We start from the raw sequence: 226557 nt of genomic DNA, 5'->3' as shown, positions 1-226557 counted from the left end.
GGGGCCGGACGTGTTCGGCCACCGGCCGGCCCTCCTGGTCCGTCGGGTCGTACTCCACCCGCTGGCCCTCGGTCAGCGCCCGGTCGCCCTCCGCGACGATCGAGTCGAAGTACACGTACAGCGCGGGCCCGTCCTCGTCGGGCGTGATCAGGCCGTAGCCGTGGTGCACGTTGTAGGACTGCACGGTTCCGGTGGCCATGGGTACTCCTTCGGTCGCTCGGGGGTGACGACCTCCTGGGTACCACCCCCGGGCGCCGAACCGGCGCTGCCGCGCCCGGGGCCGTGCGGCGTCAGCGGTAGTCGGCCGGATCCAGGAACCCCTCGGCCCGCTCCGCGTCCAGCAGGTAGCGCCAGCAGTCCGGGCGTTCGCCGTCCACATCGGTGAAGCCGTACTCCCGGGCCAGGGCGCCGCTGGAGAGCGAACGGCCGTTCCAGCGGGCCGCCTCCGGGTCGGCGGCCAGCGCCACGACCGCCCGGCCGACGAAGGCGGGCGACTCCGAGATGCCGAACCGCGGCTCCCGCTCGGTGGCCTCGCGCCAGGTCTCCTCGGTGACGCCGAAGTGCTCCAGCATCATCTCCGAGCGCAGCCAGCCCGGCGTCAGCGCTACCGCCGTGGCCCCGCGGGGGCCGAGCTCGTGCCCGAGGGCGAAGGCCATCCGCAGGATCGAGGACTTGGCGAGGTCGTAGAAGAGCGAGTTCCGGTAGCGGGTGCCGTTGTACTCGGCCGTGCCGTCCGTCATCTCCACCACCAGCCCGCCCGGGCGGCGCAGCAGCAGCGGCAGCAGGAAGTGGTTGGTGACGGCGTGGGTCTCCACCGCCAGGCGCAGCAGGCGCAGGCCGTTGTCGAGGTCGTGCTCCCAGACCGGGACCTCCCACTCGAAGAGGTGCTCGCCGCCCCAGACGTCGTTCACCAGGACGTCCAGCCCGCCGTGCTCGGCCTCGATGCGCTTCGCCACGGCCGCCACCTGCTCGGGCACCAGGTGGTCCGCCCGGACCGCGATCCCCTGCCCGCCGGCGGCGGTGACCAGCTCGGCGGTCTCCTCCAGCGTCTCGGCCCGGCCGTACTCCGACCGGTGGCCCTCCGCGCTGCGCCCCGTCCCGTACACGATCGCCCCGGCGGCCCCCAGCTGCACCGCGATCCCGCGCCCGGCCCCCCGCGTCGCCCCGGCCACCAGTGCGACCTTGCCCTTGAGTGGCTGCCCGCCCATGCCCCGTCCTCTCCTCGCGCCTCCCATGCCCACCCATCCTGCCCCGGAAGTTCCCCCGCGGCTTGGGCCGCGCGGCCGGAACTCAGTCCGCCGTGCCGGGCGGGACGACCCAGCGGGTGGACTGACCGGTGACGGCCGCGATCATGTCGTAGTCGCCGTCGTAGTGCAGGACGGTGCAGCCGTGGCGTTCGGCCACGGCTGCGATGACGAGGTCGGCGACTGACAGCGCCCGCCAGTTGCCGGCGGAGGTGAGGAGCGCCTGGACCTCGACGGCGCGGTCCCACACCTCGTCGGGCGTCGACAACCAGTCGAAGCCGCGCAGTCCCTCGCGGATCCGGTCGGCATCGGTCTTGGACCGGGCGCTGTGCATGATTTCCAGCTCGACTGCCCCGCAGAGCGCGAGCAGCCCTTCGTTGAACATTTGGTCGATCACGGCCCGAACCGCCGGCTTCGCGTAGCGGGCGAAAGCCGACTTGTCGATCAGGAAGCGCTCACTCACTCTGGTCCACCGGTCCGGTGAGATCGGGCAGTCCGCCCTCGGCGAGCCAGGCGAGAAACTCCCTGCCCTTGCGGCGCTTGACCGCGTCTTCGAGGGCGGCGTTGACGGTCGCCACCTTGGTCGTCGTGCCGAAGATCTCGGCGGCCTCGGCCAGCAGCTCGTCGTTGACGTCTATCACGGTACGGGCCATGGTCGGCCTCCCAGATCGGCACGGGCCTGCGATATCAACATCCAGACTATCCGATATCACAGGCCCACGGGCCTTTCGCTCAGGTCACGTTGAGGCGGGCCGCCAGGCGGAGCAGGCCCGGGGAGAGGCGGCTCAGGAAGCGGGCGGCCCTGGCCTCGGGGGTGACCGGGACCACGGGGCGCCCGGTGCGGACGGCGTCGAGGATGGCGGCGGCCACCTTCTCGGGCGGGAAGCCGCGGCGGGCGTAGAGCCTGGCGGCGCGGGCCTGCTTGGCGGCCTGCTCGGCCGCGGTGGTGGCCGAGAAGGTGGAGGTGCGGGTGATGTTGGTGTTGACGATGCCGGGGCAGATGGTGGAGACCCCGATGCCGTGGCCGGCCAGTTCGGCGCGCAGGCAGTCGGAGAGCATGAAGACCGCCGCCTTGCTGGTCGCGTACGCGGTGAGCGCCTTGGAGGGCAGGTAGGCGGCGGCCGAGGAGACGTTGACGATGTGGCCGCCGGCGCCGCGGTCGGCCATCAGGGTGCCGAAGGCCCGGCAGCCGTGGATGACGCCCCAGAGGTTGACGTCCAGGACGCGCTGCCACTCCTTCGCGGTGGTCTGCAGGAACGTCCCGGAGTGGCCGATGCCGGCGTTGTTGACCACCACGTCGGGCACGCCGTGGTCGGCCGCGACCTCCTTGGCGAAGGCGTCGACGGCGTCGCCGTCGCTCACGTCGACCTGGTAGGCGTGGGCCACCGGGCCGATCAGGGAGGCGAGTTCGGCGGTGCGCTCGGCGGCCGCGAGGTCGACGTCGCAGACCACCACCCGGGCGCCGTCCTCGGCGAAGGCCAGCGCGGTGGCCCGGCCGATGCCGCTGCCGCCGCCGGTGACCACCACCAGCCGGCCGGCCGCGGCCGCCTCGGCGGCCCTCCCGGCGTCGACGGCGGCGGTGAACTCGCGGACCATTGCGGCCACGGTGGATCCCTTCTCCAGCAGGGCGGACCAGTGGGTGGCGTGCAGCGAGCGGCGGGTGAGCCTGGGCGCCCAGCGCTCCAGCCCCTCGGAGAGGAACGCGCCCACGTAGTGGTCCTTGGTCAGGGTGATCAGCTGGACCGGAACCTCGGTGGGCCGCTCGCGCGGGTTGCGCAGGGCGGGCCGCATGTTGGCCCGGTACAGCTCGATGCCGCGGACGGCGTCGCGTCGCAGGGTGGGCTGCGGGTGGCCGGGGCGCGGGGTGACCTCCTCCAGGTCCCGCAGCACGCGCGGCCAGGCGCGGGCCAGGCCGAGCCGCCAGAGGCCGGGGGCGAGGTAGGGCAGGTGGAAGGCGGTGATGTACCAGGAGTGGACGCCCTGGGAGAGCAGCTGCCCGAGGTGGCGCGGGGTCGGCCGGCGGAGGCGGTGGCGCAGCCAGTGGCCCATGTGGTCCAGGCAGGGGCCGGACATCGTGGTGTAGGAGGCGAGCCGCTGCTCGGCGCCGGGAGCGGTGACGGCCTCCCAGGACTGCAGCGAGCCCCAGTCGTGGGCGACCACGTGCACCGGCCGGTCCGGGCTGACCACGTCGGCGACGGCGAACAGGTCGGCGGCCAGCTGCTCCAGCCGGTAGCCCTCGCGCGCGGCCGGGACGCCGGACTCGCCGGCGCCCCGCACGTCGTAGCGGACCACGTGGTGGTCGCGGGCCAGGTCGGCGGCGACGTCGTCCCAGACCGCGTGGGTGTCGGGGTAGCCGTGCACCAACAGGACGGTGGGCCCGGCCGGGTCGCCCTCCTCGAAGACGGCGAGCGGCAGCCCGCCGGAGTGGACGGTCCGGCGGCGGGGGGTCGTCGTCATCGGGTCGCCTCCTGGGCGGTCTCGGCCCCGGCCGGGACGGACGCGGGCGTGCTCGCCGCCGCGTTCCAGCGCCGGACGTGCGGCAGGTCGTCGTCGAGCCAGTACGCGTCGTCCTCGGTGACCACCAGCAGCTCCTCGAACTTGATGCCCACCTCGCGGAACCCGATGTGGGGCTCGACCGCCCACAGGCCCGGGGTCGGCGCGTGCCGGGACGCCCGGCCGTCCGCCCAGAGCGGGGAGCGGCCGTGCAGGCGCTCGCTGATCAGCTCGCGACCGAGGGTCTGGAGTGTACGCACCCCGAAGCCGAAGAGGTTGACCCCGGCGGGACCGCGGGCGGTCATCCAGGTCACCTGGTGGCCGATCACCCGGCCCGGGTAGACCTGGTGCCGGTTGTCGTAGCCGTGCGCGGCGATCTGCGCGTCGACGGCCGCGTACACCTCGTTCAGCGGCTTGCGGGCGCGGACCTCCGCCAGGATCAGCTCGCGGTAGACCCGGAGGTCGGCGGCGAGCCGGTCCCAGACCCGGTTCTCGCCGACCTTGCCGCCGTAGCCGATGTCGGCGGTGTAGCCGTCCACCACGGGGGCGCAGTCCAGCACGTACGGCATGCCCTCCTCCAGCCGGCGGCCGCCGGCGAAGAACTGCAGCGGCGTGTGGAAGTGCCGGAACGCCGTCCGGTCGCCGAACCAGGCGAAGGGGACGTGGAAGAAGTCCTGCACGCCCGCACCGACCAGGCAGCGGCGCAGCTTGGCGGTGGCCTGCCGTTCGGTGACGCCGGGTTCGATCCAGGCGGCGACCTGTTCGGCACAGTGGTAGGCGAGTTGCTGGGTCTCGCGGAAGCGGGCGAGGTCGTGGTCGGTGAACGGGAAGGTCGGGGGCTTCGCCACGGCGGGAGGCTCCTGTTCTGGGGGTCCGGGGCTGCGGGAGCGGGACTGCGGCGCGTCGGCGGGCCCGGCGGGCGCGGCGCGTCGGCGGCGGGCCGGGCGTCGACCGCTACAGGTCGACGACGAGGGTCTCGCCCTCGGCGGCCCGCGAGACGCAGGGCAGCAGGGCGCCGGCGGCGCGCTGCTCGGGGGTGAGACGGCGGTCGCGGTGGTCGGGCGTGCCGGCCAGCAGGCGGACCTCGCAGGTACCGCAGAACCCCTGGTGGCAGGAGGAGGGCAGGTCCGGGCGGGCCTCGCGGAGCACGTCCAGGGCGGACCGGTCGGCGGGGACGGCGAGCGCCGGGCCGTCCGCGCCGAGGCGGACGGTGAACGGCTCGCCGTCGGTGATCGGCGCCGCGCCGAACCGCTCGAAGTGCAGGGCGCCGGCGGGCGATCCGTCCAGCGCGCCCTGGACGGCGGCGAGCATCGGGGCCGGGCCGCAGCAGTAGACGGCGGCGCCCCGCGGGGCGTACCCGAGCAGCTCGGCGCCGGTCGGCACGCCGCCGTGCTCGTCGTCGGTGCGCCGGTGGACCCGGGCCGGGTCGAGGTCGTCCAGCTCGTCCGCGTACGGGAGGGTGGCGGCGCTGCGGCCGACCAGGACGAGCCGCCAGTCCAGCCCGTGGCGTTGGGCCTCGCGGGCCATCGGCAGCAGCGGGGTGACCCCGATGCCGCCGGCCAGCAGCAGGACGGCCGGCTCGGCGCAGAAGGCGAAGCCGTTGCGCGGGCGGCAGGCGGCGAGACGTACGCCCCGGTGCAGGGCGTCGTGCACCTCGACCGAACCGCCGCCGCCCCCGGGCAGCCGGCGGACGGCGATCCGGTAGGCGGTGCGCTCGGCCGGGTCGCCGCAGAGCGAGTAGTGGCGCTCACGGCCGGAGGGGAGCGTGAGGCGCAGGTGCGCGCCGGGCTGCCAGCGCGGCAGCGGGCCGCCCGAGGGGTCGGTGAGCCGCAGTTCGACGACGTCCGTGGCGACTTCGCGGCGGGCGGCGACCACCAGTTGCAGCGGCGGCGCGGGGCGGACGAACGGGCGGCGCGGGCTGCGCCGCAGCAGCGGGCTGCCGAGGGCGGGGCTGTAGCGGTCACCGAAGGCGGTGAGCCGCCGCATGAACCGGTCGGCGTGGGGCCGGCCGTAGAGGTCGGGGGGCGGGGTGTGCAGGTCCATCCGGCGGGTCCTTGGGTGTCCGTGGGGGCGGCGTCGGGTGAGGTGGACGGGTGGGGGCCGCTCCGCTGCCGCCTCCCGGCGGCCGCGAGACCCCGTCACGCCCGCCGTCAGTGGGCGGCGGCCGCGCGGGCGGCCGGGGAGGTGGCCAGGTAGCCGAGCGCCTGGCTGGACGAGCCCTCCTGGGTGGGGTGGTAGCCGGGGCGCAGGTAACGCAGCCCGGAGCGCACCGACTTGACCGGATCGGGCAGCAGCCCGCGCCGGGCGATCCGGCGGGCCTCGCGCCAGGTCGGCCTCAGCCGGCCGTCGAGGCTGGGGTCGGCCGCCAGCAGGAACCGGGCGCCGCGCACCCAGAGGTGGACCAGCAGCGGTCCGGAGACCGCCATGCCGCGGATCCGCCGCAGGTAGCCGGGGTCGAGGTGGACCATCAGGTCGAACGCGACGCTGCGGTGCTCGACCTCCTCGGCGCCGTGCCAGCGCAGCAGGTCCAGCATCGTCGGGTCGGCCTGGGCCCGGTCCAGGCCCGGGGAGTTGAGCGCCCAGTCGCCCAGGAAGGCGGTGAAGTGCTCGATCGCCGCGATGAAGGCGACCCGCTCGATGATGTTCTCGCGCCGCCGGGCCGGCGGGAGGCCCGGCTTGTCGCCGAGGACCCGCTGGAACAGCCAGGCGATCTGACGGACGTACGGGCGCGGGTCGAGCCCCTGGCCGAGCAGGTGGTCCAGCACCTCCTGGTGCGCCTCGGCGTGGATGGCCTCCTGGCCGATGAAGCCGAGCACCTCCTCGCGCAGCTGCTCGTCGCGGATCAGCGGCAGCGCCTCCTTGAACACCTTGACGAACCAGCGCTCGCCCTCCGGCAGCAGGAGGTGGAGGACGTTGATGACGTGGGTGGCCATCGGCTCGTCCGGGATCCAGTGCAGCGGCAGGCCGGCCCAGTCGAAGCGGACGTCCCGGGGCTCCAGGACGAGGCTGTCGTGGACGCGCGAGGCCGGGGCGGCGACGGCGGGAACGGGCGTGGAGCGAGGCATGGGAGGGCCCTCCTGACCTGCGGGTGGCGGCTCGGCTCAGGGAAACGTACTCGCGGGTAGCGGCGGCGACAAGGGGTTCGGCGACTCTTATCGACATCGAGTCTAATAAGTGATGTGCACCGCGCGACACCCCACTACCCCACCCCGGAAACGCGAAGGCCCCGCCGGATCCGGCGGGGCCGCACGTGGACGGGCGGACGACGGCCGGTCAGACCGCCATGGCGAGCATCAGCGGCGCTGCCCGGGCCGCCAACAGCTCCGCGGCCGCCTTGAGCCGGTGCACGTTGTCCACCGGCATCGACGTGGCCAGGCAGCCGACCGTGCTGCCCGCCGTCACCGGCACGGCCGCGCAGACGGTGCCGAGCGCGTACTCCTGGATGTCCAGCACCGGCACGGTGGCCGGCTGCCGCTCCAGCCGGTGCATCAGCTGGTCGGTGTCGGTGACGGTGCGTGAGGTGAGCCGGGCCACCGGGTGCCGGGAGAAGTGGTCCCGGCGGCCGTCGTGGTCGAGCTGGCTCAGCAGGCACTTCCCGATCGCACTGGCGTGCGCGGTGGCCCTGAAGTCCACCCACTCCTGCACGGCGGGCGCGTGATCGGCCGCGGAGACCGCCTCCACCGACAACTCTCCGTCGTGGTACCGGCTGAAGTACACCGCAGCACCCAACTCATCGCGAAGATCGGCGAGTTGCCGGTTCAGCCGGGCACGGACGAGCTGCTCCCGGTTGTGCTGCCCGAGCAGCGCGAACGTACCGCCCAGCAGCCAACCGCCGTCCTGGCACTGGAGATAGCCCTCGATCTCCAGGATCTCGGCGAGCCGCCGAACCGTCGGCAGGCTCAGGGACGTCTCCCTGGCGAGGGCGACCAGGGTGGCACCGCCGGCATGCCGGTCGACGGCCTCCAGCAGTCTCAGGGCGTGCTGCAAGGACGTGATCGAACCGGGCATGCCCTGGTCCGGTGCGGCGTGACGACCCGGGGCTGGTGTCGACATGTCGTCCCCTTCCGATGTCCGCCCGCACGGCGACCTGCGGGCTTCCTCCAGCCTAGCCACCCGAGCGGCCGGGCAGTTGCCGTCCACGGATATTGGTGCAGGTATCGTGAACGGGCTTGACCGGCATATGCCCCGGCCGCCGCGCGAGGACACTCACGCCCCGCCCCGGAACCCGCGCCCCGTCACTTCACGGACGGCTCCGGAACCCGCCCCGGGAGTCCACCTCAGGGGGCCGGCGGGCACGGGTCGGTGTACTCGGTTCCGGGCAGCACCTCCTGCCACTTCTCCCCGCTCATCCGCCCGGGCAGTGCGGCGCACAGCGCCGCCGGAAGCTCCTTGTCCAGGCCGGTGGGAACCAGCAGCACGGCCACGTCCAGGGCGTGCAGCAGGTCCGAGTCGAAGTCCAGCAGCATCGCACCGTCCTTCGGGCTCATCCCCAGGACCGCGACCCGCTGGAGGTCGATCCGGGCGTAGTCCCTCAACCGCTCGGCGGAGGCGAGCAGTTCGGCCCCCGCGCCACCGGAGTCGCCGTCCGACGGCGCGCGCCAGATCGCCAGCCCGCCGCCGTCCGAGCTCTTCCAGCCCACCAGCTGGCCGTTCTTCGAGTCGGCCGCCAGCCCGGACAGACCGGTCAGACCCCCCTGGAGGACCACCGGGCGCAGCTCCGGCAGGCCCATCAGGAAGGGCCTCCCACGGCCGTTGACCACGGCGAGCAGGTGGTCGGAGAGCAGCGCGGTGGACTGGGTGTCCGCCCCCGTCGTGCCCACCGTACGGGCACCGTCGGGGCTGCCCGGGGCCCACAGCCGGAGTACCTTCTCGCCCAGCTGCTGCCGGCCCGGCTCGGGTTTCAGCAGCGGCGCGGTGACGAGCAGCCAGCTGTCGTCCAGGCGGTAGAGCGCCTGCGGGGGCTCGTCCACCTGGGCGGTCCGCACCGGACGGCGCGGATCGGCGAGGTCCCAGAACTGCGCCTGCCGGGGCAGCAGCAGCGCCACCGACCGGGGACCGGTGAACGAGGGAACGGCCTGCTCGCCGGCCCCGGTGACCGTCCCTTCCTGCTCGGCGCCGTCCAGCCGCTCGATGTTCCAGAGCACCGCGTCCCCGGTGGCCGGCCGGTGCAGCAGCAGAAGCTTTCCGTCGGGCGCGAACGCGAAGCCGGCCGAGCCCGCGTCGCCGGCAGAACTCTCGAACTCCTGCCCCGGTTTGAGCGACCCCTGGGTGAAGTCCCAGAGCCTGAGCTTCGTCCCCTCGCGGTTCTGGCTGATCAGGGCCTCACGTCCGGGCAGGAAGCGCGCACGCGACCACGGCTCCGGCAGCGTGGCCGCCAGCGACGGCGCCTCCTTCGCGTCCTCGATCCGCCAGATCCGGGCGACGTCCGCGCCGGTGCCGGTGCCCACGTAGTACTTGCCGTCGGAGGAGAGCATCGAGCCGGCGACCGTTCCGGCCGCAGCCGCCCCGTCCGGCACCGAGCGCCGCAGCGGGCTCCAGAGGCGGATGCCGCCGTCGTAACGGCCCGCCGCGAGACCGCGGTTGTCCGGCCGGTAGGCGACCGCCTGGACGGCGTGCGGCGGCATCGGCGCGTCCTCGCCCGGCTTCAGGGTGGCGAGGTCCGGCCGTGGGCCGATCGTGCCGCGTTCCTCGGAGGGAAGCTCGCTGGCGTTGCCGAGGTCGCTGTCGTCCGGTCCCACGGCGAAGATCCGGACGTGGCCGTCCCAGCCGGCGCCGGCCAGGTAGCGGCCGTCCCCCCGGAAGGACAGCAGGGGGGTGGTGGCGGGGAGGCCCAGCGGGCTCAGGGCTTCCTTCGGGTGGTCCCGGTCGGTGATGTCCCAGGACTTCACGGTGCTCGGGCCACCGGCGGCCAGCGTGCGGCCGTCCGGGCTGATCGCGAGCGACATCGCGTAGGCGTCGGTGATCAGCGTCCGCGGCGTGGCGTGCTGCCGGTCGGCCACGTCCCACAGCCGGACGTTCCCGCCGCGCAGCCCGGCCGCCAGGGTCCGCCCGTCGGGGTGGAAGGCGACGCAGTTCAGCTGCGCCCCGCCGTCCGGCCCGGGAACCGTCCCGCCGGCCGGCCGGCTCGGGTCGGTGACGTCCCAGAACACCAGGCCCCGGTCGGTGGCCACCGCGAACAGCCGGCCGTCCGGGCTGAGCGCCGAGCCGTAGGCCAGACCGGAGTCGGCGGCCGTGGTGCGGGACACCTCGCGCGCGTGGTCCGGGTCGGCCATGTCCCAGACGTAGAGCTGCCGGGCGGCCTGGGCGAACAGGTAGCGGCCGTCGGGACGCCAGGCGATGGTGGCCGTCCCCTCCACCGTCAGCGTCTGCCGGGGGCGCGGACGCACCGGATCGGCGACGTCCCAGGTCCGGACGGTGCGGTCGGCCGCGGAGCTCGCGAGAGTCGCACCACCGGGGGCGAAGGCGAGGTTGAGGACGGCCTTGGTGTGCCCCTCCAGGGTCGTCGGGACCGGGGTCAGCGCCGACCGGAGCAGGGCAGACCTCGCCTCCACCGTCGGCGAGGTCCGGAACGCCACCAGGCTCATCTCCAGTGCCGCCGCCGGGTCTTCGGGACGCAGCGCGTCCGCCACCGCCGCGATCCGCTTGGAGCTGACCTCTGCGTCGCGGGTGTGGGCGAGGTTCCCCTGGACATGGGCGACGGCCAGCGCGACGACCAGCGCCAGCGCCAGCGTGAGTGCGCCGGCGAAGATCGACCTCCGCTTCAGCCGCTGCCGCTGCTCCCGCGACGCGCATGCCGCCAGGAACTCCCGTTCCACGGAGGTGAGACTGATCCGCGCCGCCGGCGAGGAGCGGCCCGGGGCGGTCCGCCCGCGCAGCGCGGCGAGCTGGTCCCCGCCGACCAGGTAGGAGTCGCGGCGCCCGCTGTCCACCCAGCGGACGGCGAAGCCGGTCAGCCGCTGGCGGGCCAGCAGTTCCTCCTTGGACTCGCCCACCCAGTCCTCGAGTTGCCGCCACGCCCGGAGCAGCGCCTCGTGGGCGATCTCGACGACGCCGCCGCCGCGCACCACCAGGTGGGTGCGGGTGAGGCGGTCCAGCACCTCGCTGATCACCTCTTGTTCGCTGGCCGGACGACCGTCCAGCAGCTCGGCGGTGCCGACCCGTCGGCGCACCACCACGTCCTGCGGGCCGATGTGCACCATGCGCAGCAGGATGTCACGCAGGACGCCCCGGTGCCGCTCGTCGAGCTCGTCGTGGAGCCGCTGCGCGCTGCTGCTGACCGACTGCCAGATCCCTCCGGTGTGCTCGTACCCGGCGAGGGTGAGCACGTGGCCGCTGCGGTGCAGCCAGGTGGTGTGCAGGGCGTGGGCCAGGAAGGGCAGGGCCTCGCCGAACGAGGACTGCCCGCGTTGGCGGCCGTGCCGCAGGTCGTGCAGCAGCCGCCCGGTCAGGCCCTGTTCCAGGACCAGGCCGACCCGCTCGGCGGGGAGTTCGATCGCCTCGCGCAGTTCGGCGGGTGTCAACGGCGGGAGGTTCACCACGCCGCGCTCCACCGCCGCGTACAGGGTGGGGTGGCCGGTGAGGCGGCCGTAGTGGTCGGCCTGCACCGCCAGCACGGCGAGCGGCCGGGCGGAGGGGGGCGGCGCGAAGGGCGGAGCCTGCGGGACCGCACGCGGCCGGTCGGACCGGGCCCGCTGCTCGGAGGGAGCCTCCGCCGGAACGGGGCCGAGCAGCGCGAGGAAGAGCTCCCGCTCGGCCTCGTCCTCGCAGCGGGTGAAGACCTCCTCCAACTGGTCCACCAGCAGCAGCCGCGGCGCCTGGTGGCCTGGCCGCGCGGCCGGGAACTCCCCCGCCGAGAGCGTCCGCAGCACGTCGTCGGGGGCGCGGCCGGTGGCCTGGGCCCAGCGTTCGGCGAGCAGGTGCAGCGGGTGCTCGCCGGGTGCCGGCAGCAGCAGAGCCGGCCAGGGCGTGTCCGCCGGTCGCCTCGCGCGGCGCTCCCCCAGCACGGCCAGCAGGCCGGCCCGGAGCAGCGAGGACTTGCCGACGCCGGAGGAGCCGACGATCAGGACGGCGTCCTCCCGGCCGGGGGTGGCGACCTCGTCGACGAGGCGCGCCGTGAACCGCTCGCGGCCGAAGAAGTACGCGGCCTCCGCCGCCTTGAAGGCGCCCATACCGGGGTACGGGCAGGGGCCGGGCTCGGGCGGCAGGGGCCGCCACCCGGGCCGCTCGGGGTAGGCGCGGTTGCGGGTGAGGACCGCCGAGGCCATGGCCCCGTCGCTCTGCAGGCGCGGGCCGGAGCCGCCCTCCCAGGGCAGCCCGGCCAGAGTCCGGTGGAGGCTCGCCAGCGTCAGGTCGGGCGGGCCGGAGGGGTCCCCCTCGGCGAGCAGGGTGAGCAACCGCCCGCTGAACCGCGTGTGCGGCAGGCCGGGCGGCGCGAACGCGAGCTCGTGTCCGCTGGCCGCGCTGAGCAGGGTGCTGCCCTGGGGCCGGGCGTGGACGGCGGGGTCGCCGGGGCTGCCGTCGGGAACGGCGGCCCGGCCCGCATAGCAGCAGTCCAGGACGACGATGCTGCCGTGACGGGCGGTGTCGAGGATCTCCCGCAGCGTCTCGTAGGAGACCGCCCGGCCGACCGACTCGTCCGACTCGCTGTCCCAGGTGGCGAGATGGAGCCTGCCGCCCGGGCTGAGGATGCCGTGGCCCACGTAGTAGAGCAGCAGCACACCCTCGGCCTCGGTCACCAGCCGTTCCACCAGCGCGGTCACGTCGGTGGCGGTGGCGTACGGCGGGACCCGGTGGATCGCGTCGGCCGCCAGCCCGCAGTGGTCGCGCAGGGCGGTCTCGACGTCGTCGAGCGTCGTCTCGACGGCGGGCAGCGGAGAGAGCAGCGAGCCGGCCCGGTGGGCGGCGGTGCCGACCAGCACGGCCCGCGCACCCGGCCCGAACAGCCGGCCGGGCGGGGCGCTCACCGTTCGGCCCCGGCGTCGCCCGCGTCCGGGCCACCGTGCCGCGGGGCTCCGACCTCCCCGGTGCCGGACTCACCCGCGCCGGAAGCCCCGGGTCCGGAAGCCGTCCCGGACACTGCGCCGGTCCCGGCCGGCGCCTGGTCGATCGCCGCCGCCAACTCCCCCACCAGTTCGGCGATCTGGTGTGGCGTCATGCCTTTCACCTGACGGCTGGAGAGCGTCACCCGGCCGCCGTCCGGCCGGGTGAGGGTGACGGTGTGGCTGGAGCGCCGGGTCTGCACCCAGGCGACCACCGCCCCTGCGAACACCGCGACCACCCCGCCGGGTTCGAGCAGGGCGATCAACGCCTCGGCGGCCACTCCCATGCTTCCCGGTTCGGGCGTCCCGCCGGCCCGTCTGACCCGGCCGCGAAGCGCGGGCTCCTCGGCCAGCCAGCCGCGCAGCCCGTGGACGCCACCGCCATCGGCCCGACCGCCCTGTTCCCCGCCCTCGACACTGACGACGATTCGCATGACCACCCCGCCCCACCCGCAGTTCTGACGAGTCGTCAGGGTACCGCTCGACCCGGCCGGGGGCAGGGTCCGTGCACGAATTCGCCGCCGACCACGGCGCACCCGCCGCACGCCGTACCCACCGCACCGGCGCCCCGGCCCCGCCCGGGGACGCCGATCGGGCCCCTCCCCACTGCCCAGGGGGAGAGGCCCGACCGCGGCCGCCGGGGTGCGGGCCCCGGCGGCCGGTGGGGGTGGTTCGGACGAGCCCGCGGCGCGTCAGCCCTCGTCGCCGGCGCGGAGCTTGGCGACGGCCGCCTCCAGGCGGGCGCCGTACTCCTCGTCGGCCGCGTGGAAGTGGGCGAGGTTCCTCTCCACGACGTCCTCGCGGGTGACCTGCGCGAGGAAGCCCGCGATGTTGCCGATCAGGCGGGACTTCTCGCCCTCCGACATCAGGCGGTACAGCTCGCCGGCCTGGAAGAAGTCGTCGTCCTTGGTGTGCGCCGGCGTGGTGTAGGTGCCGGTGTGGCCGCTCAGCCGGACCGGGGCGGCCAGCGCGTTGTCGGTCTGGGCAGGGCCGTCGTACGAGTTGGGCTCGTAGTTCTTGCCGCGGCCGGCCTTGTTGACCGCGTGGAGGCCGTCGCGGCCGTAGTTGTCGGCCTCGGTGGCGCGCGGGGCGTTCACCGGCAGCTGGGTGTGGTTCACGCCGAGGCGGTAGCGCTGGGCGTCGGCGTAGGCGAACAGCCGGCCCTGGAGCATCTTGTCCGGGGACGGGCCGATGCCGGGCACGAAGTTGTTCGGCGAGAACGCGGACTGCTCGACGTCGGCGAAGACGTTCTCGGGGTTGCGGTTGAGCACCAGGCGACCGACCTTGACCAGCGGGTAGTCGGCGTGCGGCCACACCTTGGTGAGGTCGAACGGGTTGAAGCGGTAGTCCGCGGCCTCGGCGACCGGCATCAGCTGGACGTAGAGGGTCCAGGACGGGAACACGCCGCGCTCGATGGCCTGGTGCAGGTCGCGCTGGTGCGAGTCGGCGTCGGCGCCGAGCACCTCGGCGGACTGCTCGCCGTCCAGCGAACGGATGCCCTGGTTGGTCTTGAAGTGGTACTTCACCCAGTAGGCGTCGCCCTGCTCGTTGACCCACTGGTAGGTGTGCGAGCCGTAGCCGTTCATGTGGCGGTAGGACGCCGGGATGCCGCGGTCGCCGAAGAGCCAGGTGATCTGGTGGGTCGAGGCCGGCGAGTGGGCCCAGAAGTCCCAGACGTTGTCGGCCTCCTGGATGCCGGTGTACGGGTCGCGCTTCTGCGAGTGGATGAAGTCGGGGAACTTCAGCGGGTCCTTGATGAAGAAGACCGGGGTGTTGTTGCCGACGAGGTCGTAGTTGCCCTCCTCGGTGTAGAACTTCACCGCGAAGCCGCGGGGGTCGCGCACGGCGTCGCTGGAGCCCAGGTTGCCGGCCACGGTGGAGAAGCGCAGGAACAGCTCGGTGCGCTTGCCGACCTCGGAGAGGAAGGCCGCCTTGGTGTACTGCGAGACCTCGTCGGTCACCTCGAAGTAGCCGTACGCGCCGGAGCCGCGGGCGTGCACGACGCGCTCCGGGATGCGCTCGCGGTTGAACCGGGCCAGCTTCTCCAGCAGCTGCTGGTCCTGGATGAGCAGCGGGCCGTACTCGCCGGCCGAGGCCGAGTTCTGGTTGTCGGCGATCGGCGCGCCGGACTCCGTGGTCAGGATCTTGGACATGGAGGGTCCTTCAGGTGTCGAGACAAGCGGTGCGTGGAGGAGGGGTTGGCGGCCGAGCGGCGGCCGAGCGGCGGCCGGGCGGCCGGCTGCCGGTCAGATGCCGAGCAGGCGCCAGACGGCCGAGCGGCGGCGGGAGGAGTGCTCGCCGTCCGGGCCGTCGGCGGGCCGGAGCCCGGCGACGGCGGCGGTGGCCGCGGCCGGGTCCGCCAGCGGACGGGCGGCGGTGAGCGCGGCGGCCTCGTCGGCGGTGAGGCCGGCCTCGGCGAGCGCGGCGGCGGCCTCGGCGGCCGGGACGGCGTTGAACCAGCGCAGCGCCAGGGCGGCGCGGCCGGCCTCGGTCAGCCGCCCGGTGAGGCGGAGCCGGGCGAGACCGCCGTCCGGGTACACGTTGATCCGCACGTGGGTGACCGGGCGGCCGACGTCGAGCCGGAACCGGTGCCGGGTGTCGGGCTGCAGGCGGGTGCGGGGCAGGATCCCGAACCAGCCGTCGCGGTCCTCGGAGGGGTTGCCGCCCTGCGAGGCGTCGTAGCCGACCAGGTCGGCCCAGCCGGGGGCGTTGGCGACGAAGTGGGTGGTGTCCACCTCGGCGGCCAGGACCTCGCCGCCCCCGGCCAGGGCGATCTGTACCCAGTCGTTGGCCTTGTCGCGCCGACGCCGGGTCTCCCAGCCCTCGCCCATGACGGAGGCGCGACCGGGAGCGTTCAGGTTGTGCGGGGAGGAGAAGTAGCGGTCGGACGCCGCCTCGGCCACGCCGCCGTACTCCTGGGCGGCGAGGTCGAAGGTGAGGCCGTCGAGCTCGCGCGGGTCGGGCAGCACCTCGCCGTGGACGCGGAGCCGGGCCACGCCGCCGTCCGGGAAGATGTTCAGCCGGACGTGGGTGTAACGGGTCCCGTCGCGGACCTCGAACTCGTGGGCGGTGTCGCCCTGGAGCGGGGTGCGCGGCAGCAGCTCGACCCAGTCGGCGGCGGCCAGCTCCTCCGGCGAGGGGTGGCCGGGTATCGCGGCGGCCTCGACCGAGGCGCTCTCCGGGTAGTTGCCGGTGAAGTGCGCGGTGTCGACGATCAGGCCGCGGATCACGCCGGCGACGCCGAGCCGGACGACCGTCCAGTCGTGGTCGTCGTCGGTGGGGTGCGGCTGGTCGGCACCGACGCCGCGGCGCCGCTTGGACTCCCAGCCGTCCATGATCTGGCCCTTGTGCCCGAAGGTGTGCGGCCGGAACTCGGCGGGCTTGGCGACCAGCAGGTTCTCCGCGTCCGCGAAGGTGTCCTCGTTGGTGGCGACGACGCCGGCGCCGAGCAGCCGGGAGGCCAGGTTGACCAGCTCGGTGAAGGGAGCGCTCGGGGTGTTGACGGTGCTCACTGAGTCTCCTCGGGGCGGGTGATCTGGCCGTCGGCCGGGCGGGTGATCTGGCGGCCGAACGGCTCGGCCGCGACGTCGACGACCCGGCCGCGCAGCCAGGTGGTGCGCACGGCGCCGGTCAGCGTCCGGCCGGCGTACGGGGTGACGGGGTTGCGGTGGTGGAGCTCGCCGGCGTTCACGGCGAAGTCTGCGTCCGGGTCGAAGGCGACCAGGTCGGCGTCGTGGCCGACGGCGATGGCGCCCTTGGTGCCGGTGAGGCCGACCAGCGAGGCCGGGCCGCTCGCCATCCAGCGGACCACGTCGCCGAGCGTGTGGCCGCGGCGGCGGGCCTCGGTCCAGATCGCCGGCAGGCCCAGTTGCAGGGAGGCGATGCCGCCCCAGGCCTTGGCGAAGTCCCCGCTGCCGCCGAACTCCGGCAGCAGCTTGAGGTCCGGGGTGGAGGGCGAGTGGTCGGAGACGACGGCGACGAACTCGCCGGCCGCCAGGGCCGCCCAGAGCGCGTCCCGGTTGGACTCGTCCCGGATCGGCGGGCAGCACTTGAACGCCGTGTCGCCGTCCGGCACCTGCTCGGCCGCGAGGGTGAGGTAGTGCGGACAGGTCTCGGCGGTCACCCGGACGCCGTCCTCGCGGGCCTGCCGCAGCAGCGGCAGCACGGCGGCCGAGGAGACGTGCAGGATGTGCACCCGGGCGCCGGTGCGGCGGGCGGTGTCGAGCAGCCGCACGACGGCCGCGGTCTCGGCGTCGGCGGGCCGCGAGGCGAGGAAGTCCCGGTAGTGGACGCCGGGTTGCTGCGGGGCGGAGTCCAGGACGGTCGGGTCCTCGGCGTGGATGATCGCCAGCGCCCCGATCCGGGCCTGCTCGGCCAGCGCGGCCTCCAGGTCGGCCGCCTCGACGTGCGGGAACTCGTCCACGCCGGATGGCGCTAGGAAGCTCTTGAAGCCGAACACGCCCGCGCGGTACAGCGGTTCGAGGTCCGGGACGTTGCCGGGGACGGCGCCGCCCCAGAAGCCGAGGTCGACCCAGGCCTGGCCCTCGGCGGTCTTCCGCTTGGCCTCCAGGCCGGCCACCGTGGTGGTGGGCGGGATCGAGTTGAGCGGCATGTCGATGATCGTGGTGACGCCGCCGGCGGCGGCCGCCCGGGTGGCGGTGGCGAAGCCCTCCCACTCGGTGCGGCCGGGCTCGTTGACGTGCACGTGGGTGTCGACCAGACCGGGCAGCAGCGCGGTGTCACCGAGGTCGGTCAGATGCTGGTCGCCGGCGAGCAGCGAGCCGTGCTCGGCGATCTGCTCGATCCGCCCGTCCCGGATCAGCACGTCCGCGGGGCGCTCGCCGTCCGGCAGGACCACCCGGCGGGAGCGGATCACCGCAGTCTCGCTGAGGGGCATGGGGGACCTCCGAAGCCTGAAGAAGAGGGGTGGGGTACGTCGAAGGATTGCCCGGAGCCTAGGGCCGCCTTCAACAAAACGTCAATGGAGGAACGTACGAGGGCCGACGGGTTCCGGCCGCCCGGGGCGACGCGTTCCGCCCGACCGGCCGGAGCCCTCCCGCCCGCCTCGGACGGGGGTCTCCGGTCGGCCGCGAAGGGGCCGTCCGGTCAGCCGGCGAGGAACGCCGCCGCCAGCCGCTCCCCCGCGACCTCGGCGAGTTCGGCCGCCCGGGTCATGCTGTCCCCGGGCTGTTCGGCCAGGTCGGTGAGGGCGTACGCGCCGGCGAAGCCGGCCGCCCGCCACTCGCGCTCGGAGAGTTCCAACCGCCCTGCCACAGCAGCCACCCGAACCCCCGCCCGGGTGGCCGCCGCGGCAACGCCGGCGGGTGCCTTGCCGTGGAGCGTCTGCGCGTCCAGGCAGCCCTCGCCGGTCACGACGAGGCGTGCCCCACGCACGGCCTCGTCGAAACCCAGCAGATCGAGCATCAGCTCGATGCCGGGTCGCATGGTGGCGCCGAGCAGGGCGAGGGCGGCGAAGCCCACCCCGCCTGCGGCCCCGGCGCCGGGGGCGTTGCGGAAGTCCCGTCCGACGGCCTCGCCGACCACGTCGGCGAAGCGGGTCAGGCCCTCCTCCAGGATCACCAGGTCCTCGCCGTCGGCGCCCTTCTGCGGGCCGTAGACCGCGGTCGCGCCGCGCGGGCCGAGCAGCGGGTTGTCCACGTCGCAGGCCACCACGACCTCGATCCCGGTCAGCGGGTCACGCAGCGGGCCGAGGTCGATCCGGTCCAGCTTGCGCAGCGCGGCGCCGCCCGGCGCCAGCTCGGTGCCGTCGGCGTCCAGCAGGCCGACGCCGAGGGCCTGGACCATGCCGGCCCCGCCGTCGGTGCAGGCACTGCCGCCGAGGCCGAGCACGATCCGCTTGGCGCCCAGGCTCACCGCCCGGCCGATCAGCTGGCCGACCCCGTAGGAGCCGGCCGCGAGCGGGGCGGTCCGGCCGCCGGGGAGCCGGGCCAGCCCGGAGGACTGCGCCAGCTCGACCACGGCGGTGTCGCCCCGCACGGCGAGTGCGGCGTCCACCGGCAGGCCGGTGGGGCCGGCCACCTTGGCCGGGATCCGGTTGAAGCCGGCGGCCAGCGCGGCGGCCAGGGTGCCCTCGCCGCCGTCGGCGACGGGCAGCTCGCGGACCTCGGTGCCGGGCGCGCCGCGGCGGATGCCGGCGGCGATCCGCGCGGCGACCTCGGCGCCCTCCAGGGTGCCCTTGAACTTGTCGGGAGCTACGACCACATGGCCCTGAGTGGGGGTGGCGGGCATGGCGTGGGCCTCACTTCCGGACTGGTCTGGCAATTGGTTCGTCAAGCATCCGCCCACGGGGCGGGCGTGCGCCCCAGGGGCGGGGCCCGGGAGCGGGCAGGTGCCCCCGTCGGGGGTGCGTCCGTCGGGGGCCCGCCCCCGTCCGGCGTGTGCCCGCCGGACGGTCTGCCCGCGATCCGGGCGTGCACCCCGCCGGGCGTGGGCCCGGGTGGGGGGTGCGGTGGCCCCCTCCCCGCCGTTCCCCTCGTCCCGCTTCCGACGTACGAGAGGCTCCCCTCGGCGAAGGAGAGGGCCGGGCGACACGCAACTGGCACGACCGAAGTGCCCCCGTCAGGGAGTGCGCGTCACCGGCTTGGTCGATCGGCAGGAGGCGGATGAGCCCCAACCCACCTGCCGATCGGGCCTGGCCTCCTGGTGGCGCGGGCACGACCGGATAGGTACACGCCACCAGGAGGAGTCTGCGGGCCGCGGGGGCCCGGTCCGGCTACTTGGCCTCGCGGCCGGACAGCCGCTCGACGCCGCGCAGCAGCGCCGAGTGGTCGAGGGAGCCGTCGCCGTTGGCACGGGCCGAGGCGACCAGCTGGGCGACGACCGCGCCGACCGGCAGGGCGGCACCCACGGCCCGGGCGGCGTCGGTGACGATGCCCATGTCCTTGTGGTGCAGGTCGATGCGGAAGCCGGGGGCGAACTCGCGGTTCAGCATGTTCGCCTTCTTGCGGTTGAGCACGGTCGAGCCGGCCAGGCCGCCGCCGAGCACGTCCAGCGCGGCGCCCAGGTCCACGCCGGCGTTCTCCAGGAAGACCACGGCCTCGGCCAGGACCTGGATGTTGACGGCGACGATCAGCTGGTTGGCGGCCTTCACGGTCTGGCCGGCGCCGGCCGGGCCGACGTGGACGACCGTGGTGCCCAGGGCGTCGAACAGCGGCTTGGCCTCGGCGAAGTCCTCCGCGGCGCCACCGACCATGATCGACAGGACGGCCTCGACGGCGCCCGCCTCGCCGCCGGAGACCGGGGCGTCCAGGGTGCGGACGCCCTTCTCCTTGGCGGCGGCCTCGACCTTGATCGAGGTCTGCGGGGTGATCGAGGACATGTCGATCACCAGGGTGCCGGGCGCGGCGTTCTCGAGGACGCCGCCCTCGCCCAGGATGACCTGCTCGACGTGCGGGTCGGCCGGGACCATGGTGATGACGACCTCGGCGTCCTTCACCGCGTCGGCGATGCTGGTCGCGCCGTGGCCGCCGGCGGCGACCAGGGCGTCGATCTGCGGCTGGGTGAGGTTGAAGCCGGTGACGTGGTGTCCGGCCTTGACCAGGTTGGCGGCCATCGGGCTGCCCATGATGCCGAGGCCGATGAAGGCGATCTTGCGGCTCATCGCGTCGTTCCTTAGGTGCGTGGAGGGGTGGGGTGCGGGAGGTCCGGCGGGCGCGCCGGGGGCGGTGCGCTCAGCCGGCCGAGCGCAGCTCGCGCGGGAGCCACTCGAAGCTGTCGGCGCTGACGCCGGTGGAGGGGCGGTACTCCAGCCCGATCCGGCCGGTGTAGCCGGCGGCGGTGAGGCGGGCGAACAGGTCCTCGAAGTCGAGGCCGCCGGTGCCCGGCTCGTTGCGGCCGGGGTTGTCGGCGATCTGGACGTGGCCGAAGCGGTCGGCGTAGGTGTCGATGACCGCGGCCAGGTCCTCGCCGTTCATGGCCAGGTGGTAGAGGTCGCAGAGGAACTTCGCGTTGCCCAGGCCGGTGGCGGCGTTGACCTTGTCCACGACCTCGACCGCGGCGGCGGCGGAGACCAGCGGGTAGTCCGGCGACTCGGGCTTGTTCAGCGCCTCGATCAGCAGGATCGCGCCGATCTCGTGGGCCGCCCGGGCGGCGAGGACGAGGTTCTCCAGCGCGAGCGCGTCCTGCTCGGCCGGGTCCACGCCCTCGACCCGGTTGCCGTACAGCGCGTTGAGCGCCTTGGTGCCGAGCGAGGCGGCCAGCTCGGCGGCGACCGGCACGTTGGCGCGGAAGCGGTCCTTCGCGGCCGGCACGGAGACGGTGCCGCGGACCCCGAGGCTGAGGTCGTCCAGGAAGTTGAGCCCGGTGAGCCGGACACCGGCGTCGGTGAAGGCCTTGCGGAGCGCGTCCAGCTCGGCCTCCGACGGCGTGGCGCTCTCGCCGAACGGCCACCAGAGCTCGGCGGCGGTGAAGCCGGCGGCGGCGGCAGCGGCCGGGCGCTCCAGGAGCGGGAGCTCGCTGAACAGGATCGACAGGTTGACCGTGTAGCGGTGCTGGGCCGCAGCCGTCACGTCAATCACCTCTCACTCTCTTCCGTCATCCGCAACTTCCACGATCCGGAAGAGGGATTCTGCTTGGTGGAAGCATGTCCGCCGCGCTGAGCGGGTGTCAAGACCGCCGCAACAATTTGTTGAAGCCGACCGAAACCGCTCCCCCGCAGGCCCCGCCGCTGTTCGATCGACCAGCCCCTGCCCGCCCGCACCCCCGCTCGCTACAGTGGGCGGGTGCGATTGATGGTGGAGTTCACGACAGAACCGTTCGAACTGGACACGTTCCCGGAGCACGCCGTGGCGGCCCGGAAGGTGGTCGACGAGGCCGGCCTGGCCGTCTCGGTCGGCCCCTTCGGCACCGGCGCGGAGGGCGATGCCGAGCAGGTCCTCGGCGCGGTGACCAAGCTGCTCCGGGACACCCTGGACGCGGGTGCGACCCGGATCTCGGTCCAGGTCAGCGTGCTCGGCGAGGAGGGCGGTACGCCGTGACCGAGCACGTGGAACACCCGCTCGCCGCGGCGATAAAGCCGCTGCTGGACGCCGTCGGCGCCACGCCCGTCCGACTGGACGAGGCGAAGGCCGAGGACGTCGTCCTGGAGTGGGAGGGCGCCCCGGCGCTCGCCGTACGACTGCCCCACCTCAGCAGCGCGCTCGACCGCCTGCTGGCCGAGATGACCCGCCAGTTCGACGGCCGCCCGCTGACCGAGCTGGACCGCGGGGAGAAGCAGCGCGTGGTCGCCCTCCTGGAGGAGCGCGGCGCCTTCACCGTCCGCCACGGGGTCGAGACGGTCGCCTCGGCGCTCGGCGTCAGCCGCTTCACCGTGTACAACTACCTCAACCGCCAGGACGGCTCGAAGTCCGGCTGAGCGCGGCGGCGAGCCCCCGCGAGGTGTGCGGAGCCGCCCGTGCGGTGCGCGGATCCGCGTACGTCCGGGTGAACCCCGCCGGCCAGGCCAGTCTTCACCAGCCCCCGGCGGGGCACACTTGTCTCATCGCACACGAAACGGCCGGGTAACCGGGACCCGTTCAAAACGTAACCACCAACCGTTCAACAAAGTGTTGACGGCCACGTTGGGTCGATCTAGCTTGTGCGGGTGGCACCACTCTTCAGGAGGTCCACCCGTGACCAACCACCCCCACGCCCTTGACGCCCTGGCGGCGGCCGACGCCGCCGAGCTGAGGGCGATCCTGCTGGAGGTCTGCTCCAGCCCCACCTGGGCCGACGCCGTCGCGGCGGCCCGGCCCTGGTCCGACCGCACGGCCCTGCTCGACGCCAACGCGTCGGCCATGGCCGCCCTCGCGGTCGCCGACCTGAACGACGCGATGGCCGGCCACGCCCGGATCGGCAAGCCCAAGGCGGGCGACGCCACCTCCGAGCGCGAGCAGGCCGGCATCAGGGGAGTGGACACCGCACTCCTCGACGAACTGCACGAGGCCAACGCCGCCTACGAGGCGAAGTTCGGCCACGTGTTCCTGATCTGCGCCACCGGACGCACCGCGGACACCATGCTCGCCGCGCTGCGGGAGCGCTACCCCAACGACGCCGCCACCGAGGCGGAGATCGTCCGGGGCGAGCTGCGCAAGATCAACGACATCCGGATCAACCGGCTGCTCGACGAAGGCTGACCCCGGGTCGGCCGCTTTCGACGCAACGTCACACCTGCCATCAGTAAGGTCACTTCACCCATGACTGGCATCTCCACCCACGTGCTCGACACCAGCCTCGGCCGCCCGGCCGAGGGCGTCCCGGTCGAGCTCGCGCTGCACACCGAGGGTGGCTGGAAGGTGCTCGGCACCTCCGCCACGGACTCCGACGGCCGGGCCAAGGACCTGCCGGCCGTGGAGGCGGGCTCGGTCGTCCGGCTGCTCTTCGACACCGCCGCGTACTACGCGGCGAAGTCCGAGGAGACGCCGTTCTTCCCCGAGGTCTCGATCGTCTTCACGGTCGCGCCCGCGCAGCACCACTACCACGTGCCGCTGCTGCTCAACCCGTTCGGATACTCGGTCTACCGCGGAAGCTAGACCGCTTGATTGATTGGGAGCCACGTCATGGCCCACGTGCTCGGTCAGAACCAGTACGGCAAGGCGGAGAACCGCATCGTCCGGATCTACCGTGACTCGACCCGTCACGAGATCAAGGACCTGAACGTCTCGGTCTCCCTCCAGGGCGAGTTCGAGGACGTCCACCTCACCGGGTCGAACGCCAACTGCCTGCCCACCGACACGACGAAGAACACCGTGTACGCCTTCGCCAAGGAGCACGGGATCGAGTCGGCCGAGGCCTTCGGCATCCTCCTGGCGCGGCACTTCGTGGACAACACCGAGCGCGGTGTCGTGCACAGCGCCCGGATCCGGATCGAGGAGTACGCCTGGGACCGGATCAAGACGCCGGACAGCTCGGCCCGCTTCATCGGCTCCGAGGAGGTCGGCCACTCCTTCGTCCGCAGCGGGCAGGAGACCCGCACCAGCGAGATCGTCTACGACGGGGAGTCCGTCCAGGTCGTTTCGGGCCTCAAGGACCTCATCGTGATGAACTCCACCAACTCGGAGTTCTGGGGCTACATCAAGGACCGGTACACCACCCTCCAGGAGGCGTACGACCGCATCCTCGCCACCCAGGTGACGGCGCGCTGGAAGTACGGCTTCAGCGGCCGCGACGGCGAGGCCCAGCCCAACTGGAACCGCTCCTACTCCCACGTGAAGCGGCACCTGCTGGAGGCCTTCGCCGAGACCTACTCCTACTCGCTGCAGCAGACCCTGCACGCGATGGGCACCCGGGTGCTGAACAACCGCGCCGAGGTGGACGAGGTCCGCCTGGAACTGCCGAACAAGCACCACTTCCTGGTCGACCTGGAGCCCTTCGGCCTCAAGAACGACAACGAGGTCTACTACGCCGCCGACCGGATGTACGGCCTGATCGAGGGCACCGTGCACCGCGAGGGCGTCGTCCCGGTGATCCCGGTCGCCTGACCTCCCCCATGAACACCGTCCGGCGTCGCCGCACCCTCCGGCCCCCTGTGGCCGGTCGATCCCGGACGGGCCGCAGTACCGGTCACACCAGCAGTACCCGTCACACCAGCAATACCCGCAGTACCCGCCACACCCGCACCACCAGCAGTACCCGCACCACCTGTTTCTCCACCCCCACCCACCGGAGACCGTGCCCGCTTCACGGCGGCCGGCCCGGGGAGCTGGAGATACCGGCCGGGGGACCCTTGCACCGCCGTCCCGCCCCCGGCCGCCGCGCGATCGAAACGTCTCCAGCGCCGCGGGCGCGTCGCGAGCCACGGGCACAAGAGGGGCTCGACATGGCACCCAGCAACACCAGTAGCACCGACGGCGGTTCCACCCCTGCAAGATCTTCTGGTCCGGACGGCGCGTCAAGCAGCCTCCCCGGCAAGCCGTCCGGACCGGAAACCCACCCCGTGGACGAACTGCTGCCACCGGTGAAGCTCGTCTCCACCGGCCTGCAGCACGTCGCCGCGATGTACGCGGGAGTCGTCGCTCCCCCGCTCATCGTCGGCGCCGGCGTGGGGCTCTCCCCCGCCGAGCTCGCCCTGCTCATCTCGGCCAGCCTGTTCACCGCCGGACTGGCCACCCTGCTCCAGACCCTCGGCTTCTGGAAGATCGGCGCCCGCCTGCCGTTCGTGAACGGCGTCTCGTTCGCCGGCGTCGCCCCCATGATCGCCATAGCCAAGGAGCACGGACCGAAGGACGCCCTCCCGGTGATCTTCGGAGCGGTGATCGTCGCGGGGCTCCTGTGCTTCCTCGCGGCACCGTACTTCTGCAAGCTGATCAGGTTCTTCCCGCCGGTCGTCCAGGGCACCGTGATCACCCTCATCGGGGTGTCCCTGCTCCCGGTGGCGGTCAACTGGGCGCGCGGCGGCTCGCCGGGCGCCCCCGGGTACGGCTCCACCCGAGCCATCGGCCTCGCCGCGATCACCCTCGTCGCGGTGGTGCTCTGCAACCGGCTGCTGCGCGGCTTCTGGCAGCAGCTCTCCCTGCTCATCGGACTGGCGATCGGCACCCTGCTCGCCTTCCCGCTGGGCCTCGCCGACTTCGGCGCGGTCAAGGACGCGAAGGTCTTCGCGCTCCCCTCCCCGTTCCACTTCGGCGCGCCGATGTTCGACGCGGCCGCGATCGCCTCGCTCTGCATCGTCATGGTGGTCTCGATGACCGAGTCCACCGCCGACATGCTGGCGCTCGGCAGGATCGTCGACCGCGAGGCCGACGAGCCCGTGCTCGCCGCCGGCCTGCGGGCGGACGGACTGGCCACCGCGCTCAGCCCGGTCTTCAACGGGTTCGCCGCCAGCGCCTTCGCCCAGAACATCGGGCTGGTCGCGCTGACGAAGATCCGCAGCCGCTTCGTGGTCGCGGCCGGCGGAGGCATCCTGATCCTGCTCGGGCTCTTCCCCGTGCTCGGGTCGCTCGTCTCCCTGGTCCCGCAGCCCGTCCTGGGCGGCGCCGGGATCGTGCTGTTCGGCACGGTCGCGGCGAGCGGCATCCGCACCCTGGCGGAGGCCGGCATGGAGTCCAGCTCGAACACCATCCTGGTGTCGGTCTCGCTCGGCGTCGGCATCATCCCGATCGCGGTACCGACCTTCTACGACTCCTTCCCGGAGGCCGTCCGCACCCTGATGCACTCCGGGATCTCGGCCGGCTGCGTGATGGCCGTCCTGCTCAACCTGCTCTTCCACCACGTCGGAGTCGCCCGCCGGTCGCCGGCCGACGGGACACCCGGCACGACGGTGCCGACGGCGACACCGTCCTGACCCACCGGGCGGGCATGCCCGCCATGCCCGCCCGGCCTCCCCCATAGGAGTTCCCCATGGCAGTCCAGCCCCCGCCCGCCGACCAGCGGATCGTGATCGAGAACGTCGCGATCGCGACGGTCGACGCCAACGACACCGAGTACGCCCGCGGCCACGTGGTCATCCTCGGCAACAGGATCGAGTCGGTCGGCGACGGCCCCGCCCCGCAGTGGCTGGACAACGTGGTGCGCCGGATCAACGGCGAGGGCCACCTCGTCACCCCCGGCCTGGTCAACACCCATCACCACTTCTACCAGTGGATCACCCGCGGCCTCGCCCAGGACGACATCCTCTTCGACTGGCTGGTCGCGCTCTACCCGACCTGGGCCCGGATCGACGAGAAGCTCGTCCACGCCGCCTCCCAGGGCTCCGCCGCCGCGCTGCTCAAGTCCGGCTGCACCACCGCCTCGGACCACCACTACGTCTTCCCCAAGGACGGCGGCGACGTCCTCGGCGCCTCCATCGAGGCCGTCCAGGAGCTCGGCCTGCGCTTCACCGCGCTGCGCGGCTCGATGGACCGGAGCAAGAAGGACGGCGGCCTGCCGCCGGACCACGCCGTCGAGGAGCTCGACGACATCCTCGCCTCCTCCGAGGCGGCCGTGGACAAGTACCACGACTCCTCCTTCGGCTCGATGCTGCACGTGGCCATCGCGCCCTGCTCGCCCTTCTCGGTCTCCACCGACCTGCTGCGCGAGTCCGCCGTACTGGCCCGCCGCAAGGGCGTCCGGCTGCACACCCACGGCTCCGAGACCGCCGAGGAAGAGGCGTTCTGCAAGCAGCTGTTCGGGATGGGCCCGACCGACTACTTCGAGTCGGTCGGCTGGCTCGGCGAGGACGTCTGGATGGCGCACTGCGTCCACATGAACGACTCCGACATCGCCAAGTTCGCCGAGACCGGCACCGGTGTGGCGCACTGCCCCTCCTCCAACGCCCGCCTCGCCGCCGGCATCGCCCGCGTCCCCGACATGCTGAAGGCCGGCGTACCGGTCGGCCTCGGCGTCGACGGCACCGCCTCCAACGAGTCCGGCGAGCTGGGCACCGAGCTGCGCAACGCGCTGCTGATCAACCGCCTGCACGGCTACCCGACCGCCCTCACCGGCCGCCAGGCGCTGCGCCTGGGCACCATGGGCGGCGCCCGGGTGCTCGGCCGGCAGGACGAGATCGGCTCGATCGAGGCCGGCAAGCTGGCCGACCTCGCGCTGTGGAAGGTCGACGGCATCATGCACTCCTCGATCGCCGACCCGGTCGCCGCCCTCACCCTCGGCGCCCTCCCCCCGCTGGCGACCCTCTTCGTCAACGGCAACGCCGTCGTCGAGAAGGGCCAGCTGACCACCGTCAACGAGGACCGGATCGCCCGCGACTGCGCCCGCGCCGCCAAGGAGCTGGCCTCCCGGCCCGTCTGATCCCCGATCCGCCGAAACCCTCCCCCGGAGCGGGAGGCCACCCGGCCCTCCCGCTCCCCTCCCACTCCGGGCCGCCCAGGGACGGTGCGTGACCCGGACTCCGCGAGCCGCCCCTCCCGGCCGGCGAGCGGAACGCAGCCCCGGACCCACGGCGAGGGTCCGGGGCTGCGGCGTGCCCGCGCCCACCCCTGTCGGGCGCGGACACCGCCGGATGCCGGTCGGTGTCGATCCGGCAAGATCATGGGACTCCGTCAGGAGTGCTTCGGCGCCAGGCCCCTCGTGATCCGGGCCCGGTCGCGGACGGCGGCCGGCATGGCCGCCCCGGCCACGGCGAACACCGCCGCCAGGACCACCCAGCCGACGCCGCCGTGGTCCAGCACGGTCAGGCTGATCGCCAGCGGGCCGATCACGTGCGCCGCCGCCTGGCCGCTCAGGAACACCCCCTGGTACTCGCCGTGCGACCGCGCGTCGGCGAGCTCCAGGCTGAGCGTCCAGCCGCCGGCCGAGGTCAGCAGCTCGCCCAGGCTGTGCACCAGCGCCCCCACGAGCAGCACCCCGACGGCCAGTGCGGCCGAGCCGTACTGCGCCGCCGCGTAGGCCAGCGAACCGGCCGCCAGCAGCAGCGCGCCCCGCAGACAGGCCCGCGCGGCCGTCCCGGTGTCGGCGACCCCGCGGCTGGCCCGGACCTGGAACACCACCACCAGCAGGCAGTTGAGCACGTTCACCGCGCCGATCACCGCCGCCGGCGCGTCCGTGGCCAGCACCGCCCAGAGCGGCAGGCCGACGTTGAGCACGGCGTGCTGCAGCTCCAGCAGCCCGTGCAGCCCGGTGACCAGCAGGTACCGGCCGTCGCGCAGCGCCGTACGGCGGGCCGCGTCGGTGGTGGTGGCCTCGCCGGTGGTGTCGGTGGCCGCCGCGCCGCGGGCTGCCGGGCCCTCCGGGGCCGGCAGCCCGGCCAGGAGGACCGTCGCCCCCAGGAAGGTCACCGCGTCCACCGCCAGCACCGCCACGTACCCCCGGTAGGAGTCCGCCTGCAGGGCGAGCGCCGCACCGCCGGAGCCGAGGACGAAGCCCGCGTTCGCCACCGAGCGCAGCACCGCCCGGGCCCGGACCTGGCTTTCGGCGGGCAGTGCACGGGCGATCAGCGCACTGCGGACCGCCGACGAGCCGCGCTCCAGCACCGTCGCCACGCACGCCAGCGCGACGAAGGCGGCGAAGGAGTGGACGAAGGCGTAGCCCAGCACGGCCAGCGCCTCCAGCGGCCCGGTCACCAGGAGCAGGCGCTTGCTGCCGATCCGGTCGGCGAGGCGCCCCATCGGCACGCCGGCCAGCATTCCGCAGACCCCGGCGGCCGTCAGACCGAGCGCCACCCCACCGGGCGTCAGGCCGACGGAGCGGGTGAAGAACAGGACGCCGACCGTGGCGAACATGCCGTTCCCCACGGTGTTCACGAGGGACATGAGGACGAGCCGGCGCAGCAGCGGATCGTCCGGCAGGAGGCGGCTGGGAGCGGGCGGGCGCACCGCGGTCGAGGTCATGCCGGTAGGACACCGGGCTTCCCACGGCGGCGGAATCCTTTTACCGTTGCGGTCAATGTTCGAGTTCCGCTTCGGCGTCGACGACCTCGCCGCCACCTGGTTCGGCTACTCCCCGCTGCAGGAGACGGTGTTGAGCCTGCGCGCACGCCGTTTCCCCGCCCGCTACCCGGAGCACCGGGCGTGGACCGCCGGCTGGCAGCCGCGCTACGAGACGCTGGACACCGCGCTGCTGGACTCGCTGATCGCGCCGGTCGGCTTCGTGCCCGACTTCCTCACGCCCCGGCCGGGATCCCCCCGCCCGGACTTCGCCGCCGAGCTCGCGGTGCTGGCGGCCACCCCGCCGGAGGTGGTGCGGGCGGACGTGCTCGCCGCCTACCGCGGCGACGGGAGTCCGCTGCCACCCGTCCTGGCCGGGCTGATCGACGACCCGGCGGCGCTGAGCGCCCGGGCGGCCGAGGCGCTGGAGGCGTACTGGACGCGCTGCCTGGCGCCGGTCTGGTGGCCGCGGGCACGGTCGGTCCTGGAGGCGGACATCACCCACCGCGGCCGGATGCTCTCGGAGCGCGGCGCGGAGGGGCTGTTCGCCGACCTCGACGCCCGGCTCTCCTGGCACGCCGGGGTGCTGCGGCTCGTCGACCCCCATCCGGCCGTCCGGGCGGTGGGCACCGCGGTGGACGTCGCCGGACGCGGGCTGGTGCTGATCCCGACCCTGTTCGGACTGGGCGCGCAGACCGACATCACCCAGCTGGGACCGCCACTGATCACCTATCCGGCGCGCGGCAGGGCCACCATGGCCGAGGGCCTGACCGCGGGCCGCGGCAGGCCGGGCGGCGCGATGCCCGGCGAGGGGCCGGTCCGCGCACCGGGCGAGCCGCCGGCGGCGCTGGTCGGGCTGATCGGCGCACCGCGGGCCCGGCTGCTCACCCTGCTGGAGACCCCGGCGAGCACCACCGAGCTGGCGCACCGGCTGGGGGTCACCCCGGGCGCGGTCAGCCGCCACCTGGGCGCCCTCGCCTCGGCCGGCCTGCTGGAACGGACCCGGCACGGCCGCAGCGTCCTCTACCGCCGCAGCCTGCTCGGCGACGGGCTGGCGGGCGGCGGGACCACCCGCTGACGGCCTGCCCGGTGGCCGCTCAGGCGGTGCGGCCGAGCGTGGCGAGGTAGGCGCGCCAGCCGCCGTGGTGGGTGATCTCGCGGTGCACGCCGCGCTCCGCCTCGCCGCGGGCGAGCAGCATCGAGAGGCAGGCGGAGCCGTCCGCCAGCTCGATGACCCCGAGCTCCAGCTCGCGCGGTTCCCCGGGGAGGACGACGTCGCGCAGGTGCTCCAGGCTGACGTCGTACAGCTCGCCCTCGATGGCGGTGTCGACGGACGGGTCGGGGTGCAGCCCCGGGCAGACGTCGCTCTCGCCGCCGACGTCGATCGAGAAGAAGCGGTAGCCGGGGGCGGTGCGGACCGGCCCGACCAGCGCGTCCGCGACGGAGGCGTGGAAGGGGCCGCCGACCATGGCCTGGCCGTTGAAGAAGATGCGTGCCATGAGGTTCCTCCGGAAGGCCGTTCCGTACGGCGACGAGAGGACAGGTGGATTCGTCGCCGTACGGAACGGAGCAAAGGGCGGCGGGTCTGCTACAGCGTGGCAGGCGGCAGCCGACCCGCGCGCGGATAGATTGGGCTCAGCCCAGCAGGGGAAGCGCGGGGAGGGTCAGGAAGTCCGCGAACTCCTCGGCCAGGGCGACCTGTTCGAAGAGCTTGGCGGCCTCGCGCCAGCGCCCACCGGCGTAGGCGTCGTCGCCCAGTTCGGCCCGGAGCTCGGCCAGCTCCGCAGCCACCAGCCGGCGCACGAGGTCTGCGGTGGCCTTCTCGCCGGTGTCCGCGAGCACGACGCCGTTGTTGATCCACTGCCAGATCTGCGAGCGGGAGATCTCGGCGGTGGCGGCGTCCTCCATCATGTTGAAGATGCCGACCGCGCCGAGGCCGCGCAGCCACGCCTCGATGTAGCGGACGCCGACCTGGACGGCGTTGTGCAGGCCCGCGTGGGTGCAGGTCCCGCCGGCGCCGGCGATGTCGAGCAGCTGGGCCGCGGTGACGGGCTCGGCCGGGCCCGGGTCGTCCTTCTGGTTCGGACGGTCGCCGAGCACGGCGTCGAAGGAGGCGCGGGCGACCGGGACGAGGTCCGGGTGCGCCACCCAGGAGCCGTCGAAGCCGTGGCCGGCCTCCCGGTCCTTGTCGGCCTTGACCTTCTCCAGGGCGGCCGCGTTGACCTCGGGGTCCTTGCGGCTCGGGATGAACGCGGCCATGCCGCCGATGGCGTGGGCGCCGCGCCGGTGGCAGGTCTGCACCAGCAGCCGGGTGTAGGCGGCCATGAACGGCGAGGCCATGGTGACGGTGTTGCGGTCCGGCAGGATGTAGTGCTCACCGGCGTCGCGGAAGTTCTTGACGATCGAGAACAGGTAGTCCCAGCGGCCCGCGTTGAGCCCGGCCGCGTGGTCGCGCAGCTCGTAGAGGATCTCCTCCATCTCGAAGGCGGCCGTGATCGTCTCGATCAGTACGGTCGCGCGGACGGTGCCGTGCGGGATGCCGAGGGCGGCCTGGGCGTGGGTGAAGACGTCGTTCCACAGCCGCGTTTCGAGGTGGCTCTCGGTCTTCGGCAGGTAGAAGTACGGGCCGGAGTTCGGGTCCTCCGCGCCGCGGGCGATCAGCCGGGCCGCGTTGTGGAAGAAGTAGAGCCCGAAGTCGAAGAAGGCCCCGGCCACCGGAACGCCGTCCACGAGCAGGTGGTTCTCGTCCAGGTGCCAGCCGCGCGGGCGGACCACGACGGTGGCGAGCTCGGCGGCGGGCTTGAGGGTGTAGGCCTTGCCGGCCGGGGAGGTGAAGTCGATCCGGCCCTCGAAGGCGTCGATCAGGTTGATCTGGCCGCTGACCACGTTCTCCCAGGTCGGGGAGGTGGCGTCCTCGAAGTCGGCGAGCCAGACCCTGGCGCCCGAGTTGAGCGCGTTGATGACCATCTTGCGGTCGGTGGGGCCGGTGATCTCGACCCGGCGGTCCTGGAGCGCGCGCGGGGCCTCGGCCACCGTCCAGTCGCCCTCGCGCACGGCGGCCGTCTCGGGGAGGAAGTCCAGGGTGCCGGCCTGTGCGATCTCGGCGCGGCGGGTCTTGCGGCGGGCCAGGAGCTCCTGTCGGCGGTCCTCGAAGGCGCGGTGGAGGCCGACGACGAAGGCGACCGCCTCCGGAGTGAGCACCTCCTCCGCCCGGTGGACGCGCGGACCGGCGACAGTGACGACCGGAGCGGCGGGGGAGGCGCCGGCGGGTCCCTGATCTGTAGCCATGAGCAGGACACTCCTAAGACGGTTGAGCATGGCGAAGGGAGTTCCGGTGGGAACTTCCTTGATCTGAACCGATCCGAACCCCACCTACCGGAGGGCTCGATTCTGTAAGGTGGAGACTAGTTTCCGCGATACAGAATTTCAACGGTTTGTTGAGGTGATCGCAGGGACTCTACTCCTCCCCCGACAGCGAAGGGAACGCCGGTGGTCGCGACCCCCGACACAGCATCGACGACGGGCACGGACCGCGCGAGCGGCGGTGTGCAGTCCGTCGAGCGCGCCTTCCAGCTGCTGGAGGCGCTGGCCGACTCCGGCGGCGTGGCGACGCTCAGCGAGCTCTCCACCTCCTCCGGCCTGCCCATGCCCACCATCCATCGACTGGTTCGTACCCTCGTCCAGCAGGGCTATGTCCGCCAGGACACCGCGCGCCGCTACACCCTCGGCCCCCGGTTGATCCGACTGGGCGAGACGGCCGGCCGACTGCTCGGCAGCTGGGCCCGCCCGTACCTGGCCGAGCTGATGGAGGCCACCGGCGAGACCGCCAACCTGGCCGTGCTGGAGGGCGGCGAGGTGGTCTACGTCGGGCAGGTGCAGTCGCGGCGTTCGATGCGGATGTTCACCGAGGTCGGCCGCCGGGTGCAGCCGCACTGCACCGGCGTCGGCAAGGCCCTGCTGGCCCAGCTGCCGGAGGCCGAGGCGCGCGCGGTCCTCGGCCCCAACCCGCTGCCCGCCCACACCGAGTTCACCGTGACGGACCCGCAGGCCCTGCTGGACCAGCTGGCGGAGGCGCGCGAGCGCGGCTACGTCGTGGACGACCAGGAGCAGGAGATCGGGGTGCGCTGCATCGCGCTCGCGGTACCGGGCGCGCCGACCCCGACGGCGCTCTCCGTCTCGGGCCCGGAAGCCCGGATCCGGGCGCTGGAGGAGCAGGCCGGCGCCTCCTCGCTGGTGCCGGTGATGCAGCAGATCGCGATCAGGCTCGGGCAGGTCCTGGCACCCTGACGGAGCGTCATCCTGACTGTGTGCGCGGGAAGTCGGCGCGTCCGACTTCCTGCGCACGGCGCTGCTGTGCACGCGGCTCTCCTGAGCCCGGCTCTGCTGTGCGCGGCTCTGACGTGCCGGCTTCCCGCGGCGGCCCGCTGCCCCGGACGGTCCGGGTGGCCGGGCCCGCCGGTGCGGGTTCGCCCGTTCGAGCGGCCCGAGGGCGGGTTGCCCGGGGCGCGGCGGACCGGTCGGTCACGCTGGGGTTCGGACGCAAGGCCCCGTGGACGGCGCGGGGCACCGGAAGCAGAGGGCAGGGTGAGCGCCGATGTCGCGCAGAGGGTCCGCACGGGGTTTCTTCGGGAGGTCGCTGACGGTGGGGTGCGCGCTGGCCGCGCTGGCCGCCGGTCCGGCACTGGCCTGCCCCACCGACGACGGAGGGCAGGCCCCCGCACCGGCCGCCGGGCAGGCTCCCGCACCGGTCGCGGCGGCGGCGCCCGCGGCGTCCGACTCCGACCTGGTGGTGGTCCGGATCGACCCGGAGGCCGCCGCACCCGGCGGCACCACCACGGTGCACGCCTTCGTCGCGAACTTCGGCCCGGACCGCACGGCCTCGCCCTTCACCCTGGTGGTCACCCTGCCCGAGGGGGTGACGCCGGAGGGCCCGTTCTTCCCCGAGAACTGCTACCCGTTCCAGAACGGCCACCGGGTGCGCTGCACCTTCCCGGCCGGCCTGCCGAGGTTCCAGAGCGCGACGGCCATGATCCCGGTACGGCTGGCCCCGACGGTCCCGGCCCCGAGCACGCTGACCGGGGGCTGGGTCGCGGTGCGCGGTGACGACGACAGGAACGAGGCGAACAACAAGCAGCCGTTCGAGATCGCGGTCGTCCAGAGCACCTGAGCCGCGTCGTGGCCTGCTGCCGCGAACGCGGAGACACCGGAGCGCCGGCCCTCGTGCGGAGGGGGTCGGCGCTCCGGCATTGCGGCGTCCGGCGGGCCGGCGGGCGCCGGCCCGCCGGTGCGCCGTCCGATCAGCGGTAGACGCGCAGGTAGTCCGCCGCGAAGGTGATCGGGGCCGTGCCCTGCGGCGCGGGGTGGTACTGCCCGGCGCTGAGCGACAGGTTCAGGATCGGGTAGGCCGACCAGCCGGCGCCGACCCCCTTGCCGTCCGAGAAGACCTTCACCCCGTTGATGTACCAGTCCACCGAGGTGGCGCCGTACTGGGTGCCGACGGTGACCCACTGGTCGTGCGCGACGGCCTTCGCGTCGGTGACGTACTTGTAGCCCGGGTTGATGTGGTTGGTCAGCTCCAGCAGGTTCGCGTTGTCCGCGTGGTACTCGAAGCTGTCGATCTCGCCGTGGTTGCCGCTGGTGCTGTTCCACGTCCAGAGCGCCGGCCAGGCGCCGGTGCCGGCGGGGAGCTTGACCCGGGTCTCGATGTAGTCGCCGGTCTTCACCTTGAAGCCCTCGGTGGAGTACTCGGTGGTGAGCAGGCCGGTGTCCCAGGCCTGCTTGCCGTTCTCCAGCGTGTGGGTGCTCGGCCGGGCGGTGAAGGTGGCGACACCGCCCGAGACGCCGACGTTGTCCTTGTTCAGCCAGTCGAGCTTGTTGTCGTTCGGGTTGTGGTCGCCGTAGTGGTACGAGCTGCTCCGGTCGGCCGTCCAGCGGGAGCCCAGGGCGAGGCCGTCGAACTCGTCGGACCAGGTCAGCTGCTTCCCGGCGACGGGCGCCGCGGTGGCCGGGCTGCTCGGGGCGGCGGTCGCGGTGGGCGACGGCACGGGCGTCGCGGTGGGGGCGGGGCTCGGGGTGGCGGTGGCCGCGGAGACCACCAGCTGCCGCGAGGGCAGGTTGTGCCAGGCGCCGCCGAGGTCCTGCCAGAAGCCGAACTGGGTGTAGGTACCGGCCGGCAGCGTGCGCGAACCGGTGGTGACCGACAGGCCGCTCGGGCATATCTGCGCGTTGGCGGCGCCACCGGGGAAGTCGAGGTTGTGTCCCCCCGCGTCGCGCACCCCGACACCGACCGTCTTCGCGGTGAAGCAGGCGGAGGAGTGGACGGTCAGCGAGGCGGTGGTGGCCTTGCCCGCCACCATGGTGGCCGGGGTCAGCTTGTCCTGGGTGACGGTCGGCGTGGTCGCCGCGTGGGCACCGGTGACCGCCGGGAGGCCGAGCAGGCCGGCGCCGCCGATGGCGAGCGCGCCGGTGACGGCGAAGGCCGCGTTGCGGCCGCGGCGGGAGGGTCGGGCATGGCGCGGCGCGCGGCGCCGGGCAGGCTTCTGCATGGCAGTGTCCTCTGTGACGCCTGCGAGGTGAGCTGTCGGGTTCGGGCTGAGGTTGCCCGGCCGCCGGTGGAGCGGCTTCACCCCTAGCCGAGGACGCCGAGCGCGGAGCGCAGAGGCCGCGGCACTACCTGGGTCCCCCGCTCCCGTCCGCTGTGGTGCTCGGTTGCCGGCCGGCGGGTGGACAGGACTCGGCGTCCCGACGGCGGGGGTCCGCGAAGCGGACGTCCCGAGCAGGCTAGGCAGCCCCTCCGGAACCCGACAACCCGGCGGGGTCGGTTGTCGCGCAGCTCACATCCGGGCTGCGGCCGGACCCCGCCGGAGTTGATCAAGTCGCGGACGCCGGTGATCAGTTGCCCGGTCGGCCGGCCGGGGCCCGGTCAGCCGAGCCAGGCGTCGACCTGCGACATCGCCTCCGGGGACCAGGCCAGCTCCAGGTGGTTGAGCCCGTCCAGCAGCCGGGTGCCGGCGACCGTGGCGATGCCGGTGGTGTCCAGCGCACTCCTGGTGAAGACGATGCCGTCGCTGGGCCCGCGGTTCTCGTTCAGGAGCCCGGGGATGTCGGCCGAGCCGCCCGCCAGCAGGTAGGTGCGGACCGCCGCCGGGACGCCTGCCCGCTGCAGCGGCCCGATCAGGGAGCCGGCGTCGATCGCCGCCTGGATGCCCTGCCCGGAGGTGTAGAGCCCCCGGCCGCCGTAGTACGTCGTCCACCAGTCCTGCGCCGTCCCGTCCACCCCGTAGGTGGCGTCCCAGCGGGCGAGCAGCTGGCGCTGGCCCGGGTAGCAGTCGTGGCCGCCGGCCGGCAGCACACCGAGGCAGGGCTGTGCCGTGTACGTCCCGTAGCAGGTCATGTACAGGTGCGGGGAGGGGGCGTTGGCGGTGCCCCCGCAGGCCGGCCAGGTGGCCAGGGAGAACGCCCAGCCGTGGGCGTAGACGTAGTCCAGGCCGCCGTTCGGGCCACCGAGGGTCACCAGCCGGCGGACGTCGCCCGCGTACGCCCGCCCCCAGGAGGGGCGGACGGAGGAGACGTAGGCACGCGCCGCCACCTCGCCCTTGCTCCAGGCGACCACGTCCACCTGGGGCACCCCGAGCCGGGCGCGGATCAGGGCGACGGCGTCCCCGACGGCCTGGGCCTGGAGCAGGTTGTCGCCGTGCTTGTGGGCGAAGCCGATCGCGAACACCCGGTGGCCGGTCGCGGCCAGGTACTGGGCCAGTCCGGTGGACGGGCAGCCGGCCGGGCCGGTGGCGCCGCAGCTGCCGCTCTCGCCGGGGTCGGCCCAGGCGCGGTCGGCGTTGTCATTGGCACCGTGGACGAGCAGGACGGGCGTGGCGCGGCCGCCGGTGTCCCAGCCGGCGGCGGAGTAGAGCAGGAACCGGCCGGAGAACGGCTGGCGGACCCCGCCGAAGTAGGTGAGGCGGGCGCCGTCCTGGTCGCCGCGTCCGCCGGGTGGGTACTGCTCGGCGGTGAAGCCGGGGGTGGTGTCGAGGTAGCGCTCGACCTTGGCCCAGCCGTGGGCGGGGGCGGGGAAGGTCGCCTCCAGGTTCAGGCCCGCGGTCACGGCGGGGGCCCCGGCGGGGACGGCGGCCGCCGTTGCGGTCACGGCGGCAGCCGGCGGCACGGCCAGGAGGAGCAGGGTGAGCGCGAGCAGCGCGGCGAAGGCGGCGGCGGGGGTCCGCCGGGCCGCGGGGGTCCGGTGGACGGCGGGTGTCCGGTGGACGGCGGGGACGAGGCGGCGGGTGGTCCGGCGGTTCCTCGCTCGGCTGGTGCGGGTGCTGGGCATCGGCGGCTCCGTGGTCGGACTGGGCCGGGCCCACGCCCCGGTGGGCCGGCGCCAGCACGGTACGGCCGGGCCACCCGGCCGCCCATGTGCCGGGGTCACACCCCGTACGCGACCGGGGTGGCGCCCCGCGCCGTGGCGGGGTGTCGGCAAGTACGTCGCGGAGGTCACCTCGTCGGATAGGTTGGAGGTCCATCCGCGGCCGCGTGCCGACCGGCCCGCACCGCGGTGGACCGGTCCCGCTCGGACCGCGTGCACGGCACCGCACAGCACAGCACCGCAGGCACGACACCACCCGCCCGGGCAGGTACGCCCGGCACCGCACGACGAGAGACGAGGACCCGTCCCGCCATGACCGCCCCCCTGCCCGCCTTCGCCGGCCGTACCTACCTCTTCCAGGTCGACAACGGCGCGGCCTTCCGCAACGCCTACTCTGCCGACGGCAAGCGGCTGCGCTGGGAGGGCCTCGGCGAATCGGCCGGCCAGTGGGAGGACGTGGCCCTGCACGTCGCGGAGGTCGGCCCGGAGCTGTACTTCGTCAGCTGGACCGAGCAGAGCGGCATCACCGTCAGCCATGTGATGGACCTCGGCAAGCTGACGGTGCGCGCGTTCTGGACGTACGAGGGCGAGGGCGGCCGGGTCGGCGAGCTGCACACCGGCACGCTGGAGCAGGTGGCCTGAGCCGGCCGGTTCCCGCCCGCCCCTCCCGGGTCAGACCGGCTGGCCCGGGACCTTCAGGCGCTCGGAGAGCCACTCCAGCGAGGACGGCAGCAGCTTGCTCCAGGTCTCGAAGTTGTGGCCGCCGGTCTGCAGCATGCTGTACGAGACCTTCATCGGGTTCTGCACCGCGCCCACGAACGCCTCCGTGTCGTGCCGGTACTCGCCGTCCCCCTCCCTGGTGCCGGCCAGCAGCACGGACACCTTGGGCTGCGGCAGGTTCTTCAGCCGCCACATCAGGTCGGCCTCGCTGCGGCGCTGCTCACCGTCGGCACCCTTGAACAGGTCGACGGTGGTCGGGTCGTCGGCGGCCCGGTAGTAGCCGGAGAGCGAGACGGCGGTCGGGAAGACGTCCGGGTGGCGCATGGCCAGCTTGAGCGCGCAGTAGCCCCCGGTCGAGTTGCCCATGAAGCCCCAGGCCTGCGGATCGGTGGAGACCCGGAACGTCGCCTGGATCGCCGACGGGACGTCCTTGGTGTAGTAGGTGTCGGACTGCGGGCCGCCCGGGACGTCCTCGCACTCGGTGTCCTTCGGCAGCGCCGGCGACGGGGTCATCAGCACCAGTACGGTCGGCTGCATCCGGCCCTCCTGGAGCAACTTCAGCGCGGCACCTGGGTAGTTGAGCCGCGTCACCAGGTTCTTGGCGATGCCGGGGAAGCCGGTGCTGATGATGACCGCCGGGAACTGCTTCTGCGCGTACTCGGGCTGGAAGTACTGCGGCGGCAGGTAGACGTACCCCTCGGTGGAGAGCCGGGAGACGGCGCCGTCGATCCGCACCAGGCGGATCTCCCCGGACTGCCTGGGGTCCCGGCCGAGCGCCCCGCCGCCCTGGACGTTGGCGTGGCCGATGGTCTCCACCAGGAGGCGGCCGGAGGCGTCCGCCTTGTTGTGGATGACGACCGGGCCGTTGTCACCGGTGCCGAGCAGGTCGTCCCAGCTGCTGTAGAAGGCGAAGTAGTTGTTGGCCACCAGCCCGAGCGCGGCGAGCACGGTGACCTGGGTGGCGAGCAGTGCACCGATGCGGCCGAGCACGGCCTGCCAGCTCCGCTTCGCGAGTCTCGGCCAGAGCCAGACCGTGCCGACCATCATCACCACGGCGATCACTACGGTCAGCGCCAACACCTTGTGGCTCGTCAGACCCATGTCCTGCTTGCTCCCACGCCTCGAACTCCCCGCCCGGCCACTAGCGGGCAGTTGCTAGGACACTGGGGCGGCCGCCCCGGTTCCCCCGTCCACAGCAGAGGCCGTCGCCGAGGCGCGGTAACCCACCCTAGCGTCCCCCGGGGGCCTCGCGGACCCGCCGACCAGCGGGGACCGGAAGGATGAGACGCGCCGCACAGCGTGCACGGACCGACCGGTCGGACGGGACGAATGCGGGCCGGGGGTACGGGCGAGAGGGCTGACCCGGGGGCGCAGCGATCGAGCCGGCGGGCCGATCGACCGGCCGGTTGCGCCGAGGTGAACACGAACACCCCTTCGGGTGTCCAACAGTGGTGGCGTATCAGCTGACGCGCGCCCAGAGGTGCAGCGCGGCGGCCGATTCCCGCATGCGGCGGGCGCCGGGCTCCTGCGGCGAGGCCGGCCCGGCGGCCCGGCGCGTCAGCCCAGCCCGCCGTTCCGGGCGGCGGCCAGGGCGGCCGTCACGGAGCGGTCGGCGGCCTCGTCGTCCACCGGCTCGGCGGTGATCAGCACGCGGAAGTAGAGCGGCGCGGCCACCGCCTTGATCACCGCGGCCGGATCGATCCCGGCGGGCAGCTCGCCGCGCTCGACCGCGCGGGTGATGATCGGCTCGGCCCGCTGCAGCCGGTCGTCGAAGATCTGCGCCCGGGCCGCGGCGAGCCCGGGCGCCTGGGCGGCCTCCGAGAGCATCACCGCCAGCACCGCCGCACCGCTCGGCCCGCGCAGCCAGGCGGCGAGGCCGCGGGCGAGCAGTCGCAGGTCCCCGTCGACCGTCCCGGTGTCTGGGATCGGGATCTCCGCGGCGATCTGCCCGGCCAGCGCGTCGACGATCAGGCCGTCCTTGTCCTTCCACCGCCGGTACACCGTGGTCTTGTGGACGCCCGCCCGGCGGGCGACGGCGTCGACGGTCAGTGCGGCGTAGCGCATCTCCGCGAGCTCGGCGAGGGTCGCAGCGAGGACGGCCGTCCGCACCTTCTCCCCGCGCCCGATCGTCGGGCGGACCCGACCGGCCTCCACGGAGTCGGACGGGGCGGGCACGGACGGAGCCGGCCCGGACCGGCCGGGCCCGGGCGGGAGCGAGTCGGAAGACATTGCAACTCCTGGTTGCGTTACGACGGGCAGCGTGACACGCTCAGGCTATCGCAACCCCGAGTTGCGATGCAGCCCGAGGTCGTGCCATTCGGAGGGGAACACGCATGCCCAGGCCCTACCGCCACACCACCCCCGTCCCGCAGAAGTCCGCCACCGGACGGGTCGCCGCCGTCTACGCGCAGATGGAGGCGGACTTCCTGCTCGCCGACGGCCCCCTGATGAGCCTCTCCCCCGCGCCCGAGGTGCTGGCCGCCACCTGGGCGCTGCTGCGCGAGGCCGAGATCGTCGGCACCGCACCGCGCGCGGAGAAGGAGGCCGTCGCGAGCGCCGTCTCGCTCGCCAACCGCTGCCCGTTCTGCACCGAGGCGCACGCGCTGCTCGCCCACGGCGCCGGGGACCACCGGCTCGCCGAGGACGCACGGGCCGGCCGCACGCCTGCCGACCGGCGCGACGCGACGCTGTTGGAGTGGGCCGCCGCCACCCGCTCCCCCGGCAGCCCCGCGCTGGCGGCGCCGCCCTTCCCCGCCGACCAGACACCCGAGTTCGTCGGCACGGTGCTGGTGACCCACTTCATCAACCGCATGGTCACCGCACTGCTCGACGAGGAGGCGTTGCTGCCGAGCGCGCTGCGCCGCTCCGCCTACGTCCGGCGGGCCGCCGCGCTCTCGGTCGGCCCGGCCGCACGGCGTAACCCCGAGCCCGGAGCCGGCCTGGCCGTCCTCGACGGGTCGCTCCCGGACGGGCCCGCTCCCGCGTGGGCCGGCCCGGGCTCCGTCGGCCCCGCCTACCTGGCGCTTCGGGCCGCCGCCTCCGCCGGCGGCGGGCTGCTGGGCGAGGCCGCCCGGGCCGCCGTGCTCGCTGCCGTCGCCGGCTGGGACGGCAGCCACCCACCGCTCGCCGGCGACCCGACGGCCTTGCCTCTCGCCGATGTCCCGTCCGAGCAGCGGCCGGGCGCCCGGCTGGCGCTGCTGGCGGCCCTGGCGCCCTACCGGATCACCGACGCGGACGTCGCCGCATGGCGGGCCGACCGGGACGGCAACGGCAGCCGCGACGGGGACGGCAGCGGGGGCGCGAGCGACGACCGCGGGCTGACCAGGCTCCTGGCGTTCGGGGCGATCACGGCCACCGTGCGGGTGGAGGCGTGGATCACCGCGGGTGCGCGTTCGACCCCGGCGGCGTAACCGCCCGGCGGCGGATCGGGCCAGGAGCTGCGCCACACCGCCGCGGTGGCTTTTACTGGAAGGGAGGGCACCCGAGCCGGCGGCCGGGCGAATCGTTTCGCCGCCGTCGGTGGTTCACCGGTTCACCGCCAGGAGGTCGTACCATGAGCCCGCCTTCGCAAGAGCTCGATTTACCGCGCCTCGTCGTCGACAGCCCGGACCGGCTCAAGGGTCAGGTGTTCGTCCTCGCCGACGAGCCGATGCTGGTCGGCCGGAACTCCGAATGCCAGATCCACGTGGGCGATCCCGGCGTCAGCCGTCGGCACGCCGTGGTGTGGCACACCGGCGGCCACACCACCGTCGAGGACCTGTCCTCCACCAACGGCACCAAGCTGAACGGCCACCCGGTGCTCGGGCAGGAGGAGGTGCACGCCGGGGACGTGCTGGACTTCGGACCGTTCGAGGTGCACTACGAGGAGCCGCGCGACGCCGACGTCACCGTCCCCGGGATCGATGCTCCGGGGCCGACGGCCACCTTCCGCACCGTCCAGCCGCCCGCACCGGCGCCCGGGCCGGGGCAGCAGCCCCCGCCGCCGCACCGGGAGCAGTCGGCGACACCTCCGCAGGGCCGGCCGGCGGCACCGCGGCCGGCACAGTCCGCCACGCCTCGGCACGCACAGTCGGCCACCCCCGGCCAGGGTCGGCCGGCACCACCCACGCCTCCCGGCCCGGCCGCGGCATCCCCGGCCGGGCACCCGACGCCGCCGTACCCCGGAGGACCGCCGGGGCAGCCCTGGCAGCCGCCGCCCCCGGAGGCGGGCCGCTTCGACGTGGGGCACCAGGAGGCGGGAAACCTGAGCAACGTCGCCGGCAACCAGTACAACTTCACGCAGGCGCGGCGGGACAACTTCTTCCGCGAGATCGCCGCCACCCGGACCAAGGCCCGCCACCTGATCATCACCGGTTTCCTGATGTTCCTGGTCGGCGGCGGGGTCTACTTCTGGGCGCTGATCAGGTTCATCTCCGCGACCAGCGACGCCGTCGGGTCGGAGAGCACCGACTACTCCGTCCCCGACCTGCTCGGGCCCAAGGTCGGCGGCGTGCCGGCCGGCGCCATCGGCTTCGCCGTGGCGGCGATCGGCACCGTCCTGATGGTGATCGGGATCGTCCTGCACATCGTCACCACCTCGCGCCGCCGCCGCTTCGAGGAGGAGGAGTCGCGGCGGTCCTACTTCCCGCCGCCGGCGCACTGAGCCCGCCGCGGCGGCTCCCCGGAGGAGGCCCCGCCATGGTCTTCAACATCGGCAACCAGCAGGGCGGCGTGGTCAACAACGTCGCGGGCGACCAGACCGTCCACGGCGGCCAGTCGGGCCACCTCACCGCGGACGGACAGGACGTGCGCGGCCTCGTCGGCGAGCTCCGGACCGCCGTCGAACAGGCGCAGCTGCCGCCCGCGATGGTGCCCGAGGTCCGGGCGGAGCTGAACTCCCTGGACACGGAGGTCAACCGCCCGGAGCCGGACCGTGCCGCGGTGGCCGGCCGCCTCACCCGGATCACCCGGATGCTCTCCACGGCCGGCAGCCTCGCCGTCGCCGGCTCCAGGCTGATCGGCCCGATCACCGCGCTGGCCGGCTGGTTGGGCACCCTTGGCCAGCCGATCATGCATCTGCTCGGCGGCTGAACCGGGCGCGGCGGCGTTGGTCGGGCCACGAGGCAGGAGGGGGTGACGAGCGCCGCTCAGGTCGGGCGGGCGTGGGCGCGGCGCGACCCGGCTCCGGTCCAGGCAGCCCGGCGTCGGGCGGCGGTGTTGCCCAACCAGACCAACGCGGCCCCGGTGAGGGCGAAGCCGCAGGCCGTCAGGAAACAGGCACCCGCAACCCGCTCGTAGCCGCGGGGCAGGGCGGGGTCGAGGAACGCGTACGGGTACCAGTCGGTGACCGCACCGCGGACGAGCGTGTAGCCGAGGTACAGCAGGGGGAACGCCAGCCAGGCGGCCAGCGCCGGCAGCACCCGGATCCGGCGGGCCGGCGGGTCGACCAGCCAGTCGGCGAGCATGACGGCCGGCATCACCCGGTGGAGCACCTGGCCGGCCCAGGGGAGCATGACCTCCCCGGGGTAGCTCGCCAGCCCCAGGCCGTAGACCAGCCCGGTGACCGTCGTGCAGAGCAGCACCGCGCCGCGCACCACGGGCGGCACCGGGCGCCCACCGGTCAGCCCCGCCCGCCCGCCGAGCAGCAGGACGGCCACGGCGGCGATGTTGCTCAGGTTGGTGAAGTAGCTGAGGAAGTCCGGCACCCCGACCGGGCCGGTCGCGGCGTGGTAGCCGGCGACTCCCAGCGCCACGGCCGCGAGGGCGCCGAACGCGATCCGGCAGGGGGCCAACCATCGGGGCATCGTCGAATCCGCCTCTCACCGGGGGCGTCCCGGTCCGATCGTTCCTCAGATTCAAACCCGGACGGGCGGCCGCGGCCACCGGAGGACGAGCCGTGCACACGGGACGGACGGGCGCATGACGGATGCCGCGGAACGGACGGCCCCGGGCGGGTCCGGCCGCGGTCAGGCCTTCCAGTCGGCGGCCAGGGCCCGGGCCGGGTTGGCGGTGAACGCGAGGGCCGGCAGCTCCGGGCCGAACTCTTCGGCGAGCCGTGGGGCGAGGGCGGTCAGCAGGTGGGCGGGGCCGGGGGCGTGCCGGGCGGAGCGGGTGGTGGTGTCGGCACCGAGCAGGATCCGGTCGGCGTGGCCGGCGTCGAGCAGGGTGGCGAGGATGTCGAACAGGTGCCGCTCCGCGGCGGGGTCGCCCGGGGGCGGGGCATCCAGCGCCACGAAGACGCCGAGGTCGGCGAACTCGCGGATCGGCTCCAGGGCGGGGAGGCGGTTGAGGTGGCCCAGGATCAGCCGCTCGGGCGGGACGTGGAACCGGCTTCCGAGCTGGAACAGCACGGCCACCGGGTCGGTTCCGGCGTCGTGGTGGACGGCGATCGGGGCCCCGGTCGCGTGGTGGGCCTCGGCGGCCGCCCGCAGCACCCGGCGGGTGTGCCCGGTCATCGGTCCGTTGTCCCCCGCGACCTTGATCAGCCCGGCCCTGGTCCCGTCGGGGGCACCGCGCAGACCGGTGGTCAGTTCGGCGGTGAACAGCTCGGCGAGCCCTTCGTACAGCCCGTCGAGCAGGGCCCGGTCGTAGTGGACGGACTGGTGCAGGCCGGTGGCCGCCACCACGTGGACGCCGGTGGCGCGGGAGAGGCCGGCGAGCACGTCGTTGCCCCGGCCCGTCCCGTACGGGCTCCACTGGACGAACGACCGGCCGCCGGCCGCGGCGAAGGAGTGCAGCACCTCCTCGGCCGCCGCCGGGTCGTCCAGCTCCTCGCCGGGGAGACGGGGGCTGCGCAGGAACAGGTGGTCATGGGCGTCGCAGCGGCCGAGCTCGGCCGGGTCGAGGTCGCCCAGGACGGTACGGACGGCGGCGCTCATGCGGCGGCCTCGCCGTCCGTCGCCGGGGTGGCCGTCGCCGGGGTGGCCGTCGCCTCGCCGGCCGCTGCCTGCTCCGCCGCCACCCGGTCGGCCGCCACCTGCTCGTCCGCCGCCGCGAAGACGCCCGCGGCGACGCGCAGTCCGGCCAGGGCCTTGGGCACGCCGGCGTAGGGGGCGAGGTGGACCAGGACCTCGGTGACCTCCTCCCGGGTGAGGCCGATCCGCAGACTGTTGCGGACGTGGTCGGCGAGCTGCGGTTCGACGCCGCCGAGCGCGGTGAGGGCGGCCAGGTTGGCCACCTGGCGGTCGCGCAGGGAGAGCCCGGGCCGCTGGTAGGTGCCGCCGAACAGGGCGGTGACGATCCAGTCGGCGAAGCCGGGTGCCAGCGCGTCCAGCCCCTGCAGGGTGGCGGCCGTGGTCTGCGGGCCGGCCAGTTCGTCCAGCAGGGCGTGGCCGGCGGCGCGGTCGAGCGGCGCGGGGGCGAGTGCGGTGGGTTCCATGGGCTCGGTCGGTCCCTTCATCGGTCGGTCTCTCACCAGTGGCGGCCGGCCGGCAGCCGGTCGAGTTCGGGGCGGCTCAGGTGCAGCACCCGGAAGCGGGTGCCCGGGGTCCCGTCGGGCACCGGGCCGGACCAGAGGGCGAACCGCAGCAGCTCCCAGCGGTCGGGGTCGACGGCGACCGCGGCGGTGTGCAGGTCGGGGTGGTCGGGCAGGTCGGCGAGGGCCGCCTCGACCGCCTCGGCCGGGTCGGCGCCCTCGGGAAGGCGTTCCAGCCGGCGGGTCGCGGTGGCGGGGGTGCCGCGGCCCGGCCCCCGGCCCGTACCGTGGCGCAGCCCGGCACCGAGCCAGTGCCGGACGGCCGGACGGCCGAAGTCGGCACTCAGACCGCGGAAGCCCGGGCCGAAGAGGAAGCCGTTCATCCCCTCGGCGGTGCGCCAGAGGTAGAAGGGGGCGTAGGCGTTGACCGGCGAACCGTCCTCGCCGCGCTCCCGGACCAGGTAGGCCTTGGCGCCGAGCCCGGGGTGGGCGTCCAGCAGGTGGCCCCGGTCGGCGACCCGCCTGCGGATGATCCCCATGTCGTAGTCGGCGGGCAGGGTGATCTCGTACTGAATGGCGTACACGGGCGGCTCCGCTCCTCAGTCGGCCCGGTGGGCGGCGAGCAGGCCGAGGGCGCCGCGGACGGCCCGCTCGAACGGCTCGGCGCTGTCGGCGGCCCGGGCGAGGACGTAGCCGCCCTGGACGACGGCGACCACGGCGGCGGCGGTGTCGGCCGGATCGGCGGCGGCGCCGAGCTCGCCCGCGGCCTGGCCCTCGGCGATCAGCCCGGCGATCCGGCCGCGCAGCCAGTCGAAGGTCTCCTCCACGGGGGCGCGCAGCTGCGGGTCGGCGACGACGTCCGGGTCCTGGGCCATCCGCCCGATCCGGCAGCCGCGCAGCACGTCGCGCTCGCGGTGCAGGTAGGCGGCGATCCGCTCGTAGGCGGTGCCCGGGCCGGCGAGGTCGGCCTCGGCGACGGCGCGCAGCTGCGCGGCGCTGCGGCGCAGGGCGGCGGCGGCGAGGTCAGGCTTGCCGGTGAAGTGGTGGTACATGCTGCCCTGGCCCACGCCGGAGCGCTGCTGGATGGCCTTGGGGCTGGTGCCGACGTAGCCGCGCTCCCAGAGGAGTTCCTGGGTGCTCTCGATGAGGCGGTCCTGGGTTGCCATGGGCAGCACTGTACATACCTGTAGGTACAGCTGTACATACCACTAGGTACAGAATCCGCTCGCCCCCCGGCGGGCCGAGCGGGAAGACCGGGGCCGAACGGCGCGACGCGGCGGGGCCGTTGACCCTCGTCGATGGTTGATCCCGGCCGCGGGCTGGCAGGATGGCCGCCATGACCTACCTCGCCGCGGATGACCGCTATGCCTCGATGACCTACCGCCGGGCCGGCCGCAGTGGCGTGCAGCTCCCGGCCGTCTCGCTCGGCCTGTGGCACAACTTCGGTGACGCCCAGCCGCTCGACGTCCAGCGGGCGGTCCTGCGCCGCGCCTTCGACCGGGGCATCACCCACTTCGACCTCGCGAACAACTACGGCCCGCCGTACGGCAGCGCCGAGCGAAACTTCGGCTACCTGTTCGCCCAGGACTTCCGCCCCTACCGGGACGAGCTGTTCATCGCCAGCAAGGCCGGCTACGACATGTGGCCCGGCCCGTACGGCGACGGCGGCAGCCGCAAGTACCTGCTGGCCAGCCTGGACCAGTCGCTGGGCCGGATGGGCCTGGACTTCGTGGACGTCTTCTACTCGCACCGCTACGACCCGGACACTCCACTGGAGGAGACGATGGGCGCGCTGGACTCGGCGGTCCGCTCGGGCCGGGCGCTGTACGCGGGCATCTCCAACTACCCGGCGGAGCAGCACCGCGAGGCGGTGGCGATCCTGCGCGCCCAGGGCACACCGGTGCTGATGAACCAGTCGGCGTACTCGATCCTCAACCGCACCGTCGAGGGCGACGTGCTGGACGCGGTCGGCGACACCCAGACCAGCCTGATCGCCTACTCCCCGCTCGCCCAGGGCCTCCTGACGGACCGCTACCTGAGCGGGCAGGTGCCGGCCGGGTCGCGGATGTCGGTCGGCCACTTCCTCCGGGAGGAGGCGCTCACCGAGGCCAAGCTGGAGCAGCTGCGCGCGCTGAGCAAGGTGGCCGAGCGACGCGGGCAGACCCTCGCCCAGCTGGCGCTCTCCTGGGTGCTGCGGGACGAGCGCGTGGTGTCGGTGATCATCGGGGCGAGCAGCGTCGCCCAGCTGGACCAGAACATCGACGCGCTCGACGGCGGCCCGCTGACGGCCGAGGAGCTGACGGAGATCGACGCGCTGAGCCGCTGACGTCTCGCGCACGGTAGCCCTGACGCCACGTCACGGTGCCGCAGCAGGGAGGGCGTTCACGGTGAACGTCCTCCCTGCCGAACGCAGTGCACGTAGGCGGCCGACCGGGCTGGGCCTGTCCGACCCTAGGCCACCGGCGTGTACTTGTAGCCTACCCGACGGACCGTCACGATGCTTTCGCGGTAGGCGGATCCGAGCTTCCGGCGCAGCCGCGCCACGTGCACGTCCACCGTGCGGCCGTCCCCGACGTGGCCGTAGCCCCAGACGGCGGAGACCAGGTGGTCACGGGTGTGCACCCGCTGCGGGTGTTCGGTCAGGTGTGCCAGCAGCTCGAACTCCAGGTAGGTGAGGTCGAGCAACCGCCCGTCGACGTAGGCGTTCCGGCGCTCCACGTCGACGGTGATCCCCCGTCCGGCCGGGCGGACCGGACGGACGGCGGCCGGTCCACCGGCGCCCGCCCCCGCCGGGGCCGGGCCGGCCGGCGTCCCGGTCTCGGCGGGCACCAGCACCAGGTAGCCGACCATCGGGTGCCCGGGGGCGGCGGCGCCGAACTGCGCGCCGTACTGGGCGAGCAGGGCCTGCGGCAGCACGCCCGGCGGGAGCGCGGCGACGACCGCGGCCCCCTCCGGCAGCGCGGCGAGCAGCGCCTGCGGCGGCTGCGGGGCCTGCGCCGGGTGCAGCGCCGAGGGGGCCGGGACGGTCGGCGGCGCCGGAACCGCCGCGACGTCTGCCGCAGCGGGGGCCTGACGCTGTGGCGCCGCACCGCCGTGCCAGCGCTCGGCGGTCGATCGCCCGGCGGGCGACCGGTCGGCGGGCGAGGGAACGGAACGGACCGCGCGCAGGTGCGGGGTCGCGGCGGGCAGGGGCAGGGTGGCGGTGGAGGAAGAGGTCATGGTGCTGCTCATTTCGCGCGGAACGGACGGGGTGGAGTCGTCTGCGCGTCGACCGGGCGGGGTGTGCCGGCGCTGATCCGAGGTCAGCGGGCGGAGAGCCGGGACGCGCTGGGCGAGCCCGGACACGTCTGGTCGAACAGGTGCGGCTGCCGGGACGGCCAGAACGGTTCGAGGTCGGAGCGGCCGCGAACGGCTCCGGCCGCGCCGCCGGCGTCATGGGCGGCGGGGTCGGCGGCGGGCGCGGCCCGGGTGGGGAGGAGGGGGTTCACTGGTGCTCTCCGCGATGCGGTTCTGGGCAGCGGCGGCCGGTCGGACGGGTCCGACCGGGCCGGGTCGACGAGTCGACGGTTTGCCGGGCGGGGGCTCAGGCGCAGGCGCGCACGGCGGCCGGGAGGCCGCGGGGAGCGGGGCGCAGGAGGCCGGCCGGAGAATCCGTCGGGATACCGGGGGCTGGTCCGTCAGCGACAACAGGCGCTGCAGATCAGCGCCTGGTCGATGTAGCGGCGGACCGTCAGCGCCGGGGTGACCGGGGCGGGGACGGACGTGACGGCTGCGCGTCGCCGGTCGACGGTCACGTGCTTCCCTCCCCCTGCCGGATGTTCCGAGGCGCCCGGAATCGGAGCCCGGGCGGCCTTCGACCCCAGAGCCTTCCACGCCGGGCCGGTCGAGGCAACCTCCCGCACACCGAACGTCCGCAATGCGGACGCCCGAATGAGACGCCGGACTCGTCGTCAGACCCGCGCCGGTGCACCCCGGCGCCGCGCCGCGGCATGCTCGACCAGGGTGACCAGCAGTTCCTTCCCGTCCTCGCGCCGCCGGGCGTCACAGAGCAGCACCGGGATGTCGGGGTCCAGGTCGAGCGCGTCCCGGACCTCCTCGACGGTGAACACCTCCGTGCCGTCGAAGCAGTTCACCGCCACCACGAACGGGATGCCGCGCTGTTCGAAGAAGTCCACCGAGGGGAAGCAGTCCGCCAGCCGCCGCGTGTCGGCCAGGACCACAGCACCCAGGGCGCCGCGGGCCAGCTCGTTCCAGACGAACCAGAACCGGTCCTGACCCGGCGTGCCGAACAGGTAGAGCGCCAGCCCGGGCCGCAGGTCGATCCGGCCGAAGTCCATCGCCACGGTGGTGGTGCGCTTGGCCTCCACGCCCGAGGTGTCGTCGAACGGGCGGCCGAGCTCGCTCAGCTCCTCCTCGGTGCGCAGCGGACGGATCTCGCTGACCGACCCGACCAGGGTGGTCTTGCCCGCGCCGAAGCCGCCGGCGACCAGGATCTTCACCGCGACGCCCGGGCCGCCGCGCCAGCTCGGGTCGGTGGTCGCGGCGGCGCCGGACGCGCCCGTCGAGGCGGCGGGCGCCCCCGCCGGGGTGGTCGGGTCAGAGCGCACGGAGTCCATTGATCACGTCTCGCAGCAGGCGCTCGTCCGGCAGCTCGGCGAGCGGAACGGGTCGGGTGACGCTGATCAGCTCGGCGTCGTAGAGGTCGCCGAGCAGCACCCGGACCACGCTGACCGGCAGGTCGGTGTAGGAGCCGAGCTCGGCGACGGACAGCGGCTCCCGGCGGCACCAGGCCAGGATGGTCTGGTGCTCCGGGTCGAGCACGTGCGCGGGCACCGCCCCCGCATCGGGCCCCGGCTCGGCGGCGGTGACCAGCGAGATCAGGTCGAACAGGCCGTCCTCGACCGGCCGGGTACGGCCCCGGGTCATCGAGAACAGCCGCACCACCGGGCCGGCGTCGTCGTCGAACCAGCGGTCGTCGACCGGGGTGCGCGGCTGGAACAGGTCGACCTCGAGCGTGTCCTCACCCGGGTCGTCCTGTTCGCGCGTCGGCTCCTCGTCCGCCATCGGGCCGCTCATCTCACCGGCGGAGCGGCTTCGGTGCGCGGCTCGGCGGCCATGTGCTCGCCCACCCGCTTGACCAGCAGGGCCATCTCGTAGGCGATCTGGCCGATGTCGGCCTCGGCCTCGCTGAGCACGGCCAGACAGCTGCCGTCGCCGGCCGCGGTGATGAAGAGGAACGCCTCGTCCAGCTCCACCATGGTCTGGCGGACGCCGCCCACCTTGAAGTGCCCGCCGGCGCCCTTGGCGAGGCTGTGGAAGCCCGCCGCCACGGCGGCGAGGTGCTCGGCGTCCTCGCGGTCGAGGTCCCGGGAGGCGCCGGTGGCCAGCCCGTCGCTGGAGAGGATCACCGCGTGCCGCAGGGCCGCGACGCGCCCCACCAGGTCGTCGAGGAGCCAGTTGAGGTCCCCGGACGACTGCGTCGAAGTGGTCATGAATCAGTTCCTTCCGCTGAGGCGGGTGGTGCGGGTACTGCCGGTGTTCCGGATGGTGCGGGTCCTGCGGTCCGGGCCGGGGGCCCGGGGGGTCCTGAGGGTGGTGCGTACGGGGACCGGTCGGCGCGCGGCACCGGGGGCCCGGGCGGCACCCGGCGGGCGAGCGGCGCCGGAGAGCCACCGGAGGGCGCGGGCAGCGCGGCCGGGGCGGGCGCCGGGGCAATCGCGCGCCGGGACGGGTCCGGGGGCTGCCAGGCGGGCACGGCGACCGGACGGGCCGGTGCGGGCGCGGACCGGACCGTGGCGCCGCGTCCGCGGGTGAAACCGCGCTGGAAGGAGGTGAAGGCCGCCCGGGCCTCCTCCGGCGAGCGCTCCCGGGCGGGCTCGGCGGCCAGGGTGCCGGCGGTGCCGCCCGCCCCGGCGCTCCGCCGGGCCTCCTCGGCGGCGCGCTCCCTCAGCTGGGGCGCGAGGCTGGCCTGCCGGACGCGGCGCGGCAGCGCACCGGCGGCGCGGGACGGCAGCGGGGAGACGGGAGCGGTGTCGGCCGGTGTCGCCCCGGCGCGGGCAGCCCGGCCAGGGGTCGGCTCGGCGGGCGGCGCGTCGACGGGCGGGAGGTCGGTGGACGGCGCGTCGGCGAACGGCGCGGCGGCGAACGGCGGCTCGCCGGACGGCGCATCGGTGGCCGGCGCGTCGGTGGAGTGCGGCTCGGCGGCCGGCAGCTCGGCGCGGCGGTGCCGCCCGGTGCCCTGGCCTTCCTCCCCGTTCCCGTCCGGGGCCGCGACCAGCACCGGTCCGCCCTTGGTCCGGGAGCGGCGCGGCAGGCCGCCGGGGGTGCGGGCGGGCTCCGGCGCCGAGGGGCGCGGACCGCCGCTCCCGCGGTGCCGGCCGCCCTGGCCGGAGCCGCTGCCGGACCCGGCGGTCCGGCCGCCGGTACCCTCCTCGCCGCTCAGCGGGGGCACCGCGACCAGGTCCCGCTGACCGCGCCGCCCCGTCGCCGGACGCCGTCCGGCGGAGGCTCCGGCGCCGGACGCACCAGCCGGACCGGCCGCGGGGGCGACTGCGGGGGCGACTGCGGGGCCGACACCGGGGGCGGAACCGGCCCCCGGTCCGGCACCGGCGGCCGCCGGATCCGGCATCCCGTCCGGCGCCTCCGCCAGCAGCTCGCGCGGGACCAGCACCACCGCGGTGGTACCCCCGTACGGCGAGGGCCGCAGGTGGACCCGGATGCCGTGCCGCCGCGCCAGCCGGCTGACCACGAACAGCCCCAGCCGGTCGGTGTCCGCGAGGTCGAACTCCTGCTCCACCGCGAGGCGCTCGTTGATCTCGGCGAGGGCCTGCTCGCCCAGGCCGAGCCCGCGGTCGTCGATCTCCAGGGCGAAGCCGTGCGCCACCACCTCGCCCTGCACCGTCACCTGGGTGCTCGGCGGGGAGAACACCGCGGCGTTCTCGACCAGCTCGGCCACCAGGTGGGTGACGTCGGCGACGGCGCTGCCCAGCAGGCCGGTGCCGGGGAACGGCCGGACGATCACCCGGGCGTAGTCCTCGACCTCGCCGACGGCGGCGCGGACCACGTCCACCATCCGCACCGGCTTGCGCCAGGCGCGCCCCGGCGAGCCGCCGGCCAGGATGATCAGGCCCTCGGCGTGCCGGCGCATACGGGTGGTCAGGTGGTCGACCTTGAAGAGGTCCTCCAGCTCCGCCGGGTCCTCGGTGCGCCGCTCCATGGTGTCCAGCAGCGTCAGCTGGCGGTGCAGCAGCACCTGGCTGCGGCGGGCCAGGTTGACGAAGACCGCCGACACGCCGCGGCGCAGCTCGGCCTGTTCGACGGCGGCCTCGACGGCGGCCCGCTGCACCGCGTTGATCGCACGGCCGACCTGGCCGACCTCGGCCGGACCGAACTCCAGCTCGGGCGCCTCGACCGCGACGTCCACCGCCTCGCCGCGGCGCAGCCGCAGCATCACCGAGGGCAGCCGGGTGCCGGCCAGCTCGTTGGCCGCGTTGCGCAGGCCGATCAGCTCGCGGGCGAGGCCGCGGCCGATCCGGTAGGAGATCACCACCGACAGCACCACCGCGACCAGGCCGATCGCACCGGCGATGCCGCCGCGCCAGAGCAGGCCGATCGCGTAGGAGTGCTCGCGGTCGCCGATGGTGCCGGCGAGCCTGGTGTTGATCGCGGCGAGATCGCCCAGCGCGCGGTCGGCGGTCTCCCGCCAGGAGTCGCCGTTGATCGCCTGGACCACCCGGTCCGGCCCGCCCGCGCCCACGAAGTCGGCCTCGGCGCGGGCCAGCGCCGCCCAGGCCTCGCCGCCGCGCAGGGCGATGTAGTCGGCCTGGTCGACCGGCTCCAGCTCGGCGACGTAGACGGTGAAGAGCGCCTGCTGGTTGTGCAGGGCGTCCAGCGCGACCTGGTACTGCTCGGCGGTGGGCTTCCCGCGGGCGGTGCGCAGCCCCTCCATCGCCGCGTCCTCCTGCGACAGGTACTCGCGGGCGCGCGCCAGCTCGATCAGGATCGTTCCCTGCCGGGGCAGTTGGCCGCTCTGGCGGGCGACGAACGCGGACCGGAAGCCGAAGGTGGGCTTGACCAGGTCGCTGTACTGGCCGAGCGCGAACTCCCAGTTGAGGGCCGAGCGGCCGATCTGGGCGCGCAGCGGGGTGAGCTGGTCGGCGGCGGCGAGGATCTGCAGGTAGCGGCCGCGCTGGGCGGCGTCGAGCCGCCCGTTGCTCTCGTCCTTCTTCTGCCGCAGGGCGGCGAGGCCCCGGTCGGTGACACCCTGGGCGTGCTCGAAGGCGTCCCGTGCGGACCGCGAGGCCGGGTCGGCCAGCCGCTGGACGGCGGCGCGCCGCTCGTTCTGCAGCGCGTAGGCGTACTGGTCGACCGGAGTCCCGAACTCCTTGTACGTACTGCTGGCCTCCAACTGGCTCCAGACGTCGCCGGTGGTGGCGAGCGTCGCGTACGCCCACAGGGCGGTGAGAGCGACGATGGGCACCAGGAGCAGCGCGATGATCTTCGCGCGGATCGAGCTGCTGCGCAGACGCATGGAGTCCTCGGTCGGGAAGTGCCAGGCGCGGACGGGGAGCGGTTCGAGGAGCCGCCGGCGGGGAGCCTAGGGCGGGCGGACGACATCGGGACGGCGACGGGGGGCGGCGGGCGGTCTTGAAGCGGTCGGGCGAACGGGCGGAGCGGTCGAACGAACGGGCGGAGCGGTCGGGCGAACGGGGCGTCATGACAGGTGCATGACGCGTAGAACGCAGACGGACAAACGGTGGTACGGGCGGTGGCCGCCAGGTCGAGCGGGCCTCGTCGGAGGGTCCCGGCCTCGGGTCTGCGAGAGCCTACTACGCCCTGACCACTCGTTCGAGGGTCGAACCCGTCCTCTCCCCCACCCCGACGCGATCATGTCCGGATCATCCCCGACGTCCCGGAATCGCCCCCTCGTCCGACCCGCCCGCACGCGCCGCCACGACACTCACCCAACGGGCCGGTGCCGATCTCGTCGCGTCACGGTCACAACCCTGGGCAGTGACAGAGCTATCCGATAGTTTCGCTCCACCTGCCCGACCGGCCGGCGGCGCCGCCGATCCGGACGCCCGCACCGGACCGGCAGGCCGGGGCCGCGAACGCGATCGGGGGTACAGTGCGCGAGTTCACCTCCCCCGCACCGGCCGGCCCCCCGGCCCGGGGCGGACTGGCCGACTCGCTCTACGACACCGCCGAACGCTCCCCCGGGCTGGTCCAGCTGGCCCGCCGGTCCGGGAGCGGCGAGGAGTGGCACGAGGTCACCGCGAGCGTCTTCCGGGACGAGGTGATGGCACTCGCCAAGGGCTTACTCACCCGGGGCGTGCGGTACGGCGACCGGGTCGCCCTGATGTCCCGGACCCGCTACGAGTGGACTCTGTTCGACTACGCACTCTGGTCCGTCGGCGCCATCACCGTCCCGGTCTACCCCACGGCGTCGGCCGAGCAGGTCCGCTGGATCCTGGCCGAGACCCAGGCGGTGGCCTGCCTGGTCGAGGACGAGGACCACGCCATGACGGTCGGCGCCGTCTGCGACGCCCTTCCCGAGCTCACCGGCATCTGGCAGCTGGACCGGGACTGCACCGCCGCGATCACCGAGGACGGCCGCGGGGTCCCCGACTCGCTGGTGCACCGCCAGCGGCTCGGCGTCACGGCCGAGAACGTCGCCACCGTCGTCTACACCTCCGGCACCACCGGCCGGCCGAAGGGCTGCCTGCTCACCCACGGCGACCTGGCCACCGCGGCCGACGCCCTGCTCGACGGCTGGGGCGACGTCTTCCGGGACACCGGCGGCCCCCAGCCGTCCACCCTGCTCTTCCTCCCGCTCGCGCACGTCTACGGCCGGATGGTGCAGGTCGCGGCGGTGCGCGGCGGCTTCCGGATCGGCCACGTCGCCGAGGTCTCCACCGACTCCCTGCTGCCCGCGTTCGCCTCCTACCGGCCGACCTTCCTGCACATGGTCCCGTACGTCCTCGACAAGGTCTTCCACCAGGCCCGGCGGGCCGCCGAGGAGGCCGGGCGCGGCGAACTCTTCGAACAGGCCCGCCAGGTGGCCGTCGAGTGGGCGACCGCCCGGGAGCAGCGCGCCCTCGGCCGCGGCCCCGGCCCGGGCCCCAAGCTGCGGCTGCGCCACCTCGCCTACGAACGCACGGTCTACCAGCGGCTGCGCGCCGTCCTCGGCGGCCGGGTCCGCGGGATGATGTGCGGCGGATCGTCGCTCGGCCGGGAGCTGGGCCTCTTCTTCACCGGCGTCGGACTCGACCTGTACGAGGGCTACGGCCTGACCGAGACCTCCGCCGCGATCACCGCCAACCCGGCGGGCCGGCAGAAGCTGGGCACGGTCGGCCGGCCGGTGCCCGGCGCCACCGTGGCCATCGCCGACGACGGCGAGGTCTGGGTGCGCGGCGCCGGCGTCTTCGGCGGGTACCTCAACCACCCGCACTGCACGGCGGAGTCGCTCTTCGACGGCTGGTTCGGCACCGGCGACCTGGGCAGCCTCGACGAGGACGGCTACCTGACCATCACCGGCCGCAAGAAGGACGTCATCGTCACCAGCAGCGGCAAGAACCTCGCACCGACCGCCCTGGAGGAGCGGGTCCAGGCGCACCCGCTGGTCTCCCAGTGCCTGGTCGTCGGCGACGACCGTCCGTACGTGGCCGCGCTGATCACGCTCGACCCGGCGGCGCTGGCGCACTGGCTGAAGACGCACGGGCGGGGACAGTTGGACCCGTGGGCGGTGCTCTCCGACGAGGAGCTCCACGCGGAGATCCAGCGGGCGGTCGCGGCCGCCAACACCGCCGTCTCGCGGGCCGAGTCGATCCGCGCTTTCCGGCTGCTGCCGCGGGAGTTCGACGTGGACCAGGGCCTGCTCACGCCCTCGCTGAAACTGCGGCGGTCGGCCATCGTGGCGTACTACGGGCAGGACATCGAGGAGTTGTACGCACCCTGACGGGCGTGGGCCGCCAGGCCTCCGACTGCGGCTGTTCTGACGGAGCGTCTTGTCCCTTTCGCTGCAGGCGGTTCGGACGGGCGGTCGGCGCGCGGTTCGGCCGGCCGGTCGGGCGCGCGGTTCGGCCGGCGGTTCGGTGCTCGGTTCGGCGTGTGTATCGCCCGCCGCTCCCTTGACGATCCGAGTGGTCCAGTCCATTGTTTTGCCTCGGTCTGAGTGCGGCACGCCGACGGCTCCCGCCCCTCGGGGAGCGTTCCACCCGTTCCACGCGCCCTTCCCAGGGTCGCGCCCACGCCCCCGCTCCCCCACGCAGGAGTCCTCACGTGTCCACCTCTGCACGCCCGTTCACCTCTGCACGCCCGGCTGCATCCTCATGCCCGGACGCGTCTTCGGACCCGGTCGCCTCTTCCGACCCGGTCGCGCCTTCACGCCGGTCCGTCCCGGTGCGGCTCTCCGCGCTGGCCGCGGGCGCACTGCTCGCCGTCTGCGGCCTGGCGGCGCCCGCCGCCGCCGACCCGTCGCCCGCCGCCGGCGCGGCAGGCGTCACCGCACCCGTCGCCAACCTGGCCACCAACCCGGGGTTCGAGATCCCCGCCTCCTCGCTGGCGGACTGGGGCAGCGTCCCCGGCTGGCGCTGCACCGGCGGCCCCGCCGAGGCGGCCGTCACCACCACGGCTCCGCACTCCGGCGGGTCCGCCCTCGGCGTCACCCCGGCGAGCGACGACTCCAACGGCGAGTGCGCCCAGACCGTCTCCGTCCGGCCCAACACCACGTACACCGCCTCGGCCTGGGTCCGCGGCAGGTACGTCCACCTGGGCGCCACCGGCACCGGCCGGGACGTCGCGCCGGCCTGGACCGAGAGCACGAACGGCGGCTGGCAGCAGCTCACCACCCGCTTCACCACCGGTCCGGACGCGCGCACCGTCCGGCTGTACGTCCACGGCTGGTACCAGCAGGGCCCGTTCGCCGTCGACGACGTCCGCGTGGACGGTCCCGCCCCGGCGCCCGCCACCGGTGCCGGCTCGGTGCCGACCGGCGACCGGGTCGTCTTCTTCACCGTCGACGACGGCTGGCAGCGCACCCCCGAGGCGGAGCGATTCATCGCCGAACACGGGCTGCCGATCACCGCGTTCCCGCTGCCGATGCCGGCCGCGACCGACCCCGGCTTCTTCCGCCGGGTCACCGCCGTCCCCGGCTCCTCCGTCCAGGACCACAGCGTCTCCCACCAGGACCTCTCCAAGCTCCCGCTCGCCGAGCAGCAGGTGGAGATCTGCGACGCCCGGGACTCGCTGACCCGCCTCTTCGGCACCGCCCCGACGGTCTTCCGCCCGCCGTACTTCGCCTGGAACGCCGACACCCTGCAGGCCGCCGCCAACTGCGGCATCCGCACCGTACTGACCGCGAACGCCGACTTCAGCTGGGGCGCCTCCAACATCTGGCACGAGGGCACCCTGTCGCCCGGCGACGTCGTCCTGCTGCACTGGACCGACACCCTCGCCACCGACCTCCAGCGGGCGCTCGCCGCCGCCGAGGCGGCCGGCCTCAAGCCGGCCGGCCTGGCCTCCTACCTGCACTGACCGGCCCAGGGCGTTCCGCCGGTCCCGGGGGGACCGGCGGAACGGCCGTGGCGGGCTTGGCAGCCGTGCCCCGAGGGGGGCGAAAGCCCCGGGAGGACGGTTCGTTGACACGGGGCGGGCCGGGTGGCTCTAATGAGGGCGTGCAGCGTGGCGTCGGCCAAAGAGAACTGGGCCGGCCGACAGCCGAGCGAGCACCTTCACAGAGGGACGATGCGCGATGAGTACTCACTCCGCTCCCCTGATCTGACCTCAGCGGCCGCCGCGGCGCTCCTGAGCCGGTTCGCATGACCGGCCGCTGAGCCCCTGCCGCTCACCCGTACGCGCCGTCAACGGTCGGCGCGGTCACGGCTGCGCAGCGGCCGGGCGCTCGCGCAGCGCCGCTTGTGGCCTTCCCATCCCCATGTTTCGGAGAACCCACAGGCGTATGCCCATGTCTTTCAATCAAGCGATCATCGAGGAGTTCCGCGCCAACGCCGGGAAGGTCGGCGGCCCGTTCGAGGGCGGCGATCTCCTACTGCTCACCACCACCGGCGCACGGTCCGGCCGCGAGCACACCGTGCCGCTCGGCTACGTCCGCGCGGAGGGGCTGCTGCTGGTCGTCGCCTCGGCGGCCGGAGCGCCGGAACACCCCCAGTGGTACCGCAACCTGCTCGCCCACCCGGTGGTGCGGGTGGAGCTCGGGACGGAGGTGTTCGAAGCCGTCGCCGTCCCGGCCGAGGGCGCGCGCCGCGACCGGCTATTCGAAGCCGTGGTCCGGGTCGCACCCGGCTACGGCGACTACCAGGCGCACACCGAACGGGTGCTGCCGGTGGTGGCGCTGGAACGGCCCGCCGCCGAGGCCGAGCCGCGCGCGGTGGCCAACCTCGCCGACAAGCTGGTGGAGGTCCACACCTGGCTGCGCGCCCACTTGCGGCACGTACGGGAGGAGACGGAGGCGTACTTCGCCTCCGGGGCGGCGGGCGACGGACGCCCGCCCGGACTCGGGCTCCAGGTGCGGCAGCACTGCCTCGCCCTCTGCGAGGGCCTGACGCACCACCACACCGGCGAGGACGCCGCGATCTTCCCGGCGCTGGCGCGGAGCCATCCGGAGCTGCGCCCCACCCTGGAACGCCTGGGTGAGGAGCACCGGGAGGTGGGACGGATCAAGGACCGGCTGGTGGCGCTGCTCGCCGGCATCGGCGTGGCCGACCCGCAGCTGTTCCGGGCCGAACTGAAGCGGATGTCCGCCGAGTTGGAGGCGCATCTCGACCACGAGGAGGCCGAGCTGCTGCCCGTTCTCGCCGGCATCCCGTTCCCGCCGCGGCGCTGAGACGGTGGAGCGGGACCGCACGCGGGGCCGTCGGGCGACCTGGCGCGGGGCCGTCGGGTGACCGGGCCCGGGCGCCGCGCACCGGCTCCCGCCCGCGGGCCGCAACGCCGGGGCCCGGCCCGCCTCACCGTCGAGGCGAGCCGGGCCCCGGCGGGCGTGCGGCCGACGGCCTGACCGGCACCCCGGCCAGGTCCGGAGGAGCGGCCCTAGACCTGCGCGGAGAAGACCGGGAGGTAGCCGCCCGAGTGGCCGGAGGCCTTCGGGTGGTAGCTCTCCTCGATGGGGAACGTGGTGCTGTTCAGCCAGGTCGTGGCGGAACCGCAGATCTCGTGCTCGGTGAAGATGCTTCTGACGTCGCCGAAGGCGAAGCCCGCGTTGGCGGCACGCTTGGCGATCACGCCGTCGAGGACGTCGGCGGCGCTGTTGATGGCCTTGCGCTTGGTGTCGCCGATGCCGAAGATGCAGCTGCCACCGATCTTGTAGAGGTGGGGGTAGCCGAGCACGACCACGCGGGCGTTGGGGGCCTTGGCGTGGATCGCCGCGTAGACCTGGTCGAGCTTGCCGGGCAGGGTGTTGTTGGCGTAGGCCTTTGCGGTCTCGACCGCGTTGATGCAGGCGCTGTCGGAGTCCAGCACGCAGGTCTGCATGGTGCTCGCGAAGCCGGCGTCGTTGCCGCCGACACTGATGCTGACCAGCGTGGTGGAGGAGTTGAGGACGGACAGCTGGTTGTTGATCACGTCGTCGGTCCGCGCGCCCGAGCAGGCGGTGAACGCGAAGGACGACGGCGCGTGGGCGTTCTTCCAGAGGTAGGCGTAGGCGTTGGTGCTCCGCTTGCAGCTCCCGCTCTCGGCGGTGTAGCTGCCGGCGCCGAGACCGGAGGCGTAGGAGTCCCCCAGGGCGACGTAGTTGACGCCGGCTGCGCTCGCGGAGCCGGCGGCGGAGAGGGTGGTGAGGGTGAGGAGAGCCGTGAGGGCGGCAACGGACATGGCACGGGTGGGGCGCGGCATGACACCTCCAGGGAGTGACGTGAGTCACAGATTTGATACCAGGCAGTAGGTATCGCGGGAAGTGCCCATGCCAGGACAATTGACGGTCCATCCGACAGCCGCGGGGTGAACTGCCGCGCGGGCGCGGCGAAATGCGCTGGTCACACCCCGGCGGCGCGCTCTGTGCGGGCGTTCCGGCTCACCCGTTCGGCCGTCCGCCCTGCGGGTCGCCGGACGGTCGGGCGCCGGACGGTCGGGCGCCGGACGACCGGGCGGGCACCGGGAAGGTGCGGACGGCAGAGGACCCGCCCGTCACGGCATCTGTCGTGGGGTCAGGCTGAACCCGACTCCCGGTCAGTCCCCGGCGGGACGGACGGCGCTCGCACCGGTGGGGGTCGCGTCCGCCCCGGGGAACACCTCGCAGCCCGCGACCGGGAGCTCCTCGATCTCCTCGTTGGCCGCCGCCGGCACACCGAGCCACCGGACGGCGGTCGCCACCGCCGCCCGCGCCTGTCGCAGTCCGGGCGCGCCCCAGCCGAGCAGTTCGACCGCGAGGCCGGGCGCGACCAGCAGCCGGCGGTAGTGCCGACCCGAGGCCGGGTCGGGCGCGCTCGGCCCGACCGCGCGCAGGACGGCGGCCATCCGGACCCGGGCGCACTCGTGCCCGTTGTTGGCCGACCCCACCCGGTCGTAGAGGTAGCCGAGGTAGTACGGCGTGCCGATCGACGCCTGGGCCTCCTCGGCGGCCTCACGGGCCAGCGCGGAACCGGGGTCGCCGCCGTCCTCGGGCTCCAGCGAGCCGCCGGGGAGGGAGACGATGCCGTCCCTGGGGTTGACCAGGGTCAGCACCCGGCCGTCGGGCGCGAACAGCCAGCCCCACGACTGCTTCACCGGCAGCCCGGCGGGCACCCGCTCGCCGGGTCGCCACGGCCAGCCCGCGGTGGGACGCCGGCGCACCTTGCCGAGCAGCTCGGCGATCTCCGCGCTGTACTCGATCCGGCTCATGCGTCCCCCCTTTCGGTGTCGGGCTCGCCGGACCGGCGGTGCGCGGGGAGGGCCTGCGGTGCGCGGTTCGGGGCGGAGCGGCAGAAGCGCCGGCGTGGGGAACCGCACGCTTCTGCTGTTGATCTTCCCCGAAATCTTCCCCGAACAGGCGGTCGATGAACAGTCCCCAGCGCCGCTTGGTGGACACCGGGCCACGAGTTGCCTGGTCAGGCCAGGGGCCCACCGCCCTCGCCGTCCGGGTCGTCGGCCACCGGCGGAGCGGGGTCCGACGACCCGGGAGCGGGCCCCCGGCCGGACCGCGGCGGCCGGACCGGCGGAGGGTCGGGGAGTGCGAACCCCGGCAACGGGATCGCGCCCGGAGGGTAGGGCAGGCCACGGCCGACGTCGTCGGCGAGCGCGTCGAACACCTCCTGGGCGGTCATCGGCCGCAGCCGGCCCCGCGCCAGGGCCCAGCCCCGGATCACCTGGCCGCCGGGCGCGGCCGGATCCCCGTGCAGCAGCAGCGCACCCTCCCCGCCGGCGGCCGCACCTGCCGCCAGCGTGACGCAGAAGGCCTCCACGTCCCGGCCCGCGCCGAGCAGACGGCCGCCCGCGACCCGGACGTCAGCCGCCGCGGTGAGCTCCTCGCCGTCCTCCGGGCCGTGGCAGCGCAGCGTGAGCAGGTGGCCGCCCTCGCCCGCGCCGTCGGTCAGCGTCAGCCAGACCGCGGCCACGTACGTCATCACGGCCACCAGCCGGGGCTGCCCGAGCGGGCCCTCGCCGACCGCGTCCATCAGCGTGCCGCCGGCCACGGTGATCCGCACCCTGGCCCGGTGATCGTCCAGCAGGACGGGCAGCAGGTCGGTCAGCCGCTCCCCCGCGTAGACGAACGGCTCCCCCGCCAGCTCCGGATCGGCCGCATAGGCGACGCGCCCCGCGGCGCCCGCCGGATCGAACCCGTAGGCCTCGCAGTAGTCCTCGAAGTCGGGCGGGTCGAGCACCCGCAGGTGCACCTCCACCCCCTCCGCCCGCAACGCCCTGAGCTGGGACTCCGTCCGCCGCAGGTACTCCCGGTAGGCGAGCGCCCCGAACAGGCCGTGCCGGGCCAGGCCGGCGAAGTCGGCCGCGCGGACGGCCACCGCGAGCGCCACCGGCTGCGGCGGCGGCGCGCCGCGCGCCCGGCCCCGCGGGCGCGGTCGGCCACCGGGCCCACCCGGCATCCGGAAGCCGGCCCAACCGCCGCCCGGCGGACCACCCGGCCCGCCCGGGGGCCCGCCCACGGGGCCGCCGCCCGGCGGTCGGCCGGCGCGGGGCCGCCGCGAGGAGAGCCGGACACCCGGACGCGGCGCCGACACCCGCGCACCGGCACCCGCCGCGGCACCGGCGCCCGTTCCCGCGCGGGCCGTCCGACCCGCGCGCATCCGCGACAAGGCCTGCTCCACCCGACCCGCCGGGCGCCCACGACCCACCGCGCGCGCCGCAGGGTCGGCGAACCGGACCCGGAGCTTGAACTGCACAGACATACGCCCTCCCATTCGCTCGTGGCCGGTCGGACCACTCCGCCCCCGAGGCCCGAGGCCCGAGCCCCTGAGCCGCACCGGCGATCGCGACCGTACACACCGTCACTGACAATCCACTCTGAGCGATCATCGCAGCCCGGAGGCCCCGGAGCGCCGGAACCCCGCACCACACCGCACCGACGGCCACGACCGTACACACCGTCACCGACAATCCACCCTGAGCGACGGGCGGCCCCTCCGGCCGGGCCGCCCGCGGGGCGCCCGGGCCCGCTGTTCCGGCCGCGTTGTCAGTGGCGGGCGTTAGGGTCGGGGACCATGCGGCTGCTGCATACCTCCGACTGGCACCTCGGGCGCTCCTTCCACCGGGAGAGCCTCCACGACGCCCAACGCGCCTTCCTCGACCACCTGGTGGCGGTGGTCGAGGCCGAGCGCGTGGACGCCGTGCTGGTCGCCGGCGACGTCTACGACCGGGCGCTGCCGGGCCTGGACGCGGTCGCGCTCTTCGACGACGTGCTGCACCGGCTGGCCGCGCTCGGCGTGCCGACGGTGTTCATCAGCGGCAACCACGACTCGGCCCGCCGGCTCGGCGTGGGCGCCGGGCTGATCGGCCGGGCGGGGATCCACCTGCGGACCGACCCCGGCGAGTGCGCGGCACCCGTGCTGCTCGCCGACGAGCACGGGCCGGTCGCCGTCTACGGGCTGCCCTACCTGGAGCCGACGCTGGTCCGCGAGCGGTTCGGGCTGGAGCGCGGCGGCCACGCGGCCGTCCTCGGCGCGGCGATGGACCAGGTCCGCGCCGACCTCGCGGCCCGCCCCGCGGACACCCGGGCCGTGGTCCTGGCGCACGCCTTCGTCACCGGCGGCGCGCCCAGCGACAGCGAGCGGGACATCGCCGTCGGCGGCGTCGCCTCGGTGCCCGCCGCGGTCTTCGACGGCGTGCACTACGCGGCGCTCGGCCACCTGCACGGGTGCCAGACGCTGGCCCCGCACCTGCGCTACAGCGGCTCCCCGCTCGCCTACTCCTTCTCCGAGGCCCGGCAGCGCAAGACCATGTGGCTGGTCGACCTCGCCGCCGACGGCACGGTCGCCGCCGAGCGGATCGACTGCCCGCAGCCGCGACCCCTCGCCTGCCTGCGCGGCCGGCTCGACGAGCTGCTCACGGGCGAGGAGTACGCGCCGCACGAGCAGTCCTGGGTGCAGGCCACGCTGACCGATCCGGTGCGCCCGGCCGAGCCGATGGAGCAGCTGCGCCGCCGGTTCCCGCACACCCTGCAGCTGCTGTTCGAGCCGGAGGAGAGCCCGGCGGTGCCGTCGCAGTCGTACGCGGCGCGGGTCAGCGGCCGCGCCGACCTGGAGATCGCCGAGGGCTTCCTGCGGCACGTCCGCCCCGGCGCCGAGCCGGATCCGGACGAGCTGGACTGGCTGCGCGAGGGCTTCGAGACCGTCCGGGAGACCGGCGACCGGAAGGCGGAGCTGCCCCGATGAGACTCCACCGGCTCACCGTCACCGCCTTCGGACCGTTCGCCGGGTCCGAGACGGTCGACTTCGACGCACTCGCCGCCGGCGGCCTGTTCCTGCTGCGCGGCGCCACCGGCGCGGGCAAGAGCAGCGTGCTGGACGCCGTCTGCTTCGCCCTCTACGGCGAGACCCCCGGCACCCGCCGGGCCAACCGGCTGCGCAGCGACCACGCCGACCCGCGGCGGCTCACCGAGGTCCGGCTGGAGCTGACGCTCGGCGGGCGGCGGCTGCAGATCACCCGGCTCCCGGAGCAGCTGCGGCCGAAGAAGGTCGGCACGGGCACGACCGTCGAGCGGGCCCAGACCCTGCTCCGCGAGTGGTCCGCCGACAGCGGCGACGGCACGCCCGGCTGGCGGGCGGTCAGCAAGTCGCACCAGGAGGCCGGCGAGGAGATCCACCGGCTGATCGGGATGAGCCGGGACCAGTTCTGCCAGGTCGTGCTGCTCCCGCAGGGTGACTTCGCGCGATTCCTCAAGGGCGACTCGGAGGAGCGCAGCAAGCTGCTGCGGCGGCTGTTCGACACCGAGCGGTTCCAGCACGTCGAGTCCTGGCTGGCCGAGCAGCGCCGGGCCCAGGAGGCCGCCGTCCAGGCCGGGCGACGCAGGCTCCGGGACTTGGCCAGCAAGGCCGAGCAGGCGGCCGGGCCGCAGGCCGAGCCGGCCGTGGCCGGGGTGCCGGCGGAGGACGAACCGGCCCACTCCGCAGCCGATCTCACCGACGGCGTGCTCGGCTGGGCCGCGATCCTGCGCAGCGGCGCCGCCGAGCAGCTGGCCGTCGCCGACGCCGCGCTGGCCGGTGCGGAGGCCGAGCACCGGCGGGCCCAGCAGGCCCGGGCCGACGCCGAGGAGCTGGCCGGACTCCAGCGGCGCCACCAGGCGGCGGCGCTGGAGGCGGCCCGGTTGGCCGAGGCCGGCCCGGCCATGGAGCGCGACCGGCTCCGGCTGGCCGAGGCGCAGTCCGCCGTCGGCGTGGAGGCGGTGCTGCACCTGCGGGCGGGCGCCGCCGATGCGCACCGCGGGGCGCACGAGGAGGAGCGCCGCCGCCGGGCCGCACTGGCCGGGGCGCCCGGCGAGGGCCCGCTGCTGGCCCGGGCGGAGACCGACGAGCTCACCGCGGCGGAGCAGCGGCTGCGGGCCGAGGCGGTCCGGCTGGAGGCGGCCCAGGCCGACGAGCGCCGGTGCGCGGAGCTGGCCCGCGAGCAGGAGTCGCTGGACGGGGACCGCCGCCGGGCCGAGGAGCTGGCCGAGGAGGCGGCCGACTGGCTGGCCGGGTTCGACGACCGGCTGGCCGCGCTCCAGGAGGAGCAGACGGCCGCCCGCACGGCCGGCGCCCTGGTCGAGCGGCTCGACGCGCGGCGGGCCGAGGTGGCGGAGCGGCTGGACGCCGCCCGCCGCCGGGACGGCCTGCGGGCGGAGATCGCGGCGGCCGAGCCGCGGGCGCTCACGCTGCGCGCCGAGGCGCTGGACGCCCGCGAGCACAGCCAGGACGTCCGCGAGCGCCGGCTCACGGGCATGGCCGCGGAACTGGCGGCGCAGTTGCGGGCGGGCGAGGCGTGCCGGGTCTGCGGTTCGCCGGAGCATCCCGAGCCGGCCCGCCCGTCCGGCGGCCAGGTCGGCGCGGCGGACGAGGAACGCGCCCTGGCCGCCCAGGCCGCGGCCGAGCAGCGGGCCGGGGCCGCCGAGCGCGAGCTGGCCGGCCTGCAGGTCCGCGAGGCCGCCGCCGCGGGTGCGGCCGGCCCGGAGAGTGCGGAGGCGCTGGCCGCAGCGCTCGCCGAGGCGGAGCGGGAGCGCCGGGAGGCGCTGCGCGTCGCGGAGGGGCTGGGCGCGGCCAACCGGCGGATCGAACGGCTGGCGGAGGAGCAGGCGCGCCGGCTCTCCGCGGTGCGCGGTGCCGGCGAGCGCACGGCCGTGCTGACGGACCGGATCCAGCTGCTCGCCGCCGAGCGGGAGGAGCTGACCAGGCGGGTCGCCGAGGCCCGCGACGGCGCGCCCTCGGTGGCCGCCCGCGCCGCGGGCCTGGCCCGCCTCGCCGACGGCGTCGCCGCGCTCGCCGCGGCCGCCCGGGCCGGTGCGGACGCGGCCCGGCGGCTGAAGGAGGCCGACGACGAGCTGGCCCGCGCGGCCGTGGACGCCGGGTTCCCGAGTCCGGCGGAGGCCGCGGCCGTCCTGCTGCCCCGGGAGCAGCGCGAGCGGCTGGAGGGCCGGCTGGCGCGGTACCGCTCGGAGCTGGCGGCGGTCGAGCGGCTGCTCGCCGAGCCCGGCCTGGCCGCGGCGGCGGCCGGCCCGCCGGCCGACGTGCCCGGTGCCCAGAGCCGGCTCCGGACGGCGGTCGACCGGCTGCGGGGGGCACACGCCGCACAGCAGGCCGCGCGCGAGCGCTGCGAGGCGCTCGCCGGGATCGGCCGGCAGCTGGCCGAGCTGGCGGCGTCGCTGGCCCCGACCCTGGCGCGGTACGGCCGGATCAACCGGCTCGCCGCGCTGGCCGCCGGGACGTCGGTGGAGAACCGGCTCCGGATGCGCCTGGAGTCGTACGTCCTGGCGGCCCGGCTGGAGCAGGTCGCGGCGGCGGCCAGCGACCGCCTGGTGCGGATGTCGGGCGGCCGGTACACCCTCGTCCACAGCGACGACCGGGGCACCGGCAACAAGCGCTCGGGGCTGGCGCTGCGCGTGGTGGACGCCTGGACCGGCACCGAGCGGGACACCGCGACGCTCTCCGGCGGCGAGAGCTTCTTCGCCTCGCTCGCCCTGGCCCTGGGCCTGGCCGACGTGGTCACGGACGAGGCCGGCGGCATGCCGCTCGACACGCTCTTCATCGACGAGGGCTTCGGCACGCTGGACGAGCACTCGCTGGAGGAGGTCATGGACGTCCTCGACGGCCTGCGGGAGCGGGACCGCGCGGTCGGCATCGTCAGCCACGTCGCCGACCTGCGGAGCCGGATCCCGGCGCAGCTGCTGGTCCGCAAGGGCCGGCACGGCTCCACGCTCGCCCTGGCCGGGCGGGAGGACGCCTGACCGCCGGGGCGTAACGGCAGGGCCGGCCGGGCGGTGCTGTCGGGCGGACGCCGCTACCGGCCGGACGGGAGGCGCCGCCGCAAGCCACCTGCCGCACGCCGAGAGCAGGTAGGACGTCCGAGGCCCCCGGACGGGACGGCGTCCGAGGGCTCGGCGGGGCCCGGGGTCCTGCCCGGACCCGTCACGCGTCAGCCGGTCGCGGGTGATCGGCCGGCCGGCGGGTGGTCACGGGGTGAAGCGGGAGCGGGTGCACGGCCGACGGCCGGAGGGCGGTCAGCAGGGCCGAGTGGTCGAGCCGCAGTGACGGCGGACGAGCGGACGTGGACCGGCGGTCAGCCGGAGCAGGCGATCCGCTGGGCCTGCTGCCAGGCGCAGACGGGGCAGAGTGTGGTGCCCGGGTGGTCGGCGGGCAGTTCGGTGGGCTCGCCGCAGAGCACGCAGTCGGCGCGCGGACCGGTCGCGTCGGGGTCGTGGACCAGCGCGGCCGCCGCAGCCTCGGCCGCGTCGGGGGTGAGGGCGCAGATCGGGCCGTCGCCGCCGGTCTGCACTGCCGCTTCGCTCATGACGCCTTCCTACTCCGCCGCCCGGCCGGAATCAAGGCCCGCCCGGCACCCCGCCCGGCACCCCGCTGGGCGCGGCACGGGCGCGGCACGAGCGCGGCGGCCACCCCGCAAGCCGGCCGACCAGGCGGCCCAGCACCCCCGGCGCCGGTCGCGCGTCCGCCGCGGGTACGGTGACCGGGTGTCCGCCACCCTGCTCCGACGCCTCACGGCCGCCCGGGCCGCCGCCCCCAACTACCCCGAGGTGGGCGCCACCCGGGGTGCCCGGCTCCCCGCCGGGTACGCGCACCTGCGGCGGCGCATCCACCTCGGGCACGGGCCCGAGGTACTGGAGCGGGCCGGCCGCTACGTACTCGGCTGGGGCTGCCAGCTCGGCAGCGGCTTCGCCGTGCACCCCTACGCGCCGGCCGAGGAGGGCGCGACCGTCCTGCTGCGGCTGGCCCTGCCCCGACTGCGGCGGCCCCAGCTGGTGATCCCCTGCCGGGTGGTGTGGACGGTCGACGAGCCGGACCGGATCGGTTTCGGGTACGGGACGCTGCCCGGCCACCCGGAGTGCGGCGAGGAGGCGTTCCTGGTCAGCATGGACGCCGACGGCGAGGTCTGGTTCGAGGTGACGGCCTTCGCTCGGCTCGCCGCCTGGTACGCGAGGCTCGGCCGCCCGGTGTCGGTGCTCTGCCAGTACCTGGCGATCGAGAGCTATCTCACCTCGGTGGCCAGGGCCGTCGCCGGCGGCGCCGCCGCCCCTGCCGCCGACGCCCGCGCCACCGCCGCCCGCGCTGCCGGCGGGCGGGCGTAGGGGGGCGTAGGGCGGCGGCGCAGGGACGCCGCGCCGTCCGGCCGGCGGGTCAGCCGAGGAAGGAGAGCCGGACCGTCCTGCGCAGGTTGTCCCCGTTGGTGTCGACCAGCACCACCGACTGCCAGACGCCGAGGGCGAGTTGGCCGCCGATCACCGGCAGCGTGGCGTGCGGCGCCACCAGGCCGGGGATGACGTGGTCGCGCCCGTGGCCGGGGCTGCCGTGCCGGTGGCGCCAGCGGTCGTCGGCGGGCAGGAGCTCGCGCAGGGTCGCGAGGAGGTCGTCGTCGCTGCCCGAACCGGTCTCCAGGACGGCGATGCCGGCCGTGGCGTGCGGTACGAAGACGTTGAGCAGCCCGTCGCGCCCGGCGGCCCGTTCATCGAGGAACGTGGCGCAGCGGTCGGTGATGTCGAGTGCCACCTCGTGGCTGCCCGTGATGATCTCGAACGTGGTGGAGTGGAAGAGGGTGGAGTGGATGTTGTCCGCCATGGGCTCATCCTCACCCAGCTCAGGTGGCTCTCCGTCCCGGCTCGCCGACTCTCCTTGCCAAGGAGGCAAGGTGTCGTAGGCTGAGAGGTTCAGACCTTCCCGGGACCGGCGGGCCCGGTCCGCGCCGCACCCCCACGTCGGCGCCGAATCGCCCGCCCGGGCCGGCCGGTTGCAGCGATCCCGGGTACGCCGAAGACCCGAGGGGCTCTTGAGGCCCATCGGGTCGGGTGCCGCTCACGGCGGCGGCGCGGGCGGGCCCTGGGGCCCGGTCCACGGGACAGCCGTCAGCCGCGGCTGCCGAACAGGCTCCGGCGCAGCCGGCGCAGTGGCGCCAGCAGCGAGACCCGCACGTGGCGGCGCGGCGCGGTCGGGGCGCCGGCGCCGCGCGGCGTCAGCTCCCTTATCAGCCCGAGCGCCTCGGCGGTTTCCACCGCCGGGAGTGCGGGCGCGCCGAGCACAGCCAGGTGTCGCTCGATCCGGCGGCCGGTCGCGCCGACGCCGCACTGGACCGCCGGCACGCGGGGCCGAGTCCGCACTTGCATGTGTTCCATCAGTTTTCCCACCCCTACGAGGCGCCAGGGCCGTGAGGCGAAGACTATCCGTGACAGACGGCCTTCGCGCAACCGTCCTGGTGTGCTGCCACCGTACCGTGCGGCGTCAACTGACGACGCACCAGGGGCCACCCGTCCGGTCACGACTAGGCATCAATGATGGTGCACGACCCGCCGTTCGTCACCGGGGCGACGGAGGCACCGGCCCGGCGCCTGCCCGAGAGGCACGCGCCGGGCGCGCAGGGTCACCGACAGTCATGACCCGCAGTCCCCGGGCGGACGGCGGAGCCGGGGAGCGCCGGGCGCACCCCCGACCACCGCACCGCTACGCTCTGCCACCGGATGCTCGCTCGACCCACGGGCCCCGCCATCGGCGCCGCCAGATACGACTATCACTTCAAGAAGTGAACACAATCGTGGGATTGACTCGGCTCCAACCTCCAAGCAATATCTTCATCGACACGCGCGGGCACGGGCACGCACCGCCCGAACCCAGCCGCGTGTTCGACAGATGAAGATCTCCGGTTCCCCCGAGCCACTGCCCGGCCGCCTCGACGCTGCGGTGGCCAGGCTCGGGAGGTTCCCGGACAGGCGGCCGGCCGTAGAGGGTCGGCCGGGCCGCCACCTGGCTGCCGGTGCCGCCCCGCACGGGGCCCGGCACCGGCGGTTCCGGCTCTGCTCCGGCCCCGCCCCTTCTCCCCGGTTCCGGCGCCCGCCCGCAGCACGCCCTGCGGCCCGCCCCGCCCCGCGTCGACGGGCAAGCCCCGCGCCGCTGCCCGAGTCACCCCCGGGGGCACCGCGACGACCGCTCCACCGACCCGCCGCCCGCCGCCCGACCCTCCCCGCCCTCCCCGCCCTCCCCGCCACCACCGGACGCCCCGCACGGATCCGCCGCCGACCGCGCTCGCTAGACTCGGCCAGCGTGCCAGTCCTCCTCAGCATCGTGCTCCCGGTCCACGGAGTGGAGCGCTACCTGCCCCGCTGCCTCGACTCGATCCTGGAAGCCACTCCCGCCGGGGAGTCCCGCTTCGAGGTGATCGCCGTCGACGACCTCTCCCCGGACCGCTGCGGCGAGATCCTGGACGACTACGCCGCCCGCGACCGCCGGTTGCGTGTGCTGCACCTCCCCGAGAACCAGGGCCTCGGCGGCGCCCGGACGGCGGCTCTGCCCGAGGTCCGCGGCGAGTACGTCTGGTTCGTCGACAGCGACGACTGGCTGCCGGACGGCACCGTCTCGGCGCTCGTCGACGAGCTCGCCCAGGAGTCGAAGCGCGACCGGCCGGCCGACGTGCTGCTCACCGACTTCGTCCACGCCTACCCGGACGGCGGGACCGAGCCCAACCCCTGGCGCCACGTGCTGGTCGGCTCCCCGCTGGTCGAGGGCGCGACCGTGGCCGAGCACCCGGCGCTGTTCCGGACCGTGATGTCGGTGTGGAACAAGGTGTTCCGCCGCGAGTTCCTGACCGGTCTCGGCGTCTCCTTCGGGCGCGGCTTCTACGAGGACATCTCGGTCACCTACCCGGCGCTGCTGGCCGCCGAGCGGCTGCGCTACCTCGACCGCCCCTGCTACTTCTACCGGCGCGGCCGGGCCGGCGCGATCACCTCCACCGCCTCCCCCAAGCACGCCGACGCGTTCGCCCAGTACGACGCGATCTTCGCCTTCCTGGACCGCCCGGACCGGCCCGGCCGCCCGGTGCCGGAGTCGCTGCGAACCCTGGTCTTCGACCGCACCGTCCGGCAGGCGCTCAACGTCTACGACACCCCCGGGCTGGTCCCGGCGGACCGGCGCAAGGACTTCTTCCGCCGGATCTCCGAGCACTTCACCCGCCACCGCCCGGCCGGCTACCGCTTCCCGGGCGGGGTGCGCGGCGTGCAGTACCGGCTGGCCGCGCGCGGCGCGCGGGTCGCGTACGCGGAGCTGCGGCGCACCGGGCGGCTGCCGCGCGAACTCAAGCGCGGGGCGCGGGCCGTGGCGCCGGCGGTGAAGAAGGGGGTGCGCAGCAGCGCCCGGTTCACCGCGTACAACGCCTTCCGCCGGCTGCCGCTGGACGAGCACCTGGCGGTCTACGCGGCGTACTGGCACCGCGGGTACGCCTGCAGCCCGGCGGCGATCTACGAGAAGGCGAAGGAGCTGGCGCCGGACGTCCGGGGTGTCTGGGTGGTGGAGAACCGCGCCCGGGCGGCCGCGCTGCCCGCCGGTCTGCCGTACGTGATCGTCAACACCCCCGCCTACCTGAAGGCGATGGCGACCGCCAAGTACTTCGTGAACAACGTCAACTTCCCCCGGACCATGGTCAAGCGGCCGGGCACGGTGCACGTCCAGACCCAGCACGGCACGCCGCTGAAGGCGATGGGCATGGACCTGAAGGACCACCCGGTGGCGGCCGACGGGATGGACTTCGACCTGCTGCAGGAGGCCGTCGACCGCTGGGACTTCCTGGTCTCCTCCAACCCGCACACCAGCGAGCACTTCGCCCGCGCCTTCCCAGGCCGGTACGAGATGCTGGACACCGGCTACCCGCGCAACGACCGGCTGGCGAACGCCGGGCCGGCCGAGGTGGCCGCGATGCGCGAGCGGTTCGGGCTGGCCCCGGGGCGCACCGCCGTGCTGTACGCGCCGACGCACCGCGAGGGCCAGGGCGGCTACGTGCCGCTGCTGGACGTGCGCGAGCTGGCCCGCCGGCTGGGCCCCGGTTTCACGCTGCTGGTCCGCACCCACTACTTCCACACCGGCGGCCCGGGTGACCTGGCGGCGGGCGAGGGCGCGGCGGAGATCGTGGACGTCTCCGCGCACCCGACCGTGGAGGACCTCTACCTGGCGGCGGACGTACTGGTCACGGACTACTCGTCGATGATGTTCGACTACGCCGTGCTGGACCGGCCGATCGTGGTGTTCGCGCCGGACTGGGAGGAGTACAAGCGGAACCGCGGCGTCTACTTCGATCTGTTCGCCGAACCGCCGGGTGCGGTGACGGTGGACGCGGACGGGCTGGCGGCGGCGCTGCTGGCGGGCGACGCGGAGCCGGGGGCGCGGGCGAAGTTCCGCGAGCGGTTCTGCCCCTGGGACGACGGCGGGGCCGCGGAGCGGGTGGTCCGCCGGGTGTTCCCCGTCCGGGGATGAGCGGCGGGGCCCAGGGGATGAGCGGCGGGCCCGAGGGGCTGAACGGCGGGCCCCGGGCGCGAGCGGCAGGCCCCGGGTCACCCCGGGGCCCGGCCGGACGGCCTCAGCCCTGGCGGGCGGCCAGGAACTCGTCGAAGGTGAGCTCGCCGTCGTGGTTGGTGTCCATCTGCTTGATGATGGCCTCGGCCACCGAGATCGACGTGGTCAGGTCGCCGAGCTCACGCGCGACCAGGGCGTACTCGGCGGCGGTGATGCGGCCGTCGCCGTTCACGTCGAACTTGTCGAAGGCCGCGCGGATGTTGTCGACGTCTGCCATGGGACCCCTCCTGAGGGAACTGAAAGCTGCTGAACTGCTGGAACGCTGATCCGCTGATCGAGAAGACCTGCTGATGTGCGTTTCTCTACGACGGCCGTACCCTACCCGGCCGTGGTGAGCGCCACGGCTGCCGGGAGTGGACGGGTTCGGGGGTGGGTGTCGTAGTCTGCGGGTCTGATTCCCGGCCCGGCCGGGGACGACCACCGATCGTCGACCGTTCAGGCCCGGGCTTCCCTCGGGCGTGCACGTCCTGGGAGGGACCATGCTCGATCTCGTCACCAAGCTGGTGCTGAAACCGCTCGCGCGGGGGATCTGGCGGCCGAACATCGAGGGCCTGGAGAACGTGCCGCGCAAGGGCGGGGTCATCCTGGCCAGCAACCACCTCTCCTTCATCGACAGCGTGGTGATCCCGCTGACCGCGCCGCGCCGGGTGCACTTCCTGGCCAAGGCCGAGTACTTCACCGGCGCCGGCATGAAGGGCGCGCTGTCCAAGGGCTTCTTCGAGGCGATCGGCGCGGTGCCGGTCGAGCGCGGCACCTACCGCTCGGCGCAGGCCTCGCTGGAGTCGGCGCTGGCGATCCTGGAGGACGGCAAGGCCTTCGGCATCTACCCCGAGGGCACCCGCTCGCTCGACGGCCGCCTCTACCGGGGCAAGACCGGTGTGGCCTGGCTGGCCCTGACCGCGGGGGTCCCGGTGGTACCGGTGGCGCTGGAGGGCCCGGAGCAGATCCTGCCGATCGGCAAGCGCGTTCCCCGGATCAAGAAGGTGACGGTCCGTTTCGGCGAGCCGCTGCACTTCGACGAGCTGCACGGCCAGGCCCGCTCGCTCAAGGCCCGCCGGCAGGTCACCGACGAGGTAATGCGGGCGATCCAGCAGCTCTCCGGCCAGGAGGTCGTGGAGAGCTACAACGAGATCCCCAAGGCCGCCTGAGCCCGGGCCGCCTGAGCCCGGCGGTGGGCCCGGGCCCACCGCCCGGCCCGCCCCGGCCCGCCCCGGCCCGTCGACCACCGGGGCCGGCCGACCGCCCCGGCCCGTCGGGCTGCCGAGCCCCGTCGCCCGGCCGCTCAGACGCGGCCGAGCGGGACGGCCGGCACCTCACGCCGCAGCAGCGCCGCGTACCGGCCGTCGGCCTCGACCAGCTGGTCGTGGGTGCCCAGCTCGACCACCTCGCCGCGGTCCAGGACGACGATCTGATCGGCGGACCGGACGGTCGAGAGCCGGTGGGCGATGGTGATGGTGGTCCGCCCGGCCGCCAGCGTGTCGATGGCCTGCTGGACGGCGCGTTCGGTCCGGTTGTCGAGGGCGCTGGTGGCCTCGTCCAGGATCAGCACCGGCGGGTTGCGCAGGATGGTCCGGGCGAGCGCGAGGCGCTGCTTCTCCCCTCCCGAGAAGCGGTAGCCCCGCTCCCCGACCAGGGTGTCGTAGCCGTCCGGCAGCCCGGCGATGGTGTCGTGGATCTGCGCGGCCTCGGCCGCGGCGACCAGTTCGGCGTCGCTGGCGTCCGGCTTGGCGAAGCGCAGGTTGTCGGCGACCGAGGCGTGGAAGAGGTAGGTCTCCTGGGAGACCACGCCGACCGCCCGGGACAGCGACTCGAAGGAGAGCTCGCGGACGTCGACGCCGTCGACGGTGACCCGGCCTCCGGTGACGTCGTAGAGGCGGGGCACCAGGTAGCTGAGGGTCGTCTTGCCGGAGCCGGTCTCGCCGACGACGGCGAGCGAGCTCCCGGCCGGGACCTTGAGCTCGATCCCGGAGAGGGTGGGCCGCTCCTGGTCCGGGTCGTAGCGGAAGTCGACGCCCTCGAACCGGACCTCGCCGGTGATCCGCCCCAGCTCGACCGGCCGCTCCGGCTCCGCGATCTCGACCGGCAGGTCCAGGTACTCGAAGATGCGGTGGAACAGCGCGAGCGAGGTCTGCACCTGCACCCCGGTGGAGAGCAGGCTGACGGTGGGGCGGAAGAGGCCCTGCTGGAGCGAGACGAAGGCGACCAGGGTGCCGACCGAGACGATCGGCGAGCCGCCGGCCGCGGCCAGGCCGGCCGCCCAGTAGATCACCGCGGGCATCGCGGCCATCACGATCTGGATGGTGTTCATCCGCCAGCGCCCCGCCATGCTGGCGCGCACCTCCAGCTCTGCCAGCTCGTCGGACTGACCGGTGAACTCCTTGGCCAGCGAGTCGGAGCGGCCCATGGTGCGGCCGAGCAGGATGCCGCTGACCGAGAGCGACTCCTGCACCGCCGAGCTCATCGCGGCGAGCTGCTTCTGCCGCTCGGTGGTGATCTTCTTCCGCTCGTTGCCGACCCGCCGGCTGATCCAGACGAACACGGGCAGGAGCAGCAGCGAGACGACGGTGAGCCGCCAGTCCAGCGCGACCATGGCCACGACGGAGGCGATGACGGAGGTGAAGTTGGAGACCAGCGAGGTCGCCGTCGACGTCACGGTGGACTGCATGCCGCCGATGTCGTTGGCGATCCGGGACTGCACCTCGCCGGTGCGGGTGCGGGTGAAGAAGGCCAGCGACATCCGCTGGAGGTGGCTGTAGACGGCGGTGCGCAGGTCGTGCATGACGCGCTGGCCGACGGTGGTGGAGATCAGCGTCTGCAGCACGTTGAAGATGCTGTTCACCACGGCGGCGGCGACCATGCCGAGCGCCAGCAGGCTGAGCAGGCCGGTGCGGCCCTGCGGGATGGCCGTGTCCAGGACGGCCCTGAGCAGGAACGGCGATATCACCGACACCACGGCCGAGGCCGCCACCAGCAGCCCGACCGTGGTGAGCCGGCCCGTGTACGGGCGGAACAGTGCGAGGATGCGGCGCCACTGGGCCGGTGGGCGGGGCTCGTCCTCGGCTCGGGCGGGTGGGGTCCATCGGATGCCGTCGGGCCTCAAGGGCAGACCTCCCAGGGTCGGACGCGCGGGCGGCGCGCGGCGGGCGCGGCAGCGCGCACCCGCGCGGCGGGCATGGCACCGCGCGGGTGCGCGGCGGGCATGGCGGTGCAGCGGACACCGGCATGGCGAGCATAGCTCATAGTTAGCGAAGCTAATAGTGAGGCTCGCTCTATTCCCGCCGCGCCGCATCCGCCGCACCCGGTGCGCCACCAGACCCGCCGCACCGCCGCGCCCGACGCACCGCCGAATCCGCCGCACCGCTGCGACCGCGGCGGGCCGCAACCCCGGGGCCCGGGGCCGCCGCCCGCCGCGAGCGACCCCGGCTCAGTCGGTCCGGTAGGTGCGCGCCGCCTTCGAGGAGAGTCCGCCGAGCTTGCCGGAGGGCAGCAGGCGGGCGACCGCCACCGCGATCTTGTACCGCTTGCCCGGCACGGACAACGAGCGGCCGCGGGCGAGGTCCCGCATGGCCTCCTCGACCACCCGCTCGGCCGACAGCCAGCCCCAGGACGGGATGTTGCCGGTACCCATGCCCGCCCGCTGGTGGAACTCGGTCCGGGTGAAGCCCGGGCAGAGCGCCATCAGCCGCACGCCGGTACCGCCGAGGTCGCGCATCACGCCCTGGGTGAAGCTCACCACCCACGCCTTGCTCGCGCCGTACGTGCCGCGCGGCAGGAAGGCCGCCACCGAGGCGACGTTGACGATCGCGCCGCGCCGCCGCTCGCGCATCCCCGGGAGGGCCGCCGTGGTCAGCCGGAGGATCGCCTCCACGTGGACCTTCAGCATGTCCAGCTCGTCCTGGAGCGGAACGGTGAGGAAAGCACCCTTGTTGCCGAAGCCGGCGTTGTTCACCAGCAGGTCGACCGGGCGGGCGGCGTCCGACAGCCGCGCCTCCACGGCGGCGATGCCCTCCTCGGTGGCCAGATCGGCGGTGAGCACCTCGGCGTCGATGCCGTACTCGTCGTGCAGGTCCGCGGCGGAGCTCTCCAGCCGTCCGGTGTCCCGGGCCACCAGGACGAGCTGGTAGCCGCTCCGGGCGAGCCGGCGGGCGAACGCGGCTCCGATGCCGGCGGTCGCGCCGGTGATCAAGGCAGTGGTCATGCACCCGACCGTACCGACTCGCCGGCGGCCAGGGGTACCGCTCCGCGGCACCGGGGCGTCGCGGGCCTCCTCGGACCTTGCACGGACGGGCGGTTCGCCACCGAGCGCAGCCGGGACCGGGTTCCGCCCCGTGCCGCCGGTCACGCAGAGTACCCCCTTTGCACCTGACAGTTCGCACCCGTATCGTCGGACGAGGGGGCATCGCCGGGCCAGGCGATGAAGTCTCGATGAGGAGGCAGCCGATGCTTGCTCAGACCACCCGAACCACGCGGGCTCCGCTCGCCACGCCGGCCGAGGTCGACGTGCTCGGCACGCTGATGGTGGAGGACGAGGCGACCGTCAGTGACGCGCCCACGTACCGGCCCGAAGCCGCGGGCGTGCTGATCGCCCTTCTGCTGCTGTCGCCGAAGCAGCCCAAGGAGAAGACCCGGTAGCCGGCCGGGCCCACCGGTCTCCACGACAGGAGAGCCTCATTCCCATGCCGTTCGCCGACACTTCCCTCCGTGACGAGTACGCCGCGGCCGTCGAGCGAGTGGCGGGCCGGGTCCTCGACGCCCTCCGGGGCGCCGCGGGCCCGGCCGCGCCCGACCGGCCCGGCGGCAGCACGCCGGACGGCCCGCCGACCGGCCCGCCTGCGGAGCCACCGCTGCTGGAAGGCTCGTTGCCCCGGGCCGAGTTGGCGGCCGTCCGGGTGCTCGGGCCGGACGTGTTCGCCCCGCGGCTGCTGCACGGCCTCGCCCCCGACCGGCCGACCGTACTCGCCGCCGCCCTGGCCCTGAAGGCGTTCCCCGCCCCGGCCGACGGCGCGGCCGGCGATCCGTCCGCCAGCGCCGCGGCCGCGTCCTGGCGCGACCGCGCCACCCTCGATCTGCTCGCCCTCGGCGGTCACGTCGCCTCCGCCTCGCGGCCCGCACCCCGGCCGGGTCCGCCGCTGGCCCCCGTGCCCGAGCCCGACCGGCTCGGCTGGCCCCGCTGGTCGGTGGCCATGGCCCGGCTCTCGCCCCTCGCCCTGCCCGAGCTCGGCGGCCCGGTCCACGACCTCGCCCGCCGCCACAGCCTCGCCCTGGCCCGGGGAGCCACCCGCTCGATGATGCGGCGCGACCTCCGCACCGCCGCCCGGATCGCCAGGTGGCTGGCCTGGACCGTTGCGAGCGGCGCCCCGGAGCACCTGGAGGTCGCCCCCGTCCTCGACCGGGTCCGCGCCGCCGGTGACGGAAGTGCCCGGATCGCACTCGAAGTCGCCATCGCCGAGGGCCTGCTGGCCCTCCGGCCGAACGGAGCGGCCGCATGACCGGCACCACCGACACGACCGTCCTGCGCAGCGCCCAACAGGTCTCCTCGGGCGCGCTGCGCTGGCTGCACTCCTGCTACCGGAACGGGCTCGGGCGCTTCCCCGAGGACGCGACCATCGACCTGGCCGACCCCGACAACGTCTACAAGCCGCTGGGGGAGGCCGCGTTGGCGACCGGTCTGCTGCTGCGCGAGGGCGTCGCGGGCGCCGAGGACAGCCGGATCGCCCGCGAGACGCTCGACCTCGCCTGGGAGCAGCTGCGGGGCGGCGACCTGCTCTACGAGCGGCAGTTGCGCTACCCGCTGATGACCGACCCGCTGGAGGTCTACGTCCACTTCGCCCGGGCCGACTACCGCCACCGGGCCCTGGAGGAGCTGCTGGACTCACTGGCCCGGCTCCGTGCGGTGCAGGCCATGGAGATGCTGCCCAACCGGCGGCTGGCCGTCGCCAACGCCCGCCGGGTGGTGGGCCTGGAGCAGCGGCCGGACTGGTCCGCCCTCGCCGCCGCCACCTGGCTGGGGGCCACGCCCGAGCCCTGGATGATCGACTGGCTGACCGCCTACGACGTCACCCACACCGTGTTCCACCTCACCGACTGGGGCGCCCGGCCGGACGGGCTGCCCGCCCCGATGCGGGACTACCTGCGCGACTGGCTGCCGGTCTGGCTGGACGTCTGGCAGGAGATCGGCCAGTGGGACCTGGTCGGCGAACTGCTCATCGTCGCCGCGTGCATCGGCGAGGCCGAGGTCGGCATCCCCGGCTGGTTGGCGCTGGCCGCCGCGCAGCGGCCCGACGGTCTGGTGCCGCGGGACGCCGACCCGGTCGCCGACGAGCCGGAACAGCTGCTGACGGACCACGGCCACACCGCCGTCGTCACCGTGGTCGCCGCCGCGATCACCCTGGCCCGCGCACTGGGCGGCGCGTCCGGCGCCACCGCCGTGGCGGCCTAGGTGGACGGGCCGACCGGGAAGGCCCGGGCCGTCGGCGCGGCGGGCGGGCCGGTCGATTCACTCGAATCCCTCCTGGGCGAAGGCGAGTCGGGCGCCGGCAGCTCGGGCGACAGCGAGCTGGGCGCCGGCGAGCTGGGCGAGCAGGATGCGGAACGACTGGTCGCGGCGGCCGCGCCCTTCGCCACCGCCGTCACACTCGCCGTGGCCCGGGGCGAGCGGCAGGCCGTCCACTCCCGCGGGCGGCTGACGCACGGGGGTGCGCCCTGCACGCCGGACAGCGCCTTCGAACTAGGCTCCGTCACCAAGACGTTCACCGCGCTGCTGCTCGCCTCGATGACCGCACGCGGGGAGCTCGCCCCGGAGGACCCGATCGAGCGGCACCTCCCCCGGCCCTGGCGGCCACCGGCCGTCCGGACCGGCGGGCCCGTCCGGCTCCTGCACCTGGCCACCCACACGTCCGGGCTTCCCCGTCTGCCGCCGGGTCTGCTGACGAGCGCCCTGCCGGCCTGGTTCAGCAACCCGTACGCGGCCTTCCGGGACGAGCAGTTGCAGGCCGCGCTGGCCCGAACCACGGTGCGCCACCGGCCCGGTACGCGGTTCGCCTACTCCAACTACGGTGTCGGTCTCCTCGGGCGGCTGCTCGCCGAGGCCGCGTCCACCGACTACCCCGAGCTCCTCGCCGACCGCGTCTGCCGACCGCTGGGTCTGCGCACCGTGACCTGCAGCCCGGACCCACCGGACCGGGTGGTCGGGCACCGTCGCGAGCGCCCGCTGCCGCCCTGGCGCATCCCCGGCCTGCCGGGCGCCGGGGCCGTCCGCGCCGGCGGCGCGGACCTGCTGCGCTACCTCCGCGCCCATCTCGCCCCGGGTGACGGGGAGTTGGGCTCTGCGCTGCGCGACGTCCAGCGGCCCCGGCTGCGCCTGCCGCACTCCCGGGACCGGCTCTGCCTGGTCTGGAACCACCGCCGGATCGGTGGCCACGACCTGCTCTTCCACTCCGGCGGCACCCGCGGCTTCACCGCCTTCGTGGGCTTCTGCCCGCAGACCGCCACGGCCGTCGCCGCCCTGGCCAACTGCGCTCCCGCCCTGGACGGCCGGTTCGTCCAGGCCGGCTACGAGGCGCTGAAACGGCTCTCCTCCGCCCGGCCCTGACGGCGGCCGGCCGAGGGCGGGCGACGGCGACGGCGGGTCCGCCGGGTGGATCCACCCGGCGGACCCGGCGGCCGGATCAGTGCTCGGTCGAGCGGGCGGCCGTGTCGGCCGCTCCCCCGGCGCCGACCGGGCGCAGTCGGGTGGCGGCGGTGGCGGCCAACTGCGGGGCGAGCCTGGCGACGTCCCGGGAGCCGACGGCCGCGATGACCAGCGGCAGCAGCGCCCGGACGGGCTGCATGCCGCGCAGCCAGGCCTGGGCGTAGACGTGGGCCGAGCGGCGGGCGATGCCGTCCACCAGGCGGTCCACGGCCGGGCCGAGCGGGTAGGTCTTGTTGGCGGGCCAGGGCAGCCGGGAGCGCATCTGCTTCAGGACGGTGTCCTGGTCGGCGCCGCGCACCATGTCGGTGTCGGTCCAGCTCAGGTACCCGACACCGACCTTGACGCCCTGGTGCGCGACCTCGGCGCGGATCGAGTGGGCGAAGGCCTCCACCCCCGCCTTGCTGGCGCAGTACGCACTCATCAGCGGCGCCGGCGTGAGCGCGGCGAGCGAGGCGATCTGCAGCAGGTAGCCGCGGCTCTCGGCGAGGGCCGGGAGGAAGGCCCGGGCGGTGGCCACGCTGCCGAGCAGGTTCACCTCGATCACCCGGCTGAACGCCCGGTGGTCGCTGTCGAGCAGCGGGCCGCCGATGGCGATGCCCGCGTTGGCGACCACGGCGTCGATCCGGCCGTAGTGCTCCTTGATCAGCCGAGCGGTCTCGGTGAGTGCGTCGATGTCGGTGACATCGGCCTCCCAGGCGGTGGCGGACGGGCCGCAGAGGGCGGCGACGGCCTTGAGTTCGGCCGGCTCCAGGCCGACCAGCGCGACCTTGGCGCCGCGCAGGGTGAGCTTGCGGGCGAGCTCGGCACCGACGCCGCGCGCGGCACCCGTGACGACGACGACCTGCGCGGACAGCGGCTCAGTGGCGTTCATGCGGACACGGACCTCTCGGTGGCGGCGGGCGGCGTGGGGCGGGGAACGGTCGGGACGGACACGGTCGGGACGGCGCCACCGGCAGCGGCGGGCTCGGCAGCGGCGGGCTCGGCAGCAACCGCCCCGGCAGCAGCGGGCTCGGCCGCACGGAGGTGGGCGGCGGCCATCCGGTGGATCTCGGCGGCCACCTCGGCCGGCCGTTCCATCGGGGCCATGTGGCCGACACCGGGCAGCAGGAGCAGCCCCTGCGGGTCGGCCAGCGCCGCCACCATCCGGTGGGCGTGCACCGGCGGGGTGAGCCGGTCGTCGGTGCCGACCACGACGGCGGTCGGCGCGGTGAGCCGGGCCAGCCCCGGCCGGACGTCGAGCTCCCCCAGCACACCGGCCCACGCCGCCCGGACACCGGTGGGGCAGGAGTGCACGATGCGCGCCGCCGCCTCGACCGGCCCGTCGGGCGAACCCGCCCCCATCGTGGCGTACTTGAGCACGGACCGACTGGCCGGGCCGACCGGACCGAGCGGCAGCCGGGAGCGCAGCACCTGGCGGTGGAGGAACCGGCGCAGCCCCGGGGAGCGCACCACGCCGGGCAGCACGCGGAGTTCGGCGATCAGGTCGGACGGCCCGGTCGAGACGAGCACGGCGGCGGCGGTCCGCTCCGCGACCTCGGGGCGGCCGCCGGCGGCCATGATGGTCATGCCGCCCATGCTGTGCCCGGCGAGGAGGGCGCGCTCGCCGGCCGGGACGGTCCGGGTGAGCACGGCGGAGAGGTCCTCGGCCAGCGCGCGGGTGGAGTAGCGGACCGCGCTCGGCGGGATCTCGCTGCGGCCGTGTCCGCGCTGGTCGTACGCCACCACCCGGTAGCGGTCGACGAGTCGGCGGATCACCGGCGCCCAGAAGCGGGTGGAACAGGTCCAGCCGTGGGCGAGCACCACGGTCGGGGCGCCGGGTTGCCCGTGCACCTCGACGTGGAGCCGGATGCCGTCGGCCGAGCGGACGTCCAACTGCTCGACGGGGCGCAGCGGTTCGTAGTCGGCGGGGATCGCGGGGCTCATACCAGGGCCTCCTCGGCCGCGGCGGCCGGCCCCGGCGCCGCGGGGGCGGCGCGCATGATCAGCTCGTACTCGGCGAGGTCGACCTTCCGGGTGGCCCGGCGGAACGCCGTCGTCGAACCGGGCCAGAGCACGGTGTTCCTGCCGTTCGGGTCCAGGTACCAGCTGCGGCAGCCGCCGGTGGTCCAGACGGTGCGGTCCATCCGGTGCTGGAGTTCGAGGTTCCAGTGCCGCTGGGCGCGCTCGGTCGGCTGCATCGCGGTGGCGCCGATCGAGCCCAGGGTGGTGAGCGCGTCGATCAGGTAGTTCAGCTGGGACTCGATCATCAGGATCATCGAGCTGTTCCCGAGGCCGGTGTTGGGGCCGATCACGAAGAAGAGGTTCGGGAAGCCCCGCACGGTGGAGCCGCGCAGCGCCTCCATGCCGTCCTTCCACTCCTCCGCCAGGCTCGTGCCGCCGACGCCGAACACCCGCTCGCCGATGGGCATGTCGGTGACGTGGAAGCCGGTGCCGAAGACGATCGCGTCCACCTCGCGCTCGCTGCCGTCCGCCGCGACGAGGGTGGAGCCGCGCACCTCGCGCAGGCCGGAGGCGACCACCTCGGTGTTGGCGGCGGCGAGCGCCGGGTAGTAGGTGTTGCTGAGCAGGATGCGCTTGCACCCGATCCGGTAGTCCGGGGTGAGCCTGGCGCGCAGCGCGGGGTCGGCGACGCCCTGGGCGAGGTGCCGTTCGGCGAGCTGCTGCACGACCTTGAGCAGGCCGGGCCGGCGGACGAAGGCGTCCACCTGGAGCTCGCGCAGGGCGAAGAGGGTGCCGCGGCGGAGCTTGGCGGTCACGGGGAGCCGGCCGTGCAGCCACTTCTCGATCTCGGTGATCTCGCGGTCGCGGCGCGGCAGCACCCAGGCGGGCGTGCGCTGGAAGACCGTCAGCCGACCCACCCGCGGCTGGATCGACGGGATGATCTGGGCGGCGGAGGCGCCGGTGCCGACCATCGCGACCCGCTGGCCGGCGAGGTCGTAGTCGTGGTCCCAGCGGGAGGAGTGGAACACCTTGCCGGGGAAGGCGTCCAGGCCCGGCAGATCGGGGATCTGCGGATCGGCCAGCGGCCCGGCGGCGGAGACCACGGCGTCGGCGGTCCACTCGCCGGCCGTGGTGGTGATCCGCCAGCAGGCGTGGTCCGCCTCCCAACGGGCCTCGGTGACTTCGGCGTTGAAGCGCAGGTGCGGGCGGATGCCGAAGACGTCGGTGACCTTCTCCAGGTAGGCCCGGATGTCCGGCTGGCCGGAGAAGCTGCGCGGCCAGTCCGGATTGGGGGCGAAGGAGAAGGAGTAGAGGTGGGAGGGCACGTCGCAGGCGCAGCCGGGGTAGCTGTTGTCGCGCCAGGTGCCGCCGACCGAGTCCGCGCGCTCCAGGATGACGAAGTCGGTGATCCCGGCGCGGCGCAGCCGGACGCCGGCGCCGATCCCGCCGAAGCCGGAGCCGATCACCGCGACCCGGACGTGCCGGACGGGCGCCGGGGCCGGCGCGGCGGCTCCGGCCGACCGGGCCGTCGGCACGGTCACGGCGGTGGTCGCGCCCGGCGCGGTGGTCGCGTCCTGCGCGGTGGTCGTGGCCGGTGCGCCGGTCGCGTCCTGCGCGTCCGCCGCGGCCGCCTCCGGCGTGGCGTCGGCAGCGTCGGAGTCCCGGTCGGACGCGCCGGGGCGGGGGCGCTTGGTGCTGGATGCCATGCGGCGTCCTCCTGAGGGTGGGGGCCTGAGGTGCGCACTGCCGCGACGCGCCGCCTCCATGGTGCCGTGGCGTGCCGCGAGAACCATGCCAGCAATCACTGGCACGGTTGGCAGATTAGCCCTTGTTGACAGTCGATGGAAGAAGCCCGGCCGCCGCACCTCCACGATCGGCGGTCCTATGCTGAGCGCCGTGGACAAGGTCAGAGCGGCGGCGGACGACAGGCAGCGCGAGTACCGGGTGGAGGAGCTGGCCGAGGCGGCCGGCATCACCACCCGCACGCTGCGCTTCTACCGCGAACGCAAGCTGCTCCAGCCGCCGCGCAAGGAGGGCCGGATCGCCTGGTACGGCGACGCCCACCTCGCCCGGCTCCGGGTGATCGCCGAACTGCTGGAGCGCGGCCACACCCTGGGCGGGATCGCGGAGCTCATCGGCGCCGGTGAGAGCGGCCGGGACGTCGCCGAGCTGATCGGGCTGGAGGCGGCGATCGTCGCCCCCTGGTCCGACGAGACCCCGGTCCGGCTGGACTGGGACGAGCTGAAGGCCACCTTCGGGGATCAGCTCACCGAGGAGAACACCGCCGAGTCGATCGCCCAGGGCTTCATCACCGTCGACGAGGACGGGATCACCCACGTCAGCCGCCGGCTGCTGGACGCCACCACAGACCTCGTCGCCGAGGGCGTGCCGCTCTCGGCGGTGCTGGAGGCCAGCCGGCAAACCCAGGAGCACGTGGACGCGATCGCCGAGGTCTTCACCGCCCTGGCCCGCGAGTACCTCCTGGGCGCGCTCGCGGCCGACGCCCCGCTGCCGCCCGGCGAGGCCGCCCGGCTGACCGAGCAGGTGCTGCGGGTGCGCCCGCTGGCCCGGACCGTCACCGACGCGCAGTTCGCCCTGGCCATGGACCGCCGCGTGCACGCCGAGTACGAGGAGCTGCTGCGGCAACGCCTGGAACAGCGGGACGAGACCGACCCGGGGAGCGGGACCGGCCCCGAGGCGTAACGGGCACCGGGGCATTGCGGGCACCGCGGCGCAACGGGCACCGCGGCGCAACGGGCACCGGGGCGCAAAGGGGCACCGAGGCGTAACGGGCACCGCCACCGGGCAGGGATCCGGGCGCCTCGCCGCCTTCCGGAACGGAGTCGCCCGATGCCCCCCGCCCAGACCTCCGCCCCCGCCCTCACCCGCCGCGCACTGCTCGCCCTCGTCTCCGCCACGGCCTCCGGTCTGGCACTGGCCGCCTGCGGCTCCGGCGGCTCGGCCGACGCGACCGCCTCCACCGGCTCCGGCGACGGTTCGGGGAAGACGCCGGCCGGCACCCGCACCGTCCGGCACGCCCGCGGCGAGAGCACCGTCCCCGCGCGCGCCGCCCGCGTCGTCGTGCTGGACACCGATGTGCTGGACACCGCCGTGACGCTCGGCCTGACCCCCGTGGGCGCGACCGCGGTTGCCGCGGGAGCGCCGCTGTCCGGCTACCTCCCGGCGGCGCGACTGGCCGGGACCAAGACCGTCGGCACCATCGGCCAGGCCAGTCTGGAGGCCGTCGCCGCGCTCAAGCCGGACCTGATCCTGAGCAACCAGGTCCGCGACGACAAGCGGTACGACGAGCTGTCGAAGATCGCACCGACCGTCCTCACCAAGACCACCGGCCCGGCCTGGAAGGAGAACTTCCGCCTGCACGGCGAGGCGCTCGGCCGCCAGAGCGAGGCGGCGGCGGTGGAGTCCGCCTACCGGACCGAGGCGGCGGAGCTGGTGGCGGCCCTCGGCGGTCCGGAGAAGGCCGCGGCGACCAAGGTGGAGATGGCCCGCTTCCTGGCCGGCGCCCCCACCCGGCTCTACCTCAACGACACGTTCATCGGCTCGGTCTTCAAGGACCTCGGCCTCGGCCGGCCCGCCAACCAGGACAAGCCCGGGTTCTCCGTCGAGATCAGCCCGGAGCAGGTGGACCAGGCGGCCGCCGACGTCATCTTCTACTCGGTGTACGGGGACGCGTCCAAGTCGGACCGGGCGAAGATCATGGAAGGCTCGCTCTGGCGGAACCTGGAGGCGGTGCGCACCGGCCGGGTCCATGCCGTGGACGACGGACTGTGGATGCTCGGCATCGGCTACACCGGCGCGGGCCTGATCCTCGACCAGATCCGGAAGAGCCTGGTCGGCTGAGCCCCCCCGGGGGGGGCGGCGTCGGCTGCACCGGCGCGGGGCGGGTATCCGCCCGCGCCCCCGGGTTCACCGCCAACTCCCGCGTGGAAGAAGGTAGTAGGGACCACCGGGAGGGGGCGGGCAATGGACGCACTGGTGACCGCGGGCACGGTGGCGATCCCGGCCCTCGCGGCATGGTCGGTGCTGCGGCTCTGGCTCCGCCCCGGGGCGACGCTGGGCGACGCGGTGTCGGCGTACGGGTGGTCCGCGCTCGGCCTGGCGGTCGGCCACTCATCCGGCCCCGGCTGGCTGGTGCCCGCCTGCTGGACGGCGATCGGACTCGCGGTGGCGTACCACCTCGGCCGCCTACTCCTGTGGATCGTCGCGAAGCCGATCGTCCCGACCGATCCCGCCGCGCTGCGCCGACGCCTGCTGGACGCCTGCCGCGCGGAGACCGGGCCCGAGGCGTTCCTGGTCGGCGTGAGCCCGGACGGGTACCTCACCTTCTGGGGGCTGGAGGCCGCGGGCATCCCGCGCTGCCGGCTCCGCCCCGGCCCGGGCTGCGCGACCTGCCTCCTGGAGGAGCTCGTCGGGGAGTTGGCCGTCAACGCGGCGGACGTCGTCGCGGAGTACCGGGCCCGGTTGGCGGACCGGGCGAACCAGCTGTTCGCCCTGCGGCGCGGCGTGATCGACAACCGGTGGAAGGCGGAGCTGCGCCCGGTCAAGGGGGCCAGGACGCCCTTCGAGCACTCCCCCTGCACCGTCCACCGGTTCTGAGCGACGCACGGTTCACCCGCCCCGCCCGGCACAGTTCACCCGGGGCGGCCTGCGCCGTTCACCGGCGCCCGGCCGCCCGCGCCCCCACCGGGCCGCGCCCCGGCCGGAGTTGGCCGGTCCTCCAAGACGGGCGAGCGACCTCGGGAGACTCCGCTGGGTGATCGTACGGTTACCCGCCCGTCCGACCGGCCGTTACGGTCGAGGCTCACCCGCGGCCCTTCCACAGGCCGGGCCGGTGGTGGGAGGCGGGCGCCCACCCCGGCCGCATGTGGGGGCTCACCGAATGTCCGTGGTCACAAGATTCCGATCGGCGGCGCAGCTGACGGGCGGTGGAGTGCTGGTCTGGTCGCTGCTGGGCCGGCTGCCCAATGCGATGTGCCCGATCGGCACCCTCCTGCTGGTCACCCGGAACACCGACAGCGTCTGGCGGGGCTCGGTGGTCGCGGGCGCACTGGCCGTCGGCCAGGCGGTCGGCGGGCCGCTGGTCGGCCGGCTCGCCGACCGGCGCGGACAGCGGTCCGTCGGCCTGGTCGCGGCCGCCGTCAACACGGTGGCGATCCTGGCGCTGGTGGCCGCCTCCGAGGGCGGGCTCGACCTGGCGTGGCAGATCGGGTCGGCCGCGTTGATCGGGCTCTCGGTGCCGCTGGTCGGCCCGCTGTCGCGCAGCCGATGGGTCGGGCTGGCCGACGGGGAAGCCGAGTTGACGTCCTCGATGCTCTCGCTGGACGGCATCGTGGACGAGATCTCCTTCACCACCGGTCCCGCGCTGGTCGGTGTGCTCGCCACCCTGGCCTCGCCGGCCGTCGGGCTGCTGACCGCGGCCGCGCTGGTCGGCGCCTGCGCCACCCTGTTCGCCCTGCACCCCACCGCCGCTCCGGGCACCACCGCCCCCGGAACCGCCGGGGCCCGCGGGGAGCGGGCCGCCCACCGCCGCTCCGGCGAGCGCCTGTTGAGCGCTCCGTACGTCCTGCTGCTCGCCGGGATGGGACTGCTGGGGGCCTGCTTCGGCTCGGTGCAGGTCGGTGTCACGGCCACCACGGACGCCCTCGGGCAGCCGGGTGCGGCCGGGCTGCTCTACGGGTTCATGGGCTTCACCAGCGCCTTCGCGGGCATCGCCACCGCCGCCCTCCCGATCCGGTGGGGGCTCCCGCTGCGACTGCGGGCCGGGACCGTCCTGCTCTGCTCCGCCTCCGTCCTGCTGCTCTTCTCCGGCGGCGGTGTGACCGCGCTGGCCGCCGCGATCGGCTGCCTGGGGGTGGCCGTCGCCCCGCAGATGATCACGATGTTCGGGCTGGTGGAGCGGACGGTGCCGACCGCCCGGCTGGGCGAGGCGATGGCCGCGCTGGTCAGCGCGATCATCCTGGCCCAGTCGGCCGGGACGTTCCTGGGCGGCTGGTTCGCCGACCACGTCGGCCCCACCGCGCCGTTCCGGGTCACCGTCGCCTCGGCCGCGGCCGCCCTGCTGCTCGCCCTGCTCACGGCCACCGACCGCCGCTACCGGCGCCGGAGCCCGGCGCGGGCCGACGTCCGGAGCCACGCCGACGCCGGCGCCGGCACCCCGGCAGCCCGCACCGCCGGCGCGGCCGAGGACGCCGTCCGACCCGTCGCCGGTTCCACCACGAAGCCCAAAATCACCCCAACACCCGGCGCGGATTCCCGGCAGGACGCGGAGCCGACGCGCCCTCACCGTGAAGGAATCGAGCAGCCCGCGCCGTCGCGGAGGGCGTAGCGGCACGGTCCGCGCCACACGTTAGGCTCACCCCCGATGCCCGCGCCGCACCACGTCGCGCGGGCATCGAGCCATACGGACTGACGTACCGGAGCCGGGCGGCACCGGTCGCGCGGCGTACGCCGGAGACGGGGGAACGGGGAGACATGAGTGGCGGACCAGCCCAGGGTTCCGGGGGCACGGGTGACGGCGGAGCCGGCGGATACGGCGTCAACGTGGCCGGACTGCACGGGGTCAGCGAGGCCCTGAGCAAGACGGCGACCGACATCGCGGAGGCCAAGACCGCCTACGCGGGCGCGCTCTGCTACGCGTCGACGGCCTTCGGCGAGTTCGGGATGGACAAGGCCTGGTCGTCCTTCGACCAGAACTGGTCCAAGGAGATCGACGTCACCCAGCGCGCCCTGGACGAGCTGGCGCAGAAGATGTCGACCACCACGGCGAACTACCGCAACACCGAGAAGGCCGTGGCCGCCTCGCTGGTGCCGGCGGGCGGCGGCCGATGAGCAAGGTCAAGGACCTGGAGAGCGCCCAGCACAGCATCGAGAAGTTCTCGCTCATGTTCGCCAACCTCCAGCTGCTGGAGGGGATCGACAAGGCGCTGGCCGTCCCGGAGCCGGTCGGCGACCCGGGTGCGATCCGGGCCCGGGCCCAGGACTACGCCAAGGCGGCCGCCTCCTTCGGCAAGGCCGCGCAGGACCTCTCCGGCATAGCCGCCAACCAGCTGCCCGCGGTCTGGACCGGTTCGGTGGCCGAGCACGCCACCCAGGCGGTGCACGCGATGTCGGCGGAGACGGTCACCTCCAAGGACACCCTCGCCGAGGCCGCGAAGGTGCTGGAGGCCTGGGCCAACGACCTGCAGTGGGCGAAGACCGTCGACGCCCAGGGCCGCCAGCAGCTGCAGGCCGCGCGGGAGAAGGCGCGCAAGGACCCGGGCGGCTTCGACCAGGGCGCGCGCGAGGAGGCCCTGAACGGCGTCGCCGCCCAGCTGTCGGGCGCCCGCCGCGCCGAGAGCTGTGGGACGAGCACGGCGAGCAAGCTCAACCAGCTGGCGTCCAAGGCCCGTGCCGAACGGGCCGGCCAGGGGTCGATCGACCCGCTCGCGGCCGTGGTGCTGGCCACCGAGAAGAACCCGGGCGCCGGCGAGGACGACGGCTACATCCTCACGCCCAACCAGCTGGACCGCGCCACCCAGATCCTCGGCGTGATGCCCGGCGGCGACCAGGCGGCCTTCCGCGCGCTGCTCTCCAACGCCAAGTCGCCCGAGGAGTCGGCGTACCTGTGGAAGGCGCTGGCGGCCGGCCACTCGGTGGCCGACATCCAGAAGTTCGACGAAGGCATCCACCCGCACGGCGACGACCCGGCCTGGCTCGCCCAGCACCTGGTGCCGGCGACCAGCACCGGTGACACCAACCGCGAGTCCTCGGACAACATCGACGTCACGTACCAGGGCCAGCAGGTCAACATCGACGGGTACTCGGTCTACTCGCAGCGCAACGTCAGCGACTGCGTGGCCGCGTCCACCGTGATCGCCCAGGCGAAGCTGGACCCGCTGCTGATGTACCAGCTGACCACCGGCGGCACGCCCGACGTGCCCGGCGCGGACTCGCCGGACAACTTCGAGCAGCGGCTGCAGAAGACCTACATCGGCGAGTACATCGACGGCCAGAAGGTCGACGGCCGGAAGACCTACCCCAAGGAGGACAGCGGCCTCGGCCCCAAGGCCCAGACCTACCTGGCCGACAAGGACCTCGGCAAGGCCACCGGCGCCGACTACGAGCACGTCGAGCTGGAGAGCGACGCGGACCGGCGGGCGGCGCTGGCCCGGATCGAGAAGTCGGTGGACGAGGGCCTGCCCGTCCCGATCACCGTCCGCAACAGCGACTCCGGCCACCAGATGATGATCATCGGGCGGGACGGCGACAGGCTGCAGATCTACAACCCCTGGGGCTTCACCTCCTGGGTGACGGAGGAGCAGTTCGTCAACAGCCAGCTCGGCGGACTGACCCCCGGCGACCACCCCCTGAACAAGTCGACCGCCCTGGAGCTGCCGAAATGACCACCGTCCGGTCGGACGCCGAACTGGCGGACCTCGACGTCCCCGCCGCCGTCACCCGCGGCCTGCTGCTCGCCGGCGGCCCGCGCCAGGCCCTGTTCACCGAGGCCGCCATCGCCGCCGCGCACCGGGCCGAGGCCGCGGGCATCGGCCCGTACCCGCTGGGGTTCCTGGCCCAGCACGTCCGGGCCGGCGGCTTCGCGGCGGCCCTCGCCCTGCCCGACCCGGTCATCGGGGAGCCCGGCCGCACGCTGGTCCGCGGCTGGCTGCAGGCCGCTGCGGCGACCGGCGCCGACCTGGGGCGCGAGCACCTGTTCGCGCGCTGGCTGGCGGAGGTCGCCGCGCTGATCTCGCTGCGGCGCGACGTCCGGGAGGGGAACGCGTGACGGGCGGCCGACGCCGTCCGCTCCACCGAGGCCTCGCCGTGGCCGCCGCCCTCGTGGTGGTGGCCACGGCGGCCGGCTGCTCCTCCTCCGCGGCCGACGGGCCGGGCCGGCAGCCGGACACCGTCCTCGCGCTGCCCGCCGACAAGGACGCGGACGCCGTGGGCGGCGGCCGGCAGCCCGCCTTCGAACCGTCCGAGGTGCACCTCGCGGTCGGCGGTTCGGTGGGCGTCAGCCTGACCTCCGCGCCGCTGCCGCACGGCTGGCAGCTCGCCGGCGAGGGCGACCCGGCGATCGTCCGCCGGGGCCCGGACGCCCCGCTGAGCAGCTGCCCGGCCGACTCGGCCGGCTGCGGCCACACCGTCCGGCAGACCTGGACCGCCGTCACCGCCGGCTCCACCACGCTCACCTGGCACTTCGTCGACCGCACGAGCTGCGGCCGCGGAACCGGCGGGTCGGCGACGGCCGGTTCGGGAACGGCCGGTTCGGGAACGGCGGGTTCGGGGACAGCGGGTTCGGGGACCGCCGGCGCAGGGGCGGGCGCGACGGCCGCGGCCGGTACCAGTGCCGGGACCGCCGGTCCCGCGTCGTCCTGCAAGGTGCTGGCCGTCAAGGAGGTCCGGATCAGCGTGGGCTGACGGACCGGCAGGGGGTGATCCGCTCCGGGGCACCGCTCCGCCGCGTACGCCTACGATCTGATCATGATCAAGGGAACGCTGGTGAAGCTGCGCGCACTGCGCGCGGAGGACGCGGAGCACCACCTCCGCTGGCGCAACGACCCGGAGGTGGTGCGGTTCGCCGCAGCCGGGGACCCGTGCTTCGGGCCGGTCACGGCCGAGGGCGTGGAGATCGGATTCTCGACGATACTCCGGCTGGTCCCCAGGGAGGCCGCCGTGCTCACCGTCGAGGAGGCGGCGACCGGCCGCGTCATCGGGATGGTCGACTACCGCGACCTCGACCCGTTCATCGGCGTCGCCACGCTCGGGATCACCATCGGCGAGAAGGAGTTCTGGGGCCGTGGCCACGGTTCGGAGGCGCTGCGGCTGCTGGTGGACCACCTCTTCGGCGCCTACGGCCTGAACCGGCTGGAGCTGGACACCTGGAGCGGCAACGAGCGGGCCGTCCGGACGTTCACCCGGCTCGGCTTCCGGGAGGAGGGGCGCCGCCGCGCGGCGGCCCTGGTCGGCGGCGTCCGGTACGACCGGGTGCTCTTCGGCATGCTCCGCGAGGAGTGGGAACCGGCGGTCAGGCCGTAGCACCCGGCGGAGCGGCCCCGCTCCGGCGCAGCGGGGCACCGGGAACGGGGCCGCTCCGCCCTGGAGGCAGGTGCGTCCCGGCCCCGGCCGGGACGCGCCGTCAGAGTGCGCGCCCCAACAGCTCGAACAGCGCCTTCCAGTGCCGGGCGTCCCCCTCCGGGTGGTAGGGCACGGTGTCGGTCTGGGTGAAACCGTGCCGGGCGCCTTCGTAGACCTCGCAGGTGTGCTTGACACCCGCGGCGGCGAGCGCGGCGGCGAACCGGTCGATCTCCTCGGCCGGCAGCGACGGGTCCTGGTCGGCGTGGCCGAAGTAGAGCTCCGCGGTGACCCGTTCGGCGACCAGGTGCGGGCTGTCCGGGGAGTCGGTGGCGAGGTAGGCGCCGTGGAAGCCGGCCGCCGCCGCGACCCGGTCGGGGAACGCTCCCGCCGTGCGCAGGGCGAGGCCGGCCCCGAGGCAGTAGCCGGTGATGCCGACCGGGCCGTCCGTGACCAGCGGGGACGCGGCCAGCCAGCCCAGGTAGGCGTCGGCGTCGCGGGCGAAGAGCTCCGGGGTGAGCGCCTCGATCATCGGGCCGAGGCGCTGGAACAGCGTCGGGTCGGCGGCCGTGCTGATCAGCGCGGGCGGCTCGGGAAGCTCGATGATCGGCGTACGGCCGTACCGGTAGAGGACGTTGGGCACCAGCACGGTGTAGCCCTCGGCGGCGATCCGGTCGGCCATCGCCGTCAGCGCGGGCCGGATGCCGAAGGCGCTCATGAAGAACAGCACACCGGGGTGGGCGCGGCCGTCGTCCGGACGGGTGAGGTAGGCGTCGGCCGTGCCGTCCGACGTCGTGATGTCCACGGATGTGCCGCGTACGGCGGTTGCCACGCTCGTCTCCTCTGCTTCGGGCGGGTGGAGTTCGGCCCGCGCGCAGTATCGGCTGCCGCGCTCCTCGCGTCCACGTATTTACGGCCGCCGCCCGCGCCGGGCGCGGCTCAGGCGCCCCAGGTGCGGGTGCAGAGCACCAGCCGGTACCCGTCCGGGTCGGCGACGGTGACGCCGAACTCGTCCCAGTACGGGTTGTGCGCCGGCACGCGCGTTCCGCCGGCGGCCTCCAGGCGCGCGACGACGGCCTCGTCCACCGGCGCACCCAGGTAGAGGACGAAGAGGTCGTCGACGGTCGGCGTCGGCTCCAGCGGCCGCTCGGGGTCGCGGGTCAGCTCGAAGTGCCAGGTGCCGCCGGGGAGGCCGACCATGACCAGGTCGTGCTCACCGGACACGCGCTCGGTGGAGCGCCAGAGCACCGAGAGGCCGAGGCCGTCGACGTAGAAGCGCTCGGCGGCGGCGAGGTCCCGGGAGGGGCGGGCGAGGCGGATCCGCGTAGTGGAGTCGATCATGCGATGAGCCTATCCGCCCACCGGGGCGCCAGGAGCCTGACAGCCGCTCAGAACCGCTGCAGCCGCTCCTCGTCGGAGGTGCGGGGGCAGGTGAGGCAGGCGGAGTCCGGGCGGATCGTGTAGTAGAGGCAGCAGCCGAGCCGGGTCCGGGTGTGGTGCTCCAGGCCGTCGGCGCCGCGCAGGACGCGGAAGTCGGCGGCGCCCGGGAGCGGCTGGGTGCCGCCGGGCAGCACCGATGCGGCGGCCGCGACGGCGGCGGCCTCCTGGTCGAGCATCCGGCCGAGGTACCAGACGGCGGAGGCCAGGTCGTCCGTGACCATGCCCCAGAGGGCGCGGGTGCCGCGCCGGGTGGGCCCGGCGAAGGCGGTCAGCAGCGGTTCCACGTGGGCGACGACGGCGGCGCGCAGCTCGGCGCGGAGTTCGTCGTCGCCCGGCAGGGTGCGGTGGGCGCGCGGGCGCAGTGCGAGGTCGCCGGTGGGGGCGTGCAGCCAGAGGTCGCGGGGGTCGATCACGGGCACGCGCCGGGCGAGGTGCCAGGGGCCGGCGATCAGGAGGCAGGCGGACCAGACGTAGTGGTGCAGCAGCCGGGAGGCGGCGACGTGCGGGCGCGGTGAGGTGCCGTGCTCCGCGGCGAGCGGGGCGATCCGGGCGGACTCGCCGGCCAGCGCCTCGGCCAAGGCGGCCGGATCGGCCGCGAGTTCGGCCGCGGAGTGCCAGCCCCGGGCGGGTGCGGGGTCCGGGTCCTCGGCCGCGAGCAGCGTGAGCGCGAGGGCCGGGCAGAGTTCCACCAGCCGCCGGTAGTCCGCGACGAGCGCCGCGTCGCCACGACGGACGCGCGAAGCGTCCACATGGCGGGACGACACCGCGCCAGCGCCGGGCGCGTGGGCGGTGCGCGCGAGCGCGGCGGGTGCAAGCGCGCCGGCTGCGAGCGCCGGGTGCGCCCCGCGGGTGGGCACACCGTCCGGGGCGGCCTGCGGGCCGGGGGCGAGCGGGCCGCCCGGCGCATCGTCAGCACAGAGAGAACCCCGTGCGGACGGGGCCGCGGGCATGGGTGTGGCACCCGAGATCATCGGCACTCCCGAGATCGATTAAGGTGAGGCTCACCTTACAGCCGCACCGAACCGCGCGATCGCCGACCCGCCCCGAGGGTCGGGCCACCCGTCCGGACCTGAACCCGGACAGCTCCACCCGGGACGGACGGATCGGGACAGGGCTTGACGAAGTTAGGCATGCCTAACCTAATATCTCGCATCGTGTTGAACACCGACCCGCCGACGGCCACCGCCCCGGCAGCACCCAGGGCCTCCGCCGTTCGGCGGCCCCTGCTGCTGACCGCCGGAGCCGGCGCGCTCGTCCTCTGCGTCGCACTGAGTCTCGCGCTCGGCTCCCGCTCCATTCCGATCTCCACCGTGGTCGACGCCCTGACCGGCTCCGGGTCCGGTGGCGACGCCGACGTGGTGACGGGCCTTCGGGTCCCCCGCACGATCATCGGCCTGGCCGTCGGCGCCGCGCTCGGCGTCGCCGGGGCCGTCGCCCAGGGCGTCACCCGCAACCCGCTGGCCTCGCCGATCACGCTCGGCATCAACGCCGGCGCGAGCTTCGCCGTGGTCGCCGCGATCTACTCCCTCGGGCTCTCCCAGCCGGTCCAGTACGTCTGGTTCGCCTTCCTCGGAGCGGCCGTCGCCGCGGTGGCGGCGTTCGCGATGTCCCGGCGCGGCGGGGACCTCGACCCGGTCCGGCTGGCGCTCGGCGGCACCGTGCTCACCGTGGTGCTCACCTCCTGGACCTCCGCGCTGATGCTGGCCAGCCACCGCACGCTGGACGAGGCCCGGTTCTGGCTGGCCGGCTCGATCGCCGGGCGGCACCTCGACACCCTCACGCCCGTCCTGCCGTTCCTGGCCCTCGGCCTGATCGGCGCCTTCGCCGTCGCTCCCGCGCTCAACGCGCTGGCCCTCGGCGACGAGGCCGCGCAGTCGCTCGGCGTGCCGGTCGCGCGGATCCGCGTCCTCGGCGGCCTCGCCGTCGTGCTGCTCGCCGGCAGCGCGGTCGCCGTCGCCGGACCGGTCGCCTTCATCGGCCTCGCCGCCCCGCACCTGGTCCGGCCGCTGCTCGGCAACGACCACCGCTGGCTGCTGCCCGGCTGCCTGATCACCGGTCCGCTGCTGCTGCTCGCCGCCGACGTGCTGGGGCGTCTGGTGGTCCGGCCGTCCGAGATCGAGGTCGGCATCGTGACGGCCTTCCTCGGCGCGCCGCTGCTCGCCGTGCTCGCCCGGAAGGTGGCCCGATGACCGCGCTCACCCTGGACACCGCGGCGCGGGCGGCCGCGGGCACGAGCGCCGCCCGTCGCCGTGCCCGGACCGCCGCCTGGTCCCTGCTGGCCGCCGCGCTGCTGGTGCTGCTCACCGGCGTCGCGCTCGGCACCGGGCAGGTGAAGATGTCCGTCTGGGACGCGCTGCGCGCCCTGGTCGGCGTCGGCGACGCCGGAAACGTGCTGGTGGTGCAGGAGTTCCGGGCCCCCCGGGTGGTCTCGGCGCTGATCGCCGGCGCCGGACTCGCCGTGGCCGGCTCGATGCTGCAGCGGCTCTTCCGCAACCCGCTGGCCTCCCCCGACACCATCGGCGTCACCGGCGGGGCCTCCTTCGGCGCCGTCCTGATGCTCGCCACCGGCGCCTCGCAGGAGCTGATCCCGCTCGCCGCGCTCGGCGGCGGCCTGCTGGCCGCGCTGCTGCTCGGCGGCTTCGCCTGGCGCTCGCGGATGGCGGTGACCCGGTTGGTGCTGGTCGGCCTGGCGGTCCAGCAGGGCCTCGCCGCGGCGGTCAACCTGATGATCGTCCGGTTCCCCGCCGAGCTCGCCGCCTCCGCGATGCAGTGGACCACCGGCTCGCTTTACGGGCGCAACTGGACCGAGGTCTGGATCGGCGGCACCGCCATCGCGGTCACCGCCGCCGTCGCGGTGCTCTGCCACCGCCGGGTCGCCGTCCTGGACCTCGGCGACGACTCGGCCGGCGGCCTCGGCCTCAACCCGAACCGCGACCGGCTGCTCCTGCTGCTCCTGACCATCGCGCTCGCCTCGCTCGCCGCCGCGCTGACCGGGCCGGTCGCCTTCGTCGCGCTCGCCGTGCCGCACCTGGTCCGGCTGCTGGCCGGGCCGCCGACCCTCGGCACCCTCGGCCTCACCGCGCTCACCGGCGCCGTGCTGCTGCTCTCCTCGGACCTCCTCGTGCTCCACGTGATCCCCGTCCACGGCCTGCCGGTCGGTGCCGTCACCGCCACCCTCGGCGCGCCCTGGCTCCTGGTGCTGATGATCCGCCAGGGCCGACTCCCCCAGAGGAGCAACTGATGACCGCCGCCACCGACCGGCAGCCCGCGAGCGAGGGGCCGACCGGCGCCAACCGGCTCGCCGCCCACGGCCTCCATCTGAGGTACGGCAACCGGGTGATCGTGGACGGGCTCGACCTGGAGCTGCCCGGCGGCGCCGTCACGGCGATCGTCGGCCCGAACGCCTGCGGCAAGTCCACCCTGCTGCGCGGCCTGGTCCGGCTGCTCGACCCGGCCGCCGGAACCGTCACCCTGGACGGCTCCGACATCCACCGGATGCCGGCGCGGGCGCTGGCCAAGCGGATGGGCCTGCTGCCGCAGCAGCCGGTCACCCCCGAGGCGATCACCGTCGAGGCGCTGGTGCGGCTCGGCCGCTTCCCGCACCAGCGGATGCTCAGCCCGTGGTCCAAGGCCGACCAGGCCGCGGTCGAGGAGGCGCTGGCCCGCACCGGCACCGACGTGCTGCGCGACCAGCAGGTGGACCGGCTCTCCGGCGGCCAGCGCCAGCGGGCCTGGATCGCCCTGGCGCTCGCCCAGGACACCGAGCTGCTGCTGCTCGACGAGCCGACCACCTTCCTGGACCTGCGGCACCAGCTGGACGTCCTCGACCTGGTCGCCGACCTGCACGCCGAGGCCGGCCGCACCGTCGTCATGGTGCTGCACGACCTCGGCCAGGCCGCCCGCTACGCCGACCACCTGGTGGTGCTCAAGGACGGCCGGCTGGCCGCCGCCGGAGCGCCCACCGAGGTGCTGACGGCGGAGCTGGTCGAGGAGGTCTTCCAGGTGCCCTGCCGGGTGGTGCCCGACCCGGAGACCGGCACCCCGCTGGTCGTACCACGGGCACGGACCCGATCGCGGGCCGCCGCCACTTCCTCGGGCTGATCCCCCTTCCGTCTTCCGGCCGCCCCGTCCACCCGCGGGCCGAGCCGGTATCCCACCCTGCCCGGAACCGTCCGGCAACCCCGCACCAGAGACAAGGAACCGTCATGAACCGCTCCGTCCGCGCCCGCAGACTCCCCGTCGCCGTCCTGGCCGTCGCGCTCTCCACCACGCTGCTCGCCGCCTGCGGTGGCAACGGCGACTCCAAGGACGCCGCCAAGCCCGCCGGCGACGCCGCCTCGGCCGCCGCCGGCTCCGGCGCGGTCTTCCCGCGCAGCGTCACGCACGCCGCCGGCACCGCCGAGATCAAGGCCCAGCCGAAGCGCGTCGTGGTCCTGGACAGCGGCGAGCTGGACGACGTCACCCTGCTGGGCATCACCCCGGTCGGCGCGGTCTCCCCGCACATGAAGACCGAGGGCGGCTTCCCGGGCTACCTCAAGGACAAGATCAAGGACACCAAGGACGTCGGCCCGATGGCCGAGCCGAACCTGGAGCTGATCGCCTCCCTGAAGCCCGACCTGATCCTCTCCTCGAAGGTCCGGCACGCCAAGGTCTACGACAAGCTGAACGCCATCGCGCCGACCGTGCTGGCCGAGACCACGGGCTTCCCGTGGAAGGAGAACCTCGCGCTCTACGCACAGGCGCTCGGCAAGGAGGCCGAGGCGAAGAAGGCGCTCGCCGACTACGAGGCCCGCGCCGCCAAGCTCGGCGAGGCGATCAAGGCCAAGTACAACGGCACTGCGCCGACCGCCTCCGTGGTCCGCTTCGTCGCCGGCCCGACCCGCCTCTACCAGAAGCAGTCGTTCAGCGGCGTCGTGCTGAAGGACGCCGGCCTGGGCCGCCCGGCCTCGCAGGACGTCGACAAGTCGATGCTGGAGGTCAGCGCCGAGCAGATCAACCAGGCCGACGCCGACCTGGTCTTCGTCACCGTCGCCGACGACCCGACCAAGACCAAGCAGAGCGAGGTCCAGGGCACCCCGGTCTGGCAGGGCCTGAACGCCGTCAAGAACAACAAGGTGTTCAACGTGCCGGACGAGACCTGGATGTCCGGCATCGGCGTCCAGGCCGCCGACGCCATGCTCGGCGACATCGCCAAGGCCACGGGCGTCGACGCGCCCAAGTAACCACCCCGACGGACGGGGCGGGCCGCCCGCACGACGGCCCGCCCCACCCCCAGCCCGGCTCCCCCCACGGAGAGGACCACGCCGACCATGCGGCTCTACCTGCTCGCCCACAACCCCACCGACTCGGTCACCGAAGGCTTCCTGCCGGCCGCCGTGCGGCTCGGGCTCGACGTCACGGTCCTCACCGACCACGCCGAACAGCACCGACGCGCCTACGCCGGAACGGAGTTCGCGCCCGAGGTGGTGGAGTGCGAGGTCCGGGACTTCCGCGAGGTCGTCGGTCTGATCTCCCGGCACCACACCCCGGACGCCGTGTTCAGCAACAGCGACCACCTGCAGACCCAGACCGCCCTGGCCGCCGAGTACTTCGGGCTGCCGGCCAAGGACTGGAAGGCCGCGCTGCGGGCCAAGAACAAGGGCGAGCTGCGCCGCCACCTGACCGCCGCCGGCCTGGACACCGTCCGCTCGGTCGAACTCGACCCCGGGCAGGACCCGGCCCTCCTACGGGAAGCCGACCTGTCGTTCCCGCTCGTGCTCAAGCCCCGCGAGGGCGTCGCCAGCGAGGACGTCTCGCTGGTCGCCGACATCGCCGAGCTGGAGCAGCGCTGCAAGGAGATCCAGCACCGCCGGCCCGGTGCCGCGCTGGTCGTCGAGGAGTTCCTCGACGGGCAGTTGTGCACACTGGAGACGCTCGGCGACGGCCGGACCCGCCACGTCCTCGGCGGCCTCCGGACCAGGCTCTCGCCTCCCCCGTACTTCATCGAGGAGATGCTGGAGTTCGTCCCGGCCCACCCGGCGGCCGTGGTCGAGCAGGTCCTGGCCCAACTCGACGCGATCGGGGTCGGACTCGGCGCCTGCCACACCGAGTTCGTCGTCCAGCCGGACGGCCGCGCCCGGATCATCGAGGTCAACTACCGTGCCATCGGCGACCAGTGCGACCTGATGCTCGCCGAGATCCTCGGCATCCCGCTGTTCGAGCACATCCTCGCCGTGCACCTCGGCCGGGAGCTCCCCGCCGACCTCGGCGAGCGCTGCGCCGCCACCCCGCGACGGGCCCGCAACGAACCGGTCTGCGCCGACCGGGCCGGCACCCTCACCGCCGCGCCCGGCCCGTACGACGAGGAGTGCGACGGCGTCCGGCTCGCCTACCGGCCGCTGCGCGCACTCGGCGAGCAGCACGAGCACTACCACACCAACCGGGACTACCTGGGCGTGATCTGGGCCGTCGGGACCGACCAGGCCGCCGTGGACACCTCGGTCGCCCGGTTCATCGCGGCCAACCGCTGGGAGATCACGCCGTGACCGCCGGCCCGGGGGCCCGGCCGACCGGTGGGCGGGCCGGCGTCCCCCGCACCGCCGCACCCGTGCCGGCCGACGCGCTGGCGCTGCGGGTGCTCTCCGCGCTGCTGCGCGAGGACGTCCTCGGCCTGCGCACCCGCAGCACCGTCGAAGAGCGGCCGGACGGCCGCTGGCTCCGGCTCGGCCTCGGCTCCCGGACGGTGGCGCTGCCGGTGGCCGAGGAGGGCTTCCAGTGCGAGTACGCCGCCCGGCTGCCGCTGCTGGAGGTCGACGGCGCCGAACTCGGCGACCTCGACCGGGCCGTGGCCGCCCTCGCCGGCCTCGCCGACCCCGAGGACGGCGCGGGCTGGCGCGCCTTCGCCGAGGAGTGCCGCCAGACCCGCGCGACCATGGAGTTGCACGAGCGCTCCCGCGCCGAGGTGCACACCCGGCTCGCCGACCTCTACGGCGCCGACCCCGCGTACTGGACCGGCCCCACCGCCACCCTCGCCCTCGACACCCTGGCCGCCTACCTCGACCATCCGGTCTACCCCACCGCGCGCGGCCGGGCCGGCCTGACCGAGTCACAGCTGCACCGCTACGCACCCGAGTTCCACTCGGCCTTCGAACTGCGCTGGCTGGCCGTACCGGCCGGCGCGGTCACCGTGCACGGCACGGAGCCGCTGCCCAGCTGGTGGCCCAGCCCCGCCTGGCTCGGCCTCGACCTGGAGGGCGACTGGCGCACGCTCCCGGTGCACCCGCTCTCCGTCGGTGCCCCGCTCGACGAGGCGCTGCGGGCGACCGGCCTCGACGGGCGCGCCGTGCTCGCCGACCGGCCCTACCTGACCGTCGTGCCCACCCTCTCCATGCGCACCGTCGCCGTCGCCGAGGACCCCGGCTGCCACCTCAAGCTGCCGCTGGCCACCGCCACCCTCGGGCTGCGGAACCGGCGCACCATCAAGCCCGGCACGCTGGTCGACGGCGCCGCCGGCCAGCGGCTGGTCGAGGCCGTGCTCGCCCGCGAGCCGCGCTTCGCCGGCCGAATCCTGCACGCCGACGAACAGACCTGGGCGCACGCCGGCCACGAGCTGCTGGCCGTCCTGCTCCGCCGCTACCCCGGCCCGGAGCTGGAGCGCCCGGTCACCGTGCCACTGGCCGCGCTGCTGGCGCCGGCCCCCGGCGGCCGCCTGGTGATCGACCATCTCGCCGACCGGTTCCACGGCGGCGACCCGGTCGCCCTCTACGACGCCGTGCTGGAACTGCTCCTCGACTGGCAGGCCACCCTCTTCGGCTACGGCATCGCCCTGGAGTCCCACCAGCAGAACACCTCGCTGGTCCTGGACGAGAACGGCCCCCTGCGGCTGCTCTACAAGGACGACGACGGCCCGCGCGTCCACGCCGACCGGCTCGCCACCACGCTCGGCGAACTCGCCCCCGCCCCGGTGGACTTCGACGATGCGAGGATCTTCGGTACCGACGACCGGCCGCTGACCGACCTGTTCACCACCATCACCGGGCACCTCTGCACCGGAGCGACGGCGTTCGGCCTCGCCGGCCACGGCCGTGCCGGACTCGGCGAGCTGCTGTCGCTGCTGCGCAAGCGGACGGCCGAGGCCGTCGAGCGGATCGGGCCGGCCGGGGCACCGCTGCGAGCCGCCCTGCTGGACGCCGAGCGGCTGCCGGTCAAGGCGATGGTCACGGCGGGGACGCTGCTCAGCAAGCAGCGGTCCGGCGCCGCCGACATCAACAAGCACTACACGGACGGGCCCAACTACCTTCTGGTGAACGGCTCCACGCACACCGGTCGGGGCTCTCACGACCACCCGCCGCAGGACCGCCCGCGATGACCGTCGACGCGCTGGCGCAGCACTCCGGCAGCGACGCGGCCGCCCGCGCCGACGGGCTCGGCCGGCGCCAGGTGCACGCCGTCGCCGCCTGCTACTTCGTCGCCTCCTTCGCCGCGCTCGGCCTGCCGCCGTACCTGACGGCGATCCTGCCCGCGCTGGGCGACACCCAGGGCCGCTGGGCCGGCGTGCTCTACATCGTGCCGACGGTGTTCAGCGCGCTCGGCGCCCCGCTCTGGGGGCGGCTCGCCGACCGGTTCGGCCGCAAGCGCCTGCTGCTCCGCGCCCAACTCGGCCTCACCGTCTCCTTCCTGCTCGCCGGCGCCGCCGACAGCCTGCCCGCGTTCACCCTCGCCCTGGTCCTCCAGGGGCTCCTGGGCGGCACCTTCGCCGCGACCAACGGCTACCTGGCCGCGGCCCTCGACGGCTCACGGCTCTCCTGGGCGCTCACCCTGATGCAGGGCAGTGCGCGGGCCGCCCTGGTCGCCGCGCCCATCCTGGTCGGCACGCTGTCGCCGTGGATCGACCCGCACCGGCAGTACCTGCTGATGGCCGTCCTGCCGCTGGCCGCCGCCGTGCTGCTCTCGCTGCTGCCGGAGCCGGCCCGGCCGGCCGCCGCCACGGTCTGCACCGCCGACGCCGAGGGCGAGGCCGGGGGCGCGATCGCGGGCGGCCCCGGGACCGCGAGCACCGGCTGGACCACGAGCACCGGCGGGGCCGGGGCGGCGGACGAGGCCGAACCGGCCGCGGCCGCCCGCAGGCCGCTCACCGTGCTCTACGCCTTCGAGTTCGCCTTCGTCTTCGCGACGATCATCTCCTTCCCCTACCTGATCTCCCTGGCCGAGGAACGGCTCCCCGGGGTCTCCGAGACCACCACCGGCGTGCTGTTCGCGCTGCCGCACCTCTGCTACCTGGCATTCGCCGCCCGTACCCACGCCGTCTTCCTCGCCCGCCCGCGCGCCGGGATCGCGCTCGGCTTCGGCTTCGTGGCCCTCGGCCTGGCCGGACACGCCGTCGCCTACTCGCTGCCGGCCTTCGTGGCCGTCCGGCTGCTGCTCGGCGCCGGGCTCACCCTGGGCCTGGTCTGCCTCTCCGTGCTGGCCGCCGAGGCCGCGCGGGGCCGGGCGCCGGGCCGGATGTTCGGCACCCTCGAATTCGTCTCCAAGGGCGGCGCCGTGGTCGCCGGCGCCGTCGCGGCGCTGGCCAACGGCCGGTTCGGCGCCGCCGCCCCCGTGCTGGTCGGCACCGCCGCCGCACTGCTGGCCGCCGCCGCGGCGACCGCACTCGCCGCCCCTTCCCTCAAGCGCTGGAGTCACCGATGACCCGCGAACTGCCGACCGCCGACCATGCGGTGGCCCACACCCTGCTCAACTGCCTGCTGCGCGAGGTCTCCGCACCCGAGCACCAGACCGCCGTCGCCGACGGCCGGCTGCTGATCCGGCTCCCCCGGCGCGGCGTCCTGCTGCGGGTCGCGCTGCGCCGCACCTCACTGCTCGGCGCGCACCGCTTCACCGGCCCGGTGGAGGAGGAACGGCTCGACGGCTGGTCCGAGTCGGACTGGCGCTCGCTCGCCGACCACGTCCAGGGCGAGCTGGAGCTGCGCACCGGAACGGTGAACGAGGAGTTCCTCGACCAGCTGACGTCCAGTCACGCCGGCGTGCTGGCCGGCCTGGAGAACCGCCCCGCCGCCGGCCCGGACCGCTACCTGGAGTCCGAGCAGGCCCTGCTCTTCGGGCACCGCTTCCACCCGGCGCCCAAGTCCCGCTCCGCCGAGCGCGGCGACTGGCGCTCCTACGCGCCCGAGTCGCGGGCCGAGTTCCGGCTGCGCCACCTGGCCGTCCGGGCGGAGCTCGTCGCGGAGTCGTCGACCGACCCGGCGGCGACCGCGCTGCTGGACGGCCTGCGCGAGGTGCCGGACGGCTACCGGCTGCTGCCCGCGCACCCCTGGCAGTTCCAACTCCTCGCCGATCACCCACTGTTGCGCGGCGCCCTGGAGCGCGGGGACGTCCTGGACCTCGGCCCCGGCGGCGAGCCGTTCGCCGCCACCGCCTCGGTGCGCACCCTGCACGGCGCGGGCGCGTTCCTGAAGTTCAGCCTCAACGTGCGGATCACCAACTGCCTGCGGAAGAACGCCGCGTACGAGCTGACCGGCGCGGTGGCGCTGACCCGGCTGCTCGCCCCCGCGCTGGCCGACCTCGCCGAGCGCTTCCCGGACGCCGCGATGCTGCGCGAGCCGGCCTTCCGGACGCTGGCGCTGCCCGGCGCGGACGGCCTTCCCGACCGGTCGCTCTACGAGGGCTTCGGCCTGATCGTCCGCGAGGGCCTCACCGACCTGGTGCGCCCCGGCGTCACCCCGCTGCTGGCCGCGGCCGTGGCCGACGAGCACCCGACCAGCTCGGCCCACATCTCGGAGCTGCTCGGCCCGGACGCCGACGCGCGGGCGGCCCTGGAGTGGTGGACCGCCTACCTGCGGCTGCTCGTCCCGCCGGTGCTGGCCGCCTACTTCGACCACGGCGTCGTGCTGGAGCCGCACCTGCAGAACGTGCTGATCGGCGTGGACGCCGACGGCCGCCCCGCCCAGGTGCTCTTCCGCGACCTGGAGGGCACCAAGCTGGTCCCCGAGCGGAACGCCGCCGTGCTGGCCGCCCTGCCGCCCGAGGTGGCCGGGCCGATGGCCTACGACGCCGAACGCGGCTGGGACCGGGTGGTGTACTGCCTCCTGGTCAACCACGTCGCCGAGCTGCTCGCCGCCCTCGCCGACCGCCACCCGGAGGCCGAGGGAGCCCTCTGGGAGGCCGTGCGGCGCGTGCTGGAGGAGTACGCCGCCGCCCACGGCCGGCCGCCCCGGCTGCGCGCGCTGCTCGCCGGGGTGCCGCTGCCGGCCAAGGCCAACCTGCTGACCCGCTGGGGGCGCCGCCCCGACCGCGAGGCCGGCTACGTGCGGCTGCCGTCCCCGCTCGGCCGCTCGGTCCTGGCCGGCGCGGCGCAGCTGGCGCCGCAGAGCGCCGCCCGGACGCCGGCGTGGAGCGCCCGATGAACGACACCCTGCCGCTGGGAGGCACCCGATGACCGACACCGTCCGCCGACACGTCGCCGGGCTGGCGCCGGACGCGCTGCCCGCCTTCGTCCACGACCTGGCGGCGCTGCGCGCGCACGCGGCCGCCGTCCGGGCCGCGCTGCCCGAGCGCGTCGAGCTGTACTACGCCGCCAAGGCCAACCCCGACGCCCCCGTGCTGGCCGCGCTGCGGTCGGCGGTGGACGGCTACGAGGTATCCAGCGGCGGCGAGTTGGCGCACGTGCGGCAGTCCGTGCCGGACGCCCCGCTGGCCTTCGGCGGGCCGGGCAAGACGGAGGCCGAGATCGCCGCCGCCGTCGAGGCCGGGGTGCACCGCTGGCACGTCGAGAGCGAGCAGGAGCTGCACCGGCTCGCCGCCGTCCTGACCGACCGGCCGCAGGCCTCGGTGAACGTGCTGCTGCGGGTGAACCTGCCGGTGGGCGCGGGCGCCCTGGACACGGTCGCCCTGGCGATGGGCGGCCGGCCGACGCCGTTCGGCCTGGACCCGGAGCGCGCCGAGGCCTGCGCCCGCCTGCTGACCGACCCGCTCGGCCCGTTCGGCGCGCTCCGCCCGCGGCTGCGGCTGCGCGGGGTGCACGCCCACCTGGCGAGCGGGCTCGCCGCGGAGGAGCAGCTGGCGCTCGCCGAGCAGATCGTCGGCTGGTCGGCGCGGCTGGCCGAGCGGCACGCCGTCGCGCTCGACGAGGTCAACGTGGGCGGCGGCATGGCCGTCGACTACGCCGACCCGCAGGCCCGCTTCGACTGGACGGCGTTCGGCGAGGGCCTCGGCAAGCTGCTCGACCGCCACCCCGGGCTGACCCTGCGGATCGAGCCGGGCCGGGCACTGACGGCGTACTGCGGCTGGTACGCCACCGAGGTGCTGGACGTGAAGCAGAGCTACGGGGAGGACTTCGCGGTCGTCCGCGGCGGCACCCACCACCTGCGCACGCCGGCCACCCGGGGGCACGACCAGCCGTTCGCCGTGCTGCCGGTCGAGGCCTGGTCGCACCCGTGGCCGCGCCCCGCCGTCACCACGGGCCGGGCCACCCTGGCGGGCCAGCTCTGCACCCCCAAGGACGTCCTCGCGCGCAGCGCGCCGGCCGCGGCCGGGCTCCGCACGGCGGACCGGGTGCTCTTCGCCATGGCGGGCGCCTACGCGTGGAACATCTCGCACCACGACTTCCTGATGCACCCGCACCCGGGCTTCCACTACCTCGACGACGATGCGGCGGCCGGCGGCTGACGGCCGGCGCCGGCAGATCCCGGCCGACGGACCCCGAAGTCCGTCGGCCGAAGTCCGTCGGCCGAGGTCGTCGGCCGACCGCCCGAGGGCGGCCGCCGCCCCACCGGACCGCCCCCCGGTCCGGCCCCCGCCGCAGGTAGGCACCGCACAGACGTGCGAGAGTGGTAGCCAGCGAAGGGAGCGCGCAGTGCTGATGGACAGGGTGGCGGAGATCCTCGCCGAGGCGTCTGCCGAGGCGGTGGAGCCGCGGTTCCGGGCGCTGACGGCTGGCGAGGTGATGGAGAAGGCCCCCGGTGAGGTGGTGACGATCGCCGACCGCGAGGCCGAGGCGATCATCGAGCGCCGTCTGCGCGAGCTGCTGCCCGTGCCGGTGGTCGGCGAGGAGGCCGTCGCCGCCGATCCCGCCCTCGCCCGCGCACTGCACTCCGAGCCCGCCGTCTGGCTGGTCGACCCGGTGGACGGGACGTCCAACTTCATCGCCGGCCGCCCCGACTACGCCGTGATGGCCTCCCTGGTCCGCTCCGGCCGGACCGTGGCCTCCTGGATCTGGCAGCCGACCCACGCCGTCTGCTACACCGCCGAGCTGGGCGCCGGCGCCTGGCGCAACGGCCACCGTCTCACCCGGCCGCCCGCGCCGGCCGCCCCCGCCGAGTGGCGCGGCGCGGTGAAGAGCCGCTTCCTGGACCCGGAGCGGCGCCGCCGGGTGGAGGCGGGCAGCGCGGCCTTCGGCGAGGTGACCCCGGGCCGGCACGCCGCCGGGATCGAGTACCCGGAGCTCGCCGAGGGCGGGCTGGACTTCATCCTCTACTGGCGCACCCTGCCCTGGGACCACGCCCCCGGCTCGCTCCTGGTCACCGAGGCCGGCGGGGTCTCCGCCCGCCTGGACGGCAGCCCCTACCGCCCCGAGGAGCCGGGCGGCGAGAACGGGCTCCTGGTGGCCGCCGACCGGGAGACCTGGGAGCGGACCCGCGCCGTCCTGCTCGGCCCGGCCGACTGAGGTCCGGCCGGGCCGACCGCGGGCCCGTCCCCTGCGGACTCACCAGACCACGGGGAGCCGCTCCGGCAGGCGCTTGATGAAGCCGGGCCGCCAGGCCAGCTGCTCGGCCGGCAGGGCCAGCCGCAGGCCCGGCAGGCGCTCGACCAGCGCCGTGATCGCGATCTCCGCATGGGTGCGGCCGAGCGCCGACGCCGGGCAGAAGTGGCGGCCGGCGCCGAAGGCCAGGTGCGGGTTGTCGGTCCGGTCGAAGTCGATGCGCTCCGGCTCCGGGAAGACCGCCGGGTCGTAGTTGGCGCCCTCGACCAGCACCAGCACCAGCTCGCCCTCCTTCACCTGCACGTCACCCAGCCGGACGTCCGCGAGCGCGATCCGGGGCAGCGCGTCGCCGATGGACAGGTTCACCCGCAGCAGCTCGTCCACCGCCCGGCCGATCAGGGCCGGCTCCCGGCGCAGCCGCTCGGCCAGCTCCGGCTGCCGGGCGAGGTAGATGATCGCGTGCAGCAGGAACGACGAGGTGGAGACGGCACCCGCGCCGAACAGCGAGAGCGCGACGGTGGCCAGCAGCTCGTCACCCACCCGGTCGGACACCTCGGGCGAGCGGCGCAGCTCGACGAACCGGCCGAGCAGGCCCTCCTCGGGCTCCGGGTCGGCGTTGAGCCGCCCGACCATGTAGCCGAGGTCCTTGTACCAGTTGGGCGCGGCGCCCTCGAACGGGACGGGGCTGGTCAGGAAGGCCACGTCGATGCCGGCCATCAGGCGCCGCCAGTCGTCGGTCGGGATGCCGAGCAGCCGGCAGTGCAGGGCGGCCGAGTACGGCTCGGTGAAGCCGTCGCGCAGCTCGGCCGGCGCGCCCTGCTCGACCAGCGTGTCGATCAGCCGGTGGGCCTGCGCCTGCAGCCAGCCGTCCAGCTCCTTGTCGGCACGCGGCGAGAGGGTCTTCATGACGGCGTTGCGCAGTCCCGCGCTGTTGATGTTGCCCATGTTGTTGACCACCTCCGGCGGGATGGTCAGCGCGTACTGGCGCGGGACGCCGGGGTTGGCGGTGTCCTTGAGGCTGAACCGCTCGTCCTCCAGCACCTGCTTGGCCAGCGCGTAGCTGCTGACCAGCCAGGCGGGGTCACCGGTCATGGTGCGGACCCGGGCGACGGGCTGCTCCTCGCGCAGCCGGTCGGCCTCCTCCGGCAGCACGTCGCCTCTGCGGGAGAGCGGGAAGGTGGGATCGGTCATGGCTGAACTCCGTTGCGGATCGGGGCGGTACGGACGGTACGGACGGGGACGCGGCGGTACGGGCGGGCGGGCGGGAGCGGGAGGGGACGGAAGGGGGTGGGTGGCACGGAGGCGGGGCCGCCCGGGCGGCCCCGGCCGGCGGCTCAGGCCGCGCGGGCCCGCAGCCCGGCCGGCGCGGACAGCGGCGGGGCGGCCGGACGGACCACCGCGTACGCCTGGCCGGGCGCCGCACGCAGGCCTTCGTCGCGGCCGAACAGGACGGGGGTGAGCGGGAGTTCGATGTGGTAGCAGCTGACCGAGGAGGCCACGCCGAGCAGCGCCGGGGTGTCCAGGAAGAACGGCAGCTCGGCGGCGATGTACTGCAGGCCGGCGGCGAGCTGCAGCTCGTTCGGCGCCAGCCCCTCGTCCATCCGGGCGGCCAGGAAGCCGCGCGCCATGCCCTCGGCGGCCTCCCGGAACTCCCGGTCGGTCCGGAGCGCGTCGACCACCTGGTGGTGCAGCCGCCCGTACGCGGGGTGGCCGGTGAACTCGGAGAGCGCGTGGGCCCGGACGTTGTCGGGTTCGCCGGCCTCCTCGGCGCCGCGCGCGATCCGCCGCGCGGTGGCCTTGACCTCCTTGGCGGCCCGCCGCCGGGCGTGCTCCGCGGTGTAGCCGAAGGCCGCGAACTGCGCCTCGACGTGCAGGTCCGCGTGGACGATGTCGATCCGCTCGAAGAACTCGCTCCCCCACCTGATGAGTTCGGATATTCGACGGTGGCTGAAGTAGCTGTTTCCCGGGCTGACACCGATGAGCAGGTGGTCGCCGCGCCGCCAGATCTCCCGGCAGCGGGCGGAGAACGGAAGTGCCTCGTACGCGGTCCGATCGATGGTGACGGCGCTTTCGCCCGGGACGGTTTCGCGCATGCCTGGTCTCCGCTTCGCAGAAATGGTCAAGGGATTGGTCGTGCGCGGCTTCGCGCGGTTCCCGCCGGCTCCGCCGGTGCACGCGGTGAACGCCGGCCGGTATCGGCGCACGCGGTTCCATCGGGATTCACGGAATTGCACGGCGGATAGGCGGAGTTCACCCGGGTGTAAGGGTGAGCTCACCGCATGCTGATAGTGCGTGCCTGGTCAGGCGGCCAACCCCGGCGAGCCGTGTGCGCTTGGTGGGGCGGCGACCACATGAAGTTACCGCCGGTTCTCGGGATCTCCGCAAGCCCTGCCGGGGGGTTGGCGGAATCTGATCTCCGGGCGGCCGGAATCGGCCTGTACTCCCGCGCGAAGGTATGTCCACGGAGGCTTTTCGGTGGCGGCGGAATATCCTCCGGGCAGCATGTCACACCAGTGTGACTTCCTCCAACATCCGTCCCGGGAAAAGCCGTTGTTTTGGAATTCGGCGCCGGGACGGGGCGCGGACCCGCCGGGCACGGACCCGCCGGGCTTTCACCTGCCGGTCGCACGGCCGGTCGCACGACCGGGTGCACGGCCGAGCGGCTACGCGGGCCGGGTCTCCCGGCCGATGCGCACCACCTCGTGCAGCAGCGCGCCGATCTGGCCCGCGGTGGCGTGCGGGTTCAGCAGGGTGAGCTTCAGCCGGACCCGGCCCGGCCCCTCGCCGGGCAGCTCGGTCCGGCCCACGACGGCGCGGCCGGTACGCAGCAGCGTCCGGCGCAGCTCGGCGTTGACGGCGTCGAGCGCGGCCCCGTCGTGCTCGCCCGGCGGCCGGTAGCGGAACACCACGGTGGTGAGGACCGGTTCGGTGTGCAGCTCCAGTTCGGGCTCGGCCCGCACCGCCTCGGCGGCGCCGCGCGCCAGCAGGTGGCAGGCGTCGACCAGCCGGCCGAGGCCCGCCCGCCCGAGGGTCCGCAGGGTGACCGCGATCTTGAAGGCGTCGGCCCGCCGGGTGGTGCGCAGCGACTGGCCCAACAGGCTGGGGTAGCCGGCCTGTTCGTCGTCGGCCGGGTTGAGGTACTCGGCGCGGCGGGCGAGCGACACGTAGGTCTCGGCCTGCCGCACCAGGAAGATCCCGGCGGCGGCGGGCTGCCAGCCGAGCTTGTGCCAGTCCAGCGAGACCGAGTCGGCCCGGGCGATGCCGTCGAGCAGGGGGGCGAGCCGGTCGGAGAGCAGCGCGCCGCCCCCGTACGCGGCGTCGACGTGCAGCCAGGCGCCGTAGCGGGCGGCGAGGTCGGCGGCGGTGTGCAGCGGGTCGATCGCCCCGGTGTCGGTGGTCCCGGCGGTCGCGACCACGGCGATCGGGGTGTTCCCGGCCCAGCTGGTCTCGGCCAGGACGCGTTCCAGGGCGGCCGGGTGCATGCGCAGGTCGCGGTCGACGGGGACGGTGACGACGGCCCGCTCCCCGAGGCCGAGCAGGGCGGCGGCCCGCTGGACGGAGAAGTGTGCGGCCTCCGAGGCGATGATGCGGGGCCGGGCACCGGCCGGGAGGCCGTCCAGCTCGACGATGCCGTCGAGCTTCTGGTCGCGGGCCAGCATCAGGCCCATCAGGTTCGACTCGGTGCCGCCGGAGGTGAGCACGCCGGCGGCGCGGGCCGGGTCGAAGCTGACCAGGGCGGCGAGCTCGGCGAGCAGCGCGGTCTCCAGCGCGGTGGCGGCGGGCGCCTGGTCCCAGGAGTCCTGGGAGGGGTTGAGCGCACTGACGGCGAGGTCGGCGGCGGCGGCCACGGCCAGCGGCGGGCAGTGCAGGTGGGCGGCGCAGGCCGGGTCGGCGGGATCGGCGGCGCCGCGGGCGAGGACTTCGGTGAGGCCTGCGAGGGCGGCCGCTCCGCTCGCCCCGGCCAGTGCGTCGGCGACCAGCGCGGCGACCTGGCCCGGGTGTCCGGCCGGCAGCGGCCCGCCGCGGCGGGCGGCGCCGGTGTCCAGGGCGTCCAGCACGGTGGCCAGCAGCGGGCCGAGGGCGCCCGGGCCGCCCGCACCGCCGGCGAGCGCGTCGAGCCCGGCCGACGGGTCGTCGGGCATTGACGGGTCCTCGGACCTCCCGGGTTCGGGCTCGCCGGGGCCGCCACCGGGGGTGCCGGGCCCGCCGGGGGCGTCCGGCAGGCCGAGGCCGTCCGGGACGCCGGTCCCCCAGGGGTCGTCCGGGAGGTCGGAACCGCCGGGCACCTCCGGGCCGTCGCCCGCGCCGCCGTCCCCGCCCGTGCCGCCGCCCGCGTCGCCGCCCCCGCCCGCGCCGCTCACCGCGTCCCCGCCGAGGCGGTCGCCGCAGCCTCGCCGGAGGCCCCGGATCTGCCCGCGGCGTCCCCCGCGGCCACCGCCGCGATCGCGTCGGCCAGCCGGTCGAGGACGGCGTCGACCTGCTCGTCCGTGATGGTGAGCGGCGGCAGGAGGCGCAGCACCGCGTCGTACCGGCCGCCGAGTTCGACGATCAGCCCGCGGGCCAGGCACGCCTCGCGCACCCTGACGGCGAGTGCGGGCGCGGCCGGCCTGGCCCCGCACGCGTCCGGCTCGGCGTCGGGGTCGACCAGTTCGACCCCGAGCATCAGCCCGCGTCCGCGCACGTCGCCGATCACCGGCAGCTCGCCGGCCAGCGCGCGCAGCCGCTCGGCCATGCGGGCGCCGACCAGTGCGGCCCGTTCGGCCAGCCCGTGGGCGGCGACGAAGCGGATGGTGGCCGCCCCGGCCGCCATGGCGAGCGTGTTGCCGCGGAAGGTGCCGGTGTGTGCACCGGGCCGCCAGCCGTCGTACTCCTCGCGGTAGACGACGACCGCGAGCGGAAGGCTCCCGCCGATGGCCTTCGAGAGCACCATCGCGTCCGGGACGATCCCGCTGTGCTCGACCGCCCACATGGCCCCGGTGCGGCCGACGCCGGTCTGCACCTCGTCCACGATCAGCGGGATGCCGCGCTCGGCGGTGATCCGGCGCATCTCACGGAGCCAGCCGTCCGGCGCGGGCACGACGCCGCCCTCGCCCTGGACCGCCTCCAGGATCATCGCGGCCGGCCGGACCACCCCGCCCGAGGGGTCGTCGAGGAGCCGCTCCGCGTAGGTGGCGGCGAGGTCCGCGCCGGTCTCCCCGCCGACTCCGAACGGGCAGCGGTACGCGTACGGGTAGGGCAGCCGGACCACCTCGCGGCCGCCCGGCAGCGGCTCCTTGACGGCGGTGTTGCCGGTGAGCGCGAGGGCCCCGGCGGTCATCCCGTGGTAGGCGCCGGTGAAGGCGAGCGCGCCGGAGCGGCCGGTGGCGGTCTGCATCAGCTTGAGCGCGGCCTCGACGGCGTCGGTGCCGGCGGGACCGCAGAAGTGCACCCGGGCCTGCCCGGCGAACTCCTTCGGCAGGCTCTCGAACAGCGCGGTGGTGAAGTCGTCCTTCTCGGCGGTGGCGAGGTCCAGGAGGTGGAGCGGGGCACCGCTGTCCAGGGTGCGCCGGATCGCCTCCAGTACCACCGGGTGGTTGTGGCCGAGCGCGAGCGTGCCGGCGCCGGAGAGGCAGTCCAGGTAGCGGCGGCCGTCGGCGCCCTCGACGGTCATGCCGTTGGCGCGCACCGGCACGATGGGGAACGAGCGGGCGTACGTGCGGGCGGAGGACTCGCGGACGCGCTGGCGGCGCAGGACGGCGTCGCCGCCGGGGGTCTGGGCGGGCACGGTCGGACCGGTGGCGGGCTCGGCGGCGAGCGTCAAGGCGGGACTCCCAAGAAGTTAGGTAAGCCTAACTTTACTTGGCCCGACCTGGTCGAATACACCGAGGGCCGCCAGAATCACCCGCGCGGGTGACAACGGGCCCGATCACCCAACGAGCGGGCCGCCCGGAGGTTACGGGTGCCGCGCTACGCTCGCCCCATGTCGCCCGAATCCTCGCCCGCGCCGTCCGACCGCGCGGCCGAACTGGCCCGCACCCGCGAGTTCTTCGCCGCCCGCGCGGCCGGCTGGGACGCCCGCTTCCCCGACGACGGCCCGCGCTACGCCGCCGCGATCGCCGAACTCGGCCTGCGCCCGGGCGACTCCGTGCTGGACGCCGGCTGCGGCACCGGCCGCGCGCTGCCCCTGCTGCGCGCCGCGGTCGGGCCCGAGGGGCAGGTGCTCGGCGCCGACGTCACCCCGGAGATGCTGGACGAGGCCGCCGCCCGCCACCCCGGCACGGCGGCTCTACTGCTCGCCGACTGCGCCCGCCTCCCGCTCCCGGACGCCGCCCTCGACGCCGTCTTCGCGGCCGGCCTGGTCTCCCACCTCCCCGACCCGGCCCGGGCCCTGCGCGAACTCGCCCGCGTCACCCGCCCGGGCGGCCCGCTCGCGCTCTTCCACCCCGTCGGCCGCGCCGTCCTCGCCGCCCGCCACGGCCGCGAGCTCACCCCCGACGACCTCCGCGCCGAGCCCAACCTGCGCCCGCTGCTGGCCGCCGCCGGCTGGCGGCTGGACCGCTTCACGGACACCGACGAGCGCTACCTCGCGCTGGCCACCCGGGTGTAGCCGCGGGCCCGGCGGGGGCGGCGGCGATCCAAGATCATCACCGTGCCAGACTCGGAATCCCATGCACCCGAACGGGTGCCTGACGAGAGGATCCCCATGGCACTCTTCGGCAACGCCCACCGGGTGGACAACACCGAGGCCCAGCAGGAGTTCGCCCGGCTGCTCGGCGCGGGCGAGCAGGTCCAGGCCGCGTACCAGCTGATCCGCGACACCTTCCTGTTCACCGACCGCCGGATGATCCTGATCGACAAGCAGGGCATCACCGGGAAGAAGACGGAGTACCACTCGGTCCCCTACCGCAGCATCACCCACTACGCCGTGGAGACGGCCGGGTCGTTCGACCTCGACGCCGAGCTGAAGATCTGGGTCTCGGGCGCCGCGCTGCCGATCTCCAAGAACTTCACCAAGGGCGTCGACATCTACGAGGTGCAGGCGCTCCTCACCCAGTACGTCGCCCGGTAGCCCCCGACCCGGCCGGCCCGGCGGGGGCCGCCGCTACCCCCCGCCGGCCGTCCAGCGGTAGCAGAGCTCCGGGCGGCCGACACTGCCGTACTGGGGCTCCCGGGCGGCCAGGCCGGTGTCGACCAGGTGCTCCAGGTAGCGGCGGGCGGTGATGCGGGACACGCCGGCGGCCGAGCCGGCCGCCGCCGCGGAGAGCCCGGTCCGGGCCTCACGCAGCACGGCCGCGACGGTCTCCAGCGTCGGCGCGCTCAACCCCTTGGGCAGGGCGGTGCGTTCGGGCGTGCGGAGCAGGGCGAGCGCCTGGTCCACCTCGTCCTGGCCGGTCGCGTCGCCGGTGCGCCCGAGGGAGTCGCGGTAGCGGGCGTACCGCTCCAGGCGGTCGTGCAGGGCGGCCGCGCCGAACGGCTTCAGCAGGTACTGGACGACGCCGGCCGAGACCGCCTGCCGCACCATCGCGAGGTCGCGGGCCGAGGTGACGGCGATGACGTCGGTGGTGTGGCCCGCCGCACGCAGGGTGCCGCAGAGCTGCAGGCCGTGCCCGTCCGGCAGGTAGAGGTCGAGCAGGGTCAGGTCGACGGGCGTGCCGGCGGCTCGGGCGCGCTCCAGGAAGCGCAGCGCCTCCGCGCAGCCGTGCACCGTGCCGACGGCGCGGAAGCCGGGCTCGCGGTCGACGTAGAGGGCGTGCGCGGCGGCGGCCACCGGGTCGTCCTCGACCACCAGGACGGTGATCTCGGGGCGGGGCCCGCCCCCGCGGCGCCCACCGGAAGGCCCGCCGGGGCGGCGGGGCCCGTCCGCGGGCCGGTCGGCCGGCCGGTTCACGGGGCCACCGGCTCGGGCAGGCGGGCCGGACGGGCGAGCGGCAGCCGGACGGTGAGCACCGCGCCGCGGTCGCGGCCGACCTCGACGGTGCCGCCGTTGCGCCGGGCGGCCTGGGCGACCAGGGCGAGTCCGAGGCCGTGCCCGCGGTCGTCCTGCTTGGTGCTCCAGCCGCGCCGGAACACGTCCTCGACGGCGGACGGGTCGATGCCGGCACCGGTGTCGGCGACGCGGAGCAGCAGGTGTCCGGCGGCGCAGGACGCGGCCCCGCCCGGGGCGGTCCCGTCCCCGCGTCCCGCAACGTCGGCCGGCGCGGACTCCGCCCCGCCGGACTCGATCCGGGCCGTGACGGTGACCTCGGGCGGGTCGGGGCGCTCGGCGGCGCCGGCGATCGCCGCGTCGACCGCGTTGTCGATCAGGTTGCCGAGCACGGTGATCAGGTCGCGGGCGGACAGGCCCGGCGGCAGCACGCCGTCGTCGATCCGGCTGTCCTCGGTGAGCGTCAACTCCACGCCCCGCTCGGCGGCCTGGGCCGCCTTGCCGAGCAGCAGGGCCGCCAGCACCGGCTCGCCGACGGCGGCGACCACGCGGTCGGTCAGCTGCTGGGCGAGTTCGAGCTCGGCGGTCGCGAACTCCACCGCCTCCCGGTGACGCCCGAGTTCGACCAGCGAGACGACGGCGTGCAACCGGTTGGCCGCCTCGTGCGCCTGTGCGCCGAGCGCCTCGGTGAATCCCCGGACCGAGTCCAACTCGCCGCTCAGCGACTGCAGTTCCGTGTGGTCGCGGAGGGTCAGCACCCGTCCGAGGCCGGTCCCGATGGTCGAGGTGTTGAGCACCACGACCCGCTCGGCGGTGAGGTGGACCTCGTCCCGGACCGGCTCGGCCCCGAGCACGGCGGCCACCAGCGCCGCCGGCAGCCCCAGCCCGTCGAGCGGCCGCCCCTCCACCTCCCCGTCCAGCGCCAGGAGTTCGCGGGCGGCGTCGTTGCAGAGCACCACCCGGTGCCGGCGGTCGAGCAGGACCAGCCCCTCGCGCACCGAGTGCAGGGTGGCCTGGTGGTACTCGTAGAGGTGGCTGAGCTCGGCCGGGCCCATGTCGTGGGTGTGGCGCCGCAGCCGGGAGTTGGCGAGGTAGGTGCCGGCGCCGCCGACCGCCAGGGCGGCCACCGCGACACCGACCAGCGCGAGCAGCGGCCCGCGCAGCTGCGCGGAGATCGACTGCACCGTGATCCCGGCGCTGACCAGCGCGACCACCCGGTGCCGCTCGTCCAGCACCGGCGTCACCACCCGCACCGACGGGCCGAGCGTCCCGGTGTACGTCTCGCTGCGGGTCTGCCCGGCGAGCGCCCAGTCGATGTGCCCGAGGAACGTCTTGCCGATCTGCTCGGGCAGCGGGTGGGTCCAGCGCACCCCGGCGGTGTCCATCACGGTGATGAAGGAGACCCCGGTGTCCGTGCGGACCTGCTCGGCGTACGGCTGGAGCACGGCGCTCGGGTCGGGCGCCCCGACGGCGGCCAGGACGGACGGCGAGTCCGCCACCGAGCGGGCGACCGCGGTGACCTGGCGGCGGGCGGCGTCCTCGGCCCGGCCCGCGGTGAACAGGTACGCCAGCACCGCGCCGCCGGCCACCACCGCGGCCACGATCACCACCTGGACGACGAAGAGCTGTCCGGCCAGGCTGCGCACCGGTCCACGCGGCCGCCGGCGCGGTGTGGGGTGGGTGCGCACGGACATGCCAGACAGTGTGCACCACCGCCGGGGCCCGGCAAGGGCCTCGGCCGAGCCCGGGGCCGCGCGCCCGCCGGTCCGCCCGCCCCCGGCCCACCCCCCGGCCCGTCTGCCGGTCCGGCCGCCCACGGCATGAACTCTATGAACGCAAACGTGACCCCCGTCACTGTCCGGCCCGATAGTCGGAGCGGCCCACCACCCGGGGCCGCCAGGACCGCAGGGCGAAGGAGCCGCAGATGTCGATCACTGGAGCAGGGCCCCAGGCGGGGGTCAGACGCCGGGACCGCACCCACTACCTCTACCTCGCGGTGATCGCGGCGGTGGCCGCGGGCATCGCGGTCGGACTGGTCGCACCGACGTTCGCGGTCGAGCTGAAGCCGCTCGGGACCGGGTTCGTCAACCTGATCAAGATGATGATCAGCCCGGTGATCTTCTGCACCATCGTGCTGGGCATCGGCTCCGTGACCAAGGCCGCGAAGGTCGGCCGGGTCGGCGGACTCGCGCTCGGCTACTTCCTCACCATGTCGACCGTGGCGCTCGCCATCGGCCTGGTGGTGGGCAACCTGCTGGAGCCGGGCGGCGGCCTGCACCTGACCGCCGCGCTCGCGAAGTCCGGCCACGCCCAGGCCGCCGCGGGGCACGCCCAGTCCACGACCGACTTCCTGCTCGGGATGATCCCGACCTCCATGCTCTCGGCCCTCACCGAGGGCAAGGTGCTGCAGACCCTGCTGGTCGCCCTGCTGGCCGGCTTCGCCCTGCAGGCGATGGGCCCGGCCGGCGCGCCGGTGCTGCGCGGGATCGAGCACGTGCAGCGGCTGGTGTTCCGGATCATGTCGATGATCATGTGGGTGGCTCCGGTCGGGGCCTTCGGGGCGATGGCCGCGGTGGTCGGGGCGACCGGCACGGCCGCGCTGAAGAGCCTCGCCGTCATCATGATCGGCTTCTACGTCACCTGCATCCTGTTCGTGGTCGTGGTGCTCGGCACGCTGCTGCGGCTGGTCGCCGGCGTCAACGTGTTCGCGCTGCTGCGCTACCTCGGCCGCGAGTTCCTGCTGATCCTCTCCACCTCGTCCTCGGAGAGCGCGCTGCCCCGTCTGATCGCCAAGATGGAGCACCTCGGCGTCAGCCGCCCGGTGGTCGGCATCACGGTCCCGACCGGCTACAGCTTCAACCTCGACGGCACCGCGATCTACCTCACCATGGCCTCGATCTTCATCTCGGAGGCGATGGACAAGCCGATGTCGGTGGGCGAGCAGCTCTCGCTGCTGGTCTTCATGGTCATCGCCAGCAAGGGCGCGGCCGGGGTCACGGGCGCCGGGCTGGCCACCCTCGCGGGCGGGCTGCAGTCGCACAAGCCCGCGCTGGTGGACGGCGTCGGCCTGATCGTCGGCATCGACCGCTTCATGTCCGAGGCGCGGGCGCTGACCAACTTCGCCGGCAACGCGGTCGCCACCGTGCTGATCGGGCACTGGACCGGCGAGCTCGACCGCGAGCAGGCCCGGCGGGTGCTGGCGGGCGACGCGCCGTTCGACGAGCAGACCCTGGTGGACGCGCACGGCGCCGCGGCCCCCGGCTCCGAGGGCGCGCCCGCAGGCGCCGGTGCGCTGCCCGACCCGCTCCCCGCGCAGAGCGGCGGCGCCGCGACCGCGACGGCCGCCTGAGCCCACCCGCACGCCCGCACCCACACCCCTACGCCCCCCATCCACCGAACTCCCCCGGTCCGGCGCCTCGCCCAACCCCCCGAGCGGCGCCGGGCCGGGGGCCTTTCCCGTCCCGGCCGCCGTCGCGGCGGCGGAGGGCGGCGGCCGACGGCGGCCGGGACGGCGGCGCCGGTCCCCCTCAGGGCTCGTCGGAGCCGCTGACCGCCCAGCTCAGACCCGTCGCCGGATCCTCCACCGCGAGGTGCAGATGGCGCAGGCCGTCCGCCGGATCCCACCAGGTGAAGCAGCGCATCCGGGCCACCAGCGCATTCACCGCCGCACGGTCCGGGCCCTCATGGCCGGCCATCGCGCCGAGCGCCCGCCAGAGCGCCAGCCGGCCGTGCGCCGACCCCTGGGACCGCTCGGTCGCCCCCGCCTGGACCAGCACCGGGTACGCGATCGCGAACGGCAGGTACCCACCGGTGACCCGGTGGCCCGGAGCCAGCTGGGCGGCCGCCCGCGGCGCGGGCCCGCGGACGCAGACCACGTCCAGCCATGCGGCCAGCGCGGCCAACGCCCCGGTCGCCGGCTGGCCGCGCAGCCGGCCGCCCGGCTCCGGCAGCAGCACCGGCCCCAGGCCCTCGCGGGTGGCGGGCAGGGTCAGCAGCGCGCTGCGCGCACCGCCGCCGGGCAGGTAGTCGCGCACCCGCACGCCCTCGCCCCAGCCGACCGCCTCCCACGGCTCCAGCAGCAGCGGGACGCCCTCCGGGTCGGGCTCGGCCCCGTAGGAGAGGTCCTCGCCGATCAGCACCCGGGTGTGTGCGACCAGCCGCCGCACCGGCGCCGGGCCGAGCAGCGGGGCCAGCCGCAGCCAGGAGTGCCGGGTGGCGAGCACCTCCCAGAGCGGACCGGCGTCGTGATCCGCCACCCCGGCGGAGGTCCCGGGGCCGCCGTCCGCGTCGAACAGGCGGACGGCCAGTTCGGGCGGCGCGGCGTACGCGATCAGGTGGCCGAGCAGGGCGGTCTCCAGCACGGCCGCATCCTCGCCCGTGCGCGCCACGGCGGTGGCCCGGACCTGCCGGTAGACGGCCAGCAGCTCGGGCCAGCGGCCGCCCTCGACCAGGGTGCGGAGCCGGTGCTCCTGGTACGTGATCACGATTTTCAGCGTACGGGCCGGGGCCCCGCATCAGCTGACTTGCCGTCAGCTCGGTGCGTCGGGCGGCGCCGGGACCCTCCGCACCCGACCCGCCCGTCGCCGCCCCGCGTCGACGGCTCGCCCGCCGCTTTCCCCGCCGCTCCCCCCGCCGCCGGCGCGCTCCCGTTCGAGGAAGGTCCGGAGGTGGCGGAGCGCCCGGCGACGGGTGACCGCCAGGGTGGAGCGGTGCACGCCCAGCAGCGTGGCGGCCTCGTCGATGCTGTAGCCGCCGATGTCGACCAGCAGGAGGACACGCGCCTGCTTGACGGTCAGGCGGCCCAGCAGCCGGACCACCTCCCAGTGGGCCTGCAGCTCCCCCAACCCGCCGCCGCACGGCTCCGCGTCGACCCGCGCACCCTCCGGCGGGTCCGGGGCGACCGGCCGGCGCCGCTCCCGGCGCCACTGGTCGCGCAGGATGTTGGCCATGGTGGTGAACGCGTACGCATAGGGCTGCGGATGGCCGAGGAACCGCTCGGGGCGGCGGGCGATCCGCAGATACGCGTCGTGCACGATGTCGCCCGCGGCGAACGGATTTCCGGTGAGCGAGACGGCCGCCCGATGGAGCCTCGGCAGCATTTCCGTGAACGCCCGATCGAAATCCGCCGCTTCGGCGCTCCCCGATCGGGGAGCGTCCGGTCCCGACCGCGTTCCGCCGCATTCGGGCCGGCCCCCCGCGGGCCGGTCGCGCCCGGGGGGATCGCACTCGGCCCGGTCGCGTTCGGCCCGGTCCCGTTCGGACGGGCCCCGCTCGGAGGGGCCCTGCTCGGAGGGGCCCTGCTCGGAGGGGCCCTGCTCGGAGAGGCCCTGCTCGGAGAGGCCCTGTTCGGAGAGGCCCTGTTCGGAGAGGCCCTGTTCGGAGAGGCCCTGTTCGGACGGGCCCTGTTCGGACGGGCGGGCACCGGCGGCGACTTCCGGTCTTCCGCCCCCTCGGCGCTGACGGACGAATTCCATGCCGCTCCCTCGGAAATCGGCAGCCGAAGGCACCGGTCGGCGATTTCACACCAACCGTCATGTGACGCGTATCACATCATAGTTCGCCGTCTCACGATGCGCAGTCATTCGTGTGCAATTGGTCACCGACCTTGCGGGGCGCGGGAATTGCCGGCTCGTGTTCCGGAGCCGCGGTCGAGCCGGCCTGCCGCGGGAAGCCGGGAGGGGTGCCACCCGCCCGGGTGGCACCCCTCCGTTCGCGGCTCGCGGTTCGCGGCTCAGGCGGCGCGGTCGTGCTCGCCCGGTGCCGGCCGCGCGGCCGCGGTCGGGAACTCCTCGATGGTGAGTTCGCCCCCCTCCCGGGGGGCGGCGCGCTCCCGGGCGCCCGGGGAGAGCGCGACGAAGGCCGCGGCAAGAAGGAGGAACGAGCCGAGCCCGACGGCCAGCGGGAAGACGAACTCCATCGGCACGGCCCCGCGGATGCCGGTCCGGGCCGGCTCCAGGTGGACGGCGGCCATGGCCGTGTCGTGCATGCAGCTCACCGCGAGGCCCATCACCAGCGACGCGCCGACGGCCGCGTACACGTTGCGGATGGTGACGGTGACCCAGAGCGCCGCCGTGGCGGCGCCGACCGCGATCAGGACGCAACGCGCGACGGTGCCCGCGTCGTGGCGCAGACCACCCGGCAACCGCATCGCGGCCATCCCGAGGTAGTGCATCGCGGCGACGCCGAGGCCGGCGGTGAGCCCACCGGTCAGCAGGGCGAGGCCCCGGTGCCGCCCGCGGCCGACGGCGAACACGCCGAGGCCCGTGGCCAGGACGGCCACCAGCAGGCTGAGCACGGTCAGCGGGACGTCGTAGCGCAGCTCGGTGCCGTCGACGGCGAACCCGGACATGGCGACGAAGTGCATCGTCCAGATGCCGGAGCCGGTCGCGGCGGCCGCGGTGAGCAGCCGGTTCCGGCGGGCGGCACCGGTCGCGGCCAGGCCGCGCAGCGCGCAGCGCAGGCCCAGGGCGGCACCGGCGCACGCCACGACGTACGAGAGCGCGGGCATGAGCCGGCCGAAGCCGAAGTGGTTCATCGTGGCCATCGGACCTCCGGTCGACCGGTCGGGCCCGGGCGCTTCACGCTGCGCCCGGGCTCCCCGCGCCGGGCGGACTCCGCGCGGTCGGCGGACGGCGACGGGTCCGGACCGGGCCGGAGGATCGATCGCTTGTCATATGCCAGACGCACGTGCGCACCCGCTTCAGGGTGCGTGGGACGCTATCGGTGGCGCCGAAGAGCCTTCGCGAAGACGCCAGAAGCCGCCCACCGCGCGCGGCGGCTGTGTTCGAATGGGCCGGTCCTCTGCCCGCGCCACCCCGGCCGACCGGCCGCCGTCAGTCCTCGGGCGCCTCCCCCGTCGACCGCGGTGCGAGGCGGATCCGCAGCGGGCCGTCCACCTGCAGCGTGATGCCCTGGCCGACCGCGACGTCCCGGTCGACCGCCTCGAAGTCGAAGTCGCGCAGCAGCACCCCGAGGGCGAGCACCGACTCCAGCATCGAGAAGTGCTGTCCGATGCAGGCGCGCGGGCCGCCCCCGAACGGGTACCAGGCGTAGCGGTGACGCCCCTGCTCCCGCTCGGGGAGGAAGCGGTCCGGGTCGAAGCGCTCCGGCTCCTCCCAGTGGTCCGGATGCCGGTGCGTCACCCACGGCGCCAGCACCACCTGCGCACCGGCCGGGACGACGAGCCCGCCGATCACCGTCTCGGCCACCGCCCGCCGCCCGAGCAGCGAGGCGGCGGGGTACAGCCGCATCGCCTCCTTGACCACCCGGGTGACGTACGGCATCGCCTCCAGGTCCGCGGCGGTCGGCTCGCGTCCGCCCAGCACCCTCTCGGCCTCCTGCCGGGCCGTCCGCCGCTGCTCGGGGTGCTTGGCCAGCAGGTGCAGCGCGAAGGCGAGCGAGGTCGCCGTGGTCTCGTGGCCGGCGAGCAGGAAGATCAGCACCTGGTCCCGCAGCTCGGCCGGGTCGAGCTGCTCGCCGTCCTCGCCCCGCGCCCGCGCGAGCAGCCCGAGCAGGTCGTCGGACGCGCCCTCGCCCGCGGGACCGGTTCCCGCGTCCGTCGCGGCGGCCCCGCCCCCACCCCCGCCCCCGGCCCCGGCCGGGCGGGCGGCGCGCTCGGCGATGATCCGGTCGCAGACCCGGTAGAGGTCCCGCTGCGCCTCGGCGCCGCGCCGGTTGGACGGGGTCGGCCAGCCCCGCGGGACCCGGAAGGGTGCGAAGCCGCGCTCCATGACGTACTCGCCGAGGACCGGGAAGCTGCGGTGCACCACCGCGACCGCCTCCTCCACGTCCGCCCCGAACAGGATCCTGGCGACCGCGCGCAGGGCGAACCGGGACATCTCGTCGGCCACGTCCACCACGCCGTCCGGGACCGCCCGCCAGCGCTCGGCCAGCGTCCGCACCTCCAGCCCGATCGCCGCCGCGTAGCCGTCGACCCGGCGCCGGGTGAACAGCGGCTGGACGAGGCGGCGCTGGCGCTGGTAGTCGCCGTCCTGGCTGGTCAGCAGGCCGTTGCCGACGCTGGTGCGCAGCTCCTCGTAGAAGTTGTTCTCCTTGCGGAAGTTGGCCGCCTCGCCGCCGAGCACCTGCTGGGCGCCCTCCGGGGAGAAGACCGCGAAGAACTCGGTCCGCAGCCCCGGTGGCCCGGCGGTGAAGCGGACCACGTCGCCGTAGTCGCGCCGGGCGGCCAGGTAGGTCTGGAACGGCCGGCGCGTGAGGTCGAACAGCGAGCCGATCAGCGGGAGTCCGGGCGGTCCGGGTATGCGGATGGCGGCAGCGGTCATCGGGGCCTCCTGTCCAGTGGCGTACCCACCAGTAAACTGACAGGTCATCACCGGGGGAAGGTGGCGGGGCGGGCAGGGGCCGCGTCCTGCGCCACCGGCACCACCGCGCGGGAGCGGGACCTGGTTTGAGCCTTCCGACAGGGGGGAACCGGCTGTCGGTGATCCTCGCCTGTGCGATGAAACAGGCGATTTTCCGGTCGTATTTGCGGCACTATGATCGCCATATCAGCCGCATCTGCGGACGTGACACCGCGCCCCGTCCGGCGCGCCCCGGAGGGATCAGCACGATGAGCAGCGACACCACGCCCACCGCCCGCACCCGCAGACTCGCCGTCGTTGCCGCAGCGGCTCTCGTCCTCAGCCTCGGGATCACCGCCTGCGGCAGCGACGGCGACACGAAGTCCTCGGACACCGGCGCCACCGGCACCGCGTCCAGCGGCGCCACCGCGGGCGCCGGATCCTCTGCCGCCCCGTCGGCCGACGTCCCCAAGGCCTCCGGCGCGATCACCGTCTTCGCCGCCGCCTCGCTCAAGGAGAGCTTCACCGAGCTCGGCAAGAAGTTCGAGGCCGCCAACCCGGGCGCCAAGGTCACGTTCAACTTCGGCGGCAGCTCCAGCCTCGCCACCAGCATCAACTCCGGTGCCCCCGCCGACGTGTTCGCCGCGGCCAGCCCGGCCACGATGAAGACGGTCAGTGACGCGGGCGGCGCCGCCGGCACGCCGAAGACCTTCGTGAAGAACACGCTCACCATCGCCGTGCCCAAGGGCAACCCCAAGCACGTCGCGGGGCTCAAGGACCTCTCCTCCCCCGGCGTCAAGGTCGCGCTCTGCGCGAAGGAGGTGCCGTGCGGCGCCGCCGCGCAGACCGCGCTCAAGGCGGCCGGCGTCGAGCTCACCCCGGTCACCCTGGAGCAGGACGTCAAGGGTGCGCTGACCAAGGTCGAGCTGGGCGAGGTCGACGCCTCGCTGGTGTACAAGACCGATGTGAAGGCCGATGCTGCGAAGATCGACGGCGTGGACTTCCCCGAGGCCGCCAAGGCCGTGAACGACTACCCGATCGCCGCCCTGGCCAAGGCGCCGAACAAGGACGGCGCGGCCGCCTTCGTCGCCTACATCGGGTCGGCCGAGGCGCAGCAGGTGCTCACCGCGGCGGGGTTCCAGGCGCCGTGAGCCCCCGCACCACCCGGCCGGACGCCGGGGTCGCAGTCCCGGGTACGGGCCTGCCGCCCCGGCGGCGGCGCGCGAACCGCGTCCCGGTCGCGCTGCTGCTCCCGGCGCTGCTCGGGCTGGCGTTCCTGACCCTGCCGCTGGTCGGACTGCTGGTCCGGGCGCCCTGGAGCAGCCTGTCCGACCAGCTCACCAGCACCGAGGTCTGGGACGCGCTGCGCCTGTCGCTCGTCTGCGCGACGGCGGCGACGGGGGTGTCGCTGGTGCTCGGGGTGCCGCTGGCCTGGCTGCTGGCCCGCACCGAGCTGCCCGGGCGCCGGCTCGTCCGGGCGCTGGTGACCCTGCCCCTGGTGCTGCCGCCGGTGGTGGGCGGCGTGGCGCTGCTGCTGGTGCTCGGGCGGCGCGGCATCGTCGGCTCGTGGCTGGACTCCGTCTTCGGCATCACCCTGCCGTTCACCACCACCGGTGTGATCGTCGCCGAGACGTTCGTGGCGATGCCGTTCCTGGTGATCAGTGTCGAGGGTGCGCTGCGGGCCGCCGACCCGCGCTACGAGGAGGCGGCCGCCACCCTGGGGGCCTCGCGGCTGACCGCCTTCCGGCGGGTCACCCTGCCGCTGATCGCGCCCGGCATCGGCGCGGGCGCCGTCCTGGCCTGGGCGCGGGCACTGGGCGAGTTCGGGGCGACGATCACCTTCGCGGGCAACTTCCCGGGCCGGACGCAGACGATGCCGCTGGCCGTCTACCTCGCCATGGAGCGCGAGCCGGAGGCGGCGATCGCGCTCTCGCTGGTGCTGCTGGTGGTCTCCGTCGCCGTCCTGGTCGGGCTGCGCGAGCGCTGGCTGTCGACCCCGTGAGCCCGCTGCAGCCCGCCCGCCCCGCCGGGCTCCCCCGCCCCGCACCCCCCGTACCGGACCCCGCGCCCGTCCCGCGCCCTGCGAAGCCCTGGAAGCCCACACCGTGACTGCCGCCGCCCCCGCCCTCGACGCCCGGCTGCGGGTGGACCGCACCGCCTTCAGCCTCGACCTCGCGCTGACCGCCGCCCCCGGCGAGGTGGTCGCCCTGCTCGGGCCGAACGGCGCCGGCAAGTCCACGGCCCTGCGCGCGCTCGCCGGTCTGCTCCCGCTCACCGGCGGCCACCTGCGGCTGGACGGCCGCGTCCTGGAGGACCCGGCCGAGCGGCTGCACACCCCCGCCGAGGAGCGCCCGGTCGGTGTGGTGTTCCAGGACTACCTGCTCTTCCCGCACCTCAGCGCGCTCGACAACGTCGCCTTCGGCCCGCGCTGCCAGGGCCGGCCCAAGCGCGAGGCCCGCGCCGAGGCGGCCGACTGGCTGCAGCGGATGGGCCTGGCCGAGCACGCCGGCGTCCGGCCGGGCCGCCTCTCCGGGGGCCAGGCGCAGCGGGTGGCGCTCGCCCGCGCGCTGGCCGTCCGGCCCCGGCTGCTGCTGCTCGACGAACCGCTGGCCGCCCTGGACGCCCGCACCCGCCTCGACGTGCGCTCGCAGCTGCGGCGCCACCTCGCCGAGTTCGAGGCGGTGGCGGTGCTGGTGACGCACGACCCGCTGGACGCGATGGTGCTGGCCGACCGGCTGGTGGTGATCGAGGACGGGCGCGAGGTGCAGTCCGGCAGCCCGGCCGAGATCGCGCGCCGTCCGCGCACCGACTACATCGCCCGCCTGGTCGGCCTCAACCTCTACCAGGGCACGGCGGACGGCCACCGGGTCACGCTGGCGGACGGCACCGAGCTGGCCACCACCGAGGAGCTGTCCGGCGCCGCCTTCGTGGCCTTCCCGCCGTCGGCGGTGACGCTGTACCGGGAGAAGCCGCAGTCCAGCGCCCGCAACGTCTGGGAGCTGGAGGTGGCGGGTCTGGACCTGCACGGCGACCAGGTCCGCGCCGACCTGACCGGCGCCCTCTCGATGGCCGCCGACCTGACGCCCGCCGCCGCAGCCGAGCTGGACCTCGCCCCCGGCGCCATCGTCTGGGCCTCGGTCAAGGCCGCCCAGACGCACGCCTACCCGGCCTGACCCCGCCGCCCCGGCGCGGGGCCGAGCGCCCGGACGGCCCGATCGGCCCCGGGCCTACTCCGACGGCTCCACGAAGCCGGCCTCGTACGCCGCGATCACCGCCTGGGTGCGGTCCCGGGCACCGAGCTTCGCCAGCACGCTGCTGACGTGCGTCTTCACCGTCTGCACCCCGAGGAACAGCTGCTCGGCGATCTCCCCGTTGGCCAGTCCGCGGGCCATCAGGCGCAGCACCTCCGCCTCGCGCCCGGTCAGGGCGGCGCGCTCCAGGGTCTCGCGCGCGGCGCGGTTGCCCTGGCCGACGGCCAGGCGGCGGATCGCGGCCGGGAAGAGCAGCGACTCGCCCGCGGCGACCAGCCGGACGGCCTGGGCGATCTCGACGGGGCGCGAGCGCTTCAGCAGGAACCCGTCGGCGCCCGCCCGCAGCGCCTGGTAGACGTAGTCGTCGTTCTCGAAGGTGGTGACGACCAGGATCTTCGGGGCCTGCTCCGACCGGCCCTCACCTCCGGCCGCACCGGGGCCCGGACCGACCAGCGCCCGGGTGGCGGCCAGGCCGTCCGTGCCCGGCATCCGGACGTCCATCAGCACCACGTGCGGGCGCAGTTCGCGGGCCAGCGCGACCGCCTCGGCCCCGTCGGCGGCCTCGCCGACCACCTTCAGGTCGCCCTGGGCCTCCAGGACGGCCCGCAGGCCCGCCCGGACCAGTTCCTCGTCGTCGGCCAGCAGAATGTCGATCATCACGCGCCCAAGCGTAGGGGGACGCGCACGGCCAGCACCCACTCGCCCGACTCCGCATCGGTCCCGGCCGACGCCTCGCCGCCGAGCAGCACGGCCCGTTCCCGGATGCCGCGCAGGCCCTTCCCGCCGCGGCGCGGTGCCGGGCGACCGTGCGCCGCCGGGCCCGCGGCGTTGGCGCAGCGCAGCTCGAACGCGCCCTCGCGCACGGCCATCCGGATGCTGATCGGCTGCCCGGGTGCGTACTTGAGGGCGTTGGTGACACCCTCCTGGACGATCCGGTAGCCCTCGCGGGAGAGCACGCCCGGCAGCCTCCCGGACGGCACGTCGATCCACGCCTCGACCTGGCTTCCGGCCGCACGCGCCGTCGCGAAGAGGGCGGGGAGCTGCTCGACGCCGGGGCGCTCGCGGGCGTCCCCGCTCTCACCGGCGGAGCCCGCGCCGCCGGGGCGGTCGCCGGTGTCGCGGAGCAGGACGAGGGTGCGCTCCAGGTCGTCCATGGCCCGGCGCCCGGTCTCCTCGATGACTTCGAGCGCCTTGGCGACGAACGCCGGATCGCCGACCTCACGCGCCGCACCGGCCTGAATGACCGTCACCGTCAGTGCGTGGCCGATGGAGTCGTGCAGCTCCCGTGCCAACAGGTTGCGCTCCAGCAGCCGTTCGGCCCGAAGTTCGGCGGCGGCCAGCCGTTCGGCCTGCGACGGCCCCAGGAGCCTGGTCGCCATGGCGAGTTGGAGGCGTCCCGCCCAGACGATCAGCCAGCCGAGTCCGAACAGCAGGACCGGCGCCAGCAGCTGGTACCACGACAGCCCCGTGCGGGCCGGGAACCGGACGCCGTAGAGGTCCGGCTCCGGCCGGAACAGCAGATCGCAGACGGCCATCGCCCCCAGGAGGCAGGCCACCCCGACGACCGAGCCGAGGAGCGTCCGCCCGATCAGCCACACCGCGGTCCGCCGCCGGTCGGCCCAGGTGCGGGACGGCTCGGCGGCGATGTCCTGTTCCCGGTCGGGCATCAGCAGCAGCCGGGCCTGCACGCCCTCGGCGCGGCGCATCGCGGGCACCAGGGCCGCCAGCACGAGCAGTGCGGCGTCCACCGGAGCCGCCCGCAGCACGATCCCGCCGAGGGTCCGGCCCTCCGTTCCCGGATAGACCATCAGAACCACGCCGACGAAGATCCAGCCGATGAGCAGGTGCATCAGCCGCGTGTAGACGGCGGCGCTCAGCAGTGGGGCGAATATGCGGGGCATTCGGCCATCCTGCCAGGTCAGCGGCGCGAGCGGCCTCCCTCCCGGGAGGGAGGGCCGTCCACTCCCCGGCGGGATCCGCCGGGGTGGTCCGCTCCGGTCGAATGGTGACGGCCCCGAGCACGGCGGCCGGCAGACACACAGACGGCACAGGAGAGCGACCGTGATCCAGGTCCAGGGCCTCAGCAAGGAGTACGACGGCACGCGGGTGGTCGACGACCTCGACTTCGAGGTCCGGCCCGGCGTGGTGACGGGATTCCTCGGCCCGAACGGCGCGGGCAAGAGCACCACCATGCGGATGATCCTCGGGCTGGAGCGGCCGACCGCCGGCCGCACCCTGGTGGACGGCCGCCCGTACGCCGAACTGCCCGACCCGCTGCGTCGGGTGGGCGCGCTGCTCGATCCGCAGGCCCTGCACGGCGGCCGGACGGCCCGCGGCCACCTGCGCTGGCTCGCCGCCAGCAACGCCCTGCCGAAGCGCCGGGTGGACGAGGTGCTCGCCCAGGTCGGCCTCACCGACGCGGCCGACCGCCGGATCCGCGGCTTCTCCCTCGGCATGCGCCAACGCCTCGGCGTGGCCGCCGCGTTGCTCGGCGACCCACCGGTGCTGATGCTCGACGAGCCGGTGAACGGGCTCGACCCGGAGGGCATCCGGTGGATCCGCACCCTGCTGCGCGGTCTGGCCGCCGAGGGGCGCTCGGTGCTGGTCTCCTCGCACCTGATGACGGAGATGGCCCTCACCGCCGACCACCTGGTGGTGATCGGGCGGGGCCGGCTGCTCGCGGACGCCGCCACCACGGAGTTCATCGACCGGCACGGCCGCACCCGGATCCGGGTGCGTGCGGTGAACCCGGAGAAGCTGTCCGCGCTGATGCGCGACTCCGGTCTGGACGCGGAGCCGGTGGACGGCGGCGCCTGGGAGGTCAGCGGCGCCGAACCCGAGCGGCTCGCCGCCCTGGCGGCGGCGGGCGGCGTGGTGCTGTACGAGATCGCCGTCCAACAGGACTCGCTGGAGGAGGCGTTCATGCGGATGACCGCCGACAGCGTCGAGTACCGGGCGGTGGCGGCATGAGCGCCCCGATCATGCCGGCGGTCACGGCCGCCACGACGGGCGCCGCCGTCGGCGCGGCCACTGCGCCGGACGTGCTCGACGTCCTGCGCGCCGAGGGGATCAAGCTCACCACCCTCCGCTCGCTCTGGATCACCCCGGTGCTCTCGGCACTGCTCACCGCCGGGGTCGGCACCGCCGTCGCGGCGGCGGTCGGCGGTGCGGACGCCAGCCTCACCGACGACCCCGGCGTCGGCGTCCACTACGGCCTCAACTTCGGCCAGGCCGCCCTCGCCTGCTTCGGAATCCTGTTGTTCGGGCAGGAGTTCAACACCCGCATGATCGGCGTCTCACTGGCCGCCGTCCCCCGGCGCGGGCGCCTCTACGGCGCGAAGCTGGCGGTCGGCGCGCTCGTCGCCCTGGCGGTCGGTGCGGTCGGGACGGCCGGCTCCTTCGCCGGGTACGCCGCCTTCGTGCCCGGCCCCTGGGACGGACCGGCCCTGGTCCGCAGCGCCACGGCCGGGGTGCTCTACCCGGTGCTGCTGACGGTGCTCTGCCTCGGCCTGACCGCCGTGATGCGCAACCTCACCGCGGCGATGGGCTTGTTGGTACCGAGCATCTTCCTGCTCTCGCCGCTGCTCTCCGGCGTACCGGGCGTGCGGCACGTGGTCCAGTTCCTCCCGGACCGCGCCGGCCAGTACGCGCTGCGCTACGCCGACGACCCGGCGGTCGGCTACGGGCACTGGACCGGGCTGCTGATCATGGCGCTCTGGACCGCCGCCGCGGCCTACGGCGGGCTCCGCTCGATCCGCCGCCACGCCGCCTGACCTACCCGTCGCCCGTCCCCGGAACAGCCCGGAACAGTCCGGAACAGTTCAGAAGAGGAAACCGATGACCTCCGCCCTCGCGGTGCTCCGCTCCGAGCGGGTCAAGTTCACCACGCTCCGGTCCCAGTGGATCACCCCGCTCGTCGCCGTCGCGCTCACCGTCGGCATCACCACGCTCGTCAACCTCGCGTACGGCCAGGTCGACCACACGCCCGGCGAGGACCCGGCGGGCGGGATCTACTACGGCCTGCTCTTCGGTCACGTCGCCGTCGCCTGCATCGGAGTCCTGCTGCTCGGGCAGGAGTTCAACACCCGCATGATCGGCGTCTCGCTCACCGCCGTCCCCCGGCGCGGGCGCCTCTACGGCGCGAAACTGGCGTTCGGTGCCGGGCTGGGGCTGCTGGTGGGGCTGGTCTCCACCGCGGGCTCGTTCCTCGCGGTCGCCACCACCGTCGGCCTCGACCCGTCCACCCCGGGCCTCGGGCGCAGCTTCCTCGCCGGTGTGCTCTACCACCCGCTGCTGGTGGTGCTCTGCCTCGGCCTGACCGCCGTGATGCGCAACTTCACCGCGGCGCTCGGGCTGCTGACTCCGATGCTCTTCCTCGGCACGACCTTCCTGGCCGCGATCCCGGGGGTGAGCGAGGTGGGCCGGTTCCTCCCCGACCGGGCCGGGCTGTACGCGATGCAGACCCAGGCGGACCCGGCCGTCCACTACGGACACTGGACCGGGCTGCTGATCATGGCACTCTGGACCGCCGCCGCGGCCTACGGCGGGCTCCGCTCGATCCGCCGCCACGCCGGCTGAACCGCCCGAGCCCTCGCACGGGCGCGATCGGCGGAGGACGGTCGCCCGCCGCCGTCAGCCGCGCAGCGCCGGGTGGTCGGCGACGACCGTGCAGCTGCCCGGGGCGATCTCGGTGAAGCCGGCGTCCTGGACCAGCGGCAGCCCGCTCGCCACCAGCTCCGCCCAGGCCTCGGGCGTGGCCGTGCGGACCGCCAGGGCGAAGCCGGACTCGGCCCACTCCTTGCGCTGCGCGTCGGTCAGGCGCCACCAGGCGAGCTGGGCGGCGTGGCCGGTCTGCGCCATGGTCTTCCCCGCGCTCATCTCCAGCTCCGGGTTCAGCCAGAGCACCGGAAGCCCCGCCTCGGCGGCGTCCACCGGACCGGCCTCCTCCAGGTCGGTACCGGAGACCTGGAGCTTCGCGAGCTCCTTCGGCCAGCCGTCGAGCGGGACCGGCGGGAACACCCGCACCTCGGCCTCCTGCCCGGTCACCGTGATGCCCGGCAGCTCGCCGGCCTTGCGCCACTCGCCGCCCCGCGCCCGGCGGACCACCTTGCGGATCCGGGCGTCCTCCCAGGCCGCCACCCGCTCCGCCCACTCGCCGTCCGCCTCGGTGACCCGGGGGTCGGCCAGCAGGGTGAGCACGGCGCGCGCCGAGGTCTCCAGCGCGTCGGTCCGCCCGGGCGGGGTCGCCTTCTCCAACCGGACCAGCAGCGGGAGCACGTACTGCGGCCGCGCGTCGCGGTCCTCGGGAGCAGGGGCAGGGACGGGGGCATCGAACGGAGAAGTCACCCGTCAAGCATGCCAGCCCCCGCTCCGCGACGATCACCGCAGGCGCGGCTGCAGCCGGAGGACCGGCCGCGGCGGTACGGCCGAGGCCGGTCGGCGGGGGCGCGCTCAGGAGAGGTAGTCCTCCAGGCCGCCGTCGCGCCGGATGTCCAGCGTCACGCAGTGGAACCCGCCGCCGAGCACCCGCGAGTGCCGCAGCCGGTGCGGCAGGACGGTGATCCCGGCGTGCTCCAGCTGCTTGATCAGGCTGTGCTGCTCCGACTCCACGATCGCCGTGTCCGGGCTGATCATCAGGAGGTTCATGCTGATCCAGCTCTCGCTGAGCGCGTGCTCGGGCGAGTCCGCCGACGGCTCGGCGGGCGGGCACCAGAGGACGTCCCAGCCGCGCAGCGGCTCGGGCACCGTCTCCGGGCTGATCCGCTCCGGGTTGAGCAGCACCAGCCCCGGACGCAGCAGCGCGATGGTGCTGTCGATGTGGGTGTAGCCGTAGATGTCGCGCAGCGGGTGGAGTCTGAGGTCGCCCAGCAGGCCGAGGGTGGATTCCAGCCACTTCAGGCCGAGTTCGTTGCCGCTGCGGGAGACCTGGTAGAAGACGTCACGGCCGAGCCGGAGCACGTTGGCGGCGTCGAAGACGGGCTCGGCCTCGCCCAGCAGCGGCAGGCCGTCGGCGTCGAACTCGAAGAGTCCGTCGTCGAGTCGGGGCCGCGGCGCGCAGAGCCAGCGGGCGCCGCCGAGCAGGTACTCCTGGAAGAGGTCGCGCAGGCCGAAGACTTCGAAGTAGCGGTGGCGCATCGGGCTCGCCACCTCGATCACCGTCTCCCCGACGACCAGCGTGAGGTCGCGCGGGCAGTAGGAGTGGAAGCCGCCCTCGGCCTTCCAGCCGGGCGCGGAGAAGGCGGCCGCGTGGTCGACGGCCCGGGGCTGGTGGACGGTCACGCCCAGACCGCGGAGGGTGGCGACCAGCGCGTCGAGGTCCTCCTCGGTCTCCTCCACGACCTGCTGCGGGTAGGCGCCGACCTCGATCGCGGCGAGCTCGGCGGCACTGGTCTTCGGGAAGCAGGAGAGCCAGGACGACGGGTCGGTCTGCTCGGGCAGCCGGGCGCCCACGGCGGTGCCGACCACCACCTCGCGCAGCGTGGTGAACTCGTCCCAGCTGTGGACCGGACGGGCCGGCGCAGCCGGGCGGGTCGACTCGGACATGACTCCCCCTTGACACGTGGTGAACAGCGCGGAATGGGAACGGATCGGACAGCGAACGGCGGGCAGGCGGAATCGGCTGAACATCGGTATCGGCGGGGAAGAACGAGAACGTCCGGCTGAAGCGGATACCGAACGGACCGCTCCGGCGGTGGAATTACCTCGGACCTCGGAGAAACCGCCGACCCGGCCGAGGCCGGCCACGACGGACGCGAAATCACCGGCCGGGCAGGCGAATTCACGGATTGCGTGAGCCGGGATCGATCGCCAAGCTACCCGGCCGCCCGACGGCCACGCAAGGGAGTGATCGACATTCCGGCCCCGTCCGACCGGCCCGGTGATTGACCGCCCCGTTGTTCGACGCCGCTTTCCCGAGGCTGATCAAACCCGCAGGACGCGGCGGATCCGGCTCCCGCTCGCCAGGGTCAGCAGCGCCCCGCCGGCCGCCGCGATCCCGGCCACGGCCAGGCTCTGCCGCCGGGCCCGGCGCCGGTCGGCCGCCGCCGCACGGACGGCGGCCGCCAGGAATGCGCGCTCGACGCCGCCCGGCACCAGTTCGCCGGCCGCCACCTGCCGCCGGACCGCCTCCAGCCGTCCGCCGCGGTAGAGCAGTTCCGGGTCGCGGTCGGCCGTCGCCCAGCTGCGTGCCGCCTCGGCGAGCCGGCGGTGTTCGACGATCGTCTCGCGCCCCTCGGCCAGCCAGTCGCGGAGCCGGGGCCAGGCCTGCGGCAGCGCGTGATGGGCCAGCTCCACGGTGTCCCGGTCCAGCACCACCAGCCGGGCCCGGACCAGTCGTTCGAGCACGGCGGGGACGCCCGGATCGTCGAACTCCCGGCGTCCGACGGGCTGGCGCGCGCCGTCGCCGGCGGCCCCCGTCGGCGGCCGGCCGCCGAGCCGCAGGAACACCGCCTTCGCCCGCTCCCGGTCCGCCGGGTCCAGCCCGTTGAACAACGCCTCGGCGGTGCGGGCCAGCGCCCCCTCGAACCCGCCGGTGGCCTGGAAGCCGGCCAGGGTGAGCGCGTTGCCGCTGCGCCTGCGCCAGGTCTCCAACAGGGCGGCCGACAGCAGCGGCAACGCGCCGGGCTGCCGGGCGGCAGTGGAGATCAGGACGGCGAGCAGGGCGCCCTCGACGGTGCAGCCGGCCCGGAGCGCCGGCTCGGTGATCGCCCGGCGCAGTTCGTCCGGCGCCGGCTGGCCGACGTCCAGGACGGCGCCGCGGACGACCGCGGCCAGCCCGCGGTGCTCCGCCTGGAGCGCGGCCGCCTGGTCGGACCGGAGCACCAGCACCACCCGGCACGGCCCGACGCCGGCGGGCCCGGTGCCTGCTTCGCCGAGCCCGCCGCCCCCGAACGCGTCCGCCCCGAGTCCGCCCGTACCGGGTCCGTGGGCCCCGGGCCCGTCCGCCCGGCCCTCCGCGACCGCCACCAGGGTGTCCAGGAAGCGCGCGCGTTCCGCGGCGTCCCGGCAGCGCGTGTGTAACTCCTCTCCCTGGTCGACCACCAGGACCGGGCCCGCCGGGCTCACCCCCGCCGCCGGGCTCACCCCCGCCGCCCGGCCGCCGCGCCCGCCCCGCGCCTCCCCGGCTCGCTGCCCGAGCCGGGCCAACGCCAGGGTGTACGCCTCCATCGGGCGCTCCCCGGGGGTGAGCAGGGCCACCGGCACGGTGCCCGCCGCACCCGTCCCGCGGCCGATCCCCCGCCCGGGCCTGCGGCCGGCGTGCCCGCCGTGCGCCGACGCGCCGCCGGGGGCCCCGCGCCCCGGCACGCCGCCACCCGGTGGTCCGTCCCCCGTCGCCCCACCGCCGGCCGCCCGGACGCCCCGGACGCCGGCGGCCGGCCCCCCGGCCAGCCGGGCCAGCAGCCCGGCCCGGACCAGCGAGGACTTGCCGACACCGGACGGCCCGGTGACCACCACCAGGCGCCGCTCGTCGAGCAGCCCGACCAACCGGTCCAGCAGCGCCTCGCGCCCGAAGAACCGCTCCGCGTCCACGGCCTCGAAGGCCGCCGCCCCGGGGTAGGGGGCCCGCCCGGCGTCCTGGGCACGCCGCCGCGCGGCGGTGTCCGCGGCCAGTTCGGCCGCCAGCAGCTGCCAGCGGTGCTGCCACTCGCGGACGTCCCCGCCGCACGCCTGGACGTACGCGAGCGTCACGGCGAGGCTGGGCAGCCGCCGCCCGCCCGCGGCCACCGAGAGGCTGGCCGCCGAACAGTGGGCCCGGACGGCCAGTTGGCGGTACGGCGGGCTGCCGGCCCGGTCCCGCAACGCCCGTAGATCGCTCGCGAACCGCAGCAGCGGCCCGTCCCCTTCGTCCAACGGACTCTCCCGACGCGGCACTGCTGTCCTCTTCTCCGTCGAAGTGGCGACCTTCCGGTGTCCATCCCCCGGATTCATCATGCGCAGCACCGTTGGCGTCAAACAATGGGGCGCACGTGCCGGTTGTTCCGAGTTGATGTTCAATGTCCAGTCGCTCGGCGCCGAACAATGCCGGTGGGATAGAACCGGGAGCCGCAGACTTCGCTGACTTCGGAGATTTCCCATGAAGTTCACGCGGTACTGCCGTTCCCTGCTGTCCACACCCGCGATGGCGGTGGAGCGGTACGCCAAGAGCCACCAGTCCGGGGCCGATATCGCCATGGTCGACCTGGAGGACTCGGTCCCGCCCGCACGGAAGGAGGAGGCCCGCCGGCTCGCCGAGGAGTTCTTCGACCTGCCGACCACGAAGCTCGCCCGGAGCGCGGTGCGCATCAACGCCCTCTGCAGGCCGGACGGCCTGCGCGACCTGATCGCGATCAGCCGCTACCGGGTGAAGCCGGACCTCGTGCTGGTGCCAATGGCGGAGTCCCCCCGCGACATCGAGATCGCGGCCGGCGCGCTCGGACCGGACTGCCCGGACACGGAGTTCCTCGCCGTCGTGGAGACGCCGCTCGGCATCGAGCACGCCCCCGCCATCGCGGCGGCCGGCCACCGGCTGCGCGGGCTGGTCTTCGGCTCGGCCGACTACGCGTTCGCGGTCGGCGCCCGGCTCTCCTGGGACGCCCTCGCGCACGCCCGCGGCCGGCTGGTCAACAGCGCCCGCGCCGCCGGGGTGGAGGCGATGGACGCGCCGTTCTTCGAGGTCGCCGACCTGGACGGGCTGCGCCACGAGGCCGCACTCGCCCGGGACTTCGGCTTCAGCGGCAAGATCGCCGTGCACCCGCGCCAACTCCCCCTGATCAATGAGGCGTTCAGCCCGGACGAGCAGCTGCTGGAGCGGGCCCGCCGGGTGGTCGAGGCGGGTCGGGAGAACGGCCGCTCGGTCACCGTCGTGGACGGCGTGATGGTCGGCATGCCCTTCTTCGAGGCCTCGCAGCGCCTGATCGAGCAGTTCGCCCCACCCGAACCGAACGAGACGAAGGAGAAGTGACGATGACCGAGGCAACCGAGCCCGCGGAGTCCGTCCAGGGCCCGCGCCGCTACCGCAACGCCGCGGCGATGCTCGCCACCGCCGATCCGGTCTGGCAGGCGGCCGGCGCCAACGGCCTGATCGGCATCAAGGTGGACTCGGAGTCCAACAACCGGCTGATCGTCCGCGAGACCGGCCACGAGTTCGCCAACATGGTCTCCTGCGCCTACCTCGGACTGAACAACCACCCGCAGGTCGCGGCCGGTGCGGTGGACGCGCTCACCGAGTCCCGGAGCACCTGGCTGGTCACCTCCACCACCCGGATCCGGCACAACCTGCTGGTCCGCCTGGAGGAGGAGTTGGGTGACCTGTTCGGCGCGCACGTCCTCCCCGGCGCCTCCTGCACCTCGCTCACCGCCGGCATCCTGCCGCTGGTCGCCTCCGGCCACCTGAACGACCGCTGCGACGGCAGCAGCGACGGCCCCCGGGTGATGGTCTTCGACCGGTTCTGCCACTTCTGCATGGCCTACGTGAAGCCGATCTGCGCGGACGAGGCGCTGGTCCTCAACTGCCCGCACAACGACCTCGACTACCTGGAGGACATCTGCCGCAAGTACCCGCGGGTCGCCTACGTGGCGGACGGCGCGTACTCGATGGGCGGCGCGGCCGCGCTCGACGGCCTGCTCGAACTCCAGGACCGCTACGGGCTGTTCCTCTACATCGACGACTCCCACTCGCTCTCCATCATGGGCGAGCGCGGCGAGGGCTTCGTCCGCTCCCGGCTGGAGATGAACCCGCTGACGGTGATCGTCGCCAGTCTCGGCAAGGGGTTCGGCACCGGCGGCGGCATCGCGATGCTCGGCAACCGGGAGCAGTTCGAGTTCCTGCACCGCCACGCCGGCCCGGTCGGCTGGTCGCAGAACGTCGCGCTCCCCCTGGTCGGCGCCTCGCTCGGCAGCGCGGCCATCCACCGTTCGCCCGAACTGGCCGAGCTGCAGGGCAGGCTGAACCGCAACATCGACCTCTTCGACGAACTCCTGCCGACGAGCTTCGCCGGCAACGGCCTGCCGGTGCGGCGCGTGGACGTGGGCGACGCCGAGCGCGCCGTCAAGCTCTCCGCCCAGCTCTTCGAGCGCGGCTTCTACAGCTCGGCGGTGTTCTTCCCGATCGTTCCCAAGGGCGAGGCCGGGCTGCGGCTGATGATGCGCGCCGACATGGACGAGCGCCTGATCACCGAGTTCGCCGGCCACGTCAAGGAACTCACCGCCGACCTCTGACACCTGGGAGCACCCGCACCATGCCCGAACCCCTGCCCGCAGACCACCACACCCCCGCGCTGCGCCCCGCGGCCGCCGGCGACCTCCCGGGCGCGGCCGCGCCCGAACCCGAGCCGGTCGGCTACCGGCGGATCGGGCAGCAGCGCTACCGCGAGGTGGTCGGCCGCTACTACGAGGAGTTCACCGTCGGCGACGTGGTCGAGCACCGCCCGGGGCGCACCGTCACCGAGCTGGACAACGTGCTGATGAGCATGCTCAGCATGAACGACGCGCCGCTGCACATCGACGCCGCCTATTCCGAGCACACCCCGTGGGGGCGGCCGATCGTCTCCAGCCTGGTGACGCTCAGCATCGTCGGGGGGATGACCGCCCGCTCCACCAGCGGGCGGACCATCGCCAACCTCGGCTGGGAGAACATCCGGATGACCCACCCGGTGTTCACCGGCGACACCCTGTACGCGGAGACCGAGACGCTGGCCAAGCGGCTCTCCAAGAGCCGCACCGGGCAGGGCATCGTCAGCTGCCGCACCACCGGGACCAAGTCCACCGGCGAGGTCGTGGTGGTGTTCGAGCGCAGCTTCCTGGTCCCGCTGCGCGGCCACGGTCTGGACGAGGTCGCCGGCTACTGACGACGGCCGGCCGGCAGTGCCCCGGCGGACGGGGTCCGGCGGTCGGATGTCGGAATCCGCCCGCCGAACCCCGCCGGCCGGCCGGCGCCCGGTCCGCCCGGTCCGTCGGTCGCGCCGGCGCCCCGGGCCCGCGGCCGTGCTACGCCCGCACGTCCACGAGCACCTTGCCCATCGTCTCGCGCGCACCCATCGCCCGGTGCGCGGCGGCCACCTCGGCGAGCGGGACGACGCGGTCGATCCGCGCCACCAGCCGCCGCCGCTCGGCCAGCCCGAACAGCCGCGCGGCGACGTCCGCGAACAACGCCCGGTCGTCCAGCACGTGCTGGAGCCAGAAGCCGAGCACACCGACCGACCCCTCGGCCAGCTCGGCCACCGAGAACGACTCCTCCGGACCGCCACGCGCCCCGACCGACAGCAGCCTGCCGAACGGCGCCAGCGCCGCCAGCCCGGAGCGCAGCACCCCGCCGCCGACCGAGTCCACGAAGAGGTCCACGCCGCCCGCCTCGCCGAGCAGTTCGGCCAGCCGCGGGTCCGCCGGGTCGAACACGGCGTCCGCCCCCAGCGAGCGGACGAAGTCCCGCTTCGCCTCGGTCGAGGCCACGCCGAGGACGCGGCCCGCACCCAGCTCCCGGGCCAACTGCACCGCCAGGTGCCCGACGCCGCCGGCCGCCGCCGTCACCGCGACCCGCTCACCCGGGCGGATCCGCCCCAACAGGGTCAGCGCACCGTAGGCCGTCGCCCCCTGCTCCAGCAGCGCCAGCGCCTGCTCGTCGCTCACCCCGTCCGGCACCTCCACCGTGAACGCCGGCTCGGCGCAGGCCACTTCGGCATAGCCGCCGCCCGAGCGGAGCAGTGCCGCGACCCGCCGGCCGTCGCCGCGCCGCCGGCCGACCACGTCCGCGCCGAGCACGGCGGGCAGCGGGTAGCACCCGTAGGACCCCTCGCGGCAGTGCAGGTCCGCGTAGTTGAGGCCGGCCAGGGTCACGTCGATCACGACCTGGCCCGGTCCCGCGACGGGTTCGGGCACGGTCTCCGCGCGCAGGACCTCCGGCCCGCCGTAGCGCCGGATCACCGCCGCACGCATCCCCGGAGACCCGCCGGCGGGACGGCCGCCTCCGGGGTCGCTCTCGCTGCCGCCCCCGAGGTCACCTCCCGGGGCGCCCGGGCCGCCCCGTCCGCTGCCGCGCGTCACCGCGCGAACAGCGCGAGCAGGCGGCTCTCGGCGGCCCGGGCCGCCGCCGCGTCCTCGGCGATCACGCAGTACATCACCGAGCCGTCGGCCGGCCCGAAGTCCGCGCTGAACACCACGCCGGTGCGCGTCCGCGGGTCGAAGGCCAGCCCGGCCCGCTCGACCGCCGCGACGGCCTCCGGGAAGGACGGTACGTGCAGCCCCGCCAGCTCCAGGATCACCCGGTCGGCGCGGTGTCCGGCCCCGACCAGACGGGCGAACAGCGCGTCGTGCAGATGGGTCGAACCGGTCAGCCGCCCGTTGGTCTCGCTGAAGTACAACTCGCCCTTGGGCGTGAGGAAGGCGTCGGCACTGACCGTTCCCCGGTACCCGAGCACCCGCAGCGACTCGCACAACCGCGCCGCCTGGTCGACGAGTTCGGCCCGCACGCCGGCGTCCGGGGTGACCGGCGGGGTGATCTCCCCGACCACCACCGGGTCCATCACCATCTCGCCGCAGCCGGAGAGCACCGAGCCTCCGTCCCCGATGGAGAACTCCGCGTACAGCGGCACCGCGTCCGCGAAGTACCGCTCCACGACCACCCGTTGGTTGCGGCCCCCGGTCAGCCACTGCCACCGCTCGGCCACGTACGCGGCCACGGCACCGGCGTCCGCCAGCTCCACCGCCCGCTGCGCGCCGGCCGGGGCGACCTGTTCGGCGCGGGTCAGGACCTCGTTGCCGAAGCCGCCCGCCTGGTACTCGACCTTCACCATGACGCTGTGGCCCTGCTCCAGCAGCCCGTTCACCGCCGCCTCAACCTGCTGCGGCGAGGTGGCCACCGTCCCGGGCGACACCGGCACCCCGGCCCCGGCGGCCAGCGCCCGGAACACGGCCTTGCTGTTCACCAGCGCGTTGCCGCCCTGCGCGGCGAACGCGTGCCCCGGCACGGCGTCCTCGGCCCCGACCGCGGCGGCCAGGTCGACCACGGCCGCGTTCGGCGAGATCGCCAGCACCCGCCGCACCGGCCGTCCGGCCAGCGCGCGGCGCAGCTCCCCGCGGAATCCCGGGTCGGCGAGGCGGTCCGGAGTGAGGATGTCCTCGCCGTCCGGGCCCGCGGGCGGCACGACCACCGTCAGGCTCTCCGCCCTGGTCCCGGTGAGCCCGGTGACGTACGCGAGGTAGGCCGGCTCGGGCTCCCAGGGCAGGACCAGGACGTCGCCGTCCTCGGCGAACCAGAGCATCCGCTGGGCCCCGCAGCCGGCGAACGCCCGCTCCAGCGGCGTCATCCCGGTGAGGTCCCCGACCATCTCCTCGGTGCGGTTGTTTCCGATGCACAGCGTCGTCATCTGCCGAACTCTCCCCATCGCCGGTCGGTGCTGCGCTCCAGGTGTAGCGCACCGGGGTTGTTCGAGTTCGGCTCTCGGTCATTGAACAAAAACGCTGAACAACGGCCTCCGCACGCCCTCGGCGGGGCGGCGTGCGGCGCTTCGGCGCGGCACCCGGGCCTGGCGTCCGCACGGCGCCCGGCGCCGGTTCAGCGCAGGCGCTGCCGCAGTTCGGCGACCGCGGCGCGGATGCCGGCGCTGTACGCGTCCTCGGGCAGTGCGTCCAGGCTGCGCACCGCCCGTTCCAGCTCCTCGCGGGCCCGGTCGGGCTCGCCGAGCTTGAGGTGGTCCGAGGCGAGGTTGAGGTGCAGTGCGGGGTAGAACGCGCGGACCTGCAGCGCGGACTCGTAGGTCTGCGCCCGCTCGGCGGTCAGCGAGTCGGCGGCGGCCAGCGCCCGCCGGTCCCACTCCAGTTCGGCGTGCGGGTCGTCCTGGAGGTCGGCCAGGTAGTGGGCGAGGACGCAGCGGTGGAAGACGTCGCCGTTCTCGCCGAGTGCGTCCCACAGCTGCTCGAAGCTCTCCCGGGCCTCTGCCGTCCGCCCGCGCTGCGCGGCCTGCACGCCGTCGAGCCCGAGTGCCAGCCGCTCCAGTACCGGGTCGGGGGCGGCCTGGTCGGCGTCCGGGGCCGCAGCCCGGCCGGGGTCGGCACGCAGACCGCCCGCCGGGTCGGTGTCGGCAGGCGCGTGTGCGGCCCGGTCGGCGGCGGGCCGGCCCTCGCTGTCGGACATCTCGGACATGTCCGCAGCCTAGGCCCTGCCCGGTCGATCTTGTCGGATCAGCGCGCGGCTCCCCCAGCCTTCGGCCGGGAGGTACCCCCACTCCGCGCCCGGCTGGGCGTGCGCCCGGATCAACCTCGTACTGGACGTACTTGGGCGATTCGGGCGTGCGTCCAGCCGGGATGCCCGGCGTCGTGCGCCCGGCAAGATCGGCCGGACAGGGCCTAACCGGGGAGCCCGCCCGCCGCGCCCGCTTGAGCCGGCCCGGGCGGCACCCACCGCGGGCGCCGCCGGCCGGTCCCGGTCAGCGCCGGTAGCCCCGCTGCCTGTCCCGCTCCTCCGCGTCCTCGTACCCGAGGAACCACCCCTCCGGGTGGGTCGCCGTCAGCAGCAGCTCGGTGCGCTGCTCCGAGTCCAGCTCCGGGTCCCCGTCGTCCGGCCCGTAGGCCCCGAACAGCTCGTCCCGGCAGCCGTCCCAGTCGTAGTCGTAGAGGTCGGCGGGCAGGTCCCCCATCATGTCGGCGACCGACTCCGGCTGCGCACCGAGCAGCGTGCGGGCGTCCACCAGGGCCATCCGCAGCGCGATCTCCTCGGCCGGACAGCGCGGCAGCGGCCACTCGCCGAGCGCGAGGTCGTCGGCGAGGTCGTCGAAGGCGCGGGCCATCGACCGGCGCCAGGCCCGGTGCATCCGCCAGGTGCGCTGCGGCAGACGGCCGAAGACCGTCCAGTCCCCCTCCTCGCCGTCCACGACCGGTTCGTCCTGGTGCTCCTCCAGGTCGTCGTACGCCGCGTCGGCCAGGCCGAGCAGCTGGGCGTGGAGCAGGCAGGCGGTGCGCGGGGTGAGCGTCCAGTCCCCGGCCGCGCCGCCGTCCTCCTCGTCGCCCTCCAGCGGGAAGAGCTCGGCGAAGTCGGGCGCGAAGTCCTCGGTGACGCTGATCTCCAGCGTGCCGCCGATCGCCTCGACGCCCGGGATCGCCGCCACCAGCCGGTCCGGGTGGAGCAGCGCACCGAGCGCCGCGTTGGCGTCCTCGGCCACCTCGCGCAGCAGCTCGCGGCGTTGGCCGGCCGGGTCGATGCCCTCGAAGTCCAGCTCCTCCACGGCCGCGATCGCGGCCGCGCGCAACGCCGGCCAGTTGGTGATCCGCAGGCCCAGCACCACCGTCGCCTCGATCTCCTGCGCGCCCGAGTCCTCGGCCGCGCCCGGCCCCTGTGGATGATCGCTTCGCTCGCCCATGGGGCTACGGTACGGCTTTTCCGTCGCCCGATCACCGGTCCGGTACGGTCCGGCCCGCCAGCGCCTACTCCAAGCCATCTCCGGCCGGCCCGGCCACGCCTCTGGGCGGGGGCCGCGGACAGCCCGCAGGATGGCCCCATGGCAAACATCGACGAATTCGGCGGCGGGCAGCGCCCGGACGCCCAGGTCCTGGTGGTGACCACCAACGACATCCCCGGCTTCCGGGTCGACCACGTGATCGGCGAGGTCTTCGGGCTGACGGTCCGCAGCCGGCACGTCGGCAGCCAGATCGGTGCGTCCCTGAAGTCGCTGGTCGGCGGCGAGCTGCGGGGTCTGACGAAGACCCTGGTGGAGAGCCGCAACGAGGCGATGGAGCGGCTGGTCGAGCAGACCAGGGCGCGGGGCGGCAACGCGGTGCTCATGTTCCGCTTCGACGTCACGCAGGCGGCCGACATCGGTACCGAGGTCTGCGCCTACGGCACCGCCGTGGTGATCTCCCCGGCGACCTGATCCGCCGCCCGCTGCCCCGGGCCCCGCGTGCACGCCCGACGCGCCCGGCGTGAGCGCGGGGCCGGACGACCCGCGCACGAGGGGAACACTCGCGCCCCACCCGATGTTTCACCAGCGTGACTGTTTACGGTGCAACCAACGGCGGCGGAGCGCCGGGCGGCGAGCTCCGGCGGGTGGACGTCGTGGTGGTGGGCGCCGGGCAGGCCGGCCTGTCCGCCGCCTACCACCTCCGCCGCCGCGGCTTCGCCCCCTACCGGGCGGGCTCCGACGGCGGCTTCGTGGTGCTCGACGCGGACGACGCTCCGGGCGGGGCCTGGGCACACCGCTCGCCCTCGCTGCGGATGGCCACCGTGCACGGCTTCCACGACCTCCCCGACTTCGAGCTGCCCGAGCCCGACCCCGACGCCCCCGCACGCGAGGTCGTCCCGGGGTACTTCGCCGCGTACGAGGCCCGGCACGCGCTCCCGGTCGTGCGCCCCGTCCACGTCCTGGCGGTCCGTTCCGCGTCCGACCGGCGGGACGCCCGGACGGACGGCGCGCCGGAGGGAGCACCCAATGACGGGCCGGACGGCGGGCCGGCCGCGCTGCCGGGCGAGCGCCTGCTGGTCGAGACCGACCGCGGCACGTGGTCCACCCGCGCGCTGATCAACGCCACCGGCACCTGGACCCGCCCCTTCCTGCCCCACTACCCCGGCCACTTCTCCGGTCGGCAGCTGCACTACGCCGCCTACCGGGGCCCGCAGGAGTTCGCCGGCCGGCGCGTCCTGGTGGTCGGTGGCGGGGCCTCGGCGATCCAGGTGCTGTCCGAGATCGCCGCCGTCGGGGAGACGGTCTGGGTCACCCGCACGCCGCCGGTCTACCACGACGGCCCGTTCACCCCCGAGTACGGGCGCGCGGTCGTGGCCAAGGTCGAGGAACGCGTCCGCCAGGGGCTGCCGGTGCGCAGCGTGGTGAGCGTGACCGGGCTCGGCCCGTCCGTCGCCTACCGCCGCGCCGAGGAGCTGGGCGCGCTGCACCGGCGCCCGATGTTCGACCGCCTCACCGAGCACGGGGTCGCCTGGGGTGACGAGGAGCTGGCGGTGGACGCGATCGTCTGGGCCACCGGCTTCCGCCCCGAGGTCGGCCACCTCGCGCCGCTCGGCCTCCGCTCCACCGGCGGCGGCATCGCGCTCACCGGCACCCGCGCCACCGCCGATCCGCGCGTCCACCTGGTCGGCTACGGCCCGTCGGCCAGCACCATCGGCGCCAACCGCGCGGGCCGGGCCGCCGTGAACGACATCGTCGGCCTGCTCGGCGTCCCGACGCCGGTGGGCCCGCGGTCGGATGCGCCGGCCGCCCGGACCGCGGCGGCCCCGGCCGCGGACGGCGGCCGGGAGCCGGTCGCCGTCCACTGACCGGCTCCGGCCCGGCCCCGGCCGCCATCCGCCGGTCAACGGCCGCCGGTCAGCGGTCAGCGGTCAGCGGTCAGCGGTCGAAGTCGACCGTCACCCGGTCGGTGACCGGGCGGGCCTGGCAGGTCAGGACGTAGCCGGCGGCCACCTCCTTCTCCTCCAGCGCGAAGTTGCGCCGCATCTCCACCTCGCCCTCGGTGACCAGGGCGCGGCAGGTGCCGCAGACGCCGCCCTTGCAGGCAAACGGCAGGTCCGGGCGGGAGCGCTGCGCACCGTCCAGGATGGAGCGGTCGCACGGGAGGTTGAGCGTGCTGCCGCGCCCGTCGAGCACGACGGTGACCTCGCTGTGCGGGCGGTCGTCCGCCGCCTCCGAACCGGGCTCGTCGGCGCGCTCGGTGATCGGCTCGTCCTCGGCGTGGAACAGCTCCTGGTGCACCCGCTCGCCCGGCACGCCCAGGCCGGCCAGGAGTTCCCTGGCCCCGGCGACCATGCCGAACGGGCCGCAGAGCCACCAGTGGCCGACCTGCCGGACGTCCACCAGCGCCGTCAGCAGCGCATCGACCCGCTCCGGGTCGAGGCGCCCGCTGAGCAGTTCGGCGTCCCTGGTCTCACGGGAGAGGACGTGCACCAGCTGGAGCCGGCCGAGGTGGCGGTCCTTCAGGTCGGCCAGCTCGTCGGCGAACATCACGGTGTCGCTGCGGCGGTTGCCGTAGAGCAGGGTGACGGTGGACGTGGGGTCGGCGGCGAGCACCGAGGCGGCGATGGAGAGCATCGGGGTGATCCCGGAGCCGGCCGCCAGCAGCACGTGGTCGGCGGGCACGCCCAGATCGGGGGTGAAGAGGCCGGTCGGGGTCAGCACCTCGACCTCCTCACCCGGCCCCGCGTCGCGCACCAGCCAGCGGGAGAACAGCCCGCCGGGCACCTCCCGGACGGCGATCCGCAGCGGTCCGCCGACCGGGGCGCAGATCGAGTACGAGCGGCGCTCGTCCACCCCGTCCACCATCCGCCGCAGCGTCAGCGTCTGCCCCGGGCGGAAGGCGAAGGCGTCGGACAGCCCGTCCGGCACCGCGAAGGTCACGGCGACGGCGTCCTCGCAGAGCCGCTCCACCTCGGCGATCCGCAGCCGGTGGAAGGTCGGACGGCGGGCCGGCCGGGCACCGGGGGCGGCGTCGGCAGCGGCGTCGGCGGCGACGGCCGGGTCGGCCTCGGTGGGGCGGGCCGTGCTGGCGGGACCGGCGGCCATTCAGATCTCCTTGACGCGTTCGAAGGGCTCGCGGCAGTCGCGGCAGCGCCAGAGCGCCTTGCACGCGGTGGAGCCGAATCGGGACAGTTCCTCGGTGTCGGTGCCGCCGCAGAGCGGGCAGGCCACCAGGTGACGGGTGGGGCCGAGCGTGAGCAGGGGCGGGGCGGTGCCGCGCGGCGAGGCGCCGCCGGACGCCGCCGGGGCCGCCCGCTCCGCCGCGGAGCGCGGCGGGGCGATGCCCGCCTCGGCGAGCTTGCGGCGGCCCTCGGCGGTGATCAGGTCGGTGGACCACGCCGGGTCGAGCCGCAGCCTGACCCGGACGTCCGCGTAGCCGGCCGCGCGCAGGCGGCGGTCCACGTCGGCCGCCATCTCGGCGACGGCCGGGCAGCCCGAGTAGGTCGGCGTCAGCCACGCGGTCACCGCCGCCTCGGCGGGGGCGACGGGCGCCTCCGCCGTCGCCGTCGGCACCGCACCCGCCGCCTCGACCTCCACCTCGGCGAGGACGCCCAGGTCGGCGAGGGTGAGCATGGGCAGCTCCGGGTCGGGGACCTCGGCGGCCACCGCCCAGGCCCGCTCCCGCGCCGTCGCCGTGCCCGTCACCACGTCGCCCCCGGGTGTGCGCGGGCCAGCACCTGCAGCTCGGCCAGCAGCAGCCCGAGCTCCTCGGTGTGCACGCCGTCCCGACCGGCCCGGCCGCCGATCGTGGCCAGACCCGGCACCTCCGGCATCGCCAGTCCGGCCTCGGCCAGCACGGCGGCCAGCGAGCGCAGCACCGGTTCGCGCAGCGTCGCCGGGTCGACGCCGACCCGCAGTTCCACCGGGTGCGCCGTGAACAGCTCCTCCAGCAGCGGCCAGACCGCGTCCAGCCCGGCCTGCATCCGCTGCGCCGAGTACGGCGTCCCGTCGCCCAGCCGCAGCGTCCAGGCCGTGGCGTACTCGCGGTGGTAGGCGAGCTCCTTGGCGCCCCGGGCGGCGACCGCCGCCAGCACCGGGTCGGCGTGGCCGGCCAGCGCCTCGTACAGCGCGCCGCGCGCGGTCGCGAAGAGCAGCAGGCGGGCGATCGAGTACGCGAAGTCGCCGTTGGGCGCCTCGACCAGGCGGACGTTGCGGAACTCGTGCTCCTCGCGCCAGTACGCCAGGTCGTCCTCGGTGCGGCCGGAGCCGTCCGCCTGGCCGGCCCGGGTGAGCAGCTGGCGGGCCTGGCCCAGCAGGTCGAGGCCGAGGTTGGCGAGCGCGACCTCCTCCTCCAGCTCCGGCGCCCGGGTGCACCACTCGATCAGCCGCTGGGAGAGGACGAGCGCGTCGTCGCCCAGCATCAGGCAGTACGCGGCGAGGTCGGCGCCGTCGAGGCCGGCCGGCACCGCCGTGTCGACCCCGAGCAGCGGGTCGGCGAAGCCCGTGCCGTAGGCCCAGCGGCCCTCGCCCTCGGGCTCGGGGGTCGCCTCGGAGAGGCTGAGGTAGACGTGGTCGTCGGTCATGGTTCTGCTGCTCCCCGTCAGATGTGCGGGACATCCTCGGGGATGTCGTAGAAGGTCGGGTGGCGGTAGACCTTGTCGCCGCTCGGCTCGAAGAACGGGTCCCGCTCGTCCGGCGTGGAGGCGGTGATCGCGTCCGAGCGGACCACCCAGAGGCTGACGCCCTCGTTGCGCCGGGTGTAGAGGTCGCGGGCGGCGAGCAGCGCCATCCGGTCGTCGGCCGCGTGCAGCGAGCCGACGTGGACGTGGTTCAGCCCGCGCCGGGGGCGCACGAACACCTCGTACAGCGGCCAGCCGGCCTTGGACTCGGTCACTTTCCGTTCTCCTGTTCCGGGGTGTTCTGGGCTTCGTCGGCGGTGCGGGCCCCGACCTCGGCGCGGCGCTTCGCGGCGTAGGCGGTGGCGGCCTCGCGCACCCAGGCGCCGTCCTCGTGGGCGGCGCGGCGGCGATCGATCCGCTGGGTGTTGCACGGGCCCTGGCCGTGGATCACCCGGGTCAGCTCGGACCAGTCGGGCTCGCCGAAGTCCCAGCCGCCGCGCTCCTCGTTCCACCGCAGCTCCGGGTCGGGCAGGGTGACGCCGAGGTGCTCGGCCTGCGGGACGGTCATGTCCACGAAGCGCCGACGCAGTTCGTCGTTGGTGTGCCGCTTGATCCGCCAGGCCATCGAGCGGGCGGTGTTCGGCGAGTCCCCGTCCGAGGGGCCGAACATCATCAGCGACGGCCACCACCAGCGGTCCACCGCGTCCTGGACCATCCGGCGCTGGGCCTCGGTGCCGCGCATCAGCGTCATCAGCAGCTCGTAGCCCTGGCGCTGGTGGAACGACTCCTCCTTGCAGATCCGGACCATGGCCCGGGCGTAGGGGCCGTAGCTGCAACGGCAGAGCGGCACCTGGTTGCAGATCGCGGCGCCGTCGACCAGCCAGCCGATCACGCCGACGTCGGCGTAGGTGAGCGTCGGGTAGTTGAAGATCGACGAGTACTTCTGACGGCCGGAGATCAGCTTCTCGGTGAGCTCGGCGCGGTCCACACCGAGGGTCTCGGCGGCGGCGTAGAGGTAGAGGCCGTGACCGGCCTCGTCCTGGGCCTTGGCCAGCAGGATCGCCTTGCGGCGCAGCGACGGGGCGCGGGTGAGCCAGTTGCCCTCGGGCTGCATGCCGATGATCTCGGAGTGGGCGTGCTGGGCGATCTGGCGGATCAGGGTGGCCCGGTAGGCGTCGGGCATCCAGTCCCGGGGCTCGATCCGCTGCTCGGCGGCGATGACCGCCTCGAACAGCTCCTCCTGGGTCTGGGCGGGCACCGGTTCGGCCACCTCTGCTGTCACCACGGTCCCCTCTCACGTGTCTCGCGCCACGGGCGTCTCTCGCGTCGCGGGTCGGACGCGAGCGGTGGCGGGGCGTGACGGGCAGGGCGGCTGGGTCCTGCCGGTGTCGCCTGCCGGGCACTCGCGCTACCGACTGACCGTTCGGTCGGTTCCATTGTGCGCGGTGGGACGGCGCCCTGACAAGGGAGGCGGGCCGGGGAGCGCGCGGGACCGGGCGGGCGGCGCCCCGGTCCGGGCACGGAGCGGGCCCGCCGTCCGGCAGCTGCCGGAGGGCGGGCCCGCTCCGTGAGGCCGGCGGCCCGGCGGGGCCGGCCGGGCTTCGGCCGCCCCACTGCGGGACCGCCGGCTAGCCCTCCGCGCGGTCCCGCAGGCGGGGCAGCGGGACGGCGAGGAGTGCGGCCAGCAGCGCGATCCGCGGCGCCAGCTGGTCGATCCGGATGTGCTCGTGCCGGGCGTGGGCGCCCGCACCGACCGCGCCGAAGCCGTCGAGCGTGGGCAGCCCGCGCGACCCCGGCAGATTGGTGTCCCCGGCGCCGCCCGCCGGGCCGCCGTCCAGCTGCTGGCCGAGCACGGCCGCGAGCGAGCGGACGTGCCGCAGCAGCGGGTTCGCCGCGCGCTCCGGCCAGGCCGGGCGGCTGGAGAGCACCTCGGTGCGCACCCGCGCCCCCGGGCGCAGCGCGGCGAGCCGGGCCAGGTTGTCGAGGGTGCGCCGCTGGGCCTCGACGGTGGCGAAGCGCAGACCGAGCTCGGCCTCCGCCCGGCCGGCGACCACGTTGGCCCGGGTGCCACCGCTGATCCGCCCGGCGTTGAGCTCGGTGCCCGGCTGGCAGGCGAATCCGCGGACCGCGACCAGCTGGTCGACCAGTTCGTCCACGGCGGACACGCCTTCCGCGGCGTCGTTGCCGGCGTGCGCCTCCCGCCCGGTGACCGTGAGCCGGACCCGGCTGCTGCCGCGGCGCGCGGTCTTGAGCCGGCCGTCCGGGTGGGGCGGTTCGAGGCCCAGGACGGCGGCCGCCCCCCGAAGTTGGCGCTCGACCAGCCGGCGGCCGTCGGGGCTGCCGACCTCCTCGTCGGAGACCACGACCAGCCGGACGGTGCGGTGCGGGCGCTGGCCGAGGTCGGCGAGCAGGGCGAACGCGCCTTCGAGAACGGCGAGTCCGCCCTTCATGTCGATCACGCCGGGACCGCTGAGGATGCCGTCCTCTTCGGTGACCGGCCAGTCCTCCAGCGTGCCGACCGGCCAGACGGTGTCGTGGTGGCCGACCACCAGGAGGTGCGGCAGGCTCTCGTCCTGGCCTTCCCACTGGAGGAGCAGGTGATCGCCGGCCGGACCGGCCTCGCGGTGCGCGGTGGCCCCGGTGGCGCGGAAGCCGGCGGCCAACTCCTCGGCGAGCGCGTTGAGTCGGGGGGCGTCCCCGCTGGGCGACTCGATTCGGGCCAGGTCGGCGCAGCGGCGCCGGACGGCTCCGGCCAGGGTGCGGGCGCGGGTGCTGAGCGCCTGGGGCAGACCGGGCAGGGCCGCGGTGGGCCCGTCGGCGGCCGGCGCTCCGGCCGCCGGTCCGGCGGCCGGGAAGGCCGCGGCGGCACCGGTACCGGGAGAGGCGGCGGCGGGTGGCGGAGCGCCGGCCTCCGTGTCGGACGGCTCCGCGACGGCGGGCGCCGCGGTGGCGGCCGCCCCTGCCTCGGCGTTGGGGGACGGAGCGGAGGCGACGGCCGGCGTGCGGGCGGGTTCGGTGGTCACGGCCTCCGCGACGGGCGGCCGGACGGTTCGGGGACTCAACGCTCGCCTCCGCGGCCGCCGCCGGTATTGATGAGCGGCCGCACCGGTCGGCCCGAGCGCGCGGCCCGAGTGGCACCGGACGCTCCGCTCCGCCCGATGACCCCTCTGAACCCGGCACGGGCCGGGATCCCCCGGGACGGCCCGTCTGGCTCAAGTCCGTTGGAACGGCTGGGCGGCGTGCTTGGCATTGCGTCCTCCTCGCTCGATCCGGCGGCCCCGGTCGGCCCGGGGCCCCGTGGACGGCGGCTTCGAAGCAGCGGGCGCAGTAGCCGCACCGCCACAGGGAAGCCGAGATGTGAGCCTAGAAGAACCGTTCGGTTTCCTGCGAGGTGGCCCTGCTCCCAGCGTGCCGGGGCCGGGCCCCGCCTCGCGTGCCCGTCGGAGAACGGCGGCGGGCGTACGGCGCGCGGGCCTGGATCGGCGCGCGAGCGCGGTCGCCGGATCGCGCCCATCTCCACCATGAACCCGTCGCCGGGGTTTGGCAGCGCAAACGGCCAAGGCGCGGCATTTCCACGCCGGATGGGTGACAGCGGCTCGGCGCCCGGTACCAGGCCGGCGGGTCGCGGGCCGGCCCTGCGGAGCGCGGCGCGGGGCTCGACACCGGGCGGTGGTCCGGCAGTTGTGCGGCTACGGGGTGGCGCACGGCTCGGGGGGGTCGGACGGTGCGGCGCGGCCTTACCCGACCACCTTCCCCGTCGACCCTCCCCGGCCGCCTTCCCCGGCGGCGGGCACGGCGGCCAGCCGGTCGACGGGCGCGGCCGCATCGCCGTCGACCACATTCCGCAATCGGTCAGACACTAGGTTCACATGACAACTTTCAGCGAACAGACTTTGAAATCTGTTCGCGCCCGTGGCACAGTTGAACTCGGCCACCCGCCACGCATCCGCATCCACATCCCTCCCCCCTCCCCGTCAGGAGCCCCGCATGTCCACCGCTCCCTCCGCCGGCCCCCGCATCCAGCAGCGCCCGCTCGGCGCCGCCGGCCCCACCACCTCCGTCCTCGGCCTCGGCTGCATGGGCATGTCCGACCTCTACGGCCCGGCCGACGAGGCCGAGAGCATCGCCACCGTCCACGCCGCGCTCGACGCCGGCGTCACCCTGCTCGACACCGGCGACTTCTACGGCATGGGCCACAACGAGCTGCTGATCCACGACGCGCTCCGCGGCCGCGACCGCGAGAGCGTGCAGATCAGCGTGAAGTTCGGCGCCCAGCGCAGCCCGGACGGCCAGTGGCTCGGCTACGACGCGAGCCCCGCGGCGACGAAGACCGCGCTCGCCTACACCCTGCGCCGCCTGCGCACCGACCACGTCGACATCTACCGGCCCGCCCGCCTGGACCCGGACGTCCCGGTCGAGGAGACCGTCGGCGCGATCGCCGAGCTGGTCGAGGCCGGCTACGTCCGCCACATCGGCCTCTCCGAGGTCGGCGCCGACACCCTGCGCCGCGCCGCCGCCGTCCACCCGATCAGCGACCTGCAGATCGAGTACTCCCTGATCTCCCGCTCCGTCGAGGAGAAGATCCTGCCCACCGCCCGCGAGCTGGGCATCGGCGTCACCGCGTACGGCGTGCTCTCGCGCGGCCTGCTCAGCGGCCACTGGAACAACGACCGCGCGCTGGCCGGAACGGACTTCCGCGGCCACAGCCCGCGCTTCCAGGGCGACAACCTCGCCCACAACCTCCACCTGGTCGAGGCGCTGCGCACGGTCGCCGCGGAGCGGGGCGCCACCGTCGCGCAGGTCGCGATCGCCTGGGTCGCCTCGCGCGGTGAGGACGTCGTCCCGCTGGTCGGCGCCCGCCGCCGCAACCGGCTCGGGGAGGCCCTCGGCACGCTGGACGTCACGCTCGGCCCGGCCGACCTGGCCGCGATCGAGGCCGCCGTCCCGGCCGGCTCCGCCGCCGGGGAGAGGTACGCTGCCGCTCAGATGGCCCACCTCGACAGCGAGCACTGAGCGCGGCACCGCCGCGGGACGGCGCCGCCGCCGGTCCGGGCCGTCGGGCCACCACCTCCGACCACCGACGAGCCCCCGCACCGACCGGCGACCAGCGCCGCACCCACCGGCCGCAGCGCCGTCCGCCGCCGCCCCGGCGGCGGACGCCCCACCCGAAGGACGTACCTCCCCGTGACCACGGACAGCGCACTCACCCCCGAGCAGATCCTGAGCGCGACGGAGGACGTCCTCAGGCGGTTCGGCCCGGCCAAGGCCACCGTCGTGGACGTCGCCCGCAACCTCGGCGTCAGCCACACCAGCGTCTACCGGTTCTTCCCGAGCAAGGCGGCGCTGCGCGAGGCCGTCACCCAGCGCTGGCTCGACCAGGCCCACTACGAGCTGCAGTCCATCGCCACCGAGCCCGGCCCCGCCGCGGACCGGCTGCACCGCTGGCTGGCGACGCTGTTCGCCGCCAAGCGGAAGAAGGCACTGGACGACCCGCAGCTGTTCGCCACCTACATGACGCTGGTCGCCGAGACCAGCAGCACCGTCGAGGCGCACATCGACACGATGGTGGCGCAGATCGGCCGGATCGTCCGGGACGGCGTGCAGGCCGGGGAGTTCGGTCCCGCCGACATCGGCTCGACCGCCCGCGCCGTCTTCGAGGCCACCGCGCACTTCCACGACCCCGCCCACGCGGCCGAGTGGTCCGACCCGCACGCCCAGGACCGCTTCGAGGCGCTCTGGAAGCTCGTCCTCGGCGGCCTCACGGCGAAGTAGCCCGGCCGGCGGCCGGGCCACTCGGCCCCCGTGCGGCCGGGGTCAGCGGCGGGAGTTGCCGAAGACGAGGCGGTAGGCGATCAGGAGCACCAGTGCGCCGCCGATCGCCGAGGCCCAGGTGGCCAGGTCGAAGAAGTGCGCCGTCACCTCGCGGTGCAGGAACCGCGAGGAGATCCAGCCGCCGACGAACGACCCGGCGATGCCGATCAGGGTGGTCACCACCAGGCCGCCCGGGTCCTTCCCCGGCAGCAGCAGCTTGGCCAGAGCCCCGGCCACCAGGCCCAGCACGATCCACGCGACGAAGCTCATGCGTCCTCCCGCCCTCCGCTACGGCGGTCCCGGCCGGACCGTCCTGCCCGCAGGGACGCTCCCGTGCGCCCCCGCGGTTCCGGTGCGCCGGGCGTGGCCGCCCCCGCCCGGCCCGCCGGCGCCGGGATACTGCCGCCATGCGCATCCTGATCGCCACCGCCGGCTCCCGGGGCGACGTCGCCCCGTTCACCGGGCTCGGCGTCCGGCTGCACGCGGCCGGCCACCAGGTGGCCGTCGCCACGCACACCACCTTCGCCGACGCGGTGCGCGCGGCCGGTCTCGAATTCCGTCCGCTGCCCGTCGACCCGCGCGCCGAACTCGCCTCGACCGGCGGCCAGCGCCTCCTGCGGGCCGGGTCCGGGCCGCTCGCCGTCCTCGAACTCCTGCGGCTGGGGCGCTCCTTCATGCCCGCCATCGGCGACGGCATCGCCGCCGCCGCCGACCGGGGTGCCGACCTCCTGCTCACCAGCAGCACCACCTCCGCCCTGGGTCGGGCGGTCGCCGAGGCGGCCGGCCTCCCCCACCTCGGGCTGCACCTCCAACCGCTCGCGCCGACGCGGGAGTTCGCCCCGGTCGTGACCGGCTCCCGGTCGCTGGGCCGGGCCGGGAACGTGCTGGCCGGGCACGCCGTCCAGGCCGCCACCGACCGGCTGTTCGCCCCCGCGGTGCGCCGGCTGCGCCGCCGCCTCGGCCTGCCGCCGCGCAGTGTGGCGCGCGCCCGGCGCGACCACGCCGTCCTGCACGGCTTCTCCCCCACCGTGGTGCCGCGGCCCGCCGACTGGCGGCCCGGCCTCGACGTGGCCGGCTACTGGTGGCCCCACCCCGAGCCCGGGTGGCAACCACCGGCCCGGCTCCTCGACTTCCTCGCGGCCGGTCCGCCGCCGGTGTTCGTCGGCTTCGGCAGCCTGGTCGTCCCCGACCCCGAGCGGCTCACCGCCACCGTCCTGGCCGCGCTGCGGGCCGCCCGGGTGCGCGCGGTGGTCCAGCCGGGCTGGAGCGGCCTCGCCGCGCCCGAGGGCGACGACCTGCTGACCGTCGACGACACCCCGCACTGCTGGCTGTTCCCGCGGATGGCCGCGACCGTCCACCACGCGGGGGCCGGCACCACCGCCGCCACCCTGCGGGCCGGCACGCCCACCGTCCCGGTTCCCGCCCAGCTGGACGCCCCGTTCTGGGCCGCGCGCGCCGCCCGCCTCGGCACCACTCCTGGGCCGGTCCCGCTCGCCGGCCTCACCGCGGACCGCCTCGCCGCCGCGATCCGCCGGGCCCTGGACGACCCGGGCCACCGCGCCCGGGCCCGCGCCGTCGCCCGGGTGCTGGCCGCCGAGGACGGCGCGGGGAAGGTCGTCGAAGCCGTCGACCGGATCGCCGGCTCCTCCGCGGGCAGCACCCCTCGGTGACCGGCGGCCCGCGCCGGGCCGGGACGGCGGCGCGCTCGGCGCCCGTCGGCCGACCCGTCAACGGTCGCCGGCGTGCCGTCGACCCCCGCCGGCGCCACGCCGGCCGCTCGCCAGTGTCAGCACCGTGTAGAGCGCCAGCGACGACCCCACGCCGACCGCCCACCCGTAGTCGGCGAGCGGCTTGAGCACCGGGACCAGGCCGTCGGCCGGGAACGGGCCGCCGTAGGAGCCGCCGACGGCGAGGAGGCCGCCGACGAGCAGCGCGGTGACGGCGCGCCAGTTCCACCCGGCGGTGTACCAGTAGGCACCGCCCGGCCGGTAGAGCTCGGCGAGCCGGAGTCGGGTGCGGCGCAGCAGCCAGTAGTCGGCGACGAGGATGCCGGCGACGGTGCCGAGCAGGCCGCCGACGACGCCGAGCCAGGTGAAGATGTAGACGTGCGGGTCGGAGATGAGCTTCCACGGGAAGATCGCGATCCCGACGACGCCCGTGATCAGCGCCCCGGCGCGGAAGTCGACGTGCCGCGGCAGCAGGTTGGCGAGGTCGTAGGCGGGTGAGACGACGTTGGCGGCGATGTTGACCGACAGGGTGGCGACCAGGACGGTCAGCAGCGCGAAGAGGATGCCGACCGGGCTCTCCATCTTGGCGGCGAGGGCGATCGGATCCCAGAGCGGTTCGCCGTAGACCGCCTGCGACCCGGAGGTGACCAGGACGGAGAGCAGCGCGAAGAGGGTCATGGTGGTGGGCAGGCCGAGGGCCTGGCCGCGGATCTGGGCGCGCTGGCTGCCGCCGAAGCGGGTGAAGTCGGGGATGTTGAGGGCGAGGGTGGACCAGAACCCGATCATGCCCATCAGGGCCGGGAAGAAGACCTTCCAGAAGTCCGCGTCCCAGCCGAGCCGGGACGGCTGGTCGAGCAGCGGGCCGAACCCGCCGGCCTTGACGGTGATCCAGGCCAGCAGGGCGAGGGCACCGACGATGACGAACGGCGCGGCCCAGTTCTCGAACCGGCGCAGGGTCTCCATGCCGCGGGCGATGACGACCATCTCGATCAGCCAGAACAGCAGGAACGAGAGCCACTGCGTCCACGGGTAGCCGCCCAGCTCACCTGCCGTGCGCCAGGATTCGCCGAGGAGCTTGCCGGCCAGCAGGAAGATGCCCTCGCCGCCGATCCAGGTCTGGATGCCGAACCAGGCGCAGGCGACCGCGGCCCGGACGAGGGCCGGCAGGTTGGCGCCGCGCAGGCCGAAGGAGGCGCGGGCGAAGACCGGGAACGGGATGCCGTACTTCGTGCCGGCATGGCCGGCGAGCAGCATCGGTACGAGCACGATGAGGTTGGCGAGGGCGATGGTGAGGACGGCCTGCTTCCAGTCCATGCCGAGGGCGACCAGGCCGGAGGCGAGGGTCCAGGAGGGGATGTTGTGGGCCATCCCGACCCAGAGCGCGAGGAAGTTGTAGGTGGTCCAGGTGCGGCGGGCGACGGGGACGGGGCGCAGGTCGTCGTTGGTGAAACCGTTGGCGGGAAGGGCCGCGACGGCCGGGTCCAACTCGACCCGGCCGTCGGCGTGTCGGAGCTCCGGGAGGGGGCCGTCCGGTTGTCCGGGCGGGGTGCCGTCGCCCCCTATCGCGGCGGTTCCGGTCATGGACGGGCCCCGGCCGCGCCCAGCTGCGGGATGACGTCGGTGCCGTAGGCGTCGATGGTGGCCTCGATGGCGTCGTGCATGGCGTAGACGGCGAACTGGTCGACGCCGAGGGAGCGGAGGTGGTCGAGGCGGGCGAGCTGGGTGGCGGGCGGGCCGATGAGGCAGAAGCGGTCGACGATCTCGTCGGGGACGAAGGCGGTGTCGGGGTTCCCGGCGCGGCCGTGGTGGCTGTAGTCGTAGCCCTGGCGGTCCTTGATGTAGGCGGTGAGGGCGTCGGGGACGAGGTCGGAGTGCTCGCCGTAGTGGCGGACCAGGTCGGCGACGTGGTTGCCGACCATGCCGCCGAACCAGCGGCACTGTTCGCGGGCGTGGGCCAGGGCGGCCGGGGAGTCGTCGGCGGTGACGTAGGCGGGGGCGGCGACGCAGATGGTGAGCGCGTCGGGGTCGCGTCCGGCGTCGGCGGCGGCCGCCCGGACCGCCTTGATCATGAACTCGGTGAGGTAGGGGTCGGCCAGCTGGAGGATGAAGCCGTCGGCCTGGCGGCCGGTCAGGGCCAGGGCCTTGGGGCCGTAGGCGCCCATCCAGACGGGCAGCCGCCTGCCCTCGCCGACCCAGGGCAGGTGCATCTCGGTGCCGTCGACCTCGACGGTGCGTCCCTCGGCGAGCTCCTTGATCGCGTGCATGGCGTGGGAGAGCCGTTCGAGGGTGGCGGGGTGGCGGCCGGCCACGCGCATGGCGGAGTCGCCGCGGCCGATGCCGCAGACCGTCCGGTTGCCGTACATGTCGTTGAGGGTGGCGAAGAGGGAGGCGGTGACCTCCCAGGTGCGGGTGGAGGGGTTGGTGACCATCGGGCCGACGGTGAGCCGCTCGGTCTCGGCGAGGATGCGGCTGTAGATGACGAAGGGCTCCTGCCACAGGACGCAGGAGTCGAAGGTCCAGCCGTGGCTGAAGCCGGCCCGCTCGGCGCGGATCATACGGTCGATGAGCAGGCGGGCGGGCGGGTCGGTCTGCAGGACGAGGCCGATGTCCATGGGGGTGCTCCAGGGGGCTGGCCGCGGCCCCGGGCCCGGCGTTCGGCCCGGGGCGGCGGCGGACGGGGTGCCGGCCGGCGGGGTGCGCCGGCCGGCCGAGTCGTCGGCGGACGGAGTCGCCGGCGGACGGGGGCGGGTGGTGCCGGGCGTCAGACCAGGTACTGGCAGGTGTCGCGGCGCAGGAACGTGCCGTGTCCGGCCCGGCCGAGCCAGTTGCCGCGGTCGAGGACGACGGTGCCGCGGGAGAGCACCGTGCGGGCGCGGCCGGTGAGTCGCCGCCCCTCGTAGGCCGAGTAGTCGACGTTCATGTGGTGGGTGGCGGCGGAGACGGTCTGCACGGCGGCGGGGTCGTAGACGACCAGGTCGGCGTCGGCGCCGGGGGCGATGGTGCCCTTGCGCGGGTGGAGGCCGAACATCCGGGCCGGGGTGGTGCAGGCGATCTCGATCCAGCGGCGGCGGGTCAGGTGCCCGTCGACGACGGCCTGGTGGAGCAGGTCCATCCGGTTCTCCACGCCGGGCAGGCCGTTGGGGATCTTCGAGAAGTCGCCGCGGCCGAGCTCCTTCTGGCCGACGTAGCAGAACGGACAGTGGTCGGTGGAGACCACCTGGAGGTCGTTGGTGCGCAGGCCGCGCCAGAGCGCGGCCTGGTGCTCGCGGGGGCGCAGCGGGGTGCTGCAGACGTACTTGGCGCCCTCGAAGCCGTCGGCGCCCTCCTCGGCGAGGTTGTCGGTGGAGAGGAAGAGGTACTGGGGGCAGGTCTCGCCGAAGACGTTGAGGCCGGCGTCGCGGGCCTGGGTGATCTCGGCGAGCGCCGAGGCGGCGGAGACGTGGACGACGTAGAGCGGGCTGCCGGCGACCTGGGCGAGCTTGATCGCGCGGTGGGTCGCCTCGGCCTCCAGGAGTTCGCGCCGGACCTCGCCGTGGTAGCGGGGGGCGGTCTTCCCGGCGGCGAGCGCCTGTTCGACCAGCACGTCGATGGCGATGCCGTTCTCGGCGTGCATCATGGTCAGCCCGCCGTTGGCGGCGCCGCGCTGCATGGCGCGCAGGATGCGGCCGTCGTCGCTGTAGAACACGCCGGGGTAGGCCATGAAGAGCTTGAAGGAGGTGGACTCCCCGGAGTCGACGAGCGCGTCCATCTCCTTGAGCACGCCGTCGTTGACGTCGGAGACGATGGTGTGGAAGGCGTAGTCGACGGCGCAGTTGCCGTCGGCCTTGGCGTGCCAGGCGTCGAGGCCCTCGCGCAGCGAGCCGCCGACGGGCTGCACGGCGAAGTCCACGATCGTGGTGGTGCCGCCCCAGGCGGCGGCGCGGGTGCCGGTCTCGAAGGTGTCGGACGCGGCGGTGCCGCCGAAGGGCAGTTCCATGTGGGTGTGGGCGTCGACGCCGCCGGGGATCACGTAGTGGCCGGCGGCGTCGATGACGGTGTCGGCGGTCCAGGCCCGGGCGGCGTCGCTGCCGGTGGCGGCGAGGGCGGCGATGCGCTCGCCCTCGATCAGGACGTCGGCGTGGAGTTCGTCGGTGGCGGTGATCACGAGGCCGCCGCGGACGATGGTGCGGGTGGTGGTCATCGCGGTTCCCCTCACGCCTCGGTCAGGGGTCCGTAGGCCTCGGGCCGGCGGTCGCGGTAGAACGCCCACTGCTGGCGGACCTCCTCGATGAGGCCGAGGTCGAGGTCGCGGACGACCAGCTCCTCCTCCTTGTCGGAGGCGACGTCGCCGACGAACTGGCCGCGCGGGTCGACGAAGTAGGAGGTGCCGTAGAAGTCGTTGTCGCCGTACTCCTCGGTGCCGACCCGGTTGATGGCGGCGACGAAGTACTCGTTGGCGACCGCGGCGGCGGGCTGTTCGAGCTGCCAGAGGTAGGCGGAGAGGCCGCGGCTGGTGGCGGAGGGGTTGTAGACGATCTGGGCGCCGGCCAGGCCGAGGGCCCGCCAGCCCTCGGGGAAGTGCCGGTCGTAGCAGATGTAGACGCCGACCTTGCCGACGGCGGTGTCGAAGACCGGCCAGCCGAGGTTCCCGGGCTTGAAGTAGTACTTCTCCCAGAATCCCTTGACCTGGGGGATGTGGTGCTTGCGGTACTTGCCGAGGTAGCGGCCGTCGGCGTCGATCACGGCGGCGGTGTTGTAGTAGACGCCGGGCTGGTCCTCCTCGTAGACGGGGACGACGACGACCATGCCGAGCTCGCGGGCGAGGTCCTGCATCCGGCGGACGGTGGGCCCGTCGGGGACGGCCTCGGCCCAGCGGTAGTGCTCGGGTTCCTGGACCTGGCAGAAGTAGGGGGAGTTGAAGACCTCCTGGAACCCGATGATCTTCGCGCCCTGGGCGGCGGCCGCACGGGCGTGCCGCTCGTGGAGGGCGATCATCGTCTCCTGGTCCCCGGTCCACCGGGTCTGGACGAGGGCGGCGCGGACGATCTGCGACATGGGTACCTCCGCAACTCCGCGGCCCGGCCGGTGGGCGGGCCCGCGGTCTGAGGGTTGTCGGGGCGGATCTGTGCAGCCATGCACATCTACGTGCGTAGAACGTGGTCCGTAGACCGTAGGCCCGGCCTCGGTCGCCTGACAATACGTCGAACGCGGGGCGACTGGGGCGATCTTGTTGCGCGGACACGCTGGGGCGAGTAGGTGGGATGAAACGGTCATCTACCCCGGGAGCGTTCTCCTTACTCATTCGGATGAATCCGTGCACGAGGTACTGCGCAACGGGGTAGGACGCGCCACGACGTTGCTCCGGTCCGTCACCGGGGCGCACCCGAGAGTGATGCGCGAGTGCTCCGCCCGCCGCCCCTGCCGGCCCGGGAGGCACCCCGCGCGTGCGGTCGAGGGCGTCGTGGTCCCGGGGTGCACGGGGAGGTGGGCGTGGCGGCTGGATCGTGGATGCGCGAAGGGCGTCCGGTTCCGGCGTGGGCCGGGGTGGTGCTCGGGCTCGCGGTGCTCGTCCCCGCGGCGCTCGGGGCGCTGCTGTACGCACGGTGGGCCCCGGCGGTGCGGGACGTCGCCCTGCAGCTGGCCGGCACCCGCGCGGCCGCCGCGGCCGTGGTGGACGGTCGGGTGTCGCAGTACCGCGCCGCGCTGGCGGCGGACGGGTGGCTGATCGCCGGGTACACGCTCGCCCTGGTCGCGGCCGGGCTGCTCGGCCGGTACGTGCTCGGTCGGGCGCACTGGCGGCTCACCGCGCTCGCCGCCGGCGGCGCCGGGCTGCTGGCGGGCGCCTGCGACGTCGCGGAGGACGTGCTGCTCGCCACCGGGCTGGACGGGGTGGGCGGTACGGCCGGTCCGGGCCGGCCGGTCGGGCCGGGCGGCTCCGACGCGCCGTTCGCGGCCGCGGCGGCGCTCAGCACCGTGAAGTGGCTGCTGCTCCTGCCCGCCGGGGCGGCCGCCGCGGTGGTCGTCGCCGTCACCCTGCACCGCGCGGTGCGCGCCCTCCTGCGGCGCCCACCCCAACCGGACGGCACGACGGGCGGCGGGGTGGACGGCACGGCGGACGGCCTGACAGGCCACCCGGCGGACGACACGGCGTGCGGCGTGACGGACGGCGTGGCCGACGGCGTGACAGGCCACCCGGCGGGCGACACGCCGGACGGCGACGACGCCCGCCCCGCGCCCGACGCCGTATCCGGCGCGCCGGCGGACGGGCGCTCCCCCGGGCCGGCGCTGATCCCGCCCTGGCCGGTGGCCACCGCCCACGGCGGGCGCTGGCCGCCCGGCCGGCGGACGCACCGGCCGCTCGACCACCAGGCCCGCTGGCGCAACGGCGCCCTGGTGCCGCCCGGACGGGAGCACGCCGCGCTCGGCTTCTGCGCCTCCGGCGGCGGAATCCGCTCCGCCTGCGTCACCCTCGGCGCGCTCCAGGTCCTGCGGCCCTGGCTGATGCGGTCCCGCTACCTGGTCTCCGTCTCCGGCGGCGGGTACGCCGTCGGCGCGCTCCAACTGGCCCTCTGCGACTCGGCGCCGGGCAGCGCGGTGCACGCCGTCTCCGGGCTCACCGCGGCCGACGCGCTGGCGCCGGGCTCGCCGGAGGAGGACCACCTCCGCCGGCACGCCAAGTACCTGGCGGACGGCTCCGGGCAGTGGCTGGTCGCCCTCGGCACCCTGCTGCGCGGCCTGGTCGCCGCCCTGACGCTGCTGCTCGCCGCCATACTCGTCCTCGGCCTCGCGCTCAGCCGCTTCTACCACCTCGTCCCGCTGGCCGACCTCGACGCCCTGGCCGCCGTCGGCCTGCGCACCGGCGGGGCCGCCCGGCTCGGCCCGCCGTCCGTCCGGACGCCCACCGTGCTCGCCCTGGTGGGGCTGCTCACCGCCGCCGCGGTCTGCTGGCTGCTCTGGCTGCTGGCCTTCTCGCTGCTCGGCTGGAACACCCTGCTGCCGCGTGCGCTGCGCCGCCTGGGCCACGGGGCCCTGGCCCTGGCCGGGCTGGTCGCCACGGGAGTGCTGGTGGTGCCCGGGCTGGCCTGGGGCGCGGTCGCGCTGCAGCAGGCGCTCGCGGTGGGTGCGCGGCAGACCGGCGCCGGCCTGAGCATCACCGTGCTGCTCAGCTACCTCGCCCTGCTGCTCGGCATACTGTGGCACAGTCGGCGGGCCATCGAGCTCGGGACGGCGGCGCTCGGCGGGCTGGTGAGCGGCGCCCGGCGCGTCGGCGGCGGCCTCGGCGCCAAGGTCACCCAGTACCTGGTGGTCTGGGCCGCACTGGGGACGCTGGCGGTGGGCGCGCTGCTGGCGCTGGGCTGGGCGGTCGCCACCGGCCACGCCTGGCCGGTCGCGGTGCAGGTGCTGCTGCCGCTCGTGCTGGCGACGGTCGGCCTCAACCTCGACCAGACCTGGATGAGTCTGCACCCGTTCTACCGGCGCCGGCTCGCCTCGGCGTTCGCCGTCCGCCGCTCCACCGAGGACGGCGAGGTGCTGGCCCGGCCGTACCACTTCTTCCGCGAGCAGACCCGGCTCAGCCACTACGGCGCCCGCCACCCGGGCTTCCCGCAGGTGGTGTTCGCGGCCGCGGCCAACCTGTCCGGCAGCTCGCGCACGCCGCCCGGGCGCCGCGCGGTGTCGTTCACCTTCTCGCACGACTACGTCGGCGGGCCGGACGTCGGCTACGCCCGCACCGACCTGCTGGAGCGGCGCACCCGCCGGCACATCGCCCGGGACCTCACCGTCCAGTCCGCGATGGCGGTCTCCGGCGCCGCGTTCTCCTCGGCCATGGGGCGTCAGTCCCGCGCCTACCAAGGACTGTTCGCGGTCACAAACGCCAGGCTCGGCACCTGGCTGCCCAACCCGGCCGCGCTCGACCCGCTCTGGGCACCCGACCGGGACTGGCGGCACGCGCCGCAGCCCGGTGTCCGCCGGCTGCCCTACCAACTGCGCGAGCTGTGCGGGCGCTTCCCGATGGACGACCGGTTCCTGCTCACCACCGACGGCGGCCACTACGAGAACCTCGGGCTGGTCGAGCTGCTCCGGCACGGCGTCCGGACGGCGGTCTGCATCGACGCCAGCGGGGACGCCCCGCTCGCCGCCACCCTGGCGGCCGCCATCACGCTGGCCCGCGAGGAGTTGGGCATCACCATCACCCTGCACGAGCCGGAGCTGCTGATCCCCGGCAGCCTCGGCGAGCGGGGCGGGCCGGCCGGACCGCCGCTGCGCGGGCTGGCGGCGCGGCTCGCCGACCGGTTCTCCGCCCGGGCGGTGATCACCGGGACCATCCGCTACCCGGGCCCGCTCGACCTCCCGGAGGACGAGTACAGCGACGAGCACACCGATCCGGTGGGCGGGAGCCGCGGCGGGGCGGACGGACGCCACCTCGGCACGCTGGTCGTCGTCCAGGCCGTCCTGACCCCCGACATGCCCTACGAACTGCACGCCTACGCGGCGGCCAACCCGGCCTTCCCGAACGACAGCACCGGCGACCAGTGGTTCGACCACCGGCAGTTCGACGCCTACCAGACGCTCGGCCGCCATCTGGGCGAGCTGGCCGCCCCCGTCCTCAAGGCGGTCCTGACCGGCCCCGGACCGGCTGCGCCGACGGGACCCTCGTCGCCGCTCCCGGCACCGGCCGCGCCCGCACCACCGGTCCGCCCGTCCTCGGAGCCCACGTCCTCGGAGCCCACGTCCTCGGAGCCCACCTCGTCGCGTCCCACCTCGTCGGAGCCCACGTCACCGACGGCTGCGTGGCCGGTGACCGGGCCGTCCGCACCCGCACCGCCCGCGCCGCGACGCCCCGCGGAGGGGTGACGGGGCCGCGAGCGCGCTTGACTCCCGGCTGTCGCGTCGGGAAGGATCCCGCACATGGACTCCGGCACCACTCTGGTCTGCCGCCTGCACGTCGATCTGCGACGCCAGGCGAGTTCCATCTGTGCCCGCTGACCCTGCCCTTCCCCGCCGGTTCCGCCCTGTGACGTCCCCCAGGGCCCGCGCCGCGCACCCGCACTCCTGACGCGTCCGTCCGGCGCACCCCTGCACCACTTGTCTGCGCCGGACACTCCCGCAGCCGTGTCCGCCGCACCCGAACCGGCCGCGTTCCGTATCCGCTCGCCACGCCTTCCCCGAGGACACTCCCATGACCCCGGACCTCGTCACCGAGCTCTCCGCCACCGCACCCACCACGGCCCGAACAGCGCTGCCCGGCCGCGCAACGGCCGGACCCGCCGCGGCCCGGGCCCCGCTCACCCCGGCCGCCCCGCTCACCCCGGCCGCCCTGAGCAGGATCGTCCGCGAGTTGGCCGAGCGGCCGGACCGGTGGATCCACCACGTCCGGCTCTCCACCAAGGACCGCTGGTACCGGCGGTTGGCGGCCGACGAGGACCACGAGGTCTGGCTGATCAGCTGGCTGCCGGGCCAGTCCACCGGGTTCCACGACCACGGCGGCGCACGCGGCGCGTTCACCGTGGCGCTCGGCGAACTGGAGGAGCTCTCGCTCGGCGGCCCGGAGCGGGGCCTGCTGGTGCGCCGCCTCCCGGCCGGAACCGCCCGCGCGTTCGGCCCGGAGTACGTGCACGACGTCCGCAACACGGCCGCCGGCCCGGCCGTCACCCTGCACGCCTACTCACCGCCGCTGAGCTCCATGGCGCACTACGAACTGCGGGCCGGCGGCCTGGTCCGCACCTCCGAGGAAGGACCTGAGCAGTGGTGACCACGATCGAAGACCTGCTGGCACGCGCCCGCGCGGGCATCCGCCGGCCCGGACCCGCGCAGGCCCACCGGGCGCAGCAGTCCGGCGCCCTGCTGGTGGACATCCGGCCGGCGGCGCAGCGCGCCGCCGAGGGCGGGATCCCGGGCTCGCTGGTGATCGAGCGCAACGTGCTGGAGTGGCGCCTAGACCCGACGGGCAGTCACCGGATCCCGGAGGCGACGGGGTACGACCTGGAGGTGATCGTGGTCTGCTCGGAGGGCTACGCCTCCAGCCTGGCCGCCGCCTCGCTGCGCGAGCTGGGGCTGCACCGGGCGACCGACCTGGACGGCGGGTTCGTGGGCTGGGCCGCCGCCGGACTGCCGACCCGGCCGGGCACCTGACGCTCCGCAGGGCGGCCGGCGGCGCCTGACCCGACCCGGCCTCAGGTCCCGGCGGTCACCCGCGGTCACCATCGGCCGCCCAAGGCGCGCCCAGGCACGCACAGGCACGCACAGGGGACCCGTAAGGCACCCGTAAGGCATCCACCGGACGGTAAATCGGCGACAGGAGATGATCCAGGTCATAGGCTGATCAGAGTTTCCGCCGGTCCGATGCTGGGCAGCCACGCGGGCGGAAGAACGCCCGAACACGTCACCCGACGAAGAGGACCGCACCACGTACTGTCATTTGTCGACAAGACGCCACCAACCCACGACCGCAGTCGACTGACCGATCGACAGACTGACAGAACCGACACCATCGGCGCCGCCGGCACCCCGGGGGCGCCGAGACGAGGAAACTCCCCGTGATCAGATTCGACGGCGCCGGCAAGCGCCACCCCGACGGCACCATCGCCGTCGAGGGCCTGGACCTCGACGTGCCCACCGGGCGGATAACCGTGCTGGTCGGCCCGTCCGGCTGCGGCAAGACGACGCTGCTGCGCATGGTCAACCGGATGGTCGAACCGACCTCGGGCCGGGTGCTGCTGGACGGCACGGACGTCGCCGAGCTGGAGCCGGCCAAGCTGCGCCGCGGCATCGGGTACGTGATCCAGCAGGCCGGGCTCTTCCCACACCGGCGGGTGATCGACAACGTCGCCACCGTCCCGTACCTGCTCGGCTGGGACCGGAAGAAGGCCCGCGCCCGCGCCGCCGAGCTGCTGGAGCTGGTCGGACTGGCGCCGGAGACCGGCAAGCGCTACCCGTTCCAGCTCTCCGGCGGCCAGCAACAGCGGGTCGGCGTCGCACGGGCGCTGGCCGCCGACCCGCCGGTGCTGCTGATGGACGAGCCGTTCAGCGCCGTCGACCCGGTGGTCCGCGCCGGACTCCAGGAGGAGCTGCTGCGGCTGCAGTCCGAGCTGCACAAGACGGTCCTGTTCGTGACGCACGACATCGAGGAGGCCGTCCGGCTCGGCGACCAGGTCGTGGTGCTGCGCGAGCACGGCCGGATCGCCCAGCTCGCCGATCCGCACACGCTGCTCACCGCACCCGCCGACCACGGCGTGGCCGCCTTCCTCGGCCGTGACCGCGGCCTGCGCGGCCTCGGCCTGCGCCCGGCCCGCGACATCGCCGTCCGCCCGCTCTCGGCCGGACTGCGGTACGGCGGGTGGGAGCTGGTCCTGGACGACGAGCGCCGCCCGATCGGCTGGATCGACCGCGACGCCGCGACCGCGGCCCTGCACCCCGTGGCCGGCTTCCACCCCGAGAACGACACCCTGCGCACCGCGCTGGACGCCGCCGTCCTGTCGCCGGCCGCGGTCGCGGTCGCCCTGGACGGCGAGGGCCGGGCCACCGGCACGGCGAGCCGCGAGGCCGTCCTCACCGCGCTCGGCGCCGCGCCGGGCACCACCGCGCACGGAGCCGACGCGAAGGACGAGGCCGGCGCGAAGGACGGCGCCGCGAAGGACGAGGCCGCCGCGAAGGACGGAGCGGGCCGTGGACGATGAACCGATCGTCCGCTGGTACTGGATCGGCGACCACCTCGGCTACCTCGGCGGCCTGCTCGCCGACCACGCCGTGCTCGCCCTGCTCCCGGTCCTGATCGGCCTGCTGCTCGCCGTCCCGCTCGGCCTGGCCTGCGCCCGGTTCCCCCGGCTCTACCAGCCGCTCGCCACCGTCTTCAACGTCGTCTACGCGCTGCCGGCGGTGGCCGTCTTCGTGCTGCTCATCCCCTACACCGGGCTGGCCACCCAGGCCACCGTGATGATCCCGCTCACCTTCTACGCGCTCGCGGTGCTGCTGCCGACCACCGTGGACGGGCTGCGTGCCGTCCCCGAGCCGGTCCGGCAGGCGGCGACCGCCATGGGCTACGGGCCGTGGCACCGGCTCACCGCCGTCGAACTGCCCGCCGCCGTGCCCTACCTGGTGGCCGGGCTGCGGGTCGCGGCGGTCTCCAGCATCTCGCTCGCGAGCGTGGGCGCCCTCATCGGGCGCGGCGGCCTCGGCTACCTGTTCATGGACGGCTTCCAGCGCACCTTCACGACCCCGATCGTGGCCGGCATCGCACTGACGGCCGCGCTGGCGCTCGCGGTGGACCTGCTGCTGCTCGGTGCGCGGCGGCTGCTCGCGCCCTGGGCGGTCCGCGAGAAGGGGGCGGTCCGGTGAACTGGCTCTCCTGGCTGGGCGACTTCTTCTCCTCCCCCGACCGCCGCACCGGTCCGAACGCGATCACGCAGCGGATCGCCGAGCACCTGGTGTTCTCCGGCGAGGCGCTGCTCTACGCGGCGGTGCTGGCCGTCCCGCTCGGTCTGCTGATCGGCTACACCGGGCGCGGCACCGCCGTGGTCACCGCCCTGGCCGGCGCGACCCGCGCGCTGCCCACCCTCGGCCTGGTGACCTTCACCGTGCTGCTCGCCGGGGTCGGCGACACGGCCGTCCTGGTCCCGCTGGTCGCGCTGGCCGTGCCGCCGCTGCTGGTGGCCGCCGTCGAGGGGGTGCGCGGCACCGACCCCGACGTCCGGGACGCCGCGCGCGGGGTGGGGCTGACCCACCCCCAGGTGCTCCGGCAGGTCTGCCTGCCGTCGGCGCTGCCGACCCTGCTGGCCGGGTTCCGCACCGCGACCGTGCAGGTCATCGCGACGGCGACGGTCGCCGCGTACGTCGGGCTCGGCGGGCTGGGCCGGTACGTGATCGACGGGCTGGCCACCCGCGACTTCGCCCTGACCGCGGGCGGGGCGCTGCTGGTGGTGCTGCTCGCGGTCGGCGCCCAGCTCTTCTTCACCGTGCTCGCCCGGTTCGCGCTCCCGCCCGGACTGCGCGCCCAGCGCCGGGCCCGCTGACTCCGCCCCCGGCAGCCCGATCACGACGCCGACGTCCGCTCACGCTGCCCACTTCGTCCACGCCCTGGAAAGGACATCTGTCACCATGTCGACTCCTGCCCCCCTCCGACCGGCCCTCGGCCGCCGGGCCGTCGTCCTCGGCACCCTGGCCGCACTCGCGCTCGGCGCCACCGCCTGCTCCTCCTCCGGTTCCGACCCGCTCGGTGCCGGCTCCTCGTCCGCGCCGGCCGCCGGCTCGGGAGGCACGGCCGGTTCGGGCTCCTCCGGTTCGACCGTGGTGGTCGGCTCGGCCAACTTCCCCGAGAACGTGCTGCTCGGCTCGATCTACTCGCAGGCGCTCAAGGCCAAGGGCGTCAAGGTCGAGGAGAAGTTCAACATCGGCAGCCGCGAGGTGCTCTACGGCCAGCTGCAGAGCGGCAGCCTGACCGTGCTTCCCGAGTACAACGGCGCGCTGCTCGCCTACCTCGGCGGCAAGGCCTCGGCCCCCACCAAGGACGAGGTCGATGCGGCGCTGGCGAAGACCCTGCCGGCCTCGCTGGCGATCCTGGACTCCTCGCCCGCCGAGGACAAGGACACCCTGAGCGTCAGCCAGGAGACGGCCGACAAGTACGGCCTGAAGACCATCGCCGACCTGGCGGGGAAGGCCGGCGAGCTCACCATCGGCGGCCCGCCGGAGTTCAAGTCCCGGCAGGAGCAGCCCTTCAAGGACGTCTACGGGCTGACGTTCAAGGAGTGGAAGCCGACCGGCGACACCACCGCCAACGCGGTCAAGGACGGTGCCGTCCAGGTCGGCAACGTCTTCTCCACCGACCCGAAGATCTCCCAGCTGAAGCTGGTGCCGCTGGCCGACCCGAAGAACCTCTTCGGCGCGCAGAACATCACCCCGCTGGTGAACAAGGCGGGGGTCGACGCCAAGGCGACGGCCGCGCTCAACGCGGTGTCGGCCAAGCTCGACACGGCGGGCCTGCTCGGGCTGATGAAGAAGGTCGCCGTCGACAAGGAGGATCCGTCGGCGGTGGCGAAGGAGTGGCTGAAGGCCAACGGCCTGGTCTGACCGGCGGTGGCCCGGGGACGCCCCCGGGCCACCGCCCGCACCTCCGGGGCGCCCCCCGTCTCGGGGGCGGCGCACGCCCACCGGGGCGCGGCGGAAGCCCATCGGGCCCAGCGGGAGCCCCACCGGCGCGCGGCACGAGCCCGTCCGGGGATCTTCCCTTGAGCGGCGCGAACATGACAGTGTGGCGGAATGCGCACTCGTCTCCTCGCCGCCACCCTCACGGCGTTCGCCGCGGTGAGCCTCGCTGCCTGCTCCAGCTCCGGCTCCGGCACCTCCGCGGCCGGCACCGGCGGCTCCCCCACCGCTTCTGCCACCGCTTCCCCCACCGCTTCCGCCGCCGCCACGGCCGCCGGCACCACCGCGACCCCGGCCCCGGGCGCATCCACCCCGGCCGCGTCCACCCCGGCCGCGCCCGCCCCGGGCACCCCCGCCGCCGGTGCCTCCGACGGGCCGGCCGCGGGCTCCGCCTCGCCCGGCGCCCCCGACGCCCCGGGCACCCCGGCCCCGCCCAAGCCCGCGCCGCCCGCCGATGCCGGGCTGCCCACCAAGCCGGGCAGCGACGTCACCGCCAAACTGGTCGAGGCGCTCAACGCGATCGACCCGGCGATCGTCGGCGGCAAGCCCGATCAGGCCGTCGACCGGGCGCGCAACCAGTGCCAGGCGATGTACCAGTTCCCCAAGGACAGGTCCAAGCTCGTCGAGCTGGCCGATCAGCGCTTCACCGACGCCGCCCACCCGCAGGGCTTCGGCCCCGAGAAGGCCGAGAAGATCATCGACGCCCTGCGCGCCACCCTCTGCCCGCCGGCCTGAGCCGATCGGCCGCGACGAACGGCCGCCCCGAACGGCCCGGTGTCCTGAGCACCGGGCCACCGCGGCCGCGCGACGATCCGCGCGGCCGCGGCCCCCTTCGCCCCCGAGCGTCTTGAAGGTCACCGGTCCGGCCCCTGTCACGCCGCTGTCACGCCACTTCGACGGCGGATCAGGCGAAGCGGGAGCTGCGCACCGGACCGGTGGAACGGCACCGGTCACGGGGCCCGTTCAGCCAGCGGTCGCCGACCGACCGGGCGAACGCGGCGAGTCCGGCGTCCGGGTCGGGCGGCGTCTCGCCGTCACCCTCGATCGGGGTGGGGTCGGCCGCCACGATGTCCTTCGCCAGCTCCTGCGCCGGGCGCTCGTCCGGCTCTCCCCCGAGCGGCTCCCACGGCGCCCGGGCCACCTGCGCCAGCAGGCCGGTGACGTCCGCGGAGACGGCCGGCGGGGTGGTCCAGCAGGTGGCGTGCTCGTAGAGCACCTCGCCCGGCGCCCGCTCGCGCAGTGCGGTGAGCAGCTCGCCGTCGAGGTCCCGCAGGCTGTGCGCCACCACCACGGTGTCCGCCACGCCCGGCCGGTAGGCCTGCGCCGGGAGGCCGAACAGTTCGGCGGCGGCCAGCCCCAGTGCCCGGTCCGCCCGCCCGGGCAGCAGGGACACCGAGCGCGGGACCGTCCCCGTCGCCGTCGTGATCAGCTGCAGCCGCTCCAGGCCCTGCCGACAGAGCTCGTATCCGGGCTGGACGAAGGCGTAGCGGCCGGCCATCCCTGCGTTGTAGCCGTACGGGGAGAGCGTGGCGAGCACGCCGCCGGTGAGGACGAAGTGCCAGGCCCGCAGGGCCCGGTGGTGGAGCGGGTCGGGGTCGTCGGGCTGCGCGGCGGCGACGACCGCCCCGGCGCGGTCGAGCGAGCGGCGCAGCCGGTCGGCGGCGGGCTGCCACTCCCCGGCGTCGGCGGGCAGGCGGTCGAAGGCGGCCCGGGCCGCGGCGGCGTCGCCGGCCATCAGGGCGTTGTAGGCGAGCAGGTAGCGCTCGGGCCAGTCGCGGAGCAGCCCGTCGTGCTCGCGCAGGACCGCGACGGCCTCGGCGTGCCGTTCCTCGTCCTCCAGGGCGACGGCGAGTTCGGAGAGGATGGGCAGGCGCTCGTCGGCGCGGCCACGCGCCCCGGCGAGCAGGCCGCCGCGCTGCGGGGCCGCCAGGCGCAGCGCCTCGGTGAGCGCGGGCACGGCGAGGAACGCGACGCCGCGCCCGACGCAGGCGTAGCCGTACTGGTAGAGGGCGACGGGGTGGGCCGGCTCGGCGGCGAGGGTGCGGGCGGCCTCGGCGAGGTCGTCGAAGCCGCTGTCGGCGGCCATCCGCTCGATCAGCGGTGCGACCTGGGCGGCGGGCACCTCGGCGGCGGCGGAACGGAGTTCGCGCAGGGCCGCCGTCGGGTCGCCGGCCTCGATCAGGCTCCGGGCGGTGTCGAGCGGGGTCGTCGTCACAGGGTTACCTCCAGTGGGCAGTCGAACAAGGGGGAACGAACGGCGGAACGAACGGCGGGGCGGCACCGGGGCCCGGGCGGGTACACAACCACACCCCGGGTGCAACGTACGAAGGGTGGGCGGCACCGCCCCTCGCAGCTGCGCTTCAGGACACGTCGGCACGGCGTGGCGGGCATGCGGACACAGCGATGCCGGCCCGGCGCGGGCCGCCGCGGGCGCGGCGCGGAGAGGTGAAGGCGGGCGCGGCGCGGAGAGGTGAAGGCGGGCGCGGACTTCCGGTGGCGCGCAGGTGCCTACGGACGAAGGCCGCCGCTCGCCGGCGGCCGGTCGGCTCACTTGCCCGGGCGGTGGCCGCCCTTCCTGTCGAGGTCACGCATGGGGCCGATGATGTCCGAACGAGGGCGCGCCCCGCAAGCGGATTGTCCGCCCGACGACGGCCGGCCCCGTGCGGTGACGAACTGTCAGGACTCTTGACAGAGAAGTGGTCTAGTCCAACCATAGGCATGTCGATCCGACCGGGATGCACTGTGGGGGTGTGACCACCGGCGGCTGAGGCATCGCCCTGCCCTGCTCCGCTCCACCCCCGATCCGCACGGCCGCCCGCGGCCGCACGGCCACACCTGCGCTCCGTCGCGCCCACGCGCCCGAGGTCCCGCACGCCTGCATCCTGAACGCCTGCACAGCCGCACGTCCGCACGTCCGCACGCTCGCACGTCCGCACGCCCACGCACGCCGCCTCCGCTGCCGCCCCCGCAACACCACTGCCTCGCAGCGCAGTTCAGCACTTCACCAACACCCGGCCCCACCAGACCCGTTGGAGAACCCATGCGTCTACGCAGAACGATCCAGGCCGCCCTCACCGCCTGTGCCACGCTCGCCGCCTCGGCCGGGCTGGTCGCCACCGGGGCGTCCTCGGCCGAGGCCGCGACCCCGCTGCCGACCCGGGTCTTCGCCCCGTACTTCGAGGCCTGGACCGGCCAGAGCCCGGCCACGCTCGCCGCCCAGTCCGGCGCCAAGCACCTCACCATGGCGTTCCTGCAGACCGCCGCCAAGGGATCCTGCACCCCCTACTGGAACGGCGACACCTCGCTGCCGGTCGCGTCGTCCTCGTTCGGTGCCGACATCGCCACCATCCGGGCCAACGGCGGCGACGTGATCCCCTCGTTCGGCGGCTACACCGCCGACAACACCGGCACCGAACTCGCCGACAGCTGCACCGACGTGAACCAGATCGCGGCCGCCTTCGAGAACGTCATCACCACCTACGACATCAGCCGGATCGACCTCGACATCGAGGACAACTCGCTGACCAACACGGGCGGCATCGACCGCCGAAACAAGGCGATCAAGCTGGTCCAGGACTGGGCCGCCGCCAACGGCCGCTCGATCCAGTTCTCCTACACGCTGCCGACCACCACCGGCGGTCTGGCCGCCAGCGGCCTCGCGGTGCTGAAGAACGCGGTCAGCAACAACGCCCGGATCGACGTCGTCAACCTGATGACCTTCGACTACTACGACAACGCGGCGCACGACATGGCCGCCGACACCCAGACCGCCGCCACCGGCCTCTACAACCAGCTGGCGAAGCTCTACCCGGCCAAGACCCCCGCCCAGCTGTGGGGTTCCATCGGCATCACCGAGATGCTCGGCATCGACGACTTCGGCCCGGCCGAGACCTTCACCGTGGCCAACGCGACCACCGTCTACAACTGGGCGGTCTCGAAGGGCATCAACACGCTCTCCTTCTGGGCCCTGCAGCGCGACAACGGCGGCTGCCCGGGCACCGGCGGCCGCGACGACTGCTCCGGGATCAGCCAGGGCACCTGGGACTTCACGCACATCTTCGCGCCGTTCACCGGCAACACCCAGCCGGGCAACGACTTCTCGGTCGGCCTGAGCCCCAACTCGGCCACGGTGGCGGCCGGTTCGTCCACCACCACGACCGTCTCCACCGCCGTGACGGCCGGCTCCGCCCAGTCCGTCAACCTCGCCGTCACCGGCGCCCCGGCCGGCGTCACCGCCACCGTCTCCCCCGCCACCGTGACGGCCGGCGGCACCGCCACCCTCACGGTCAGCACCACGTCCGCGGCCACCGCGGGCACCTACCCGCTCACCGTGACCGGCAGTGCCCCGTCCGGCAGCCACAGCGGCACGTTCAACCTGACCGTCACCGGCGGCACACCGCCCACCGGCGGACTGGTCAACGGCGGCCTGGAGACCGGCGGCCTCGCCCCGTGGACCTGCCAGACCGGCGGCGCGGTGGTCTCCACCCCGGCCCACTCCGGCTCGCACGCCCTGCAGGCGGCGACGAGCTCCGCCCAGACCGGCCAGTGCGCGCAGACCGTCACCCTGAAGCCCAACACCTCGTACACGCTGAGCGGCTGGGTGCAGGGCAGCTACGCCTACCTCGGCGTGAGCGGCGGCGCCACCGCCAGCACCTGGGCCAACGCCTCGGGCTGGACCAAGCTGACCGTCCCCTTCACCACCGGCTCCTCCGGCACCGTCACGGTCTACCTGCACGGCTGGTACGGCCAGGGCAGCGTCTACGGCGACGACTTCACCCTCGCCTGACGCCCGCCCCGCACACCCCCACCCGCACACCCCGCCGGGGGCGCCGCGCTCCACCCACGCGGCGCCCCCGGCGGCACGTTCGGCACGCCCCCGGGCAGCGCCGACGCCCCGTTCGGGCCCCGGGTCAGGTGGCCGGGGCGGGGGCGGGGGCGGGGGCCTCGGTGGTGGGGCGGCAGAGGAGGAGGTAGGAGGCGGCGGAGAGGAGGGCGCAGGTGAGGACGACCGTGGCGAGCAGGGCCGCGGAGGGGCGGCCGCCGAGGGAGCTGAGGGGGGCGACGACGGCGCCGCAGAGGAAGTTGCCGGTGCCCAGGAGCGCCGAGGCGGAGCCGGCCGACCGGGGGGCGACCAGGCTGAGGGCCCGCGCGGCGGTGTTCGGCAGGACGATGCCGAAGCTGCCCATCAGGACGAAGAGGGCCGGGCAGACCCCGAGCAGGCCGAGGTCCCACACCGTGGTGACGAGCAGCAGCGCGGCGCCGGCGGCGACGGCGGCCCCGAGGCCGGCCAGCATCAGCGCGCCGGGGGTGAAGCGGCGGGCCAGGACGCGTCCGTTCAGCTGGGTGACGGCCACGATGGCCAGCGAGTTGAGGCCGAAGAGCACGCCGTAGGTCTGCGGTGAGACGTGGTAGACGTGCTGGAGCACGACCGAGGAGCCGCTGATGTAGCCGAACAGCGAGCCGAAGGCGAAGGTGCCGGTCAGGAGCAGTCCGAGGAAGGGCAGGTCGCGCAGGAGGCTGCCCATGGTGCGCAGGGTGGTGGTGAGGCCGCCGCGGTGGCGGGCGGCGGGCGGCAGGGTCTCGCGCAGGGCGCCGAAGGCGACCAGGGCGAGCAGCAGGCCGAGCGCGGTGAGCGCGCCGAAGGTGCCGCGCCAGGAGGTGACGCGGAGCAGCTGGGCGCCGAGGAACGGCGCGAGCATCGGGGCGAGCCCGGATATCAGGCTGATCGAGGCGAGGAAGCGGAGCATCGCCACCCCTTCGAACCGGTCGCGGGCGATGGCGCGCCCGACGACCAGGCCGGCGGCCCCGGCGGCGCCCTGGAGGAACCGGCCGATGACCAGGACGGGCAGGCTGGGCGCGACGATGCAGACGGCGCTGGCGAGGGTGTAGACGAGGAGGCCGGCGAGCAGCGGCGGCCGGCGGCCGAGACGGTCGCTGAGCGGTCCGAGGACCAGCTGGCCGACGGCGACGCCGAGCATCGAGAAGGTGAGCGTGAGCTGGACGGCGGCGGGCTCGGCGGCGAGGTCCTGCGCGATGGCGGGCAGGCCGGGCAGGTAGAGGTCGGTGGTGAGCGGGCCGAGGGCGACCAGGCCGCCCAGGACGGCGACGGTGCCGCGGCCGGGGGCGGCGGCCGCCGCTCCGACGGGCGTGGACCCGGCGGGGGCGGGAGTTCCGGGGCCGGCGGGGGTGGCGGGGGCGGTCGACGTGTCGCCGGCGGGGTCGGGGTGGCCGGCGGTCGGACCAGGCATGGGGCTCCTCACGGGACGGCGCGGGTGGGTTTCTCCTCGCTCCGTCCTACCGCAGCGCGCCCGGTCCGCGACACCCGGGGTCCGCCGCGCGGCTCAGCGCGGCGGCCGGTCCGCCCTCCCCTGCTGTGCCCTGCCGCGCCGGGCCGCGGGCGCGGCCCGACGGGGGCTCAGTGCTTGGCCTGGTGCCCCGCCCGCAAGGCGGCCTGGACGGCGGCGCCGTCCTGCCACGCGTAGAGCTGGTTGCCCGTCAGGGTGACGGTGTAGTGCCCGCAGCTGCCGGTGGTCCTGGCCGCGACGCCCTCCGGGAACCAGCCGGCCTTGAGGCTCGCCGGCATCGGGTGGACGCTGCGGGCCGGCGTGCCCACGGTGCAGCCGGCGGGCAGCCGGCCGTCCGGCAGGGTGGCGCGCAGCAGGCGGTCGTCCCCGGTGGTGGACATCAGGTAGTGGACCGAGGTGGCGTTGTCCGGCAGCCAGGACGGCATCGAGCGGCGGTCCGCCTTGGCGTCGCTGCCCTTGGCGTAGCTGGTCTGCTCCTGGTGCCGTCCGTCGTACCAGTCGGAGACCCGCGGGCCGATCGCGATGGCCGCGACGGCGACGGCCATACCCGTACCCGCGACCCCGACTGCGACCTTGCTCACGATGCCGTTCATGCCCGCCGTGCCCTCTCTGTCCGATGTCCGTGCCACCTGGCCCGTGCTCCCGGGCCGGCGATGGTTCCATCCTGGGGCCGACCCGCCTGTCGGGTCGTCACCACGAGGTCGCGACCGTTCCTCCAACCGTGGGGGTACGGCCTCCGCCTTCAGAGGTACACGCGGCGCACCGGCCCGGGGGTTCCCGGGTGCGCCGGTGCGGTCAGATTCCCGCCGGAGCGGGCTGCGCGACCGGGAACGGGCGGCCGTCCAGAGTCCAGTGCGGGTCGATGGGCCGACCGAGTGCCGCGTACACCTGGGCGGCGACGTCCGGGTGGCGGATCTCGCCGATCGGCGGGGCGGCCGGGATGCCGGGGCCGGCGCAGGCCACCCAGGCGGTGCGCTCCTCGGGGGTGCGTCCGCCGTGGCCGCCGGCGTCGACGTGGCCGTGGTCGGTGACCACGATGACCGTCCACGCCTCGTCGGCGTGGCCGGGGCGGCTGCGGACGGCGCCGAGCAGCCGGCCGAGGCGCTCGTCGGCGGTGCGCATGGACGCCCGGTACTCCTCGCCGCAGCCGAGGAAGTGCGCGGTCTCGTCGACGGCGCCGAGGTAGACGAAGGACGCCTCCGGGTCGGCGGTGGCGAGGACGTGCACGGCCTCCCGGGTGACCTCCTCGTCCACGGCCTCCCAGGCCTCGGGGGTGTCCGCCGCGGGCGCGATGTAGGAGAGGCGGCCCGGGGCGCGGAACAGCGGACCGCCGGACTCCTTGATCATCAGCGGGTCCCAGCCGGCGGCGACGAAGGTACGGCGGCCGTCCTGCCGGGCGAGGCGGGTCGCGAAGTCGGGGAACACGTCCAGGCGGTTGCCGCCGAGGTGGTTGCCCCAGACACCGTGCTTGGCGGGCTCGACCCCGGTGACGATGGTGGCCCAGCAGGGGCCGGACATGGTGGGCGTGGAGTCGGCCACCGTGACGGGCGCCAGGAAGCCGGCCTCGGCCACCTCCGTGAGCCGCGGCATCGGGACCTGGTCCAGCAGGTCGTACCGGACGCCGTCGATGCCGACGACGAGGACCCGGGGGCGCGGCAGCGGAGGTATGGACATGGCGCGGTTCCTTTCACGTGGCGCGGCCGGCGCCCCCGCTCCGGGGCCACGCCGACCGCGACATGTTCCACGCACTGCCGGTCCGGGACGTGTCGGCAACCGGAACGCCGGATGTCCGGCCGGTGTCGGACACCCGGCGGGCGCACCGGAAGGGCCCCAACACCGCCCCGGAGCGCCGGGTCGGCGCTCCGCGGCCGCGCCGGCGGGTCAGCGGTAGGCCGACTCGCCGGTGATGGCCTCGCCGAGGACGAGGGTGTGGATCTCGCTGGTGCCCTCGTAAGTGAGCACCGACTCAAGGTTGTTGGCGTGCCGCAGCACCGGGTACTCGGTGGTGATGCCGTTGGCGCCGAGCACGGTGCGTGCGCTGCGGGCGATCTCCAGGGCGGCGCGCACGTTGTTGAGCTTGCCGAAGCTGATGTGGGCCGGGCGGGCCGCGCCCTCGTCCTTCAGCCGGCCGATCCGCAGCGCGACCAGGTAGGCCTTCTCCACCTCCAGCATCATCTCGACCAGCTTCTGCTGGGTGAGTTGGAAGCCGGCGATGGGGCGCTCGAACTGGATGCGGCTCTTGGCGTAGCCGAGCGCGGTGGTGTAGCAGTCGCGGGCGGCGCCGACCGTACCCCAGAGGATGCCGTAGCGGGCCTCGCCCAGGGAGGAGAGCGGCCCGCGCAGGCCGGTCACCCCGGGCAGGACGGCGTCGGCGGGCAGCACGACCTCGTCGAGCACCAACTCGCTGGTGACCGAGGCGCGCAGCGACAGCTTGCCGTGCACGTCGTTCGCGGTGAAGCCGGGGGTGCCGCGCTCGACCAGGAACCCGCGCACGCCCTCGTCCGTCTGCGCCCACACGACGGCGACGTCGGCGATGCTGCCGTTGGTGATCCACATCTTGGAGCCGGAGAGCACCCAGTCGCCGTTCTCGCCGCCCTTGCGGCGGGCCCGGGTGCGCATGTTGGCCGGGTCCGAGCCGAAGTCGGGCTCGGTGAGGGCGAAGCAGCCGATGAGCTCGCCGGCCGCCATGCCCGGCAGCCAGCGCTGCTTCTGCTCCTCCGAGCCGTAGGCGTGGATCGAGCGCATGGCGAGCGAGCCCTGGACCGAGACGAAGCTGCGCAGTCCGGAGTCGGCGGCCTCCAGCTCCATGCAGGCCACGCCGTACGCCACCGCGGTGGAGCCGGTGCAGCCGTAGCCGTCGAGGTGCATCCCGAGGACGCCGAGGGCGCCCAGCTCCGGGGCGAGTTCGCGGGCCGGGAAGACGCCGCGCTCGAACCAGTCGCCGACGTGGGGGCGGATCCGCTCGTCGGCGAACTTCCGCACCGTGTCGCGGATCAGCCGCTCCTCGTCGGTGAGCATGTCGCCGACGGCGAGCAGGTCGGCCGGATCGATCCGGGTCGGCTTCGCCATTGAAGCTCCTTGTAGTCTCGGCGGGTACCGGTCCGGGCTGGTCGCGGTACTGATCGCGGTGCTGGTACCGGCGAGTATCGCGCACCGGGGCAGGCCGTGGACCGCAGGCGACGAGGGAGTGAGCATGTACACAGTCGAGCGGCTGACGGCGGACGAGCTGGAGGGCGCGGCGGGACAGCTCGCGGCCCTGCTGCTGGAGACCGTCGGCGCCGGCGCCTCGCTCGGCTTCCTCTCCTCGCTCGACGCCGAGGGCGCGGCGGGCTGGTGGCGCGCGCTGGTCCCGGACGTCGCCGCCGGGCGGCTGCTGCTCTGGACGGCCCGCGCCGAGGCCGACGGCCGGATCGCCGGGACGGTGCAGCTCCGTCCGGCCGTTCCCGCCAACGGCCGGCACCGCGGGGAGGTGGCCAAGCTGATGGTGCACCCGGCGGACCGGGGACAGCGGCTGGCCGGACGCCTGCTGACGACCCTGGAGGCCGGCGCGTCCGAGCGCGGCATCCGGCTGCTGGTGCTCGACACCGAGACCGGGAGCCCGGCCGAGCGGATGTACGAGGCGGCGGGCTGGACCCGGGTCGGTACCGTGCCCGACTTCGCGACCGACCCGGCGGGCGTCTCGCACCCGACCACCGTCTTCTTCAAGCAGCTGACCGCCGCCTCCGGGGCACCGGACGGGGCGTAGCGGGGCGCGGCAGCCGGCCCGAGGCCCGACTTAGGATGGCCGTCTTCGCAGGCCGAACGAGGGGTGGGACATGGCACGCTGGGCACTGGTCGTCCAGGAGACCGAAGGTGTCGGCAACGACCGCATCTGGGGCACCAACGTGCTGGCCGAGGTCGAGGGCACCCGGGAGGACGCCCTCGCCGAACTGAAGCGGATCGTCCCGACGTACACGCCGCAGCATCCCTTCAACAGCCGGCAGCGCACGCTGCTCCGGGACGGCGACACCTACCTGCTGATCTCCAAGGGCAGCGTGCGGGACTACCACTGCGTGTTCAAGGTGTGGGAGCTGCTCTGGGACAGCAAGCGGCCCGAGATCCAGCAGGAGCGCCTGGCCGACGGCGCCGCCGGCTGACCCGGGCCGGCGATCCGTCAGGCGATCCCGCACAGGCGCAGGACCGCGGTGGTCGCGGCGCCCCCGAGCACGACGAGCGGGAACGGCGCGCGGCGCACCGCGAGCACCCCGGCGACCAGGACCCCGGCCGGTCGCGCCCAGCCGGCGAAGTCGTGGCCCCGGGTGAACGCGCCGGTGGCGACCAGGGCGACCAGCAGGACGGCGGCGGCCACGCCGAGCAGGTGCCGCAGGCGGTCCGAGAGGGTGAGGCGGTGGCCGAGGACGGGACCGGCGACGCGGAACGCGAAGGTCCCGGCGGCCAGCAGGAGGACGGCGAGCAGCGGCATCAGTGGGCCTCCTCGGTGACGTCGGCCGGTCGCCCGGCTCCGGCGGGGCCTTGCGCGGCGGCGTGCGGCGCTCCGGCCGACCCCGCGCCGGCCGACCGCGCGACGGGGCCGCGCCAGGCGAAGAGCAGGCCGACGAGGGCGAGCAGGACGGGCAGACCGCCCGGCAGGAACGGGGTGGCGGCGACCGCGACGACGGCGCCGGCCAGGGCGGCGGTCCGGGTGCGGCGGTCGCCGAGCGAGGGAAGGACGAGGGCGAGCAGGACGGCCGGGAAGGCGGCGTCGAGCCCGAGGGCGTCGGTGTCACCGATCAGACTGCCGGCGGCGGCGCCGAGGACGACGGAGGCGTTCCAGATCAGGAACAGGGCGAGCCCGCAGAGCCAGAACACCGCCCGGCGACGGCGCCGGTCCGGCTGGAGCAGGGCGAAGGCGACGGATTCGTCGGTGATCAGGTGGGCGCCGACCAGCCGCCGCCACCAGGGGCCGTCGAGCAGGTCGGCGACGGTGAAGCCGAAGGGCAGCAGGCGGGCGTTGAGCACCAGACCGGTGGCGACGGCGGCGAGCGCGCCGCCGCCGGAGAGCACCACGCCGACGGCGGCGAACTGCGAGCCGCCGGCGAAGACCAGCACGGACATGACGACCGGCACCCAGAGCGGCAGGCCGCCCGAGACCGCGATGGCGCCGAACGAGGCACCGACCAGGGCGTCGGCGACGCAGACCAGCGCGACGTTCCGGAGCGTGCCGGCATCGAGTGTTCGGAGGAGCGAACGCATGTCCAGTAGAGTGAACCGTACGGCTGTCGTTCGTCAAGGCGAACGCATCGACCAGTGGAGCGAACGCTGATGAGCGTGAACAACGAAGGCGACGCGAGCACCGGCGGGGCCCCGGGCGCAGGCGCGACAGCGGCACCCGCCACGCCCGCCACGCCCGCCACGCCCGCCGCGTCCGGCTCCGACCTGATCGCCCTGATCGCCGCGTCGATCCGGCGCGAGCGCGAACGGGTCGGCCTGTCGATGGCCGAGCTGGCCCGCCGGGCCGGGATCGCCAAGTCCACGCTCTCCCAGCTGGAGGCGGGCGCCGGCAACCCCAGCGTCGAGACGCTCTGGGCGCTCGGCGTCGCCCTGGACGTGCCGTTCAGCCGGCTGGTCGACCCGCCGCGTCCCGTGGTGCGGGTGATCCGGGCCGGCGAAGGGCCGGTCACCCACTCCGAGCGGGCCGACTACGCCGCCACCCTGCTGGCCTCCTGTCCGCCGAACGCCCGGCGCGACATCTTCCGGATCGAGGCGCAGCCGGGCGAGACCCGCGCCTCCGACCCGCACATGCCGGGCACCGTCGAGCACCTGTTGCTCGGCGCCGGACGCGCCCTGGCAGGGCCGACGGAGGCGCCGGTCGAGCTGCTGCCGGGCGACTACGTCAGCTACCCGGGCGACGCCCCGCACGTCTTCCGCGCCCTGGAGCCCGGCACCCTGGCCGTGATCGTGATGGAGCACATCTGACCCGACATGCCCGCCCCCCCCGGCACAGCCGGCCCGCACACGGCCCACACGGCCCACCCGGCGCGGCCGACGGAGCCCGCCGCCCGGCACCCCTGCCCGGTCAGCCGGTCAACAGCCGGTCCAGGAAGGGGTTTCCGAACACCCGGTGCGGGTCGTGGCGGTCCAGGACGGCGATCGCCTCGTCCCAGCCGGGGCCGCCGCCCTCGCGGAGGCTGGCGGGGATGACCCGGCCGAGCACGTCCGGGTCATCCCACGCCGCGTCCTCGGTGTAGGCCCAGCCCTTGGACCACTCGACGCGCAGGCCGGCCCGGGTGCCGTCGAAGGTGCGCACCAGGAACTGTTCGAGGTCGCGGGCGAACCGGTGCAGGCCGGGGGTGCCGGGCAGGGCGAGCACGTCGAGCCAGACGGCGGTGTCCCACTCGGGCCGGTCGGGGCGCGGGCGCAGCGCGGAGAGCAGCGGCGGCCGGGCGCCCGGCACCCCGGACGAGGCCGGGTCGTCCAGGCCGGTGACCCGGATCTCCACCGCGCCGTTCACCGGGAACTCACCGCGGTCGCGGTACTCGGCGAGCAACGTCCGGTAGTGATCGGCGAATTCGGCGACGACCCACTGGAGGTCCGCGCGCCTGGTGAGCACGGCGTAACCGTTGGCGGTGACCCGCAGGGTGGTCGGGCGGACGTAGTTCAGCAGGGTGCGCGAGGGGCCCCAGAGGTCGGAGCGCAGGCCGCCGGCGAGCAGATGGGTCAGAACGTCACCGGTGAGCAGGTCGCGCAGCAGGGTGCCGGAGAGCAGCACGTCGGTGATGTCCCCGGTGAGGGCCACTTTGGCGATCAGGTACTGGAGTTGGCCGAAGAGAGGGGCCGACGCCCAGGCTCCGGCGACGAGTTGGCCGGCGAGTCGGGCGACCGGCTCCGGAATGCTGTCGGAGAACGGGTAGTTGTAGGGCCCGTCGACGGCGCGCGAGCCGAACGGGCGGTCGGGCGCGACGCTCCACGTCTTGAGCCAGGGGCGGTCGGTGTAGGCGAACCAGATCGCCTCGGCGCGCCCGTCCCGGTCGACGAAGCCGGCCAGGGTGCGCGGCCGACCGGCCGTGCCGGGGCGGGCGAACAGTTCGGTCGCCGGGATGTCCACCCGGCTGACGCAGCGCAGCGGCCGGTCGGCGCCGGCCCGGAGCACCACCTCGGTGACGAAGGCCCGGCCGAGGTGGACCAGGAAGGCGGCGCTGTCGGCCTCGGCGCGGTCGAAGGTGCGCAGCGCGTAGCGGTCGGTGGCGGGGTCGTGGACGACGGCGGTGAGCCGGGTGACCTGGTTGCTCACCGAACCGTAGCCGTGGCCGTCCGGGCGGATCTCGCCGACGGCGGGCACCGCGGTGCCGTGGCCTCCGATGGCGAGCACCCCGCCGACGGTGAGTTCGCCGGGGGCGGGGCAGTGGGCGAGGCCGAGGCCGCGGCCGGCGAGGTGGGCGAGCAGGTCCTCCATGGTGGCGCCGGTCTGGACCCGGACGGTGCTCGGCGAGTCCGCGGTGATCGCGGTCAGGTGGCGGGTGGTGTCCAGCAGCAGGACGCGGGCGGACTCCGGGGTGGTGTCGGCGACCGTGAGCGGGGCCCAGGTGTGCCGGTGGCCCTGGGCCCGCAGCCGCCAGCCGTTGGCGCGGGCCCAGTCGGCGAGCCTCGGAACCTCCTCGGGGGTACGCGGGGCGCAGGTCCAGAGCTGGTCGGTGCGGACCTCGCCGGACCAGTTCTGGTAGACGCGCCGGTACAGCTCGGTGTCGGCGGGCAGTCCGGGCGGGACCGGCTCCGTGGCCCGGGCGCTGTCCGGGCCGACCGTGCCGCGGAGCAGCCAGACGGCACCGCCGAGGGCGGCGGTGGCGCCGAGCAGCCTGCGCCGGCTCAGACCGGTGCCGGCGCCGGCCCCCTCGACCGCGCCGGGCTCTTCGCCGGGCCGGCCACCTCCGCCGGGCCCGCCCTGAGCACCGGGCCCGCCCTGGGCCCCGAACCCGCCCCGAGCACCGAACCCGCCCCGAGCCGCCGCTCCGCCGTCCGACCGCCGTCCCGCCGTCATGCCGCCCCCTGGTTGCCGGCCCCGCGTTCGGCGGGGTGCCGTTGTCCGTGTCTGCCGCGTGTCCGTGTCTGCCGAGGTGTCGCTCTGCGGCGCCGCGCCCGGCGGGTCGCGCGGACCGGAGCCCGATGCCCGCGGACGCGCCGTCCCGCCGACCGGCCCGGTTCCCGCCGGGGCCGGCCGCCGGCCGCACCGACCCGGGAACCGGACTGCCGCACTCCCGTTCCCCGAGCCCGCGGCCGAGCGTACGGAGCGTGACGGCGACTCAGCGGCCCGACGTCGCGATCTTCACTCCTTCGAGTGAACAGTTGCCCGCTTCTCCCGTACCGCCCCGCGGTGGCCGAGATCACCGCCCGGATCCCTCCGGAATCCCCGTCGCCCACACACACCTCGCCCCACCACGTCCCTCACCCACGACCACCTCGGCCGGCGCCCGGCCGGCCACCGGCCGAGGTGGTCGCGCCGAGCCCGCCGCGGGACCCGCCCACCGGCGTGTGATCAACCGGGGCGGCCGGACGGAAATAGCCGGGGCCCCCGCGCGGCTGTGGTGATCGAAGAGCAGGACCGACAGCGATGGGCCCCGGGCCGTGAGCGGCCGCGGGACCTCCCAGGAGGTGCAGCGCGCGATGGGCGACGAGCAGCAGTACCGGACCGAGCACGATTCGATGGGCGAGGTGCGGGTGCCGGCCGCGGCGAAGTGGCAGGCGCAGACGCAGCGGGCGGTGGAGAACTTCCCGGTCTCGGGCCAGCGGTTGGAGCGCGCGCACATCGCGGCGCTGGCCCGGATCAAGGCCGCCGCGGCCCGGGTGAACGCCCGGCTCGGGGTGCTGGACGCGGAGACCGCGGAGGCGATCGCGGCGGCCGCGGAGGAGGTCGCCCAGGGCCGCTGGGACGCGGAGTTCCCGGTGGACGTGTTCCAGACCGGCTCGGGCACCTCGTCGAACATGAACACCAACGAGGTGATCGCCACCCTCGCGTCCGAGCGGCTGGGCTGGCCGGTCCACCCGAACGACCACGTCAACGCCAGCCAGTCCTCGAACGACGTCTTCCCGTCCTCGATCCACATCGCGGCGACCGCCGCCGTCACCCACGACCTGATCCCGGCGCTGGAGCACCTGGCGGAGGCCCTGGAGCGCAAGTCGGCGGCGTTCGCCGAGGTCGTGAAGTCCGGCCGGACCCACCTGATGGACGCCACACCGGTCACCCTCGGCCAGGAGTTCGGCGGGTACGCGGCGCAGGTCCGGCACGGCCGGGAGCGGCTGCTGGCCACCCTCCCCCGGGTGGCCGAACTGCCGCTCGGCGGCACGGCGGTGGGCACCGGCATCAACACCCCGCCCGGGTTCTCCGCGGCCGTCATCGAGGAGGTGGCCCGGGCCACCGACCTGCCGCTCACCGAGGCCCGCGACCACTTCGAGGCCCAGGGCGCGCGGGACGGCCTGGTCGAGCTGAGCGGCCAGCTGCGCACCGTCGCGGTCGGGTTCACCAAGATCGCCAATGACCTGCGCTGGATGGGCTCGGGCCCGCGGACCGGGCTCGGCGAGATCAACCTGCCGGACCTGCAGCCGGGTTCGTCGATCATGCCCGGCAAGGTGAACCCGGTCCTGCCCGAGGTGGTGCTGATGGTCTCGGCCCAGGTGATCGGGAACGACGCCACCGTCACGGTGGCCGGTGCGAGCGGCAACTTCGAGCTGAACGTGATGCTCCCGGTGATCGCCCGCAACGTGCTGGAGTCGATCCGGCTGCTCGCCAACAGCGCCCGGCTGCTGGCCGACCGGACGGTCGACGGCGTCACCGCCAACGTCGAACGCGCCCGCGAGTACGCGGAGTCCTCGCCGTCGGTGGTCACCCCGCTCAACCGGTACATCGGGTACGAGGAGGCCGCCAAGGTCGCCAAGCAGGCGCTGGCCGAGCGCAAGACGATCCGCCAGGTGGTGCTGGAGCGCGGCTACCTGGAGCAGGGGCTGCTTACCCGGGAGCAGCTGGACGAGGCACTGGACGTCCTGCGGATGACGCGGCCGTAGTCAGCGGGACGGGAACAACCCGTGCGCCGGGGCGCGGACGGCGGTCTCCGCCGCTCCGCGCCCCGGTGTCGGGTTGCCCTGGGGTCAGCCCTTGGCCCGGCCCGCCCGGCCGCGCCGCATCGATGCTCCGTTCGACGTCATGGTGGCCATGGAGATCGCGGCGAGCCCCAGCAGGAACATCACGGCGCCCGTGATCAGGCAGGTGACGATGTTCTTGCCGCGGTCGACCTCTCCCGAGACCACCCAGGGGGAAATGATCGTCCAGGCGCCGAGCAGGGTTGCCGCCCATGCCCGTGCGTGGGTGCGCTCGTACGCCGAGCCGTAGCCGGCCATCAGCAGGCAGTAGGCCAGGCCGACGATCAGGCAGGTGACGGTCAGCGTGTTGAAGGCCGTGAAGCCGACGATCCACGGCGATGCCGCCAGGAACAGACCCGCGATGACGGCCAGGGCCTCGACGGCCTGGGCGCGCGGGGTCAGGGTGAGCCGCTCGTACTGCTCCCTCAGTTCGACGATGTCCGGATGGTGCTCCATGCCCATCGGAATCTGGGTAGACACCGATACCACCTCCTAGGTCTGGACCATGGAAGGCGCTAGCCCAGTACCATTCTGGCGCCGATCCACCGTTTTGCACCTTTTGACCAGGGAAGTTACCCTGCCCCGCCCGCGTCACGAGCGGTGGGTGAGCTGCGTCTCACCGTGACCGTCCGCCATTGCGTATGCAATTCGTTGCATAGCAGGATGCCGCCATGGCACTGGAGCACGCGATCCTCGTCTCGCTGCTGGAGCAGCCCGGCTCCGGCTACGAGCTGGCCCGCCGCTTCGACCGTTCCATCGGGCGCTTCTGGACCGCCACCCACCAGCAGATCTACCGGGTGCTGCGGCGGATGGAGGCGGACGGCTGGGTCTCGGTCGAGGAGGTCGCCCAGGACGGCCGGCCGGACAAGAAGGTGTACTCGGCCGCCGGGCCGGGCCGCACCGCGCTGTCCGCCTGGCTGCGCGAACCGGTCGAGCCGGAGACCGTCCGCCACGAGCTGGCGGTCAAGATCCGCGCCGCGGCCTTCGACGACCCCGCCGCCCTGGTCTCCGAGGTCGAGCGGCACCGGGAGGGCCACGCCGCCCTGCTCGCCCGCTACCTGCACGGCGAGCAGCGCGACTTCCCGGACCCCTCCGCACTCGACGCCCGCCAGGAGCTGCAGCACGTCGTGCTGCGCGGCGGCATCGAGTACGAGCGGATGACCCTCGCCTGGCTGGACGACGTGCTCGCCACCCTGAACCGCCTGGCCGCCCGGACCGACTCCGGCGCCACCCCACCCTCGACCCCCGGGAGCCCGTGATGCTCTTCAACCCGCGTACCTACGACCCCGCGCAGTTCGACGAGCCGACCCGCCGGCTGCTGCGCGCGACCGTGGACTGGTTCGAGTCCCGCGGCAAGAAGGCGCTGATCGACACCTACGTCGACCGCACCTGGTACTCCGACTTCCTGGAGTTCGCCGCCCGGGAGGGCCTGTTCGCGGAGTTCCTGACCCCGTCCGCGGCCGACCCGGAGAAGCGCTGGGACACCGCCCGGATCGCCGAGCTGAACGAGATCCTCGGCTTCTACGGCCTCGGCTACTGGTACACCTGGCAGGTCACCATCCTCGGCCTCGGGCCGGTCTGGCAGAGCGAGAACGAGGCCGTCCGGGCCCGTGCCGCACGCCTGCTGACGGAGGGTCACGTCATGGCGTTCGGGCTCTCCGAGCGCAGCCACGGCGCCGACATCTACTCGACGGACATGATCCTCACCCCGGACGGCGAGGGCGGCTTCACCGCCACCGGCTCCAAGTACTACATCGGCAACGGCAACGTCGCGGGCCTGGTCTCGGTGTTCGGCCGCCGCTCCGACGTCGAGGGCCCGGAGGGCTACGTCTTCTTCGCCGCCGACAGCCGCCACGAGGCGTACCACCTGGTCAAGAACGTGGTGAACGCCCAGATGTACGTGAGCGAGTTCCGGCTGGAGGGCTACCCGGTGCGCGCCGAGGACGTGCTGCACACCGGCAAGGCCGCCTTCGACGCCGCGCTGAACACCGTCAACGTCGGCAAGTTCAACCTCTGCACGGCCTCCGTCGGCATCTGCGAGCACGCGATGTACGAGGCCGTCACGCACGCCCACAACCGGGTGCTCTACGGCAAGCGCGTCACCGACTTCCCGCACGTGCGCCGCGAGTTGACCGACGCCTACGCGCGCCTGATCGCGATGAAGCTGTTCGCCGACCGCGCGGTGGACTACTTCCGCACGGCCTCCCCCGAGGACCGCCGCTACCTGCTCTTCAACCCGATGACCAAGATGAAGGTCACCACCGAGGGCGAGAAGGTCATCGACCTGATGTGGGACGTCATCGCGGCCAAGGGCTTCGAGGCGGACACCTACTTCGACAAGGCGGCGAAGGACATCCGCGGCCTGCCCAAGCTCGAAGGCACGGTCCACGTCAACCTGGCCCTGATCCTCAAGTTCATGGCCAACTACCTGTTCGCGCCCGCCGACTACGCCCCGGTGCCGCGCCGGCTGGACGCGGCCGACGACGAGTTCCTGTTCCGCCAGGGCCCGGCCCGCGGCCTCGGCGCGATCCGCTTCCACGACTGGCGCACGGCGTACGACGCCCACGCGCACGTCCCGAACGTCGCGCGCTTCCGCGAGCAGGCCGACGGCTTCTGCGAGCTGCTGCTGAAGAACGCGCCGAGCGAGGCGCAGCAGGCGGACCTGGACTTCCTGCTGGAGATCGGCCAGCTCTTCGCGCTGATCGTCTACGGCCAGCTGGTGCTGGAGCAGGCCGCGGAGACCGGGCTGGACGCCGACGTGCTGGACCAGATCTTCGACGCGCTGGTCCGGGACTTCTCCGCGCACGCCACCGAGCTGCACGGCAAGGCCTCCACCACCGAGGCGCAGGCCGCCTGGGCGCTGGCGCACGTGCGCCGCCCGGTCGCCGACGGCGAGCGCGCGGCCCGGGTCTGGGAGCGCGTCGAGGCGCTGTCGGGCGCCTACGAGATGCAGCCGTAGCCGGCTGCGGCTGCGGGCACGCAGCGGTGGGCGCGGCGCCGAGGGCGGCGCGCCCACCGCTGCGACGCGATGACGCCGGGGGTGTCGGTCGGCGGACCGGCACCCCCGGATCGTTTCCCGGGCCGGGTGTCAGAACGTGAGCTTCCAGCTGTCGATGTAGCCGGTGTCCTGCGACGCGACGTCCTGGACCTTGAGCTGCCAGGTGCCGTTCGCCGGCACCGCCGAGGCGTTGACCGTGTAGGTGGTCTGGACGTTGTCCGCGGAGTCGTTGCCGCTGGAGCCCTTCAGGCGGAAGCTGGTGCCGTTCGGCGCGACCAGGTCGATCACCAGGTCGCCGCGCCAGGTGTGCTTGATGTCGACGCCGACCTGGAGGGCGGCCGGCGCGTTGCCCGTCCGGCCGGTCACCGCGACGGCGGAGGTGACCGCCGCGCCGTTGTCGGGGATCTGCACGTCGGCGGTGTTCTCGAAGACGGTGCCGGAGGGCGGGGTGGTGTCGCCGGCCGACAGGGTCCAGATCGCGTAGGCGATCGCGTCGCTCATGCGGTCCAGCGCGGTGTCGTTGATGTTGGCGCTGGTGTCGCAGGAGGAGTGGTAGCAGCGGTCGAACGCCTGGCCCGCCGTGCCGCCCCACTTCGCCGCCTGAGCGCTGGTCTTGGTGTAGTCGGCGCCGCTGAAGAGGCCGCCGACCCGGATCCCGGCGTTCTGGAACGGGGCGTGGTCGGAGCGGCCGTCGCCCTCGAAGTCCTGCTCGGTGGCGATGCCGAGGCCCGCGAAGTAGTCGCGGAACAGGGCGTCCAGCGCGGAGTCGTAGCGGTAGGTGAAGTAGCCCGGGTTGGGCGAGCCGATCATGTCGAAGTTCAGGTAGGTGTCGATCTTCGAACGGTCGGCGGAGGAGAGGCCGTTGACGTAGTTCTTGGAGCCGACCATGCCGTACTCCTCGGCGCCCCACCACCCGAACCGCAGGTGCTTGGTGGGCTTGAGACCGGCCTGTGAGACGGCCAGCGCGGTCTCCAGCACGCCGGCCGAGCCCGAGCCGTTGTCGTTGATGCCCGGACCGCCGGTGACGGAGTCCAGGTGGGCGCCGGCCATCACCACGTGCGAGGTGTCGCCGCCCGGCCAGTCGGCGATCAGGTTGTAGCCGGTCGAGCCGTTGTAACTGAAGGTCTGCAGCGTGGTGGTGTAGCCCGCCGCGTCCAACTTGCCCTTCACGTAGTCGATCGAGGCCTTGTAGCCGGCGCGCCCGTGGGCGCGGTTGCCGCCGTTGGCGGTGGCTATCGACTGCAGTTGGGCCAGGTGCGCCTTGACGTTGGCGACCGGGATGTCGGGGGCCGCGGCAGCGGCGGTCGCGGTGGTGACCGCGTCGGCAACGGGTGCCGCGGTCGCCGGTCCGGCGACGGCGGCCGGGGTGATCAGGGCGGCGGCGAGGGCGACGACCGCTCCGGTCGACAGGACTGTTCGGCGCAGGCGGGATCGCCGCGGGGCACGCTCGGTCACGGAAGGCTCCGGTTTCTGGTGGGGCAGAACGGAAGCGCGACACTTCGCGGACGGCGTGGGCACTCGGAGGGGCATGGGGGCGAGCGCCCGGTGGAGTCGGGGGCCGGGACGCAAAGTTGACGCGACCATGATGATTGGGCCAACCTGCGGTTCCGTCAAGAGGCCGTGCCGGGGCGGGGACTGCGCCGGCACCGCGCCGGGGCCCGTACGGCCGGTGGCGGGGCCCGCCGGCCGCTGCTACCCGCTACCGCTCGACGGCCGGTTGCTGCTCCGGCGTCCGGGGCAGCACCGCTCGGACGAGGGCGGCTCCGTCGCAGTTGGCGGCGGTGAAGGAGCCGCCCAGTTCCTCGGCCCGCTCGGCCATCGACCGCAGACCGAGCCCCGAGCCGACCGGCCGCCCCTCGCCCTCGCCCCACCCGTCGCCCACGCCCCAGCCCTCCCCGACACCGATCCCGGCACCGACCCCCACGCCGACCCCCGCACCGACCCCCGCGCCGATCCCGGCACCGGCCCCCGCACCCGCCACCGCGCCCACTCCCGCCGGGAACCCCCGCCCGTCGTCGTGGACCTCCACCTCCACCCGGTCCGGCCGGACCCGCAGCGTCAACCGCGCCCGGGAGGCCCCCGAATGGCGCAGCACGTTGTTCAACGCCTCGCCGCTGATCCGCAGCACCGCCACCTCGACGGCCGCCGGCAGCGCGGGCGGCGGCTCCGGGTCGAGGACCAGGGTGAGCCGGACGCGATCCCCGTCCAGCCCGTCGACCAGCCTGCGCAGTGCTCCCGCCAGGCCGCCGCCCGAGAGCGCGGCGGGCGCCAACCCCTCCGTGATCCGGCGCAGTTCGACGATCGCCTGCCCGATGCCGGCCGACACGGCGTGCAGCGAGCGGGCGGCCGGGGAGTCCTCGGGGACGGCGGCGCGTGCGGTGTCGACGCCGAGGCGGAGCCCGGAGAGGGTCGGACCGAGCCCGTCGTGCAGGTCGTGCCGCAGGCGCCGCCGCTCCTCCTCCCGGGCCAGCACGATCTGGCGCCGCCCGGCCTGGAGCTCCTCGTACATCCGCAGCGAGGCGATGGCGGGTGCCGCCTGGTCGGCGAGGAAGCGCAGCACCTCGTGGTCCTGGGCGTCCAGTTCGCGCTGGCCGGCGCGCGGCGGCGCGTGCAGCTCGCCGATCACCGCGCCCTCGTAGCTGAGCGGGAACACCTGGCTGCCGGGGCCGACGGTGCCGACCGAGGCGAGTTCGTGCGGCCCGCCCCGGGTGCGCAGGACGACGCGGGCACCGGGCAGGCCGAGCGCGCCGACCACGGTGTCGCAGAGCAGCGGCGGCGCGTCGGCCGGACTGACGGCTCGGCTGAGCCGTTCGGCCAGGGCCCGCACCACCTGGTAGGGGCGCGCCCGGTCGCCGTAGTAGAACCGGTCGACGGCGCGGACCATCCAGCGGGTGGCCGGGCCGAGCAGCCCGCCGACGGTCAGCGCGCCGGCGGCGAGGAGCTGGGCGCCCGCGGTGCCGGCGTTCGGCAGGGCGCGGCGCAGCAGCAGGGCGATGCCGAGGTAGCCGGCGATCAGCAGCGCGACCAGGGCGAGGACGCTGAGCATCCGGCGGGTGGCGCGGTCCAGGTAGCGGGAGCGGTCGCGGGCGAAGGCGTAGCCGACCGCGCCGAGCATCCAGAGCGCCGATCCGGTGAAGTAGGCCGCGGCGGCGAAGCTCTCCGTACTGCCGAGCCGGAGGGCGAGGTTGGTGGTGATCAGCCAGACCAGGTAGGGGACCAGGACCACCGTGACCGTGCGGCGCGACCGGGGCGAGCGGCGCCACCGGACGGCGGCCACCGTGAGGTTGACGGCCACGAGCGTCCAGGAGACCAGGGTGGCCGGCCACTCGCCCAGCGGCAGCCCCTCGCCCCTCGGCACCAGGACGTCGCCGACGTAGGGCAGCGGCACGCCGAGCCGCACCACGCAGGCGTGGCAGGCGCTCCACACCACCAGCGCCGCGAGGTAGACCCGGCCGGGCCTGCCGCCGGGCAGCCTGCCCTCGGGCAGCCAGAGCGGCAGGGCGATGGACAGGAAGACGAAGAGGGTGACGGAGGCGAGGAGCAGCGCCGCGCCGACCACCTGCACGGCCTCGCCGGCCCCGACCGCGGCGCCGGCGAAGAGGACGAAGCGGGAGAGGCAGCCGCCGAAGCCGGCGGCGAGCATCGCCACACCGAGGCTGCGGCCGGTCCGGCTCCGCGAGGGCGGGGCGGCCGGCCCGCGGTCGGCCGGAGCCCCGCCCCCCGGTGCGGCGCCGGGTACGCCGGTGGCACCTGGCGCGCCAGTGGCGCCCGGTGCGTAAGCGGTGCCCGGTGTGTCACTGGCGCCCAGCCGGTAAGCGGGGCCCGGCGCGTCGGTGGCCTCGGCCCCGGGTGCGTCGGCGGGCCCGGCGCGGTGGGCGAGGATCAGCACGCCCGAGAGCGCGAAGCCGAAGCCGAGCAGCACCGTCTGGCCGTCGTGCAGCAGGAACGGCTCCGCCCAGGCCTCGTCCTGGTGGATCAGGGCGAGCAGCACCCAGCCGAGGCCGGAGAGCAGCGTGAATCCGCAGACCCAGTACGCCCGGGTCAGGTCGGGCGGTCGGGTCCCGGCAGCCGCCGCCGGTTCGGTCATCTGGGCCTCCTCCCCCGTATCCTCGGCGTTCTGCGGTCCCGGGCACGCGGGGCGGCGGTCCGGTTCCGGCCCCGGCCCGGGCGACCGGCCCGGCCCGGGCGACCGCACCGGCTGCACGCGGTCCCGCGCCGGCACGGCCGCGGCCCGCGCCGACCCGGCACCCCGCCCGGCGTCCGCGTCCGCGGGTGCCGCCGTGCGCGCCCCGCCGGCGTCAGCCGTCACCGAGCCCCATGTCGCGGGCCCGGGCGACCGCCTCGGCACGGGTCGCGACGTGCAGCTTCTCGAAGATGTGGGTGACGTGGTTGCGGACCGTCTTCTCCGCCACCACCAGCTCGCGGGCGATCCGCCGGTTGTCCAGCCCCCGCGCCACCAGGTCCAGCACCTCCGCCTCGCGCGCGGTCAGCGCCGGGAACAGCTGCCCGGCCTCGCGCAGCCGCGCGCCGGCGAGCAGCTCGGTGATCCGGCCGGCCACGTCCGCGCCGAACACCGCCCCGCCCGCCGCCACCGTGCGCACCGCGTGCAGCACCTCCTCCCGGCCGGCGCCCTTGACCAGGTAGCCGCGCGCACCCGCCTGGAGTGCGGCCAGCAGGCTGCCGTCGTCGTCGGCCATGGTCAGCATCAGCACCGGCGGGGACGGCTGCTGCTCGGCGAGGCGGCGGGCCGCCTCCAGCCCGGAGCCGTCCGGCAGCGAGAGGTCCATGACCACCACGTCGGGGCCGGACCGGGCGACCGCATCCGGCACGTCCCCGGCGCGCTCGGCCTCCGCCACCACGGCGATGCCCTCGGCGCTCTCCAGGGCGGCCCGCAAGCCCTCCCGGAACAGCGGGTGGTCGTCGACGATCAGTACACGGACGGGGAGGCCGCCCCGCGGTTCTTCATCCACCCGGCCGACACTACCAGCGACACGCCAGTGACTTTCCGTGACATGCGCGCAGTGCGCGATCCGACCCGGCCACCGACCCGGTGCGGGCCCGGTGCCGGCCCGACCGCCCGGGGACGGTACCGCCGCCACCGGCCGGACGAGACCGCTGCCTCATGCGCCCGGGACGGTGGGCCGCCCAGACTGGTGACCGGCGCGCGGCGAACGGCCGTCGGCGGGCCACACCCGAACCGTTGCAAGGGGTGCCATGACCACGGTGACCACTCCCCGGCGCGGAGCCTCCGCCCGACCCCGGCGGGGACTGCCCGCCGGGCTCCGACGAACGGCCCCGCGCACCCGTGCCGAACGCCGGCTGACGGCCGCCGCCGCCGTCGCGTGCCTCTGCCTGGCCCTCGCCACCCTGTGGAGCTGCTACGTCCTCGCCCACCTCGGCGATCCCCGGGTCGTCGCGCCCCGGGACCAGTTGGCCGTCCTGGCCTACGCGCTGCCCACCGCCGGGGCCGGAATGATGCTGCACGCGCACCGGCCCGGCAGTCCACTCGGTTGGGTGATGCTGTTCTACGGCCTCGCCGTGATCCTGCCCAAGGCGGTGGCCGCCCCGGTGACCGTCGAGGTCACCGATCCCGCCGTCGTGGGCACCGCGGTCGCGCTCAAGGCGGTCTGCGACACCGCCCGGGAGACGCTGTTCTTCGTCCTGCCGCTCCTGCTCCCCTCCGGCCGGCTCACCGACCGCCGGTGGTGGATCTACATCGGGGCGGTCGCGCTCTGGCAGGTGCCGGTGTACACGTCGTACCTGGGCGAGAGCCGGCTGTTCGGCAGGGACAACCCGCTGGCGGACACCCCTCCCGGCCGGTTCCTGATGACGCTCTACGAGCGGGTGGGCGTCCACGACGACAAGGTCTTCTACCTCCTGGTCGGCATCGCGGCGGCGGTGCTGCTGAGCCGCCTGGTGCGCGCCGCCCCCGCGAACCGCCGCTACCTCGGGCTCATGCTGGCCGCCTACCTGCTGTGGGCGGGGGCCCAGGACGCCTACAGCCGGTTCCAGACCGACAACTACTGGCTCTTCTACGGGATCTTCACCGCGGCCGGCCTGGTCTGGGCCGTCGCCATCGCCTACCTGGTCGTCAGGAACGGCGGCTGGCGGCTCGACCGGGCGGCCCGGCGGATCCTCAGCGGACTGCTGCTCGCCACCGGGCTGACCACCCTGTTCGTGGTCTTCGCCGCCGTGCTGTCGAGCTGGCTGGTACCCGGGCGCGGCGCGGCCGCCCTGCTGCTGATCGCCCTGGTCTTCGTCCTGGGCTCCGGCCTGCCACGCGCCGCGCGGTGGGCCGTCGAGCTGGTCGACCGGCTGTACTACGGCGAACGCGCCCAGCCCTACCAGGTGCTGCGGACGCTGGCCGAGCAGGTCCGGCAGGTGGTCGACCCGGAGCAGTTGCCGGCCGCGCTCTGTGCGACGGTCGCGGAGGAGTTGCGGCTGCCGTGGGTCGCCCTGACCGTCAGCACCCGGGCCGGGCTCCGCCCGCTGGCGGCCGTCGGATCGCCGGGCGACGGCTCCCGGAGCTCCTTCGCCCTGGTCCACCACGGCAGCACCATCGGGCAGCTGACCGTCGGCCTGCGCGAGGGCGAGGAGCAGCTGGACGCGACCGACACCGACATCCTCCGGACGCTGGCCGACCAGGCCTCGCCCGCCGTCGCGTCGCTGCGCCTGCAGAAGGACCTGCAGGCCGGCCGGGAGCAGATCGTCGCGGCCCGGGAGGAGGAGCGCCGGCGGCTGCGGCGGGACATCCACGACGGCCTCGGGCCCGCGCTCGCCGGGCTGCGGCTGCGGGTGGACAACGCCGGGGCCGCCGTCTCCACCGAGGCCCCGCTCGCGGGCACCCTGCGCGGCATCTCGGCGGACCTGGCGATGGCCATCAAGGAGGTCCGGCGGATCACCGACCGCCTCGGGCCGGCGCCGCTGAGCGAGGTCGGGCTCGGCCGCGCGGTGCGGCAGCTGGCCGCCACGTTCGGCGGCACGGGGCTGGCCGTCACCACGGAGCTCGCCCCCGAACCGCTGCCGGAGCTGCCGGCCGCGGTCGAGGTGGCCGTCTACCGGATCACGGCGGAGGCGCTGAACAACGTGCTGAAGCACGCCCGGGCCACGTCGGTCCGGGTCGGGCTCCGGGTGGACGAGGAGGTGCTGACGCTGACCGTCCGGGACGACGGGATCGGGTTCCCGGGCCCGTCGGCGCCGGGCCCGCACGGCGGCGCACTCCCGGACGGCGGCTCCCCGACCGGTGGTGGCTCCCCGGACGGCGGCCCCCGGACCGGCGGCGGGGTCGGGCTGCAGTCGATGGCGGACCGGGCCGCCGAGATCGGTGGCAGCTGCACCGTCGGCGCGCTGGAGCGCGGGACGCAGGTCCTCGCGGTGCTCCCCCGCTACCCCTCGCGGGCCCAGGACCCGGCGCGGGTCTGAGGCCCGGCGGCCCGCGTCCGTCCGGGCCTCCTTCCGTCCGTTGCGCCACGCAGGCGCGGTCCGCCCCCGGCACCTGGGTGGTGCCGGGGGCGGACGTCGTCGGGGGGAGGGTGGTCAGTGGCAGGGCGGCGGCTCTCCGTTGTCGCACCGTTGGGTGTCTCCCCCGCCCGGCTTCTTCCGCTCGGCCGGGCCGGTGAGTGAGGAGGTGCCGGAGGGGGTGCCGGACCCCGCCGCGCTGATCGCGTCGGCGATGGCGCACTTCACGGCGATGCCGGCGGTGGTGAGGCCGGCCAGCAGGGTCGCCAGACGGAGCGCCTTGGTGGCTGTGCTGGTACTCATGGGATTGCTCCAGATCTTTCGAGTGGTCGAGCGATCGGCCGCTCTTCCCTCACCATGCGCGGGGGCCCGCCCCGGGCACATGGGGCCGCCGTCCCGTTCCGGTCCCATCGCGGGGCGTGGCCGGCCCGGAGCCGCGATCGCGACGGCGGGGGCGCCGGGCCGGTGACGTGCCGACACGGACGAAGCCCGCCCCGGCGGTGGCGCCGGGGCGGGCAGGACGGTGGGATCCGGTCGGTCGGGGCGGTCGTCCGGCCGGGCGGCCGGACGACCGGGCGGGCGGACGCCTCACGGGCGGGTCCGTCGTTCGGCACGGCGGCGGGCCAGGACCTGCCCGGTCGCGCCGGCGCGGCGGGGTGCGGCGAGGGTGAGGCAGAGGAGCTCGGCGCCCAGCGGCCCGGCCTCCAGCCGGACCGGGGTCGACCGGCGGGCCAGCAGCAGGTCGCCGTCGGCCGCGAGGTGGACCGGCTCGTCGGCCGTGCGGCCCACGAGGAGCGAGCCGCGCAGCACGTGGAGAACGGTCTCGCTCTCGGCCTCCCCGGGCAGCGCGTGACGGGCGCCGGGGCTGAGCCGCAGGTGGTCGAAGGACTCGCAGGCGGCCGTCATCAGTGAGCGGCGCGCCAGGCAGCGCAGACGCACCCGCTCACCGTGCGGACCGAGGATGACGGCGGCAGCGGACGAGGCAGGGGTGACGATCACCTCGACTCGCCTCCTTTCCGGCGTTCGGAGCTCTCCGGGTCGTTCGTGGCCGGGCCGTCGGCGGCCGGACCGTTCGTGACCTGACCGTTCGCGGCCGGGCCGTCCGTGCGTCCCGGGACATCGGGCACGCCGGGGACATCGGGCGCGCCGGGGGCGGCCGGCCCGGTGGGGCCCTCACCGCCCGAGGGCTCGGTGCCCGCGGTGCTCTCCGCGCGGGGTGGACTCGGCCGGCCGGCGGCGGGCCGGGGTCCGGCCGGTCGGCCGGCCACCGCGAGGATCGCGTGGAAGTACTCCAGCCCGGCCGTACCGGCGGTCAGGACCGTCCGCTCGCCGAGGGTCAGCGTCAGCGCGGTGCCCTCGACCAGCGGCACCCCGGCATCGGGAGCCGCCTGCGCCGGGTCGTCGTCCGGGACGGTGGCGGTGCCCGCACCGGCGGTGACGTAGAGCGCGTGCTCGACGCCTTCCGCGGTGACCTCGGTACTGCGGCCCGGGTCGAGCCACTGCAGTCCGACCGCACGCAGCGGGCCGCTCAGCACCCGGCTCGGGTCGACGGCTCCGCGTCGGCGGAGGTCGGTGATGACGGTGCCCGTCATGACGGGACTCCTTCTGGTCTCCGGCGGACCGTGCTGGTCCGTCCTCGTCCTCCACGGTCCGGCGCCCGCCGTCCCGGCCGCACGGGGACCGGGTCCTGTCCTGTTCCCGCGGCGTTCCCGCCCTTCGCCCGTGCCGTCCCGGGGCCTCCTGCCGGGTGTCCGCACCGGCGGCGAAGTCCGGTCACACGACCGCGGGCTGGGGTTCCGCGACGGGGCGACGGGTGTGCGGCAGGCCCGCCGGGTGCCGTCCGCCGACGGCGGCCCGGAGCACCCCGGCGTCCACCGGGGTGAGCAGCCGGCCCCGGACGCAGTGCGGGTACCCGAGGTCGGCGAGCAGCAACAGACCGGGCCGCGCGGCGACGGCGAGGGCCTCGGCCAGGACGCCGGCGCCCACCTCGTCCGAGAAGGCGCTCCCGGCGGAGAAGGCACCGGCCGCCGCGGTCGCCCCGGACACCGTGCCCGCCGCGGCGAGGGTGACCGCCGCCCCGGGGTCGGCGCCGCCCGGCAGGGTGGTCGTCGAGCCGTTGCGGGCGAGCAGTTCGCGGTGCGCCCATGCCGCGGAACCGTCGAGCAGGCCCAGGTGGACGGCGATCTCGGCGGCGAGGAGGAGCCCCAGGGCCTCGGCGTCCCCCGGATCGGGCATCGCGCGGCCGGCGCCGTCGGCGGCCGCGCGGACCGCCTCGCCGAGGCGCCTGCCGTAGCCGAGCGCGAGGGCGGGGCCGGTCTCGAACGGGTCGAAGCCGACCAGCGCGGCCCGGGCGTCCGCGCACAGGGCGAGGCAGGCGGCCAGGGCGTGCGGCGTGTACCGGGCGTCCGGGCGCAGGACCCCGGCCAGCGCGTCGTACTGGGCCGGACAGACGGCCAGCACGTGGCGGATCACGGTCACCATGCCCGCGCGCGTCTCGGCGGCGGGACGGGCGGCCAGCAGGTCGCTGCGGACCCAGACCAGGGCGGGCGCGGTGCGGGCGGGCAGGCTGCGCGCCTCGGGAGGCGGGCGCAGCAGTGCGAGTGCGGGGCCGCAGGCGGCGGCGAGGGTGGTCGGCAGCCGGACGTCGGCCGCGACCCGGCAGGCCCGCTCGCCGCCGACGGCGATCACGACCGTGCGGCCCTCCGGCTCCGCGGCGTCGGACGAGCCCCCGGGGTCGGAGGGCCCGGCGATCGAGGGCGGGAGTACCGGGGCCTCGTCGGGTCGGAGGAGGCCGGTGCACGGCGCCAGGGCGGCCGCGAGGGCGTGGATCCGGGCGACGTACTCGGCGGGTGCGGCGCCGTCGCCGACCAGCACGAACCGGTCGGCCCGGAACGCGGCGAGCCGGTCGGCGAATTCCGTCCAGGACGACTCGCCGCACCGCACGGCCAGCGGGAAGTTCGCGGGGCCGGCCTGAAGCCGGCGGTCGAAGGCGGCACCGGGGTGCATCGTGGTCCTCCTGCGGGTTGTGCTCCGACCACGACGGTGCGCCGCCCGACGCCCCGGGCACCTGAGCCGCCGTTCCCCTTCCGGCCGGTCGCGGCGGCCCGGGTGGATCCGGGCCGGTCCCGGTCCGTCCCGTCCCTTCCCGGGCCGCCCGGCCCCTCGCGGGACACGCCCCGGCCCGGTCCCCCGTCCACCCGGTCCCCCGTCCACCCGGGCCCTGTCCACCCGGGCCCCCTCCCGCCCCCGCCGCCGCCGAGCGGGCGACGTACGGTGGAATTCGGAGGCCGCGCCATGCACGTCACCGGTACCCACTTCACCGACCGCACCGATGCGGGCCGCCGCCTGGCTGCCCACCTGGGCCACCTGCGCACCCCCGAGACCGTCGTCGTCGCCCTCCCCCGCGGCGGCGTCCCGGTGGCCGCCGAGGTGGCCGACGCCCTCGGCGCCCCGCTGGACATCTGCGTGATCCGCAAGCTCGGCGTGCCCTACCAGCCCGAGCTGGGCATGGGCGCGATCGGCGAGGACGGCATCCGCGTCCTCAACGACCAGGTGATGCGCGTCGCCGGCGTCACGGACGAACAGCTCGCCCACGTCGAGCGGCTCGAACGCGCCGAGCTGGAACGCCGGGCCCGCCGCTACCGGGGCGACCGTGCGCCCGCCGACCTGCGCGGGAGCACGGTCGTCGTGGTGGACGACGGGATCGCCACCGGCTCCACCGCCCGCGCGGCCTGCCGGATCGTCCGGGCCAGGGGCGCGGCCCGGGTCGTACTGGCCGTCCCGGTGGCGCCCCGCGACTGGGTCGACCGGCTGGCCGACGTCGCGGACGAGCTGATCTGCGTCGGGACGCCGTCGCCCTTCTTCGCGATCGGCGAGTTCTACGGCGACTTCTCGCAGACCACGGACGAGGAGGTGCTGCGGCTGCTGGCCGAGGCACGCGGCGAACGGTCGCGGGCCCCGGCCGCGGTGGACCACGAGCTGACCGTGCCCGCCGCCGGGGTCCGGCTGGCCGGCCGGCTGACCGTGCCGGTGCACGCGCTCGGCGCGGTGGTGTTCGCGCACGGCAGCGGCAGCGGCCGGCACAGCCCGCGCAACCGCTTCGTCGCCGCCTACCTGAACCGGGCGGGCCTGGCGACGCTGCTGTTCGACCTGCTCACCGAGGACGAGGAGCCGGACCGGCGCAACGTGTTCGACGTGGAGCTGCTCGGCTCCCGCCTGACCGAGGTGAGCCGGCGGCTGCCCGACCTGGACGAGGCGGCCCGGAGCCTGCCGATCGGGCTGTTCGGCGCCAGCACCGGCGCGGCCGCGGCCCTGTGGACGGCGGCCCGGCTGGGCGACGGGGTGCGCGCCGTGGTGTCCCGGGGCGGGCGGCCGGACCTCGCCGGGCCGGCCCGGCTGGCCGCCGTCGCCGCGCCGACGCTGCTGATCGTCGGCGGCCGCGACAGCACGGTGATCGACCTGAACCGACAGGCGCGCGCCCGGCTGCACTGCGAGAGTGAGCTGGCGGTGGTGCCGCACGCGGGCCACCTGTTCGAGGAGCCGGGGACGCTGGACCAGGTCTCCGAGCTGGCCCGCGACTGGTTCCTGCACCACCTCCCGGAGGGGCGGCAGGAGCCCGGCCCCGAGGGACGCCGGGGCCCCGGACCCGACGGAGGGCAGCCGTCCGGTTCCTGAGGTCGGCGGCCGACAGCACCGGCGGGAGCACAGGGATCGGAGGGATGGCAAGGATCTCGGGAATCCCTCGTTCGACAGCACATATTGCGCAGCCGGACCGGGGATTTCCTGACCAGCTTGTACACATTGAACAGTGAAATCCCGACCTGTTGCCCAACCACTCCGACAGGAGCAAGCTCTCCGCTCAGCCGCACCGCCCACCCCTGCGGCGTGGCCCGCCTCAAGCGGATGCCTCGAAGCGGATGCCTCGAAAGCCGAGGCCTCATTGTGGAGGAACGACCGATGACCCCGCAGACCCACGCTCTTGAGCTGACCCCCGAGGAGCGCGAGGCCGGTCTCGACGCCGAGCAGCTGCGCCGCCTCGTCGGCCTCGTCGAGCACGACCCCGCCACGGACCCGTTCCCCGTCATCGCGCAGGACGCCGTGATCTTCGTGGTGGGCAACGCCACCCAGACGGCCCAGTTCTACCAGGTCGTCTTCGGCATGGAGCTGGTCGCCTACTCCGGCCCGGAGACCGGCCGCCGCGACCGCAAGGCGTACGTCCTGCGCTCGGGCTCGTGCCGCTTCGTCGTCAAGGGCGGTGTCTCCCCCGACAGCCCGCTGCTCGACCACCACCGCCGCCACGGCGACGGCGTCGTCGACCTGGCGCTGGAGGTGCCGGACGTCGACAAGTGCATCGCGCACGCCCGCGCCCAGGGCGCCGTGGTACTGGAGGAGCCGAACGACGTCTCCGACGAGCACGGCACCGTGCGCCGCGCCGCGATCGCCACCTACGGCGAGACCCGGCACACCCTGATCGACCGCTCCCGCTACCACGGCCCCTACCTGCCGGGCTTCGTGGCCGCCGAGACCAGGGTGACCCGCCCGGCCGGGCACCCGAAGCGGCTGTTCCAGGCCCTCGACCACGCCGTCGGCAACGTCGAGCTCGGCAAGATGGACGAGTGGGTCGGCTTCTACAACCGCGTGATGGGCTTCGTGAACATGGCGGAGTTCGTCGGCGACGACATCGCCACCGAGTACTCGGCGCTGATGTCCAAGGTGGTCGCCAGCGGCAACCACCGGGTGAAGTTCCCGCTCAACGAGCCGGCCATCGCCAAGAAGAAGTCCCAGATCGACGAGTACCTGGAGTTCTACGGCGGCCCGGGCTGCCAGCACCTGGCACTCGCCACCAACGACATCCTCAGCACCGTCGACGTCCTGCGCGCCAACGGCGTGGAGTTCCTCTCCACCCCGGACTCGTACTACGACGACCCGGAGCTGCGCGCCCGGATCGGCAAGGTCCGCGTCGAGGTCGAGGAGCTGAAGAAGCGCGGCATCCTGGTCGACCGGGACGAGGACGGCTACCTGCTGCAGATCTTCACCAAGCCGCAGGGCGACCGCCCGACCGTCTTCTTCGAGTTCATCGAGCGGCATGGCTCGCTCGGCTTCGGGAAGGGCAACTTCAAGGCGCTCTTCGAATCCCTGGAGCGCGAGCAGGACCGCCGCGGGAACCTCTGATCACCACCCCTGATCAGGGCGAATCGGCGAACGGGCCAGGAGGAGCAGGACGATGGCGTACTACCGGCAGCTGGGCAGCATCCCGCCCAAGCGGCACACCCAGCACCGCACACCCGAAGGCGGGCTGTACTACGAGGAGTTGATGGGCGAGGAGGGGTTCTCCTCGGACTCCTCGCTGCTCTACCACCGGGGCATCCCCTCGGCCGTGGTGAACGCGGTGCCGTGGGAGCTGCCGGACCAGTCCCTCGTGCCGAACCACCCCCTGCTCCCCCGCCACCTCAAGCTGCACGAGCTGTTCGCGGGCCAGGAGTGGAAGTCCGCGGACGTGGTCGGCAGCCGCCGGCTGGTCCTCGGCAACGGCGACGTGCGGATCTCGTACGTCGCCGCCGGGGCCCCGAGCGAGCTGTACCGCAACGGGCTCGGCGACGAGTGCGTGTACGTGGAGTCCGGCTCGGGCACGGTCGAGACGGTCTTCGGCTCGCTGGAGGTCGGCCGGGGCGACTACGTGATCATCCCCCGGGCGACCACCCACCGCTGGGTGCCGACCGGCGACGAGCCGCTGCGCGCCTACTGCATCGAGGCGAACAGCCACATCACCCCGGTCAAGCGGTTCCTCTCCAAGTACGGCCAGCTGCTGGAGCACGCGCCGTACTGCGAGCGGGACCTGCGCGGCCCGGTCGGCCCGCTGCTGGTGGACGACGCCGGCGACGTCGACGTCCTGGTCAAGCACCGCGGCCCGAACGGGATCGCGGGCACCCGGTACACCGTGCCGCACCACCCGTTCGACGTGGTCGGCTGGGACGGCTGCCTCTACCCGTACGCCTTCAACATCAGCGACTACGAGCCGATCACCGGCCGGATCCACCAGCCGCCGCCCGCGCACCAGGTGTTCGAGGGCAACGGCTTCGTGATCTGCAACTTCGTACCGCGCAAGGTGGACTACCACCCGCTGTCGATCCCCGTCCCGTACTACCACTCCAACGTGGACAGCGACGAGGTCATGTTCTACTGCGGCGGCGACTACGCGGCCCGCAAGGGCTCGGGCATCGCCCAGGGCTCGATCTCCCTGCACCCGGGCGGCCACACCCACGGCCCGCAGCCGGGCGCGTACGAGCGCAGCATCGGCGCGGAGTTCTTCGACGAGCTGGCCGTGATGGTGGACACCTTCCGCCCGCTGGAGCTGGGCGAGGGCGGCCGGGCCAGCGAGGACGGGAACTACGCCTGGACCTGGGCGGGTCGGGGGCCGGGCCGGTGAGCACGATCCCCCCGCTCTTCCAGGACCTCTTCGACGACGCGGCGGTGTTCCCGCCGGGGAACCTGCCGGTCGCCGAGGCGGTACCGGCCCACCGCGCGCACCGCTCCGCGTGGTACGCCGAGGCGGTCGGCCCGCTCCTGTGCGGGGCGGGCCGGCTGGACGAACTGGCCGCGGCGGCCGAGGCCGCCACGGCGGCCGGCGGCGCACCGGTCCTCCGGGTCGGGCTCGTACTGCCGGGGGGCAGTGCCGAGCTCGGCCCGGCCCTGGCCGCCGCCGCGCCGTTCGAGGTGGCCGGCGTCGAACTGGCCACCCGGGACGCCCGCGAGGCGGTCGCCGCGCTCGACCTGCTGCTCCCGACCCACATCCCCGCCGCCGTCGAACTGCCGCGCGAACTCCTGCGCGGCGACGGCCTGGACGAGGTCCTGGACGTGCTGGTCGACAGCCCCTACCGGGCGAAGTTCCGCACCGGCGGCGTGGTCGCCGACGCCTTCCCGGACGAGGACGAGCTGGCCGGCTTCCTCACCGGCTGCGCGCAGCGCGGCCTGCCCTACAAGTGCACCGCCGGCCTGCACCACGCCGTCCGGCACACCGATCCGGCCACCGGCTTCGAGCACCACGGCTTCCTGAACGTGCTGCTGGCCGCCCGGGAGACCGACCGCGCGGCCGCCGCCGAGCTGCTGGCGGAGCGCTCGGGCGACGTCCTGGCCAAGGCGGTCCGCGAGTTGACCGAGCACCACGTTACGGTGATCCGGAACTCGTTCACCGCGTTCGGCACCTGCAGCATCGCCGAGCCGCTGGCGGACCTGGTCGCGCTCGACCTGGTGTCGCCCGGGACCGGCCCCAGCCCCACGCCCCAGGAGGACCGTTGACCACCCCCCGCAGCTGGCTCGCCGGCGCCGACGACTCGCCGTTCGGCGTGCACAACCTGCCGTACGGCGTCTTCACCGCCGCCGACCGGCCCGGCGTGCGGCGGATCGGCGTCCGGATCGGGGAGTCCGTCCTCGACGCCGGCGCCGCCGCCCGGGCGGTCGGCGAGCCGTCGGTCCTGCTGGACGCGGACACCCTCAACCCGCTGCTGGCCGCCGGGCGTCCGGTCTGGACCGAGGTCCGCGCCGCGCTCACCCGCTGGCTCACCGACGAGTCCCACCGGGCCGCGCTCTCGCCGCTGCTGCTGCCGGTGGCCGAGGTGGAGCTGCACCTGCCGTTCGAGGTCGCCGACTACGTCGACTTCTACGCGTCCGAGCACCACGCGAGCAACCTGGGCCGGATCTTCCGCCCCGGCTCGGAGCCGCTCACCCCCAACTGGAAGCACCTGCCGATCGGTTACCACGGCCGGGCCGGCACGGTCGTCGTCTCCGGCACCCCGGTGGTCCGCCCGCAGGGCCAGCGCAAGGCGCCCGCGGACGCCGTGCCCTCGTTCGGCCCGACCCGCCGGCTCGACATCGAGGCGGAGGTCGGCTTCGTGGTCGGAGCCCCGTCCGCCCTCGGCACGCCCGTCACGCTGGACCGCTTCCGCGAGCACGTCTTCGGCGTCTGCCTGGTCAACGACTGGTCCGCGCGCGACATCCAGGCCTGGGAGTACGTGCCGCTGGGCCCGTTCCTGGGCAAGTCCTTCGCCACCTCCGTCTCGCCGTGGATCGTGCCGCTGGACGCGCTGGAGCAGGCCCGGGTCACCCCGCCGGCCCGCGACGTCGAGCCGCTGCCGTACCTCGACGACCGCGGCGGCGAACCGTGGGGCCTGGACCTCGCCCTGGAGGTCCGCCTCAACGGGCACGCGATCTCCCGCCCGCCGTTCGCCTCGATGTACTGGACGGCCGCGCAGCAGCTCACCCACATGACGGTCAACGGCGCCTCGCTGCGCACCGGGGACCTCTTCGCCTCGGGCACCGTCAGCGGCCCCGAGCCGGAGACCCGCGGCGCGCTGATCGAGCTGACCTGGAACGGCGAGGAGCCGCTCAAGCTCCCGGACGGCACCACCCGCACCTTCCTGGAGGACGGCGACGAGGTGACCATCACCGCGACGGCCCCGGGCCCCGACGGCACGGTGGTCGGCTTCGGCGAGGTCACCGGCCGGGTCACGCCGTAACGGCCCGCGCCGGCCCGCGCCGGGCCCGCGCCGGTTCCAGCCAGTGGAACCGGCGCGGGCCCGGCGCGGTGCTGCTAGTACGGTGGCGCAGGAATCCGGGGGTCCACGGACGACCCTAGGACGCGGCGACGAGGAACGGGAGCGGGCCCGATGAGCGCAGAGGTGCAGGTCTACCGGGACGGCGGGGTCGGGCGGATCGTGCTCGACCGGCCCAGGGCGCTCAACTCGCTGACCCACGGCATGATCACCGCCGTCCGGGAGGCGCTGGACGCCTGGGCCGCGGACGACGCGGTGGGTGCCGTCGTGCTGACCGGCGCCGGCGAGCGCGGCCTCTGCGCGGGGGCGGACATCCGCGCGATCCACGACGACGCCAAGGCCGGCGGGGCCGGTTCGCGGGCGTTCTTCGCGGACGAGTACGGCCTGAACGCCCTCGTCGCCCGCTACCCGAAGCCCTACGTCGCGGTGATGGACGGCATCACCATGGGCGGCGGCGTCGGCCTCTCCGCCCACGGCTCGGTGCGGATCGTGACCGAACGCTCCGTCGTCGCGATGCCGGAGACCCGGATCGGCCTGGTCCCCGACGTCGGCGGCAGCCGCCTGCTCGCGCACGCCCCGGGCGAGCTGGGCACCCACCTCGGGCTCACCTCCGGGTCGATGGGCCCCGGCGACGCGCTGCTCTGCGGCTTCGCCGACCACTTCGTGCCCTCGGCCGCCGTCCCGGCCCTGCTCGCCGCACTCGCCGCCGTCCCGGCCGGCCCGGACACCGCCGTGACCGCTGCCGCCGTCGCCGCCGCGGTCGCCGCGCACACCGCGCCGGCGCCGGCCGCCGCACTGGCCGCACAGCGCGAGTGGATCGACGCCTGCTACGCCGCCGACACCGTCGAGGAGATCACCGAGCGGCTGCTCGGCAGCGGCGTCCCCGAGGCGAAGCAGGCCGCCGAGGAGCTGGCCGACCGCTCGCCGACCATGCTGAAGGTCACCCTGGCCGCCCTGCGCCGCGCCGCCGGGCAGAGCACGCTCGCGCAGACCCTGGTGCAGGAGTACCGCGTCTCCTGCGCCGCGCTCGCCCACCACGACCTGGTGGAGGGCATCCGCGCGCAGGTGGTGGACAAGGACCGGAACCCGCGCTGGTCCCCCGCCGCCCTGGTGGAGGTCGACGACCGGGCGGTGGCCGCGTTCTTCGAGCCGCCGGCCGGCGGCGACCTGCGGCTCGGGTGAGCCGTCGTTCGGCCGGGTGACGACCGTCTCGCCTGGCGAGACTGGCGCTCGGGCGGTCCGTCCGCGATCGTATCCCCCGTCAGAGTGCCGCCGAGCTGCGAATGGGAGTCAAGGACGATGACCGAGACCTACGAGACGATCCTGGTCGAGCGCAAGGGCCGGGTCGGGCTGATCACCCTCAACCGGCCGGAGGCGCTCAACGCGCTGAACACCCGGCTGATGAACGAGGTCGTCGCGGCCGCCACCGCCTTCGACCGCGACCCGGAGATCGGCTGTCTGGTCATCACCGGCTCGGAGAAGGCCTTCGCCGCCGGCGCCGACATCAAGGAGATGCAGGGCAACCGGTTCCCCGACGTCTACCTCGACGACTGGCTGGGCCCGTGGGACCGCCTCGGCGAGCTGCGCAAGCCGGTCGTGGCGGCGGTCGCCGGGTTCGCCCTCGGCGGCGGCTGCGAGCTCGCGATGCTCTGCGACATCCTGCTGGCCGCGGACACCGCGAAGTTCGGCCAGCCGGAGATCAAGCTCGGCGTGATCCCGGGCATCGGCGGCTCGCAGCGGCTGACCCGCGCGATCGGCAAGGCCAAGGCGATGGAGCTCTGCCTGACCGGCCGGATGATGGGCGCCGAGGAGGCCGAGCGGGCCGGTCTGGTCTCGCGGATCGTCCCGGCCGACCAGCTGCTGGCCGAGGCGCTGGCCACCGCGGAGAAGGTCGCGGAGATGTCGACGCCCGCCAGCATCATGATGAAGGAGAGCGTGAACCGGGCCTTCGAGACCACGCTCGCCGAGGGCGTCCGCTTCGAGCGGCGCCTGTTCCACGCCGCGTTCGCCACGGCGGACCAGAAGGAGGGCATGGCCGCCTTCGCCGAGAAGCGCCCGGCGAACTTCTCGCACCGCTGACGGCCGGCTGACGGCGTTCGGCGGCGGGGCCGGCCCCGCCGCCGAACGCCGTCAGTCCTCGCTCACCAGGGCGGTGTTGAGGCGGGCCAGGCCGCCACGGCTGGCCGCCACCACGATCCGGTCGCCCGGGACGAGCTGCCGGGTGCGGTCGGCGTAGCTCCACTGGTAGGTGCGCGGGCTGGCGGCCAGCCGGACGGCGACCACCCGGACACCGCCCGGGTCCTCCAGGTCGTGCCGGTTCATCCCGACCAGGCCGCTGCCCTCCTCCACCCGCAGCTCGGCGATGAGCAGCACGTGCCGGAACACCGAGAGGGTGCCCAGCACCTCGCGCCCCATCAGGGCCGCCGCGAACGCGGGCGCGGCCAGGTAGGACGTCGAGCGGGAGGCGGCGTTGTCCAGCGTGGCGTAGACGTGGCGGGCGAAGTTGTCGTCGAAGAGCCGGACCACCACGCGGACGTCGGGCCGCACCGCCCGCGCCTCCAGCGCCGCCTCCAGGTTGGTGGCGTCGTCCCCGCTCACCGCGACCACCGCGCGGCTGTGCTTCAGCCGGGCCCGGCGCAGCTGCTCCGCGAGCGGGCCGTCGTCGACCACCACCGGCACGCCGAGCGCGCGGACCGCCGAGATGCCGCGCGCCTGCGGGTCGCGCTCCAGGCCGACCACCGGCACGCCCATGCCGTGCAGCTGGGCGACGACCCGGGTGCCGACGTTGCCGAGCCCGGCGACGATCACGTGGTCGCGGGTGCCGGCACCGGGGTTGCGGGGCTGTCCCCGCCGGCCGGAGCCGAGCACCTCAACCATGATCGCGGTTGCGACGGGCGCGAAGGTGATGCCGCAGAAGGTGATCACCACCTGGGCCACCCGCTGCCAGAGTCCCCCGGTGCCGGTGCCGGCGGCCGCGTCGGCGGGCTGGTCGGGCTGCGCCGCGCCCGCCAGGTCGAGCAGCGAGACGTAGAGCGACCAGCCGAAGTCCCGGTTGAGGTACCAGAGCAGGCCGAAGGACATCAGTACGGCGGCCAGCGCGGTGATCAGCACCAGCCGGAGCCGGGCGCTGGTGAGGTAGCGCAGGGTGTCGAGCAGCCGCCAGCGCAGCCGGCGGGTCCAGGCGATCCGCACCCGCGGCTCGCTCGGCAGCGCCTGCAGGGCCGCCACCCCGCCGGGCGCCGGCGGCGCGGGCGCCTCGGGATCGTCGGGCTCGTCGGGCTCGTCTGGCGTCTCGCGGTCCCCGGCCACCTCTTCCGCCCCACGCTCCGGCGCCGCGGGCCCTTCGGGCTCCCGCACGTCCGGCCCGGGCCTCGCGGCCCCCTCGACGGCCTCCGCCGGCCGACCGGCGTCGAGGGCGTCCGTGCTCCGCACCCGCCGGACCGGGCCGTCGTCCCCGAACTCGCTGGCCAGCCGGACGAAGGAGGCCGAGTCGCCCTCCTGCTCGGGCAGCAGCCGGATCCGGCCGAGGTGCTGCCGGTCGATCCGGTCGGCGACGATGCAGATCCGGCTGGAGTCGATGTCGTCGTCGTAGGCGATGTGCAGGAAGCGGTCGCCGACCTGGACGGAGTTGGGGCGGGAGAGCGCGGACGCGGCGAACGCCGGCGCGGCGGTGGCCGAGCCGGAGAGGGCGGCGCCGTTCTTCAGCAGCCGTTCGATGTTCTCGCCGAGCCGCTGGTTGAACATCCGCAGCACGATGCGGATGCCGGGGTTGTGCTCCTGGGCGCTGAGCGCGGTGTGGATGTTCTCCTGGTCGGAGCCGTCGACCAGGGCGATCCCGCGCGCGGTCTCCACCCGGACGGCGCGCAGCGCCTCCTCGGTGACGCTGCTGAACTCCACCACCGCCGCGACCCCGGCCAGCTGCTCGATCTGCGGGGCGTGCTCGCGCGTCCGGTCCGGGACCAGGACCACCACCGGGACCTCGTACTGCTCGACCAGCTCCAGGGCCAGGCGGTGTGCGAGCGCGTTCCCGCCGCAGATGATGTAGTGCTGGCTGATCGGCCCGACCGGAGGGGTCCCCCACCCTTCAGAAGTCATATCGCCGGATCATATCGACGGCGAGTGATCGGCAGATGGCGTTCCGGTGGCCTGGGGGAGAGCAGTTCGTTCCCCCGAACGGGTGCGTCCGGCGGGCGGGCCGGGTCCCGCGCGGCGATCGTGAGAGGCGCCCCCCGCCACTCCCGGCAGCGGCCCCCGGCCGGACCCCGAGGTCCCGGGCCGCCGTCCCCCACCCAGCCGTCAGGAGTTCGCCGCCGTGGTCTCCCCGATCATCACCCCCAACGGTTCCCCGGTCCAGGGCCCGCTCGGCATGCTCGCCAAGGCCGCCTGGCAGGTCCTGCTGGTCGCCGGGCTCGCCTCGCTCGCGCTCGGGATCGTCGTGCTCGTCTGGCCCAAGCAGACGCTGCTGGTGGTCGGCGTCCTGTTCGGCCTCTATCTGCTGATCATCGGGATCGTGCAGCTCGTCGCCGCCTTCGGCACCCACGCCACCACCGCCATGCGGGTGCTCGCCTTCATCAGCGGCGCGATCTGCGTGCTGCTCGGGCTCCTCTGCTTCCGCAGTGCGGCGCAGTCGGTGCTGCTGCTGGCGATCTGGATCGGGATCGGCTGGCTCTTCCGGGGCATCACCCAGCTGGCCGCCGCGATCTCGGACGAGACGATGCCCGCGCGCGGCTGGCAGATCTTCGCCGGTGTGGCCAACACGCTGGCCGGGGTGCTGCTGATGGTCTGGCCGGCCGGCTCGATCACCGCGCTGACCGTCCTCGCCGGGTGCTGGCTGCTGATCCTCGGCCTGATCGAGATCGTGACGGCCTTCCAGATCCGCGGCCGGGCCAAGGAGATCCCGTCCGGCGTCTGACCTCGGCACGGCGCGGGGCGCGGGCACCGTGAGCCCGGGCCGGTCACCGGGCCGGTCCTACGGTTCGGGCGCGTAGCCGAGGACGTACTCCGCCGCCTCCAGGGCCCCGGCGGTGAGGCGGACGTCCGTCAGCCGCTCGGCGAGGGCGAAGGCCGCCCGGGTGTGCAGGCCGCCGGCCGGGCGCTCGTCGTCGTCGGCCAGTCGGAAACCGCAGTGCGCCAGCAGTTCGGGGATGCCGGGCGCGTCGGCGTCCGAGCCGTCCCGCTGACTCGGGAAGAGCGGCTCGAAGTGCAGCCTGGTCCGGCCGTCCTCCCACCAGTGGAAGTGGTCGACGGCGTTGACGTTGCGGAAGTGCGAGACCAGCCGGGTGCCCGCGGCGAGGCCCGGAAGGAGCTTCCAGGTCGTGCCGAGGTAGCCGTTCACCTCGACCGCCAGCGCCCAGCCGTCGAGCCGGGTGACGGCGATGAGCACGCGGTCCTGCCCGTCGTCGCCGAGCGTCTCGTCCTCGCCGTCCTCGAACGCGTCCCAGGCCTCCACCACCGCCCGCAGGCCGGTGACCCGCCGGCCGGGGAGCGCGGCGAACCGGTCCAGCAGCTCCTCCTCGGAGAGCCCCTGGACGAGGGTGAGGCAGTACGCCTCGGCGAGGTCGGCGAAGCCTTCGCCGAACCAGGTGAAGTCGGTTGCGTGAGCGGCCATTCCGCCATGCTCTCAGAGCGGTCGGACGGCCGGCCCACCGGCCGGGCGGTGGGCCGGACCGTCGTCCGTCGTCAGCGCCAGACCGGCGTGTCCGTCCCCCAGCGGCCCGGCGGGCGCGCCCAGTCGGCGGGGCCTCCCTCGTAGCCGACCGGGGGCAGGGCGTGGCGCAGCCTGCCGTACGGGGAGTCCGTCTCGACGAGCCAGGCCGCCGGGTCGTACGGCCGGTCGTTCTGCGGCGGGAGCGGCTCGATGCCGTGCTGCAGCCAGGAGGCGGTACCGGCCAGGGAGTAGCGCAGGTGGCGGCCGCCGGGGCGGCCGGTGCGCTGGTCGGTGAGGGCGCGCAGCACGCCGGCGGCGATCAGGTACCCGGTGCCGTGGTCGAGGGCCTGGGCGGGCAGCACGCCCGGCCGGCCGTCGGCGCCGGCCTCGGTGACGGCGATGCCGACACCGGCCTGGACCAGGCTGTCGAAGCCGCGGCGCCCGGCCCAGGGACCGGTCCGGCCCCAGGCGTCGAGCTGGGCGACGACCAGGCCGGGACGGCGCTCCAGCAACGCCTCCGCGGCCAGGCCGTAGGCGTCCAGGGCCCCGGGGCGGTAGGCGGTGACGACGGCGTCGGCGCCGGCCAGCAGCTCCTCGAAGACCGCGCGGTCGGCCGCCTCGGCGAGGTCGAGCCGGGTGGACCGCTTGCCGAAGCCGGTGTCGGCGTGGGCGTCCTCCGCCTCGGGCAGGCGGGGCGAGTCGACCCGCAGCACGTCGGCGCCGAGCAGGGCGAGAGTGCGGGTGGCCACCGGGCCGGCGATCACCCGGGTGAGGTCGAGGATGCGCAGGCCGGCGGCGGGCAGCGGGGCTTCGGCGAGCGGGCGGACGGCGGCGTCACCGACCGTGTGCGTCTCGACCAGCGGGAGTGTGGTGGCACGCGGCGGCGCGACGGCGACGGCGAGCGCCCCTGCCGCGTAGGCGCGTTCCTGGATCCACTCGGCGGGGTGCTCGCGCATCGTCCGGGCGAGCCGGTCGGGCTCGGTCTCGGCGGGCAGTTCGAGGGCGGCGAGCAGCCGGGCGCGGTGGTGCGGGTAGTTGGCGTGGGTGCGGACCCAGCCGTCGGCGGTCTGCCAGAAGCCGGAGAGCGGCGCGAAGCTGACGGGTGTGCGGCCGTCGATCTGCAGGTGACGCTCGCTCACGAAGGCGGTGGCGACGGCGCCCTGGTCGATCCGGACGGCGGGCACCTCGCCCCCGTTGCGCAGGGCGGAGAGCTCGGCGGCCGCCAGCGAGCAGGCCGCGACGGTGGCCCGGGCCAGCTGCCGGACGGGCAGCCGGGCGGGCAGGACGGCGTCGGGGCCGTGGAAGGAGACCCGTTCCAGCAGCGCGGCGGGCCCGCCCAGGGCACCCCAGGCGTACGCGGTGGCGGGGTCGGCCGACGTGGGGCCGGTCGGACCGGGGTCGGCCGAAGTGGGATCGGCCGGGGCGGGATCGCCGGCGGGGATGATCGGACGCTCTGTCATGGCCGCATTCTGCGCGGGTTTCCCGGCCTTCGCCGTGACCTCCGCCACGGGCACCGGCCGCACGGGCCGTCGGGCGAACCCGCCGAACGAGGGCCGCGGCTCCCGGCCGACGCCCGGCCACACGGACGGCCGGCAGCCGCCGGTCGAGCCGCCGCTCCCCGCCCCGGGTCAGAAGGTGAACCGCAGGGCCCGCACCCGGTTGTCGAAGTTGGACGGGACCAGCTCCGGCTCGCCGACCGACCGGACTGCCGGCAGCCGGGTGAACAGCTCGCGGAAGAGCACCTTCATCTCCTGCCGGGCGAGGTGGGCGCCGAGGCAGTAGTGCGGTCCGCCCCCGCCGAAGCCGAGGTGGGGGTTGGGGCTGCGGGTGATGTCGAAGGCGTCCGGGTCGGTGAAGACGGCCTCGTCGCGGTTGGCGGAGGCGAAGAAGAGCACCGCTTTCTCCCCCGCCGGCAGCAGCGGGCCGTCCGGACCGCCGAGGCGGTGGTCGACGGCCAGGGTGCGCCGGAACTGGATGATCGGCGTGGCGTGACGGACGATCTCGTCCACCGCGCCGGCGAGGTGGCGGTCGGGGGCGGCGAGCAGCAGCTCCCGCTGCTCGGGGTGGGTGGTGAGCAGGTGCAGACCGTGCGCGAGGGCGTTGCGGGTGGTCTCGACCCCGGCGACCAGCAGCAGGGAGAAGAAGGCGCCGAGCTCCCGCCCGGTCAGCCGGCGGCCGTCGACGTCGGCGGTGACCAGGGCCGAGATCAGGTCGTCGGCGGGCCGGCGGCGGCGCTCGCGGCCGAGGTCGGCGACCATGCCCTGCATCCGGGCGAGCGCCCGCAGTCCGCGCCCGGGCACCCGGATCCGACTGCGCAGCGGGCGGGCGACGCCGGTGTGCTCGGAGGCGTGGTTGACCTCGTCGAGGATGGCGCGGCGGGGCTCCTCGGGGATGCCCATCATGTTGCAGATCACCTGGAAGGGGAGCTCGGCGGCGACCGCGGTGACGAAGTCCTCGGGCCGCTCCCGCTCCACCCGGTCGACCAGCTCCCCCGCCAGCCGGCGGATGTCCTCCTCGGCCCGGGCGAGCAGGCGCGGGGTGAACGCGCGGGAGACGATCCGGCGCAGTTGGGCGTGGCGGGGGTCGTCCAGGTTGACCATCGAGTCGCCGAACAGCAGCCGGACCCAGCGGGCCGGTTCGGGGGTGGTGACCCCGGGGCCGGAGAGGAAGACGGCGGGCGTCCGGCCGGCCTCGACCACGTCGGCGTGGCGGACCAGGGCGTGGAAGCCGCGGCGCGGGCCCTTCCCGGCCCGGCCGCCGGTCGGCCCCTCGCCGAAGAAGAGCGGGCCGGGGAGGCGGCGCAGCGCGGCGAAGGCGGCGGCGCGGTCGGCGGCAGGCAGCCGCCAGAAGGCGGGGTCGGCGAGGTCCGCGGGGACGCCGACGCCCGCCGGGTCGGTGGCTGTCCCCATGTCGCGCCTCCGGGCCGGTCGTTGCTCTCTGATGGTGCTTGCGTGTGCACATTAAGTGACCAGCCGGTGACCGTTGTCAAACCGCACCGACCATACGACGATCGGACTTTGAGGCGGCGTCATGAGCCGGCGGCCCAGCGGGCCGGGCGGGCGAGGCGGGCCGGACGGCGGCCGGGCATGCTCTCACGGGACGGAACCGGCCAATACCGGAGGGGGCGGTACGGACCGGCGGGGCCGGATGCGACGATGAGTGTCATCGTGATGACCGACCGGATCCGCTCGCTGCGCGCCGTGGTCTTCGCCGCGCTCTGCGTGGCGCTGGCCGCCACGGCGCACGTCGCGATGGCCGGCACCGGGGTCTCCGCACCCGTCCTGGCCGGAGCGTTCACGATCACCCTCGCGCTGACCTGGCTGCTGGCCGGCGAGCAGCGCGGGCTCGGACTGGTCAGCGCCTGGATGGTGGGCGCGCAGACCGCGCTGCACCTGGCGTTCGAGCAGGCCGGCGCGTTCGCCGGCGGCCGGCCGGACCGGCTCGGCACGACGGACTGGGCGAGTCTGCTGCTCTGCAATCCGGATCGGGCGCCCGCCGGGCTCTCGTCCGCCGACCTGGCCCGGATGGCCGGGATCGATCCGGACGTGCCGCCGGCTCCGGGGCTCCGGGCCCTGGCCGCCGGTGCGCATCACCCGGGCGCGCACGGGGGTTCCGCGGCGGGAGCCACCGGGCCGGCCGGCATGGGCGAGATGGCCGGTACGGGTGGCATGGGTGGCATGGGTGACACGGCCGGCCACGGTGCGGCGGGCCACGCCATCACGGGCCACACCATGGCCGGCCACGGCATGTCCTTGGGGATGGTCGCGGCCCACCTGCTGGCCGCGCTGGCCTGCGCGCTGCTGCTCTGGCGCGGCGAGGCGGCCGTGGCCCGGCTGTTCGACCTGCTCGGCGTGCTGGGCGGGGTGCTGGCGGGTGCGCTGCTGGCTCCGCTGCTGGCGTTGTTCGCCCGCCCGCTCGGATTCCGGCCGCCGGCCGCGCCCCGCTCCGCCGTCCACCGGGTTCGCCCGCCCCGGTTGGTGCTGCTGACGCACGCTCTGGTCCGGCGCGGCCCGCCGGCCCTCGCCCCCGCCTGCTGACGCGCCCTCCGTCCGACGCCTGACGCCCGACACCGTTCCGGCGTCCGCCGCGCGGTGGGCAGGTCGCCCCGTGCCGTGGCGCCGCCGATCGGCCGCGCCGCCGGGGCCCGCGTCCGTGTCCGCCGCCGCCCCACCGCGGTGCCGCGGCGCCCGGGCGCCCACCGACGCCGAGCCCGTGCCGCCCGCAGCGGCACCGCTCCCACGCCTTCCCCCTCAGGACCTTCCATGCCTGACTACGACGGCGCACCGGCTCCGACCGGCGCCACCGTCCTACCCGCCCTGCCGACCGTCCCCCTGCCCGGGACGGCCCGCCCCGCCGGCCGCACCGTCGACGGCCCCGCTTCCCGGCACACCACCGGCCTCGCCCAGACGGGTGAAGAGGGCTGCCGACCAGTCCGCCGGCGGCCCGTCGGCCCCGGCCGCCGGCACCGCGCCGCGCAGCCGCTCCGCCCGCTCCAGCCACTCGCGGCAGGTCGCGCACCGGGCGACGTGCTTGTCCAGCCGCCGGTCCGGTACGCCGGTCGGCTCGCCGTCGAGGCGGGCGGAGAGGGCGGTGCGGAAGTCGGCGCATCTCATATGCCCATCGTCCCGCACGCCTCCGCACCCCGGACGGACCGGGTGGGAGACCACCGGGGTCCCGGGGCCGGGGACCGCCGTGGGCGCGGGGACGGGGACCACCGAGGTCGCGGGGTCGGAGGCCGCCGTGGATGACGAGCAGCTGACCGCGCTGGCCCTCGCCGCCCGCGCGGGCCGGTCGGCGGACGTCGAGGCCTTCGTCCGGGCCACCCAGCGGGACGTGTGGCGGTTCGTCGCCCACCTCACCGACGTGCAGTCCGCCGACGACCTCGCCCAGGAGACCTTCCTGCGCGCCCTGCGCAGCCTGCCCGGGTTCGCCGGACGCTCGTCCGCCCGGACGTGGCTGCTGTCGATCGCCCGGCGGACCGTCGTCGACCGCTACCGCACCGCCGCCGCCCGTCCTCGCTGCGCCGCCCTGCCGGACTGGCAGGAGGCCGCCGAGCGGCAGGGCACCCCGCCGGCCTCGGGGTTCGAGGACGGCATCGCCCTCGGCGACCTGCTCGACCGGGTGCCCGCGCAGCGCCGCGAGGCCTTCGTGCTCACCCAGGTGGTCGGGCTGAGCTACGCGGAGGCCGCCGAGGTGGCCGGCTGCCCGGTGGGCACCGTCCGCTCCCGGGTCGCCCGGGCCCGCGAGGAGCTGATAGCGCGGCTCCGGGCCGCCGAGGGAGGTGACTTCCCGCCGCGCGGGCCGGCCGTCCGGCTCGCCGCCGCCTGCTGACGGGGCCGGCTGAGGGGCCGGCCGGGAAATTCCCCCAAGTGTTCGGAACCAGCGCGCCCGCGCCTCCGACTGCTGTACCGGACCCCGCCGCCGAGGCGGTGTCCGGTACAGCACGGGGAATCGGAGGAGCGCCATGTCAGCGCAGCAGCCGCCGGCCGCCGGTGGGCCGAGCGCGGGTGGGCCGGGCGCCGGTCCGGGCCGGACGGAGGACCGGTGGAGCCTGGTCGTGGCCGCCGGGCTGCTCTCGTTCGTCGCCATGCTCGACATGAACGTCGTCAACCTGGCCCTCACCGACATCGCCGACGGCCTGCACGTCTCCGCCACCACCGCGCAGTGGGCGGTGCTCGGCTACCAACTGCCGCTGGTCGCCCTGCTGCTGCCCGCCGGACGCTGGCTCGACCGGGTCGGGACCAGGTCGGCGCTGCTCCTGGCCGTCGGCTGCTTCGCGCTGTGCAGCGTGCTCGCCGCGGCGGCCCCGTGGGCCGGCTGGCTGATCGCCGCCCGGCTGGCGCAGGGCGCCTTCGGCGCGGTGCTGTTCGTCCTGATGCCGGTGCTGGCCGCCACCGCCGTCCGGCCCGAGCTGCGCGGACGGGCGATGAGCGTGCCCGCGACACTCGGCCCGCTCGGCGCCGTCACCGGGCCGGTGGTGGGCGGGCTGCTGCTCGACCACGTCGGCTGGCGGGCGGTCTTCCTGGTGAAGCTGCCGGTCTGCCTGGTCGCCCTGGCGATCACGTACCGGGCGGCGCCGCGCGACGGGGGCCTGCGGGCGCCCGCCCGGGGCCCGGCCCCGGGCGGGTCCACCCGGGGCTCGCTGGGCGACGCCGCCCTGATCGGCTCCGCGGTGGCCGCCGTGCTGCTCGGGCTCACCCTCGCGCCCGGGGCGCCGGCCTGGCTGCTGCTCGCGCTGCCCGCCGCTCCCCTGGTCGTCGTCTGGCTGCGCCGCCCCGGCGGACGGCCGGTCTCGACGGTGCTGCGCGCGTCCGGCACCGCCGCCGTCAACGGCTCGGTGCTGGCCCTGGCCGCCGGGTTCGCCGCCAACCACTACCTGCTGGCGCAGCACCTGCGCCGCGACGGCGGGATCAGCGCCACCACCACCGCCCTGACCATGCTGGCCTTCCCGCTGGGCATGGTGCTGGCCGGCCGCTTCGGCGGGCGGCTGGCCGACCGCTGGGGCGCCCGGCCCACCGCGCTGACCGGCGCCTGCGTCACGGCCCTCGGGCTGCTGCTGCTCGTGCCGATCGGCGCGGACTGGACGCCCGCCGACATCTCCTGGCGGCTCGCCCTCGCCGGGGCGGGGATGGGCCTCAACGGCGGGCCCGTCCAGGCCCTGGTGATGACCGCCGCCCCGCCCGGGCAGCTGGCCACGGCGGGCTCGGTGGTCCAGCTGTCCCGCAGCCTCGGTTTCGCCCTCGGCCCGGCCCTCGCCACCGCCGCCGGCGCCTTCGGCGAGGACCACGCCACGGGTGTCCGGGCCGGCATCGGCCTCGCCACGCTGGCCGCCGTCACGGCCGTGGGCCTGCTCGTCCTGCACCACCGCACCCACCGGACCGCCCGCGTCGAGCAGAGCGGCCGGACCGGTCAGGCCGCTCCGGCCGCCCGGACCTGTCCCGCCGAGGACGCCGCACCCGTGGGCGCCGACCGGACCGCCGAGCCGCACAACTGACGGACCGCCGACCCCGGACACCACGACCACCGCCGACCGCCGACCGCCACGGACCACCCGACCGGAGGAACCCTTCGCATGACCGACACCGTCCACGAACCGACCGCGGCCGGCCCGGCGGACGACACGCCGCGCTGCCCGTTCGGCCACGGCGAACTCCCCGACCCCGTCCCGCTGTACGGGCCGGAGTACAAGCGGGACCCCTACCCGCTCTACCGGCGGATGCGCGAGGCCGGCCCGGTCCACCGGGTGCGGTTCCCGAGCGGCATCGCCGCCTGGCTGGTGACCGGCTACAAGGCCGCCCACGAGGCCCTCAACGACCCCCGGCTCGGCAAGAACCACGCGCTGGGGAACGCGAACTGGCGCAAGCTGGCGTCGATCATGCCGGAGCCGCAGCACTCCCGGCTCCAGGTCCACCTGCTCCACCAGGACCCGCCGGAGCACACCCGGATGCGCCGGCTCGTCCTGGACGCCTTCACCCCGCGCCGGGCCGAGGCGCTGCGCCCGCGGATCCGGGAACTGGCCGACGCGCTGGTCGACGCGCTGCCCGAGACCGGTGGCGCCGACCTGGTGGCCGGGTTCGCGGCGCACTTCCCGTTCCGGGTGCTGGCCGAGGCCATCGGGCTGCCGCCGGAGCTGGCCGTCCGCTTCGACCGCGACTGGGGCAAGGTGGTCCAGCCCGTCGGCCCGCAGGACCCCGGCCGCCCCGCCTACGAGGCCCGGCTGCGCGCTCTGGAGGACTACATCGCCGACGTGGTGGCGCACAAGCGCGCCCACCCCGACCCCGCCGGCCCCGGCACCGACCTGCTCGGCCGGCTCGTCGCCGCCCACGACGCCGGCGGGTTGAGCGCCGAGGAGCTCGACTCCATGGTGTTCCAGCTGCTGGTGGCCGGGCAGGAGCCCGTCACCAACCAGATCACCACCATGCTGATCACCCTGCTGCGCCACCCCGACCGGCTCGCCCGGCTGCGGGACGGGATCGCCGACGACCCGGGCCTGCTCGGCCGGGCGGTGGAGGAACTGCTGCGTCACGACGCCGCGTTCGAGCTCACCACCTGGCGCTTCTTCGCCGAGGACAGCGACCTGTACGGGACGACGGTGCCGGCCGGCGACTCGGTGATCGTCTCGCTCTGCGCCGCCAACCGCGACGACGAGCAGTTCCCGGACGCCGACGTGCTCGACTTCGACCGCACCCCCAACGCGCACCTGGCCTTCGGCCACGGCATCCACTACTGCCCCGGCGCCGCGCTGGCCCGTACCGAACTGCAGGTCGCCCTCGGCACTCTGCTCACCCGGCTGCCCGGGCTCCGGCCGTCCACGGCGGCGGGCGCGGACCTCGACTCACTGGCCTGGGTGCCCGCCGTACTGGCCCGGGGGGTGAACAGCCTGCCGGTCGCCTACGACCGACGGGTCTGACCCGCGGGCCCCCGCGGCTCACCCCTCGCGCCACGCGCACGGCTCACCGCGCACCGCCCGACTCCCTGCACCGCCCCGACTCCCCTGCAGCGCCCCGGCGAACCAGCGCCGGGGCGCGGCTCCCGCCTGCCCCGAAGCCCGCCCACCGTCCCGTGGAGGACCCGCCATGCCGCCCGCCGGCACCCTCACCACCTCTTCCCCGTCCGCCTCGCCGTCCGCCGGGGCGCCCGTCGCGCCGGCGCCGGCCGTCCACGCCGTCGCCGACCCACGGGAGGTCGCCCGGATCGCCGCCGGGATCATCGACCTGCTGCTGCCGCACCGCCGGGCCTCCGATCCGGAGCTGCCGGTCACCGCCGGCGACTTCCCGCTCCAGCTGGCGCAGTTGGCCGACTTCATCGCCGCCGGAGACCCGGTCCGGTTCACCCTGCCCGGCTTCCCCTGCAAGTCGCCCAACCCGGCCAAGGTCCTCGGCCACCTCCCCGACGAGGGCGAACGCCTCTCCCTCTCCTTCCTCAACGGGCTCTGCGAGGAGATCGGCACGTTCTACCCGCCCGGCGCGCAGATACTGATCTGCTCCGACGGCCACATCTTCGGCGACCTCATCCACGTCCCCGACGACCACATCGACCAGTACGCCGACGAGCTGACCGCGATGATCGAGCGCGCAGGCCTGACCCACCTGGCCACCTTCGACCTGCGGGCCGTCCTCGGCGACCTGCCCCACGACGAGAAGCGCGCCCGGGTGCACGCCCGGTACGCGCCCTCCGCCGAGGAGTTGCGCGCGCAGGTGCTGGTCGACGAGGAGACGCTGCGGCTCTACCGCGGCATCACCCGCTTCCTCACCGAGGACACCGTCGGCTTCACCGGCACGCGGTCCGCCCTGCAGCGCGAGTGCCGCCGGCGCGCCTACGCCGTGATCCAGCGCAGCCGCGCCTGGGGCGACCTCATCGCCGAACACCACCCGCGGTCCGTCCGGCTCTCCATCCACCCGCAGAAGGCGGGTGTGCTGAAGTTCGGCATCCGGCTGCTGGAGGCCGCCGACGCGTGGACGACGCCGTGGCACTCCTCGGTGCTCCACCGCCCGGACGGACGCTGGGAGTTGCTGCGCAGCGAGGACGCCGCGAAGGTCGGCCGCCTGGTCGAGCGGGACGGCCGGCCCAGCCACTACGAGACCTGCTGAGGCTCCGGCTCCACGCCCGCCCCCGCCGCCGCGGGGGCGGGCGTGCGGTGGTCGAAGGCGATCAACGGGTCGCCGGTGAGCGGGTGTTCGACCACCGCCGCCCGCACGCCGAACACCTCCGCCAGCAGGTCGGGGGTCAGCACGTCGCGCGGCTCCCCCGAGGCCACCAGGACCCCGCGGTGCAGGACGTGCAGCCGGTCGCAGACCGAGGCCGCCGCGTTGAGGTCGTGCAGCGCGATCAGCGTGGTGCGGCGCTGCTCGCGCAACAGGGCGAGCAGCTCGACCTGGTGCCGCACGTCCAGGTGGTTGGTCGGTTCGTCCAGCACCAGGACGTCCGGCTGCTGGGCCAGCGCCCGTGCCAGCAGCACGCGTTGGCGCTCACCCCCGGAGAGCTGGGCGAACCGGCGGGCCGAAGCCTCGGCCATCCCGACCCCGGCCAGCGCCTCGGCGACCACCCGGCGGTCCTCGGCGTCGTCCGCCGCGAACGCCCGCTTGTACGGTGTGCGGCCCATCGCGACCACCTCGTGGACGGTCAACTCGAAGTCCCCGCCGCGTTCCTGGGGCAGCGCGGCGATGTGCCGGGCGGACTGGGCGGGGGTGAGGGCGGCCAGCTCCCGGCCGGCCAGCAGAACACGCCCGGCGCTCGGCTTCAAGTGCCGGTAGACGGTGCGCAGCAGGCTGGACTTGCCGCTGCCGTTCGGTCCGACCAGCCCGGCGATCTCGCCCTCCTTGGCGACCAGGTGGACACCGGCGACCACCTCCCGCCCGGCCAGTGTGACGGTCAGGTCCTCGACCGCGATCCTCAATTCCGCTCCAGTCGTCGGTCCAGCAGGTAGAGCAGGGTGGGCGCGCCGAGCACGGCGGTGACCACGCCGATCGGCAGCTCCTGGGTGTCCAGCGCGGTGCGGGCGGCGGTGTCGACCACCACCAGCAGCACCGCCCCGGTGAGGGCCGAGAGCGGCAGCAGCCGGCGGTGGTCGCCGCCCACCAGCAGCCGGCAGACGTGCGGCACCATCAGCCCGACGAAGCCGATCGCACCGGAGACGGCGACCAGCACGCCGGTCAGCACACTGGTGACGGCGAAGATCTCACGGCGCAGCCGGGTGACGTCGACCCCGAGGCCGGCCGCCGTCTCGTCGCCCATCAGGAGCGCGTTCAACCCCCGGGCGCGGGCCAGGAGCAGGGCCAGCCCGAGGGCCACGGCGACGGCGGGTACGGCGAGTTGGCTCCAGACGGCACCGCCGAGGCTGCCCATCAGCCAGAACAGCACGCCCCTGGTCCGCTGTTCGTCACCGCTCTGCAGGACGAGGTAGCTGGTGAAGCCGGCGAGGAACTGCCCGATGCCGATGCCGGCCAGCACCAGGCGCAGCGGCGAGAAGCCGCCGCCGCGCCGGGCCAGCACCCAGACCAGGCTGAACGCCCCGAGCGCGCCGAGGAAGGCGGCCAGCGAGACGGTCAGCCCGAGCGCACTGCCGAAGGCCGCCTCCAGCCCGAGCCCGCCGCCGAGGACGATCACGGCGACGGCGCCGAGCGAGGCGCCGGAGGAGATCCCGAGCAGGTAGGGGTCGGCGAGCGGGTTGCGGACCAGGGCCTGGACAGCGGTGCCGACGAGGCCGAGCCCGGCCCCGACCATCGCGGCGAGCAGGGCCCGCGGCACGCGCAGCTGCCAGACGATGAGGTCGCGGGTGCCGGGCTCGGGGGCGCGGCCGGTGAGCCGGTGGGCGACCACCGACCAGACCTCGCCGGGCGGGATGTCCACCGAGCCGAGGGAGACGGCCGCGGTGAGCGCGGCGACCAGGGCGACCCCCAGCAGGGCGGCGAGCGGGCCGGCGCGCAGGGTGCGCGTCCGGCGCCGCTCACCGTCCGCGGTGGCGGCGGCCGAGGTCGCGGATGCCACGGGTGCCACCGTCCTACTGGCCGTTCTTGACGAGCGTCGGGTGGACGGTGGCGGCGATCCGCCGGACGGTGTCGGCGTTGCGCACCCCGGCGATGGTGGTGACCTCGGAGCCGATCCGCAGGAACCTGCCCTCCTTGACCGCCTGCAGGCCCTGGGTGGCGGGGAAGTCGCGCAGGAAGGCCTCGGCCGCGTCGAAGGCCTTGCGGTTCTCCTCCTCACTGCCCCGGTTGCGGACGGCGAGCTGGATCCAGTCGGGGTTCTTGCCCACCACGTCCTCCCAGGAGACCGGCTTGAAGTCGGCGTCGCAGTCGGCGAAGACGTTGCGCGCCCCGGCCAGCGTGATCACCGCGTTGGCGACCTGCCGGCCGCAGACGGCGACCGGCTGCTTGGTGCCGGCGTCGAAGTCGAAGAGGAAGTAGCCCGGCCGCTGGTCGGCGGGGACGGCGGCGGTCGCGGTGCGCACCTCGCCGACGGTCCGCTCCATGGCGGCCACCAGCTCCTCGGCCCGGGCGGCGGTGCCGGTCACCGCGCCGAGCCGGCGGATGTCGTTCTCCACCTCGGCGAGGTCGGTACGCGGCGCCTTGGCCGCCTTCGGGGTTCCGGCGCAGGCGGTGGAGAGGAGGAAGACGTGCTGGATGCCGGCCGCCGTGAACTCCTGCTCGGTCGGCCCGGCGCCCGCCGCGCCCATCATCGGCATCGAGCCGAAGGTGTCCACGTAGAGGTCGGCGCCGGAGCCGAGCAGCTTCTCCTTGGCGATCACGGTGGTGCCGAGGACCGGCACCTTGGCGCCCTGCTCGGCCAGCGGCGCGGGCAGGCTGCCCTTGCCCGGGGGGAAGCCGGTGCCGATGACGCGGTCGCCGGCGCCGAGCTGGAGCAGCATCTCCAGGCTCGCGGCATTGCTGGTGACGATCTTCTTCGGCGCCTGCCCGACCGTGGTCTCCTTGCCCGCGCAGTCCGCCACCTTCACCGGGAACGCGCCGGTGGCGGTGGGCTGTCCGCCACCGCCGCCCGCGTTTGCGCCGTCCGCACTGCCGCCACCACCGCTCCCGCAGGCGGTGGCGAACAGGGCGACGGCGGCCGCGATGCCGCAGAGGACGCGAGGGCGCATGACAACTCTCCTGGTCAATGGTCGTGCCGGGGCTCGGCCTGAGAACCCGGACCAGGTAGTCGGCCGCCGCGCCCGCCCGGTTCCCACGACTTTCGCCGGGGGCGGCCGGGTGGCGCTTAGGGTGTGCTGATGGAGCAGCGGGCGGGCGGGCAAGTACCGGTGGGCGGGGACTCCCGGGAGGCCGCGGGCGGGCGGGCCGGCCTCCCGGTGGACGACCTGGGCTCGGCGGTGCCGCTCGGCGGCGGGCCGGTGCGGCGGGTGGTGTCGCTGGTCCCCTCGCTGACCGAGGCCGTCGCCGCCACGGCACCCCACCTGGTCGTGGGCGCCACCGACTGGTGCACCCACCCCGCCGGCCTGACGGCCACCCGGATCGGCGGCACCAAGAACCCCGACGTCCGGCGGATCACCGCACTCGCCCCGGACCTGGTCCTCGCCAACGAGGAGGAGAACCGCCGCCCGGACCTCGACGCGCTGCGGGCCGCCGGGCTGGCGGTCTGGGTCACCGACATCCGCACGCTGGACCAGGCCTTCACCTCGCTGCACCGGCTGCTCACCGTCGGCTGCGGCCTGCCCCGCCCGGCCTGGCTGGACGCCGCCGAGGCCGCCTGGGCCGACCCGGGCCCGCTCGCGCTGCGCCCGCGCCGGCGCGCCGTCGTACCGATCTGGCGGCGCCCGTGGATGGTCCTGGGCCGAGACGCGTTCGCCGGGGACGTGCTCCGCCGCCTCGGCGTCGACCTCCTCCACGCCGACCACCCCGACCGCTACCCGGCCGTCCCCCTGCCGGAACTCATGGCCTGCGAGCCCGACTTGGTCGTCCTCCCGGACGAGCCCTACCGGTTCACGGCAGAGGACGGCCCCGAGGCGTTCCCCGGCATCCCGACCGCGCTGGTCGACGGCCGACACCTGACCTGGTACGGGCCGTCGCTGGCGGAGGCCCCGACCGTGCTGGCCGCGCAGCTGCACGCGGGCGCCTCGCGGGCCTGAGCTCCGCACCCGAAGCTGCGGCCCGGCCTGGTTCGGGCTCGAACCCGGTCCCGAATCCGGCCCGGCCCCGGCCCGACCCCGGCCCGGTTCCGGCCCGACCCCCGGCGGCCGATGCCAAAGTCCGATCATCGTAGGATGTCGCCTTCTCGCCGGGCCGTCCGGCGAGGCATCAGGGGGGGCGGGATCCATGCCTGGGCACGAGCGCATGCCGGAGCAAGAGCAGGGCCACCTGCGGGGGAGGAACCACGTGCGGGAAGCGGAGCGCGGGCGTGGACGGACCGGCGCACGACGGGCGCTGGTCCTGGTCTCGGCGGCCGCCGTGTCCACGGCCCTGCTGACCGGCTGCGGCACCAAGAAGGCCGACGACACCGCCGGGAGCACGGGCACGCCCGCCCCGGTGGCGACCACCACCGGCGCCGAGGCCACGCCGTCGCCCTCCGCGACGCCCTCCGCCGATGCCTCGCCGAGCGCGACCGCGACCGCGAGCCCCACCGCCGGCCGGAGTGCCTCACCGAGCGCGTCGGCGGGCAAGTCGGGCAAGCCCAGCCCGACCGCGACGCCCAGCAGCGCCAAGCCGAGCACCGGCACCAAGCCCGCCGACCCGGCCCCGAAGGCCGCGCCCGCGCCGCCGCCCGGCCCGGCCGCGGTGGTGCCGGCGCCCGCACCGACGCCCAAGCCCGGTCCGGTCGCGCCCACGCCGCCGCCGGCTCCGCCCACGCCGCACGTCCCGCCGCTGCAGAGCGGCTGCACCCCCACCAAGCCCCAGCCCGACGAGCCGAAGGAGGCGGTCGGCGCCGCCCTCACCGCGGCCGCCGGCCAGCCCCGCACGCTGAACCTCAGCAACGGCGGCACCGACAAGCTCCCGCCGCTCCCGGTCAGCCTGGTCAAGGCGATCGCCTGGCAGGAGAGCGGCTGGCAGTCCGGCATCCTCGCCTGCGACGGCGGCATCGGGACGATGCAGATCATGCCCGCCACGGTGAGCTG

The 226557-nt window shown here is 74.9% G+C and carries 198 protein-coding genes, 1 pseudogene and 1 riboswitch (2 of these 200 only partly in view); of the genes and pseudogenes, 95 read left to right on the top strand and 104 right to left on the bottom strand.

Annotated elements, in window-relative coordinates:
* From RMN57_RS30160 to RMN57_RS30080, 17 genes and pseudogenes are all read right to left on the bottom strand, one after another.
* Positions 1-199: the 5' portion of a cold shock domain-containing protein gene (locus RMN57_RS30160; protein WP_313766445.1), read on the bottom strand. 5 nt of this gene lie to the left of the window's left edge; the window shows 199 of its 204 coding nt (coding positions 1-199); its start codon is at positions 197-199; its stop codon lies beyond the left edge, outside the window.
* 91 nt (positions 200-290) lie between these two features.
* A complete protein-coding gene (locus RMN57_RS30155; protein WP_313766444.1) occupies positions 291-1208 on the bottom strand; it encodes an SDR family oxidoreductase in 918 nt (305 codons plus the stop codon).
* 82 nt (positions 1209-1290) lie between these two features.
* Positions 1291-1707 carry a PIN domain nuclease gene (locus RMN57_RS30150; RefSeq protein ID WP_313766443.1) on the bottom strand — a complete coding sequence of 139 codons (417 nt, stop codon included), beginning with the start codon at positions 1705-1707 and terminating at the stop codon, positions 1291-1293.
* A complete protein-coding gene (locus RMN57_RS30145; RefSeq protein WP_313766442.1) occupies positions 1700-1897 on the bottom strand; it encodes a type II toxin-antitoxin system VapB family antitoxin in 198 nt (65 codons plus the stop codon). Before RMN57_RS30145 ends, RMN57_RS30150 begins: the two co-directional genes overlap by 8 nt.
* A gap of 79 nt (positions 1898-1976) precedes the next feature.
* Entirely contained in the window at positions 1977-3701 is a 1725-nt protein-coding gene (locus RMN57_RS30140; protein ID WP_313766441.1) for an SDR family oxidoreductase, read from the bottom strand.
* On the bottom strand, positions 3698-4585 hold the full coding sequence (locus RMN57_RS30135) for a M24 family metallopeptidase (protein ID WP_313766440.1): 888 nt from the start codon (positions 4583-4585) through the stop codon (positions 3698-3700). Before RMN57_RS30135 ends, RMN57_RS30140 begins: the two co-directional genes overlap by 4 nt.
* A gap of 106 nt (positions 4586-4691) precedes the next feature.
* Positions 4692-5780: a PDR/VanB family oxidoreductase gene (locus RMN57_RS30130; RefSeq protein WP_313766439.1), complete on the bottom strand. Its 1089-nt coding sequence runs from the start codon at positions 5778-5780 to the stop codon at positions 4692-4694.
* Between the two features lie 107 nt (positions 5781-5887).
* Complete coding sequence (locus RMN57_RS30125) at positions 5888-6802, bottom strand: metal-dependent hydrolase (protein WP_313766438.1); 915 nt, start codon at positions 6800-6802, stop codon at positions 5888-5890.
* Positions 6803-7010: 208 nt separating this feature from the next.
* The gene (locus RMN57_RS30120; RefSeq protein WP_313768017.1) at positions 7011-7745 is read right to left on the bottom strand and encodes an IclR family transcriptional regulator C-terminal domain-containing protein; all 735 of its coding nucleotides are present in this window, start codon (positions 7743-7745) and stop codon (positions 7011-7013) included.
* Positions 7746-8014: 269 nt separating this feature from the next.
* Positions 8015-12700 carry a caspase, EACC1-associated type gene (locus tag RMN57_RS30115; RefSeq protein ID WP_313766437.1) on the bottom strand — a complete coding sequence of 1562 codons (4686 nt, stop codon included), beginning with the start codon at positions 12698-12700 and terminating at the stop codon, positions 8015-8017.
* Positions 12697-13209, bottom strand: a complete 513-nt coding sequence (locus tag RMN57_RS30110; RefSeq protein ID WP_313766436.1) for an effector-associated constant component EACC1 — start codon at positions 13207-13209, stop codon at positions 12697-12699. The genes RMN57_RS30115 and RMN57_RS30110 overlap by 4 nt, the downstream gene beginning before the upstream one ends.
* Positions 13210-13467: 258 nt before the next feature.
* Complete coding sequence (locus RMN57_RS30105) at positions 13468-14928, bottom strand: catalase (protein WP_313766435.1); 1461 nt, start codon at positions 14926-14928, stop codon at positions 13468-13470.
* A gap of 306 nt (positions 14929-15234) precedes the next feature.
* A pseudogene (gene alc / locus RMN57_RS30100) lies at positions 15235-16287 on the bottom strand (allantoicase); the annotation flags it as partial.
* On the bottom strand, positions 16284-17672 hold the full coding sequence (gene allB, locus RMN57_RS30095) for an allantoinase AllB (RefSeq protein WP_313766433.1): 1389 nt from the start codon (positions 17670-17672) through the stop codon (positions 16284-16286). The pseudogene alc and the gene allB, both read right to left, overlap by 4 nt.
* A 209-nt stretch (positions 17673-17881) precedes the next feature.
* Positions 17882-19024 carry a glycerate kinase gene (locus tag RMN57_RS30090; RefSeq protein WP_313766432.1) on the bottom strand — a complete coding sequence of 381 codons (1143 nt, stop codon included), beginning with the start codon at positions 19022-19024 and terminating at the stop codon, positions 17882-17884.
* A gap of 484 nt (positions 19025-19508) precedes the next feature.
* A complete protein-coding gene (locus RMN57_RS30085) occupies positions 19509-20396 on the bottom strand; it encodes a 2-hydroxy-3-oxopropionate reductase (protein ID WP_313766431.1) in 888 nt (295 codons plus the stop codon).
* 70 nt (positions 20397-20466) lie between these two features.
* Positions 20467-21312: a TIM barrel protein gene (locus tag RMN57_RS30080; protein ID WP_313766430.1), complete on the bottom strand. Its 846-nt coding sequence runs from the start codon at positions 21310-21312 to the stop codon at positions 20467-20469.
* 213 nt (positions 21313-21525) lie between these two features.
* On the opposite strand from RMN57_RS30080, the gene RMN57_RS30075 reads away from it, so the two are divergent.
* The 7 genes from RMN57_RS30075 (at position 21526) to RMN57_RS30045 (ending at position 27496) form a co-directional block, all read left to right on the top strand.
* On the top strand, positions 21526-21771 hold the full coding sequence (locus RMN57_RS30075) for a thiamine-binding protein (protein ID WP_255752388.1): 246 nt from the start codon (positions 21526-21528) through the stop codon (positions 21769-21771).
* Positions 21768-22148, top strand: coding sequence for a helix-turn-helix domain-containing protein (locus tag RMN57_RS30070; protein ID WP_313766429.1), 381 nt, complete (start codon positions 21768-21770; stop codon positions 22146-22148). Before RMN57_RS30075 ends, RMN57_RS30070 begins: the two co-directional genes overlap by 4 nt.
* A 256-nt stretch (positions 22149-22404) precedes the next feature.
* Positions 22405-22908 carry a 2-oxo-4-hydroxy-4-carboxy-5-ureidoimidazoline decarboxylase gene (uraD, locus tag RMN57_RS30065; RefSeq protein WP_313766428.1) on the top strand — a complete coding sequence of 168 codons (504 nt, stop codon included), beginning with the start codon at positions 22405-22407 and terminating at the stop codon, positions 22906-22908.
* Positions 22909-22968: 60 nt separating this feature from the next.
* Entirely contained in the window at positions 22969-23304 is a 336-nt protein-coding gene (gene uraH, locus RMN57_RS30060; protein ID WP_313766427.1) for a hydroxyisourate hydrolase, read from the top strand.
* 27 nt (positions 23305-23331) lie between these two features.
* Complete coding sequence (pucL, locus tag RMN57_RS30055; RefSeq protein ID WP_313766426.1) at positions 23332-24252, top strand: factor-independent urate hydroxylase; 921 nt, start codon at positions 23332-23334, stop codon at positions 24250-24252.
* A gap of 338 nt (positions 24253-24590) precedes the next feature.
* Entirely contained in the window at positions 24591-26054 is a 1464-nt protein-coding gene (locus RMN57_RS30050; protein ID WP_313766425.1) for a nucleobase:cation symporter-2 family protein, read from the top strand.
* A gap of 56 nt (positions 26055-26110) precedes the next feature.
* On the top strand, positions 26111-27496 hold the full coding sequence (locus tag RMN57_RS30045) for an 8-oxoguanine deaminase (protein ID WP_313766424.1): 1386 nt from the start codon (positions 26111-26113) through the stop codon (positions 27494-27496).
* Between the two features lie 251 nt (positions 27497-27747).
* Here RMN57_RS30045 and RMN57_RS30040 read toward each other — a convergent pair whose 3' ends face one another.
* A complete protein-coding gene (locus RMN57_RS30040) occupies positions 27748-29034 on the bottom strand; it encodes an MFS transporter (RefSeq protein ID WP_313766423.1) in 1287 nt (428 codons plus the stop codon).
* 55 nt (positions 29035-29089) lie between these two features.
* On the opposite strand from RMN57_RS30040, the gene RMN57_RS30035 reads away from it, so the two are divergent.
* Positions 29090-30148 (top strand): winged helix-turn-helix domain-containing protein, encoded by a 1059-nt coding sequence (locus RMN57_RS30035; RefSeq protein WP_313766422.1) that lies wholly within the window; start codon positions 29090-29092, stop codon positions 30146-30148.
* Between the two features lie 19 nt (positions 30149-30167).
* On the opposite strand, the gene RMN57_RS30030 is transcribed toward RMN57_RS30035, so the two are convergent.
* Positions 30168-30569, bottom strand: a complete 402-nt coding sequence (locus RMN57_RS30030; RefSeq protein ID WP_238862488.1) for a gamma-glutamylcyclotransferase — start codon at positions 30567-30569, stop codon at positions 30168-30170.
* A gap of 136 nt (positions 30570-30705) precedes the next feature.
* Positions 30706-32358 carry a malate synthase A gene (gene aceB, locus RMN57_RS30025; RefSeq protein ID WP_313766421.1) on the bottom strand — a complete coding sequence of 551 codons (1653 nt, stop codon included), beginning with the start codon at positions 32356-32358 and terminating at the stop codon, positions 30706-30708.
* A 201-nt stretch (positions 32359-32559) separates the two neighbouring features.
* Between aceB and RMN57_RS30020 the strand changes: the two genes are divergently transcribed.
* Together RMN57_RS30020 and RMN57_RS30015 are read left to right on the top strand one after the other, a co-directional pair.
* Positions 32560-33357, top strand: coding sequence for an IclR family transcriptional regulator (locus tag RMN57_RS30020; protein ID WP_313766420.1), 798 nt, complete (start codon positions 32560-32562; stop codon positions 33355-33357).
* A gap of 307 nt (positions 33358-33664) precedes the next feature.
* The gene (locus tag RMN57_RS30015; protein WP_313766419.1) at positions 33665-34237 is read left to right on the top strand and encodes a hypothetical protein; all 573 of its coding nucleotides are present in this window, start codon (positions 33665-33667) and stop codon (positions 34235-34237) included.
* Positions 34238-34367: 130 nt separating this feature from the next.
* Here the strand turns inward: RMN57_RS30015 and RMN57_RS30010 are convergent, their stop codons facing one another.
* Together RMN57_RS30010 and RMN57_RS30005 are read right to left on the bottom strand one after the other, a co-directional pair.
* Complete coding sequence (locus RMN57_RS30010; protein ID WP_313766418.1) at positions 34368-35615, bottom strand: glycoside hydrolase family 16 protein; 1248 nt, start codon at positions 35613-35615, stop codon at positions 34368-34370.
* Positions 35616-35617: 2 nt separating this feature from the next.
* A riboswitch (cyclic di-AMP (ydaO/yuaA leader) is annotated at positions 35618-35783 on the bottom strand.
* A 209-nt stretch (positions 35784-35992) separates the two neighbouring features.
* Positions 35993-37393 carry a lipase gene (locus tag RMN57_RS30005; protein ID WP_313766417.1) on the bottom strand — a complete coding sequence of 467 codons (1401 nt, stop codon included), beginning with the start codon at positions 37391-37393 and terminating at the stop codon, positions 35993-35995.
* Positions 37394-37741: 348 nt separating this feature from the next.
* On the opposite strand from RMN57_RS30005, the gene RMN57_RS30000 reads away from it, so the two are divergent.
* Positions 37742-38071 carry a MoaF-related domain-containing protein gene (locus tag RMN57_RS30000; RefSeq protein ID WP_313766416.1) on the top strand — a complete coding sequence of 110 codons (330 nt, stop codon included), beginning with the start codon at positions 37742-37744 and terminating at the stop codon, positions 38069-38071.
* A gap of 30 nt (positions 38072-38101) precedes the next feature.
* Here RMN57_RS30000 and RMN57_RS29995 read toward each other — a convergent pair whose 3' ends face one another.
* Both RMN57_RS29995 and RMN57_RS29990 read right to left on the bottom strand, forming a co-directional pair.
* A complete protein-coding gene (locus RMN57_RS29995; protein WP_313766415.1) occupies positions 38102-39250 on the bottom strand; it encodes an alpha/beta hydrolase-fold protein in 1149 nt (382 codons plus the stop codon).
* A 456-nt stretch (positions 39251-39706) separates the two neighbouring features.
* Entirely contained in the window at positions 39707-40378 is a 672-nt protein-coding gene (locus RMN57_RS29990; RefSeq protein ID WP_313766414.1) for a TetR/AcrR family transcriptional regulator, read from the bottom strand.
* Positions 40379-40482: 104 nt separating this feature from the next.
* Between RMN57_RS29990 and RMN57_RS29985 the strand changes: the two genes are divergently transcribed.
* From RMN57_RS29985 to RMN57_RS29975, 3 genes are all read left to right on the top strand, one after another.
* A complete protein-coding gene (locus RMN57_RS29985; RefSeq protein WP_313766413.1) occupies positions 40483-41559 on the top strand; it encodes a carboxymuconolactone decarboxylase family protein in 1077 nt (358 codons plus the stop codon).
* A 143-nt stretch (positions 41560-41702) separates the two neighbouring features.
* On the top strand, positions 41703-42791 hold the full coding sequence (locus tag RMN57_RS29980) for an FHA domain-containing protein (RefSeq protein ID WP_313766412.1): 1089 nt from the start codon (positions 41703-41705) through the stop codon (positions 42789-42791).
* 35 nt (positions 42792-42826) lie between these two features.
* Positions 42827-43219, top strand: a complete 393-nt coding sequence (locus RMN57_RS29975; RefSeq protein WP_313766411.1) for a hypothetical protein — start codon at positions 42827-42829, stop codon at positions 43217-43219.
* 56 nt (positions 43220-43275) lie between these two features.
* Here the strand turns inward: RMN57_RS29975 and RMN57_RS29970 are convergent, their stop codons facing one another.
* The 5 genes from RMN57_RS29970 to RMN57_RS29950 form a co-directional block, all read right to left on the bottom strand.
* A complete protein-coding gene (locus tag RMN57_RS29970; RefSeq protein ID WP_313766410.1) occupies positions 43276-43932 on the bottom strand; it encodes a Pr6Pr family membrane protein in 657 nt (218 codons plus the stop codon).
* Positions 43933-44094: 162 nt separating this feature from the next.
* Positions 44095-45006, bottom strand: a complete 912-nt coding sequence (locus RMN57_RS29965) for a phosphotriesterase (RefSeq protein ID WP_313766409.1) — start codon at positions 45004-45006, stop codon at positions 44095-44097.
* Complete coding sequence (locus RMN57_RS29960) at positions 45003-45506, bottom strand: carboxymuconolactone decarboxylase family protein (RefSeq protein WP_313766408.1); 504 nt, start codon at positions 45504-45506, stop codon at positions 45003-45005. The genes RMN57_RS29965 and RMN57_RS29960 overlap by 4 nt, the downstream gene beginning before the upstream one ends.
* 32 nt (positions 45507-45538) lie before the next feature.
* The gene (locus RMN57_RS29955; RefSeq protein ID WP_313766407.1) at positions 45539-46126 is read right to left on the bottom strand and encodes a DUF4865 family protein; all 588 of its coding nucleotides are present in this window, start codon (positions 46124-46126) and stop codon (positions 45539-45541) included.
* 15 nt (positions 46127-46141) lie between these two features.
* Positions 46142-46708: a TetR/AcrR family transcriptional regulator gene (locus RMN57_RS29950; RefSeq protein WP_313766406.1), complete on the bottom strand. Its 567-nt coding sequence runs from the start codon at positions 46706-46708 to the stop codon at positions 46142-46144.
* Between the two features lie 170 nt (positions 46709-46878).
* On the opposite strand from RMN57_RS29950, the gene RMN57_RS29945 reads away from it, so the two are divergent.
* Positions 46879-47868 carry an aldo/keto reductase gene (locus RMN57_RS29945; protein WP_313766405.1) on the top strand — a complete coding sequence of 330 codons (990 nt, stop codon included), beginning with the start codon at positions 46879-46881 and terminating at the stop codon, positions 47866-47868.
* Between the two features lie 125 nt (positions 47869-47993).
* Here the strand turns inward: RMN57_RS29945 and RMN57_RS29940 are convergent, their stop codons facing one another.
* The 6 genes from RMN57_RS29940 to RMN57_RS29915 form a co-directional block, all read right to left on the bottom strand.
* Positions 47994-48761, bottom strand: coding sequence for a winged helix-turn-helix domain-containing protein (locus tag RMN57_RS29940; protein WP_313766404.1), 768 nt, complete (start codon positions 48759-48761; stop codon positions 47994-47996).
* 83 nt (positions 48762-48844) lie between these two features.
* Positions 48845-49030 (bottom strand): hypothetical protein, encoded by a 186-nt coding sequence (locus RMN57_RS29935; RefSeq protein WP_313766403.1) that lies wholly within the window; start codon positions 49028-49030, stop codon positions 48845-48847.
* 462 nt (positions 49031-49492) lie between these two features.
* Positions 49493-50041 (bottom strand): ATP/GTP-binding protein, encoded by a 549-nt coding sequence (locus RMN57_RS29930; RefSeq protein ID WP_313768016.1) that lies wholly within the window; start codon positions 50039-50041, stop codon positions 49493-49495.
* A 97-nt stretch (positions 50042-50138) separates the two neighbouring features.
* A complete protein-coding gene (locus tag RMN57_RS29925) occupies positions 50139-50606 on the bottom strand; it encodes a DUF742 domain-containing protein (RefSeq protein ID WP_313766402.1) in 468 nt (155 codons plus the stop codon).
* Between the two features lie 8 nt (positions 50607-50614).
* Positions 50615-51034, bottom strand: a complete 420-nt coding sequence (locus tag RMN57_RS29920) for a roadblock/LC7 domain-containing protein (protein WP_313766401.1) — start codon at positions 51032-51034, stop codon at positions 50615-50617.
* Positions 51031-54072, bottom strand: coding sequence for a nitrate- and nitrite sensing domain-containing protein (locus RMN57_RS29915; protein ID WP_313766400.1), 3042 nt, complete (start codon positions 54070-54072; stop codon positions 51031-51033). Before RMN57_RS29915 ends, RMN57_RS29920 begins: the two co-directional genes overlap by 4 nt.
* A 597-nt stretch (positions 54073-54669) precedes the next feature.
* On the opposite strand from RMN57_RS29915, the gene RMN57_RS29910 reads away from it, so the two are divergent.
* From RMN57_RS29910 to RMN57_RS29900, 3 genes are all read left to right on the top strand, one after another.
* Positions 54670-56499 carry an AMP-dependent synthetase/ligase gene (locus RMN57_RS29910; RefSeq protein ID WP_313766399.1) on the top strand — a complete coding sequence of 610 codons (1830 nt, stop codon included), beginning with the start codon at positions 54670-54672 and terminating at the stop codon, positions 56497-56499.
* A gap of 443 nt (positions 56500-56942) precedes the next feature.
* On the top strand, positions 56943-58076 hold the full coding sequence (locus RMN57_RS29905; protein WP_313766398.1) for a polysaccharide deacetylase family protein: 1134 nt from the start codon (positions 56943-56945) through the stop codon (positions 58074-58076).
* 424 nt (positions 58077-58500) lie between these two features.
* Positions 58501-59385, top strand: coding sequence for a nitroreductase/quinone reductase family protein (locus tag RMN57_RS29900; RefSeq protein ID WP_313766397.1), 885 nt, complete (start codon positions 58501-58503; stop codon positions 59383-59385).
* A gap of 206 nt (positions 59386-59591) precedes the next feature.
* Here RMN57_RS29900 and RMN57_RS29895 read toward each other — a convergent pair whose 3' ends face one another.
* The 3 genes from RMN57_RS29895 to RMN57_RS29885 form a co-directional block, all read right to left on the bottom strand.
* A complete protein-coding gene (locus tag RMN57_RS29895; RefSeq protein ID WP_313766396.1) occupies positions 59592-60392 on the bottom strand; it encodes an SGNH/GDSL hydrolase family protein in 801 nt (266 codons plus the stop codon).
* A gap of 333 nt (positions 60393-60725) precedes the next feature.
* Positions 60726-61376 carry a hypothetical protein gene (locus RMN57_RS29890; RefSeq protein WP_313766395.1) on the bottom strand — a complete coding sequence of 217 codons (651 nt, stop codon included), beginning with the start codon at positions 61374-61376 and terminating at the stop codon, positions 60726-60728.
* A 206-nt stretch (positions 61377-61582) separates the two neighbouring features.
* On the bottom strand, positions 61583-62494 hold the full coding sequence (locus RMN57_RS29885) for a hypothetical protein (protein WP_313766394.1): 912 nt from the start codon (positions 62492-62494) through the stop codon (positions 61583-61585).
* A 696-nt stretch (positions 62495-63190) separates the two neighbouring features.
* Between RMN57_RS29885 and RMN57_RS29880 the strand changes: the two genes are divergently transcribed.
* On the top strand, positions 63191-64360 hold the full coding sequence (locus RMN57_RS29880) for an exonuclease SbcCD subunit D (RefSeq protein ID WP_313766393.1): 1170 nt from the start codon (positions 63191-63193) through the stop codon (positions 64358-64360).
* Positions 64357-67404 carry an SMC family ATPase gene (locus RMN57_RS29875; protein WP_313766392.1) on the top strand — a complete coding sequence of 1016 codons (3048 nt, stop codon included), beginning with the start codon at positions 64357-64359 and terminating at the stop codon, positions 67402-67404. The genes RMN57_RS29880 and RMN57_RS29875 overlap by 4 nt, the downstream gene beginning before the upstream one ends.
* Positions 67405-67736: 332 nt before the next feature.
* Here RMN57_RS29875 and RMN57_RS29870 read toward each other — a convergent pair whose 3' ends face one another.
* Entirely contained in the window at positions 67737-67967 is a 231-nt protein-coding gene (locus tag RMN57_RS29870) for a hypothetical protein (RefSeq protein ID WP_313766391.1), read from the bottom strand.
* 178 nt (positions 67968-68145) lie between these two features.
* Here RMN57_RS29870 and RMN57_RS29865 point away from each other — a divergent pair, with 178 nt between their 5' ends.
* On the top strand, positions 68146-68760 hold the full coding sequence (locus tag RMN57_RS29865; RefSeq protein WP_313766390.1) for a DUF1990 domain-containing protein: 615 nt from the start codon (positions 68146-68148) through the stop codon (positions 68758-68760).
* A gap of 49 nt (positions 68761-68809) precedes the next feature.
* Here the strand turns inward: RMN57_RS29865 and RMN57_RS29860 are convergent, their stop codons facing one another.
* Both RMN57_RS29860 and RMN57_RS29855 read right to left on the bottom strand, forming a co-directional pair.
* Positions 68810-69247, bottom strand: a complete 438-nt coding sequence (locus tag RMN57_RS29860) for a YjbQ family protein (protein WP_313766389.1) — start codon at positions 69245-69247, stop codon at positions 68810-68812.
* A 284-nt stretch (positions 69248-69531) separates the two neighbouring features.
* Positions 69532-69798 carry a hypothetical protein gene (locus RMN57_RS29855; protein ID WP_313766388.1) on the bottom strand — a complete coding sequence of 89 codons (267 nt, stop codon included), beginning with the start codon at positions 69796-69798 and terminating at the stop codon, positions 69532-69534.
* A 922-nt stretch (positions 69799-70720) separates the two neighbouring features.
* On the opposite strand from RMN57_RS29855, the gene RMN57_RS29850 reads away from it, so the two are divergent.
* Positions 70721-72919 (top strand): bifunctional glycosyltransferase family 2 protein/CDP-glycerol:glycerophosphate glycerophosphotransferase, encoded by a 2199-nt coding sequence (locus tag RMN57_RS29850; RefSeq protein ID WP_313766387.1) that lies wholly within the window; start codon positions 70721-70723, stop codon positions 72917-72919.
* A gap of 103 nt (positions 72920-73022) precedes the next feature.
* Here the strand turns inward: RMN57_RS29850 and RMN57_RS29845 are convergent, their stop codons facing one another.
* Positions 73023-73235: an EF-hand domain-containing protein gene (locus tag RMN57_RS29845; RefSeq protein ID WP_313766386.1), complete on the bottom strand. Its 213-nt coding sequence runs from the start codon at positions 73233-73235 to the stop codon at positions 73023-73025.
* Positions 73236-73497: 262 nt separating this feature from the next.
* On the opposite strand from RMN57_RS29845, the gene RMN57_RS29840 reads away from it, so the two are divergent.
* Entirely contained in the window at positions 73498-74166 is a 669-nt protein-coding gene (locus RMN57_RS29840; protein ID WP_313766385.1) for a lysophospholipid acyltransferase family protein, read from the top strand.
* A 134-nt stretch (positions 74167-74300) separates the two neighbouring features.
* Here the strand turns inward: RMN57_RS29840 and RMN57_RS29835 are convergent, their stop codons facing one another.
* Both RMN57_RS29835 and RMN57_RS29830 read right to left on the bottom strand, forming a co-directional pair.
* Positions 74301-76118: an ABC transporter ATP-binding protein gene (locus RMN57_RS29835; RefSeq protein ID WP_313766384.1), complete on the bottom strand. Its 1818-nt coding sequence runs from the start codon at positions 76116-76118 to the stop codon at positions 74301-74303.
* Between the two features lie 324 nt (positions 76119-76442).
* Positions 76443-77216, bottom strand: a complete 774-nt coding sequence (locus tag RMN57_RS29830) for an SDR family oxidoreductase (RefSeq protein WP_313766383.1) — start codon at positions 77214-77216, stop codon at positions 76443-76445.
* Positions 77217-77458: 242 nt separating this feature from the next.
* Between RMN57_RS29830 and RMN57_RS29825 the strand changes: the two genes are divergently transcribed.
* From RMN57_RS29825 to RMN57_RS29810, 4 genes are read left to right on the top strand one after another with little or no spacing between them, the layout of a single operon-like run.
* Positions 77459-77650 carry a hypothetical protein gene (locus RMN57_RS29825; protein WP_313766382.1) on the top strand — a complete coding sequence of 64 codons (192 nt, stop codon included), beginning with the start codon at positions 77459-77461 and terminating at the stop codon, positions 77648-77650.
* A 44-nt stretch (positions 77651-77694) separates the two neighbouring features.
* The gene (locus RMN57_RS29820; protein WP_313766381.1) at positions 77695-78507 is read left to right on the top strand and encodes a hypothetical protein; all 813 of its coding nucleotides are present in this window, start codon (positions 77695-77697) and stop codon (positions 78505-78507) included.
* A complete protein-coding gene (locus tag RMN57_RS29815; RefSeq protein ID WP_313766380.1) occupies positions 78504-79457 on the top strand; it encodes a DUF6895 family protein in 954 nt (317 codons plus the stop codon). Before RMN57_RS29820 ends, RMN57_RS29815 begins: the two co-directional genes overlap by 4 nt.
* On the top strand, positions 79458-80609 hold the full coding sequence (locus RMN57_RS29810) for a serine hydrolase domain-containing protein (RefSeq protein WP_313766379.1): 1152 nt from the start codon (positions 79458-79460) through the stop codon (positions 80607-80609).
* A 76-nt stretch (positions 80610-80685) separates the two neighbouring features.
* Here the strand turns inward: RMN57_RS29810 and RMN57_RS29805 are convergent, their stop codons facing one another.
* Genes RMN57_RS29805 through RMN57_RS29795 form a run of 3 tightly spaced genes read right to left on the bottom strand, consistent with a single transcriptional unit; the run spans position 80686 to position 84355 of the window.
* On the bottom strand, positions 80686-81579 hold the full coding sequence (locus RMN57_RS29805; protein ID WP_313766378.1) for an SDR family oxidoreductase: 894 nt from the start codon (positions 81577-81579) through the stop codon (positions 80686-80688).
* On the bottom strand, positions 81576-82631 hold the full coding sequence (locus RMN57_RS29800) for an alpha/beta hydrolase (protein WP_313766377.1): 1056 nt from the start codon (positions 82629-82631) through the stop codon (positions 81576-81578). Before RMN57_RS29800 ends, RMN57_RS29805 begins: the two co-directional genes overlap by 4 nt.
* Positions 82628-84355: an NAD(P)/FAD-dependent oxidoreductase gene (locus RMN57_RS29795; protein ID WP_313766376.1), complete on the bottom strand. Its 1728-nt coding sequence runs from the start codon at positions 84353-84355 to the stop codon at positions 82628-82630. Before RMN57_RS29795 ends, RMN57_RS29800 begins: the two co-directional genes overlap by 4 nt.
* A 178-nt stretch (positions 84356-84533) precedes the next feature.
* On the opposite strand from RMN57_RS29795, the gene RMN57_RS29790 reads away from it, so the two are divergent.
* The 9 genes from RMN57_RS29790 (at position 84534) to RMN57_RS29750 (ending at position 92687) form a co-directional block, all read left to right on the top strand.
* Entirely contained in the window at positions 84534-85352 is an 819-nt protein-coding gene (locus RMN57_RS29790; RefSeq protein ID WP_380233484.1) for a MerR family transcriptional regulator, read from the top strand.
* A gap of 147 nt (positions 85353-85499) precedes the next feature.
* Positions 85500-86510, top strand: coding sequence for an iron-siderophore ABC transporter substrate-binding protein (locus RMN57_RS29785; protein WP_313766374.1), 1011 nt, complete (start codon positions 85500-85502; stop codon positions 86508-86510).
* Positions 86511-86633: 123 nt separating this feature from the next.
* On the top strand, positions 86634-87266 hold the full coding sequence (locus RMN57_RS29780) for a hypothetical protein (protein ID WP_313766373.1): 633 nt from the start codon (positions 86634-86636) through the stop codon (positions 87264-87266).
* Positions 87267-87555: 289 nt separating this feature from the next.
* Complete coding sequence (locus tag RMN57_RS29775; RefSeq protein ID WP_313766372.1) at positions 87556-88995, top strand: MFS transporter; 1440 nt, start codon at positions 87556-87558, stop codon at positions 88993-88995.
* 146 nt (positions 88996-89141) lie between these two features.
* Positions 89142-89498, top strand: coding sequence for a type VII secretion target (locus RMN57_RS29770; RefSeq protein ID WP_313766371.1), 357 nt, complete (start codon positions 89142-89144; stop codon positions 89496-89498).
* On the top strand, positions 89495-91051 hold the full coding sequence (locus tag RMN57_RS29765; RefSeq protein ID WP_313766370.1) for a hypothetical protein: 1557 nt from the start codon (positions 89495-89497) through the stop codon (positions 91049-91051). Before RMN57_RS29770 ends, RMN57_RS29765 begins: the two co-directional genes overlap by 4 nt.
* Positions 91048-91434, top strand: coding sequence for a hypothetical protein (locus RMN57_RS29760; RefSeq protein WP_313766369.1), 387 nt, complete (start codon positions 91048-91050; stop codon positions 91432-91434). The genes RMN57_RS29765 and RMN57_RS29760 overlap by 4 nt, the downstream gene beginning before the upstream one ends.
* Positions 91435-91472: 38 nt before the next feature.
* The gene (locus RMN57_RS29755; protein ID WP_313766368.1) at positions 91473-92069 is read left to right on the top strand and encodes a hypothetical protein; all 597 of its coding nucleotides are present in this window, start codon (positions 91473-91475) and stop codon (positions 92067-92069) included.
* A 63-nt stretch (positions 92070-92132) separates the two neighbouring features.
* The gene (locus tag RMN57_RS29750; protein ID WP_313766367.1) at positions 92133-92687 is read left to right on the top strand and encodes a GNAT family protein; all 555 of its coding nucleotides are present in this window, start codon (positions 92133-92135) and stop codon (positions 92685-92687) included.
* A gap of 100 nt (positions 92688-92787) precedes the next feature.
* Here the strand turns inward: RMN57_RS29750 and RMN57_RS29745 are convergent, their stop codons facing one another.
* From RMN57_RS29745 to RMN57_RS29735, 3 genes are all read right to left on the bottom strand, one after another.
* Entirely contained in the window at positions 92788-93555 is a 768-nt protein-coding gene (locus tag RMN57_RS29745; RefSeq protein WP_313766366.1) for a dienelactone hydrolase family protein, read from the bottom strand.
* Positions 93556-93662: 107 nt separating this feature from the next.
* The gene (locus tag RMN57_RS29740) at positions 93663-94064 is read right to left on the bottom strand and encodes a VOC family protein (protein WP_313766365.1); all 402 of its coding nucleotides are present in this window, start codon (positions 94062-94064) and stop codon (positions 93663-93665) included.
* A gap of 47 nt (positions 94065-94111) precedes the next feature.
* The gene (locus RMN57_RS29735; RefSeq protein ID WP_313766364.1) at positions 94112-94912 is read right to left on the bottom strand and encodes a (2Fe-2S)-binding protein; all 801 of its coding nucleotides are present in this window, start codon (positions 94910-94912) and stop codon (positions 94112-94114) included.
* Between the two features lie 474 nt (positions 94913-95386).
* Here RMN57_RS29735 and RMN57_RS29730 point away from each other — a divergent pair, with 474 nt between their 5' ends.
* From RMN57_RS29730 to RMN57_RS29685, 10 genes are all read left to right on the top strand, one after another.
* Positions 95387-96352, top strand: coding sequence for an iron ABC transporter permease (locus RMN57_RS29730; protein ID WP_313768015.1), 966 nt, complete (start codon positions 95387-95389; stop codon positions 96350-96352).
* Complete coding sequence (locus RMN57_RS29725; protein ID WP_313766363.1) at positions 96349-97404, top strand: iron ABC transporter permease; 1056 nt, start codon at positions 96349-96351, stop codon at positions 97402-97404. The genes RMN57_RS29730 and RMN57_RS29725 overlap by 4 nt, the downstream gene beginning before the upstream one ends.
* Complete coding sequence (locus RMN57_RS29720; protein WP_313766362.1) at positions 97404-98264, top strand: ABC transporter ATP-binding protein; 861 nt, start codon at positions 97404-97406, stop codon at positions 98262-98264. The genes RMN57_RS29725 and RMN57_RS29720 overlap by 1 nt, the downstream gene beginning before the upstream one ends.
* A 104-nt stretch (positions 98265-98368) precedes the next feature.
* On the top strand, positions 98369-99385 hold the full coding sequence (locus RMN57_RS29715; protein WP_313766361.1) for an iron-siderophore ABC transporter substrate-binding protein: 1017 nt from the start codon (positions 98369-98371) through the stop codon (positions 99383-99385).
* A gap of 87 nt (positions 99386-99472) precedes the next feature.
* Positions 99473-100687: an ATP-grasp domain-containing protein gene (locus tag RMN57_RS29710; protein WP_313766360.1), complete on the top strand. Its 1215-nt coding sequence runs from the start codon at positions 99473-99475 to the stop codon at positions 100685-100687.
* Positions 100684-102510 (top strand): IucA/IucC family protein, encoded by a 1827-nt coding sequence (locus RMN57_RS29705; RefSeq protein ID WP_380233483.1) that lies wholly within the window; start codon positions 100684-100686, stop codon positions 102508-102510. Before RMN57_RS29710 ends, RMN57_RS29705 begins: the two co-directional genes overlap by 4 nt.
* Positions 102507-103829, top strand: a complete 1323-nt coding sequence (locus tag RMN57_RS29700) for an MFS transporter (protein WP_313766359.1) — start codon at positions 102507-102509, stop codon at positions 103827-103829. Before RMN57_RS29705 ends, RMN57_RS29700 begins: the two co-directional genes overlap by 4 nt.
* Positions 103826-105544 carry an IucA/IucC family protein gene (locus RMN57_RS29695; RefSeq protein ID WP_313766358.1) on the top strand — a complete coding sequence of 573 codons (1719 nt, stop codon included), beginning with the start codon at positions 103826-103828 and terminating at the stop codon, positions 105542-105544. Before RMN57_RS29700 ends, RMN57_RS29695 begins: the two co-directional genes overlap by 4 nt.
* A 28-nt stretch (positions 105545-105572) precedes the next feature.
* Positions 105573-106805 (top strand): type III PLP-dependent enzyme, encoded by a 1233-nt coding sequence (locus RMN57_RS29690; RefSeq protein WP_313766357.1) that lies wholly within the window; start codon positions 105573-105575, stop codon positions 106803-106805.
* Between the two features lie 193 nt (positions 106806-106998).
* Positions 106999-107802, top strand: coding sequence for an inositol monophosphatase family protein (locus tag RMN57_RS29685; RefSeq protein ID WP_313768013.1), 804 nt, complete (start codon positions 106999-107001; stop codon positions 107800-107802).
* A gap of 39 nt (positions 107803-107841) precedes the next feature.
* Here RMN57_RS29685 and RMN57_RS29680 read toward each other — a convergent pair whose 3' ends face one another.
* From RMN57_RS29680 to RMN57_RS29665, 4 genes are all read right to left on the bottom strand, one after another.
* A complete protein-coding gene (locus RMN57_RS29680) occupies positions 107842-109029 on the bottom strand; it encodes a cytochrome P450 (protein ID WP_313766356.1) in 1188 nt (395 codons plus the stop codon).
* A 143-nt stretch (positions 109030-109172) separates the two neighbouring features.
* Positions 109173-109931: a tRNA-dependent cyclodipeptide synthase gene (locus RMN57_RS29675; protein ID WP_313766355.1), complete on the bottom strand. Its 759-nt coding sequence runs from the start codon at positions 109929-109931 to the stop codon at positions 109173-109175.
* A gap of 570 nt (positions 109932-110501) precedes the next feature.
* Positions 110502-112199 carry a pyridoxal-dependent decarboxylase gene (locus RMN57_RS29670; RefSeq protein WP_313766354.1) on the bottom strand — a complete coding sequence of 566 codons (1698 nt, stop codon included), beginning with the start codon at positions 112197-112199 and terminating at the stop codon, positions 110502-110504.
* On the bottom strand, positions 112196-113638 hold the full coding sequence (locus tag RMN57_RS29665; protein ID WP_380233482.1) for a diaminobutyrate--2-oxoglutarate transaminase: 1443 nt from the start codon (positions 113636-113638) through the stop codon (positions 112196-112198). The genes RMN57_RS29670 and RMN57_RS29665 overlap by 4 nt, the downstream gene beginning before the upstream one ends.
* Positions 113639-113797: 159 nt before the next feature.
* Between RMN57_RS29665 and RMN57_RS29660 the strand changes: the two genes are divergently transcribed.
* Together RMN57_RS29660 and RMN57_RS29655 are read left to right on the top strand one after the other, a co-directional pair.
* Positions 113798-114424 carry a methyltransferase domain-containing protein gene (locus RMN57_RS29660; RefSeq protein WP_313766353.1) on the top strand — a complete coding sequence of 209 codons (627 nt, stop codon included), beginning with the start codon at positions 113798-113800 and terminating at the stop codon, positions 114422-114424.
* A 96-nt stretch (positions 114425-114520) separates the two neighbouring features.
* Positions 114521-114886: a PH domain-containing protein gene (locus tag RMN57_RS29655; RefSeq protein WP_313766352.1), complete on the top strand. Its 366-nt coding sequence runs from the start codon at positions 114521-114523 to the stop codon at positions 114884-114886.
* 33 nt (positions 114887-114919) lie between these two features.
* Here RMN57_RS29655 and RMN57_RS29650 read toward each other — a convergent pair whose 3' ends face one another.
* Complete coding sequence (locus RMN57_RS29650; RefSeq protein WP_313766351.1) at positions 114920-115603, bottom strand: response regulator; 684 nt, start codon at positions 115601-115603, stop codon at positions 114920-114922.
* A 98-nt stretch (positions 115604-115701) separates the two neighbouring features.
* Positions 115702-117435: an ATP-binding protein gene (locus tag RMN57_RS29645; protein ID WP_313766350.1), complete on the bottom strand. Its 1734-nt coding sequence runs from the start codon at positions 117433-117435 to the stop codon at positions 115702-115704.
* 230 nt (positions 117436-117665) lie between these two features.
* Between RMN57_RS29645 and RMN57_RS29640 the strand changes: the two genes are divergently transcribed.
* A complete protein-coding gene (locus RMN57_RS29640; protein ID WP_313766349.1) occupies positions 117666-119090 on the top strand; it encodes a cation:dicarboxylate symporter family transporter in 1425 nt (474 codons plus the stop codon).
* Positions 119091-119268: 178 nt separating this feature from the next.
* On the opposite strand, the gene RMN57_RS29635 is transcribed toward RMN57_RS29640, so the two are convergent.
* From RMN57_RS29635 to RMN57_RS29620, 4 genes are all read right to left on the bottom strand, one after another.
* A complete protein-coding gene (locus RMN57_RS29635) occupies positions 119269-120225 on the bottom strand; it encodes a hypothetical protein (protein WP_313766348.1) in 957 nt (318 codons plus the stop codon).
* 45 nt (positions 120226-120270) lie between these two features.
* Entirely contained in the window at positions 120271-121215 is a 945-nt protein-coding gene (locus tag RMN57_RS29630) for a sigma-70 family RNA polymerase sigma factor (RefSeq protein ID WP_313766347.1), read from the bottom strand.
* A gap of 257 nt (positions 121216-121472) precedes the next feature.
* Positions 121473-122285 carry an MHYT domain-containing protein gene (locus RMN57_RS29625; RefSeq protein ID WP_313766346.1) on the bottom strand — a complete coding sequence of 271 codons (813 nt, stop codon included), beginning with the start codon at positions 122283-122285 and terminating at the stop codon, positions 121473-121475.
* A 289-nt stretch (positions 122286-122574) separates the two neighbouring features.
* Positions 122575-124023: a cytochrome P450 gene (locus tag RMN57_RS29620; RefSeq protein ID WP_313766345.1), complete on the bottom strand. Its 1449-nt coding sequence runs from the start codon at positions 124021-124023 to the stop codon at positions 122575-122577.
* A 287-nt stretch (positions 124024-124310) separates the two neighbouring features.
* Between RMN57_RS29620 and modA the strand changes: the two genes are divergently transcribed.
* From modA to RMN57_RS29605, 3 genes are all read left to right on the top strand, one after another.
* Complete coding sequence (gene modA, locus RMN57_RS29615) at positions 124311-125192, top strand: molybdate ABC transporter substrate-binding protein (RefSeq protein WP_313766344.1); 882 nt, start codon at positions 124311-124313, stop codon at positions 125190-125192.
* Positions 125189-126043 carry an ABC transporter permease gene (locus RMN57_RS29610; protein WP_380233481.1) on the top strand — a complete coding sequence of 285 codons (855 nt, stop codon included), beginning with the start codon at positions 125189-125191 and terminating at the stop codon, positions 126041-126043. The genes modA and RMN57_RS29610 overlap by 4 nt, the downstream gene beginning before the upstream one ends.
* A gap of 103 nt (positions 126044-126146) precedes the next feature.
* Complete coding sequence (locus tag RMN57_RS29605; protein ID WP_313766343.1) at positions 126147-127214, top strand: ABC transporter ATP-binding protein; 1068 nt, start codon at positions 126147-126149, stop codon at positions 127212-127214.
* 54 nt (positions 127215-127268) lie between these two features.
* Here RMN57_RS29605 and RMN57_RS29600 read toward each other — a convergent pair whose 3' ends face one another.
* Together RMN57_RS29600 and RMN57_RS29595 are read right to left on the bottom strand one after the other, a co-directional pair.
* Complete coding sequence (locus tag RMN57_RS29600) at positions 127269-127952, bottom strand: response regulator transcription factor (protein ID WP_313766342.1); 684 nt, start codon at positions 127950-127952, stop codon at positions 127269-127271.
* Positions 127949-129193 carry a histidine kinase gene (locus RMN57_RS29595; protein ID WP_313766341.1) on the bottom strand — a complete coding sequence of 415 codons (1245 nt, stop codon included), beginning with the start codon at positions 129191-129193 and terminating at the stop codon, positions 127949-127951. Before RMN57_RS29595 ends, RMN57_RS29600 begins: the two co-directional genes overlap by 4 nt.
* A 160-nt stretch (positions 129194-129353) precedes the next feature.
* Between RMN57_RS29595 and RMN57_RS29590 the strand changes: the two genes are divergently transcribed.
* The 3 genes from RMN57_RS29590 to RMN57_RS29580 all read left to right on the top strand — a co-directional run bounded on the left by RMN57_RS29590 (position 129354) and on the right by RMN57_RS29580 (position 131870).
* Positions 129354-130262, top strand: a complete 909-nt coding sequence (locus RMN57_RS29590) for an ABC transporter ATP-binding protein (protein WP_313766340.1) — start codon at positions 129354-129356, stop codon at positions 130260-130262.
* The gene (locus RMN57_RS29585) at positions 130259-131065 is read left to right on the top strand and encodes a hypothetical protein (protein ID WP_313766339.1); all 807 of its coding nucleotides are present in this window, start codon (positions 130259-130261) and stop codon (positions 131063-131065) included. The genes RMN57_RS29590 and RMN57_RS29585 overlap by 4 nt, the downstream gene beginning before the upstream one ends.
* A gap of 64 nt (positions 131066-131129) precedes the next feature.
* Positions 131130-131870 carry a hypothetical protein gene (locus RMN57_RS29580; RefSeq protein WP_313766338.1) on the top strand — a complete coding sequence of 247 codons (741 nt, stop codon included), beginning with the start codon at positions 131130-131132 and terminating at the stop codon, positions 131868-131870.
* A gap of 54 nt (positions 131871-131924) precedes the next feature.
* Here RMN57_RS29580 and RMN57_RS29575 read toward each other — a convergent pair whose 3' ends face one another.
* From RMN57_RS29575 to RMN57_RS29565, 3 genes are all read right to left on the bottom strand, one after another.
* Entirely contained in the window at positions 131925-132638 is a 714-nt protein-coding gene (locus RMN57_RS29575; protein ID WP_313766337.1) for an aminoacyl-tRNA hydrolase, read from the bottom strand.
* Positions 132639-132743: 105 nt separating this feature from the next.
* Entirely contained in the window at positions 132744-133835 is a 1092-nt protein-coding gene (locus tag RMN57_RS29570) for an inosamine-phosphate amidinotransferase 1 (RefSeq protein WP_313766336.1), read from the bottom strand.
* 378 nt (positions 133836-134213) lie between these two features.
* Positions 134214-136142 carry an ATP-binding protein gene (locus RMN57_RS29565; RefSeq protein WP_313766335.1) on the bottom strand — a complete coding sequence of 643 codons (1929 nt, stop codon included), beginning with the start codon at positions 136140-136142 and terminating at the stop codon, positions 134214-134216.
* Between the two features lie 223 nt (positions 136143-136365).
* Between RMN57_RS29565 and RMN57_RS29560 the strand changes: the two genes are divergently transcribed.
* Genes RMN57_RS29560 through RMN57_RS29550 form a run of 3 tightly spaced genes read left to right on the top strand, consistent with a single transcriptional unit; the run spans position 136366 to position 139117 of the window.
* Positions 136366-137232, top strand: coding sequence for a CoA ester lyase (locus tag RMN57_RS29560; RefSeq protein ID WP_313766334.1), 867 nt, complete (start codon positions 136366-136368; stop codon positions 137230-137232).
* Between the two features lie 2 nt (positions 137233-137234).
* Complete coding sequence (locus tag RMN57_RS29555; protein ID WP_313766333.1) at positions 137235-138488, top strand: aminotransferase class I/II-fold pyridoxal phosphate-dependent enzyme; 1254 nt, start codon at positions 137235-137237, stop codon at positions 138486-138488.
* A gap of 20 nt (positions 138489-138508) precedes the next feature.
* Positions 138509-139117 (top strand): MaoC family dehydratase, encoded by a 609-nt coding sequence (locus RMN57_RS29550; RefSeq protein WP_313766332.1) that lies wholly within the window; start codon positions 138509-138511, stop codon positions 139115-139117.
* Positions 139118-139256: 139 nt separating this feature from the next.
* Here RMN57_RS29550 and RMN57_RS29545 read toward each other — a convergent pair whose 3' ends face one another.
* The 4 genes from RMN57_RS29545 to RMN57_RS29530 form a co-directional block, all read right to left on the bottom strand.
* On the bottom strand, positions 139257-140189 hold the full coding sequence (locus tag RMN57_RS29545) for a zinc-binding dehydrogenase (RefSeq protein ID WP_313766331.1): 933 nt from the start codon (positions 140187-140189) through the stop codon (positions 139257-139259).
* 116 nt (positions 140190-140305) lie between these two features.
* Positions 140306-141631 (bottom strand): peptide ligase PGM1-related protein, encoded by a 1326-nt coding sequence (locus RMN57_RS29540; RefSeq protein WP_313766330.1) that lies wholly within the window; start codon positions 141629-141631, stop codon positions 140306-140308.
* 188 nt (positions 141632-141819) lie between these two features.
* On the bottom strand, positions 141820-142407 hold the full coding sequence (locus RMN57_RS29535; RefSeq protein ID WP_313766329.1) for a hypothetical protein: 588 nt from the start codon (positions 142405-142407) through the stop codon (positions 141820-141822).
* Positions 142408-142690: 283 nt separating this feature from the next.
* On the bottom strand, positions 142691-143620 hold the full coding sequence (locus tag RMN57_RS29530; RefSeq protein WP_313766328.1) for a hypothetical protein: 930 nt from the start codon (positions 143618-143620) through the stop codon (positions 142691-142693).
* 138 nt (positions 143621-143758) lie between these two features.
* Between RMN57_RS29530 and RMN57_RS29525 the strand changes: the two genes are divergently transcribed.
* Together RMN57_RS29525 and RMN57_RS29520 are read left to right on the top strand one after the other, a co-directional pair.
* The gene (locus RMN57_RS29525) at positions 143759-144130 is read left to right on the top strand and encodes a YbjQ family protein (RefSeq protein ID WP_313766327.1); all 372 of its coding nucleotides are present in this window, start codon (positions 143759-143761) and stop codon (positions 144128-144130) included.
* Between the two features lie 116 nt (positions 144131-144246).
* Positions 144247-145524, top strand: coding sequence for an NAD(P)-binding domain-containing protein (locus RMN57_RS29520; RefSeq protein ID WP_313766326.1), 1278 nt, complete (start codon positions 144247-144249; stop codon positions 145522-145524).
* Between the two features lie 70 nt (positions 145525-145594).
* Here RMN57_RS29520 and paaE read toward each other — a convergent pair whose 3' ends face one another.
* From paaE to RMN57_RS29490, 6 genes are all read right to left on the bottom strand, one after another.
* A complete protein-coding gene (gene paaE, locus RMN57_RS29515; RefSeq protein WP_313766325.1) occupies positions 145595-146764 on the bottom strand; it encodes a 1,2-phenylacetyl-CoA epoxidase subunit PaaE in 1170 nt (389 codons plus the stop codon).
* Entirely contained in the window at positions 146765-147367 is a 603-nt protein-coding gene (paaD, locus tag RMN57_RS29510) for a 1,2-phenylacetyl-CoA epoxidase subunit PaaD (protein WP_313766324.1), read from the bottom strand.
* Positions 147361-148242: a 1,2-phenylacetyl-CoA epoxidase subunit PaaC gene (gene paaC / locus RMN57_RS29505; protein ID WP_313766323.1), complete on the bottom strand. Its 882-nt coding sequence runs from the start codon at positions 148240-148242 to the stop codon at positions 147361-147363. The genes paaD and paaC overlap by 7 nt, the downstream gene beginning before the upstream one ends.
* 17 nt (positions 148243-148259) lie before the next feature.
* Positions 148260-148553, bottom strand: coding sequence for a 1,2-phenylacetyl-CoA epoxidase subunit PaaB (gene paaB / locus RMN57_RS29500; protein WP_030056311.1), 294 nt, complete (start codon positions 148551-148553; stop codon positions 148260-148262).
* Positions 148550-149560 carry a 1,2-phenylacetyl-CoA epoxidase subunit PaaA gene (gene paaA / locus RMN57_RS29495; protein ID WP_313766322.1) on the bottom strand — a complete coding sequence of 337 codons (1011 nt, stop codon included), beginning with the start codon at positions 149558-149560 and terminating at the stop codon, positions 148550-148552. The genes paaB and paaA overlap by 4 nt, the downstream gene beginning before the upstream one ends.
* Positions 149561-149906: 346 nt before the next feature.
* Positions 149907-151301 carry a M20/M25/M40 family metallo-hydrolase gene (locus RMN57_RS29490; RefSeq protein ID WP_313766321.1) on the bottom strand — a complete coding sequence of 465 codons (1395 nt, stop codon included), beginning with the start codon at positions 151299-151301 and terminating at the stop codon, positions 149907-149909.
* Between the two features lie 964 nt (positions 151302-152265).
* Between RMN57_RS29490 and RMN57_RS29485 the strand changes: the two genes are divergently transcribed.
* Together RMN57_RS29485 and RMN57_RS29480 are read left to right on the top strand one after the other, a co-directional pair.
* Entirely contained in the window at positions 152266-153291 is a 1026-nt protein-coding gene (locus RMN57_RS29485) for an aldo/keto reductase (RefSeq protein WP_313766320.1), read from the top strand.
* Between the two features lie 171 nt (positions 153292-153462).
* The gene (locus tag RMN57_RS29480) at positions 153463-154050 is read left to right on the top strand and encodes a TetR family transcriptional regulator (protein WP_313766319.1); all 588 of its coding nucleotides are present in this window, start codon (positions 153463-153465) and stop codon (positions 154048-154050) included.
* Positions 154051-154092: 42 nt separating this feature from the next.
* On the opposite strand, the gene RMN57_RS29475 is transcribed toward RMN57_RS29480, so the two are convergent.
* The gene (locus RMN57_RS29475) at positions 154093-154359 is read right to left on the bottom strand and encodes a GlsB/YeaQ/YmgE family stress response membrane protein (protein ID WP_313766318.1); all 267 of its coding nucleotides are present in this window, start codon (positions 154357-154359) and stop codon (positions 154093-154095) included.
* Between the two features lie 137 nt (positions 154360-154496).
* Here RMN57_RS29475 and RMN57_RS29470 point away from each other — a divergent pair, with 137 nt between their 5' ends.
* On the top strand, positions 154497-155759 hold the full coding sequence (locus RMN57_RS29470; protein WP_313766317.1) for a glycosyltransferase: 1263 nt from the start codon (positions 154497-154499) through the stop codon (positions 155757-155759).
* Between the two features lie 57 nt (positions 155760-155816).
* Here RMN57_RS29470 and RMN57_RS29465 read toward each other — a convergent pair whose 3' ends face one another.
* From RMN57_RS29465 to RMN57_RS29450, 4 genes are all read right to left on the bottom strand, one after another.
* Complete coding sequence (locus tag RMN57_RS29465) at positions 155817-157397, bottom strand: NCS1 family nucleobase:cation symporter-1 (RefSeq protein WP_313766316.1); 1581 nt, start codon at positions 157395-157397, stop codon at positions 155817-155819.
* The gene (locus RMN57_RS29460; protein WP_313766315.1) at positions 157394-158428 is read right to left on the bottom strand and encodes a TIGR03842 family LLM class F420-dependent oxidoreductase; all 1035 of its coding nucleotides are present in this window, start codon (positions 158426-158428) and stop codon (positions 157394-157396) included. The genes RMN57_RS29465 and RMN57_RS29460 overlap by 4 nt, the downstream gene beginning before the upstream one ends.
* Positions 158429-158577: 149 nt before the next feature.
* A complete protein-coding gene (gene hydA, locus RMN57_RS29455; protein ID WP_313766314.1) occupies positions 158578-159996 on the bottom strand; it encodes a dihydropyrimidinase in 1419 nt (472 codons plus the stop codon).
* 11 nt (positions 159997-160007) lie between these two features.
* Complete coding sequence (locus RMN57_RS29450) at positions 160008-160850, bottom strand: nitrilase-related carbon-nitrogen hydrolase (RefSeq protein ID WP_313766313.1); 843 nt, start codon at positions 160848-160850, stop codon at positions 160008-160010.
* A gap of 453 nt (positions 160851-161303) precedes the next feature.
* Here RMN57_RS29450 and RMN57_RS29445 point away from each other — a divergent pair, with 453 nt between their 5' ends.
* The 9 genes from RMN57_RS29445 (at position 161304) to RMN57_RS29410 (ending at position 170666) form a co-directional block, all read left to right on the top strand.
* Positions 161304-164648, top strand: coding sequence for a hypothetical protein (locus tag RMN57_RS29445; RefSeq protein WP_313766312.1), 3345 nt, complete (start codon positions 161304-161306; stop codon positions 164646-164648).
* A 54-nt stretch (positions 164649-164702) separates the two neighbouring features.
* The gene (locus RMN57_RS37130) at positions 164703-164780 is read left to right on the top strand and encodes a putative leader peptide (RefSeq protein WP_374209156.1); all 78 of its coding nucleotides are present in this window, start codon (positions 164703-164705) and stop codon (positions 164778-164780) included.
* A gap of 193 nt (positions 164781-164973) precedes the next feature.
* Entirely contained in the window at positions 164974-165546 is a 573-nt protein-coding gene (locus tag RMN57_RS29440; protein WP_313766311.1) for a cysteine dioxygenase family protein, read from the top strand.
* Positions 165547-165551: 5 nt separating this feature from the next.
* A complete protein-coding gene (locus RMN57_RS29435; protein ID WP_380233531.1) occupies positions 165552-165926 on the top strand; it encodes a rhodanese-like domain-containing protein in 375 nt (124 codons plus the stop codon).
* A 404-nt stretch (positions 165927-166330) separates the two neighbouring features.
* Complete coding sequence (locus RMN57_RS29430; RefSeq protein WP_313766309.1) at positions 166331-167470, top strand: ATP-binding cassette domain-containing protein; 1140 nt, start codon at positions 166331-166333, stop codon at positions 167468-167470.
* Positions 167460-168128 carry an ABC transporter permease subunit gene (locus RMN57_RS29425; RefSeq protein WP_313766308.1) on the top strand — a complete coding sequence of 223 codons (669 nt, stop codon included), beginning with the start codon at positions 167460-167462 and terminating at the stop codon, positions 168126-168128. Before RMN57_RS29430 ends, RMN57_RS29425 begins: the two co-directional genes overlap by 11 nt.
* Entirely contained in the window at positions 168125-168802 is a 678-nt protein-coding gene (locus RMN57_RS29420; RefSeq protein WP_313766307.1) for an ABC transporter permease, read from the top strand. The genes RMN57_RS29425 and RMN57_RS29420 overlap by 4 nt, the downstream gene beginning before the upstream one ends.
* A gap of 85 nt (positions 168803-168887) precedes the next feature.
* The gene (locus RMN57_RS29415) at positions 168888-169856 is read left to right on the top strand and encodes an ABC transporter substrate-binding protein (RefSeq protein ID WP_313766306.1); all 969 of its coding nucleotides are present in this window, start codon (positions 168888-168890) and stop codon (positions 169854-169856) included.
* 189 nt (positions 169857-170045) lie between these two features.
* Positions 170046-170666, top strand: coding sequence for a hypothetical protein (locus RMN57_RS29410; protein ID WP_313766305.1), 621 nt, complete (start codon positions 170046-170048; stop codon positions 170664-170666).
* 169 nt (positions 170667-170835) lie between these two features.
* On the opposite strand, the gene RMN57_RS29405 is transcribed toward RMN57_RS29410, so the two are convergent.
* Complete coding sequence (locus tag RMN57_RS29405) at positions 170836-172146, bottom strand: hypothetical protein (RefSeq protein WP_313766304.1); 1311 nt, start codon at positions 172144-172146, stop codon at positions 170836-170838.
* 825 nt (positions 172147-172971) lie between these two features.
* Between RMN57_RS29405 and RMN57_RS29400 the strand changes: the two genes are divergently transcribed.
* Positions 172972-174717, top strand: a complete 1746-nt coding sequence (locus RMN57_RS29400; RefSeq protein WP_313766303.1) for a glycosyl hydrolase family 18 protein — start codon at positions 172972-172974, stop codon at positions 174715-174717.
* A 124-nt stretch (positions 174718-174841) separates the two neighbouring features.
* Here RMN57_RS29400 and RMN57_RS29395 read toward each other — a convergent pair whose 3' ends face one another.
* The 4 genes from RMN57_RS29395 to RMN57_RS29380 form a co-directional block, all read right to left on the bottom strand.
* Positions 174842-176179 (bottom strand): multidrug effflux MFS transporter, encoded by a 1338-nt coding sequence (locus RMN57_RS29395; protein ID WP_313766302.1) that lies wholly within the window; start codon positions 176177-176179, stop codon positions 174842-174844.
* A gap of 167 nt (positions 176180-176346) precedes the next feature.
* Positions 176347-176817 carry a hypothetical protein gene (locus tag RMN57_RS29390; protein WP_313766301.1) on the bottom strand — a complete coding sequence of 157 codons (471 nt, stop codon included), beginning with the start codon at positions 176815-176817 and terminating at the stop codon, positions 176347-176349.
* Between the two features lie 214 nt (positions 176818-177031).
* Complete coding sequence (locus tag RMN57_RS29385) at positions 177032-177910, bottom strand: alkaline phosphatase family protein (RefSeq protein ID WP_313766300.1); 879 nt, start codon at positions 177908-177910, stop codon at positions 177032-177034.
* A 207-nt stretch (positions 177911-178117) separates the two neighbouring features.
* Positions 178118-179305: an acyl-CoA dehydrogenase family protein gene (locus tag RMN57_RS29380; RefSeq protein ID WP_313766299.1), complete on the bottom strand. Its 1188-nt coding sequence runs from the start codon at positions 179303-179305 to the stop codon at positions 178118-178120.
* A gap of 124 nt (positions 179306-179429) precedes the next feature.
* Here RMN57_RS29380 and RMN57_RS29375 point away from each other — a divergent pair, with 124 nt between their 5' ends.
* Both RMN57_RS29375 and RMN57_RS29370 read left to right on the top strand, forming a co-directional pair.
* The gene (locus RMN57_RS29375) at positions 179430-179981 is read left to right on the top strand and encodes a GNAT family N-acetyltransferase (protein WP_313766298.1); all 552 of its coding nucleotides are present in this window, start codon (positions 179430-179432) and stop codon (positions 179979-179981) included.
* Between the two features lie 70 nt (positions 179982-180051).
* Complete coding sequence (locus tag RMN57_RS29370) at positions 180052-180372, top strand: hypothetical protein (protein ID WP_313766297.1); 321 nt, start codon at positions 180052-180054, stop codon at positions 180370-180372.
* A gap of 17 nt (positions 180373-180389) precedes the next feature.
* Here RMN57_RS29370 and RMN57_RS29365 read toward each other — a convergent pair whose 3' ends face one another.
* Positions 180390-180698 (bottom strand): AzlD domain-containing protein, encoded by a 309-nt coding sequence (locus RMN57_RS29365; RefSeq protein ID WP_313766296.1) that lies wholly within the window; start codon positions 180696-180698, stop codon positions 180390-180392.
* Positions 180698-181468: an AzlC family ABC transporter permease gene (locus RMN57_RS29360; protein ID WP_313766295.1), complete on the bottom strand. Its 771-nt coding sequence runs from the start codon at positions 181466-181468 to the stop codon at positions 180698-180700. Before RMN57_RS29360 ends, RMN57_RS29365 begins: the two co-directional genes overlap by 1 nt.
* 69 nt (positions 181469-181537) lie before the next feature.
* Here RMN57_RS29360 and RMN57_RS29355 point away from each other — a divergent pair, with 69 nt between their 5' ends.
* A complete protein-coding gene (locus RMN57_RS29355) occupies positions 181538-182191 on the top strand; it encodes a helix-turn-helix domain-containing protein (RefSeq protein WP_313766294.1) in 654 nt (217 codons plus the stop codon).
* Between the two features lie 100 nt (positions 182192-182291).
* On the opposite strand, the gene RMN57_RS29350 is transcribed toward RMN57_RS29355, so the two are convergent.
* Complete coding sequence (locus tag RMN57_RS29350; protein ID WP_313766293.1) at positions 182292-184250, bottom strand: cholesterol oxidase substrate-binding domain-containing protein; 1959 nt, start codon at positions 184248-184250, stop codon at positions 182292-182294.
* 623 nt (positions 184251-184873) lie between these two features.
* On the opposite strand from RMN57_RS29350, the gene RMN57_RS29345 reads away from it, so the two are divergent.
* Complete coding sequence (locus tag RMN57_RS29345) at positions 184874-186268, top strand: class II fumarate hydratase (protein ID WP_313768010.1); 1395 nt, start codon at positions 184874-184876, stop codon at positions 186266-186268.
* Between the two features lie 84 nt (positions 186269-186352).
* Here the strand turns inward: RMN57_RS29345 and RMN57_RS29340 are convergent, their stop codons facing one another.
* Positions 186353-186823 (bottom strand): SPW repeat protein, encoded by a 471-nt coding sequence (locus tag RMN57_RS29340; RefSeq protein ID WP_313766292.1) that lies wholly within the window; start codon positions 186821-186823, stop codon positions 186353-186355.
* Between the two features lie 191 nt (positions 186824-187014).
* Between RMN57_RS29340 and RMN57_RS29335 the strand changes: the two genes are divergently transcribed.
* A complete protein-coding gene (locus RMN57_RS29335; protein ID WP_313766291.1) occupies positions 187015-187602 on the top strand; it encodes a PadR family transcriptional regulator in 588 nt (195 codons plus the stop codon).
* Positions 187602-189302 carry an acyl-CoA dehydrogenase family protein gene (locus tag RMN57_RS29330; RefSeq protein ID WP_313766290.1) on the top strand — a complete coding sequence of 567 codons (1701 nt, stop codon included), beginning with the start codon at positions 187602-187604 and terminating at the stop codon, positions 189300-189302. Before RMN57_RS29335 ends, RMN57_RS29330 begins: the two co-directional genes overlap by 1 nt.
* Positions 189303-189431: 129 nt before the next feature.
* On the opposite strand, the gene RMN57_RS29325 is transcribed toward RMN57_RS29330, so the two are convergent.
* The 3 genes from RMN57_RS29325 to RMN57_RS29315 form a co-directional block, all read right to left on the bottom strand.
* Positions 189432-190751, bottom strand: a complete 1320-nt coding sequence (locus tag RMN57_RS29325; RefSeq protein WP_313768009.1) for a M28 family metallopeptidase — start codon at positions 190749-190751, stop codon at positions 189432-189434.
* Positions 190752-191040: 289 nt separating this feature from the next.
* Positions 191041-193428: a histidine kinase gene (locus RMN57_RS29320; protein WP_313766289.1), complete on the bottom strand. Its 2388-nt coding sequence runs from the start codon at positions 193426-193428 to the stop codon at positions 191041-191043.
* Between the two features lie 211 nt (positions 193429-193639).
* Entirely contained in the window at positions 193640-194311 is a 672-nt protein-coding gene (locus RMN57_RS29315) for a response regulator transcription factor (RefSeq protein ID WP_313766288.1), read from the bottom strand.
* 244 nt (positions 194312-194555) lie between these two features.
* On the opposite strand from RMN57_RS29315, the gene RMN57_RS29310 reads away from it, so the two are divergent.
* Positions 194556-196763, top strand: a complete 2208-nt coding sequence (locus tag RMN57_RS29310; protein WP_313766287.1) for an ATP-binding protein — start codon at positions 194556-194558, stop codon at positions 196761-196763.
* Positions 196764-196877: 114 nt separating this feature from the next.
* On the opposite strand, the gene RMN57_RS29305 is transcribed toward RMN57_RS29310, so the two are convergent.
* The 4 genes from RMN57_RS29305 to RMN57_RS29290 all read right to left on the bottom strand — a co-directional run bounded on the left by RMN57_RS29305 (position 196878) and on the right by RMN57_RS29290 (position 199805).
* Positions 196878-197102: a hypothetical protein gene (locus RMN57_RS29305; RefSeq protein WP_313766286.1), complete on the bottom strand. Its 225-nt coding sequence runs from the start codon at positions 197100-197102 to the stop codon at positions 196878-196880.
* 285 nt (positions 197103-197387) lie between these two features.
* Entirely contained in the window at positions 197388-197798 is a 411-nt protein-coding gene (locus tag RMN57_RS29300) for a hypothetical protein (RefSeq protein WP_313766285.1), read from the bottom strand.
* Entirely contained in the window at positions 197795-198391 is a 597-nt protein-coding gene (locus RMN57_RS29295) for a hypothetical protein (RefSeq protein WP_313766284.1), read from the bottom strand. The genes RMN57_RS29300 and RMN57_RS29295 overlap by 4 nt, the downstream gene beginning before the upstream one ends.
* 181 nt (positions 198392-198572) lie before the next feature.
* Positions 198573-199805, bottom strand: coding sequence for a hypothetical protein (locus RMN57_RS29290; protein ID WP_313766283.1), 1233 nt, complete (start codon positions 199803-199805; stop codon positions 198573-198575).
* A 288-nt stretch (positions 199806-200093) separates the two neighbouring features.
* Between RMN57_RS29290 and RMN57_RS29285 the strand changes: the two genes are divergently transcribed.
* From RMN57_RS29285 to RMN57_RS29255, 7 genes are all read left to right on the top strand, one after another.
* Positions 200094-201473 (top strand): phosphoribosyltransferase family protein, encoded by a 1380-nt coding sequence (locus RMN57_RS29285; protein WP_313766282.1) that lies wholly within the window; start codon positions 200094-200096, stop codon positions 201471-201473.
* A gap of 282 nt (positions 201474-201755) precedes the next feature.
* The gene (gene hppD / locus RMN57_RS29280; protein ID WP_313766281.1) at positions 201756-202970 is read left to right on the top strand and encodes a 4-hydroxyphenylpyruvate dioxygenase; all 1215 of its coding nucleotides are present in this window, start codon (positions 201756-201758) and stop codon (positions 202968-202970) included.
* 52 nt (positions 202971-203022) lie between these two features.
* Positions 203023-204225 carry a cupin domain-containing protein gene (locus RMN57_RS29275; RefSeq protein ID WP_313766280.1) on the top strand — a complete coding sequence of 401 codons (1203 nt, stop codon included), beginning with the start codon at positions 203023-203025 and terminating at the stop codon, positions 204223-204225.
* Positions 204222-205094: a hypothetical protein gene (locus RMN57_RS29270; protein WP_313766279.1), complete on the top strand. Its 873-nt coding sequence runs from the start codon at positions 204222-204224 to the stop codon at positions 205092-205094. Before RMN57_RS29275 ends, RMN57_RS29270 begins: the two co-directional genes overlap by 4 nt.
* The gene (gene fahA / locus RMN57_RS29265; RefSeq protein ID WP_313766278.1) at positions 205091-206311 is read left to right on the top strand and encodes a fumarylacetoacetase; all 1221 of its coding nucleotides are present in this window, start codon (positions 205091-205093) and stop codon (positions 206309-206311) included. The genes RMN57_RS29270 and fahA overlap by 4 nt, the downstream gene beginning before the upstream one ends.
* Before the next feature lie 150 nt (positions 206312-206461).
* Complete coding sequence (locus tag RMN57_RS29260; protein WP_313766277.1) at positions 206462-207529, top strand: enoyl-CoA hydratase/isomerase family protein; 1068 nt, start codon at positions 206462-206464, stop codon at positions 207527-207529.
* 117 nt (positions 207530-207646) lie between these two features.
* A complete protein-coding gene (locus RMN57_RS29255; RefSeq protein ID WP_238862363.1) occupies positions 207647-208426 on the top strand; it encodes an enoyl-CoA hydratase in 780 nt (259 codons plus the stop codon).
* Positions 208427-208477: 51 nt separating this feature from the next.
* Here RMN57_RS29255 and RMN57_RS29250 read toward each other — a convergent pair whose 3' ends face one another.
* Positions 208478-210442 carry an NAD-binding protein gene (locus RMN57_RS29250; protein ID WP_313766276.1) on the bottom strand — a complete coding sequence of 655 codons (1965 nt, stop codon included), beginning with the start codon at positions 210440-210442 and terminating at the stop codon, positions 208478-208480.
* A gap of 217 nt (positions 210443-210659) precedes the next feature.
* Between RMN57_RS29250 and RMN57_RS29245 the strand changes: the two genes are divergently transcribed.
* On the top strand, positions 210660-211259 hold the full coding sequence (locus tag RMN57_RS29245; RefSeq protein WP_313766275.1) for an HdeD family acid-resistance protein: 600 nt from the start codon (positions 210660-210662) through the stop codon (positions 211257-211259).
* Between the two features lie 57 nt (positions 211260-211316).
* Here the strand turns inward: RMN57_RS29245 and RMN57_RS29240 are convergent, their stop codons facing one another.
* The 3 genes from RMN57_RS29240 to RMN57_RS29230 form a co-directional block, all read right to left on the bottom strand.
* Positions 211317-211955, bottom strand: coding sequence for a DUF6461 domain-containing protein (locus RMN57_RS29240; RefSeq protein WP_313766274.1), 639 nt, complete (start codon positions 211953-211955; stop codon positions 211317-211319).
* Positions 211956-212026: 71 nt separating this feature from the next.
* Positions 212027-213454: a CoA transferase gene (locus tag RMN57_RS29235; RefSeq protein WP_313766273.1), complete on the bottom strand. Its 1428-nt coding sequence runs from the start codon at positions 213452-213454 to the stop codon at positions 212027-212029.
* A gap of 168 nt (positions 213455-213622) precedes the next feature.
* The gene (locus RMN57_RS29230; RefSeq protein ID WP_313766272.1) at positions 213623-214903 is read right to left on the bottom strand and encodes a cytochrome P450; all 1281 of its coding nucleotides are present in this window, start codon (positions 214901-214903) and stop codon (positions 213623-213625) included.
* 246 nt (positions 214904-215149) lie between these two features.
* Here RMN57_RS29230 and RMN57_RS29225 point away from each other — a divergent pair, with 246 nt between their 5' ends.
* Positions 215150-216031 carry a PE-PGRS family protein gene (locus RMN57_RS29225; RefSeq protein WP_313766271.1) on the top strand — a complete coding sequence of 294 codons (882 nt, stop codon included), beginning with the start codon at positions 215150-215152 and terminating at the stop codon, positions 216029-216031.
* A gap of 270 nt (positions 216032-216301) precedes the next feature.
* Here the strand turns inward: RMN57_RS29225 and RMN57_RS29220 are convergent, their stop codons facing one another.
* On the bottom strand, positions 216302-216607 hold the full coding sequence (locus RMN57_RS29220; protein WP_313766270.1) for a zf-HC2 domain-containing protein: 306 nt from the start codon (positions 216605-216607) through the stop codon (positions 216302-216304).
* A 127-nt stretch (positions 216608-216734) separates the two neighbouring features.
* Between RMN57_RS29220 and RMN57_RS29215 the strand changes: the two genes are divergently transcribed.
* The 4 genes from RMN57_RS29215 (at position 216735) to RMN57_RS29200 (ending at position 221584) form a co-directional block, all read left to right on the top strand.
* Complete coding sequence (locus RMN57_RS29215; protein ID WP_313766269.1) at positions 216735-217325, top strand: sigma-70 family RNA polymerase sigma factor; 591 nt, start codon at positions 216735-216737, stop codon at positions 217323-217325.
* Positions 217326-217458: 133 nt separating this feature from the next.
* Positions 217459-218988 (top strand): MFS transporter, encoded by a 1530-nt coding sequence (locus RMN57_RS29210; RefSeq protein WP_313766268.1) that lies wholly within the window; start codon positions 217459-217461, stop codon positions 218986-218988.
* 78 nt (positions 218989-219066) lie between these two features.
* Complete coding sequence (locus RMN57_RS29205) at positions 219067-220404, top strand: cytochrome P450 (protein ID WP_313766267.1); 1338 nt, start codon at positions 219067-219069, stop codon at positions 220402-220404.
* Between the two features lie 166 nt (positions 220405-220570).
* Positions 220571-221584, top strand: a complete 1014-nt coding sequence (locus tag RMN57_RS29200) for an isocyanide synthase family protein (protein WP_313766266.1) — start codon at positions 220571-220573, stop codon at positions 221582-221584.
* Here RMN57_RS29200 and RMN57_RS29195 read toward each other — a convergent pair.
* Genes RMN57_RS29195 through RMN57_RS29185 form a run of 3 tightly spaced genes read right to left on the bottom strand, consistent with a single transcriptional unit; the run spans position 221569 to position 224589 of the window.
* Positions 221569-222390 carry an ABC transporter ATP-binding protein gene (locus RMN57_RS29195; protein ID WP_313766265.1) on the bottom strand — a complete coding sequence of 274 codons (822 nt, stop codon included), beginning with the start codon at positions 222388-222390 and terminating at the stop codon, positions 221569-221571. The genes RMN57_RS29200 and RMN57_RS29195 overlap by 16 nt on opposite strands.
* Positions 222387-223481 carry an iron ABC transporter permease gene (locus RMN57_RS29190; RefSeq protein WP_313766264.1) on the bottom strand — a complete coding sequence of 365 codons (1095 nt, stop codon included), beginning with the start codon at positions 223479-223481 and terminating at the stop codon, positions 222387-222389. Before RMN57_RS29190 ends, RMN57_RS29195 begins: the two co-directional genes overlap by 4 nt.
* A gap of 13 nt (positions 223482-223494) precedes the next feature.
* Entirely contained in the window at positions 223495-224589 is a 1095-nt protein-coding gene (locus RMN57_RS29185; RefSeq protein ID WP_313766263.1) for an ABC transporter substrate-binding protein, read from the bottom strand.
* 129 nt (positions 224590-224718) lie between these two features.
* On the opposite strand from RMN57_RS29185, the gene RMN57_RS29180 reads away from it, so the two are divergent.
* On the top strand, positions 224719-225573 hold the full coding sequence (locus RMN57_RS29180) for a helical backbone metal receptor (protein WP_313766262.1): 855 nt from the start codon (positions 224719-224721) through the stop codon (positions 225571-225573).
* A 247-nt stretch (positions 225574-225820) separates the two neighbouring features.
* Positions 225821-226557: the 5' portion of a transglycosylase SLT domain-containing protein gene (locus tag RMN57_RS29175; protein ID WP_313766261.1), read on the top strand. The gene runs 334 nt beyond the window's last position; the window shows 737 of its 1071 coding nt (coding positions 1-737); it begins with the start codon at positions 225821-225823; the stop codon falls past the right edge of the window.

The organism is Kitasatospora sp. CM 4170, from assembly GCF_032110285.1.
GTDB classification, from domain to species: Bacteria; Actinomycetota; Actinomycetes; order Streptomycetales; family Streptomycetaceae; genus Kitasatospora; species Kitasatospora aburaviensis.
This window is presented reverse-complemented; position numbering and strand designations above follow the sequence as displayed.

What these genes read in the sequence shown, in the direction of transcription:
- RMN57_RS30155 (WP_313766444.1), bottom strand. Translation starts at nt 1,208, where the DNA reads ATGGGCGGGCAGCCACTCAAGGGCAAGGTCGCACTGGTGGCCGGGGCG.
- RMN57_RS30145 (WP_313766442.1), bottom strand. Translation starts at nt 1,897, where the DNA reads ATGGCCCGTACCGTGATAGACGTCAACGACGAGCTGCTGGCCGAGGCC.
- RMN57_RS30140 (WP_313766441.1), bottom strand. Translation starts at nt 3,701, where the DNA reads ATGACGACGACCCCCCGCCGCCGGACCGTCCACTCCGGCGGGCTGCCG.
- RMN57_RS30130 (WP_313766439.1), bottom strand. Translation starts at nt 5,780, where the DNA reads ATGGACCTGCACACCCCGCCCCCCGACCTCTACGGCCGGCCCCACGCC.
- RMN57_RS30125 (WP_313766438.1), bottom strand. Translation starts at nt 6,802, where the DNA reads ATGCCTCGCTCCACGCCCGTTCCCGCCGTCGCCGCCCCGGCCTCGCGC.
- RMN57_RS30120 (WP_313768017.1), bottom strand. Translation starts at nt 7,745, where the DNA reads ATGCCCGGTTCGATCACGTCCTTGCAGCACGCCCTGAGACTGCTGGAG.
- RMN57_RS30110 (WP_313766436.1), bottom strand. Translation starts at nt 13,209, where the DNA reads ATGCGAATCGTCGTCAGTGTCGAGGGCGGGGAACAGGGCGGTCGGGCC.
- RMN57_RS30105 (WP_313766435.1), bottom strand. Translation starts at nt 14,928, where the DNA reads ATGTCCAAGATCCTGACCACGGAGTCCGGCGCGCCGATCGCCGACAAC.
- allB (WP_313766433.1), bottom strand. Translation starts at nt 17,672, where the DNA reads ATGCCCCTCAGCGAGACTGCGGTGATCCGCTCCCGCCGGGTGGTCCTG.
- RMN57_RS30090 (WP_313766432.1), bottom strand. Translation starts at nt 19,024, where the DNA reads ATGCCCGCCACCCCCACTCAGGGCCATGTGGTCGTAGCTCCCGACAAG.
- RMN57_RS30085 (WP_313766431.1), bottom strand. Translation starts at nt 20,396, where the DNA reads ATGAGCCGCAAGATCGCCTTCATCGGCCTCGGCATCATGGGCAGCCCG.
- RMN57_RS30075 (WP_255752388.1), top strand. Translation starts at nt 21,526, where the DNA reads ATGGTGGAGTTCACGACAGAACCGTTCGAACTGGACACGTTCCCGGAG.
- uraH (WP_313766427.1), top strand. Translation starts at nt 22,969, where the DNA reads ATGACTGGCATCTCCACCCACGTGCTCGACACCAGCCTCGGCCGCCCG.
- pucL (WP_313766426.1), top strand. Translation starts at nt 23,332, where the DNA reads ATGGCCCACGTGCTCGGTCAGAACCAGTACGGCAAGGCGGAGAACCGC.
- RMN57_RS30050 (WP_313766425.1), top strand. Translation starts at nt 24,591, where the DNA reads ATGGCACCCAGCAACACCAGTAGCACCGACGGCGGTTCCACCCCTGCA.
- RMN57_RS30045 (WP_313766424.1), top strand. Translation starts at nt 26,111, where the DNA reads ATGGCAGTCCAGCCCCCGCCCGCCGACCAGCGGATCGTGATCGAGAAC.
- RMN57_RS30040 (WP_313766423.1), bottom strand. Translation starts at nt 29,034, where the DNA reads ATGACCTCGACCGCGGTGCGCCCGCCCGCTCCCAGCCGCCTCCTGCCG.
- RMN57_RS30035 (WP_313766422.1), top strand. Translation starts at nt 29,090, where the DNA reads ATGTTCGAGTTCCGCTTCGGCGTCGACGACCTCGCCGCCACCTGGTTC.
- RMN57_RS30030 (WP_238862488.1), bottom strand. Translation starts at nt 30,569, where the DNA reads ATGGCACGCATCTTCTTCAACGGCCAGGCCATGGTCGGCGGCCCCTTC.
- aceB (WP_313766421.1), bottom strand. Translation starts at nt 32,358, where the DNA reads ATGGCTACAGATCAGGGACCCGCCGGCGCCTCCCCCGCCGCTCCGGTC.
- RMN57_RS30015 (WP_313766419.1), top strand. Translation starts at nt 33,665, where the DNA reads ATGTCGCGCAGAGGGTCCGCACGGGGTTTCTTCGGGAGGTCGCTGACG.
- RMN57_RS30010 (WP_313766418.1), bottom strand. Translation starts at nt 35,615, where the DNA reads ATGCAGAAGCCTGCCCGGCGCCGCGCGCCGCGCCATGCCCGACCCTCC.
- RMN57_RS30005 (WP_313766417.1), bottom strand. Translation starts at nt 37,393, where the DNA reads ATGCCCAGCACCCGCACCAGCCGAGCGAGGAACCGCCGGACCACCCGC.
- RMN57_RS30000 (WP_313766416.1), top strand. Translation starts at nt 37,742, where the DNA reads ATGACCGCCCCCCTGCCCGCCTTCGCCGGCCGTACCTACCTCTTCCAG.
- RMN57_RS29995 (WP_313766415.1), bottom strand. Translation starts at nt 39,250, where the DNA reads ATGGGTCTGACGAGCCACAAGGTGTTGGCGCTGACCGTAGTGATCGCC.
- RMN57_RS29990 (WP_313766414.1), bottom strand. Translation starts at nt 40,378, where the DNA reads ATGTCTTCCGACTCGCTCCCGCCCGGGCCCGGCCGGTCCGGGCCGGCT.
- RMN57_RS29985 (WP_313766413.1), top strand. Translation starts at nt 40,483, where the DNA reads ATGCCCAGGCCCTACCGCCACACCACCCCCGTCCCGCAGAAGTCCGCC.
- RMN57_RS29980 (WP_313766412.1), top strand. Translation starts at nt 41,703, where the DNA reads ATGAGCCCGCCTTCGCAAGAGCTCGATTTACCGCGCCTCGTCGTCGAC.
- RMN57_RS29975 (WP_313766411.1), top strand. Translation starts at nt 42,827, where the DNA reads ATGGTCTTCAACATCGGCAACCAGCAGGGCGGCGTGGTCAACAACGTC.
- RMN57_RS29970 (WP_313766410.1), bottom strand. Translation starts at nt 43,932, where the DNA reads ATGCCCCGATGGTTGGCCCCCTGCCGGATCGCGTTCGGCGCCCTCGCG.
- RMN57_RS29965 (WP_313766409.1), bottom strand. Translation starts at nt 45,006, where the DNA reads ATGAGCGCCGCCGTCCGTACCGTCCTGGGCGACCTCGACCCGGCCGAG.
- RMN57_RS29960 (WP_313766408.1), bottom strand. Translation starts at nt 45,506, where the DNA reads ATGGAACCCACCGCACTCGCCCCCGCGCCGCTCGACCGCGCCGCCGGC.
- RMN57_RS29950 (WP_313766406.1), bottom strand. Translation starts at nt 46,708, where the DNA reads ATGGCAACCCAGGACCGCCTCATCGAGAGCACCCAGGAACTCCTCTGG.
- RMN57_RS29945 (WP_313766405.1), top strand. Translation starts at nt 46,879, where the DNA reads ATGACCTACCTCGCCGCGGATGACCGCTATGCCTCGATGACCTACCGC.
- RMN57_RS29940 (WP_313766404.1), bottom strand. Translation starts at nt 48,761, where the DNA reads ATGACCTCTTCCTCCACCGCCACCCTGCCCCTGCCCGCCGCGACCCCG.
- RMN57_RS29925 (WP_313766402.1), bottom strand. Translation starts at nt 50,606, where the DNA reads ATGGCGGACGAGGAGCCGACGCGCGAACAGGACGACCCGGGTGAGGAC.
- RMN57_RS29920 (WP_313766401.1), bottom strand. Translation starts at nt 51,034, where the DNA reads ATGACCACTTCGACGCAGTCGTCCGGGGACCTCAACTGGCTCCTCGAC.
- RMN57_RS29915 (WP_313766400.1), bottom strand. Translation starts at nt 54,072, where the DNA reads ATGCGTCTGCGCAGCAGCTCGATCCGCGCGAAGATCATCGCGCTGCTC.
- RMN57_RS29900 (WP_313766397.1), top strand. Translation starts at nt 58,501, where the DNA reads ATGCCCATGTCTTTCAATCAAGCGATCATCGAGGAGTTCCGCGCCAAC.
- RMN57_RS29895 (WP_313766396.1), bottom strand. Translation starts at nt 60,392, where the DNA reads ATGCCGCGCCCCACCCGTGCCATGTCCGTTGCCGCCCTCACGGCTCTC.
- RMN57_RS29890 (WP_313766395.1), bottom strand. Translation starts at nt 61,376, where the DNA reads ATGAGCCGGATCGAGTACAGCGCGGAGATCGCCGAGCTGCTCGGCAAG.
- RMN57_RS29880 (WP_313766393.1), top strand. Translation starts at nt 63,191, where the DNA reads ATGCGGCTGCTGCATACCTCCGACTGGCACCTCGGGCGCTCCTTCCAC.
- RMN57_RS29875 (WP_313766392.1), top strand. Translation starts at nt 64,357, where the DNA reads ATGAGACTCCACCGGCTCACCGTCACCGCCTTCGGACCGTTCGCCGGG.
- RMN57_RS29870 (WP_313766391.1), bottom strand. Translation starts at nt 67,967, where the DNA reads ATGAGCGAAGCGGCAGTGCAGACCGGCGGCGACGGCCCGATCTGCGCC.
- RMN57_RS29860 (WP_313766389.1), bottom strand. Translation starts at nt 69,247, where the DNA reads ATGGCGGACAACATCCACTCCACCCTCTTCCACTCCACCACGTTCGAG.
- RMN57_RS29855 (WP_313766388.1), bottom strand. Translation starts at nt 69,798, where the DNA reads ATGGAACACATGCAAGTGCGGACTCGGCCCCGCGTGCCGGCGGTCCAG.
- RMN57_RS29845 (WP_313766386.1), bottom strand. Translation starts at nt 73,235, where the DNA reads ATGGCAGACGTCGACAACATCCGCGCGGCCTTCGACAAGTTCGACGTG.
- RMN57_RS29840 (WP_313766385.1), top strand. Translation starts at nt 73,498, where the DNA reads ATGCTCGATCTCGTCACCAAGCTGGTGCTGAAACCGCTCGCGCGGGGG.
- RMN57_RS29830 (WP_313766383.1), bottom strand. Translation starts at nt 77,216, where the DNA reads ATGACCACTGCCTTGATCACCGGCGCGACCGCCGGCATCGGAGCCGCG.
- RMN57_RS29825 (WP_313766382.1), top strand. Translation starts at nt 77,459, where the DNA reads ATGCTTGCTCAGACCACCCGAACCACGCGGGCTCCGCTCGCCACGCCG.
- RMN57_RS29820 (WP_313766381.1), top strand. Translation starts at nt 77,695, where the DNA reads ATGCCGTTCGCCGACACTTCCCTCCGTGACGAGTACGCCGCGGCCGTC.
- RMN57_RS29815 (WP_313766380.1), top strand. Translation starts at nt 78,504, where the DNA reads ATGACCGGCACCACCGACACGACCGTCCTGCGCAGCGCCCAACAGGTC.
- RMN57_RS29805 (WP_313766378.1), bottom strand. Translation starts at nt 81,579, where the DNA reads ATGAACGCCACTGAGCCGCTGTCCGCGCAGGTCGTCGTCGTCACGGGT.
- RMN57_RS29800 (WP_313766377.1), bottom strand. Translation starts at nt 82,631, where the DNA reads ATGAGCCCCGCGATCCCCGCCGACTACGAACCGCTGCGCCCCGTCGAG.
- RMN57_RS29795 (WP_313766376.1), bottom strand. Translation starts at nt 84,355, where the DNA reads ATGGCATCCAGCACCAAGCGCCCCCGCCCCGGCGCGTCCGACCGGGAC.
- RMN57_RS29790 (WP_380233484.1), top strand. Translation starts at nt 84,534, where the DNA reads ATGCTGAGCGCCGTGGACAAGGTCAGAGCGGCGGCGGACGACAGGCAG.
- RMN57_RS29785 (WP_313766374.1), top strand. Translation starts at nt 85,500, where the DNA reads ATGCCCCCCGCCCAGACCTCCGCCCCCGCCCTCACCCGCCGCGCACTG.
- RMN57_RS29780 (WP_313766373.1), top strand. Translation starts at nt 86,634, where the DNA reads ATGGACGCACTGGTGACCGCGGGCACGGTGGCGATCCCGGCCCTCGCG.
- RMN57_RS29770 (WP_313766371.1), top strand. Translation starts at nt 89,142, where the DNA reads ATGAGTGGCGGACCAGCCCAGGGTTCCGGGGGCACGGGTGACGGCGGA.
- RMN57_RS29765 (WP_313766370.1), top strand. Translation starts at nt 89,495, where the DNA reads ATGAGCAAGGTCAAGGACCTGGAGAGCGCCCAGCACAGCATCGAGAAG.
- RMN57_RS29760 (WP_313766369.1), top strand. Translation starts at nt 91,048, where the DNA reads ATGACCACCGTCCGGTCGGACGCCGAACTGGCGGACCTCGACGTCCCC.
- RMN57_RS29750 (WP_313766367.1), top strand. Translation starts at nt 92,133, where the DNA reads ATGATCAAGGGAACGCTGGTGAAGCTGCGCGCACTGCGCGCGGAGGAC.
- RMN57_RS29740 (WP_313766365.1), bottom strand. Translation starts at nt 94,064, where the DNA reads ATGATCGACTCCACTACGCGGATCCGCCTCGCCCGCCCCTCCCGGGAC.
- RMN57_RS29725 (WP_313766363.1), top strand. Translation starts at nt 96,349, where the DNA reads ATGACCGCGCTCACCCTGGACACCGCGGCGCGGGCGGCCGCGGGCACG.
- RMN57_RS29720 (WP_313766362.1), top strand. Translation starts at nt 97,404, where the DNA reads ATGACCGCCGCCACCGACCGGCAGCCCGCGAGCGAGGGGCCGACCGGC.
- RMN57_RS29715 (WP_313766361.1), top strand. Translation starts at nt 98,369, where the DNA reads ATGAACCGCTCCGTCCGCGCCCGCAGACTCCCCGTCGCCGTCCTGGCC.
- RMN57_RS29710 (WP_313766360.1), top strand. Translation starts at nt 99,473, where the DNA reads ATGCGGCTCTACCTGCTCGCCCACAACCCCACCGACTCGGTCACCGAA.
- RMN57_RS29700 (WP_313766359.1), top strand. Translation starts at nt 102,507, where the DNA reads ATGACCGTCGACGCGCTGGCGCAGCACTCCGGCAGCGACGCGGCCGCC.
- RMN57_RS29695 (WP_313766358.1), top strand. Translation starts at nt 103,826, where the DNA reads ATGACCCGCGAACTGCCGACCGCCGACCATGCGGTGGCCCACACCCTG.
- RMN57_RS29690 (WP_313766357.1), top strand. Translation starts at nt 105,573, where the DNA reads ATGACCGACACCGTCCGCCGACACGTCGCCGGGCTGGCGCCGGACGCG.
- RMN57_RS29685 (WP_313768013.1), top strand. Translation starts at nt 106,999, where the DNA reads ATGGACAGGGTGGCGGAGATCCTCGCCGAGGCGTCTGCCGAGGCGGTG.
- RMN57_RS29680 (WP_313766356.1), bottom strand. Translation starts at nt 109,029, where the DNA reads ATGACCGATCCCACCTTCCCGCTCTCCCGCAGAGGCGACGTGCTGCCG.
- RMN57_RS29675 (WP_313766355.1), bottom strand. Translation starts at nt 109,931, where the DNA reads ATGCGCGAAACCGTCCCGGGCGAAAGCGCCGTCACCATCGATCGGACC.
- RMN57_RS29660 (WP_313766353.1), top strand. Translation starts at nt 113,798, where the DNA reads ATGTCGCCCGAATCCTCGCCCGCGCCGTCCGACCGCGCGGCCGAACTG.
- RMN57_RS29655 (WP_313766352.1), top strand. Translation starts at nt 114,521, where the DNA reads ATGGCACTCTTCGGCAACGCCCACCGGGTGGACAACACCGAGGCCCAG.
- RMN57_RS29645 (WP_313766350.1), bottom strand. Translation starts at nt 117,435, where the DNA reads ATGTCCGTGCGCACCCACCCCACACCGCGCCGGCGGCCGCGTGGACCG.
- RMN57_RS29640 (WP_313766349.1), top strand. Translation starts at nt 117,666, where the DNA reads ATGTCGATCACTGGAGCAGGGCCCCAGGCGGGGGTCAGACGCCGGGAC.
- RMN57_RS29630 (WP_313766347.1), bottom strand. Translation starts at nt 121,215, where the DNA reads ATGGAATTCGTCCGTCAGCGCCGAGGGGGCGGAAGACCGGAAGTCGCC.
- RMN57_RS29625 (WP_313766346.1), bottom strand. Translation starts at nt 122,285, where the DNA reads ATGGCCACGATGAACCACTTCGGCTTCGGCCGGCTCATGCCCGCGCTC.
- RMN57_RS29620 (WP_313766345.1), bottom strand. Translation starts at nt 124,023, where the DNA reads ATGACCGCTGCCGCCATCCGCATACCCGGACCGCCCGGACTCCCGCTG.
- modA (WP_313766344.1), top strand. Translation starts at nt 124,311, where the DNA reads ATGAGCAGCGACACCACGCCCACCGCCCGCACCCGCAGACTCGCCGTC.
- RMN57_RS29595 (WP_313766341.1), bottom strand. Translation starts at nt 129,193, where the DNA reads ATGCCCCGCATATTCGCCCCACTGCTGAGCGCCGCCGTCTACACGCGG.
- RMN57_RS29585 (WP_313766339.1), top strand. Translation starts at nt 130,259, where the DNA reads ATGAGCGCCCCGATCATGCCGGCGGTCACGGCCGCCACGACGGGCGCC.
- RMN57_RS29580 (WP_313766338.1), top strand. Translation starts at nt 131,130, where the DNA reads ATGACCTCCGCCCTCGCGGTGCTCCGCTCCGAGCGGGTCAAGTTCACC.
- RMN57_RS29570 (WP_313766336.1), bottom strand. Translation starts at nt 133,835, where the DNA reads ATGTCCGAGTCGACCCGCCCGGCTGCGCCGGCCCGTCCGGTCCACAGC.
- RMN57_RS29560 (WP_313766334.1), top strand. Translation starts at nt 136,366, where the DNA reads ATGAAGTTCACGCGGTACTGCCGTTCCCTGCTGTCCACACCCGCGATG.
- RMN57_RS29555 (WP_313766333.1), top strand. Translation starts at nt 137,235, where the DNA reads ATGACCGAGGCAACCGAGCCCGCGGAGTCCGTCCAGGGCCCGCGCCGC.
- RMN57_RS29550 (WP_313766332.1), top strand. Translation starts at nt 138,509, where the DNA reads ATGCCCGAACCCCTGCCCGCAGACCACCACACCCCCGCGCTGCGCCCC.
- RMN57_RS29540 (WP_313766330.1), bottom strand. Translation starts at nt 141,631, where the DNA reads ATGACGACGCTGTGCATCGGAAACAACCGCACCGAGGAGATGGTCGGG.
- RMN57_RS29535 (WP_313766329.1), bottom strand. Translation starts at nt 142,407, where the DNA reads ATGTCCGAGATGTCCGACAGCGAGGGCCGGCCCGCCGCCGACCGGGCC.
- RMN57_RS29530 (WP_313766328.1), bottom strand. Translation starts at nt 143,620, where the DNA reads ATGGGCGAGCGAAGCGATCATCCACAGGGGCCGGGCGCGGCCGAGGAC.
- RMN57_RS29525 (WP_313766327.1), top strand. Translation starts at nt 143,759, where the DNA reads ATGGCAAACATCGACGAATTCGGCGGCGGGCAGCGCCCGGACGCCCAG.
- paaE (WP_313766325.1), bottom strand. Translation starts at nt 146,764, where the DNA reads ATGGCCGCCGGTCCCGCCAGCACGGCCCGCCCCACCGAGGCCGACCCG.
- paaC (WP_313766323.1), bottom strand. Translation starts at nt 148,242, where the DNA reads ATGACCGACGACCACGTCTACCTCAGCCTCTCCGAGGCGACCCCCGAG.
- RMN57_RS29485 (WP_313766320.1), top strand. Translation starts at nt 152,266, where the DNA reads ATGTCCACCGCTCCCTCCGCCGGCCCCCGCATCCAGCAGCGCCCGCTC.
- RMN57_RS29475 (WP_313766318.1), bottom strand. Translation starts at nt 154,359, where the DNA reads ATGAGCTTCGTCGCGTGGATCGTGCTGGGCCTGGTGGCCGGGGCTCTG.
- RMN57_RS29470 (WP_313766317.1), top strand. Translation starts at nt 154,497, where the DNA reads ATGCGCATCCTGATCGCCACCGCCGGCTCCCGGGGCGACGTCGCCCCG.
- RMN57_RS29465 (WP_313766316.1), bottom strand. Translation starts at nt 157,397, where the DNA reads ATGACCGGAACCGCCGCGATAGGGGGCGACGGCACCCCGCCCGGACAA.
- RMN57_RS29460 (WP_313766315.1), bottom strand. Translation starts at nt 158,428, where the DNA reads ATGGACATCGGCCTCGTCCTGCAGACCGACCCGCCCGCCCGCCTGCTC.
- hydA (WP_313766314.1), bottom strand. Translation starts at nt 159,996, where the DNA reads ATGACCACCACCCGCACCATCGTCCGCGGCGGCCTCGTGATCACCGCC.
- RMN57_RS29450 (WP_313766313.1), bottom strand. Translation starts at nt 160,850, where the DNA reads ATGTCGCAGATCGTCCGCGCCGCCCTCGTCCAGACCCGGTGGACCGGG.
- RMN57_RS29445 (WP_313766312.1), top strand. Translation starts at nt 161,304, where the DNA reads ATGCGCGAAGGGCGTCCGGTTCCGGCGTGGGCCGGGGTGGTGCTCGGG.
- RMN57_RS37130 (WP_374209156.1), top strand. Translation starts at nt 164,703, where the DNA reads ATGGACTCCGGCACCACTCTGGTCTGCCGCCTGCACGTCGATCTGCGA.
- RMN57_RS29440 (WP_313766311.1), top strand. Translation starts at nt 164,974, where the DNA reads ATGACCCCGGACCTCGTCACCGAGCTCTCCGCCACCGCACCCACCACG.
- RMN57_RS29415 (WP_313766306.1), top strand. Translation starts at nt 168,888, where the DNA reads ATGTCGACTCCTGCCCCCCTCCGACCGGCCCTCGGCCGCCGGGCCGTC.
- RMN57_RS29410 (WP_313766305.1), top strand. Translation starts at nt 170,046, where the DNA reads ATGCGCACTCGTCTCCTCGCCGCCACCCTCACGGCGTTCGCCGCGGTG.
- RMN57_RS29400 (WP_313766303.1), top strand. Translation starts at nt 172,972, where the DNA reads ATGCGTCTACGCAGAACGATCCAGGCCGCCCTCACCGCCTGTGCCACG.
- RMN57_RS29395 (WP_313766302.1), bottom strand. Translation starts at nt 176,179, where the DNA reads ATGCCTGGTCCGACCGCCGGCCACCCCGACCCCGCCGGCGACACGTCG.
- RMN57_RS29385 (WP_313766300.1), bottom strand. Translation starts at nt 177,910, where the DNA reads ATGTCCATACCTCCGCTGCCGCGCCCCCGGGTCCTCGTCGTCGGCATC.
- RMN57_RS29380 (WP_313766299.1), bottom strand. Translation starts at nt 179,305, where the DNA reads ATGGCGAAGCCGACCCGGATCGATCCGGCCGACCTGCTCGCCGTCGGC.
- RMN57_RS29375 (WP_313766298.1), top strand. Translation starts at nt 179,430, where the DNA reads ATGTACACAGTCGAGCGGCTGACGGCGGACGAGCTGGAGGGCGCGGCG.
- RMN57_RS29370 (WP_313766297.1), top strand. Translation starts at nt 180,052, where the DNA reads ATGGCACGCTGGGCACTGGTCGTCCAGGAGACCGAAGGTGTCGGCAAC.
- RMN57_RS29365 (WP_313766296.1), bottom strand. Translation starts at nt 180,698, where the DNA reads ATGCCGCTGCTCGCCGTCCTCCTGCTGGCCGCCGGGACCTTCGCGTTC.
- RMN57_RS29360 (WP_313766295.1), bottom strand. Translation starts at nt 181,468, where the DNA reads ATGCGTTCGCTCCTCCGAACACTCGATGCCGGCACGCTCCGGAACGTC.
- RMN57_RS29355 (WP_313766294.1), top strand. Translation starts at nt 181,538, where the DNA reads ATGAGCGTGAACAACGAAGGCGACGCGAGCACCGGCGGGGCCCCGGGC.
- RMN57_RS29350 (WP_313766293.1), bottom strand. Translation starts at nt 184,250, where the DNA reads ATGACGGCGGGACGGCGGTCGGACGGCGGAGCGGCGGCTCGGGGCGGG.
- RMN57_RS29345 (WP_313768010.1), top strand. Translation starts at nt 184,874, where the DNA reads ATGGGCGACGAGCAGCAGTACCGGACCGAGCACGATTCGATGGGCGAG.
- RMN57_RS29335 (WP_313766291.1), top strand. Translation starts at nt 187,015, where the DNA reads ATGGCACTGGAGCACGCGATCCTCGTCTCGCTGCTGGAGCAGCCCGGC.
- RMN57_RS29330 (WP_313766290.1), top strand. Translation starts at nt 187,602, where the DNA reads ATGCTCTTCAACCCGCGTACCTACGACCCCGCGCAGTTCGACGAGCCG.
- RMN57_RS29320 (WP_313766289.1), bottom strand. Translation starts at nt 193,428, where the DNA reads ATGACCGAACCGGCGGCGGCTGCCGGGACCCGACCGCCCGACCTGACC.
- RMN57_RS29310 (WP_313766287.1), top strand. Translation starts at nt 194,556, where the DNA reads ATGACCACGGTGACCACTCCCCGGCGCGGAGCCTCCGCCCGACCCCGG.
- RMN57_RS29305 (WP_313766286.1), bottom strand. Translation starts at nt 197,102, where the DNA reads ATGAGTACCAGCACAGCCACCAAGGCGCTCCGTCTGGCGACCCTGCTG.
- RMN57_RS29295 (WP_313766284.1), bottom strand. Translation starts at nt 198,391, where the DNA reads ATGACGGGCACCGTCATCACCGACCTCCGCCGACGCGGAGCCGTCGAC.
- RMN57_RS29290 (WP_313766283.1), bottom strand. Translation starts at nt 199,805, where the DNA reads ATGCACCCCGGTGCCGCCTTCGACCGCCGGCTTCAGGCCGGCCCCGCG.
- RMN57_RS29285 (WP_313766282.1), top strand. Translation starts at nt 200,094, where the DNA reads ATGCACGTCACCGGTACCCACTTCACCGACCGCACCGATGCGGGCCGC.
- hppD (WP_313766281.1), top strand. Translation starts at nt 201,756, where the DNA reads ATGACCCCGCAGACCCACGCTCTTGAGCTGACCCCCGAGGAGCGCGAG.
- RMN57_RS29275 (WP_313766280.1), top strand. Translation starts at nt 203,023, where the DNA reads ATGGCGTACTACCGGCAGCTGGGCAGCATCCCGCCCAAGCGGCACACC.
- RMN57_RS29260 (WP_313766277.1), top strand. Translation starts at nt 206,462, where the DNA reads ATGAGCGCAGAGGTGCAGGTCTACCGGGACGGCGGGGTCGGGCGGATC.
- RMN57_RS29255 (WP_238862363.1), top strand. Translation starts at nt 207,647, where the DNA reads ATGACCGAGACCTACGAGACGATCCTGGTCGAGCGCAAGGGCCGGGTC.
- RMN57_RS29250 (WP_313766276.1), bottom strand. Translation starts at nt 210,442, where the DNA reads ATGACTTCTGAAGGGTGGGGGACCCCTCCGGTCGGGCCGATCAGCCAG.
- RMN57_RS29240 (WP_313766274.1), bottom strand. Translation starts at nt 211,955, where the DNA reads ATGGCCGCTCACGCAACCGACTTCACCTGGTTCGGCGAAGGCTTCGCC.
- RMN57_RS29235 (WP_313766273.1), bottom strand. Translation starts at nt 213,454, where the DNA reads ATGACAGAGCGTCCGATCATCCCCGCCGGCGATCCCGCCCCGGCCGAT.
- RMN57_RS29230 (WP_313766272.1), bottom strand. Translation starts at nt 214,903, where the DNA reads ATGGGGACAGCCACCGACCCGGCGGGCGTCGGCGTCCCCGCGGACCTC.
- RMN57_RS29225 (WP_313766271.1), top strand. Translation starts at nt 215,150, where the DNA reads ATGAGTGTCATCGTGATGACCGACCGGATCCGCTCGCTGCGCGCCGTG.
- RMN57_RS29220 (WP_313766270.1), bottom strand. Translation starts at nt 216,607, where the DNA reads ATGAGATGCGCCGACTTCCGCACCGCCCTCTCCGCCCGCCTCGACGGC.
- RMN57_RS29210 (WP_313766268.1), top strand. Translation starts at nt 217,459, where the DNA reads ATGTCAGCGCAGCAGCCGCCGGCCGCCGGTGGGCCGAGCGCGGGTGGG.
- RMN57_RS29205 (WP_313766267.1), top strand. Translation starts at nt 219,067, where the DNA reads ATGACCGACACCGTCCACGAACCGACCGCGGCCGGCCCGGCGGACGAC.
- RMN57_RS29200 (WP_313766266.1), top strand. Translation starts at nt 220,571, where the DNA reads ATGCCGCCCGCCGGCACCCTCACCACCTCTTCCCCGTCCGCCTCGCCG.
- RMN57_RS29185 (WP_313766263.1), bottom strand. Translation starts at nt 224,589, where the DNA reads ATGCGCCCTCGCGTCCTCTGCGGCATCGCGGCCGCCGTCGCCCTGTTC.
- RMN57_RS29180 (WP_313766262.1), top strand. Translation starts at nt 224,719, where the DNA reads ATGGAGCAGCGGGCGGGCGGGCAAGTACCGGTGGGCGGGGACTCCCGG.